Here is a 197,974-nt window from a genome sequence, read left to right as displayed (position 1 = left end):
CTGCCGCCGAGGTTCCAGAGCGCGCCAGCGATCGAAACGAGAAGGCCGTAGTCGAAGTTCAAAGCCTGGTCGTACTGCCAGCCAATGACCCCAGAGGGCGCAGCCTCGATCAGGTAACCGATTCCGTCGGGGCCGATGGTCGAATCCCATGTTCGAGGCGCGGCTGGGGACTCCTGGTCGATCGGCTCGCCGCCATTCACGCCCGAATCGTCCCATGGCCCGTGCACCGCGTGATACGCCCCTCGCGGCATGGTCGGGCGAGCGTAGCCGCCCAGACTGCAATCATGGCCGGCATGCTGAGGCATCCCGAGCCCGACCCTGCTCTTGACCCGTTTCGCGGCGGGCTGGCCGTTCTACGCCGCGACGGTCAGGTCGCTGGCCATGTGGCGACGACGGTCAGCACGTTCTGGGCACCTCTCAGCTTCTCGCGCCGCCGGCAGTGGTGGGTCTGGCTCATCGTGGTTTGGGCCGACGGACATCGCGAGTTGCTGGACGAGGATTACCCCCCATGGACAGTCGTCCGCGACATGCAGTCGGGAACCTTCTCGTGGGACCAGGATGATGCACACCGCGGGGACTACACCGTCGAATGGCTCCCCGAAGAAGCACGTCAGGCGATGCTCTCCGCACTGAACATTGGGCCGCACGACTTCTAGGCCGCTTGCCTTTCCGGCTTGCCTGGCATCCGCTCACCGGCACGATCGCTCGCACGATCTGCGGCAGGACAGCGCGTCCCTGAGGAAGGCGCGAAGACGTGGCGCACTGCGTTTGCGGCGCTACTTGGATGTCGGAGGAGACTGAATCCCGGGCCGCAGTCGCGACACGAACTGGGCTGCGCCTTCCTCGGAGGCGAAGGCAAAGCCGACAGGGCCTAAGCGCAGCGGTGCAGCGGCATCTTGGACCTGTACGACGACCTCATGTGTCATGAGAGATTGACCATTGAGAAATCGGCGCCCCCCGGATGCGACCAGCGGCCCGACCCGCACGTCGACGAACGCGCTGCGCTGGACAGCGGTGGAGCGCCAGGCTCCACGAAAGGTGACTTCGTCGGCGGTTATGACGGCTCCGGCGGTCCACGCACGCCATGCCAGGTAGAGGAAGAAGAGCGAGAACAGCCCCAGCGGCACACTGCCGGGGGCGTTTTCTGGGTCGGTGGCGGCGGATGCACTCATTAAGCCCGCGAGGACAGCAGCCACGAGCATCCCGCCGCTGAGGAGGTACCGCAGCGCGGCAAACATCGGAACAACCAGCCGGTCTGGGGCCACGGGGGCTTGTGTGCTTACGGGCATGATGTGAGGATCGCAGATCGCTATGCCACCGGCGGCATAGCGCGGTGCACGTCCTGTCATCGGCACGACCGCCCGTCGACACCACCGATTAGCGGCAGTTGCGGACGTTCCCTAGGCTTCCGACATGCTGCCCGCCCCTACCCCGCGACTTAGGTTCCGTGAGATGACCGGGGATGACGTGTCCAACGTTGCCATGCTCGACATCGGCGGGACACGCGGTCCGAGCGGCTGGGTCGAATGGAACCTGCGCAACTACGACGAGCGGGGCTTCGGACTCTGGATCATCGAGACCCATGCCGGCACCTTTGTCGGAGACTGCGGCCTCACCATGCAGGAAGTCGAGGACACCTGGCACGTCGAGGCCGGGTGGCACGTGCGGGCCGAACTGCGCCGTCAGGGGTATGCCGCGGAAGCGGCCTCGGCAGTGCGGGATGCTGCAAGGGACTCCGGTGTTGAGCATCTGATCGCCATCATTCGTCCGGACAATGTCGCCTCTCAACGAGTGGCACTCAAGATCGGCCTCTCGCTCGAGCGCGAGGTGGAAAAGAACGGTGGCCCGGCGCTGATCTTCGGCGGCGACCTGACCTGATGTACGCCGATGCCTCACATGGGCGGACGTCCTCCGCGCGGCATATCCGGTAAGTGCCTCACGCTGATAAGCGCGCATGCCCGCCGAGGCCGAGCGCGCCATATCGTGTGCTCATGACAGTCATGTTCGGTGGGGACGCCTGCCCACTGGGCCTTTCGGTCCAGTACTTGCGGGCGCCGGAGGCCAGAGTCGTCCAGGCTTTGCCTGGTCCGGTGGTGTCGACGGGCCTGGGACCCGGATTGCCCCTTGCTCTTGAAGCCCTCCTACCGTTCGAGGCGCCGTGCACTCGGATGATGACGGCGCAGGCAGGTCCATGGACAGCGGTTGTGAACAACTTCCTCAATGGTGGGGACCCTTCGGCGCCTGGGCCCGCGGTCGCGCGCGCATTGGGCGTTACATGCGTGGTGGCCCAGCATGTTCCCCGTTACGGACCCGGCCACTCGGCGACCCAGCTGGAGGTTTTCGGCCCCGAGGGCGAGCCTCCCCTGATGTACGTGCGGTCGCTGTCTGCGACGGCAACGGACGGTCGGTGGGAATGGCACGAGAGCGGGGTTCCATTCCCGTTCGAGCAGACCCAGCGGTACTCAGCGCGACTCGAGCGGGAGCGGTTCGATCGGGCGCTGCTGATGGACTACCTATCGGCACTCGGCATTCCCGTCGAGGATGCGGCATACGGACCCGCGACCCTGCATCAGCAGACGGTCACCTGGGCGCGTCGAGAGGTGTCCCTCGCCGAGGCCCGCGCGGACTTCACCGACTGAGTGGGGTTCCGCAGACGACCGGGCGCGTACCTTTTGCACATGCCGACCGTCGCGCCCCGCGCTATCACGTATTCCCGTCAAAGCAGGGCCCGCAAGGACGACTCCGCCGCCTTTCCGGAAGCACAGAGGCTCAAGACGCGAGCACTTGTTAGCGCCAAGGGTTGGACCTTCGCGGGTCACTTCGAGCGCGTGGCCCTAGCGGCTATGACCCCCGCGCTGCCCGCCCGGGGCTCGACGCTGCGCTCAACGCCATCCCTGCGCGGAGAGGCGTCCGTCCTCGTCGTCTACCGTCTCGACCGTGCGTACCAGCCCGGTGGCGAACACCCAAGCAGAATGCCGTGCCTGCTTGGATGACTACGTGACCCAGGATGTCGAAATGTTGGCCGGAATCGGGCGGGCCGTGGCGCTAGGCGCGCCGACGCAACACCTTTTCCACTATACGAATGCCGACGCCGCCCTCTTCGGCATCCTCGCCACTGGCAAGCTCCGGCTCTCACCTCTGGATCGCACGAACGACCTGTGGGAGTCCCGACCCAACTACCATCCCCTTGCGTGGGGCACGGGCAACGAGGACACGCCCGTGGAGGTCCCCAACCAGATATGTAAACTACTCGACTACCACATTCGCGCTAACGCCAAGGTCGCCTGCCTCACCAACGACTACGTTATGCCCGAGTCTTTTCCGGGGCCTCGCGACGCTTTCCGCGGATGGTCACATCTGTCGTTATGGGCTCACTACGGCGCGGGACACACGGGGGTCTGCCTCCGGTTCGACCGGGATGCTGTCGTTGAGGCCTTGCACGCCTCTGCCCAAGGCGACGCTCAGGTCTTCCACGGGTCCGTCAACTACACGCCCCTGTATCCGAGCAACATTGGCCCCGTCGTCATCCCCCAGATACGAGAGTTCGGCGCCGACGCCGTGGCGGTTGCGCTCATCAAGCGACAGCATCGATCCATCTTCTTCGAAAAGCATCAAGACTGGGCTTCCGAGAGCGAGTACCGGCTAGTGCGCGTTGACGGATCCGCTTTGCCGTTTCACCTCGACATTCGGTCGGCCTTGACCGGAGTGATCCTTGGCGAGTCCTTCCCGGACTCGCGGCTGCTTGCCCTTCGCGAACTCCTCTCCGACTATCCCGATGTTGAGCTCGAGCAGGTCTCCTACCTCAACCGCACCATGCTCGTCATGCCACCAGACCCGGCGCGCGGAGAGCGGCCTCCCACCCGAGCGTTCAACGCCAGCGTTACCGGCGGATCAGAGAACTGGGCGGGCCCCCGCCGACCGGGCAACTTGAGCGAGCGTGTTGAAGCCCTGATGGCCTCAGAAATCAAACACTGACAGGCAAACATGCCATGCCAATAGGCCCGGGGGGCCCCTCCGCCATTCCGTCAGGAGACCGGGGGGAGGCCCGCTCACAAGAGCGTCGGGTACAGAAACCCCATACAGGCGCACAAACGCCGCACTACGGCCTAAACGCACAGCTGGGACCCTAGGGGGCCCCCGAGCGCACAGGCGCCCACAGAGGCATACAGCACCGAATCTCCTTCCCGCTCTCCCTCGACGACCTCCAAGCCTCATCGGCAGGATCGCATCGTCCGACCATCGGCAAGACAGGACGTCTTCGACCCTGAAACCGCGACCGGACGATTCCTCGAATGAGCAGTGGCACGTGAGTACCTTCGTGGCCGCGTGCGGCGCGACCGCCCCGATGGCCTCGCCCGGGAGGCAGGACTCGGTTGGGGGAGTGCTACGCGTCGAGGCGCTGACGCGACTTGGCGCAGCAAGTCATCGAGGTCCCGATCTAGTCCGCAAAGGTCCGCAAAAGTCGAGAACCGTCGCGCCGAGGCATCGGGGTCGACGTCGCCAACATGCGTTTGCGCCGTTCAGACGCGTGGGGCGCCAACCGCAGCACGGCTGCAACCGCTACTGGAATCCCCGGCGTATCGGCCGACTCATCCACTCTCAGGGCCCCTGACTTTGGGAGCCCCCGATCTCGATGCTGTCAGCTCGATCGGGCTACGACTCGAGCAACGGCGATCCGACCGTTTGCGAGTGACCTTGCGCTGCCGTGCGGGATGCCCAGCCGAGTCGTGCTCTCGAGCAGACTGACGTCGCTGAGAACCACCCAGCCCCGATCGCGCAGGAGCGTGGCGATCTGTCCCTCGGACCACAGCGACCTCCAGGGTTCGCCGGCAAGCGGTGAAGGCGTGCCACTCAGTCGGGAGGCCAGGCCGGCGAGCCGCCGCCCAACCTGTGCCGTCAGAGAGCGCGACTGGTACTGGGCCACGAGGATGCTCCCAGCGGCAGAGATGCCGGTGACCTCGTCGAGTGTGGCCGTGACCTGCGGGCGCCGGAGGTAGGGGATGACTCCCTCCCAGACCCATGCGGTGGGCAGGAGCGGGTCGTGCCCGGCGGCGGCCAGCAGCGAGCCGAGCGACTGCTGGGCCAGGTCTACGGCCACGAACCGCAGGTCGCACACCGGGGGAGGAAGGTTCTCCGCACGACGGCGCAGGTCAGCCTGGGACGCCGGGTGATCCACCGAGAACACCGGAATCCCGCGCAACGCCGGCAGGCGCCACGGCCGAGCGTCGAGTCCGGCCCCGAGGAGGACGACCTGCCAGTCCCCGCTCTGCTCGAGCGTCTTTCGGATCGCGGAGTCGATGAGCACGGTGCGCGGTGCCATCACGACGGCACACGCGTTGACCGAATGGACCGCCATCCGCTCGCGACCGTCTTCCGGTAGCACGCCGCGGCGCGCCAGCCGTACCGGTACCAGCTCGGCCTCGGACAACAACCGCTCCGCCACGGGGTCAGCGAACTGCCCTACCCCTACTCGTCCGTCGGCCACCGCGCGGCCCTGACAGACAAAGACTGCAGTTCGACTCGGCTGTCCCGGTTCCACCCTCGGACCCTACGTCGGGGGCGTGACGCGCGGTGCTGCGCTTGGCCGCGGGCCCGACCGTTGTTCGGTCAGGTGGCGACGAGGTCGTCGATCTGGTTGATCGCCGAGGAGGCGCCCTCCACGACACCCATGTCGAGGACCTTCTGCAGGGCCTCGGCGGTGGCGTAGGTGCTCACGTAGGTGGCACGGGTGCCTCCGTCGTGCTCTGCGAAGGAGAAGACGTTCTTGCCGACGGGCAGGTCGGGGTTCTTGGTGAACTCCTCGTCGAGCGCGAAGCCGTCGTCGAAGGTGAAGCCGCTGGGCTCGTCGACGGTCTCGACCTCCCAGTAGCCGTAGAACCTCTCGTCCTCGGGGCTTGTCATGTAGTAGTTCATCCGGCCGCCGGGGACGAGGTCGTGATCGACGAAGGTGGCGGGGTAGGTCGGGGGTCCCCAGATCCGCTCGAGCTGACGCGGGTCCGCGTAGATCTCCCAGATCCGCTTCGGCGGGCCGTTGAAGTCCGCGACGATGGTCAGGGTCCGGGTGTCGAGGTCGTGCGAGACGTCGGTGACGGGCATGGTGATCAGTCCTTCTGTGGGTGGTGTGGGGCTGGCGTCTGCTGGGGGTGGGACTGCGGCGTGGCGATGAGCTCGTCGATCCGCGCGATGCGGCCGCGCCAGAGGGACTCCAGCTCCGCGAGCATTCCTGCCACCGACCGCACCGCTGCCACGTCGCCGCTGGCCAGGGCCTCGCGCCCCTGGCGGCGCTTGGTCAGCAGGCCTGCCTTCTCCAGCACGGCGACGTGCTTCTGCACCGCGGCGAACGACATGTCGTAGGACGCCGCGAGCGTCGAGACGGAGTGCTCTCCCGCCAGCACTCGGCGCAGGATGTCGCGCCGAGTGCGGTCGGACAGGGCGTGGAACCAGGCATCCGCCCGTTCCTCTTCCGTTGCGTCCATGATCCAAACCTACAACCGAACGGTTGTAGGTTGTCAAGGGGTTGTCATGAGCAGGCCCTTCGGCCCTGCTCATCGCGTGCGCGAAGGACGACGGTGGATGGCAGGACGAACTCCCGCCGTGACCGGTGACCGGTGACCGGTGGCCGGTTGCCGGTGGCCGGTGGCCGGCAAGCCAAGACGCCGACGCCTCACGAAGGTGACCAAGCCCAACGGTTTCGATGCGGAGCGCGTGCGCACAGAGCGGTACTTCCAACCCAAGCTGGTGCAAACGGCATGAGGCCCACGACGGACGACGATCGATTCGCGCAAGACGGTGCCCCGTCCGAGGGCGCGTCGACGCCTGCGCCGGGACATCGAGCAGCCGTGGCCGTGGGTCTGGGAGCGGGTTGCCTCATCGCGCTGGTCGTGGTGTCGGTCGGGGTGGCCTCGGACTGCCCCGCCTGAACCAGGAAGGAGGTGGGCTGCTCGCGTGGCTCGGGGTGCTCAGCGTCGTCATCGGTGTGGCGGCAGCCGGTTGGTGCCTCTTGCAACTCCTCCACCGGATGAGGCGGCGGTGGTGGGTCCTGGCCGTGCCGGCATTCCTGATGGTTGCGTTCCTGGCGCTGTGGACGGTGGGCCAGGGCGTGGCCGCCTCCTTCCCTGCCCGCTCCGCGCTGGGGACGCGCACCCCCTCGGACGTGGGGCTGCGCTACGAGTCGCTGACCTTGCACACCTCCGACGGAGTTGACCTGGCGTCGTGGTGGGTGCCGGGTGACAACCAGGCTGCGGTGGTGCTGCTGCCCGGTTCGGGGTCGACCCGGACGGACGTGCTCGCGCAGGCCGGAGTGCTGGGGTCGCACGGTTACGGGGTGCTCCTGCTGGATCCTCGAGGCCACGGCAACAGCGGGGGTCGGGCCATGGACTTCGGCTGGTACGGCGAGCGGGACGTCGCCACCGGCGTGGACTTCCTCGCCGGTCGACCGGGGGCGACCGGGCGCATCGCGGTCGTGGGCCTGTCGATGGGAGGCGAGGTGGCCATCGGCGCCGCCGGGGACGACCCCCGCGTGCGGGCTGTCGTCGCGGAGGGAGCGACCGCTCGGGTGGCTGCCGACAAGGCATACCTGGCCGCGTAGGCGTCCGCGGTCAGATCCAGCGTGGGATCGACTGGGGGACGTATGCCGTCGCCGGGCTGCTCAGCGATGCCCCCGAGCCGATGCCGCTGAGTGACTCCGTGGTGGATGCCCAGGCGGACGGTACCCCGACCCCGATGTTGCTGATCACCGCCGGGACGGTGGACACCGAGCGGCTCGCTGCCGAATTCCTCGAACGGGCCGCGCCTGACGCGGTGCAGGTCTGGACGGTGCCGGGGGCCGGACACACGGCTGCTCTGCAAGCGGCCCCGGAGGCATGGAAGAAGCGAGTCCTCGGCTTCCTGGACGCATGGCTCGGCCCCGGGTCCGGGCGGGGATGATCACGTCCCGACGAAGGCAGCTGCTGGTCATCCGGGGGCGCGGCGCTGGTAGATGAGGGACAGGTCGTCCTCCCAGCCTGCGTCGTCCCGGTTCATCCGCCCCTGTCCGGTCATGGTGTCTCCGGCACCGCCGAACTCGGCAGTGAATGACTGCTGGAAACCCGGATCGTTGCGCCAGTACCGCCACTGGTCACTGTCGAAGGCAACCTCGTACACCCGGTGCACACCACGGTGGTCGAAGTAGTGCATGAGCAGCTGGTCGTCGATGGAGCCGATGACTGAGATGGCGTCGGGGATCTGCGGATGGTCGTAGTGCGAGCGCCAGATCAGGAATGTGTGCCCGTCCAGCCACTCGAACGTCGCCTGGCCCGTGATGTCTTCGCCCGGTAGCAGCGGATGGGATCCCTGGGTGTTCCAGCGCCCGACCAGGCGGTCGCCTAGATCAGTGAAGGACCGCATCGAGCCTCCCCAGGGATTGGGTCCGGTTCAGGCAAACGGTACGCCGAGCAGTCCCGTGGCTCAGAGGGGTGGAGGGGCCGGGTGTCTTCACTGGTGCGTGCGGTATCGGCGGCAGGTCCTGCCACCGCGGATGTGCACGGGTCAGGTCCCGCGTCGGGAGGTGGGCATCTGGCTGGCGCGGGCGCTGCCATCCGGTAGGGGGAGTCCTCGACGGCAGCGCCCTGGCGCGCCGGCACTGCTGCCCTCCCGGGCGCGTCGGCGCCGCTTTTCGCCCCTCTCCGGGAGGGAAGGTGGGGCCTGCGGCGTCCCCCTCATCATCTCGGCCCCCGGCATCAACGTCTGGTGAACGGCCGCAACACGAGAACTGGACGTCTCTTGCAGTTGTCGCACGCTGTGAACCCAGGCGCTGACGGACGCCTCGTTGCGGAACGGAAGCAAGGTCTCGTCAGGTGATGCCTCGGTCGTATGCGTAGTGAACGGCTTGCGCGCGGTCGCGGGCGCCGATCTTGGCGAAGATGTGGTTGACGTGGGTCTTGATGGTGGCGTTGCTCAGGACGAGTTCACGGGCGATGTCGGTGTTGGACAGGCCGGCAGCAATGAGGGCGAGCACTTCGGCCTCGCGGGGGGAGAGCCCGTCGGGTAAGCCCGCGATCGAGGCGGCTTCCTTGGGTGCCGCGTTCGCGTCGAGGGTGACATCCACGAGACGCTGCTGGATCTGCGCGGCGAGGTGGGTCTGGCCCCGGGCCAGGGCGGACAGGGCCTGCTCGATCTCTTCCGCGCTGGCGTCCTTGGTGAGGTAGCCACGCGCACCGGCCCGAAGCGCCGGGAACAGGGCGTCGTCGTCGGCATACGTCGTCAGGACGAGCACTTGGGTGTGCGGCAGCTCCGAACGGATTCGGGCGGTGGCCTGCGCGCCGTCCAGGGCGGGCATTCGCAGGTCCATCACCACGACGTCGGGCCGGTGCAGCAGGGCCTGCTCGACCGCGTCGAGGCCGTCGACGGCGGTGGCGACGACCTCGATCCCGTCAAGGAGGCCGATGAGCATGGCCAAGCCTTCGCGTACGACACGTTGGTCGTCGGCGACGACGACCCGCAGCGGGTTCAGGGTCATGCCGGCACCTCGACGTCCACCTGCCACCCGTCCGGGCGAGGCCCGGCGTGCAGGCTGCCGCCCAGGGGCTCGAGGCGTTCGCTGAGCCCGGCGAGTCCGTGGCCGCCGCCAACGGTCGCCAGGCCGGGCGGGGCAGGGATCGACGAGCCAGACGCGTGAGGACCGGAGGACTGGTTCCGCACCGTGAGACAGGTGCGATCGCTCTGGTAGTGCAGCGACACGAAGGCGGGGACCCCGGGGGCGTACCGGGCGATGTTGGTCAGGGCCTCCTGCGCCGCGCGATACAGGAGTAGGTCTGTTTCGGCGCCCAGGGGGTGAGGCCGGCCCTGCACGGTCAGCGACGCTGGCACGCCGAAGTTGCGTCGGAAGCCCGCGACGAGGCGGTCGAGGTCGGCCACGCCGGGCAGTGGTTCCCCGCGTAGCGCCCCGACGGCCGCGCGGGCGTTCACGAGACCGTCGTTGACCAGATTGCTGGCCCGCTCGATCGCCTCCCGCACTGGCGCGCCGGCGGACTCACGGGCGGCGAGGACCCGGGCGCCCTGCAGCTGGATCGCGGCACCGGAAAGGCAGTGAGCCAGCACGTCATGGAGCTCAGCGGCGATTCGGCCGCGTTCGGCGAGCGTCGCGGCGCGCGCCTGCTCGTCCTGGGCGTCAGCCAGCTGGGCGAGGAGCAGCTCGGTCCGGTTCTGGGCTGCGCGTGCGGCGCTCACCACGTAGGCGACCAGTCCCAGCAGGGCGTTGAGGAGGGTGGCGGCGAGCACTGCTGCGGTCGTCGCGCCGCCGCGCAACGCGGCTACGTCCTGCCCCAGGGTGAGGGCCACGGCCAGTACGACCCCGAGGGTGAGTGGCAGACGCGTGATCGCCATCCACACCGCGGCGCCGACGGCGAGCCCGGTGGCACCGCGCGGCTGGAGCACGACGAGGCCCACCCCGGTCGCGCCCATCACGGCGATGACGGCGACCTGGACAGCGCGCGGCTGGTCGAGGAACCGGCCGCTGATCGCGATCGCGGTGGTGGCGGCATACCCCGCGAGAGCGAACGTCACGACGGCCGGGCCCCCGCGCAGGTTGGGTGTCTGCGGGGTCGTCATCGCGGTGGCGGTGACCACCGCGATGACAGCCCATCCCAGCGGTCGGAGCAGGTCACGCTGGTGGCGCAGCCGTTCGTGCGCAGTGGCTTCAGCGTCTGCCGCCCTGTTGCTCGGCCTGCCTAGGTCGGTGGTCATGGTCGTCACCTCGCTGACCCTTGGGGCCGCGCGCCGGGGGAGGTCCGGGGTGGGTGTCCCTAGGTCCATGGAACCTCTTCGGGCCCACGTAAGCGAGCCCGAGAAGGACCCTGTGCGCGAGAGCCAGCGTCGGCGTGTCAGGAGTGGGGGCCGGACACCGCGACAGCGGTCGCCGGTCGCGGCACGAGTCGCTGCCCGCGGATCTGGACGATGAGCAGCCGTGCGGTGACCTCGCACAAGGCCATCGAGACCAGGGCGAGCGGCCAGGCTGCGGCGCTGATCTGGTGGACGATGCTGAAGTCGCGGATGGCAGGTCCGGCGCCGTGCTCGAGGGCGTAGACGAAGACCAGCCGGGCGCTGATGCCGATCAGCAGCAGTGTCGCCGCGACGGGGCCGACCCGGGCGAACCGCGTGCCGTCGGGGTTGGCCCGGACGTGGGTGGCGTAGCCGCACAGGACACCCAGGCCCAGGCCGAGCAGGGTCAGGGTCAGAACCAGGGCGAGGTCGGAACCGCCGGTGGGGATGGAGTGGACGTAGTGCGTGGCGACGAAGACCACGAGGGCCATCGGGGCAATGATGCTGCGCGCGTCGAGGCGCCGTTCCCGGACCTGGCGCAGCACGACGAGGAGGAAGACCGCGTTGATGAGGTAGTCAGTAAGAGCCATGCCTCAAGGCTGCGTGGGACGTACGCTCCGCGTCGTCGGCGCCGAGGTTGATGTTGGGTTGACGCCGCCCTCAACCCGAAGGCAATACCGGCCGTGACGCAGGCCGCGCATCCCGGAGGTTGCGAGGGTGGCCTGACAAGCCTCGCAGGAAAGGACCGTCAGTTCGGTGGCTCGAGAGGATCGATGACGGCGCAGATGACGGCCGTGTCGTCCCGGCGCGGCAGGTTGCGCAAGCACCTGTTGAGCACGGTGGCGCACAGGTGGTCGGCAGTGGCCGCGGGGCTGTCGTCGACGGCGGCCGCGAGGCGTTGCAGTCCGGCGTCGAGGGGCTCGCCGCGACGCTCGACGAGTCCGTCGGTGTAGAGGACCAAGGTGCTGCCCGGCACCAGCGCAACGGTGTGTTGCGCGCGGGTGGCGACCAACATGCCCAAGGGTGGGTCCACGCGGTCCAGGGGAGTGGCGGTCGAGCCGGGTTCCCGCAGCAGCGGGGGTGGATGGCCCGCGAGCGAGTAGGTCAGGCTGCCGCGTCGGGGGTCCAGGAGTACGGCGGCAGCCGTCACCATCGTCTGGCCGGATGTGGCTGTGACGAACCGGTCCAGCGCCTCGAGCAGCCTGGCCGGCTCGTGGGTGGGGGCCAACGCACGGGCTGCAGCGCGGATCTGGCCCATGGCCACAGCCGCACGGGCGTCATGACCGGCGACGTCCCCGATCATGAGCAGGGTCCTGCCGTCGGCAAGCGGCATGGCGTCGTACCAGTCGCCGCCGATGCCGTAGCGGGCGTCAGCGGGAAGGTACCGCGCGCTGACCTGCACTCCGGAGAGGTCGGGCAGGGGCTCGGCCAAAAGACTTCGCTGCACCAGCACTGCCAGGTTGTGGTCGCTGTCGCGTTCGACGGCGCGGCTGATGGCCTCCGAGAGCGCGGCGCCCAGGTCGGACAGCGCCGTCAGGTCGGTGGGTCCGAGCGCGTTCTCCTCCGAGAAGGCCAGCACGAGGGCCCCGAGCGTGTGCGACCCGCTGCGCAGGGGCACACCGAGCCAGCACCGCAAGCCGGCTCGTGCCAGCGCAGCGCGTGCGTCCTGGTCGGGTACGGCCCTGTCGGTCAGGGCGGGCAGATAGACCGTGGTCACGCTGACGCGTGCGTCGGACAGCGGCGAGGGTGTCGAGCCCGGGGCGGGATGCCAGAGGGCTTCGACCTCGTCCGGCAGCCCGACCGCGGCGATGGTGACGAGCGCGTCGGAGTGCTGTTCGTCGACGAGCGCCAGCCGTGCGGCAGCCGCGTCATACGGGGCGGTGCCGTAGAGGAACACAGCTTCCGTGACGTCGCTGAGCGAGGCAGAGGCGACCAGTGCGCTGAGGATGCGGTGCAGCCGCTCGGACCGCCCCAGCGCTTTGCGTTCGGTGGCCAGCAGCTGCGCCCGCACGAGCGCGTCTGCGACGAGCCTGGCAAATATCCGGAGCTCGTCGCGCTGCGCCGCCGGGAAGGTCTGTGGAGCTTCCCAGCCCAGCCCGAGCGCGCCGATCACCTGGCCTTCTCGGCCGGCGACTGCCAGTGACGCGGTTGCGGCCAGCCCTGCTGCCGCGGTGTCGGCCAGCAGAGCCGGAAACTGGGCCCCCACCTGAGCGAGGTCGCTGAGCCACACCTCGCCGCGCCCGGACATGGCCGCGCCGAGAGGCGTGGAACCGTCAACGGGGATGGTCTGGTAGCGCTGCGCGACCTGCGGCACCAAGGTGGACAGGTGGTAGAGCCGCGCGGTGTCCCCGGCTGCGCCGGGCACCAGCACGGCGGTGTTGGAGAACGCGGCACCGACGGCCGCGGCGCCTTGCTCGGCGATGGCGCGCGCCAGGTCCTCGATGGTGTCCGACCCGATCAACGCCTGCACGAGCGGCGCCAGCGCGACCGCCGGTGCCCGCGGCCGAGCGGCGGAGGGGTCTTCGGTGGCGCTTTCGTGCTCGTGGCGGCGCCAGTGCTGCAGATGCAGTGCGCAGATGTCGGCCAACGCCAGCAGCAGCTCACGGTCCGACGGGCTGAACGTGTGCGGCTCGAGCCAGCTGATTCCCAGCACACCGAGCAGGGATCCTGCGGCTCGCAGCGGGACCACCGCAGACGCCCGCTCGTCGCGGGGCACCAGCTCGACGACGCGCGGGAACTGTCGTGCGGTCTCCGCCTGGGAGGTCAGCCACACGGGCTCCCCGGTCGTCGCTGCCCAGGTCAGGGGCAGGGACAGGTCGCCGATCCGCAAGGGTCCGCACGCATCCTGCTCCGACTGGGTGTAGCCCCGGGTGGCCAGTGGTTCGACGGTGTCGCCGTTCACGAGAGCGACCACGCCACCAGCTGCGTGCAGTGCTGCCACTGCTTGCGAGATCACCAGATGTGGTGTCTCCGCGTCCGCCGGAGCGGCGGCGAAGGCCTCCAGGACCATCATCAGGCGGCTCTTGGAGAGCAGGGAATCGCTCCGCCCCGTGTCGACGCCCGTGGGCCCACCTTCCGACATCACGCACTCCGTATGGCATGTCGCGCCGTCGACGTGTCAACCGCCGACCTGGCCACTCCTCGGCAAACCGGGGAGCCCAGGTCAAGCCTTGCTCGCACTCTTGACGCCGTCAGCGCTTCCGCCAAATCAGGTGCTGCGCCAGGGCGTTTGGCCGATGGTTGACGCCGAAGGGGTGGGCTTCGTCGGGAAGCCCATGAGCTGCCTGGGCCACCGATCTCGGGGTCGATGTTGTTGACTGGGTCTGTCACGTCGCACGTTGTTGCCCGCGTCTGGGCGGAGGGGCTCCATGGGCAAGTTGATCTACGCGGCCAACATCTCGCTCGACGGCTTCCTCGAGGACGAGAAGGGTTCGTTCGACTGGTCGGTGCCGGACCGGGCCGTGCACGAGTTCTGGAACGAGCACGAGCGGCACATCGGCACGTCGCTCTACGGGCGACGCATGTACGAGGCGATGCGCGTGTGGGAGAGCGACGACTGGTTGACGAACGAGCCACAGGTGGTCCGCGAGTACGCCGGGATCTGGCGTGACGCCGACAAGGTCGTCTACTCCACCTCACTCACCGACGTGTCGACCGCGCGCACGAGGATCGAGCGGCAGTTCGAGCCCGAGGCGGTACGACGGCTCAAGGAGACCTCCGGCTCGGACCTGAGCATCGGAGGCGCGGGGATCGCGGCCGAGGCCTTCCGGCACGGCTTGGTCGACGAGTGCGTGCTGCTGCTGTGCCCGGTCCTCGTCGGCGGCGGCAAGCCGGCGCTGCCTCGAGGTGTACGACTCGACCTCGAGCTGCTCGACCTTCGACGATTCGACAACGGCGTGGTCTACGTCCGTCACGCGGTCCGACACCCTGCCTGACACTCACGCCGCCCACCGGCATGACAGGACGTCGCCGCGGCTTCTGCTCGGGCTGTGGGGTTTCAGAGGTTCAGTTGCTGCGTCTCGTCAGCCCGCAGTGCCGCCGTCGCAGTGGGCTACCGCATCCCCATCCCGAGACTGCGCCGGCTCCGCATCCGTGTCGCGAGTGCGGCGGGGACCGCGCCGGTCTCGACCGCTGGAAGTCCACTGAGTCGTGGGTCACATCGGTGGCGTGCGCAGCACGAGTCGTGTGTCACGGTGTGCCACAGTTCCTCTCGTGGCCTCAACGACGACGCCCGCGTCCTCCCCCCTGCCCACCCCGGCCTTCTTCCTCGCCGGTGGCACCGGCATCTCTGCGGAGACGCTCGGCAACATGATGCTCCAGCAGTTCCCGACGGTCAGCTTCACGCGGCGCAAGATCCCGTTCATCACGAGCGTGGCGCGGGCATCTGAGGTCGTCGCCGAGCTCGATGCGGCCATGACCGAGGCGGTGACGCCGCTCGTCTTCTCCACCGTCTCGGACGAGGAGATCCGGGCCGAGCTGCAGACGACGAGCTGCGCCTTCATCGACCTCTTCGGCTCGCACCTGGCCACGGTGGAGCACGTGCTGCACGTCAACGCCGCCCGCCATGTCGGATCCCTGCACGGCGTCGGTGACCTCGGCCGCTACGAGGCGCGGATGCGGGCTGTCGAGTACGCCATGGAGCACGACGACGGCCAGAGCATGCGCAACCTCGAGCAGGCGCAGCTGATCCTCATCGCGCCCTCGCGCTGCGGCAAGACGCCGACGTCGATCTACCTCGCCCTGCAGCACGGCATCAAGGTCGCGAACTATCCGCTCGTCGAGGAGGACTTCGACTCGAGCGACCTCCCGCGGCCCGTCCGGCCGTATGCCGCCAAGTGCTTCGGGCTGCTGTCCACCGCCGCGCGCCTGAGCCAGGTGCGCGGCGAACGCCGCCCGGGCTCGCGCTACGCGAGCCTCGCGCAGTGCAGCTATGAGCTCCGCCGCGCCGAGGCGATGTACCGCGCCCACAAGGTCCCCGTCGTCAACTCCTCCGCGATGTCCGTCGAGGAGATCGCGGCCGTCATCATGCAGAGCCGACGCCTCGGCAACGGCTGACGGCCAGCCACAGAGCACTCGACCCCACCCGACCCCTGAGTCGCACGACCCCTGAGTCGCACGACCCGCACCACCTACCGGAAGGACCTGTTGTGACCGAGAACGTGATGAGGTTCGCCGACCTCGGACTGGGCGATGTGGAGCTGGTCGGGGGCAAGAACGCCTCCCTCGGTGAGATGGTCCAGCACCTGTCCAAGGCCGGGGTGACGGTGCCCGACGGCTTCGCGACGACGGCGCAGGCGTACCGCCGTTTCCTCGCCGAGGACGGCCTCGCCGACCGCATCAACGCCATGCTGTCCGACCTCGACGTCGACGACACCCGCAAGCTCGCCGAGGTGGGCGCCGGCATCCGTGAGCAGGTCGAGAAGCAGGCGTTCCCGGCCGACCTCGAGAGCGACATCCGCACGGCATACGACCAGCTCGTCGGCGACAGCGGCGACGACGTCAGTTTCGCCGTGCGCTCGAGCGCGACCGCGGAGGACCTGCCGGACGCGTCGTTCGCCGGGCAGCAGGAGACCTTCCTCAACGTGCGCGGCATCGACAACATCCTGCACGCGATCAAGCTCGTCTTCGCCTCGCTCTACAACGACCGCGCGATCGCCTACCGCGTGCACAGCGACTTCGACCACTCCGTCGTGGCCCTGTCGGCCGGCATCCAGCGGATGGTCCGCTCGGACGTCGGCGCATCCGGCGTCATGTTCACCATGGACACCGAGTCCGGCTTCCGCGACGCCGTCTTCATCACGGGCAGCTACGGGCTCGGCGAGGCGGTCGTGCAGGGTGCCGTCAACCCCGATGAGTTCTACGTCTACAAGCCGGCGCTGCGGGAGGGCCGGCCGGCCATTCTCAAGCGCGGCGTGGGCGGCAAGGCGACGAAGATGGTCTACACCGAAGACGCCAGCGTGGGGCGCACCATCGAGTTCGTACCGGTGCCCGAGGAGCAGCGGCCACTGCTGTCGATCACCGACGAGGACGTCACCGAGCTGGCCCGGCACGCGCTGCGGATCGAGGAGCACTACGGCCGCCCGATGGACATCGAGTGGGGCAAGGACGGCGTTGATGGCGGCCTCTACATCCTGCAGGCCCGCCCGGAGACGGTGCAGTCGCGCCAGACGGGCTCGACGCTGCGACGGTTCCGCATGGACGAGCGCGGGCCCGTGATCGTGGAGGGCCGTGCGATCGGGCAGAAGATCGGCGCGGGCGCGGTGCGCGTGCTCGAGTCCATCGACGCGATGCACGACTTCCAGGCAGGCGAGGTCCTCGTCGCCGACATGACCGACCCGGACTGGGAGCCGATCATGAAGCGGGCGAGCGCCATCGTCACCAACCGAGGGGGACGCACCTGCCACGCGGCGATCATCGCCCGCGAGCTCGGGATCCCGGCCGTGGTCGGAAGTGGCTCTGCCACAAGGACTCTCGCCGACGGACAGGACGTGACGGTCTCGTGCGCCGAAGGCGACACCGGTTTCGTCTACGAGGGGCTGCGTGAGTTCACGGTCACCGAGACCGAGCTCGACGACATGCCCGAGCTGCCGGTCAAGCTGATGATGAACGTCGGCACGCCGGAGCAGGCGTTCGAGTTCTCCCGGCTGCCCAACAAGGGCGTCGGTCTCGCGCGGCTCGAGTTCATCATCAACCGACAGATCGGGATCCATCCCAAGGCGCTGCTCGAGCTCGACGACCAGGAGCCCGCCCTCAAGGCCGAGATCGAGGCGCACATCGCCGCGTATGCCGGCCCGCGGGAGTTCTTCGTGCAGCGCGTCGCCGAGGGCGTCGCGACGATCGCAGCCGCCTTCGCACCCGAGCCGGTCATCGTGCGGATGTCGGACTTCAAGTCGAACGAGTACGCAGGCCTGCTCGGTGGCGAGCGCTATGAGCCTCACGAGGAGAACCCGATGATCGGCTACCGCGGCGCCGCGCGGTATCTCTCGGCCGACTTCGCCGAGTGCTTCGCGATGGAGTGCGAAGCGTTGAAGTTCGTCCGGGACGAGATGGGCCTGACCAACGTCAAGATCATGATCCCGTTCGTGCGCACCGTCGCCGAGGGTGAGGGCGTCATCGACCTGCTCGCCTCGCACGGCCTGGTCCGCGGCGACAACGACCTGCAGGTCGTCATGATGTGCGAGATCCCGAGCAACGCCGTCAACGCCGACGAGTTCCTCGACCACTTCGACGGCTTCTCCATCGGCTCGAAYGACATGACCCAGCTGACGCTCGGCCTCGACCGTGACAGCGCGCTCGTCGCCGGCTCGTTCGACGAGCGAGACCCGGCGGTCAAGAAGATGCTCGCCATGGCCATCAAGGCCTGCCGCGACCGGGGCAAGTACGTCGGTATCTGCGGGCAGGGTCCGTCGGACCACCCCGACCTCGCGGAGTGGCTGCTCGACCAGGGCATCGAGTCGATGTCGCTCAACCCCGACACCGTCGTCGAGACCTGGCTGCAGCTGGCCAGACATGGCGGTGCTCCCGACGGCTCGTGAGGTGCGGGGGTGGTCGCACCACTCACCGGGGAACTTCGAGAAGAAGTGGTCGATGCCGACATGCCGCACGGTGTTTCGCGCCGATGTGCTGACGGAGAGGCAGGGGAGCCCACAGACTTCACCCATGGATCTCACGACCGCGCCCGGTCGCCGGTGAACCTCCTCTGGGGACTGCTCATCGTCGTCGCCGTCACGGCGGCGACGGTGACCGCCATGCTGTTGGTGCGTCGTACGGCCCCGGTGGGCGGCTACTTCAGTGACGGCGACCGCGCTGCAGGGGTCTTCGGCGTCCTCGCGACCGGATTCTCGGTGCTGCTCGGCTTCATCATCTTCCTGGCGTTCCAGTCGTACGACAACTCGCGGGCAGGAGCGGCGACCGAGGCCACGATCGTCGCCCAGATGACCCAGACCGCCCAGTTCCTCCCCGCCGACGTCTCGGGCCGGCTCACGGGCGAGCTCGTCTGCTACGCGCGGTCCGTCGCGGGAGCCGAGTGGGATGCGGTGGACGCGGGCACGATCGGGGACACGGTCAACCCGTGGGGTGCCCGCATGTTCCTCACCATCAAGTCCGTGCAGCCGAGGACGGCGACCGAGCAGTCGGCATACGACCGGTGGATGGACGAGACGACCCAGCGGCAGGCGGCGCGCGACGCCCGCCTGCACTCCGCCGATGGGATCATTCCTGTGCCCCTGTGGATCGCGCTAGGCCTGCTCAGCCTCGCCATCTTCGGCTTCATGCTGTTCTTCGCCGACAGCGGGGAACGGGCGCTCACGCAGGGGGTGATGATGGCCAGCGTGACGGTGGTCATCGCCGTGCTCATGCTGCTCGTGGTGTTCTTCAACCACCCGTACGGCACGGGCGTCGGGACGCTGCGACCGACGGAGATGCAGCGCACGCTTCGCCTGATGGACACCCAGCTCCAGGTCGTCGGCATCACGGCCGACCCGCCGTGCGACGAGCGCGGGGTCGCTAGGTGACCGTGTCGCGATCGGCCGGAGAGGTCACCAGGATCACGACACTCACCATGAGCACCCAGGCCGGGAAGATCAGCTGCACCCACTTGTGTTCCCCGGCCGCCACCATCAGCCCCAGCGCGACGACGTAGCCGCTGTAGACCACCCAGCGGGGGAGCGCCCCGGTCCGCATGCCGACGGTGCTCACCGAGAGCGTGAAGACCGCGGCCATCCGCAGCGCGTAGACCGAGATGAGTCCCTGGGTGGTCAGGCGGCCGTAGTCGAACAGCTCGGCGCTCGGGTTCTGCGCGGCGACGAGCGACATCACCGTGCCCGTGGTCACCGAACCGACGAAAAGCATTGCGAGGAAAAGCAGTCCGCTGCCGAGGAAGACGGTCGAGAAGAGGCGGTCCTCGACATCGCCCAGCTGGTCGCGCACCACGCCGATGAACCAGAGGAACGCGATGCCCGCGAACGGGACGAGGTTGAGGCCCAGCCCGATGAGCGCGCGTTTCGAGGAGTCGGACTGGAGCGACGTGATGCTGGTGTCCGAGAGAGCCAGCCGCACCATTGTCAGCGCACCGAGCAGCAGAATCCCGAACACGATCCCGGCCACGGCGGCGGACCGCCGCCCCCGCCAGAACCGTGCCGTCAGCCTGCGAGGAGCAGCCGCCCGACTCATGCTCGGAGCCTAGTTCACCGCGGGCACGGGTCAGCAGCCATTGCGGGCATCCGGCACAGGTCGCGGTTCCGGGCCGGGTGTCACGTTTCGGGAAGTTTCGCCCGAGACGGTCAGGCGGCGCGTATCGTGGCAGCACCGAGAGTTCCTCGCACCCTGTCATCCAAGGCACTGTCGTTCCCGGCGCATTCCGATCCCGGGGTCGATCACAAGCGTTCTGCCTCGCGAAGGCAGCGTGTCCCATGTTCCCCAGCTGGCCCTACCCGCCGTCCGTTCTGCAGGCGGATGTGCGCACCCAGCTGTGGCTCGATACCGCCGAATCGGACGGTGGCGCGGCACGAGTGCGTCTCTGCGGCGAGCTCGACATCGCGACCGTTGCCGATCTGACGCGATGGGTCGTGCTGCTGCGTCTGGACTCACGAGAACACCTGGTCATCGACCTCTCCGCGGTGACCTTCTGCGACGCCGCGGGACTGAGCGCCCTCACCGCATTGCACCGGACGTTCCGCGGCGAGGGTCGGCGACTCACTCTGCACCACGTGCCGGCAGGGGTCCGACGCGTCATGGCCATCACCGGCGACGACCGGGACCTCGACATCGTCTGACCGACGAGAGCACCGAACGAGCCGCAGCTGGTTCTGCGGGCGAGGTGCGTCAGTCAGCTCCTCCGACCTGGACCCCGCCGTCCTCGATCTCCCTGCGCAGGCGTCGGTTCTCGTCCTGCAGGTCGAGCAGCATCCCGATGCCGGTGAGGTTGACACCGGTGGCCATGAGATCGGCGATACGGCGCAGACGCAACAGGTCGTTGGCGCTGTAGCGCCGAGTGCCGCCGTCCGTGCGGTCCGGTGTGAGCAGTCCTCGTGCCTCGTACAGCCGCAGGCTCTGCGCCTCCATCCCGACGAGCTCCGCGGCCACGGAGATGCCGTAGACCCCGCGGTCGGCGTCCGGAGTGGTTCCGCTCGGCACGAGCACTCACCTCCTCTGCGAACCCGGTCGTGGCCTCTTGCATCGATCATGTCATCGGTGCTAAAAGAAATCTATAGCGCATGCCATAGATCGCACCCAGCGCTCATGGCCACCTTGGAGCATCACCGAGATCGATGGAGGTGAAGACGATGCTGATGCGCACCGACCCCTTCCGTGACCCCTTCCGTGACCTGGACAGGATGGCCCAGCTGGCCCTCGGAACGGCCGGAACCCTCGCCCGCCCGTCGGCCATGCCGATGGATGCCTGGCGTGACGGAGACACCTTCCGTGTCGAGCTCGACCTACCGGGTGTCGACCCGTCCTCGATCGACCTCGACGTCGAACGGAACGTCGTCACCGTCAGAGCCGAGCGCCCGACCCGGGCGAGCGACGCCGACCTCATCGCCGCCGAGCGGCCGAGGGGGGTGTTCAGCCGGCAGCTCGTCCTGGGTGACAGCCTCGACACCGACCGCATCCAGGCCAGCTACGACTCCGGTGTGCTCTCCCTGTCGATCCCGGTGGCGGAGCGGGCCAAGCCCCGAAAGATCGAGATCGCGCACCAGGACGAGCGGCAAGCCATCACGAGCTGAGAGCGGTGCCGCCGTGATCACGCCGCTCGCCCGTGACGGCCACCTCCGCGGTGCGGATGTCGACGAGGAGTTCATGGCGCTCGTGTGCGCCGACGAGGAGCTGCTCGCCGCGGAGTTCGAAGCCGTCATCGCGGCAGGCTGGTCGCCACCGACCGCCGTCCCGCGAGGAGGTGGCACGTGGGGCCCCGCCGAAGCTCTTCCTCACGACTTCGTATGCCGTGGGTGTCGTCCCAGCCTGAGGCCGTCGAGGTTGCCGGGCCGGCAGCGCTCGCCCCCGGTCGGCGCTCGAACGGCGCGAACGACGTGAAGGAGGTGGGTGTCGAAGGGAGCAGGGTCTGTCGAGTCCCCGGGTGCATTCACCCGGGGACTCGTCATGCACGGCTCAGGCTGAGTGGCTGCAGTTCGAGCACGTGCAGTCGTCACAGCTGCACGAGTCGCACGTGCAGCCGTCCGGGCAGTTCGCGCAGTCGCAGGGGCTCTGGGGCTCCGTCTCGATGGGGACGGCTGGGATCTGGCCGCTCATCAGGAGACCACCGCGTCGATCGCCTTCTTCATGGCGCTCGGCTGCTCGGGGCGGCGTGGAGCTCGCTTCCTGGCGTCGAGCAGCTCCTCGCCGAGCTCCTGGAGCTGCTTGCGACCGAGCCCCTCGCGCACCTTGGGGAACCAGTCCTGCTCCTCCTCCTCCATGTGGTGCTCGACGTTCTCCATGAGCACGGTGGTCTTGGCGTCGAAGCGCTCGTCCGTGGCGTCCATGGCGGCGAGCTCCACACACAGCACGTCCGCGACGTGGTGCTCCTCGTATGACTCGAGCACGTCGTCCTCGAGGTCGGGCAGGAGCTCGCGCACCCGCGGGTACATGACCTCGTTCTCGATGTAGGTGTGCACGGTGAGCAGCTCCAGGATCGTGTCGACGATCCCCTGCTTCTGCACCGCGGTCTGTCCGGACTTCCGGAAGGCACGGAACTGCTTGCGGACCTCCTGGTGGTCCTCCTTGAGCAGGACGATGGCGTCCGTGGACATGTGAGCTCCTTCGAGTGGGTGCGGCGAACGGGGGAGGCGGCCGGCGCCGCGCGCCCGCCGCTTCGTGGTTCCTCGTACCCATCGCCGGCGGTCCTCAACGAGCTGCGGCTTGGGGCGGCCCCCGGTGGGTACCCCTTAGCCAGAGGCCGGCGCGACGCCGGCACGGCAGATCAGCAAAGGAGGCCGAGTGTCGCTCGAACGGACCGACCGGTCAGGAGGGGCGGCGGGGATGCAGGTCGAGGAGCTCGTGCTCGTGCGCCACGGTGAGAGCGTCGGCAACGTGGCGGACGCGGATGCGCGCCGGCGGGGCGCCGGGCGGCTCGACCTGGACACCCGCGACCCGGACACGCCCCTGTCGGAGCGCGGGGAGCACCAGGCGAGGGTGCTCGCCCGGCACGTCGCGCGCAGCGAGGCGCGGCCGCCGGACGTCGTCCTCACCTCTCCCTACGCTCGGGCCGCCACCACCGCGCACATCGTCGCCTCGACGGCCCAGCTGGACCCGGTGCTCGACGAACGGCTCCGCGAGCGCGACCTCGGCATCCTTGACGGACTGACCGGTGTCGGCATCCGGGAGACCCTCCCGGAGGAGGCGGAGCGCCGAGCGCGGCTGGGCAAGTTCTACTACCGCCCTCCCGGCGGCGAGAGCTGGACGGACGTCGCGCTGCGCGTGCGTCATGTCGTCCGCGACCTCGGCCAGCTCTACGCGGACCAGCGCGTCTGGGTGTTCACCCACCAGGCCGTGATCATGAGCTTCCGGCTCGTGCTCGAGGGGCTGGACGAGCGCGCCCTGCTCGACCTCGACCGGAACGAGCCGCTCGGCAACTGCTCCCTGACGCGGTACCGCCGAGAGGGCGGCGGATCGCTCGAGCTGGTGACCTTCGCGGACAGCCGGCACCTCGAGACGTCCGAGGTCGAGGAGACGCACGAGCCCCCGACGAGCACAGCTGACGACGAGCGAAGGACGACCTGACATGACACCCGAGAAACCAGTCACCATCGACCACGAGCTGCTGCGGAACAGGCCCCTGCCCTCGACGGACGGCGACAAGTCCGAGCGCGGGACGGTACTGGTCGTCGGGGGAGCCCGCCAGACTCCCGGGGCCGTCCTGCTCGCCGCAGAGACCGCCCTGCGCCTCGGGGCCGGCAAGGTGCAGGTCGCGACGGCACGCGACACGGCGGCGGCGGTCGCCGCGGCCCTTCCCGAGGCCTTCGTCGAGGGGCTCCCGATCCTCGACAACGGCGAGCTGGCCGTGGATGGGGCCGACCGGGTGGTCGAGCTCGCGGCATCGGCGGACGTGGTGCTCCTCGGCCCCGGGCTCAGGGATCCCGAATGCGCCAATCTCCTTCTGTCGCAGATCATCCCGAGGGTGGACGTCCCTCTCGTCATCGATGCCCTAGGGACCGCCTACCTCACTGGTCGTCTCGACGGGGTCCGCCACCTGAACGGTCGGGTGGTGCTCACCCCGAACACGACGGAGCTCGCCGCGACACTCGAGCGGCCTGAGGAGGACGTCGAGCAGGACCTGCTCGGCGCGGCCCGTGAGCTCGCCGACCAGACCGGCGCCGTCGTGCTCAGCGGTACCGGCACCTCCTACGTGGTGGCTCCCGGCGGCGAGGCGTGGTGCTCCGAAGCCGGACCCACGGCCTTGGCCACGGCCGGCTCGGGGGATGTCAAGGCCGGCGCCGTCGCGGGGCTGGTGGGTCGTGGTGCGTCGCCCGAGCAGGCAGCGATGTGGGGACTGTGGCTGCACGGGAAGGCCGGCGAGCGACTCGCGCGAGAGCAGCCGGGCTTCCTCGCCCGACATGTCGTCGAGGCCATCCCGCACGAGCTGGCCCGTGCCGAGGACGGGGGTACGCGCGCAGCGTCGTCGTGACGCTCCGGACGACCACTGCCTTGGCGACGGGCCGCGTCCCGCTGTGGACGCCGGCCCAGCCTGCCAAGCTGCGATCTGGCCGATCACCGAGCCTACGAGGACGACCGAACCGCTGCCCTGGCGGCGCAGGTGGGGGAGCACGTGTCGCAGCACGTTGGCCGAGCCGATCAGGTTCGTCTCGAGGACTGCGTCGAAGAGCGGCGCGGCCCGCTCCTCGAGGCGGCCGTAGGCCACGACCCCTGCACCGTTGACGACCCCGTCGTGCCAGCTCCGTGGCCACGGCGAGGCCCACGCCGCTGGAGGCGCCCGTCACGAGGACGACAGGCGCGCCGAATGTGGGAGGGACAGCCGCGGGTCCATGCTGACGACGTGCCCCCACGGTCCGCATCGCCAACGCGGGATTGACCGCGCGATCCAGCGGGTACGGCACGGTCACCGGACGAGAGGACATCGTGACGCCGACGGATGCCGTGGTCATCGGCAGCGGACCCAACGGGCTCGTGGCCGCCAACCTGCTCGTGGACGCCGGCTGGTCGGTGGTGGTGCTCGAGGAGCAGGAGACCCCCGGGGGCGCCGTGCGGAGCGACAGCTCGGTGGCGCCCGGCTTCGTCCACGACACCTTCAGCTCCTTCTACCCGTTGGCTGCGGGATCGCCGACCATCCGGGGCCTGGAGCTGGAGAAGCACGGGCTGGAGTGGGTCCAGGCGCCCTCCGTGGTCGGCCATTCCTTCCCCGACGGGCGTTGGGGCGTGCTGCACCGGGACCGAGGCGCGACCGCCTCGGGGCTCGACGAGCAGGCCCCCGGTGATGGCGACAGCTGGCTCGCCCTGTGCGAGACGTGGGACCGGGTGGGCGACGATCTCGTCCGGTGCCTGCTCAGTCCCTTCCCTCCCGTCCGTGGCGGTGCCGGCCTGGGATGGCAGGTCATGAGGCCCGGCGGGTGGGAGCTCTTGCGGGAGCTGCTGATGCCCGCGCGCAGCCTCACCGAGCGGCTGTTCGTCGGCGAGGCGGCCCGGATGCTCGTGGCCGGCAACGCGGCACATGCCGACATCGCCCTCGAGGCTCCGGGATCCGCAGCCATGGGTCTTCTCCTCGTCCTCCTCGGTCAGACCGTCGGCTTCCCGGTGCCGCGCGGCGGGGCCGGCGAGTTCTCGGCCGCGATGGTCCGGCGGCTCCAGGCCCGTGGGGGCGAGCTCTGCCTGGGAGAGCGGGCCGAGGGCGTACGCGTCGAGGACGGTCGTGCGGTCGCCGTGCGCACCGCGTCCCGGGAGATCGCCGTGCGGCGCGCCGTCGTGGCCGACGTGTCGGCGCCCGCCCTCTACGGCGGCCTCGTGTCGTGGGACCAGCTGCCCACCCGGCTGCGCCATCGGATGGACCGTTTCGAGTGGGACCCCTCGACCGTCAAGGTGGACTGGGCGCTCGACGGTCCCGTCCCGTGGGAGGGCGCGCCGGGGCAGGCGCCGGGCACGGTGCACATCGCGGACTCACTCGACGGCATGACCCTGTCCGGCAGCCAGGTGAGCGCGGGGCTGGTCCCCGAGAAGCCGTTCCTGCTCGTCGGCCAGATGGGCGTCGCCGACCCCTCTCGGGTGCCGACGGGCCACGAGGCACTGTGGGCCTACACCCATGTGCCCCAGCAGGTTCGGGGCGACGCAGGAGCTGGGCGCAACGGATTGCGGGAGGTGCGTGGCACCTGGGACGAGTCGGATCTCCAAGCGATGGTCGAGCGCATCGAAGAGCGCATCGAGAGCCGCGCCCCGGGATTCCGCGACCGCATCACCGCCCGCCGCGTGCTCGGGCCGCGTGAGCTCGAGGCGCGCGACAGCAACCTCGTCGGCGGCGCGATCAACGGCGGGACCGCCGGACTGCACCAGCAGCTGGTGTTCCGCCCGGTCGCCGGGTCTGGGCGACCCGAGACCCCGGTCAAGGCCCTCTACCTCGCGTCGGCGTCCGCCCATCCGGGCGGTGGCGTGCACGGCGCGTGTGGTGCCAATGCTGCCCGGGCAGCGCTGTGGCACAACAAGATCCAACTCCCATGGAGGCGCAGATGAGCACGACGACCCGCACGATCCACGCCACACCCGAAGCCGTCTTCGACGTGCTCGCCGACGGATGGAGCTACGGCCAGTGGGTGGTCGGGGCCTCCCGCGTCCGCGACGTCACTGACGGCTGGCCGGCTGTGGGCACCCACATCCACCACTCGGTCGGCGCGTGGCCGGTGCTCATCGACGACACGACGACGGTCCGGGCCTGCGAGCGCCCGATCCTGCTCGAGCTGACGGTGCGCGCCTGGCCTTCGGGGGAGGGCATGGTACGGCTCACGTGCCGCGCCGACGGTGCCGACACCGAGGTCACGATGGAGGAGGACGCCACCAAGGGGCCGGCCGCCCTCGTGCCCAAGGCGCTGCGGGACGTCGTCCTCGACCGCCGCAACCGGGAGTCGCTGCGGCGCCTGGCCATCCTCGCCGAGCGCGCCGGGACGGCGGTCCACCGCGCCCCCCGCTGAACCGGTCCTCTGCGCGCCTCCTGGTCGCTCACCGTGTCGGTCCTCGACCTGGTCACCCGGCCAACGAGGCACCCGTCTCCAGCTCGCTGAGGAAGTGGGCGAACCCACCCGGTGCGCGCCCACGCGTACGCCCCGAGGTCCGGACGTTCAGGGCCGACGAGGCAAGGCAGGTGTCTCCGGACAGGCGCGCCTGCTCGACGAGGCCTACGTCCTCGTGCACCGGGACGGCCCGGAACCCGCCGCTCCTCACGTAGGTCGACAGCCGCAGGCCGAGGTTGGCGCCGTGGACGTGGGGGTGCCCGTCACGGAGCTGGTGGAGGGCCTGCCAGCGCGCCAGCACGGCCGGGTCCAGGTCGGCCCTGTCCGGCTCGACCGTCCCGGTGACGAGGTCGACTCCGGCGTCGGCGAGGATCGCCTGCCGCACGAGCCAGTCCCTCGGGACGGCGCAGTCGGCATCGGTGTTGGCCAGCCAGTGCCGTCCACGCTCGGAACCGGGCACCCCCGCCGTCGCCGTCGCGACGCCGTGCGCGCGTGCGGCGCCCACGCAGCGGTAGCCCACCTCGGCCACGCGGACCTCGGGATGCCGTCGGGCGACGTCGCGAGACCCGTCCGTGCAGGCGTCGAGGACGACCGTCACGTGGGTCGTGATCGTCGGGCGCGCGCGACGCAGCTCGTCGACCGCGTCGTGCAGGGTTCGGAGCGTGCGGGGGAGCAGGGCCTCCTCGTTGTTGGCAGGCACGACGACGTGCACGTGGGTCAGGCTCTCCACCGCGGCGCACGACACCGCGGCGCTCACGAGGACCCCGCCTCGTGGACCGTGGTGCGAGAGAACACGTCCAGTCGGAAGTCGGCTTCGACGTGTGTGGCGATGACGGGCAGGTCTGAGTGCTCGCACCAGATCTCGTGCACCCGCCGCCCGTCGAGCGGCCACCCCCGCACGGGATGCCGCCAGTGGCAGAGCACGACCGCGCCGTCGTCCGTCAGGGATGCGTCGACGCGGGCGACCAGGCGTCGCAACCGGTCCGGGCTCAGGAAGTAGCCGACCTCGGAGACGACGACCAGGTCGAAACGGCCGCCGGGCCATTCCTCGGGGACGCTGGCCTGAAGCACGGAGACGTCGCCCACCGCACCGGCGTCACTTGCGCCGGCGTCGAGCGACGCGCGGGCCGCCGAGGTCGCGGCGGCACTCTCGTCGACGACGACCAGTTCGTCGCAACGCCGGGAGAGCTCGGCTGCCAGGGCCCCGACAGAGCCGCCGACCTCGAGGGCGCGCGCGTATCGCCCGTGGGGGAGCGCTGCCAGGGTGACCAGCCGCTTGCGCTGCTCGTACCAGCTCGTGCGCACCCGCCACGGGTCGGCAGAGGTGTCGTGCAGCCGCTCCAGGCTGTCGTCGGCTGCCGGGTCGAGCCGGAGGAAGACCTCGAACGGACGACGGAAGTGCTCCAGCATCCCGTCGTGCAGGACCGCATCGTCCCCCGTCGCGTCGGTCAGCGGCGCCACCTGGGTGCGATGGAGTGCGACGGCGGCGCGCTTGGCATCCCGGATGTCGTCGGGCAAGGGCAGGGCCCGGAACGCCGCCCAGGGCGCGTGCTCGGGCTCGCACCAGTGCCACAGCCAGACGGGGTACTCCCACAGCGTCGCGTCCGTGCGCCGCGCGGCCACGCTCGCGGCGAGACCTGCGGCGTCGTGGTCGGCGTGGCCGTCGTCGCGCCAGGGGGCCGCCACCAGGGTGCGGGCCCCGTCCTCGCCGATGATGTCGACGAGCGCTGTCACGACGGCGTCGACGTGGTCGGCGACCGACCCGTCGGGCAGGCCTACCCGCTCGAGCCTCCCGGTCGGCGCGAGCAGCCCCAGCGCCTGCCTCGACTCCTCGACCCGGTGCCGGGCGAGCTCCTGCTCGCCCATCGTGGGGGAGTCGGGGTGCGACCTCTCTCCGTCCGTCAGCAGGACGACGACCACCTCGAGGCCGGCCCGGCCCGCAACGGCCATCAGGCCGCCGGCAGCGAGGGTCTCGTCGTCGGGGTGGGCCGCCACGAGGACCAGCCGGCTGGCACCGGTCGTGGCCGACGCCGGCACAGGGATGACCTGAGCCCACTCGGGACGCTCACGCCACCGGGCCTCCGGCGTGCCGGTCTCCGCGTGGGTGAACGACCGGCTGCCTGCCGTCACCACGGCAGTCGGGGGCCGGCGTCGAGCAGGTGGCGACCGAGCGCGGCCTCATCGCGCTCGGCGTGCTCCTGCCGGAGATAGAGCTGGAGGTCGGCCACCCGGCCCGCGTGGTCGTCCTCGAGTGCGAGGGGAGCCGGCCCCGTCGCATGACCGACGTGCTCGAGGACCGCCTCGGCGGCGCGGGCCACGACGTCACGGGCGCGCAGCGCGAGAGTGGCACCGTCCGCACCGGTCGCGCGTCCCTCGTCCACCCGAGCTGCCGCCTCGGCGAGCGTCGCCCGGGCGGCCCAGAGTGAGGCGTCGACCGCACCCAGGTGCATCAGGGCGATCTGGTCCGGCTCACGCCCACCCCGCATGAGCCGACGCGCGACCCCGACCGCGCCGCCGTACCAGATCGCCGCGACGCCCATTGCGCCCCAGGCGAACCCGGGTCGTTCGAGATACCAGCGCGCCGGCCCGACGGGAACCGCCTCGGCCCCCTCGAACGTGACCGGTCCGCTCTCCACGGCGCTCAGGCCCCGCGCGAACCAGGCGGCGGGATGGACGGTCACGCCGTTCGCCTCACCCAGCGGGACGGCATACAACCGCCGCGTCGTCTCACTCTCCCAAGCGGTGACGAGGGCGTGCGAGAGCGAGCCCGCGAGCGAGCACCACGGCTTGGTGCCGTGCAGGCGGACGACGCCGTCTCCGTCAGGGTCCGTCGCGGCCAGGCGAACGCCGGGTCCCTCCGCAGCGAAGACTCCCCACGTGGCACTGTCCGTCGTGTCGGGTGTCTCGTGGCCCGCCGATCGCGCCTCGGCCAGGATCGCCAGGGCATCGAGGTGCGGCTCGACGGCGCGGGCTGCGGTCAGGCTCACGGCGGCGACGGTCGCCAACGACTCCCAGAGCGTCAGTGTGGATCCGGCACCTGGCAGCGGGAAGGCCGCCGCGTGTCGCCGCAGGAGCGCAAGCGCCGAGGCCGGATCGGTGCTGGGTTCGACCTCGGCGGTCAGGGCGCCGGTGCTCGGGGCTGCCTCGCGATCACCGGCCAGCGTCACGGGGCCCCTCATGACCCGGGCTTCCCTGGGGCGGTGGACAGGCCGGCAGGAGGAGAGGTCACACGGGGCACATACCCGCGCTGGCCTCAGCTTCCTCCGGACGGCGAAGTGGACGTGGATCGAGCGTGCCGAGTCGCTGTCCGCTGTGACTCCCCCTCGGTGGGTGATCGCGGCCCCGCCACCTCCACCCCGATTATCACTTCGTGTTACGTGTCCTATAACGTTCTGACTGTCAACGCGGAGCGCGCGGCGCGCGGCACCCGTTCGCCCCAAGCCAGCACCGACGCCCGGCGGGCTGGATCCGGCGCGCCCTGACCTGCCCGACCCAGAAGGACGACACCATGCACCTGCTCAAGCGCTCCCTCACGGCCTCCGCCGTCGCCCTCGTCCCCCTCCTGCTCGCCGCGTGCGGCGGTGGGTCGTCCGAGGCCCAGAGCGCAGCCGACAACCCCTACGGCCTCCAGCAGCCCGGGACCCTCAGGGCCGGGACGCTCACCGACGCACCGCCGAACGTCTTCCTCAAGGACGGCAAGTTCACCGGCTTCGACAACGACCTGCTGACCGCCGTCGCCGGCAAGCTCGGCCTCAAGGTCGAGTTCGTGGGAACCGAGTTCAGCTCCCTCCTCGCCCAGGTGAAGACCGGCAAGTTCGACGTCGGCTCGTCGTCGATCAGCATCACCGAGGCGCGCAAGAAGACCGTCGACTTCACGAGCAAGTACGACTTCGGCTTCCTCGGCCTCGACGTGCCGAGGGGCTCGGGGATCACCTCCTTCGCCCAGCTCCACGGCAAGCGCGTCGTCGTGGTCCAGGGCACGGTGCAGGACGACTACGCCACGCGCGAGAACCTCAACCCGGTCCGCGTCCCGGACTACAACGCCGCGTTGAACCAGCTGCGCACGGGCACCGCCGACGCGTGGATCACGCCTGCCGAGATCGGTGAGAAGACAGCGGGCGACTCCGGGGGCAAGGTCCTCGCCGTGGCCAAGCAGCTCGACCCCGGCGGCATCGCGTATGCCGTGGCGCCCGGCAACGACAGGCTGCGGGCCGCGCTCGACAAGGGGATCGACGAGGTCGTCGCCGACGGGACCTGGGCCAAGCTGCAGAAGCAGTACTACCCGACCCGCGAGATCCCCGCCGACTTCAAGCCGGGCAGCGGCTCCACCGCGTCGCAGTGACCCGACCGTCGTAGACCAGACCACCAATGAGAGGAGGGCCGGATGGACATCCTGACCACGTTGCGGGAGACCTTCTTCGACCTCGACGCCATGCGCGCGGCGCTGCCGGAGCTGCTCCGCGTCGGGCTCCCCAACACGCTCGTCCTGGCCCTCACCTCGGCGGTGATCGGCACGGCGCTCGGCATGGTGCTGGCCGTGTGCGGGCTCTCGCACCGGCGCTGGTCGCGTTGGCCCGCAAGGGCGTTCACCGACATCTTCCGCGGTCTGCCGGCCGCCGTCACGATCCTGCTCATCGGCGTCGGGCTGTCCCCGGTCGGCCTGCACATCTGGGGGCCCAACCCCTACCCGCTCGGCATCCTCGCCCTGTCCCTCATCGCGAGCGCCTACATCGGCGAGATCTTCCGGTCGGGCATCCAGAGCGTCGACACCGGGCAGCTCGAGGCCGCGCGGGCCCTGGGCTTCAGTCGTCCCTCCGGCATGCGCCTGGTCGTCATCCCGCAGGGCGTGCGCCGCGTCCTGCCGGCGCTGGTCAACCAGTTCATCGCGCTCATCAAGGAGTCCTCGCTCGTCTACTTCCTGGGGCTGCTCGCCAGCCAGCGCGACCTCTTCCGGATCGGCCAGGATGCCGCTGCCAACACGGGGAACCAGTCCGCGCTCGTCCTCGCGGGGCTCTTCTACCTGCTCGTCACCGTGCCGTTGACGCACGTCGTCAACGCGATCGACCGTCGCCTGCGCGACGGACGGCGTGCCGACGGCGCTACCCGACCCGATGACCCAGACGGAGTCGACCTCGACGATCCCGTCCTCGCCGTGAGCCAGGAGGCCCGATGACCGCCGAGACCACTGCTGACCGTCTGGCCACCGCTGGCGTGGCCCCGGGCCACGGGGTTGCCGTCGCGACACGCGACGTGCACCTCGCCTTCGGCTCCAACCGCGTCCTCCGGGGCGTCGACCTCGATGTCGCCGCCGCGACGACGGCATGCGTCATCGGCCCCTCGGGCTCGGGCAAGTCCACGCTGCTGCGCGTCGTCAACCGACTCCTGGAGCCGGACCGTGGGGACGTGCTGCTCGATGGCCGCAGCGTGCTGCTCGACAACCCCGACGTCCTGCGGCAACGGGTCGGGATGGTCTTCCAGCACTTCAACCTCTTCCCGCACAAGACAGTTCGCGCCAACGTCACGCTCGGCCTGACCAAGCTCAAGGGCTTGCCCAAGGACGAGGCAGCGGAGCTCGCACTCCATCATCTCGACCGCGTCGGGCTGGCCCACAAGGCCGACGTGCGCCCCAGCAGCCTCTCCGGCGGCCAGCAGCAGCGCGTCGCGATCGCGCGCGCCCTGGCGATGGAGCCGGAGGTCATGCTGTTCGACGAGGCCACCTCCGCCCTCGACCCCGAGCTCGTCAAGGGCGTGCTGGCCACCATGGCCGACCTTGCGGCCGAGGGGATGACGATGCTGGTCGTGACCCACGAGATGGGCTTCGCCCGGTCCGTCGCGCAGCAGGTGCTCTTCATGGACCACGGCCGGGTCGTCGAGTCGGGGGAACCGGACCAGGTCTTCGGGGCCCCCGGGACGCCGCGGCTCCAACGCTTCCTCTCGCAGGTGCTCTAGCAAGCGCCACCACCTGGCGTATGCCGTGTTGCCGGGCGTCCGTGGTCCTCGACCTCGGGTGCCCGGCCCGTCGTGCTCAGGCGGGTCGGGCGGTCCGGTCCGGCGCCCTGATGCCGAGCTGGGAGAAGACGAGCGCCGAGGCGGCGACGATGGCGAGGAGCACGAGGCCGACGCCGTACTGGGGGAGCAGCGTGTCGTAGGTGGCCCCGAGGACGAGCGGCGGGAAGTAGCCGCCGAGGCCGCCCGCAGCGCCGACGAGGCCGGTGACGCTGCCCACCCGCTCGGCTGGTGCCGCCGTGGCGACCCACGCGAAGACGCCACCGGTGCCGAGGCCCAGGAAGAAGGCGATGGCGACGAACGACAGGCCCGCGGACAGCTCGAGCGGCGGTCGGAACGCGAGCACGAGGGCCAGCGCGGTCGTCCCGGCGAGCGAGATCGCGAGCACGGCACGGGGACCGATGCGGTCGCTGAGGATGCCTCCGATCGGGCGCGCCACCACGGCGGCGATGGCGAAACCTGCCGTGCGCGTGCCGGCGGCGGTCAGGTCGAAGGAGTAGACGTCCTTGAGGAAGGTCGGGAGGTAGGTGGAGAAGGCGACGAAACCACCGAAGGCGACGGCGTACAAGAACGACATCTGCCACGTGATGGGCAGGCGCAGGGCCGCCGCGAGCTTGGGCACGACCGGGTCGGTGTTCGGGCGCCACAGCGGCGAGTTGCGCATCCACGTCCAGCAGATCGCCGCGGTGGCCGCCAGCGCGACGGCGAGGATGACGTGCGTCGCCGTGTAGCCGAACCACTGCACGAATCGTGGGGTGAAGAAGGCCGAGAGCGCCGTCCCACCCATCCCGGCTCCGAAGACGCCGGTCGCGAAACCCCGGCGGTCGGCGCGGAACCACGCGTTGACGAAGGGGATCCCGACGGCGAACGTCGTGCCGGCGATCCCGAGGAAGAAGCCGAAGAGGAGCATCAGGGGAAAGGAGCGGGCGTTGCCGGCGACGGCGACGAGCAGGACGAACGGGATGCTGGCCAGGGTCAGGATGGGAAACATGATTCGCCCGCCGAACCGGTCCGTCAGCGCTCCGACGGGGATGCGTCCGACCGACCCGACGAGCACCGGCGTCGCGACGAGGAGGGCCTTCTGGCTGCTGCTGAGGCCCATCTGCGCGGTGTAGCGAACCCCGAGTGGCCCGATGATGTTCCAGGCCCAGAAGGTGATGGTGAAGGCGAAGAGGGCGAGGGCGAGGTTGCGGTTCTGACCGGAGAGCTCGGGTTCGGCGCCCGCACGTGGGCTGGCCGCGGTCTGGCTCATGGTGGCTCCTGTGTGGGTGGGATGGCTCAGCGGCGACGGTCTCGGTCCGTGGTGCCGACCCCGCTCCAGCCGGGACGGCTGGCCCGGTTGCCGGAGGTCTGGCGGTCGCGGGACCGGTAGACGATGTAGGGCCGGAAGAGGTAGTGCAGTGGCGCCGTGAAGGCGTGGACGAGCCGCGTGAACGGCCACAGGGCGAAGAGCAGCATCCCGACGACTGCGTGCACGTGGAACTGGATCGGTGCGGCGGCCATCGACGCGACGTCGGGTCGGAAGAGGAAGACCGACCGGAACCACGGCGACACGGTCTCGCGGTAGTTGTGGGCCTCGCTGCCCGCCCCGACGCTGACGAGGGTCGTCCAGAGGCCGAGCACGATGGCCGCGACGAGCAGGACGTACATCAGCTTGTCGTTCTTCGTCGTGGCCATGAAGACCGGACCCGTCGTGCGGCGACGGTAGACGAGGATGAGGATGCCGACGAGCGTGCACACCCCGGCGATGCCGCCGAAGAGCAGCGCGTTGAAGTGGTAGAGCCCCTCGCTGATGCCGACCGCGTCCGTCCACGACTCGGGGATGACGAGGCCTCCGACGTGCCCGAAGAAGACGAGGAGGATGCCGAAGTGGAAGAGCGGCGAGCCGATGCGCAACAGCCGCGACTCGTAGAGCTGGGACGAGCGGGTCGTCCACCCGAACTTGTCGTAGCGGTATCGCCAGATGGTGCCGCCGACGAGGCTCGCGACGCAGAGGTAGGGCAGCACGCCCCACAAGAACGTGTTCACGAGTGGGCTCCCGAGGTCGCGGCCGACGCGACCGGTCGCAGCGGAAGGAGTCTCGGGTCGTAGGGCTCCAGTCCCACGGCCTCGGTCGGGTGCGGTCCGGTCATCCCGACCATCTCCATCACCGCGGCGCGATCAGGCGGTGACTCCCCGGGAAGCGTCGCGCACACCGCGACGACAGCACCGGCATACGCACTCTGTTTCTCCTGCAACGCGATTCGCAACAGCTCGAGGCTCGCCCGGTAGTCCTGGAGGATGGCGCGGCCTGCGTCGGCGTCCACCCGTGCGGCGAACTCGAGCACCATCGGGAGGTAGTCGGGCAGCTCCCCGTGGGTGTCGACGACGGCTCCACTGCTGCGGTATGCCGTCTTGAACCGTCCCAGCACCTCCCCGCGTCGGCGGGTGTCCCCGTCGGTCCAGTACGACAGGTAGAGCGCATGCTTGCGGCTGAGGTCGAAGGTGTCGACATAGGTGCGCTGGAGACTGGCGAGATCGGCCCCCCCGAGGTGGTCGAGCAGACCCGCCAGCTCGGGCGCGCCCGGTGAGCCGCGGTGCTCCGTCAGCGCCTCACGCATCGCGGGCAGCGCGGTGAGGAGCTCCGCGGTGGGGTAGTCGAGGCACCGTCCTGCGACGAGGTGCACGACGCGGTCGTCGCGGGTCCGCGGCGGACGTCGGCGCAGCCCGATCACGACGCGTCCTCCTTGTCGTCGTCGGGGAAGAGCCCGGGCGGCGCGCCCCTGCCGTCCCAGTTGAGAAGGTTGACCCGGCCGCGCAGCTCGCCTGACGCGGAGGTCGGCGTCGTGGTCTCAGACGTCTGTCGCTGGCGCAGGGCGTTGAACGTCTCGACCGCCACAGGCGCCGGCCGTCCGCTCGCCTCGCCGAACGGTCCGGACTCGTACATCCCAGGCCCCTCGTCGAAGTCGAGGGAGCAGCCGATCTCCTCGAGCTCGTGGGCACGCTCGACGTGGGCGGTGGGGATGACGTAGCGCTCGTCGTACTTCGCGATCGCCATGAGGCGGTACATCTCGTAGAGCGTCTCCTCGTCGAGACCCACGGCGGCCGGGATCGACGGGTCGCCGTCGCGCCCGAGCGACACGTCGCGCATGTAGGCCCGCATGGCTGCGAGCTTGCGGAGCACGTCCGTGATGATGTCGGTGCGCCCTGCCGTGAAGAGCTCGGCGAGGTAGTCGACGGGGATGCGCAGTGCCTCGATCGCACCGAACAACACGCCGCGGTCCTCGGCGTCATGTCCCTGTGCCGCAAGGAGATCCACGACCGGAGACAGCGGCGGGACGTACCAGACCATCGGCATCGTGCGGTACTCCGGGTGCAGGGGGAGGGCGACGCGGTACTTCTTGGCCAGCGCGTAGACGGGGGAGCGCCGCGCGGCCTCCATCCAGTCGTCGGGGATGCCGTCACGCCGGGCCGCCGCGATCACCTCGGGGTCGGTCGGGTCGAGCATGAGGTCCAGCTGTGCCTCGTAGAGGTCACCCTCGTCGGGGGTGGCGGCTGCCGCGGTGACGCGGTCGGCGTCGTAGAGGAAGAGCCCGAGGTAGCGCAGCCGCCCGACGCACGTCTCGGAGCAGACGGTCGGCAGGCCGACCTCGACGCGGGGGTAGCAGAAGGTGCACTTCTCGGCCTTGCCGCTCTTGTGGTTGAAGTAGATCTTCTTGTAGGGGCAGCCGGTGATGCACTGGCGCCAGCCGCGGCACCGGTCCTGGTCGACGAGGACGATGCCGTCTTCCTCGCGCTTGTAGATCGCGCCGGACGGGCACGACGCCATGCACGACGGGTTGAGGCAGTGCTCGCAGATGCGGGGGAGGTAGAACATGAACGTCCGCTCGAGCTCGAAGCGGACCTTCTCCTCCGACTCGCGGCGCACCGAGGCGTTGAGCTTGGCGACGATCGGGTCGAGGTGGCCCATCTCGCTCGCGCCGCCGAGGTTGTCGTCCCAGTTGGCCGACCACGTGATCTTCGTGTTCTCGCCCGTGATGAGCGACTTCGGCCGGGCGACGGGGAAGTCGTCGCCGAGCGGTGCCTCGACGAGGGTCTGGTAGTCGTAGGTCCACGGCTCGTAGTAGTCGGCGAGCTTGGGCTGCACCGGGCTCGCGAAGATGCCGAGCAGCTTCTGCACCCGGCCACCGGCCTTGAGCTTGAGGTTGCCGCGGTGGGTCAGCGTCCAGCCGCCCTTCCAGGTCTCCTGGTCCTCGTAGCGGCGCGGATAGCCCTGCCCCGGGCGGGTCTCGACGTTGTTGAACCAGACGTACTCCGTGCCGGCGCGGTTGGTCCACGCCTGCTTGCACGTGACCGAGCACGTGTGGCACCCGATGCACTTGTCGAGGTTCATCACCATGCCCATCTGGGCCATGACACGCATCAGTACGTCACCTCCTGGGAGCGCTTGCGAACCGTCGAGACCATGTCGCGCTGGTTGCCCGTCGGGCCGAGGTAGTTGAAGGTGTAGGACAGCTGGGCGTAGCCACCGATGAGGTGGGTGGGCTTGACGAGCAGCCGGGTCACCGAGTTGTGGATGCCGCCACGGCGGCCGGTCGCCTCCGACTTCGGGACGTCGATGGTGCGCTCCTGCGCGTGGTGGACGTAGACCACGCCCTCCGGCATACGGTGGCTGACGATGGCGCGGCCGACGAGGACGCCGTTGTCGTTGACGCACTCGACCCAGTCGTTGTCGGCGACGTCGATGGACCCGGCGTCCTGGGGACTCATCCAGACGGTCGGGCCACCGCGCGAGAGCGAGAGCATGAGCAGGTTGTCCTGGTACTCCGAGTGGATCGACCACTTCGAGTGCGGCGTCAGGTAGCGCACCGTCACCTGCTTGCCGCCGTCGGGCCCGAGCCTCGGCTCGCCGAACAGCCGGTGCATGTCGAGGGGGGGCCGGTAGATCGGCAGGGCCTCACCGACGTCCTGCATCCAGTCGTGGTCGAGGTAGAAGTGCATGCGACCGGTCAGGGTGTGGAACGGCTTGAGCCGTTCGATGTTGACGGTGAAGGGCGCATAGCGTCGGCCACCGGTCTCGGAGCCCGACCACTCGGGTGACGTGATGACGGGCACCGGCTGGACCTGGGTGTCGGCAAAGGTGATCCGCTTCTCCTCGGAGCCCTCGGCGAGGTCGGCGAGCTTCTTGCCGACGCGCTCCTCGAGGGTGCGGAATCCCTGCACCGCCAGGTGGCCGTTCGTCGTGCCCGAGAAGGTGAGGATCGCCTCGGCCATCTTCTCGTCGGTGTCGATGGCCGGCCGTCCGTCACCGGCGCCGCCGAGCATCACGCCGTTCTTGGCCGCGAGGCGGGCCACCTCCTCCTCGACCCGGTACGTGACGTTCTTGACGCTGAAGCCCAGGCTGTCCGCGACAGGGCCCACCGCGGCGAGCTTCTCGGCGATCGCGGTGTAGTCGCGCTCGACGAGCTGGAAGACGGGCATCGTCTTGCCCGGCGTGCCGGGCTGACCCGTGGCGCGCCAGTCGACCGCCCGTCCGCCCGGCTGTGCCGTCTCTCCAGGGGTGTCGTGCATGAGGGGCACGCTGACGAGGTCCTTGCGCACTCCGAGGTGGGTGCGGGCGAGGTCGGACAGCTTCTCGGCGAGCAGGTGGAAGAGCTCGAAGTCGCTCTTGGCCTCCCACGGCGGGTCGATGGCGGGCGTGAAGGCGTGCACGAAGGGGTGCATGTCGGTCGAGCTGAGGTCGTGCTTCTCGTACCACGTCGCCGCCGGCAGCACGATGTCGGAGAGCAGCGTCGTCGACGTCATGCGGAAGTCGGCCGACAGGAGCAGGTCGAGCTTGCCCTCGGGCGCCTCGTCGTGCCACTTCACCTCGGACGGCCTTGGTGCGTTGGGGTTCTCGCTGCCCATGACGTTGTGGTGAGTGCCGAGCAGGTTACGGAGGAAGTACTCGTTGCCCTTGGCCGAGGAACCCATGAGGTTGCTGCGCCAGAGCACCAGGGTGCGCGGCCAGTTCTCGGGGGCGTCGACGTCCTCGATGGCCGAGGTCAACGACCCGTCGTGCAGGGCGCCGGCGACGTATGCCGCGGGGCTGGCCGCCGCCCCCGCCTCGACGGCAGCCTGGGCGTCCTCGGCCACCTGCAGGGGGTTGGTGCCGAACTGCGGGTAGAACGGCATCCACCCCATCCGGGCAGACTGCGCGATGGTGTCGGCCGTGTGCTTGCCGGCCAGATGCCCTCTGGCGAGAGGGGAGTTCAGCGAGTCGGCCGAGTAGCCGTCGTTGCGCCACTGGTCGGTGTGCATGTACCAGTACGACGTGCCGGTCATGGTGCGTGGCGGCCGGCCCCAGTCGAGCGCGTTGGCGAGCGAGATCCAGCCGGTGATGGGCCGGCACTTCTCCTGGCCGACGTAGTGCGCCCAGCCGCYACCGTTGCGGCCCATGCAGCCGGTGAGGACGAGGAGCGAGAGGATGGCCCGGTAGGTGGCGTCGCCGTGGAACCACTGGCAGATGCCGGCACCCATGATGATCATCGAGCGACCTTGTGACTGCTCGGAGTTCGTCGCGAACTCTCGGGCGATGCGGATGCACTGCTCGGCGGGGACGCCGGTGATCTCGGCCTGCCACGCGGGCGTGTAGGGCTCGGACACGTCGTCGTAGCCGGTGGGCCAGACGCCCGGCAGCCCCGGCCGCTCGACGCCGTACTGCGCGAGCATCAGGTCGTAGACGGTCGTCACGAGGTGGCCGCCGACGCGTCGTGCGGGCACGCCACGACGGAGCACGGACCCGGTGCCGTCCGGCTCGACGAAGGCCGGGAGCAGCACCTCCACCGCCTCGGCCGGGTCGCCGGCCATCGTCAGCGCAGGGTTGACGCCCTCGAGGTCGAGGTTCCACCGCCCCTTGCCGGAGTCGGCGTAGCGGAACCCCATCGAGCCGTTCGGCACGACCGGCTGTCCCGTCGCCTCGTCGAGCAGCACCGTCTTCCAGGCGTCCTCGTCGGCAGCGGCGCTGCCCTCGGCGGCGAGGTCGGCGGCGGTGAGGAACTTGCCGGGCACCCAGGGAGCCATCGCTCCGTCGCCCGACGTGGCGGCATACGCCTCCACGGGAGGCTCGAGGCGGATGAGGAAGGGGAGATCGCTGTAGGTGCGCACGTAGTCGGTGAAGAAGTCGACCTCGCGGTCGACGAAGAACTCCTTGAGGAGCACGTGACCCATCGCCATCGCGAGCGCCGCGTCGGTGCCGGCCTGGGCCGGCATCCACTCGTCGGCGAACTTCGTGTTGTCGGCGTAGTCGGGGCTGACGGTGACGACCTTCGTGCCGCGGTAACGGACCTCGGCCATCCAGTGCGCGTCGGGCGTGCGGGTGACGGGGACGTTGGAGCCCCACATCATGAGGTACGTCGCGTCCCACCAGTCGCCCGACTCGGGCACGTCGGTCTGGTCGCCGAAGACCTGCGGGCTCGCGACGGGGAGGTCGGCGTACCAGTCGTAGAAGCTCGTCATGACGCCGCCGATGAGCTGGATGAACCGCGTGCCGACACAGTGCGAGACCATCGACATCGCCGGGATCGGCGAGAAGCCCGCGACCCGGTCCGGGCCGTACTCCTTGATGGTGTGGACGTGCGCTGCCGCGGCGATCTCGACGGCCTCGCCCCACGACGCACGCACGAGCCCGCCCTTGCCGCGGGCGCTCTGGTAGCGCCGACGCTTCTCCGGGTCGGTCGTGATCTCGTGCCAGGCCGCCACGGGGTCACCCAGCCGCGCCTTGGCCTCGCGGTACATCTCGAGCAGGACGCCGCGGACGTAGGGGTAGCGCACGCGCGTGGGGGAGTAGGTGTACCAGGAGAAGGCGGCACCGCGCGGGCAGCCGCGGGGCTCGTACTCCGGCCGGTCGGGGCCGACGGACGGGTAGTCGGTCTGCTGCGTCTCCCAGGTGATGATCCCGTCCTTGACGTAGACCTTCCACGAGCAGGAGCCGGTGCAGTTGACGCCGTGGGTCGATCGGACGACCTTGTCGTGGCTCCACCGGTCCCGGTAGAAGACGTCGCCGGCCCGACCACCCTCGCGGAACACCGCTCGCCCGTCGTCGGACTCCTCCCACCGGGTGAAGAACCGTCCGGTCCTGAGCAGCGCCGCCGACGCCGGGCCGTCTACGCCCGGTGTGCCCTGGGCACCGCTGGGTCGGGAGGGGGCGCTCACCGGCGCTCCCACGGTCGGCACGGCGTGTGGAGTAGGGAGCGCACGGATCCTCCAAATCGGCGACGGCACTCGTCCAAACGGACGGTTGCAGCGCAGTCGGGGCCTTGCGCGGAGGTGCCGCGGGGTCCACGAACTGGGCCCAACGCTACTGGTGCGGGGTCGTTTCGGCGCGACAAACGCACTCTTCGTCAGCGGGTGTCGGGCCTCGATGGCCGACGGTGCCGACGTCACCGGTATCCTTCAAATCAACGAAATGGAGCATGCGTGCACGACATCGAGAGCGACGTCCTGTCCTCGCCCACCCGACGAGCGATCATGGAATTGCTGCAGGAAGCCGGGAGCCTCCCCGCCAGCAGCTCACGCGACGACGCGGCCGAGCGGGGCCTCAGCGCGAGCGACACGGCGGCTGCGCTGGGGCTGCACGTGACGACGGCACGCTTCCACCTCGAGCGAATGGTCGCCGCCGGAGCCGTCGTGACAGCCCAGCGGCGGGGGTCCGTCGGGCGCCCGCGCAAGATCTACCTCGCCGCCATGGCGGAACGGCCCTCGCTCGCGAGCCCGGAGGCCCTGCACGCCTTCACCGAGCTGCTGACCAGTGCGTGGGCCGACACCGCGGACGGTTCACCGGGGGATCCGGAGCGCGCCGGTGAACGGTGGGTCGAGGCCCGCGCCGGCGGCCCGGCCCCACGATCGGCCGCCAGTGCCGGTGCCTGGCTCGGCAAGGTGGGCATGGCCGTCGACCTGCTCGACGAGTGGGGCTACCAGCCGGAGCTGCGCACCTCGGCCGGGGGCAGGACCGTAGAGCTGACGCTCCAGGGATGTCCGTTCCTCTCGATGGCCCGGGCGCACCCGGCCGTCGTGTGCGGCATCCACCGAGGCCTGCTCCGGGGCACGATGGCTGTGGTGGGGGAGAACGCCACCGAGGTCGACCTGCAACCCTTCGTCACCGAACGCTCCTGCGTGGCCCGGCTCACGACGTCGGCGGACTGGGGCCAGAAGCCGAGTCCCTGACCCTGGCACCGGTGCGGGCGCCGCGTGCGGGCGCCGCGTGCGGGCGCCGCCGCCCGGCTGGGTATGGCTCTGCCATGAGCGAGTCGGCGCCGACCGGAGACCACGGGATGGACCCGCGCTGTCCCGGCCAGACGGCGGCGACGAGGCCTGAGCCCGGCATCGACGTCGCGGTGGCGGTAGACCTGGTCATGCTCCAGCGGGGCCTGACCGCCGACGAGGCGTACGAGCTGATGCGGGTGGGCGCCGAGGAGTCCGGCGGCGATCTGGGCTCGGTGGCCAGCGACGTCATCGACCTGGGGACCGCCCGCCTGCCGCGCTGACCCAGCGCGAAATCGGGGACCGCGGCCCTGCGTGGCCGCGACGCGGCTCAGGCGACGGGATCGGCGTCATGAGGCGCTGGTGCCAKCAGGCGTCGTACCGCGAGGCGGCTGGCTGTCAGCAGCGACAGGGTGAAGGACTCGCTGATGATGGCGGGAAAGCACTCGATGAAGAGGTTGAGCACGACGACGTAGACGACATCGGTCGCACGACGGACGGGCGCCGTCGGCGTCGAGCCGTCCACGGCGGGCACGAAGCCCACTGTAGGTGCAAGGGTCGTCCTGCACCGGTGTCGGGACCATCCGTGCCGGTCAGACCGGTCAGACCGGTCAGACCGGTCAAGGACGTCAGAGCCGGCGGCTGCTGAGCACCGACGAGCGGTCGATCTTCAGGACGCCCCCGTCGTCCACGAGCGCGTAGGACGTCCGCTCCTCGTAGCGGCGGCCGTCGGTGAACGCGTAGCGCAGGGTCGCGACGACCGAGCCCGGGGCGGATCCCGTGGCCTGCAGCACGTCGACGGTGTCGACCGACGTCCAGAAGCGGTCGTAGGTCGCGCGGTTGCCCGACGTCGTGGTCCGGTAGCGGTCCGTGAGGCGTGCCCACCCGGCGTCGGTGTTGCCCGGCAGCAGCGCGTAGTAGTCACGGACCGCACGCTCCAGGTCGGCGGCCGAGGTCCCGGCAGGGGGCGTCACCGGTGTGCCGGCAGTCGTCGGCGCGGTCGTGGCGGAGCTCGCGGGCGCGCTCGTCGAGGCGGAGGGCGTGGCGGCCCTCGATGTCGTGGGAGCCGGCGTGCTCGGTCGCGGTATGGCGTTCGACGTGGTCGGCGCCACGACCGGGGGAGCGGGCTGGCCGGTTCCGGTGTCACTGCCCGACAGCGCCCAGACGAGCAGGCCGATGCCGACCAGCGCGACGACACCGACCAGCAGCACGAGCCTGCGCCGCCTGGCGGGGGCGCCGTCGCGGGCGACTGGTGGGGCCGGCGGTGGCGTGGCGCCCGGGCCGGAGTATGCCGTGCCGCCGGCTCCGTGGGCATCCGGCAGCCGCTCCGCTGCCTCCGCTGCCTCCGTTGGGTCGGCGACCGCGGCGGCCACGGTACGCGGAGCTGCCGTGGGGGCCAGTCGCGAGGTGGAGGCCGTGCTCGGGGCTGCGCCGGCGGCTGCGGCTGCGCCGGCGGCTCCGGCTACGCCGACTCCCGCGGCGGCTCCGGCGGCAGGAAGGACGCGGGTGCGGACCGGTCCGTCGTCGGACGAGGCGCCCATGGCTCCGCGCGGTGCGCGTCCGGCTGCGACCTCGGCGAGCACCTCGGACACCTCCTGCATGGCGGGACGGTCCTCGGGGGCGGCGGCGAGCATCGCGAGCAGGACCGGGGTCAGCGGGCCGTCCGACGGCGGCGTGATCGCGCCGGAAGCGACCCGGTGCAGCAGCGCCATCGCGTTCTCGCCGGTGCCGAACGGAGGCGCGCCCTCGACGGCGGCATACAGCGTGGCTCCGAGCGAGAAGACGTCCGAGGCGGCACTGGACGACGTGCCGCGAGCGACCTCAGGTGCGAGGTAGGCAGGTGTGCCGGTGACCATGCCGGTCGAGGTGAGCGACGCGTCCCCGAGGGCGTGCGAGATGCCGAAGTCGGTGATGCGGGCCGTGCCGTCGTCGGCGAGGAGGACGTTGCCCGGCTTGACGTCGCGGTGCACGATGTCGGCGCGGTGTGCGGCCGCGAGGGCGGCTGCCAGCTCGCTGCCGATCCGGGCAGCCTCGCGCGCCGGCAGGGGACCGCGCTCGGTCAGGACGGCCTGCAGGCTGCGCGACGGGAGGTACTGCATGACGAGGCACGGTTGACCCTCGTGGTCCACGACGTCGAAGACCGGGACGGCGTTCGGATGGTGGAGGCGGGCCGTGATGCGGGCCTCCCGCATGGCGCGATCGTGGGCGACGCGAGCCTCTGCCTCGGGCAGGCCGACGGGGGAGTGCAGCTGCTTGACCGCCACGGCGCGGTTGAGCCGCTCGTCCCAGGCGAGCCAGACGTGCCCCATGCCCCCGGAACCGATCCTGTTCATCAGCCGGTAGCGCCCGGCGATGACGGTGGGCCGCTCGTCCGTCATCGTCGTCTCCCTCCGGTGCGTGCTGGGTCGCGCCCGTCGCGCGGGCCATGGTCCGGGTGGGTCGTACCCAGACCAGCGCCCCATGCTGCCATTGCGACACCGAAGCGCTCGAACCGGTCCCGTTCCGGTGCGGGGGTCCGCCCACTGGGTACGCGAAGATCATGGCACCAGCACAAAACCCCTCCCGCACCCCCCAGGAGTCCGGCGACGCAGGAAGAGACGCCGGCCAGGCGTCGCCCGAGAGCCCGGCAGACCTCCCTCGCGCCTCGCTCGTCGCGGTCCTCAAGCGAGCGCGTGGTGAGTTCAAGCGCGACAACCTCACGGACCTCGCGGCGTCGCTGACCTACTACGGACTGCTCTCCATCGCCCCGGCGCTTGTCGTGCTCGTCGCCGCCCTCGGCCTGCTCGGACGCGATGCGACCGCCCAGGTCGTCAGCCAGGTCCAGGCGATCGCGCCCGGGTCCAGCGCAGAGTTCGTGCGCACCCTCATCGGGCAGGCCCAGGCGAACAAGTCCGGCGCCGGTCTGGGCGCGGTGTTCGGACTGCTCGTGGCCCTGTGGTCGGCCTCGGGCTACGTGTCGGCGTTCATGCGGGCCTCGAACGTCATCTACGACATCCCGGAGGGGCGACCGATCTGGAAGACCGTACCGATCCGGGTCGGGGTGACCGTGTTCGCCGTCTTCGTCATGGTCGTCAGCGCCGTCATCGTCGTGGTGAGCGGGCCCGTCGCCCAGCAGGTCGGGAACCTCGTCGGCGCGGGCGACACGGCCGTCCTCGTCTGGGGGATCCTCAAGTGGCCCGTCCTCCTCGTCCTCGTGTCGGTCCTCTTCGCCGTCCTCTTCTGGGCCAGCCCCAATGCGAAGCAGGGCGGTGTCAAGTGGGTCAGCCCCGGCGGCGTCATCGCCGTCGTGATCTGGCTGGTCGTGTCCGCCCTCTTCGCGGTCTACGTGGCCTCCTTCTCGTCGTACAACAAGACCTACGGCTCGCTGGCGGGCGTCGTCGTGTTCCTGGTCTGGCTCTGGCTGACGAACATCGCCATCCTGCTCGGCGCGGAAGTCAATGCCGAGCTGGACCGCAGCCGCGCCATCGCGGAGGGAGTGCCCGAGGACCTCGAGCCCTTCGCCGAGCCGCGTGACACGCGGGCCATGGACGACATCGACAAGCGCGCCGTCGCCGAGGCGTCCGAGCGCAGGTCGGACTGATCGCCCGCCGTAGAGTGTTGGCCGTGGGAAACGACGCACGTGACCCGATCGGTGACCGGGCATCCTGCGGGGGCGGTGACTCATGAGCCAGTGGCGAGACGACGCGAGGCTCCGCGTGCAGGCGCTGCACCAGGCGCTTCGGCAGGCCGGCCCCGAGCGTGACGCGCTCCTCCTGCTCGTCAAGGCGGCGATCGCGACGGTGCTCGCCTGGCAGTTCGCCGTGCGGGTGCTCGACAGTCCGGTGCCGTTCTACGCACCGATGGCGGCCCTGCTCGTCGTCGACCGCACGATGGTGCGCTCCCTGTCGGCCAGCGCCCAGCGCATCGCCGCCGTCGTTCTGGGGCTCGGGGTCGCCTGGTTCGCCGCGATGGTCTTCGGCGTCTGGTGGTGGACGATGTTCGGCGTCATCCTCGTCGCCCTCGTCATCGGCCGGTGGTCGAGGCTCGGGGACCACGGCATCCAGGTGCCGGCCATGGTGCTGCTGTCCCTCATCACCGCCAAGGGCACGAACGCGCAGTTCACCTACCTGACGATCGTCGAGACGCTCGCAGGAGGCGTGATCGGGGTGGCCACGAACGCCATCGTGTTCGCGCCGCTGCACCTGACGAAGCCACGCCAGCGAGTGTCGGCGCTGGCACGGCAGGTGCGCGAGCTGCTCGATGAGATGGCCAGCGGGCTGAGGGGCGGCTGGGACGCCGAGACCGCAGGTCGGTGGTACCGCCGCGGCACGGAGATCGCCGACAAGGCCCCCTACGTGCTCGAGGACATCCGCACCGGTCGCGAGAGCATGCGCTTCAACCCCCGCGACAACATCCGTCCCGCCGACGTGGACTGGGAGGGGTACGAGCACACCGTCACGACCCTGCGCCGGACTTTGTGGCAGGTCACCGGGATCGCCCGGACGCTCGTCGACGCCGCGGACGAGCGACGGCACCAACCGACCCCTTCCAGCTCCTTCCTGACGGAGTATGCCGACGCCCTCGCCGGCCTCGCCGTGGCGGTGTCGCAGTTCGGTCGTCACGACGAGGAGGCGACGACCGCCTTCGACGACGGGGTCGCGCGGGCGTTCGACGTCCTCACGAGGCTGCGGGAGGAGGTGCGCACCACCCCGTTGGACGATCCTGACGAATGGCCCGTCTACGGCTCGCTCATCAGCGACTCCCTGCGTGCGCTGGCCGAGCTCGAGTCTGCCCGGGAGTCGGCCGTCGTCCCCACGGACACCGGTGCCCTGCGCCTGCCCCCGGCCGAGTCGCCCGTCTGGGCGCGCCTGCGTCGGCAGGGCGGCCGCAGCAGGTGACGACCACCGCGTAACCTCTCCTCGTGCGCGAACCGAACCACCGACCCGGCCCGCCCGCCAGCCCGCCGGCGCCGCACTGTCAGTGCTGGACCTGGCCTGCCGCGCAGCACCGGATGTCGAGAAGGGTCCTGGGCGTGGGGCGCTGTCGTCAGCGACGGCTCCGGCTCGCCCGGTGCTCGCCCGTGAACGGCGGCCGGGAGCACGACTCGCGACCACCTGCCTGATGCGGACGGCATACGTGGTCGCAGACGGCATACGTGGTTAGGTGTTCGCATGCGCGTGACTCACCTCGGACATGCCTGCCTGCTCGTCGAGACCGCCGACCGCCGCATCCTCATCGACCCGGGCAGCTTCTCGTCGGGCTTCGAGGACCTCACCGGTCTCGATGCGGTCCTCGTGACCCACAACCACGCCGACCACTTCGACCCGGAGCGGGTCGGCGCGCTGATCCGCTCCAACCCGTCCGCGACCGTCCACACCGACCCGCTGACGGCTGAGAAGCTGCGCGAGGCGGGTCTGGCCGCGATCCCCTCGCGCCAGGGTGAGGACTTCACGGTCGGTGACGTCACCGTGACACCGGTCGGCGAGCTGCACGCGTTCAACCACGCGGCCATGGCGCGCATCCCGAACGTCGGCGTCGTCCTCCGGGCCGACGGCGAGCCCTCGCTCTTCCACCCCGGTGACGCCTACGACGGCGAGCCCGGACAGGTCGACGTCCTCGCCCATCCGCTCAACGCGCCCTGGGCCGCGAGCCGCGACTCCATCGCCTTCGTCGGACGCATCGCCCCGAAGGTCTTCATCCCGGTCCACGACGCCCTGCTCAGCGACGTCGGGCACCGGATGTACTCCGGCCACGTGGAGCAGTTCTCCGGCGTCGAGGGCCTCTCGTACGTCCCGCTGCGCGACGCCGAGTCCGCGACCTTCTGAGACCCTCCTGGAACACTTCTGACATCCGAGCTCGGGGGAGTGCCGTGAGCGACATCGCCGATCTCCCTGCCCCGCAAGGAGGTCCGACCGAAGGGCCTGCCATCGCCATGCGCGGGCTCGGCAAGCGGTTCGGTGATCTCGTCGCCGTCAAGGGCGTCGACCTCGACGTGCCGCGTGGGTCGTTCTTCGGTCTCGTCGGACCCAACGGTGCCGGCAAGACGACGACCCTCTCGATGGTCACCGGCCTGCTGCGTCCCGATGCCGGACAGGCGTTCGTCCTCGGCCGCGACGTGTGGTCGGACCCTGTTGCGGCCAAGCGACTGCTCGGCGTGCTCCCCGACGGGCTCAGGCTGTTCGACCGGCTCACCGGTCTGCAGCTCATCACGTATGCCGGCCTGCTCCGCGGCATGTCACGCGAGCTCGCGTCGGAGCGCGCTGGCGAGCTCGTGGCTGCGCTCGGCCTCTCCGAGGCTCAGGGGAAGCTGGTCGTCGACTACTCGGCGGGCATGACCAAGAAGGTGACGCTGGCCTCGGCCCTCGTCCACGCACCTCGGGTGCTGGTGCTCGACGAGCCGTTCGAGGCCGTCGACCCGGTCTCGGCTGCGACGATCCGCCGCATCCTCACCGGTTTCGTCGAGTCCGGCGGCACCGTGGTCCTCTCCAGCCACGTCATGGACCTCGTCGAGCGCATCTGCACCCATGTCGCCGTCATCTCCGACGGGCTCGTCCTCGCCGCAGGCGAGCTCGACGTCGTCCGCGACGGTCGGTCGCTCGAGGAGCGGTTCGTCGACCTCGTCGGGGGCAGCACGGAGGTGGTGGGGCTGTCGTGGTTGCGCACCTCGTCCGACTGAAGCTGACCCTGCTGCGCAACATCTTCAGGCGCAGCCGGTCCCAGGCCATCGGCGCCGTCGTCGGCATCGTCTACTTCGCGGTGCTCGTGTCCGGCCTCGCCGTCATCCTCGCGTCGTTCCGCTGGTCGCTCGACGCCGCACGCGTCGTGATCCCGCTCGCCGGCGCTGCGGGCATCGTCCTCTGGACGGTCGTGCCGCTCTTCTCGTTCGGGTCGGACCCGACGCTCGACCCTGCTCGGTTCGCCACGTTCGCCGTTCCCCACCGCGAGCTGGCGGTCGGGCTGGTGGCAGCTGCACTCGTTGGCCTGCCCGCGATCGCCTCGATGGTTCTCTCGGCCGGGGTCGTGATCGCGTGGTCGCACACGCTGGCATCGACCGCGGTGGCTGTCGTGGCAACGGGCATCGGGCTCCTCAGCGCGATCGTGACGAGTCGGTGGGTGTCCGCGATCATGACGAGGGCCGTCTCGAGCCGTCGTGGTCGTGACGTCATCGCCGTGCTGGGCCTGCTGCTGCTCGTCGTCGTCGGACCGGTCATCTCCGTCGTGGCGAACGTCGGCGCCGGCCTGCGCGACCTCCTACCCGCCGTGTCGCGTGTCGTCGCATGGTCGCCCCTGGGCTGGGCGTGGGCCGCCCCGGGTGACGTGGCTGCCGGCGACGTCGGCGTCGGACTGGTGCGGCTGACCCTGGCCACAGGACTTCTCGTGGTCGTCTTCCGACTGTGGTCGAGGGTGCTGCGGGGAGAGGTCGAGAACCCCCGCGCCGTGTCACGATCCGACTCGGGCGCGTCCGTGGGCGATGACCTGGGCCTGCTCGCTCGACTGCCCGGCACGCCCGTCGGGGCCGTGGCTGCGCGGGTGCTCACCTACTGGCGTCGCGACCCGCGCTTCCAGATCAGCCTCGTCATGACGTCGCTGATCCCCCTCGCGCTGCTCATCCCGTTCTCCACGAACGGTGTGGCGTGGACGACGTTGCTCATGGGCCCGCTCGTCGCCTTCCTCCTGGGCTGGAGCGAGCACAACGCCGTGGCCTACGAGTCCGATGCCGTCTGGCTGCACATCGTCTCTGGCATGTCCGGACGCGACGACCGGCGGGGGCGGCTTGTGCCCGTCACCGTGCTTGCCGCCGTTCTCGTGCCGGTGTACGTCCTCGTCGGGGTCGCGGTCGCCGCCCGCTGGGACCTCCTGCCGGCGGTGCTCGGCCTGTCGGTGGCCCTGCTCGGCGCCGGGCATGCCGTGTCGAGCGTCATGAGCATCGGGTTCCCGTACCCCGTCCCGCAGGCCGGCGAGAGCCCCTTCAGCGCGCCTCCGGGCGCCGCCGGGATCACGATCGCCGCGCAGTCGATGGCCAGCCTGGGCACCGTCGTGCTCGCCGGTCCCGCGATCCTGCTCGCGTGGTTGGCCTGGCAGGGGTCGGCGGCAGCCGACTGGGGCGCCGGCCTCGTCGGACTCGTTGCAGGCGTGGGCGTCGCCGTCATCGGCGTCGGTGCGGGCGCCCGTCTCTACGACCGGCGGGCCCCCGAGCTGCTGTCGGCGCTGCGGCGCAACTAGGAAACTGGCTCGAAGATCTGATTACCCTGCGCGCCATCCACCGGCAACTTACTCTTACGGTGTGTAGTAGATCTGCGCCGGGCAGGAGAACTCACAGCTTCGTGCTCCCGGAGGCCAGAGATGATCACCCAGTTGCTCGCCGTCTCAAAACCAATTCCCGCCGGGCCGGTCGTCCAGTGGGGATGGGTGACGATCACCGTCGCCAATCTCGTCGTCATCCTCTTGATGATCCTCGTCTTCGTGCTCGCGCTCGTGCTGCCGTTCCCCGAACCGCGTGAGGACGAGGACCGATGAGCCGACCCTCGACGCCAGACCCCTCCGTGGTGTCCGAGCCCGGAGGCCGCCGCGGACGGGACACCTGGACTGCAGCCCTGACCCGATGGGTCGAGGGTCTCGTGCCCAAGGGGCAGTGGTTGCCCGATCGGCAGCCGGTCTATGTCGCCTCGTGGATCTACGTCTTCGGCGTCGCGTGCCTTGCCAGCCTCGTCGTCATCATCGTCTCGGGCCTCGTGCTGACGCTGGGCGGCGTGACGTGGTGGCACTCGAGCACGGTGGGGCACTTCGTCAACTCCGTGCACCTGTGGAGCGTCGAGCTGTTCTTCGCCACCATGGTCATCCACCTGTGGGGCAAGTTCTTCATGGCGTCCTGGCGAGGCAACCGCGGACTGACCTGGGCGACAGGCGCACTCGCCTTCTTCGGCTCTCTGGGGACGGCGTTCACCGGCTATCTGATCCAGACGAACTTCGACTCGCAGTGGATCTCGACCCAGGCCAAGGACGGACTCAACGCCGCCGGGATCGGTGCCTACTTCAACGTCATGAACCTCGGGCAGATGGTGCTGTGGCACGTCTCGCTCCTCCCACTCGTCGTCGGCGGGATCGTCGTCGTGCACGTCGTGCTCGTGCGACGCCGCGGCGTGGCACCGCCGATCGGTGCATTGGACCCGACGACCTCGCTCCCTGTTCCCGAACCGGAGGCCACGTTGGGGGCGCCGGGGCATGAGGCGAGTCGCAGCGAGCCGGACTCGGTGAGGACCGTCGGCTCGAGCCAGGGGCCGGGGGCATGAGCCGCGGCACCGGTGGGTGGGGACCCACGCCCGACTCGCACGTGTTCCCGACGCGGCGCTACGACCTCGTCAAGGAGTTCGTCATCGCACTGGGCGTGGTCACCGTGCTCTCTGTCGTCGCTGCCCTCGTCTTCTCGTCCCCCGATGATCCCGCGATCTCGTTGCAGCAGTGGGCGCGTCAGGCGCCGGCCGATGTCGTTGCCACCGCGGCCGGTGAGCTCGCAGGCACCACGACGAGCGCCGGCTACGGTGCGCCCTACAACACCGCCGCAGAGGGGCAGAGCCTCGGTCCGGTCAACCTCCAGAAGCTGCCCGGTGTGACGCTGCCCGTCGACTCCGCGAAGGACTTCGTCCTCGACCCGGTGCGGACCCTCGTCGGCGACACTGCGGCGACCGCCGCTGTCCGAGCGTGGGAGAGCGCGTCCGCGGACCAGCAACAGGCGTGGGCGACGGCATACTCGGACGCGCTCGCGAAGGCGCCTGACGGTGACCCCGCGAAGGTCGCAGCAGGCGACTACGGTCCGGTCCCGGCCATCGCGGCCGCCGAGCTGCGCCTCGCCGACAGCGGCGCGCTCGAGGGTCTGCTCACGTCCCGGACGAGCTTCTTCGGTGTCGACAGCACCAAGGCACTGCTCCTGCTGGCCGACGGGACGCACCTCGAGGACGCGGCGCGCGCCCAGAACCTCGGTGGCGACCAGTGGGGCATCATGAACGAGACGGGCAACTACCCCGGCCAGCCGTGGCTGTGGCTGTATTCCCTGTGGTACCAGGTCCCCCCGTTCTCCACGTCGGACAACGCGGACATCGGCGTCTGGGCGCTGATGATCCTGCTCAGCATCGGCTTCGTCTGCATCCCCTGGATACCGGGTCTGCGCACTTTGCCGCGACACCTGGGGGTCCATCGGCTCGTGTGGCGCACGCAGCGGCGATGACCGCCGGCCCGCAGACGTCCGCAGACAGGCCCGGGTTCGTGCCGGGCCTGTCTGCGGAGCGCGGTCAGGCGAGGTCGACTGCCAGGTGGGCGGCGCCGATGATGCCGGCCTGGTTGCGCAGCTGGGCCGGGACGATCGGGCAGCGCAGCTTCAGCTTCGGCAGGAAGTCGTCGCTGTCCTTGGAGATCCCGCCGCCGACGATGATGAGGTCGGGCGAGAAGAGCTTCTCGATGGTGTCGTAGTAGGTCTGCAGGCGCTCGACGTACTCGTCCCACGACAACCCCTCGGCGTCCTTGGCCGACGACGCCGCCCGGTCCTCGGCGTCGTAGCCGTCGATCTCGAGGTGACCCAGCTCCGAGTTCGGCACGAGGCGACCGTCGTGGATGATGGCGCTGCCGATGCCGGTCCCCAGGGTGGTGAGGATGACCAGGCCCTGCACGCCCTTGGCCGCGCCGTAGTACATCTCGGCGAGGCCGGCCGCGTCCGCGTCGTTGAGCACGGTTACCGCGCGACCGGTGTGCTCCTTGATGAGGGCCTCGGCGTCGGTGTTGATCCACGAGGGGTCGATGTTGGCGGCCGAGAGCACGGTGCCGCGGATCACGACGGCCGGGACGGTGACGCCGATGGGGGAGTCGCCCGTCACGTCGGCGAAGTGGTCGACGATCTCGTCGACGACCGCGGCCACGGCGTCGGGGGTGGCCGGCTTGGGCGTCAGGATCTTGAACCGCTTGCCGGCGAGGTCACCCGCCTTGAGGTCGACGGGCGCGCCCTTGATGCCGCTGCCGCCGATGTCGATGCCGAGGGGCTTGCCGTGCTTGGCCATGGTCCATGCTTCCTTGTCGAGGACGTGGTCGAGTGTCAGGTGCTGCTGGGTTGGGCGTGAGGTGGTGCGACGTGCGGGGGGAGCGCGGCTGTCGCGCGCCCAGGGGCCGACTCAGGCAGCGGCGTCCTCGGGGAGGGTGAGGATCTCGTTGCCGTCGTCGGTGATGACGATGGTGTGCTCGAACTGGGCCGAGCGCTTGCGGTCCCGGGTGACGACGGTCCAGCGGTCGTCCCACATCTCCCACTCGTGGGTGCCGAGATTGAGCATCGGCTCGACGGTGAACGTCATGCCGGGCTCGATGACGGTGTCGTAGTGGGGAGCCGCGTCGTAGTGGGGGACGATGAGGCCGGAGTGGAACTCGAGCCCGATGCCGTGCCCGGTGAAGTCGCGCACGACGCCGTAGCCGAAGCGCTTGGCGTAGCTCTCGATGACGCGGCCGATGACGTTGATCTCGCGCCCGGGACGGGCCGCGCGGATGCCGCGCATCATGGCCTCGTGAGTGCGCTCGACGAGCAGGCGCGACTCCTCGTCGACGTCGCCGACGAGGTAGGTGGCGTCGGTGTCGCCGTGCACGCCGTGGATGAAGGCCGTGACGTCGATGTTGACGATGTCGCCGTCCTCGAGCGGACGGGCATCGGGGATGCCGTGGCAGATGACCTCGTTGACGCTCGTGCACACCGACTTGGGGAAGCCCTTGTAACCGAGCGGAGAGGGGTAGGCGCCGTGGTCGAGCATGTACTCGTGGGCGACGGCGTCGAGCTCGTCGGTCGTGACACCGGGAGCGATGGCCTTGGCGGCCTCGACCATGGCCGTGGCCGCGATGCGCGACGCGATCCGCATCTTCTCGAGGGTCTCCGCGTCCTTGATGTGCACGTCGCCGTCCTCACGCGGCTGGGGCACGTCGACGTAGTGCGGGCGCTCGATGGCGGCAGGGACCGGTCGGCGAGGACTGAGGGGGTGGGGCGACACCTGCGGCTGGAGCAACGGCATACGGTGGAGTCTAGGTCGTCAGCGGGTGCCGTCCACGCGTCGCGTTCATGACGCGGACCCGCCCGGGCCGGGTGAAGTCCGCAAGAGTCCGAGGAGAGAAGGAGTGCGCACGTGAGCTTCTGGTACAACGTCGACACGGGTCAGGTCGAGACCGACGACAACCGCAGCCGGGGCGAGCAGGTGCTCGGCCCGTACGCCACCGAGGCGGAGGCGCGGGCAGCGCTCGACACCGCCCACAAGAAGACCGAGCAGTGGGACTCCGAGGATCGAGACTGGAACGAGCGCGGGCGCTCGGCGTCCGGTGACGGCGACGCCTGAGCGAGCCCGTCTGCACCTTTCGCGCACCGCGCCCATCCGGTCCCGACCGGGTGGGCGCCGGCGCGTCAGGACTCGAACGAGTGCTCGGTGTCCGGGAAGGCGCCGGACTCGACGTCGGCCGCATACGCCCGCGCAGCATCGAGCAGCGTGCCGCGCAGGTCGGCGTACTTCTTGACGAACCGCGGCGCCTTGCCGCTGCGCAGTCCGGCGAAGTCGCTCCACACGAGCACCTGGGCGTCGGTGCCGTTGCCCGCGCCGATGCCGATGGTCGGGATGCTCAGCACCTCCGTGACCCGGGCAGCGACCGGCGCCGGGACCATCTCCAGCACGACGGCGAACGCCCCGGCGTCCTGCAGGGCCCGCGCCTCGTCGACGAGGGCGTCGGCCGCGTCACCGCGACCCTGCACGCGGTAGCCGCCGAGCTGGTGCTCGCTCTGGGGGGTGAACCCGACGTGGGCCATGACGGGGATGCCTGCGGCGGTCAGGGTCGCGACGAGCGGGACCATCGCCGTGCCACCCTCGAGCTTGACCCCGTGGGCGAGGCCCTCCTTCATGAGGCGTACGGCGCTCGCGAAGCCCTGCTCCACTGAGGCGCCGTAGGAGCCGAAGGGCATGTCGGCCACGACGAGGGCTCGTCGGGCGGCCGACGAGACCGCGCGGACGAGTGGGATCATCTCGTCGAGCGTGACGGGCACCGTCGTCTCGTAGCCGTAGACGTTGTTGCCGGCCGAGTCACCGACGAGCAGGACGGGGATGCCGGCCTCGTCGAAGATCTGGGCCGCATACATGTCGTATGCCGTGAGCATCGCCCACTTGCGGCCCTCGGCCTTCATCGCGTGCAGGTGGGGGATGCGCACCTTGCGGGGCGACGGAGCGGTCGCTGCAGTCGCCGTCGGGGCATCCTCGGCCCGGCTGCCGGAACCATAGGGACTCTGCTCCTCGGGGGCGTCTGCGCTCATCTCGGGAGCATATCGGGGGCCACGTGCCCCGGCGTCGAGTGCGAATGGGGTTCACCGTTGCGGCTGGATCTTTATCGGGTCAGGACCCGAAAGCCAACACTTTCTGGGAGGTCCTTTACGAAGATTTTACGTTTCTGGCGTCCGGCTGCCTTGTGGCACAAGTTTTTTCGAATCGTCTGTGACTCCGCGCCCCATTGTCTGTGATGTGTGTTGTGATACGCGAGGTGCCGATTACGGCGCTCAGGAACCAGGAGGACTCATCTTGAACAAGCGTCAATGGAGCGCTGTATCGGGGCTGGCCGTGGGGGCGCTCGTCGTCACCGGCCTGACCGCTCCGATGCAGGCTCAGGCAACGCCGATTGCCAAGGCCCCGGTGAGCGGCGACCCCGCTGCAGCCCAGGCCTCCCAGCCGGACAACCTGCCCAACCCCCTCGCCGAGGCCCAGACGGCCGAGCGCAAGGACGCCGTCGCCAAGCTCCTCAAGGGTGAGGCCACGACCAAGACCATCAATGGCAACCGCGTCATCGAGGTCAAGTCCAAGGGCACGGACAAGAACGGCAAGCCGAAGAAGTCCAAGTACGTCAACTACCCGGTCGACCGTGAGGAGGACATCTTCACGATCCTCACCGACTTCGGTGACAAGACGATGGCCGGCCAGTCGACGGCCCCGGGTCCGGTGCACAACCAGATCGCGGCGCCCGACCGCAAGTGGGACGGCAACAGCACCGACGACAACTCGACGTACTGGCTCAAGGACTTCAACCGCCAGCACTACATGGACATGATGTTCGGCAACGGCGAGTCGTTCAAGGACTTCTACCTCAAGCAGTCCAACGGCCGTTTCCTGGCCAAGGGTGACGTCTCCGACTGGGTGAAGGTCCCCTACAACGAGGCGCGCTACGGCTCCAACTCCGTCCCGCAGTCCAACGGCTACTGGGCCTACATCAACGACACGGCGCAGGCCTGGTACGCCGACCAGAAGGCCCAGGGCAAGACGACGGAGCAGATCCGCGCCTACCTCCAGCAGTTCGACAAGGTCGACCGCTACGACTCCCAGGGCGACGGCGTCTACAACCGCCCCGACGGCTACATCGACCACTTCCAGGCGATCCACGCCGGTGAGGGCGAGGAGGCCGGCGGCGGTGCCCAGGGCACCGACGCCATCTGGTCGCACCGCTGGTACGTCAACTCCACCGGTGCCGGCAAGGTCGGCCCCGCGGGCAACAAGCTCGGTGGCATCCAGATCGGTGACACCGGCATCTGGATCGGCGACTACACGACCGAGCCCGAGAACGGCGGCCTCGGCGTCTTCTCCCACGAGTTCGGCCACGACCTCGGCCTGCCCGACCTCTACGACACCCAGGGCGGCGACAACAGCACCGCCTTCTGGACCCTCATGAGCGGCGGCTCGTGGCTCAACCACGGCACCGACTCCATCGGCACCACGCCGGGCTACATGGGTCCGTGGGAGAAGCTCCAGCTCGGATGGCTCGACCACAAGGTCGTCCCGTTCGGCACGGACACCACGGTCAAGCTGAGCCAGGCCGACCTCTCCACGAAGAGCGACTCGGTCCAGGCGCTCGTCGTCCCGCTCCCGTCGCGCACCGTCACCACGAAGCGCAACACGCCGCACTCGGGCAAGGCCGAGTGGTGGAGCGGCTATGGCGACAACCTGAGCTCGACCCTGTCGCGACCGGTCGACCTGAGCGGCGCCACGTCCTCGGCGTCCATCAGCGCCTTCGTCCAGGGCAACCTCGAGCAGGACTACGACTACATGTACGGCGAGGTGTCGACCGACAACGGCGCCACCTGGACCCAGGTCGGCACGCCCGTCAACGGCGTCTTCGGCTGGACGCAGAAGTCGTGGGACCTCTCGGCCTACAAGGGCCAGGCCGTCCAGTTCCGCTTCCGCGTCGCCACCGACGGAGGCGTCTCGAGCGAGGCGTTCGTCGACGACATCGCAGTCACCACCGACGGCGTGACCGGAGCGGTCGACGACGTCGAGTCGGGCGCCGGTGCGTGGGTCGCCAAGGGCGGCTTCGCCGTCAGCAACGGCACCACGTCCAAGCAGGTGCAGGACTTCTACTTCGCCGAGAACCGCGTCTACAGCGGCTACGACCAGACGCTCAAGACCGGCCCGTACAACTTCGGCTGGAGCAACAGCAAGCCGGACTGGGTGGAGCGCTTCCCGTACCAGAACGGCATGCTCGTCTGGTTCGCCAACGGTGAGTACGGAGACAACAACACCTCCGCCCACCCCGGTGGCGGCGAGGTCCTGCCGGTCGACGCCCGTCCGGCGCCGGTCATGCTGAACAACGTCGACGGCACCCGCACGATGATGGGCAACCGGCGCCAGCCGTTCGACGCCACGTTCGGCCAGGAGAAGACCGACGCGGTGACCTTCCACCGCAACGGTGTCGCCACCAAGGTCCCGTCGCAGCCGGCGATCCCGACCTTCGATGACCGCGACCCGAACCGCTACTGGACGGCCGACAACCCGTGGGGGTCCACCAAGGTGGCCGGTTCCGGCACGACGATGACCGTTGCCAAGACCCGCCAGGGCGGCAACGAGCTCGAGGTGAAGGTCCAGTTCAAGTGACGTCGTCACACTCGGCATGACCTGCCGGTCATGACCATGGAGGGGCCCCCGGGACACGTCCCGGGGGCCCTTCCCGCGCCCGCCACACGGCATACGACCGGGCCCTCGTCCCAAAGGTCGTGTGTCGCAACATCCGTGAAACACCCATGCGGCAGGATCGACACATGAACCGTCAGGAAGAGTTCGTGCTGCGCACGATCGAAGAGCGCGACATCCGCTTCGTCCGTCTGTGGTTCACGGACGTCCTCGGCACGCTCAAGTCCGTCGCCATCGCGCCGGCGGAGCTCGAAGGAGCCTTCGCCGAGGGCATCGGTTTCGACGGTTCGGCGATCGAGGGGTTCGCCCGCGTCTACGAGGCCGACATGCTGGCCAAGCCCGACCCCTCGACCTTCCAGATCCTCCCGTGGCGCGGTGACCCGCCCGGCACGGCGCGGATGTTCTGCGACCTGCAGCTCCCCGACGGCACGCCGAGCTTCGCCGACCCGCGGCACGTGCTCCAGCGGGCCCTCGGCAAGGCCGCTGACCTCGGCTTCACCTTCTACACCCACCCCGAGATCGAGTTCTTCCTCCTCGAGCAGGGACGCGACGCGAACGGCCGCCCGATCCCGGTCGACGACGCCGGCTACTTCGACCACGTGCCCCACGGCACCGGGCACGACTTCCGCCGCGCCGCGATCACGATGCTCGAGAACATGGGCATCTCGGTCGAGTTCAGCCACCACGAGGGCGCCCCCGGCCAGAACGAGATCGACCTGCGCTACGCCGACGCCCTGAGCACGGCCGACAACATCCAGACCTTCCGCACGGTCGTCAAGGAGGTCGCCCTGACCCAGGGCATCTACGCGACCTTCATGCCCAAGCCGTTCTCCGAGCACCCGGGCTCGGGCATGCACACGCACCTGTCCCTCTTCGAGGGCGACTCCAACGCGTTCTTCGAGGCCGGGGCGCCCTACCAGCTGAGCAAGGTCGGTCGTCAGTTCATCGCCGGACTACTGCGTCATGGGGCCGAGATCGCGGCCGTCACCAACCAGTGGGTCAACTCCTACAAGCGACTGTGGGGCGGGGGAGAGGCTCCGGCCCACCTCACCTGGGGCCACAACAACCGTTCCGCGCTCGTGCGGGTGCCGATGCACAAGCCCAACAAGGGTCAGTCGACCCGCGTCGAGGTCCGTTCCCTCGACGCCGCGTGCAACCCCTACCTCGCCTTTGCGGTCCTGCTCGGCGCGGGCCTCAAGGGCATCGAGGAGGGCTACGAGCTGCCGCCGGAGACCGAGGACGACGTGTGGAGCCTCACGGACGCGGAGCGCCGGGCGATGGGCATCAACCCCCTGCCGTCGTCGCTGGGGCGGGCCCTGGAGGTCATGGAGGAGAGCGAGCTCGTCGCCGACATCCTCGGCGAGCACGTCTTCGACTTCTTCCTGCGCAACAAGCGGCAGGAGTGGCTCGACTACCGCCACGAAGTCACCCGCTTCGAGCTCGACCGCTACCTGCCCCGTCTCTGACGGTCCGCCAGTCAGCCGAGTCACCCACTGGCACCTAGCGATTCGACACCGATGTCATCACGCACCAGCACCACCGAAGGGGCCCTGGCCCGGCTCGGCTTCGCCGACCCCGACCGGGCCGTCGGGCTCGTCGACGACCAGGCGCTGCTGCCCGTGCGCGCCGCAGTCCCCGGCGGCCAGCTCGACGACCTCGCCGCCGTCATGGGCGACACCGCCGACCCGGACCAGTGCCTGCTCGGGCTGGTGCGCGTCGCCGAGGCGCTCGGCCGGCTCGGTGACGCCCCGGACTGGGGGATCTCGGCCTTCGCGGCCGAGCTCGCGACGCCGGGCGTCGGGCGGCAGCGGGTCCTCGGTGTGCTCGGCGCGTCGACCGCGCTCGTCGACGAGCTCGTCCGACACCCGGAGCACTGGGTCGACGCCGCCCGGGCGGAGCGCCGCCCCGGGGAGCAGGTGCGCAGCGAGCTCGTCCGGGCCGTGACCGAGGAACGAGGGGAACGGACGGCGTCCGACGCCCTGCGCGTCGCCTACCGACGCGGACTGCTGCGCATCGCCGCGCTCGACGTCACCGCCGGCGACCCCCTCGCCGAGATGCCTGCCGTCGGCGAGGCCCTCGCCGAGCTGGCCGAGGCCGCGCTCGAGGCCGCGCTCGCCATCGCCCGCGAGGAGTACGGCGACGGCCACGAGGCCTGCCGCCTCGCCATCATCGGGATGGGCAAGACGGGTGGGGGCGAGCTCAACTACGTCAGCGACGTCGACGTCATCTTCGTCGCCGAGCCGGCCGACGGCACGGATGAGGAGACAGCCCTCCGCGTCGGGACGGCACTGGCGACGGCGACGATGCGCGCCTGCTCGACCCCGACGTCGGAGGGGAGCCTCTGGCCCGTCGACGCGGCGCTGCGTCCCGAGGGCAAGCAGGGGCCGCTGGTGCGCACCATCAGCAGCCACAAGGCGTACTACGAGCGCTGGGCCAAGACCTGGGAGTTCCAGGCGCTCCTGAAGGCCTGGGTCTCCGCTGGGGACAAGGAGATCGGGCTGCGCTACAAGGCCGAGATCTCGCCGATGGTCTGGGAGGCCGCCGGGCGCGACAAGTTCGTCGAGGACGTCCAGGCCATGCGTCGCCGCGTCGAGCAGCACGTGCCGGCCAACGAGGCGGCGCGTCAGCTCAAGCTCGGACCGGGCGGTCTGCGTGATGTCGAGTTCAGCGTGCAGCTGCTCCAGCTCGTGCACGGGCGCAGCGACCCCAGCCTGCGGTCCGCGACGACGCTCGAGGCCCTGGCCGCGCTCGCGCGGGGCGGCTACGTCGGGCGCGAGGACGCCGCCGTCCTCGATCGGGCCTACCGGCACCTGCGCTGCCTCGAGCACCGCATCCAGCTGCACCGGCTGCGCCGCACGCACCTCATGCCGGTGACCGAGCCCGACCTCCGCCGCCTCGGCCGCGCCATGGGGCACCGGACGCATCCCGAGCGCGCCGTGGTCGCCGACCGCCAGGCGGCGGCGCGCGAGGTGCGCAGGCTGCACGAGCGCCTCTTCTACCGGCCGCTGCTCGCGGCGGCTGCCAGGCTGAGTCCCACCGAGGCGCGCCTGAGCCCCGAGGCGGCCCGACAGCGCCTCCTCGCCCTGGGCTTCCGGGACCCCGCCGGCGCCCTGCGGCACATCGAGGCCCTGACCACCGGTGTCAGCCGGCGCGCCGCCATCCAGCGCACGTTGCTCCCCGTCATGCTCGGGTGGTTCGCCGACGAGGCCGATCCGGACGCCGGTCTGCTGTCGTTCCGGCGCGTGTCCGACGAGCTCGGCACGACGCACTGGTACCTCAAGATGCTCCGTGACGAGGGCCGCGCGGCCGACCGTCTGGCGCACTGCCTGGCCCGGAGCAGGTATGCCGCCGACCTGCTCGTGCGCTCACCGGAGAGCGTCTCGATCCTGGGCGACGACAACGGGCTGACGCCCCGCACCCGTGAGGCCATCACGGCCACGATGCAGTCCGCCGCGGGCCGGCGTGACTCAGCCGCCGACGCGGTGGCGGCGGTGCGCGCGATCCGACGCCACGAGCTGCTCCGCATCGTCATGAGTGACCTCGTCGGGGTCATCGATCTCCCCGGGGTGGGGGCGGCGCTGACCGACCTCACCGGTTCGACGATCCAGGTCGCACTCGACGCGGCGACCCGTGCGGTCGAGGAGCGCGAGGGTCTGCCGATCGGCGGTGACATCCTCGTCGTCGCCATGGGCAGCCTCGGCGGCCGAGAGCTCGGCTACGCCTCCGACGCCGACGTCATGTTCGTCCACCAGCCGCACGCGGGCGCGTCGGAGACGGAGGTCCAGGCGCGCGCGACCCTGGTCGTCCAGGAGCTGCGCAAGCTCCTCTCCGGATCGGGTCCGGACCCCGGCCTCAGCCTTGACGCCGACCTGCGCCCCGAGGGCAAGGCCGGCCCCCTCGTGCGCAGCGTCGACTCGTTCCGCACCTACTACGAGCGCTGGGCCCTCACGTGGGAGTTCCAGGCGCTGCTGCGGGCCACCCCGATCGCAGGACCACCGGAGCTGGCCGACGCCTTCCTCGCGCTCATCGACCCGCTGCGGTGGCCCGAAGGCGGCATCACGGCGAGCCAGGTGCGCGACATCCGCACCCTCAAGGCGCGGGTGGAGAGCGAGCGCCTGCCGCGGGGCGCCGACCCGCGCACCCACCTCAAGCTCGGACGTGGCGGGCTCACCGACGTCGAGTGGGTCGTGCAGCTGCATCAGCTCCAGCACGCCCATGCGCATCCAGCGCTCCGGGTCACCGGCACCATGGCAGGCCTCGCCGCGCTCACCTCGGAAGGACTCGTCGCGGCCGAGGACGCCGCGGCGCTCCGGGAGGCCTGGCAACTCGGGGCGCTCATGCGCAACGCCGGCGTCCTGTGGCGGGGGAGACCCATCGACAGCGTTCCCTCCGACCTGCGCGACCTCGATGGGATCGGTCGGATCATGGGCCGTTCGCCCGGCGAGGGTTCGGCCCTCGCCGAGCTGTGGCGCCGAGTGGCGCGGCGATCGCGCCACGCCACTGATTTCAACTTTTACGAGTCCCCGCCCCGGGGTAGCGTCGTCCCGTGAATCCGACGGAGGGACAGGGCGTCCGCGTGCCGACCTATGGCGCCGTCCTCCGTGTCCCTCGGTACCTCCCGATCTTCCTGGCCAGCGCCCTGTCCATGTGGGGCGACTACATCGCCCGCGTCACGATCGCGGCCATGGTCTACGAGCGGACGAGCTCGCCGCTGGCCACGGCGACGACGCTCGCCGTGAGCTTCGTGCCGACCTTCTTCGGTCGCAGCCTCGTGGGTCCCGTCGTCGACCGGTTCCCGTACAAGTGGGTGCTCATCTGGTCCCATCTGCTCCGGGCCGCCTGCGTGCTCGGACTCATGTGGCTCGCGCTCACCGGCTCGGCGCTGTGGCTCATCTTCCTCGTCCTGTTCGCGCTCGAGCTGGTCGGTGGCGCGTCGACGGCGTCCAACATGGTGCTGCTCACCGACCTCTTCGAGGACCGTCACCTCTACGCTCGGGCCGTCGGCCTCGCGGCGATGTCCGAGCAGTTCAACCAGGCGCTCGGACTGGCCGTCGGTGGCGGGCTCATCGCGCTTGTCGGTCCGGAGACGGGCCTGCTCTTCGACCTGCTCACCTTCGTCGTCGCCGCGCTGGTCATCCTCTTCGTCGTGCCGCTGCGAGCCGTCTCCGGCGATCGCGGACGCGGCCTGCGCGGCTTCATCCATGACCTCTCCACGGCTGCCGGCGACCTGACCCGGCACCCCGTCCTGGCGCGGCTCGTGACGCTGAGCGCCGTCGCGAGCCTGGGCATCGCTGCGCCCGAGGCGCTCGCCATCCCGATCGCGGGTCGCAACGGCTGGGGCGGCGTGCTCATGGCGGCCCCCATCGTCGGTGCCATCGTGGGGATCGTCGTCATCGGACGACGTGACGTGCACCAGCAGAACCGGTCGATCGTGCCCCTGGCGCTGTTGATGCCCCTGCCGTTGCTCCTGACGGCGCTGGCGCCCTCGACGTGGGTCGTCGCGTTCCTCTTCTTCGCCTCGGGCACGCTCCAGGCGTTCATGGTGCCCCTGCAGGCGACCTTCGCCCTAGTCACCGAGCCGGCCCTGCGTGGCCGGATCTTCAGCCTCGCCGGGGGCGTCTCCATCGCGGCCGCGGGCGTGTCGTTCCTGGCCGCCGGCTGGCTCGGCCAGCACACGAGCCCGCACGTGGGCGTCGCCGTCTGCGCTGCTGCCAGCCTGGTGCTCATCGCGGCCATCGCCGCCAGCTGGCCCCACCAACGGGTGCGCACGGCGGTGGACCACGCCTACGCGACGACGTCCTCCCACGCGGCCTGAGCGAGACCGCCGAAGGTTCAGGGCGAGGCGGAGCGGCGACCTCCGGCCTCCGGTGCGCCGGCGGCACGGCCCTCGCGACGGTGTCGCCCGCGCAGGTCGAGAGCGCTCGCGAGCAGGGCCCCGGCCACGAGAGCGGCTGCCACGCGCAGCGCAGCGGACGCGTCGAGTCCCGCGCCGGCAGCAACGCCGGAGTAGAAGACCGCACCGACGAGCGCGATCCCGGCAGCCGTGCCGATGCGTTGACCCGTCTGGAGGAGCCCTCCGGCGGTGCCGGCCCGCTCGACGGGGACCTTGGCGACGGTCAGGGTGATGTTGGGTGAGATGACGAGGCCGCTGCCGATGCCGGCGACGAGCAGGGGGCCGGCGAGCCACCAGCCGAGCGACGAGTCGTGGACGGTGGCCAGGACCACATCGACGGCGGTGATGCCCACGAGCACGATGACGAGCCCGCCGGTGACCAGCGACCGTTCGAACCGGTTGACGAGGCGTCCGCCGATCGCGGAGGTGACCGCCGATCCTGCCGCGAACGGGGTCACCGCCAGACCGGCGAGCAGCGGCGTGTAGCCGAGGCGTTCCTGGAAGAAGATCGTCAGCACGAAGAAGATGCCGGTGAATCCGGCGAAGTAGATGGTGCCGACCGCGGCGCCCGAGGCGTAGCCCGGGACCCGGAAGAGGGCCAGGTCGACGAGGGGGCTCCGACCTCGCCGGGTGTAGGAGCGCTCCCACCCGAAGAAGGCGCCGAGGAAGGCCAGCCCGACGACCGCGACCCACCACGGCACGCCCGCGCCACCGCGACCCGTCTCGACGACGGGCAGCAGGATGCCGAGCACGCCGGCGCCGAGCAGCACCACACCGACGGGGTCGGCGTCGATCCGGCGGCTGTGGTCGCGGACGGGCGGGGCGGGCAGCCACCGCATCGCGAGCACGACGGCGGCCACGGCGATGGGGAGGTTGACGAAGAAGATCCACCGCCAACCGCTCTGCTCGCCCAGCCCGTCGAGGATGACCCCACCGACGACGGGACCCACCGCCGTGGAGATCCCGATCGTGGCACCGAGCAGGCCGAAGGCGCGTCCGCGTTCAGGGCCGCGGAAGAGCTGCTGGATCAGGCCCGATACCTGCGGGTTGAGGATCCCGCCCGCGGCCCCCTGGACGAGCCTGGCCACGACGAGCAGCGCGCTGGTGGGTGCCAGACCACAGCCGAGGCTGGCGAGGCCGAAGAGCACGACACCGACGACGAAGACGGTGCGCCGGCCCAGGACGTCTCCGATGCGCCCCGAGGGCACGAGAGTCAGGCCGAAGGCCAGGGCGTACCCGGACACGACCCACTGCAGGTCGCTCGGCGTGGCGTCCACGCCCTTCTGGATCGACGGGAGGGCGACGTTGACGATGCTGACGTCGAGCAGCGTCATGAAACCGGCCACGAGGCATACCCACAGCGCCTTCCAGCGGCGCGGGTCGGGGCTCTGCGGCCCGCCGTCGTCCGGGACGGACGGTCGTGCAGCCTGTGGCGTGGCGCGTGGTGTGGACCGGTCGACGGGGTCGTCGGTGGGATGCTCCGTGCCGGCGCGGTCCCCGGTCACGATCCGAGGATCCCGGTCGTCGCGTCGTCGCGCCGGCCCTCGAAGAAGTGCTCCAGCACGCGGGCGAAGGGGTCGGCCTCGACCGAGTCGCCCGCGGCACGCTCGAAGAGCGTCATCGACGAGCGAAGCTTGACTGCGTCCACGGTGCCGAGCACGTGGACCGCATCCTCGGTCTCGAGGGCGTCGAGGGCCTCGGCGCACTCGCGCAGCCGGGGTCCGAGGACCGGGTGGCGCAGGTAGGCGCGTGCCTCGGAGAGCCCGGACACGGCATACCGCTGGGCCGTCTCGCTGCGGCCGAGGCCGGCGACCTGCGGGAACACGAACCACATCCAGTGCCCGCGCTTGGAACCCGCCCGCAGCTCGGCCAGGGCGGAGGTGTACGTGCCCGCGGAGTCCTGGGCGCGCACGAACCGTTCGAGGTCGGGGACGTTCTCGGTCATGGTCCAGTCGTACCCGACGCGGGAGCGTGAGGGACGGTCCGCTCGCGCATCGAGGAAACGCGCGGCGCCGTCCGGGTGCGTCGCACCCGGACGGCCGGGAAAGGTGGTCGGTCCTGCAGTTCACGTCACTTGAGGACGACGACCTTGTGCATCCCCATGATCGCGTGCGGCATACCGGTCACGTCGTCGGCCACGAAACACTGCATCACGTACGTGCCCGGGGGCATGTCGTAGGTCAGCGTCGCATGGGTGCCCGCAGACAGGACGTCGAGCCCGAAGGTCGGCCCGTCCAACGCGAACGGCGGCGGGGTCATCACTCCGGAGTCGTAGTACGCCTGGATCTCCTTGTCGGTCGTCCCCTTCTTGACCGGCGAGAACTGCGCGATGTGGATCGTGTCAGCGACGTTGCGGAAGGTGACGCTGCCCTTGGCCGGCAGGTGGCTCGGACCCACGAAGCGATCTGCCGAGGTGAGCCAGACGGTCGGCGTGTGCCATCCCGAGCCGTCCTCGCCGGTCGAGCTGTCCCGCCCGCTGTCGCGCACGACGAATTTCGTCAGGGCGGGGTCGGGCGGTCCGGACGGTCCCATGGACCCGAAGAAGTTCCCGAGGTCCATCAGGTAGTAGGTGCCGGGACGCAGGTCCACCCGGACTGAGATCGGGTAGCCCTTCTGGACGTCGGCCAAGCCGGTCGCGCTGATGTCCCGGTTGAGCCCTCGGGTGCCTTTGGCGGCAGTCGCCGGGTCCGACGAGAACTCGTTGGCGAGGTCAGCCTTGAACGTGTTGACGGTGGCCTTCCCCAGGAGGCGGAAGAGGGTGATCTGGCTCCCGCCGGGACCGGAGTTCGTGGTGGACTCACGGAAGGAGACTGGACCTTCGTCGACGCGCCAGCGGCTGAGCGACACGTGGGAACCGTCCCCGGTGACCCAGACCGTGGTGACGTGCGGGTGATCGGCTTGGTTGGCCGAGGCGCTCCCGGCGGCGGCCACCGGCACAGCCGCGGCCAGCGCGAGGGCGGCAAGAGTGGAAACGAGTCTTCTCACGACATACCCCTCTGGCAAGAACGGTCCCGGCCTGCCCGGGGCCGTCTCTTAGCGTGAACCGACCTGAGCCTGCCCGGATCCACCGTTTGGCGTATGCCACGTCCGCCGATCCGGGGCATCGCGGACTTCCGGGGTCTGACGTCGCCCGGCCCTCGGCATCGCGTGGCTGGACGCCGACCACTGTGCCCCCACTGCCGTTGCGCTGGTGACCGGTGACCATGGGGATGGCTGCAGGGACGCTCATGGGATCATGCTCGCTGTGACCTGCCTGCCCCGTCGGCGACGGGGCCCCGCAGGTGAGAGCATCCGAGACCGCGGTCTCGTCGCCACCCATTCGTTGCTCAGCACGAGCGCTCGGTTCGAGTGCTCAGAACGAGAAGGATCATCATGACCTCGCAGTCGATCACCCCAACCGGCCGCCCAGCGCCTTCCCAGGCCCATGCCCACGCGGACCGCTCGTCGGTCAGCTCGTGTCCCGGGGGTGGCCTGTGAGCGCGGGCGGCGGCCGCCGGCAGCAGTCCCGTGGCCGGGGGCGCGGCTCTCGACGGTCCCAGGACCTGCCCGCACTGGCCCGCGACGGGCTGCGGATCGTTCCGCTGGGGGGCCTGGGTGAGATCGGCCGCAACATGACGGTCTTCGAGCACGCCGGCCGGCTGCTCGTCGTCGACTGCGGCGTCCTCTTTCCCGAGGAGCACCAGCCGGGCGTCGACGTGATCCTGCCGGACTTCTCCTGGATCCGCGACCGTCTCGACAAGATCGACGCCATCGTGCTCACGCACGGCCACGAGGACCACATCGGCGGCGTGCCCTACCTGCTGCGCGAGCGGCCGGACATCCCCGTCGTCGGCTCTCGTCTCACGCTCGCCTTCCTCGAAGCGAAGCTCCAGGAGCACCGCATCACCCCCGTCACCGTGCGGGTGAGCGAGGACGACCGGCGCACGTTCGGGCCCTTCGACTGCGAGTTCGTCGCCGTCAACCACTCGATCCCCGACGGGCTCGCCGTTGCGATCCGTACTGCCGCGGGCCTCGTGCTGCACACCGGTGACTTCAAGATGGACCAGTTCCCGCTCGACGGCCGGGTGACCGACCTGCGCGCCTTCGCGCGGCTCGGGGAGGAGGGCGTCGACCTCTTCCTCACCGACTCGACGAACGCAGAGGTCCCTGGCTTCACCGTCTCCGAGGGCGAGCTGTCCCCAGCGATCGAGGCCGTGTTCCGGACGACACCCGGTCGGGTCATCGTGTCGAGCTTCGCCAGCCACGTGCACCGCATCCAGCAGGTGCTCGACGCGGCCCGCGACCACGGGCGGAAGGTTGCCTTCGTCGGCCGCTCGATGGTGCGCAACATGGCCATCGCAGCCGACCTCGGCTACCTCACCATCCCCAAGGGCCTGGTCGTCGACCTCAAGCAGCTCGAGCGGCTGCCCGCGGACCAGATCACCCTGATCTGCACCGGGTCACAGGGGGAGCCGCTCGCCGCGCTGTCGCGGATGGCGAGGCGCGACCACCCCATCCGCGTCACCGAGGGCGACACGGTGCTGCTCGCCAGCTCTCTCATCCCCGGCAACGAGAACGCGATCTACCGCGTCATCAACGAGCTCACCCGCTGGGGCGCCAACGTCGTCCACAAGGGCAACGCCAAGGTCCATGTCTCCGGTCACGCCAGCGCCGGCGAGCTTGCCTACTGCTACAACATCGTCCAGCCCTCCAGCGTGCTCCCCGTCCACGGGGAGTGGCGCCACCTGCGGGCCAACGCCGACATCGCCATCCGCACCGGCGTCGAGCCCAAGCGGGCGCTCATCGGCCACGACGGCGCCGTGATCGACCTCGTCGACGGCCAGGCGACCATCGTCGGCACCGTCCCGGCCGGGCTCGTCTACGTCGACGCCATGAGCGTCGGTGGAGCGACGGAGGAGTCGCTGCACGTGCGCCGGACCCTCGCCGAGGAGGGCGTCATCACCATCGTCTGCATCGTCGACCCGGACACGGGCAAGCTCACCGAGGAGCCCGACTACCTCGTCCACGGGTTCGAGCACGAGCCCGGTGACTTCGCCAAGGCCACGCCGGCGATCCAGAAGGCACTGACCACCGCGACCAAGGAGGGCATCGAGGACATCGAGCAGGTGGAGGAGGTCGTGCGCCAGGCGATGTCCACCTGGGTGCACCGGAACGCTCGACGAAGCCCCCTCATCATCCCCGTCATCGTCGACGCCTGAGCACCCGCGGCAACCAGCGAGGCCCTGACCACATCTCTGTAGGTCAGGGCCTCGCTGCAGAGCCCAGGCCCGTGTCGACGGCCGGCGGTGCGGTTGAACGGTCTTCCACCAGGGCTGGTCCGTGTGCCGGCGACGTGGTTGATGACGACGTTGACTGATGCACCATCTGAGTCTGTATGCGTGCCGGTCGACGGCTCCACTCAGGCCTGCAGGGTGGCTAGTGCCTCGAAGTTCTCATACAGCGCGGCCTCTCCGTGCTTCTCGCGCAGCTTCAGGGCGGCCGGCCCGACGCGGGACCACAGCCCGGACACCCAGAGCCAGTCCAGCACAAGGTCAGTGTCCAAGAGGCCGTTCTTCGTGAGCGTCCCGATGGTCTCGCCCCAGTTGAGGATCCGGGACACCAAGACGTCATCGGTCGTCGCCGTTACCGGGTCGAAGTCGTCTGCCCACACCGCGTGCTGGGCCTCCTCGATCCCCATCGTGGAACCCCACTGCGCCACTTGCACAAGCAGCGCGCCGTCTTCGCGATTTGCCACGTGACCCTCCCTGGTCCAGGCGCTTCTGTGGACAGCCACGCTACTCTCGGGTCCGTCGCCTGGCCCGGCTTTGTCAAGCGCAGACTGTGCGCCGGAGGGACCGCCGCCGCAGCCCTCGTCGTCGTCGCACTCAAGCAGCTGAGACATCACTCGCCGGAAGTCGGCGCCGACGCTGACTGTGGGCGGACGCAGACGAGTCCGCCCGCGCTGCCGTTGCAGTGATGCTGGCAGCACGAGCGGACTCGCTGGATTCCCCATCTTGAGGACCAGGTGCGGACTAGAAGGCCAACGTCGTGGCCTTTCGACAGGTAAAGGACTCGTCCTGCTCAGATGTCGCTGGGCTTCTCGTTCGACATCTGACTCCGCTTCGATCCATCAGATGTCGAAGTACATCTCGAACTCGTGCGGGTGCGGACGGAAGCGGATCGGGTCCACCTCGTTCTTGCGCTTGTACTCGATCCAGGCCTCGATGAGGTCCTGCGTGAAGACGTCGCCCTCGAGGAGGTAGTCGTGGTCGGCCTCGAGGGCGTTGAGCACCTCGGGAAGCGAGCCGGGCACCTGCTCGATCGCGGCGTGCTCCTCGGGCGGCAGCTCGTAGAGGTCCTTGTCGACCGGCTCGGGGGGCTCGATGCGGTTCTTGATGCCGTCCAGACCCGCCATGAGCTGCGCGGCGAAGCACAGGTACGGGTTGGCCGACGGGTCGGGGACGCGGAACTCGATGCGCTTGGCCTTGGCCGACGTGCCGGTGATCGGGATGCGCACGCACGCCGAACGGTTCCGGGCGGAGTAGACCAGGTTGACCGGGGCCTCGTAGCCGGGGACCAGGCGGTGGTAGGAGTTCACCGTCGGGTTGGTGAAGGCGAGTAGCGACGGGGCGTGCTTGAGCAGGCCGCCGATGTACCAGCGCGCGAGGTCGGACAGGCCGCCGTAGCCGCGCTCGTCGTAGAAGAGCGGCTCGCCGTCCTTCCAGAGCGACTGGTGCGTGTGCATGCCCGAGCCGTTGTCACCGAAGAGCGGCTTCGGCATGAAGGTCGCGGTGTGACCCTGCTTCCACGCCGAGTTCTTGACGACGTACTTGAACTTCATGAGGTCGTCGCCGGAGTGCAGCAGCGTGTTGAAGCGGTAGTTGATCTCCATCTGGCCCGCGGTGCCGACCTCGTGGTGGCTGCGCTCGACGTTGAGACCGACCTCCTTGAGCTCGAGGCAGATCTTGTCGCGGAAGTCGGCGAAGTGGTCGACGGGGGAGACTGGGAAGTAGCCGCCCTTGTAGCGGGTCTTGTAGCCCTTGTTGCCGCCCTCCTCCTCGCGACCGGTGTTCCACGCGGCCTCGACGGAGTCGATGAAGTAGTAGCCGGCGTTCTGCTTCGTCTCGAAGCGCACGTCGTCGAAGACGTAGAACTCGGCCTCTGCGCCGAAGTAGGCGGTGTCGGCGATCCCGGTGGACTTGAGGTACTCCTCGGCCTTGCTCGCGATGTTGCGCGGGTCGCGGCTGTAGCGCTCGTCCGTGAAGGGGTCGAGGATCGAGAAGTTCATGACCAGCGTCTTCTCGACGCGGTACGGGTCGATGAACGCGGTGGCGGGGTCGGGCACGAGCTTCATGTCCGACTCGTGGATCGCCTGGAAGCCGCGGATCGAGGACCCGTCGAACATCTGCCCGACGGTGAAGAAGTCCTCGTCGACCGACTCAGCCGGCACGTTGAAGTGCTGCATGACACCGGGCAGATCGCAGAACCGAATGTCGACGAACTTGACGTCCTCGTCCTTGATGAACGTGAGGACCTCGTCAGCTGAGCTGAACATCCAACCTCCTGATGTGGGGCGAGGTCGTCCTCCGGTCGTGGTCTGGCGAGCACCACGGATCGAGGGACGGCCTCGTGCTGTCGTCGACGACACTACCGACTGGCGATTTCTCGGCCATGACCCGCATGTTTCGCGGGTGTTACGGATGGGCAGGCCCGGTCAAAGAGCCCGGACCAGGTCTCGTTACGCTGGTGCCGTGGTGGACCGCAAGGACTTCGGCTCATGGCTCCAGGGCCCCCGAGAGCGTACGAGCGCCGATGGGCAGTACCGCGGGCGCGACCTGGGGTTGCCGCCGCGAGGACCCGGGTCGGTGGCCGGCTTCGGGATCCGCGTCGTCGGCGTGCTCATCGACTGGGGGATCGCGTCCGTCATCGCGCGAGGCCTCTTCGGCGTGCCGCTGCCGTTCTCGCAGCCGCCGGCGTCGGGGAGCCAGGGCTTCGTGGTGCTCGCCGTCTTCGGGGTCATGCACCTGCTGCTCGTGGGCACGGTCGGCTTCACCATCGGCCACCGGATCATGGGCCTGCAGGTCCGCTCGCTCGGCGGCAGCGGTCGCGTCCTCCCGCTCCAGGCCCTGACGCGCACCCTGCTGCTCTGCGCCTTCATCCCCGCCGTCGTCTGGGACCGCGACGGTCGAGGCCTCCACGACAAGGTGCCGGGCACCGTCATCGTCCGCACCCGCTGACCGTCGACAGAGCACTTCCCCCGAGCGCCCCAGCCAAGCGAAAGAGCAGTTCGTCCGTTCGGACGAACTGCTCTTTCGATTGCTGGGGAGCGTCAGCTCAGGTGCAGCTCAGGCGCGGCGTTCGGGCCGGTTCACTTGCCGCGCAGGGCCTTCCGGTCCATGCGGGCGCGCATCGGGTCGACGCCGGGCGGCAGGGGAGCGCGGAGGCCACCGAGCGCCTTGAGGCGCTTGTTGACCAGAGCCATCTCGTCCTTGGTGATCTGCGGCTTGAGGCGCTGGACCTTGCTCGCGAGCTTCGGCAGCGGGACCTCGTTCTCGCCCGACCCGACGCGCATCGTCGTGACCGGGACGCCGGGCGCGACGCGCTCGACGCGCTTCTTCTCGGCGGCGAGCAGCTTCTGGACGCGGGCCGTGGGGCCTTCCCCGACGAGGACGACACCGGGACGGCCCAGCGCGCGGTAGACCATGGCTGCGGAGTTGATGTCGCCGGGACGGGCGACGTCGGCGGCGACGGGCTCGCGATCGGTGTACCAGCCACGACGGATCGACGTCAGGGCAGCCCCGGCGGCGCCGGCCTGCCCCTCGATCTGGCTGTAGGCGGCCCGCTCGGCGCGCCGGCTCATGATGATCGTTGCGGCGAGGACGCCGAAGAGCACGCCGAAGATGCCGAAGATCCACGGCAGCTTCACGAGGAAGCCGATGACGAGCAACACCCCGAAGACGACGAGGAACGACAGCAGCATGAACCAGCCGATGACCGGGTCAGCTTCCTTGGAGACCCGGTAGACGTCACGGATCTGGGACAGCCGTCCCTGCTTCTTCTCCTGGGGCGCGCTGCTCGCGTCGCCGTCCTTGTTGCGTGCCATGGTGCTCAGGATACGGCGCTCTGGGCGCGGGCCACCAACGACGCCGCCTCCTGGCGGGCGGGCGACTCGGCGGCCTCTGCGAGGTGCGAGAGGTGCGCGGGGATCTCGCGTCCCCACTTGCGCATCGCGGTGGCCCAGAGGCGGCCCGCGCGGTACGACGAGCGCACGAGCGGTCCGGCCATGACGCCCTTGAAGCCCATCTCCTCGGCGACCTCGGACCAGTGCACGAACTCCTCGGGCTTGACCCATCGGTCGATGGGGTGGTGCAGCTTCGAGGGACGGAGGTACTGCGTGATCGTGAGGATGTCGCAGCCGGCGTCGTGCAGGTCGCGGATGGCCTCCTCGATCTCGGTGTCGGTCTCGCCCATGCCGAGGATGAGGTTGGACTTGGTGACCAGCTCCGCCTCACGCGCCATGGTCAGCACGGCGAGCGACTTCTCGTAGGTGAACGCCGGACGGATGCGCTTGAAGATCCGCGGCACGGTCTCGAGGTTGTGGGCGAAGACCTCGGGCCGTGCGTCGAAGACCTGGCCGACGAGCTCGGGCTTGGCACCGAAGTCCGGCGGGAGGATCTCGACGCCCGTGTTGGGGTTGAGCAGGTGGATCTGGCGGATCGTCTCCGCGTACAGCCCGGCGGCGCCGTCGGGCTGGTCGTCGCGCGCGACGCCGGTCACGGTCGAGTAGCGCAGCCCCATCCGGGCCACGGACTCGGCCACGCGGCGCGGCTCGTCGAGGTCGAGGGACGTGGGGCGCCCCGTCGCGATGTCGCAGAAGTCGCAGCGCCGGGTGCAGACGTCACCACCGATGAGGAAGGTGGCCTCCTTGTCCTCCCAGCACTCGAAGATGTTGGGGCAACCGGCCTCCTGGCACACCGTGTGCAGGCCCTCGGACTTCACCATCGAGTGCAGAGCGGTGTACTCCGGCCCCATCTTGGCGGTCGTGCGGATCCAGGACGGTTTGCGTTCGATGGGGGTCTCGGCGTTGCGCGCCTCGACGCGCAGCAGACGACGGCCGTCGGGAACGACAGACACACGGGCTCCTTGGTGGGTTGGACTGCTCAGCACAGGTTACGCCCACCCGCCCACAAGGCTGGACAGCCGGGATGTGTCCACACGCCAGCGGACGGCATACGACCACAGACGTATGCCGTCCGCCCGGGACGCGTGGGTCAGCCGACGTCGCGGCGGCGGAAGACGGCCAGAGCGGCGGCGACGCCGACGACGGAGAGCACGAGCAGGTAGACCCAACCGTGGGTGTAGGCGAGCGACATCGACCGCCCCTGGCAGCCGTCGGGACCGCACGACTCCACGAAGTACGTGGCGCCCTTGCCCACGAAGGCGTCGACGTTGAGACGCACGAGCCACGGCTGCAGCGCTCCGCCCTGCACGCCGTTGGCGATGAACCCCTCGACGAGCACGGCATACCCCGCGACGATCCCGATGACGCCGGCGGTGGCGCGCGCGAGCAGCCCCAGCACGGCGCCCCCGAGCCCGCCGAGGGCGATGACGACCACCACCCGCAGCAGTGCCAGTGACAGGGGGTCGTCGGGGGTCGCGGCTGCCTCGGGGAGGTTGAGCGAGGCTTCGGGACGGTTGAGCGTCGTGACGACGAAGGCGCCGAGCGCCGCGAGGCCGACGGCAACGGCGCCGAGGCCGAGACCTCCGAGGGCGGCGACGACCAGCTTCGAGGCCGCCACGCGCAGCCGCTGCGGGCAGAACGTCAGCCACGTCCCCATGGCGCCCGAGGCGAACTCGGCCGCGACGAAGCTCGCCCCGAGGAGGAAGGCGAGGAAGCCGAAGAGGTAGACGCCGTCCCGCGCGATGCTGCGGGTCATCTCGGTGCGGGAGGTGTTGACGAGCCCGAACTGCGAGAGGGTCGGCGGTCGGTTCATCTGGTCGCAGCCCAGGTCGGCGCTCGGGTCGCTCGCCCGGGCCTGCGCCTGCTGCTTGCGGCAGTCGTCGAGCTGCGCCTGGCGCTCGGCCGCCGGCATGGCGTCGAGCTGCTGCTTCATGTCGGTGACCATCCGGTTGTAGTCGGCGACGCGCTGGGCGATGGTCGCCGGCCGGCTGTCCTGGAACGCCGTGAAGGAGGCGAAGCCGACGAAGAGCACGATCGCGACGAGGACCATGCGGGCGAGCCGGCGCCACCAGAGGCGGCGCAGCTCGACACCGACGAGCCCGGTGAACGTCGTGCCGCGCGGCCGCATCGCGGGGGAGGTGCGCCGGTCGTCGCGGACGAGGGCGTGCTGGCTCATGCCGCACCTCCCGTCGCGAGGCCGCCGGCTTCTCGGTCGGCCGCCGAGCCGAGCCCCTCGTCGGCGGTGAGCGCGAGGAAGACGGCCTCGAGGTCCGCGCGGAGCGGCGCCAGCTCGCTGACGTAGAGGCCGTGGCCGGCGAGCGCGCGGGTGACTGCCGACGGGTCTGTGGCGGCGACGATGAGGTGCTCGCCGTCGCGCTGCACGCCGAACCCGTCACCCTCGAGGATCGTGGCCGCGCGCTCGGGGGACGCGACCCCCACCCGCACCTGGGCGGTGGACGTGCTGCCGAGGATGTCGCTGACGCTCCCCTCGGCGAGCAGGGATCCGTGCCCGATGATCGACGCGGTGTCGGCCACCTGCTCCACCTCGCTCAGCAGGTGGGAGCTGACGAGCACGGTCTTGCCCTGGGCCCCCAGGGACCTCATCGTGTCGCGCACCTCGCGGATGCCGGCGGGGTCGAGCCCGTTGGTCGGCTCGTCGAAGATGAGCAGGTCGGGGTCTTTGAGCAGCGTCGCCGCGATGGCCAGGCGCTGCTTCATGCCGAGCGAGTAGCCCGCGAAACGGTCGCGGCCACGGTCCCCGAGGTGGGTGGCCTCGAGTACCTCGTCGACCCGGGGGAGCGGGGTGCCGATGGCGTCGGCGAGCAGTCGCAGGTTCTGGCGGCCGGTGAAGGAGGGGAAGAACTTCGGCGCCTCGACGATGGCGCCCACGCGGTCGACGACCTTCGGCAGGTGTCGTGGCACCGTCTGCCCGAGCACCTCCGCGGTGCCGGAGTCGGGCCGCACGAGCCCCAGCAGCATCCGGATCGTCGTCGTCTTGCCCGACCCGTTGGGGCCGAGGAAGCCGTGGACACCCCCCAGGGGCACCGTCATGGACAGGCCCTGAACCGCGACCCGGCGGCGGCCTCGACTGAGATAGGTCTTGCGCAGGCTGCTGGTGCGGACGGCGACGTCCATCGATCTCCCCCTGAGAGTCGGCTGTGAGGCACACCCTAGGGGTCGGAGGTGACGCTGTCAGGTCAGGACGCGCCGGTTCGGCTGGAGCGTCGGGAGGATGTCGGCCAGGTGCTTCTCGACGTGCGGGATCACCTCGGTGACGGGCACGTCGCGACCGAGCTCGAACGACAGGGAGGTGACGCCGGCGCCGACGATGCCGCACGGGATGATGACCTCACCCCACGACAGGTCGGGGTTGCAGTTGAGCGCGAAGCCGTGCATCGCGACTTGGCGGCTGACGCGGATGCCGATGGCGCCGATCTTGCGCCGCGGTCCGCGGTCGTCCGCCGCGATCCACGTGCCGCTCTCGCCCTCGACCCGACCGGCCTCGACGCCGAAGTCCGCGCAGACCCGGATCATCATCTCCTCGATGTGCCGGACGTAGCCGACGACGTCGATCGGCGCCGGGAGGCGGACGATGGGGTAGCCGGTGATCTGTCCCGGTCCGTGCCAGGTGATCTTCCCGCCGCGGTCGACGTCGATGACCGGCGTGCCGTCGGTGGGGCGCTCCTGCGGCTCGGTGCGCTTGCCCGCGGTGTAGACCGCGCGGTGCTCGAGGAGGTAGACGGTGTCGGGCTCCTCGCCCGCGACGACCTTCGCGTGGGTGTCGCGCTGGACCTGCCAGGCCTGCTCGTAGTCGACGAAGTCGGGATCGAGGCCCAGGTGGACGAAACGCATGCGGTCACCCTACGCCGGGCGGCATACGATGCCGATGTGCCTGCCACCGACCCGTCCTCGTCCACCCCGCTGCGCGTCGGACTCGTCGGCTACGGCTCCGCGGGCCGCGGCATCCACGCCCCGCTCCTCGTCCGGGCCGGTCTTACCGTGGCCGCCGTGTCGACCTCGAACGCGGCCCGCGCCGACGAGGTCCGCGCCGACCTCCCCGGTGCAGAGGTGGTGCCCGACCTCGAGGCGCTCCTCGGCGTCGACGGTCTCGACCTCGTCGTGCTCGCGTCGCCCAGCGGTGTGCACGCCGACCAGGCGGAGCGGGTCATCGAGGCGGGTCTGCCGCTCGTCGTGGACAAGCCCCTCGCCCTCGACGCGAGTCGCGCCCTCGACGTGCTCGACCAGGCGGCGCACCAGGGGGTCCCCCTGACGGTCTTCAACAACCGGCGGTTCGACCCGGAGCTGGCCGCCCTGCGGATCGTGCGCGACCAGGAGCTCGTCGGCGAGATCTGGCGTGCCGAATACCGTTGGGACCGTTGGCGTCCCGTGCCCAAGCAGCGCTGGCGCGAGCAGGCGCCCGCCGAGGAGGGTGGTGGCCTGCTCCTCGACCTGCACACCCACCTCGTCGACCAGGCCGTGCTGCTGCACGGCGAGGTCGAGTCGGTGTATGCCGAGGTCGACTCGCGCACGACCGTCGCCGAGGACGACACCTTCCTGGCGTGCCGGCACACCTCCGGCGTCGTCAGCCACGTCGTGTCGAGCTCGGTCAACGGCGCCCCCGGGCCGCGCGCCCGCGTCAACGGATCAGCCGGGTCGTTCGTCATCGGGCGACAGTTCGACGACGTCAGCGCGTTCACGGAGTTCGAGAACGACGGCGACGCCGTCGGCTGGATCGTCCGCGGCGACGAGCGCGAGCCCGGTCCCGTGGTGACCGACGCCGACCAGGCGAGCTTCTACCGCGCGGTGGCCGCCGCTCTCGTCTCGGCGGACCCGCAGTCGACGATGCCCGTCGACCCGAGGGACGCGGTCCACGTGCTCGCTGTCGTCGACGCCGCGCGGATCAGTGCCCGCGACCGTCGCGTCGTCGAGGTCGTGACGCCCGGACAGACCCCCTAGCTCGTTCGCGACCCTGCTCCTGCCTGCGTATGCCGTGTGGCGCCACCCCCTGTCACCTGCGTCGTCCTCGCGGCTCGGGACCGTGCCCGGGCGTTCTCGTGCCTGTGGATGACCGGCTCGTGGTGGCCGTCGGGCTGCTTGCATGAGGGGATGACCGACAACGAGCCACCGCGGGACCCGCGGTCTCCGGCACGGCCCGAGATCCCGGGGCACCGTGTCGAGGCCGTGATCGGGACCGGTTCCTCGGCCGTGGTGTGGTCGGGCACCGATGCGTCCGGGCGGCGCGTGGCGATCAAGGTGCCTCACCGGGGCCGCGACGAGATCGACCGGCACCAGGCGATCGCCGAGCAGCAGGTCCTGCTCGCCGTGCAGCACGACCATCTCGTGCCCTTGCGGTCGGTGGTCCCGCTCGCCGACGGCCGCGAGGCGCTGGTCTTCGATCTCGTCCGAGGAGCACAGCTCGTCGGCATGGTGCGCAGCCGCGGTCATCTGCGGCCGGGTGAGGTGGTCACCGTGCTCACCCCCGTGTGCGAGGCCGTCGCCCACCTGCACGCGGCGGGAGGTCTGCACGCCGACATCTCGCCCGCCAACATCACGGTGACCCCCGACGGGCGCCCCGTGCTGCTCGACCTCGGGGCCGCGCGCGTGGCGGGGCGTGAGCCCGGTGCCGTGCACGGCACACCGGGGTTCGTCGCCCCCGAGGTTCGCCTTGGGTCCGAGCCGAACGAGCCCGCCGACGTCTATGCCCTCGGTGCTGTCGCCTGGTTCTGCCTGACCGGCAACGGCGCACCCGACACCATGATCCGCCTCGACCACGAGACGGTCGTCAGCCATGTCGGAGCCGGCCTCGCCGACGTCGTCGCTGCGGCCATCGACCCCGAGCCCGGGCTCCGGCCCGGTGCTGCCGAGCTCGCCCGGCTCTTCTACGACGCGGTCCAGCCCGAACCGGTGGAGGTCGTGGTCGGCTCGGACGAGGCCTCGGCCCTGACCCACCGGCTCCGCGCAGACGCCGGTCGTGACCCCCGCGTCATCCAGCCTCCACGGCGGCGCTGGCCCCGACGGCTCGTCGTCTCGGCCGTCGTCGCGGCTCCGCTGCTGGCCGCAGCCGGCTGGGCGCTGGCGGCACGCGGGCCAGACGTGCGCCCCGTCGCAACCCCAACGGCACCTGTCGCAACCCCACCAGCCCCGGTCCCCACCCGGACGGCAACCGGCCCGGGGGCACCGCCCACACCCGTCGCACCGCCACCCGCGCTACCCGCGCCGAGCGCTGACGGCCGCGTGCTCCGCGACGCGACGAGTCCGGCGGCGCGGACCCAGGAGCTCCTGCAGGCCCTCAGCGACCGCCGCGCCGCCGCGCTGGTCGCTCGGGATCAGGCTGCGCTGGCGGACGTCCACGCACCTGGCTCGCCGAGCCTCGCCAGCGACCGGACCCTCGTCGCAGGGCTCGTGGGCGCGCGCATCCGGTGGGAGGGGCTCCGGCTCGAGGTGGCCGAGGCCCTGTTCGTGTCCGGCTCGCCCTCGGAGGCGGTGGTGCGTGCCCGGGTGGACTGGACGGCATACGTCGTCGTCACGTCCACGGGCGCCCGTCTCGACAGGGCCGCCGACGTGGGGCGTCGGCTCGACTTCCGCATCGTGCGTGGAGCACAGGGGTGGCGGATCAGCGCGATCAGCGCCGCACCAGCCACCTGACCGCGCCCTCGAGGTCGGGGTGCTCGAAGGTGAACCCGGAGGCCAGCAGCGCCTCGGGCTCGACCCGTTGGCTGGCGATGACGTAGTCGGCGAACTCGCCGATGACGGCACGCAACGCGAAGTGGGGCGCCGGGACGAACGCCGGACGAGACAGCGCGGAGCCGATGGCCGACGCGATCTGCCGCTGGCGGGCGGATCCCGGCGCGGCGAGGTTGAACGGTCCGACGAGCTCAGGGCGGTCGATGAGGTGCAGGATGGCCCGCACCTCGTCGACCAGGGTGATCCACGGCCACCACTCGCGGCCCGACGCCATCGGGCCGCCGAGGCCCAGCCGGCCGAGCAGCACCACCTGTTCGAACGCGCCGCCGTGTTGGGCCATGACGAGACCGGTGCGGGCGAACGCCACGGGGAGCCCGGCGTCGACGGCCGGCTGCGCCGCGCCCTCCCAGCGCACGACGACACCCGAGAGGTAGTCCTGGCCCGGCGCGCTCGTCTCCGTGAGGTGCTCCTCGCCGCGGTCGCCGTAGTAGCCGACCGCGGAGGCGTTGACGAGACGGATGGCCACGCCGGTGCGGTCACGGTGCGCGACCAAGGCCTGCGCGACCGTGCCGGTGGCGTCGGTGCGCGACCGCTCGACCTCACGCTTGTGCTCGGCGTTCCAGCGGCGGTCACCGATGCCGACACCGGCGAGGTTGACGACCGCGTCGACCCCGTCCAGCGCCGTTTCGTCGAGGCGCCCACGGGCGGGGTCCCACTGGACCTCGTCCGGGGCGGCGGGGGAGTGACGCACGAGGCGGAGGACCTCGTCACCCCGCTCTGCGAGCGCACGACGAAGCGCGCCGCCGATCAGACCGGACGAGCCGGTGATGGCGACGCGCTTCGTCATGGCGTGCTCCTCATGCGGTGGATCTCAGGCCTCGAACTGGCCCTCTTCGAGCCGGGCCTTCATCGTGCCGAGGAAGCGAGCGGCGTCCGCCCCGTCGACGATGCGGTGGTCGTAGGACAGCGCGAGGTACATCATCGAGCGGATCGCGATGGTCTCGCCGCCGTCGGCGTCGGTGACGACGACGGGGCGCTTGACGATCGCGCCGGTGCCGAGGATGGCCACCTGCGGCTGGTTGATGATCGGCGTGTCGAACAGCGCGCCACGACTACCGGTGTTGGTGATCGTGAAGGTGCCGCCGGCGAGGTCGTCAGGCGTGATCTTGTTGCTGCGCGTGCGCGCGGCGACGTCGGCGATCGCACGGGCGAGGCCGGCGATGTTGAGGTCGCCGGCGTTCTTGACGACCGGGACGATGAGTCCCTTCTCGGTGTCGACCGCGATCGAGAGGTTCTCGCTGCCGTGGTAGACGACCTCGTCGCCCTCGATGCTCGCGTTGACCATCGGGTGCGCCTTGAGGGCCTCGGTGGCGGCGAGCGCGAGGAAGGGCAGGAAGCTGAGCTTGGTGCCCTCGCGGGCCTCGAAGTCGCTCTTCACCTTGGCCCGCAGGCGCGCCACCCTGGTCAGGTCGACCTCGACGACGGTGGTCAGCTGGGCGGAGACCTGCAGCGACTCGACCATGCGCGTGGCGATGACCTTGCGCAGCCTGGTCATCTTCTCCCGGGTGCCACGCTTCGGCGAGACCGACGCCGTCGCACTCGGTGCGGCAGACGCGGCAGGGGCCGCCGGAGCGGCGGAGGCGGCCGGCTGTGCAGCCGGGGCCGGCTCGGCCGGGGCCTTGGCAGCCTCGGCCGCGTCGAGCACGTCCTGCTTGCGGATGCGGCCGCCCACCCCGGTTCCGGTGATGTCGGAGAGGTCGACACCGTGCTGGTTCGCGAGCTTGCGCACGAGCGGCGTGACATAGGCCGCGGCGTCGTCGCGTGACGGTGCCGCGGCGGCCGGTGCGGTCGCCTCGGGGGACTGCTGGGCCGGGGGGCGCTCGGCGTCGGCCGGCTTGCCGGCGGCCTCCTGGGTCGCCTCCTCCGACGTCTCCTGTGCGGGGGCCTTGGGAGCCGCCGGAGCCGCCGGAGCCGCCGGAGCCGCCGGAGCCTCGGCGACGGGCGCCTTCTGGGGCTCGGGCTCAGGTTCGGGCTCGGGGGCCTTCTCGGGCTCGGGCGCGGATGCTGCTGCGGGAGCGCTGCCACCGATGACGGCCAGGTCGGCGCCGACCGGCACCGTGTCGTCCTCCTGGACGAGGATCTTGGTCAGGGTGCCGGCGACCGGCGACGGGATCTCGGTGTCGACCTTGTCGGTCGAGACCTCGAGGAGAGGCTCGTCGACGGCGACCTCGTCGCCCTCGGACTTCAGCCAGCGCGTGACGGTGCCCTCGGTGACCGACTCACCGAGAGCGGGCATCGTGACGGTCTGGCCCTCGCCGCCGGAGGAGGAGGATGCGGCCGCCTGCGGCTGCTCGGCCTGCTGGGCCTCGGGCTCGCTCGTCGCCGCCTGCGGCTCCTGCTCGGTGCTCGGTGCCTCGGGCGCCGGGGCAGCCGCCGCCTCGGGGGCCTGCTCGGGCTCCGGCTGCGCCTCGGCGGCCGGGGTCTCGCCACCGGAGGCCGGCGCGCTGCCGTCTCCGATGACGGCGAGGTCGGCGCCGACGGGGACGGTGTCGTCCTCCTGGGCGAGGATCTCCTGGAGGGTGCCCGCCACGGGGGAGGGGATCTCGGTGTCGACCTTGTCCGTCGAGACCTCGAGCAGCGGCTCGTCGACCTCGATGCGGTCACCGACGTTCTTCAGCCAGCGGGTGACGGTCCCCTCGGTGACTGACTCACCCAGGGCCGGCATGGTCACGCGTTCTGACATGACGTGTTTTCTCCTCTTCCCAGTTTCTGGCTCAAGCGTGTGCGTGCAGGGGCTTACCCGCCAAGGCCAAGTGTGCCTCGCCGAGAGCCTCGTTCTGTGTGGGGTGTGCGTGGATGAGACCGGCGACGTCCTCCGGGTGTGCCTCCCAGTTGACGATGAGCTGTGCCTCGCCGATCTGCTCACCCATCCGGGCACCGATCATGTGGACGCCGACGACGGGTCCGTCGACCTGGCGCACGAGCTTGACGAAGCCCTGGGTGCCGAGGATCTGGGACTTGCCGTTGCCGCCGAGGTTGTACTCGTACGTCGCGACGTCACCGTGCTTCTCGCGCGCCTGGGCCTCGGTCAGGCCGACGCTCGCGATCTCGGGGTCGCAGTACGTGACACGCGGGATGCCGCTCTCGACGATGGGTGCCGGTCCGAGACCGGCGATCTCCTCGGCGACGAAGATGCCCTGGGCGAAGCCGCGGTGCGCGAGCTGGAGGCCGGGGACGATGTCGCCGACGGCGTAGACCCCGTCGACGTTGGTGCGCAGGCGCTCGTCGGTGGGCACGAAGCCGCGGTCGACAATGACTCCGGCCTCCTCGTAGCCGAGCCCGTCGGTGACGGGCCCACGGCCGACGGCGACGAGCAGCAGGTCGGCCTCGATGGTCTCGCCCGACTCCAGGGACACGGTGACCACGTCGCCGTGCTGGCTCGCGCCGGCGAAGCGGACGCCGGTCTTGAACGAGATCTTGCGCTTGCGGAACGACCGTTCGAGCTGCTTGCTGATGGTCTCGTCCTCGGCGGCGACCAGTCGGGGCAGCGCCTCGACGATCGTCACCTCGGAGCCGAAGCTCCGGAAGACGGAGGCGAACTCGACGCCGATGACGCCGCCGCCCAGCACGACGACGCGCGCCGGCACGTGGTCGATGGCAAGGGCCTGCTCACTCGTCATGATGCGGCCGCCGATCTCGAGACCGGGCAACGACTTCGCGTAGCTGCCCGTCGCGAGCACGACGTTGCGCCCGGTGAGCCGGCGGTCACCCACGACCACGGTGTGCGGGCCGTCGAGGACGCCCGCGCCCTCGACGTAGTCGATGGTGGCAGCCTTGACGAGGCCCTGGAGACCCTTGTGCAGTCGGGAGACGACACCGTCCTTGTAGGCGTTGACGCCAGTCATGTCGACGGACTCGAAGGTCGTCTTGACCCCGAACTGCGCACCCTCACGCGCGACGTCGGCGACCTCGGCGGCGTGGAGCAGTGCCTTGGTGGGGATGCAGCCCTGGTGCAGGCACGTGCCCCCCAGCTTGCCCTTCTCGACGAGTGCCACCGAGAGCCCCAGCTCTGCCGACCGGAGGGCGCAGGCGTAGCCGCCCGACCCCCCACCGAGGATGACGACGTCGTAGTCGCTGGCGGCATCAGCCGACATGTGGATGTGCTCCTTCGGGGTGGATCGTCCGCTCCTGCCGTCGTGCGGCAGCCGAACGGGGGACGTGCGGGAGTACGCGCGAGTGAGCGTACGGCCGGTCGTGCAACAGCATCTTGTCATTGATCCTGTGAGACGGCACAGGCAGGTCGTCGCGCCCGCGCGTGCTGCGCCCGTGTGCACGCGGCGACCACGTACAGTGCCGACATGGGCTGGTTCTCACGACGCGGCGGCCGCAAGGGCGACACGCGTCCCGGCCGTTCTGACGGGCCGAAGATGGAGATCGACCGCAAGGCGGTCGAGCAGCACCTGCGGTCGTTCGTCGAGTCCCGTCTCGGGGTCGAGGCCTACGTCGAGCCCGCCACCAGCGTCACGCCGACGACGATCGTGCTCATCGCCTGGGACGGCGAGTGGACGCGCCGCGCGGTGGCCTCGCCCAGGGACGGGTTCGAGATCAGCCACAAGCTCGGCGTTCCCGTCTACGACGTCAACCAGACCGGCTACCCGAACCGGATGCGTGAGTGGAGCAAGCGCCGTCGGCAGGGGGACGCCTGACCGAGTGACACGCCCGCACGGCGACGTGGCGACGCGGCATACGGCCTCGTCGGCTCGCTTGTCGGTTGGGCGCAGAGGAAAGAGAGTGGACCGGGCCCCGGTTCGCTGACAGGGTGAAAGATGTTCAGTCCGTGCCGGATCCGGCGCCGCAGCACACAGGAGGTTCTCGAATGTCGAAGCAGGATGGCGCATCCAGCGGTCCGAGCGAGGAGATGAAGGCCAAGTTCCGGGCCGCCCTCGACAAGAAGCACGCGCACGGTGGCAAGGACGTCTCCGACGACCACGACCACTCCAAGGTGCACGGGGCGCACGGCCCCGCCAAGGCCCAGCAGATGTTCCGTCGCAAGTCCGGCGGCTGACCGACCCTGGTAGCCGAAGAGGCCACGTTCCCTGCGGAACGTGGCCTCTTCGCGCGAGACGAGCTGGAACGCCTCAGACGTAGGACTCGGCGAGCCCTACCAGGGTGCGCACGCCGAAGCCCGTGCCGCCCTTGGGCCAGTAGCCCGTCGGCGCCTTGTCGTTGAAGGCGGGCCCGGCGATGTCGAGGTGGCTCCACGGGATGCCCTCGCCGACGAACTCGGACAGGAAGATGCCGGCCGTCAGCATGCCGCCCTCGACGCCACCCTTGTGCGCCAGGTCGGCGTTGATGGACTCGAGGGCCGGACGCAGCTCCTGGGGCAGGGGCATCGGCCACATCGCCTCGCCCACCGCCGCCGCCGCCTCGAGCACCCGGGTGCGGAAGGCGTCGTCGTTGCCCATGACGGCCCCGGTGTTGGCGAGCGCGACGACCTGGGCGCCGGTCAGGGTCGCGATGTCGACGATCGCGTCGGGCTTGGTCTCCGACGCGAGGGCGATGCAGTCACCGAGCACCATGCGCCCCTCGGCGTCGGTGTTGAGCACCTCGACGGTCTTGCCGCCGCGCATCGTCACGACGTCGCTCGGGCGCTGCGCCGTCGAGCTCGGCATGTTCTCGGCCAGGCCGAGGTAGCCCGTGACGGCGATGGGCAGACCGAGCTCGGCGATGGCCAGGACGGCTCCTGCGACCGCGGCGGCCCCGGCCATGTCGCACTTCATCGTCAGCATGCCGTTCGCGGGCTTGATGCAGAGGCCGCCCGAGTCGAACGTGATGCCCTTGCCGACGAACGCGATGGACGCCTTGGCCCGGGCCGGGGCGTAGCTGAGGACGGCGATCCTCGGGTCGTTGGCCGAACCCTGGCCCACGCCCACGGTGCCTCCGAAGCCACCGGCCCGCAGCGCCTTCATGTCGTAGGACTTGAGCTTGACCTTGGTGCCCTTGACGCGGTCGGCGAGCGAGTCGACGAACGTCTCCGGGTAGAGCAGGTTCGGCGGGAGGTTGACGAGGTCGCGGGTGTACGCGACGGCCTCGCCGAGCGCCGCAGCACGCTTGACGGCCTTGCGCGAGGCTGCGTCGGCGGGACCGACGAGCGCGACCGAGGCGACGGCGTCGGTGCTCGTCGTGCCCGCCTTGGACACGGCATACGCCCCGAGGGCCACGCCCTCGGCCACGGCGGAGACGACCTCGACCGAGGTGCCCGGCACGATGACGGCGACCTTCTTCTTCTTGCTCAGGGAGCGGATCGCGCCGCCGATGCCCTTCCGGACGTCCTCCAGGGCGCCCGTTTCGCTGGAGAGGGCCCCGACACCGGCGAGCACGACGAGCTTCGCCGCGACGTCCGGCACGGCGGCGAGGGTCGTCACCTCGCCGACCTTGCCGGCCAGCTCGAGGTCTGCGATGACGGACTTGAGGTGTGACACCGACTTGCGAGGCAGGCCGTGGCCGGGCGCCAGCATCGCACCGCCTTCACCCGGCACGAGCGCCGCGACGAGGGCGTCGGCCGGGGTGTCGGCGGCCGAGCGGTTCGAGATGGTCAGGTTGGCCACGAGGGACTCCTTTGTCGAGGTGCTTGCGGGCGCACGAGTTCAGCGCGTCCCGAGGGTCCGGGGCGTCGCTCGAATGATAACGAGCGGCGGTGGCCGGACTGCCGAGCGGTAGGTTGGCGCCCATGACGACAGCGACGTCGGGGACGACCTCCCCGTTGACCTCACCCCTCCACGACCGCCACGTCGCCCTCGGCGCCAAGATGGCCGACTTCGGCGGCTGGGACATGCCGATCGAGTACCCCGGCGGCGGCGTCGTCGCCGAGCACACCGCGGTGCGTGAGCGCGTCGGCGTCTTCGACGTCAGCCACCTCGGCAAGGCCTCGGTGACCGGCCCGGGCGCCGCCGACTTCGTCAACGCCTGCCTGACCAACGACGTGCGGCGCATCCAGCCCGGGTCGGCGCAGTACACGCTGTGCTGCGACGAGTCGGGCGGCGTCGTCGACGACCTCATCGTCTACCTCAAGTCCGACGACGACGTCTTCCTCATCCCGAACGCCGCCAACACCGCCGAGGTCGTCCGCCGCCTGCAGGCCGCCGCGCCCGAGGGCATCACGGTCACGAACCGGCACCGCGACTACGGCGTCATCGCCGTCCAGGGCACGAAGAGCGACGAGGTGCTCGAGTCGCTCGGCCTGCCGACCGGCCACGACTACATGTCGTTCGTGGAGGCGGACTGGCAGGGCGTCCCCGTCATCGTGTGCCGCACCGGCTACACGGGGGAGCGCGGCTACGAGCTCGTCCCGCGCTGGGACGACGCCCCGGCCCTCTGGGACGCCCTCGTCGAGGCCGTGGCACGCTTCGACGGCAAGCCGTGCGGGCTCGGGGCCCGCGACACGCTGCGCACCGAGATGGGTTACCCGCTCCACGGCCAGGACCTCTCGCTGCAGATCTCGCCCGTGCAGGCCCGCGCCGGCTGGGCCGTCGGCTGGAAGAAGGAGACCTTCTGGGGCAAGCAGGCGCTCGAGGCGGAGCGAGCCAACCCGACGCGCCTCATGCGTGGCCTGCTCGTGACCGGTCGCGGCATCCCGCGCGCGCACTGCACCGTGTCGTTCCAGGGCTCCGCGGCGGGCGAGGTCACCTCGGGCACGTTCTCGCCCACCCTCAAGCAGGGCATCGCGCTCGCGCTCCTCAACCCCGAGATCGCCGACGGCGAGACCGTGTCGATCGACGTGCGCGGTCGCGCCCTCGAGGCGACGGTTGTCAAGCCGCCCTTCGTCCAGGTGCAGGTCCGCGAGGGCTGACCCCGTGCCCTCGGTGGCGTATGCCGGGTGGTGCCCTGACGCTGCCACCCGCCAACCGTCGAGAGGCCACGTGTAGCCGCCCGCCTGCCAACCGTCGAGAGGCCACGTGTGGTCGCTTGGCAACCGTCGAGAGGCCACGTGTGGCCGCCTGCCAACCGTCGAGAGGCCACGTGCGGCCGCCTGCCAACCGTCGAGAGGCCACGTGCGGCCGCCTGCCACCGTCGAGAGGCCACGTGCGGCCGCCTGCCAACCGTCGAGAGGCCACGTGCGGCCGCCTGCCAACCGTCGAGAGGCCACCAAGTGCCGCTTGACGGCATTCGAGGCCATGACGGGCCGGCCGGTCATGGCCTCTCGACGAGGTTGGGGCGGCCACACGTGGCCTCTCGACGGTTGAGGAGGGGTCGTCAGGGGCGGTGCAGGGCCGTCACGGCGACGGTTGCCGTGACGAGGGCGGTGGCGAGGGCAACCTCGATGGCTGCTCCGAAGACGTCGCCCGTGACGCCGCCGAGGCGCCGCACGGCCTGGCGGCGGACCACCACGGCCGCCGCCGCCGCGGTGAGGACCACGGCGAGGCCGGCCAGAGCCGCCGCCCACCACGCGACACCGGGTCGGGAGAGCCAGGCGTTCACGACGGCGGCGCAGGCTCCGACGGCCACGACCAGCCCCACCAGGCTGGACCTGCCCACGGTCCCCGCCACGCCCTGGCCCAACCCCTCCCGGCGCGCGGGCGGTATGCCGTCGCGCGCACACACGGCGCAGGCGAGACGGCTGGCCACGAGGGCCACGACGGCCAGCGTCGTCCCGGTCGCACTGCCGAGCAGGACGGTCAGGCAGGCGGCGTCGAGCAGGAGGACGAGAACGAGGGCTGCCGCGCCGGCCGGTCCGGTGTCTCCACGCCGCATGACCTGGAGTGACCGCGCCGGGTCATGGCCCGACGTGAGCCCGTCGGCGAGGTCGGCGAGGCCGTCGAGGTGGAGGGCGCGGGACAGCAGTGCCGTAACGACGAGCGCCAGCACGGCGACGACCCCCGCGGGCGCCCACCCCGTCGTGGACAACGCGCCGAACGCGCTCCAGACGGCCGCCGCAGGCGCGCAGGTGAGCGGGGCGAGGAGCATGGCGCGGCCGAGGACCGCTCGGTCGACGCGGCCCGGTGGATCGACCGGTAGCGCCGTGAACGTGCCGACCGCGAGCCGCCAGGCGTCACGCATCGAGGGTCCTGGGCCTCGGCTCCCGGGGCACGACGGGCGCGTCACTGAGGTCGATGACGCGACCCGCGACGACAACGTGCACCCGAGCGGCCACACCGGCGACGAGGGCGTTGAGCCGGCCCAGCTCGTCCTGGAAGAGCCGTCCGGACGCCGTCGTGGGCACCAGCGACCACCCGACCTCGTTCGTGACGACCACGACGGGAACCGTTGCCGTGCAGAGTGACTCGACGAGCTGGGCGCCCTGACGAGCCACCGCCGCCGATGCGGAGTCAAGGTCGTCCCACCCGGCGTCGTCGACGACGGCGGTGATCCACGTCCCGAGGCAGTCGACGAGCACGGGCCCTCTGGCGCCGGCGATGACGCGCGGCACGTCCACCGTCTCGACGGTCAGCCAGGACTCGGGCCGGCGCCCGCGGTGCGCGTGCACGCGCCGGCTCCACTCCGGGTCGCTCGGGTCGGCCCGGCGCCCGGTCGCCACATAGGTGACGTCGGAGTGGTCCCGGAGCAGGTCCTCTGCGTGCCGGCTCTTGCCGCTGCGGACCGGGCCGGTGATCAGGGTCGTGCTCCGGGCCGCGCCGACGCCGGATGCACCGGTCGCGTCGATCGCGCCGCCGTCGGGTCGCCCGCTCACCGCGGGCGCTCCGCGTCGGGGAGCGACGTGCCAGGGCGGCCCTCCGCGACGGTCGCCGGCTGGAACACGACGGGGACCCCGAAGGCTGCTCGGCGGGCGCCGCGCCGGAAGACCCGCAGCAGCGCCGGGCCTGCGACCACGACGAGCACGGCGTTGAGCACGCCCCGGGGCAGGTCCCAGCCGAGCGACGTCGCCAGGTAGAAGAGGCCGTAGTGGGCGAGGTTCTCGCTCAGGGGAGCACCGGGGACGAAGCCCATGCCGCTGGGGGAGTTGGCGCCGAGGAACGGCCAGAACCAGAGGTTCATGACGAGCCCGAAGCCCAGTCCGGTCACGAGGGCGTATGCCGCGAGCACCCATCGCTCGGCGCGTCCTCCCGCTCGGGCCGGGAGCACGCCGGCGCCGAGGCCGATGCCGCCGGCGCAGATCATCTGGAACGGCAGCCAGGGACCGACCCCGCCGGTCAGCAGGGCACCGGTCGTGACGGCCAGCGCGCCGGAGACGAAGCCGACCCCGGGACCGAGGACGCGGCCCGCGACGATGACGACGAAGAACATCGGCTCGAGGCCCGCGGTGCCGGCGCTGAGCAGCCGCAGGCCGCCGCCGGCTGCTGCCGCCACCCCGAGGACCGCGATCGTCTTGGCGTCGAGGCGGCCGGCCGTGACCTCGGCGAGACAGACGACTGCGAGCAGCCCGAGGAGGACGGCGAAGAGCCACGGCGCGTCGTTGCCGTGGTCGCGGGCGAAGTCCCCTGTCACGAAGAAGGGCCAGGTGAAGGCCACGACCCCGACGACACCGACCGCGGCCACCGCCACGACGGCCGGCCACCGCAGCGGGATCACCCGACGGCCGGTCATGCGATTCTCGCGAGCGCACCGGCGACCTCGGCGACGGTGAGCCAGGTCTGGGGGAGCAGCACCTTGGTCACCTGCGGCGCGAAAGCGGGCGACGACGCGAGGACGTCGCGGGCGGGCCCGTCGGTGACGACCTCGCCGTCGGCGAGGATGACGACGCGATCGGCGACCTCGGCCGCCAGCTCGACGTCATGGGTGGCGAGGAGCACCGTCGTGCCCTGGGCCGCGAGTCCGGTGAGCACCTCTCCGAGGCGCTTCTTGGCGCCGTAGTCGAGGCCACGCGTGGGCTCGTCGAGCAGGAGCACCTCGGGCGACCCGGCGAGGATGACGGCGAGCGCGAGCTCGAGCCGCTGCCCCTCGGACAGGTCCCGTGGATGAACGGTGGGGTCGATCCCGCCGGAGATGCGGTCGAGCAGGGCGCGAGCCGTGCCGGGTCCCGCCGCGAAGTCCTCGTCGGCCGCTGCGCACTCTGCCGCGACCGAGTCGGCGTAGAGGAGCAGCTCGGGCTGCTGGGGCACGAGCCCGACGGTGCGCACCCGCTCCCGCGGCGGGCGGGCGTGCGGGTCGAGGCCCTGGGCGCCCACCCGCACTCGCCCGCCGACGAGCCGGTGCTGTGCCGCGATGGCGCCGAGCAGGGTCGACTTGCCGGCGCCGTTGCGGCCCATCAACGTCGTCACCGACCCGCGGGCCACGTCGAGGTCGACACCGTCGAGCACGACCCGGCCGCCGCGCGAGACCCGGACGCCGGAGAGCTGCACGGCGTCGCCGGGGCCGATGACGCGCAGGTCGGCCGCGGGGCGCGGCGTGCTGGCGCCGAGGGCATCGCGCAGGCCGGCCGCCTTGCGGCGGGCGTCACGGATCGACAGGGGGGTGGGCGACCACCCGACGAGGCGCGAGAGCCCCACGACGGGAGGGTAGATCTGCGAGCGCAGCATCGCCTCGGCGGGGTCGAGCAGATCGGACACGTGCCCGTCGTCGACGAGGACGACGCGGTCGGCGTGGTGGACGACCCGCTCGAGCCGGTGCTCGGCCAGCACGACCGTGACCCCGAGGTCGTGCACGATGCGATGGAGCGAGGCCAGGACCTCTTCTGCGGCAACGGGGTCCAGCGCCGATGTCGGCTCGTCGAGCACGAGCACCCGGGGTCCTGCGGCGAAGAGGGCGGCGATCGCGACACGCTGCTGCTGGCCACCCGAGAGGGTGCGCAGCGACCGCGCGCGCAGCGGCGTGAGGCCGAAGAGGTCGAGCGTCTCCTCGACGCGGCGGCGGATCGTCGTCGAGTCCAGGCCCATCGTCTCCATGCCGTAGGCGACCTCGTCCTCGACGACGTCCGTGACGAACGTCGACGACGGGTTCTGCTCGACGAGCCCGACCACGGTCGCGAGGTCGCGCGGGCGGTGCTCGGCGGTGTCGAGCCCGTCGACGGTGACCCGGCCCGTCAGCGTGCCGCCGCTGAAGTGCGGCACGAGCCCGTTGATGGTGCGCAGCAGGGTCGACTTGCCGCTGCCCGTGGGACCGACGACGAGGACGAGCTCGCCCTCGGGAACCGCGAGCGTGACGTCATGGAGGCTGGGGGCGGGGGCGCCGGCATACTGCACCGACACGTTCTCGAAGGTGATCACGAGGCGACCTCCCGGGGACGGGGTGTGAACCAGGCGGGCGACGCGGCGACGAGGGCGGCGAGCACCGCGAGCAGAGGGACGGCAGGCAGCTCGGCCCGCTGGCTGGGGACGAGGCCCTCCCAGCCGCGCGCCGAGGCGACGACGAGGACGGCGGCCGGCACGGCGCCGACGACGACCGTCATGGTCTCGGTCCACGTCCACCGGTCGCGGCGGTGACCCGACCGCGGGTCGCGCGAGGCGCCGACGACCAGGCTGGAGCCGGCGAGGAGGGCCCCGAGCACGAGCACCGGTAGTCCGAGCACGCCGCCGGCCGAGGAGTCGAGCAGGCCGTAGAGGCCGGCGAGCACGCCGACGAGGCCGGCGAGCGCGAGCCCCGTGGCGGCCCTCCGGCTCGTCGTGGTCGAGCGGACCGCGCGGCCGTAGCCCCGCGACTCCATCGACGCGGCCAGTCCCAGCGACCGCTCGAACGCGGTCTCGACCACGGGCACCGTGAGACGGGCCATCTCGCGCAGCCCCCGACCGTCGCGGCCGCGGAGCGTGCCAGCGGCCCGCACGTCCCGGGCGTCGGTCAGCAGCTGAGGGGCGAACGTGAGTCCGACCACGACGGCCGTCCCCACGTCGTAGAGCGTGGCGGGCAGGTAGCGCAACAGCCGACGCGGGCTCGCGAGCGCGTTGGCCGCACCGAGGCAGGCGAGGACCGCGGCGAGGCGCAGGGCGTCGTAGGCGGCATACAGCAGCGACTCGAGCGTCACGGTGCCACCGATGCGGATGCTCGCGGCCCAGTCGGGCAGCGGCACGCTCGGCAGCGTCACGACGACCGTCTCACCGACGATCCCGTTGCCGAGCAGCGCGGTCATGACGATGCGGAAGGCGACGAGAACGGCGCCGATGACGAGGAAGGCCGGCAGCGGGTTGACCGTCGCCGGGTCATGGCGTTCGCTGACGACGAGGACGCAGACGCCGATGACGAGGAGCAGCAGCACCGGGTTGGTCGTGCGAGATGCCGCCGTGGCCAGCCCCACACCCCACAGCCACCAGGCTGCGGGGTGCTGGAGGCGGGCCTTGAGCGGGAGCCGCGTCACGGTGGTCGGGGCTCCTCAGCCGTCCTGCCGGGCGCGCGAACGCGAGCGCACGAGCAGGTAGGCGATGAGGGCGAGCAGGACGAGGCCCGCGATGACGTATGCCGCCACGCTGCCACCCGACGTGCCCGAGGTCTGCGCTGCGGCGACGTCGGTCCCCGTGGCCGGGGTCGTCGCGGACGCGGAGGGGGTGGCTGTCGGCGCGGCGACGGTCACCGGCTGGTCGGCGGCCTTCGCCTCCGGGCTGACCTCCTTGACGGCGCCGCCGCAGTCGCTCGTCGGGTAGCCGGCGACGCCGCAGACCAGTCCCTTCTCGGTGCGGACGTCACCGGCCCTGGCCAGCACGGCCGCGCTCGTGGCGTCCGTGGCGACGACGGCACACAGGGCCTTCGGCTCGGGCGGGGTCGCGCCGTCGGCGGCATCCGCCGGGCGCCCGAAGTCGACGACGAGACCGACGCGCTTCTTGCCGGCCTCGGCAGGGGTCGATCCGCAGACCTGGTCGAAGGTGAGGACGGCGCGGGGGTAGCGGGTGGACGACTCATCCGCGACGGCGAAACGCCAGCCGTCGACGGCGCCGTCCTTGGGGACCGTCTGGTCCGGGCCCTTCTGCGCGTAGGCCCAGGTGCCGCCGGTGAGCTGGTAGAAGCCCCAGTAGCGGTAGGCCGCGGCGTGAGCCGGCGCGAGGGTCAGGGCGGACAGGCAGGCCGCGACGACGGCGGCGAGCACGACCCGAACGGGTGCGCCACTGGATGCGCGACTGGGGGAGCGACGAACGTGGGACATGGTTTCCTCCTCGCGGTGGGACACCATGTCGGGTCGCTGGCTGGAGCCGGCCCGGCGGGGTGACTCCGGTCCGCATTCCACGACAGACTGACAAAAGGAGCCGGGAGGACGCGGGTTTTCCGACTGGTCACCCACGCCGGCTGGCGGCGGAGGTGGTGTCACGGTTGCGGGTCAGCGCCGGAGTCACACCGGCTTGCCCCATCGTCCTTCGGTAGGCGAACCGTTGCACGCGGGGTTGCCGCCCGTCAAACGGGCCGCCGTCTAGGGTGTCGGCATGAGCGCTGACTGGTCCTGGCTGTTCCTCGACGCCCACGGCAACCCGATGGAGGGGGAGGGCCTGGCTACGACCGGCTTCCCCACCCAGAGCGACGCCGAGAGCTACCTCGGCGAGTCGTGGCGCGAGCTGCTCGACGCGGGCGTCGAGGCGGTCACGCTGCGCGAGCACGACGCCGTCGTCTACGGCCCGATGAGCCTGCGGGCGGCGGAGTGAGCGCGCCCTCGGGCGGTCGCGGCTCGTCCGACCCGGTCCTGTCGCCCGGGCTCGAGCGGGACCTGCTGGCCCGGGTCGTCACGGCCCAACGGTCGTGGCGCTCGCCCGGGGTCAGCGTCGGCGTCGTGCGCGACGGACACCTCGCCTGGTCGGCACACGTCGGCTCGGCCCGCCTCGGAGTCGACGCCACGCCGGCGACCGACGACACCCAGTTCATGATCGGCTCGGTGACGAAGACGTTCACGGCGCTCGCGGTCATGTCGCTGCGTGACGAGGGACTGCTCTCGCTCGACGACACGCTCGAGACGTACCTCCCGGCCACCAAGCATGCGCGAGTTCCGTTGCGACAGATGCTCGCCCACGCCTCTGGCCTCCAGCGCGAGCCCGTCGGCAACATCTGGGAGACCTTGGTGGCACCTGAGCGCGAGGAGTTCCTCGCCGGTGTCGAGGACGCCGAGCAGGTGCTCCCGGCCCACCACGCCTTCCACTACTCGAACCTCGCCTACGCCCTGCTCGGCCAGGTCGTCGAGCGTGTGACCGGCCAGGACTGGGAGCGGGTCGTCCGCGAGCGCGTCCTGGACCCGCTCGGGATGACGCGCACCGGGCTGGCACCCGCCGACGACCGCGCCGTGGGCTACCAGGTCGACCCCTACGCCGGGACCGCGAGCGAGGAACCACTCTTCAGCCTCGGCGCGACGGCCCCGGTCGGCGGGCTGTGGTCGACGGTGGCCGACCTGGCGCGCTACGCCGCCTACGTGGCACGCCCCGATGACCGCGTCGTGCGGCCCGAGACCGTCGAGGAGATGTGCCGGCCCATCATCATGACCGACGTCGACAGCTGGAGCGGCGCCTACGGGCTCGGCTTCGGCATGGGCCGCCGCGGGGACCGGGTCTACGTCGGGCACGGCGGCGCGATGCCGGGCTTCCTGACGGGCCTGCGGGTGCGTCGCACGGACGGCGTCGGCGCCGTCGTCTTCGCCAACGCCACGTCCGGGGCGCTGACGCTCGCCCTTGCCACCGACCTCGTCGAGGCCGTGGTCGACGCCGAGCCGTCCCTGCCCGCCCCGTGGACACCCGAGACCGAGCAGCCGGGCCTCACCGAGCTGCTCGGCCTGTGGTGGTCCGAGGGGTCGCCGATCACGTTCTTCGTCCGGGACGGCGCGCTGTGGTCGCGGCTCGCCGACGACGAACCGCTCTCCGAGACGCGGTATGCCGCTGAAGGCACGGACCGCTTCCGGGCGGCCGCGGGCCGCGAGCGCGGGGAGCTCCTCGAGGTCGTGCGCGCGACGGACGGGTCGGTCGACAAGCTCTACTTCGCGACGTATGCCGTCACGCGGGCGCCGCTCGCGTTCGCCGAGCTGCAGCACTGACGGTCTGGGAGACCGCGGGACCGGGCAGGGCTGTGGCTCAGGCCGGGTGCTCGCCGCGGCCGACCTGCGGCTTCGGCATGCGGGTGCGGCGCATCTGGAAGGCGCGCATGATGGCGTACCACGCGTCACCCTTCTGGGCCCCGCCGAACTTGTCCTCGACCTTGCGACGCGTGCGGCGCCACATCAGCAGGGCGTCGACGATGGCCACGAGGATCAGGCCGTAGACGAGCACGAAGACGAGCAGCAGGGCCCAGTTCGTGCGGACGAAACTGAGCAGCAGCACGATGAGCATGATCGGAAGCATGAACTCGCCGATGTTCCAGCGGGCGTCGACCGTGTCGCGGATGAAGCGGCGGCGGGGACCCTTGTCGCGGACCGGGAGGTACCTCTCGTCCCCGGTCGCCATGCCGGCCCGCTGCTTGGCCATCGCCTCACGGCGGGCCGCCTTGTCCTGGGCGCCGGCCGCCTTGCGGTCGGTGACGATGAGCGGACGCTTGTTGAGGGCCTCCTGCTCGCGCCGCTTCGGGGTGGGGCGGTTCTTCGCACCTGGGCGCGCCGACTCGTCCGTCGTCGTCGGGGCGAGCTCGTCGTTGAGGGTCTTCTTGCGTCCGAACACGAAGACACTCTAAGCCGAACCCGGCCCGAGCCCTGCATCGCGCCCGAGGGGCTACTTGATGACGAGCGTGCCCTTCTCGCCCGCCGCATAGTGCCCCGGGAAGGTGCACAGGTAGGTGTAGGTGCCCGGTGCGGCGGTGAAGGTGATCGTGTTGCTCTGCCCGCCCTCGATGAGTCGGGTGTGCGCGACGATGGCCGGGTCGTCGACGTTCAACCAGTCCTTGTCGTCACCGGCCGCCTTGCTGCTGGCGATCACCTCGGCCTCCTGACCGGGTTTGACCAGCACCCAGTTGTGGCCGACCTCGTCCTTGGAGTCGGTGTGGTTGACGAACTTCAGCTTGATCTTGGAGCCCGCCGGCTCTGCGAGCGTCACCTTGTCGTAGTGGAACTCCTTGGCTCCGCTCGCAGAGCCGACCTCCACCGTGATCGTGCCGGCGGTGACCGGCTTGGTGGCACCCGGGTCCTGCGTCGCCGTGCCGACCTCGTCCGGGTCCGGACGGGTCGACGTCATCGAGGACGCGACTGTCGCGGTCCCGCCCGTCGAGGCCGCGGAGGGCGCCGCCGCCGGGTCCGCGGCTCCGCTGCAGGCCGTCAGCAGGACGCTGCAGGCCGCGATGCCCGTCATCAGTTGAAGACGTCGTCGCGTCAGACTCGAACAGCTTGCAGTGGGCATCTGGGCTTCCTCTCCTTGGAAGGGCCGATGGAAACAGCGGCCTGCGCACGTCAGCGGAGTCAGCTCTCGTCCTGAGGCGCCTGGTCCTTGGCCCGTCGGCGGCGCACGATCGGGACGAGGGCAATCGCCATCAGGGCGACCGGTGTGCCGATCGCCACGGGGAGCACGCCCCCCGGGTTGCTCTTGGCGAAGGACTTCACGGTCAGGTGGATGCCAGAGCTGGAGACGGGTTGCGAGGTCGCGTTCGGGCCGGTGGGCTGGGGAAGGACGGTCATGTACACCATGTAGTCGCCCTCGAGAATCGCCTCGACCGTCCACGTCAGCTCACTGGTCTCACCCGGAGCCAGTGAGGCGACCTGCTGGGTCCGCTCCGGTGACCAGTCCTCAGGGTCGACCGGCTCACCCTTCCCGGTCTTCACGATGTTCATCGCGACGTTCATCGGCGGTGACGCTGCCGCACCCGCGTTCGTCACGACCGTGTTGAACTCCACCTCGTCGCCCGCACTGACCGTCTTGTATTCCAGGTCGACCGAGATCTGCAGCCCATGCACGGGAGCCGTGGCCACCGCCGCCTGTGCCCGCGTTGCCGGCGTCGCCACCAGGGCCAGCGTGGCACCGGCGACGAGAAGGACGCTCGCCACCCGCCCCGGTCTCGGGAGCCTGGACCGTGAGGCGTCACGGTCCAGGCGAAGCCGGGGCGCGGCATACAGGAAGAGCACGGCCACCACGCCGACGGCGGCGAAGATCGCGGCCAGCATGTAGGGCATCTTCTCCGCGACGGTCCGGTTGTTGACGAGCACCTTCTCCAGGAACTCGCTCGAGGCCTGGAGGGGGTTGAACTGCTGGATGAGGTAGCCCAGGTCACCCTTCTGGGCGCTGCCGGGCCACTGGGTCGGGATCAGGAAGACCAGGTAGACGACCAGGCTGGCAAACAGGCTGGCCCGGTTCGACTTGGCCCAGATGCTGACGAGCATCCCGAATCCCGTGAACGCGATGGCGAGGAGGCCACCGAGCAGGGCCCCGAGGAGCAGCCCCTCCTGCACGACGTTGTCCCCGTGTGCGAGGACGACGACGTACGGGATCGTCAGCAGGAACGTCACCGGCCACGGGGACATGGCGGCGAGGAACTTCCCGAACACGATCTGTCGCGGTTTCGCCGGAGTCAGCAGCAGCGGCTCCAGTGTCGCGCGCTCCCGTTCACCGCTGATGCTGTCCGCCCCGATGACCATCCCGACGAAGAGCCCGAAGGAGATGCCGCTGAGGATCGTCAGGAACGCCATCTCCACCGGCGGGATCAGGCTCAGGCTGCTCTCCAGCTCTCGAAGGGCCGAGGTCACGGACATCACGAGACTGAAGAGGATCAGCAGCAGCAGCACCCGCCCACCGGTCCACAGGTCGATGAACTCCCGTCTGAACACCAACCACCACACCGGCGCGGCGACCCCGTGGCGCTCCGCCACCTCGACCCGCTCACTGCGCTGCTGTACGACGCTCATGACAATGCCTCTCTGGCTGGTCCCTGATGCGTGTTCGTCGACCGAGACGCCGGCCGTGTCACTCCGCCGCGAGACGCACGCGCGGCGCAGAGTAGAGGAAGAGCACCCCGGTGATGAGGGCGGTCATCACGGCCGGGGCGACGAAGTAGACCCATGCCTCGCCGAGCGACCTGCCCTCGTCGACCACCTTGGTCAGCAGCTGGCTCGCGGACTCCAGGGGATCGATGGCCGACACGAGAACGCCACCGGATGAGTTGAGGAACTCCGTGGGGAGCTGTGCGGGGATGAGCAGGCCGGCATACACGAGCAGGCACACGAAGAGGCTGATCCTGCTGGAGTCGGACCAGATGCTCACGAGCATGCCGAACCCCACGAACGCGACGGCCAGCAGGCTGCCCAGCAACCCGCCCCAGAAGAGGGCGGTCCACACCACAGGGTCGCCGTGCGACAGGGTCGCCACGTAGGGCACCGACAGGAGGAACGCTGCCGGCCAGGCGGAGAGCGCTGCGAGGAACTTGCCCAGCACGATCTGCCGGTGGCCCGTCGGCGTGAGGAGCAGCGGTTCCAGCGTGGCCCGTTCCCGCTCGCCACTGATGCTCTCCGCGCCGATGACGAGACCGATGAACAGTCCGAAGGTGATGGTCGACGTGACTGCAACCACGACCGACGCCTTCATGGTGACCAGCTTCAGGTCGTTGTTCGTGGCCAGCAGATAGGCCGTGACCGACATCAGGATCGCGTAGAGCGTGAGGAACCTGAGGACGCGTCCACTCGCCCACATCTCCGAGGACTCCTGCTTGAAGATCAGCCACCACGGGGGGCTGCCTCGACCCGGCGGGGCCACGCTCCCGCTGCCGGGACGGCGGAGGTCCTGGCTCATCGGATCGCCTCTGCGGTCAGCCGGAGGAACACGTCCTCCAGCCGCCCCCCACCGGTGTCGAAGCCCAGGATGGGCACGTCCGCGCGGATGAGCGTCCCGAGAAGGTCGTTCCTGACCTGCGACTCCGTCGGATCGGACCCGTTGGAGGCATGGAGCTTCACGTCCAGCCACCCGGGCGACTCCTCGGCGAGCACTGCGCTCTCGACGCCGGGTAGCACCGCCAGGAGCGCCTGGGCGTTGGCGAGCGACGCGGGCGGGACACGGAGTCGCACGACGTGGTCGAGCTCCGGATGGGACTGCCCGACGACCTCGGCAACGGTGCCCTTGGCGACGACGACCCCGGCGTTCATGATCACGACGTCGTCGCAGACACCCTCGATCTCCGACAGGAGGTGGCTGCTGAGCACGACCCCCTTGTTCCGCTCCCTGGCAATCCTCTGCACCAGCCTCAGCAGCTCCCGCTGACCACGCGGGTCCAGCCCCAGGGTCGGTTCGTCGAGGAAGACGACGGCCGGGTCGTTGACGAGTGCCCGTGCGATGCCGAGCCGCTGCCGCATGCCGTGGCTGAAGGAGCCGATGCTCGAGTCCGCCCGGTTCTGCAGGCCCACGTCCTCGAGCAGGTTCGAGGCGATGCGTCGGGCCCCGACGGCCGGCCGGCCGTAGAGCTGTGCGAAGTAGGTCAGGTACCCGTGCGCTGTCATCTGCTTGGGGAATCCCAGCCCTTCGGGCAGGACGCCGATTCGGCGACGGATCGCCACCGGATGCTCCGAGCTGATGCCGTCGACGACGAAGCGACCGGATGACGGCCGGAGGATCGTGGTGAGGATCCGGATCGAGGTGGTCTTGCCGGCGCCGTTGGGACCCAGGAACCCGAGGACCCTGCCGGCGTTGAGTGAGAAGGTGAGGCCCTTCAGGGCCACTCTGTCTCCGTAGGTCTTTCGCAGATCCTCGGCCGCAAGTATCTCGGCCTGGCCCATCGCTCGCGAGTCCGGGACGTGGTTCATCCTGCCGACCTCCTGTCGGTGTGCACTGCGGCTGGGCGTCGTCGATCGAGTGCCTGCGACGGGCCGTCTGTAGCGCGGCCATCCACAAGCACACACCTCGGGGCTGAGGCCAAGACGACGCTCATACAACCAACCCCTGTAGTCGGCACCTGAGATTCACCTGAGAATCAGGGTATTCCTGTGGATGCGCCGACGAATCCAGAAGGCGCAGAGTCACGTTCACCCCGGTTTGGGCAGCTCGGCCCACGTCGGCGAGCACCGCGAGAACTCACTGGCCGTTGCCGGCCGTCACCGCAGCGGGACGAACAGGTACGGCCCGTGCTGGGTTGTCCGAGCCGCACCGGCCTCGAGGACCACGCGGGTCATCCGCCCGCGCACCGGGATCACCATGACCCCCTCGGGGGTCAGCTGGTCGACGAGGGTCTGCGGCAGCGTCTTGGCGTTGGCCGAGACGAGGATCCGGTCCCACGGCCCCTCTGCGGGCGCGCCGAGGACGCCCCGCTCGGCGACGCGGATCGAGGCATGGGGTGCACCGGCGCGGGAGAGGTTCTCGGCGCCCCAGGCGGCGAGCTCGGGCTCCAGCTCGACCCCTAGCACCGTGCCCGCCGGGCCGACGAGATGACCGAGCAGGGCCGTCGTCCATCCAGATCCGGAGCCGACGTCGAGCACGCGCTGGCCCGGCCGGACGTCGAGCAGAGTGAGCATGGTTGCGACGGTGCGTGGTTGGGAGTTGGTCTGGCCGTGGCCGATGGGGATCGGGCCGTCGAAGTCCGCACGCCAGCGCTCGGTGCGGGGGAGGAACCCCGCACGAGGCACTGCGGCGAGGGCCGCGCGCACCGCGTCGTCCATGTCTCCAGCCAAGCACGCGACGGTCCCGACGTCAGTGTCACGCGCCAGCCCGGGGAGTCGTCCTCAGGGAGTGCGGCGGGCGATGACGTGCAGGAGGGTGCCGAGCGCGCGGTACGGGTCGGTCATGCCGAGCCGTTGCTCGACCTCCAGCAGGACGTCCAGCTCGGCGCGCTCCGGTGCCGGCTCGTCGACAGGGACGTCGTCGCTGGCGACGCGGATGCCGTACCACGCGAAGATCTCGAGGCCCGCAGCCTCGCAGTCCCGCGTGAGCGAGGCGAGGGTGTCGGCACGGGCGTCGACGCCGATTTCGTTGTGGTAGCGGGGATCTCGGCCCTCTTCGCCCGCGAGCTGCACCTCGTCGAGCATCGCCAGGGCGGCCGCCCAGGCGTGACGCCGCGCCGGCCGCCACGCCATGGCGTCACCGTTCCGGGCCACGATCGACACGATGCCGGCCGGCGCCGCATGACGAGCGAGGGCGTCCACCGCGCTCCGGCTGTCAGGGAGATACATCAGCACGCCGTGGCACATGACGACGTCGTATGCCGTCGGCCCCGCGACGCCGGCCAGACCGTCGAGGTCGGTGGCCACGAGGTTCACGCGTCGAGCCTCGGCCGGCGTCAGACCGGTGGCAGCCTCCGCGAACGCGGCGCGCATGCGCTCGTCGGGCTCGACGGCCGTGATCGAGTGGCCGAGGCGGGCCAGTCTGAGCGCCTGCGTGCCCTGGCCCGCGCCGACGTCGAGGACGCGAAGCCGTCCACTCGGCAGGTGCGTGGCCAGCTGGCGGGTGACCATCTCCTGGCGCACGACGTTGCGCAGGTTGCCGAGCCGCTCGAGCCAGGGCCCCTGCCCGGCGACGAAGGTGTTGTCTCCCATCCCACGGAACCTACCCACGGAGGACGACAGTGCGTGGGTAGGGTCGGGCTCGTGACTGACGACGCCCTCACCCCTGACCAGATCCAGCAGATCCGCGACCGCGTGGCCGACCTCATGCCGCAGGTCCGGGCCGACCTCGAGAACCTCGTGCGCATCCCGAGCGTCTCGGCCTCGTCCTTCGACCAGAGCCAGGTGGCCCGCAGCGCCGACGCCGTGGCCGAGCTGCTCCGCCGCGAGGGCCTCGAGGTCGAGGTCGTCGTCGAGGGCGGCCGGCCCGCCGTCATCGGCCACCTCGCAGGTCCCGAGGGCGCTCCGACGGTGACGCTCTACGCGCACCACGACGTGCAGCCACCCGGCGACGAAACCGACTGGGACAGCTCGCCCTTCGAGCCCGAGGAGCGAGGTGGGCGCCTCTACGGACGTGGTGCCGCCGACGACAAGGCGGGAGTCATGGCGCACGTCGCTGCGCTCCGTGCCCACGCCGGCAACCTGCCGGTCGGCGTCACCGTCTTCGTCGAAGGGGAGGAGGAGTCCGGCTCGCCGTCGCTCGGGACCATCCTCGAGAAGCACGGCGACCGGCTGGCCGCCGACGCCATCGTCATCGCCGACTCCGGCAACTGGGACATCGGGACGCCTGCCCTCACGACGACACTTCGCGGCGGCATCCGCGTCGTCGTGAACGTCCAGACCCTCGATCACTCCGTGCACTCCGGCATGTTCGGCGGTGCAGCCCCGGACGCCGTGACCGCGCTCGTGCGCCTGCTCTCCTCGCTCCACGACGCCGACGGCAATGTGGCCGTGGCAGGCCTCGACGCGGGCGAGGCCGCCGACATCGACTACGACGAGAAGCGCTTCCGCGCCGAGTCAGGCCTGCTCGACGGTGTCTCGCTCATCGGGTCCGGGTCGATCCTCAGCCGACTGTGGAACAAGCCCTCGATCACGACCATCGGCATCGACGCGACGTCGATCGACAAGGCGTCGAACACCTTGTCCGCCAAGGCTGCCGCCAAGATCTCGGTCCGTCTCGCACCGACCCAGGACCCGCTCGTGGCCTTCGACCGGGTGCGTGAGCACCTCGAGGCCCACGCCCCGTGGGGGGCGCGCCTCACCGTCGAGCTCGAGGAGCACGGGTCCGGCTTCGCGGCCGACGCCGACGGCCCCGTCTACGACCAGGCGCGTGCGTCGTTCGCCGACGCGTGGGGCGCCGAACCGGTCGACATGGGCGTCGGTGGCTCGATCCCGTTCATCTCCGACTTCTCGGCGCGGTTCCCGAACGCGTCGATCATCGTCACGGGCGTCGAGGACCCTGACACGCGTGCGCACGGCGCCAACGAGTCGCTGCACCTCGCGGAGTTCGAGAAGGTCTGTGTGGCCGAGGCGGTCTTCCTCGCCCGCCTGGGAGCGCTGCCCAGAGGCTGACGCGCGTCGCCACCGGCCCGGCCCGCCTCGTCAGGAGGCGGGCTTGCCGGCGCCGCGGTAGCGCTGCTCGCGCAGCTCGAGGGCGTACGCGTCGACGTCGGGCATCCCGAGGTCGTGGGCCGCGGCGACCTCGGCCTCGATGTCGTAGGGCACGCGGACGAAGTTGACCGAGAAGCTCTGCGGCACAAGGGAGTCGCTCATGCCCTCGAGGATGCAGTAGGGCGCGGTGGGTCCGTCGAGGTGGTTGCCGACGGCTCCGGCGTTGAAGAGCAGCAGCCCTTCGTCGGCTTCGAGGTAGGCGCCGTGGATGTCGCCGTAGCCGACGACGTCGGGTGTCGTGCTCTCGGGCCACGCGTAGGACGGGTGACCGGGCAGGGCGGGGGCCCAGGGACCGGTGAAGTCGGTGTTGGTGAACATGCCGCGGAACTCGTCCATCGTGTGCTGCCAGCGCACCCGCACGAACTCGCTCGTCTGCGACGCGTGGAACAGGCGGATGCGCTTGCCGCTCATGACGAGGTCGTACGCGTTGGGCAGCGACACGAGCCAGGCGGCGTCCTCGTCGGTGAGCTCGTCGCGGGTCCACTGGCCGCCTTCGAAGCGCGGGACGTCGCCGCGTGCGACGAAGCCCTCCCAGTCGCCGATCAGTGAGTCCCAGTTCCCACGAACCGTGACCTCGCACGTGTCACGGGTGCGCTTGATCGCCTCGGCGCCACGGGGGCCCTTGCCGACGACGTCGCCGAGGTTGAGCACCCGGGTGATGCCGCGCGCCTCGATGTCGGCGAGGACCGCCTCGAGGGCCGTGACGTTGCCGTGGACGTCGGAGATGACGGCGATCCGGTCGAGCGGCAGCGCCACGGGCTCAGTCCTTGTGGGTCTTGCCGGGCAGTGCGAGCATCCGGTCGAGCGCGGCGCGGGCCTCGGCGGCAACGGTCGGGTCGACGCGGATCGGGTTGACGACACGCCCCTCGACGAGCGACTCGAGCGCCCACACCAGGTGCGGCAGGTCGATCCGGTTCATCGTCGAGCAGTAGCAGACGTTCTTCTCCAAGAAGGCGATCCGCTGCTCGGGGAACTGCTCGGCAAGTCGGCGCACGAGGTTGAGCTCGGTGCCGACGACCCACGACGTGCCGGCCGGGGCCGCGGCGATCGTCTGGATGATCTTCTCCGTCGACCCCACCTCGTCTGCCAGCTCGACGACGTCGTACTGGCACTCCGGGTGCACGATGACCTTGACACCCGGGATCTCTCGGCGCGCGGCCTCGACGGCGTCGACCGAGAAGCGGCCGTGCACCGAGCAGTGCCCGCGCCAGAGGATCATCCGCGCGTTCTCGAGCTGCGCCTGCGTCAGGCCGCCGTTCGGGCGGTGCGGGTCCCAGACGACGCAGTCGTCGAGGGAGAGGCCGAGCTCGCGCACGGCGGTGTTGCGGCCGAGGTGCTGGTCGGGCAGGAAGAGCACCTTGCCGGTGCCGCCGCCGTCCAGGCCGAGGCCGCCGACCTGGTCGAAGGCCCAGTCGAGGGCGGTGCGGGCGTTGGAGCTCGTGCAGATGGTGCCGCCGTGCCGACCGGTGAAGGCCTTGATCGCGGCGGAGGAGTTCATGTAGGTGACCGGGATCGTCCGGTCGGCGACGCCGGCGGCGGTCAGCTGGTCCCAGCAGTCCTCGACCTGCGCGATCGCCGCCATGTCGGCCATCGAGCAGCCCGCGGCGAGGTCGGGCAGGATGACGGTCTGCTCGTCGCTCGTCAGGATGTCGGCGGACTCCGCCATGAAGTGCACTCCGCAGAAGACGATGTGCGGCGCGTCGGGCCGGGCTGCGGCGTCGCGAGCGAGCTTGAACGAGTCGCCCGTCACGTCGGCGAACTCGATGACCTCGTCGCGCTGGTAGTGGTGCCCCAGGACGAAGACGCGGTCCCCTAGCGCGGCCTTGGCGGCGCGCGCGCGCTCGACGAGACCGGGGTCGGACGGCGCCGGCAGGTCGCCCGGGCACTCGACGCCGCGCTCGGTGTGCAGGTCGGTGCCCGTCCCCAGGACCAGCAGGGGGAGTGGTGCAGGTGCCGTCGTCATGCCCAGATCGTATGCCGGTCGCCGCGCTCCGAGCGCCACCGCCCGGCCGTGGCAGTGGCAGGATTCCGGACGTGCACGTGATCATCGCCCCCGACTGCTACACCGGTACCCTCACCGCCTCCCAGGCCGCGGCCGCGATGGCCGCGGGCTGGGGCCGGACGGCTCCGGGCGACCGCCTCACCTGCCTTCCACTATCGGACGGCGGCCCCGGCTTCGTCGACGTCCTCGCCGAGAACCTCGACGGCGAGGTGCACGGCGTGGTGACCACCGACCCGCTGGGGCGTGAGGTGCCGGGCACCATCCTGCTCACGACCGGGGCAGGCGGGCGCACGGCATACGTGGAGTCGGCCCAGGCGGCCGGGCTGCACCTGCTCGCCCCCGACGAGCGCGACCCGACGCGGACGACGACGACGGGTGTCGGCACCCTCGTCCTTGCGGCGCTCGACGCCGGTGCCCGGCGCGTCGTCATCGGTCTCGGCGGCTCCGGCACCAACGACGCCGGGGCGGGCCTGCTCGCCGCCCTCGGTGTGGGGCCGACGGCGCGACTCGGCCGAGGTGGACTGGCGCTGGGAGCGACGACCCCGGACGACGTCGCCGGCCTCGACGCCGCCCGCGACCGGCTCCGGGGCGTCGACCTCGTCATCGCGAGCGACGTCGACTCGCCCCTGCTGGGACTCAAGGGCGCCAGCGCCGTCTTCGGCCCCCAGAAGGGGGCCTCGGAGGAGGACGCGCAGCGGCTGGAGAACGCGCTGGGTCACTTCGCGAGCGTCGTGGCCCGCGTGCGCCCGCCTGCCCGGGACCTGCTCACGGGTGCCCTCCTCAAACCCGAGCGCGAGCCCGGGGCCGGCGCCGCCGGCGGTCTCGGCTATGCCCTGCACCTGCTCGGGGCCCGCCGGGTGTCGGGCGTCGAGGCCGTGCTCGACGCGGTCGGTTTCGTCGACCTCGTGGCCTCCGCCGACCTCGTGGTCACTGGAGAGGGCTCGTTCGACTGGCAGTCCCTGCGCGGCAAGGTCGTCGTGGGGGTCGCCGAGGCGGCCGCCCGCGTCGGTGTTCCCGTCATCGCGGTGCCGGGCCGGTCCCTGGTCGGGCGGCGGGAGGCGATGACGGCAGGCCTCTCGGGGGTGTATGCCGTTGCGGAGCGGCCCGACCAGGTCGCCGCCTCGCTGGCCGAGCCGGCTGCGCGCCTCGCCGACCGCACGGCCCGGGTGGCGCGGACGTGGTCCCCGACCGCGTCCTGACCCACCCACCGGGGCCGGATGCACCGTTCGGGCGGACGCGGTCGTATCCTTGGGAACGCCGGGAACACTTCCGGCCCGGCATGGGTTCTCTCCTTTGACCCATGTTCCACGACGTGAAGGACCAACACATGAGTGTCGAGACGAACGCATCTCCCGCCGAGGTTCAGACCGAGGCTCCCGCCCACGGTGTCGTCCTGACGGACGTCGCGGCGACGAAGGTCAAGAGCCTGCTCGAGCAGGAGGGTCGCGACGACCTCCGCCTCCGCGTCGGTGTCCAGCCCGGCGGCTGCTCCGGCCTGATCTACCAGCTCTACTTCGACGAGCGCAGCCTCGACGGTGACCTCGTCCGCGACTTCGACGGTGTCGAGGTCGTCGTCGACCGGATGAGCTCCCCGTACCTCGAGGGCGCCACGATCGACTTCGCCGACACCATCGAGAAGCAGGGCTTCACCATCGACAACCCCAACGCAGGCAGCAGCTGCGCCTGCGGCGACTCCTTCAGCTGAGCCGCACGACGCACTGACGCGAGGGCCCGACCGCCACGGTCGGGCCCTTCGTCGTCCCCGTCGGGTCGGTGTCGAGTCGGCGTCGGAGGCAGGCCGTGGACCGTACGCCGATGCCGGGTAGGTTCGTCCCGTGCAGATAGCCATCACCGGTTCCATCGCGACCGACCACCTCATGACCTTCGACGGACTCTTCGCCGACTCGCTCGTCGTCGAGCAGCTCGACAAGATCTCGCTGTCGTTCCTCACCTCGGACCTGCAGGTGCGCCGGGGTGGGGTGGCCGCCAACATCGCGTTCGGCATGGCCAACCTCGGCCAGCGGCCGCTGCTCGTCGGCGCGGTCGGTGAGGACTTCACCGACTACCGCAGCTGGCTCGAGCGCCACGGGGTCGACTGCGGGGGCGTGCACTACTCCGAGTCCCAGCACACCGCGCGCTTCATCTGCACGACCGACCGCGACATGGCCCAGATCGCCACCTTCTACGCCGGGGCCATGACCGAGGCCCGCGACATCGAGCTCGCGCCGGTCGCCCAGCGGGTCGGCGGTCTCGACCTCGTCGTCGTCGGGGCCAACGACCCCGAGGCCATGCTGCGCCACTCCGACGAGTGCCGGTCGCGAGGCATCCCGTTCGCAGCCGACCCCTCGCAGCAGCTCGCCTTCTGCGACGGGCCGACCATCGCGCGCCTCATCGACGGCGCCGAGTACCTCTTCACCAACGAGTACGAGAGCCACCTCGCCTGCCAGAAGACGGGCTGGACCGAGGACGAGCTCGCCGATCGGGTCCGCGTGCAGGTCAAGACGCGTGGCAAGGACGGCGTCACCGTCCGCGTCCGCGGAGAGGACCCTGTCGAGGTCGGCGTCGCCCGCGAGGTGCGCAAGGCGGACCCGACCGGGGTGGGCGATGCCTTCCGTGCCGGTTTCCTCACGGGTCTCGCGGTCGGCCTGTCCGTGCGTCGGTGCGCCGAGCTCGGTTCGATGCTCGCCACCTACGTCATCGAGACCGTGGGAACCCAGGAGTACGTCCTGGGCAAGGAGCGCTTCCTCGAGCGCCTCGCCGAGGCCTACGGTCCCGAGTCGGCCGCCGAGATCGGGCCCCACGTCACGTGCCCGCGGCCATGACGCCCTCACCGACCGGCCGCTGACGGCTGCCGCCCACCCGGATCCCGTCGTGCCCACGCCGCCGCCGCCCACGCCCTGGGACTTCGCCCTCGACCGCGTGCCGGCGGGCGAGGACCTCATCGGCATCGGCGCCGACCTCGATGTCTCGACCCTCTTCGAGGCGTACTCCGTGGGGGTGTTCCCGATGGGCATCGGCGACCACGGGTCCGAGCCGATCGGGTGGTGGTCACCGGACCCGCGCGGCATCCTGCGGCCCCGTGAGCTGAACGTGAGCCGGTCGCTGCGCAAGGCCGTGGCCCATTTCGAGGTGCGCGTCGACACCGACTTCCAGTCGGTCGTCGAGGCGTGTGCCGCGCCCGACCGGGAGGGCCGCTGGATCACACCGGAGATCGTCGACGCCTACCTGCGCCTGCACCGCGCGGGGTGGGCGCACTCGGTCGAGACGTGGCAGGACGGCGAGCTGGTCGGCGGCCTCTACGGCGTCGCGATCGGTGGCCTCTTCGCCGGCGAGTCGATGTTCCACCATGCCCGGGACGCGTCGAAGGTCGCCCTCGTCGGTCTCCGTGACCTGCTCATCACCGACGGCGACCCACGTCGGCTCGTCGACGTCCAGTGGCAGACGCCGCACCTGGCCACCCTGGGTGTGCGCGAGGTCCCGCGCGACGAGTACCTCGCGATCCTGCCGACCGTGCTCAGCGCGCCGCTTCCGGCGTGCTGGTCCTGACCACCTCGACGACGTATGCCGTGTGGTCGGCCTCCGCACGCGCCTCGACGAAGCGGTGGCCGCGCATCCGGCACCACGCGGGGACGTCGTGTGCGGCAGCGGGGTCCGTGGCGAGCAGGGTGACGACTCGCAGGCCCGGTCCCTCGCTCACGGCGCGAGCGAGCCGGATCACGGGCAGGGGGCAACGCTCGCCCCGGGCGTCCACGACGGCCTCGTCACCCGTGTCACCCGTGTCACCGGCGTCACCCACGGCGCCCCTCACAGGTCGCCGACCCCGAGCTGGTCGCGGACGCTCCGGACCGTCGGCGCGATCGCGGCAGCGAAGGCCGCGACGTCGTCGACAAGGCCGGGTGAGACCGCGGGCAGGGGGAGGGTGACGCGCACGTTCCCGTGCGTCAGGACCCCCATGGCGGCGAGAACGTGGCTGGGCTCGAGCGTGCTCGACGTGCAGGCCGACCCGCTCGCGACCGCGAAGCCCAGGGCGTCGAACGCCCCCACGACGGCCTCCCCGTCGACGTAGAGGCTCGAGAAGGTGACGACGTGGGGGAGTCGGTCGTCAGGATCGCCGACGACCTCGGTGTCGGGAACGACGGACGCGACAGCGCGGATGTCGTCGACGAGGGAGCGGGCCACCCGGTCGTCCTCGGGCCGCGTCGTCGCCGTCTGCTGCCAGGCCTCGGCAGCAGCCAGCGCGAGCGGCACCCAGGGGAGGACGTCGGTGCGACCGTGCTCGACGTCTGCGCGGGCGTCGGGCCACTGCCACCGCACCCCTTCGCGCACGACGAGGACGCCGAGAGGAGGACCGCCCCACGAGCGCGCATCGCCGACGAGGACGTCCCAGTCCGACGGCACGTCGTCGCGTCCCAGCGAGGCCATGGCGTCGACGACGAGGGGTATGCCGTGGGCACCGGCCGCGGCCCGGGCCTCGGCGAGGGGCTGGCGGGTGCCGACCTCACCGTTGGCGGCCTGCAGCACGGCCACGACGCTGCGCGGCACGGCCAGGGCGTCACGCCAGGCCTCGAGGTCGAGCCGGCCCGTCCCGTCGACGCGCACCTCCGCGAGCAGGGACGGGTCGTCGGCAGCCGCCGCGCGGGCCCGGCCGGGCACGAGGACCGCGGAGTGCTCCACCGCGGAGGCGACCGTGCGCGCCCCACGGCGGCGGGCGGCATACGCCACCCCGTCGACGGCCCGGGCCAGGGCGGCCGGGCCGCTGGGCAGGAAGCTCACCTCAGCGGGTCGCACGCCGAGGCCGGCCGCGATGACCTCCCGGGAGCGGTCGAGCAGCGCTCGTGCCCGACGGCCCTCCGTGTGGAGGGCGGCCGGGTCGGCCCAGCCCACCTCGACCGCGGCACGCAGGGTGTCCCGGGCGACGGGGTGCAGGGGGCCGGACGCCGCGTCGAGCAGGCGACGCGTCGCCGGCGCGAGGGGGGCTGCGGGGCGGCGCTGATGGTCGTCCGGGAGTCCGCCCGGGGGGCGCTGGGAGCCACCTGACGGGGGCGACGGGGCGGGTCCAACGTTCGTGCCCGGATCGTGACTGACCACTCCGCAACGTTAGCCGCCCCCTGCGGACACCGTGACAAGTGGGACGGTAGGGTTGCGCCGTGGGCCTCTGCTGCCCAGACGGTTTGACGCGAACACGTTGTATGCGCGCCCTGCGCGCCCACGTACGGAACGAAAGGTGCACCTGGTGCCTGAGCTCGAAGACACCCCAGCGGCGTCGCCGGCGGTGACGACGGTGGGGGGGGACACCGGGCGGCGACGCACGGGACTCCGCCTCGCCGGCATCGCTGCGCTCGCGGCCGTGGCCCTCAGCGGTTGCCAGGGACGGGTGTCCAACGGATACCTCCCGCCCGTGGTTTCCGACAGCGGACAGCGGGTCACCGACCTGTGGATCCCCAGCTGGATCGCTGTCCTCGCCGTCGGCGCCGTGACGTGGGGGCTGATGCTCTACGCCGCGATCCGCTTCCGCAAGCGCAAGGGCGACGAGACGCTGCCCGTCCAGCTGCGCTACAACGTGCCGATGGAGATGCTCTACACCGTCATCCCGGTGTTCATGGTGGCCGTCTTCTTCTACTACACCGCGCGCGACGAGGCCGCCCTCGTCGAGACGAGCACGAAGCAGGACCTCACGGTCAGCGTCGTCGCCAAGCAGTGGAGCTGGGACTTCAACTACGTCGACTCCAACGTCCACGAGACGGGCGTCCACACCGAGCTCGACGGCACCGAGGGCAAGCGGGCCCAGATGCCCGTGCTTTACCTCCCGGTCAACAAGCGCGTCGAGTTCGTCCTCAACTCCCGTGACGTCATCCACAGCTTCTGGGTGCCGGCGTTCATGATGAAGATGGACATCATCCCGGGCAAGACGAACAAGTTCCAGCTCACGCCGACCCAGGTCGGCACCTTCCAGGGCAAGTGCGCCGAGCTCTGCGGCGCCTACCACTCGCAGATGCTCTTCATGGTCAAGGTCGTCCCGCAGGCCGAGTACGACCAGGAGATGGCCCGCCTGAAGTCCATCGGCAACGAAGGCCTCATCCCCGTCGACGCCAGCCGTGAGCACATGGTCACCGGCGACATCCAGAAAATCCCCGCACCGGTCCGCTCTGGGAGCAACCAATGACATCCGCAACGCTCAACCGTGAGGCCCAGGCCCCGGGCATGACGGCCGCGCGGCCGCGCCTGGCCAAGGGGCAGACGTTCGTCAAGTGGGTGACGACGACCGACCACAAGGTCATCGGCAACCTCTACTTCATCACCTCGTTCGTCTTCTTCCTGCTCGGCGGGGTGATGGCGCTGCTGATCCGCGCGGAGCTGATGGCGCCGGGTCTGCAGATCGTGGACAACCCCGAGCAGTACAACCAGCTCTTCACGATGCACGGCACGATCATGCTGCTGCTGTTCGCGACGCCGCTCTTCGCCGGTTTCGCCAACGCTGTGATGCCGCTGCAGATCGGCGCGCCGGACGTGGCGTTCCCGCGCCTCAACATGTTCGCGTACTGGCTCTACCTCTTCGGTGGGCTGATCGCCTCCGCCGGCTTCATCACGCCGCAGGGCGCGGCCGCCTTCGGCTGGTTCGCCTACGCCCCGCTGTCCGACGCCAGCTACTCGCCCGGTGTCGGTGGTGACCTGTGGGTCTTCGGTCTCGCGCTCGCCGGTTTCGGCACGATCCTGGGCGCCGTCAACTTCATCACCACGATCATCTGCCTGCGCGCTCCGGGAATGACGATGTTCCGGATGCCGATGTTCACCTGGACCGTCCTCGTGACCTCGCTGCTGGTGATCATGGCGTTCCCGATCCTCGCGGCGGCGCTCTTCGCCCTCGGCGGTGACCGGCGCTTCGACATGCACATCTTCGACCCGCAGAACAACGGGGCGATGCTGTGGCAGCACATGTTCTGGTTCTTCGGCCACCCGGAGGTCTACATCATCGCGCTGCCGTTCTTCGGCATCATCAGCGAGGTGCTGCCGGTCTTCTCACGCAAGCCGATCTTCGGGTACAAGACCCTCGTCTTCGCCACGATCGCCATCGCGGCCCTGTCGGCGAGCGTCTGGGCGCACCACATGTACGTCACCGGACAGGTGCTGCTGCCGTTCTTCTCGGTGATGACGATGCTCATCGCCGTGCCGACCGGGGTGAAGTTCTTCAACTGGATCGGCACGATGTGGGGCGGCAAGGTCGTCATGGCCACCCCGATGCTGTGGGCGATGGGCTTCCTCGTCACCTTCCTCTTCGGCGGCCTGACCGGCATCATCCTGTCCAGCCCGGCACTCGACTTCCACCTGTCCGACAGCTACTTCGTCGTCGCGCACTTCCACTACACCGTCTTCGGCACCGTGGTCTTCGCGATGTTCTCCGGGTACTACTTCTGGTGGCCCAAGCTGACCGGTCGGATGCTCGACGAGAAGCTCGGAAAGATCCACTTCTGGATGCTCTTCATCGGCTTCCACACCACGTTCCTGATCCAGCACTGGCTCGGGGTCGAGGGCATGGCCCGCCGGTACGCCGACTACCTGCCCGAGGAGGGCTTCCAGGCGGCGAACATCGTCTCGAGCCTCGGTGCGTTCCTGCTCGGCGCCTCGATGATCCCGTTCGTCTGGAACGTGTGGAAGACCTGGCGCACGGCGCCGTTGGTGGAGTCCGACGACCCGTGGGGCTACGGCGCCTCGCTGGAGTGGGCCACCTCGTGCCCGCCGCCGCGGCACAACTTCACCTCGCTGCCGCGGATCCGCTCCGAGCGCCCCGCCTTCGACCTGCACCACCCCGAGACGGCCGTGGGCGTCGCCCCCGTCGCCGACCGGGGCACCCTCGTCCAGGTCATGGGCTCGGCCGACGTGGCCGGACCCGAGAAGGCCACCGCCAGCACCGAGAAGCGTGAGGACTGACCCCGATGCGTGTCGAGACCAAGCTCTTCCTGTACCTGTTCGCCTTCTTCGTCCCCGTCACCCTGATGTACGGCTTCTGGTCCAAGTGGGAGGAGCCGATCGGCCTCACCGCGCTGGTCCTCACGGCCCTGCTCTTCGCGCTCAGCGGCTTCTACCTCTGGATGACGGGCAAGAAGCTGCCGCTGCGTCCCGAGGACAACGCGTCCGGTGAGATCGAGGACGCCGAGGGCAACTACGGCTACTTCGTCGCCAGCTCGTGGACGCCGCTGTGGCTGGCCGGCTCGGGCGCCATCATGTTCGCCGGGCTCGCGATCGGCTGGTGGCTCTTCATCATCGGGGCGGTCTTCGGGATCGTCGCCGTGTGCCTCTGGGTCTTCGAGTCCTTCTCGGGCGAGTACTCCATCTGAACCCGCTCGTTCGAACCCACGAAGGGCCCCGGTCGACGACCGGGGCCCTTCGTCATGCCGGCTGGGTGCTGGGTGAGGGGGCGCGGGTGCCAGGGTCAGGCAGGTATCCCTCGACGCCAGCCGTGTCGCGGCTCGAAGCCGATGAGCCGGCGGGCGCGGGCGTTCGACAGCAGGGTCGCATGACCCGTGAGGTCACCACGGATCTCGACGTCGGGAAAGACGTCGGCCATCAGCTCGGCGCTCGGCCGCTCCATGATGGTGTCGTCGCCCGCGATGATGAGGTTGACGGACCCGGTCGTGTCGGCCTCCAGGGCGTTGCGGCACGAGGCGGCGGCGTCGCGCACGTCGATGTAGCCCCACAGGTTCCACATCCGGCTCGTGGCATCTGCCTGGAACGACGGCACCCGCCGGTAGTCCTCGTCGGTGAAGATCTTCGAGAAGCGCAGACCCACGAAGGGGATGCCGCTCCACGTGCTGATGTGCTCCGCCATCGTCTCGCTCAGCACCTTGGACAGGGCATACGTCGACTCGGGGTGGGGGTAGTGGTCCTCGTCGACCGGTGCGTAGCGCGGGGGAGCCTCGGGGCCGAAGGCGAGGCCCAGCGTGGTCTCGCTCGAGGCCCAGACGACCTTGCGAAGTCCGAGCGTCCGGGCGGCCAGGAAGACATGCGCGTTCACCGTGGTGTTCTCGGTGAGGGTGCGCGCGGCAGGACGCAGCCCCGGGGCCGGGATGTTGGCCAGGTGCACGACGGCGTCGGCTCCGTCGAGCACGTCGACGACCTGTCCGTGGTCGGTCAGGTCAGCCCTGAGGTAGGCCGTGTCGATCCCGTCCGGTGGTGGTGTGAGGTCGGTGGCGAGCACGCGGTAGCCGTGCTCCAGCAGGTCGGCGACGGCGGCTCTGCCGGCCTTGCCGGCGGCGCCGGTCACGACGATGTGCGCGGGTGTGGTCGTCATGCAAGCACCCTAGCCGCGGGGCCTGCGAGGCAGCCTCTGGGCAAGCCCAAAGGGGCCGGAGAAGGGCCGGACGCATCCCGGACAGCGCGAAGGGGAAGGCCGTAGGCCTTCCCCTTCTATCCGACCCGGACCTTCACGGTCCGTGCGGCTCGCAGTGCGATCGTGTGGGAGAGAACATCCTGGCGCACCTCCATCCGATCGGTTGTACGGTATGTCGACATTAACCCCGACCTGGGGCGAGGTAAAGAGGCGCTCTCTGCGTACCCGACAAACCGTCCCGAATGTGAGACGCCGCAAGGGGTTCAGCCCCAGCCCAGCTCGTGCAGGTGGTCGTCGTCGATCCCGAAGTGGTGCGCCACCTCGTGCACGACGGTGATGGCGATCTCCGCACGCAGCTCCTCCGCGGTGCTGCAGAGGCGCTCCAGGGGCCCTTGGAAGATCGTGATGCGGTCCGGCAGTGCCCCGGCATCCCACCACCCGTCTCGCTCGGTCAGTGGGGTGCCCTCGTAGACCCCGAGCAGCTCAGGGTCCTCCGACGGCGGCTCGTGCTCGACGAGCACGACGACGTTGTCCATGGCCTGTGCGAGCTCGGGCGGGATGGTGTCGAGCGCCTCACCCACGGCCTCCTCGAACTCGGTGTCGGACAGGTGCTGCATGGGCCGAGTCTGTCACGCGGGTTCGGGGAGAGGGTCGGGGTGGGGGACCCAGGGGACTTTGGGGACTCAGGGGACCGACGCTGGCGTGAGACCCCGGAGACGCCGAGAGGGACCTCCCGGTTGCCCGGAAGGTCCCTCTCGTCTGCGTGCTGCCGAACCGTGCTCGACGTTCAGTGTCGGTGCTTGTCCGCCTTGATCGTCTCGCGTTCGCGGGCGGCCCCAGCCTGCTCGATGGCCTCGTGCCCACCGTCGACGGCGGCGCCGTGGTCGTCGTGCTCGTGGTGGGCCGCCTCGAGCTCGGACGGGGTCGGCGGAGCCACGCGGTCACGGAAGTAGAAGTTCGAGAACTTCGCGCGCAGTCGCTCCTTGCGGGCGATCGGGCTGTCGACGCCGTTGGCGTCCTTGCCTGCCGTGAGCTGAAGCGGCTCGTGGGACTCGTGCTGGACCAGGACCCACCGCTCGTTGGGCGTGAGCGGCGCGTGGATCTCCTCGAACCGACCGTCGGCGTGGCGCCAGATGGTGCCCGTCTCGCGGCCGTGGAGGACCTTCTGACGGTCAGCGCGCTGCAGGCTGAGGCAGATGCGCTTGGTGATCCAGAACGCCACGGGCGGAGCCACGAAGAACAGCACCCGCAGGGTCTGGGTGATGTCGTTGATCGACAGGTGCAGCTTGATCGCCATGAGGTCGTTGCCCGCCGCGAGGAAGAGCACGACGTACATGGTGATACCGGCGATGCCGATGGCGGTCCGGGTGGGGGCGTTGCGCGGGCGGTCGAGCAGGTGGTGCTCGCGCTTGTCACCGGTCACCCACGCCTCGACGAACGGGTAGACGCCGATGATCGTCCACATCACCGGGAGCAGCACGAGCGACCCCGGGAAGATGTTCATGCTGAAGGTGAAGCCGAACGCCTCGAACTCGAGGAAGCCGGGCAGGAGGCGAAGCGCACCGTCGGCGAACCCCATGTACCAGTCAGGCTGCGAGCCCGCGGTGATGGGGGAGGGGTCGTAGGGGCCGTAGGCCCAGATCGGGTTGATCGTGACGACCGCCGAGATGAGCGCGATGACGCCGAAGACGATGAAGAAGAAGCCGCCGGCCTTGGCGATGTACACCGGCAGGAGCGGGTAGCCGACGACGTTCTTGTTCGTGCGGCCCGGTCCGGGGAACTGCGTGTGCTTGTGCACGAAGACCAGCAGGATGTGCGCTGTGAAGAGGCCGACGAGGATGGCCGGGATGAGCAGCACGTGCGCGGAGTAGAGACGCGGGATGATCGCCTCTCCGGGGAAGGCGCCACCGAAGACGAAGTACGACAGGTAGGAGCCGATCACCGGTGCCGACTGCATGAAGCCGTTCATCGCGCGGATGCCCGTGCCGGAGAGCAGGTCGTCGGGGAGCGAGTAGCCGGCGAAGCCCTCGATGCAGGCGAGCAGCGACAGGATCGTGCCGAACACCCAGTTGATCTCGCGCGGCTTGCGGAACGCGCCGGTGAAGAAGACCCGAGCCATGTGCACGAACACCGAGACGACGAAGATCAGGGCCGCCCAGTGGTGGATCTGCCGGATGAGCAGACCGCCGCGGATGTCGAAGGAGATTCCGAGGGTCGAGCGGTAGGCGTCCGACATCGTGACGCCCTGGAGCGGGACGTACGAGCCGTCGTAGACGACCTGGCTGGCGCTGGGGACGAACCAGAACGTGAGGAACGCCCCGGTCAGCAGGCAGACGATCATCGAGTACATCGCGATCTCGCCGAGCATGAACGACCAGTGGTCGGGGAAGACCTTCTTGGCGAGGAAGGAGACACCCTTGGCCGCGCCCAGGCGGTCGTCCATCCACCCGGCGATACCGCCGAGCGGCTTGGCGGCGGTGGCCCGTTCGTCGGCCTGCCGGTCGCCGGCGCGAAGCGCGTCGGCGGGCCGGCTCTCGTTGATGGTGCTCATCGCGCACGCTCCCAGAAGCTCGGTCCCACGGGCTCGGCGAAGCCCTGGGGGGCGACGAGGTATCCCGCGTCGTCGACGGTGATCTTGAGTTGCGGCAGCGGCCGCTTGGCCGGGCCGAAGATGACGGCGCAGTCCTCGGTGAGGTCGAAGGTCGACTGGTGGCACGGGCAGAGCAGGTGGTGCGTCTGCTGCTCGTACAGGCCGACCGCGCAGCCGACGTGGGTGCAGATCTTGGAGTAGGCGACGGCACCGTCGACACCCCAGTCCTTGGCCTTCTGCACCTTGATCAGGTCGGGGTCGAGGCGGATGAGGATGACCGCTGCCTTGGCCTTCGCCTCGAGGACGCCCTTGCCCTCGTCGATGTACTTCTGGAGCGTCTCGGGCATGACGTGGAACACCGAGCCGGTGGTGACCTCGTCGAGGCGGATGGGCGTCATCTCCGGGTCACGCATGAGCCGGATCGGCTTGCCGCCGTTGTCCTTCGGGTCCCAGATGGTGTGCTTGAGCTCCTCGACGTTGACCGGGCCGAGCGAACCGGCGACCTGCAGGCCGAGGGGGAGGATGAAGAGCCCGAGCGCGCCGCCGAGGGAGTACTTCAGCAGCGGGCGACGGTTGAGCTGGGTGGAGGCGACTCCCTCGTTGACGACGGCGACGGCCTTGGCACGCTGCTCGGGGGTCGAGGCCTGCTCGTGGCGCTCCTCGGCGATCTCCTCGTCGGACATCAGCGTCTTGGCCCAGTGCACGGCCCCGATGCCGATGAGGAAGATGGCGAAGCCGAGCGAGAGGCCGAGCACGACGTTCTGCGTCTTCGCGATGCCGATGCCGGGGAAGAAGAAGGTGGCCTCGTCGGGGATCGCGAAGTAGCTGACGAGGAAGACGAGCGTCGCGAGCATCGACAGGCCGAACATCGTCGCGACCTGGCGCTCGGCGCGCTTGGCGGCAGCGGGGTCGTCGTCGGCGGCACGGTGGACGTGCGGCGGAAGGCCGGGGTTCTCGAACTGGTCCACGCCCCTGATCAGCGACGCCGGCAGCAGGTCGTGGCTGTCGCCGGACGCCGGGACGAGTGACGTGCTCGTCCCGTGGTCCGTGGTCTCGTTGTCGTTCATCGGGTCGTGGTCCTGTCGTCGTTCGTGATCGAGGCGATGCAGCGCGGGGTCATGCGGCCTTCTTGCCGAGCCAGACGGCACAGCCGATGAGGATGCCGAGCGCGAACACCCAGGCGAAGAGCCCCTCGGACACCGGCCCGAGGTTGCCCAGCGTGAGGCCACCGACGTTGGTCGCGTCCTCCTGTGCCTTGAGGTAGGAGATGACCTTCTGCTTCGCCTCGGGCGAGATGTTCATGTCGTTGAAGACGGGCATCGACTGCGGGCCGGACACCATGGCCTCGTAGATGTGCTTGGGCGTCGTGCCCTCGAGGGCGGGGGCGTACTTGCCGCGGGTCAGGGCGCCACCCGCACCGGCGAAGTTGTGGCACATCGCGCAGTTGACGCGGAAGATCTGGCCACCCTCGGCGATCGCCTTGTTGTTCTCGGGCGTGCCCGGCTGGATGACCGTCGTGTACTTGTCCTCGGGGACGGCCGGGCCGGGGCCGAGGGAGGCGACGTAGGCCGCGAGGGCGGCGATCTGCGTGTCGTCGAACTTCACCTTGTTCTGAGGCGCCTGGACGTTCGGCCCGGCGAGCGGCATACGACCCGTGCCGACCTGGAAGTCGACGGAGGCTGCGCCGACGCCGACGAGCGAGGGGCCGGACTTGGTGCCCTGCGCAGCGACGCCGTGGCAGGTGGCGCAGTTGGCGATGAAGAGGTCCTTGCCCTGGGCGACGGCGTCGGCCGCGGCGGTGGGCGCGGCGGCGTTGGCGTCCTTGGGGGCGAGGAACGAGTAGGCGCCACCGGTCACGAGAAGGCCGAGCAGCAGCAGCACCGCGATCGCGGCGGGGTGTCGGCGTCGGGCGGCCAAGGCGTTCACTGTGGGTTCCTGTCGTCCATTTGGGGTGTGTTTCGGTTCTGGCGCGCGCTCATGCCGGAAGTCAGCGCAGGATGTAGATGGTCGCGAAGAGCGCGATCCACACGACGTCGACGAAGTGCCAGTAGTACGACGTCACGACGGCGCCGGTGGCGTTCGCGTGGGTGTAGCGACGCGTCGTGAACGTGCGCGCGATGATGAGCAGGAAGGCGATGAGGCCACCCGTCACGTGGAGGCCGTGGAAGCCGGTCGCCATGTAGAAGATGGAGCCGTACGCGTCGGAGCTCAAGGTGATGTTGTCGCGGGTGAGCTCGGAGTACTCCATGACCTGGCCGGAGATGAAGAAGGCGCCGAAGAGGTAGGTGAGGACGTACCACTCGCGCATGCCCCAGCTCTTGAGGTCGAAGAGCCGACCGGTCCGTGCCTTCTGGCCGCGCTCGGCCTTCCAGACGCCGAGCTGGCACCACACGGAGGAGATGACGAGCACGAGGCAGTTGACGCTCGCGAACGGCAGGTTCAGCTTCTCGGTGTGCGTCGCCCAGAGGTCTCCGCGGACCGAGCGGAGCTGGAAGTAGATCGCGAAGAGCCCCGCGAAGAACATGAGCTCGCTGGAGAGCCACACGATGGTGCCGACGGCAACCATGTTCGGGCGGGTCGCCGGACCGTGATGGGCCGGGCTCGCTACTGCGCTTGAAGGAACTGCCGATGCTGTCGCCACGTTGGACATTATTCCCACATTCCTGTCCGGCTGCGCGAGGGACCCCCCGCTGCAAGGCCGTTTCTCGCGCGGGTGTAGAGGATTCGTGACCATTCCGACACGAACCCTGAACAGCCGTGCTGCAGGCCGTCCGGAACCACCTTCCCACGGTGCCCTCCACGGCCCGCTCGCGGGTGGGGAGGTCCGTGCGGCGAGCCTCCCACGGCCCGGTAGCATCGGGCGCATGACCGCCTCGAACGACAGCGCAGCGCAGGGCACCTCGACCGACATCGCGACGGCGAGCGGGTCGCAGCGGCCGGTGGCTAAGGTGAGCGTGCTGCTCTACAGCGACGACTTCACGACCCGTGACGCGGTGCGCGCAGCGGTCGGTCGCCGGCCCGCGCGCGACGTCGAGGTGGTCCGCTGGCACGAGTGCGCGACGGCTGACGCCGTGATCAGCTCGGTCGAGTCCGAGCGCTTCGACATCCTCGTCCTCGACGGAGAGGCGGCCAAGGTCGGCGGCCTGGGACTGGCCCGCCAGCTGAAGAACGAGATCTTCGAGTGCCCCCCGATCATCGTGCTCACCGGTCGCCCGCAGGACAGCTGGCTCGCCGCCTGGTCCCAGGCCGACCTGGCCGTCCCGCACCCGCTCGACCCGATCGCGCTGACGTCGGCCGTCGCCACGCTCGCGCGTTCGGGCGTGCCGACGGCCTGACGCATGGCGCCGGACACGACGACCTGGCCTGCACTGCTCAGCGACCTCATCGCCGGCCGTGACCTCGACCGGGCGACGGCCGAGTGGGCCATGGCCCAGATCATGGACGGAGAGGCCACGCCCTCCCAGGTGGCGGGGTTTCTCATCGGGCTGCGCGCCAAGGGCGAGAGCATCGACGAGATGCGGGGCCTGGCGGAGCAGATGCTCGCGCATGCGCGGCGGATCGAGGTCCCGGGCCCCAGTCTCGACATCGTCGGTACGGGGGGCGACCGCGCCCACACCGTGAACATCTCGACGATGTCCGCGATGGTGGCTGCGGCTGCGGGAGTCCGCCTGGTCAAGCACGGCAACCGTGCCGCCTCGTCGTCGTCGGGCTCTGCCGACGTGCTCGAGGCCCTGGGTGTCGACCTGTCGCTGCCGCCCGAGCGCGTCGTGGAGGTGGCCTCGGAGGCCGGCATCACGTTCTGCTTCGCCCAGACCTTCCATCCGTCCTTCCGCCACACCGCCGTGCCACGTCGTGACCTCGGCGTCGGGACGGCATTCAACTTCCTCGGCCCGCTGACCAACCCGGCCCAGCCGACGTATGCCGCCGTGGGTTGTGCGGACGCCCGCATGGCCCCGCTCCTGGCGGGCGTCTTCGCCGACCGGGGCAAGGATGCCGCGGTCTTCCGTGGCGACGACGGCCTCGACGAGGTCACGGTGTCGACGACGACGCACGTGTGGTGGGTCCGGGGCGGGGCCGTCAGGGAGCGTTCCGTCGACCCGGAGCGGCTCGGTCTCCGGCTGCACCCCGTCGAGGACCTGCGCGGTGGCGACGCCGCGCACAACGCCGACGTCGTGCGTGACGTCTTTGCGGGGGCCACGGGCGCGGTGCGCGACGCCGTGCTGCTCAATGCCGGCATCGCCCTCGCTCTGACCCGGCCGGACTCCGGACCGTCGGAGGCGGACTTCGACGCCGACCTGCGCGCTGGCATGGCGGTTGCGGCAGAGGCCATCGACAGCGGCGCGGCCACGGGCCTCGTCGAACGCTGGGTGACCGCGACGCGCCGCTGAAGCGTCGCGGCGCCGCCGGGATGAGGGTCAGTCGCCCTCGAGGCCCAGGCTGAAGGCTGCCTCGAGGTCGTGCGAGGAGTAGGTGCGGAAGGCGATGTGCGTCGACGTGCCGACGATGCCCTCCACCTTGTTCAGCTGGTCGGCGATGACGTCGGCGAACTCCTCGTGCGCCTTGACCCGCACCATGGCGATGAGGTCGGTGTCCCCGGTCACCGAATAGACCTCGGACACGGCCGGGATGTCGGCGACGGCCTCCGCCACCTCCGGGATGCGGTCGACCTCGCAGCTGATCATGACGATGGCGGTGATCACGGTGACACCTTAGCCGGGCCTCAACCGACGCGGCGCAGGCCGCCGCCGTGACCAGCGGCGCCCCCACGTCCGGGACCGGGTCGCGAGGGGGGCACGTCGTTGTCGAAGCCGACGACGTCGTGGGCCGATGCGACGGCGGGTTCGAGCTCGCTGCGCACCGAGCCGGCGCCACCCACGGGGCAGGTCCACGTCCCGTCGAGCTCGACGATGCGCACGCCCGGAGCCTCGAGCCAGCGCAGCAGGATCTCGGTCTCCTCGGTGAGCGCGGACGGACGCTCGGGAGTGGAGGGCGGCACAACCTCTGCCGTGGCCTGCATCGAGCGGACGTATTGCATCGGGTCGGCTCCTCGCGGGCTCACCGCGGTGCCCGCCAGGCGACCGTGGCGTATGGAGACGAGCTCCCAGTCCCCGAGGTCGCTGCGACGGGCCCCGACGATCTCGGGGGAGCGCACGAGCGGCGCGAGCCGCTGGGCACGCGCCGCACCTCGCACGAGCTGCAGGAAGCGGTCGCGCACCCGCGCCGCGTCCTCGAAGCGCTCCTGCGAGGCGAGCTCCTCGAGTCGCGCACGGAGCAGGTCTGCGCTCGGCCGGGCGTTGCCGGTGAAGATGGCGCGGCACTCGTCGACGACGACGGCGTAGTCACCCTCGGACTGCGCCCCGGTGCACGGCGCGCCGCAGCGGCCCATGTCGGCGAGCGCGCAGGCGGTGCCGCGTCCGGTGAGGCGACCGGTGCACTGGCGCAGCGGCACGACCTCGTGGACCGCGTCGATGGCCGACTGCGCGGTGACCCGGGACCGGAACGGCCCGATGTAGTGGGCGTCGTCGTCCCTCACCTGCTTGACGATCGACAGTCGGGGGAAGCGTTCCTGCGTGAGCTTGACCCACATGACCTTGCGGCCGTTCTTCGACCGCCGGTTGAAGCGGGGCTTGTGCTCGTCGATGAGCCGCAGCTCACGGACCTGCGCCTCGAGCGAGGTCTGGCACACGATCGGGTGGACCACGTGGGCGAGCCGCACCATCTCGGCCATCCGGCTGCGCTGCTCGGACGCGGTGAAGTAGCTGCGCACGCGAGTGCGGATGTCACGGCTCGTGCCGACGTAGAGAACGCGGTCGCTGCCGTCCTTGAAGAGATAGACCCCGGGAGCGCTGGGCAGGGGGTCGGCGAGGAACCGCTTGCGTCGCTGCGACGGCGTGACCCGGGAGCTGTAGCTCGAGAGCTCCTCGAGGGTGTGGACTCCGAGGTTGCCGACGCGCTCGATGAGGCCGTGCAGCACGTCGACGGTGGCGCGGGCATCGTGCAGCGCCCGGTGGTCGGGGGTGGTCGGTGAACCGAAGACCTGGGCGAGCGAGGACAGCCGATGGTTCGGCGACTCGTCCCGCACCACGAGCTGGCGCGCCAGCTGGAGGGTGTCCAGGACCGGGAATCCCGGCCACCTCAGACCCGTGCGTGCGGCGGCCGCCTTGAGGAACCCGATGTCGAAGCCGGCGTTGTGCGCCACGAGGACGCTGCCGGCCGCGAACTCGAGGAAGGCGGGCAGCGCGCTGTCGATGCGCGGCGCGTCGCGGACCATGGAGTCGGTGATGCCGGTGAGGACGGAGATGAACGCCGGGATGGGCTCAGCAGGGTTGACGAGGGTCTGGAACTCCCCGAGCAGCTCACCGCCGCGCACCTTGACGGCGCCGATCTCGGTGATGCCGCACTGTGCCGGGGTGCCCCCGGTCGTCTCGAGGTCCACGACGACGAACGTGACTCCGGCGAGGGGGGTGCCGAGGTCGTCGAACGTGGACTGGATGGCTTGCACGACCCTGACGGTATGCCGGTGCGCCGACAACGCCGGGGAGGCGCGGCGTCCCCCGACGCTGTCGGTGGGTGCACCTAGCGTCTTTCACGACAGATCGCATGAGAGACGAAGGGTTGGACCGAGATGATGCTCGTCGACTGCCAGACCTGCCCGGTGCGGGACGTCCACTGCGCTGACTGCATGGTGACCGCCCTGAACGAGATACCACTCCGGACGGCTGTGTCCGGACGTGACGTCGACCGGGGGGAGGCCGTGACAGCACCGCTCGACCGTGCCGAGCGACGGGCGGTGTCGGCCTTTCTCGCCGCCGGGCTCGTCTCGACAGGCACGGCCAACGCGGCCCGGGCCCAGCTCGAGCCGGCCGAGCACGCGTCGCACCACCGAGGCCGCCGGGCGGTCTGACCGGCGTCGTCATTGAAGGCCGTTCACGGGGGCCCATGACACGATGTCGCGGTGCGCAGCCCGGACCATCGTGTCTCCCGTCGGGTGACCGCTGCAGTGGTTCTCGTGACGGCGACCGCCGTGGGCCTTGGTGCCTGCACCGCTGGCGGGGCGCCCCTGGCTCCCGCCCCCCTCCCTGTCGCTCCAGCTGCGTCGAGCCCGTACTCCTCCCGGCCTGCGACGACCGATGTCGACCCCGGGGTGTGGGCCGACGCCCGGGCCCGCGCGGTGACGGCGGTGCTCGAGGCCCGTGTCGCCGACCTCGGCCGCCGGGACGAGACCGGCTGGCTCGCAGCGCTCAGCGGGCCCGCGTCCGGCCGCCTGCGCACCACCCAGGCCGCTGTCTTCGAGCGCATGGGAGCGATGGGGGCCGGTGATCTGCGCCTTGTCATGGTGCGCGAGACGACCCCTCCCGTGCCCGCCCCGCGCGGCACCCAGGTCGAGTGGGATGTGAAGGCAAGCCTCACCTACAGGCTTCTCGGCTTCGACACGGCTCCCCGATCCTTCGACCTCGACCTCACCTTCAAGGCTGACCCGGCGCGGCCGGCCGATCTCGTCATCACCGCCTCGGCGCCGTCAGCGCGCCCGCAACCCTGGGACCTCCCCGGACTCGTCGTCCGCAGGGAAGCCACGTCGCTCGTGCTCGCGGTCGGCACCGCGGACCGTGTCGAAGAAGTGGTGCGTCGCGCGCGCACGGCCGAGTCGCGTGTCGCTGCCGTGTGGGGCGAGGCCAGACCGGCCGTCTGGGTCGCCCCCGCCACCGACGCCGACGCCGCACGACTGCTCGGTCGCTCCGCCGACGACCTTGCGGGGGTGGCGGCCGCCACGGACGGACCGCTGACCCCCGGGGAGCATGCCGGGGCGGACCGGATCGTCCTCGTTCCCGGAGCGTGGAGCTCGCTGCGCCCCGACGGCCGCGACGTCGTCATGACCCACGAGCTGACCCATGTGACGGTCAGGGCTGCGACGACGCGCAGCGTCCCCGTCTGGCTGTCCGAGGGTTTCGCCGAGCTCGTCGCGTACCAGCCCATCCATCTTCCCGAGGCGACCATCGTCGCCCCGGCGCTCGACCGGGTCCGGTCGTCGGGTCTGCCGGAGACTCTGCCCGCCGACACGGACTTCGACCCCGGCACCCACGCGCTCCCGGCGGCATACGGCCTCTCACTGCTGGCGCTGCGCACCCTGGCGGACCGCTACGGGACGCCGGCCGTGGTCCGTCTCTACCGCGCGGCCGCGGGCGGGCTGGTGCTGCCGACCTCGCAGCTCGACGACCGCGAGGCCGCCGTCGACGACGCGTTGGGATCCGTCATGGGCTCCACGCGGTCGGCACTGCTGCAGGCATGGCAGGCGCGCATCCGCCGAGACCTGCTGCCCTGAGTCGTCAGGCGTAGAGCTTCTCCACCTCGTCGCCGAAGTCCTTCATGACGACGTTGCGCTTGAGCTTGAGGGACGGCGTGAGGTAGCCGTTCGCCTCGGTGAAGTCGCCGGAGAGCACGACGAACTTCCGGATGGACTCGGCCTTGGAGACCGCGTCGTTGGCCCGGTCAACGGCCTCCTGGAGCGCTTCGAGCACCTTCGGATGGGTGCGGGCCTGCTCGAGCGAGACGCCCTCGATGCCGTGGGTCTTGGCCCAGAGCGGCCACATCTCCTCGTCGAGAGTCACGAGAACGGCGACGAAGGGCTTCTGGTCGCCGACGACGATGCACTGCGAGACGAGGGGATGCGCGCGCAGGCGGTCCTCCAGCACCGCGGGGGCGACGTTCTTGCCGCCCGCCGTCACGAGGATCTCCTTCTTGCGACCGGTGATCCGCAGGTGGCCGTCGTCGTCCATCTCGCCGAGGTCGCCGGTGTGGAACCAGCCGTCGACGATGGCGTCGGCCGTCGCCGTCGGGTTGTCGTGGTAGCGGGTGAAGACGCCGACGCCCTTGAGCAGGATCTCACCGTCGTCGGCGATCCGGATGCCGGTGCCGGGCAGCGGCGGCCCGACCGTGCCGATCTTGATCTTGTCCGGGGTGTTCACGGCCACGGGAGCCGTGGTCTCCGTGAGGCCGTAGCCCTCGAGGATGACGACCCCGATGCCGCGGTAGAAGTGGCCCAGGCGCGTGCCGAGTGGCGCCCCGCCCGACACGGCGTAGCGCACGTGCCCTCCCATGGCGGCGCGCAGCTTGCCGTAGACGAGACGGTCGAAGACGGCGTGCTGGATTCGGAGCCCCAGACCGGGGCCTCCCGAGTCGAGCGCCTCGCTGTAGGCGATCGCGACGGTCGCGGCGCGGAGGAAGATCCTCCCCTTGCCCTCGGCGGACGCCTTGGCCTCGGCCGAGTTGAAGATCTTCTCGAAGACGCGCGGGACGGCGAGCACGAAGGTCGGCTGGAAGCCGGCGAAGTCGTCGAGGAGGGTCTTGATGTCCGCCGAGTGGCCCATGCGTGCCTTGCCCGCGACGCAGAGCACCTCGATGAAGCGCGCGAAGACGTGGGCCAGCGGGAGGAAGAGCAGCGTCGATGCGTTGTCGGTCAGCACCACCTGGCCGAGCTTCTCGATGGCGTTCTCCGCGAGGTCGAGGAAGTTGCCGTGGGTCAGCTCGCACCCCTTGGGTCGTCCCGTCGTTCCCGAGGTGTAGATGATCGTTGCCACCGACCCCCGGTCGAGGCCGGCACGGCGGGCGGCCAGGTCGGCGTCCGGGATCTCCCTGCCCTTCTCGCGCAGCGCGTCGAGGCCACCGTCGTTGATGGTGATGACGTCGCGAAGTGACGGCAGGTCGCCCCGGACCTGGTCGACGGTGGAGCGGTGGGCATCGGTCTCGACGATGACGAGGTGCGCGTCCGAGTCGGAGAGGATCCACTGCACCTGCTCGGCCGAGGAGGTCTCGTAGATCGGCACGACGACGGCGCCCGCACTCCACGCGGCGAAGTCGACGAGGGTCCACTCGTAGCGCGTGCGCGACATGAGCGCCACCCGGTCGCCGGGCGTGAGGCCCGCGGCCATGAGCCCACGGGCGACGGCCGCGACGTCGTCGGCGAACTGCGCCCACGTCACGTGCGTCCAGCCGCCGGAGGGGGTCTTGCGCGAGAACGCGGTCTCGCTCGCGTTCTCCCTGGCGTTGCGCACGGGGAGGTCCGCAAGGCTTCCCTCCGTCGTGACGGGGGCAAGTGGTGCGACGACGTTGTCCTTCACTGTCACTCCTGATCGCGGGGTGGTACCTGGGCTGCACCTTACCGAGCGGTAACCGCTCCGACCACCTCAACGTGGCGCCGGGCGTGCCCCGGGTCGGGGTGCGTCCCTGCTGCGCAAGACTGCCACCCCCTCCATCGTGGCACGCAGCCCACGCGCGACAGCAGCCGCCCAGGACAAGCAGCGTCAGCGCACACCCGACGCGATAGCCTTCGGCGCATGCCCGATCGCACCGAGTCCTCCATCGTCATCGACGCCCCTCCCGGCGAGGTCCTCGACGTCATCGCGGACTTCGAGGCCTACCCCGAGTGGGCGGGCGAGGTGAAGGAGGTCGCCGTGCTCGCCGAGGAGGGTGACGGCTGGGCCGACCAGGTCCAGTTCACGCTCGACGCCGGCGCCATCAAGGACACCTACGTCCTCGACTACGAGTGGGACGTCGTGGAGGACGGCACGGGCGTCGTCTCGTGGTCGCTCGTCTCGGCGCAGGTCCTCAAGGCGATGAACGGCTCGTACACCCTGGCGTCCGACGGCGCAGGCACGAAGGTGACCTACCGGCTCGCGGTCGACGTCAAGATCCCCATGATCGGGCTGCTCAAGCGCAAGGCGGAGAAGGTCATCGTCGACACTGCGCTCAAGGAGCTGAAGAAGCGCGTCGAGGCCTGACCGACGTGACCCTGAGCGACGGTCCTGACACGGCACCAGATCAGCCCGAGCCGGCGGCCGGGACCGGATCCGCGCGCCTCGGCAGCGTCGCCGAAGAGGCCGCGCTGCTCATCGACCTGCTCTCGCAACGCAGCCGGTCGGGCGCTTCGGACATGCCGTCGCGCGGACCCGCGGACAGCAGGTCGGACAGCAGGTCGGACAGCAGGTCGGACAGCAGGTCGGAGGGACGACCAGGGGCGTGCACCTGTGGAGGCACCACGCCTGCCGCGTGCCGTGTGTGCCCGGTCTGCCAGCTCATCGCGTTCGTGCAGCAGGTCAACCCGGACACCATCGACAAGGTCGCCGACTTCGTCGGCTTCGCAGCCACCGCGCTCCGCGACCTGGCCACGGCGCAGCGCGAGCGAGGGGCCGAGCCCGGCACCGGCGCGGACACCGGCAGCGACACCACCGACACCACCGACACCACCGACACCAGCGACACCAGCACCGACAGGCCCCCACCCGGAGACCCCGCATGAGCAGGCGACTCGCCATCGGCATCGACATCGGCGGCACCAAGGTCGCCGGCGGCGTCGTCGACGAGGCGGGCACCATCACCCACCGCACCCGTCGTGACACCCCGCACCGCTCGACGTCGCCCAGCGTCGTCGAGAACACCATCGTCGAGTCGGTGGAGGAGCTGCTGCGCCAGGTCGATCCCGACGACGTCGTCGCCGTGGGGATCGGCGCCGCCGGTTTCGTCGCGGAGGACCGCGCCACCGTCGTCTTCGCGCCGCACCTGTCCTGGCGCAACGAGCCGCTGCGCGACGCCCTGTCGCAGCGCATCGAGCTGCCGATCACCGTCGACAACGACGCCAACGCGGCGGCCTGGGCCGAGGCCTGCTTCGGCGCTGCTCGCGGCGAGTCGCACGTCGTCGTCATCACCCTCGGCACGGGCATCGGTGGCGCGCTCATCATCGATGGTGACGTCCAGCGCGGGCGGCACGGCATCGCCGGCGAGTTCGGCCACATGCAGATCATGCCCGCGGGCATCCGCTGCGAGTGCGGCAACCGCGGCTGCTGGGAGCAGTACGCCAGCGGCAACGCCCTCGTGCGCGAGGCCCGGGCGATGATCGAGGCCGGGTCGCCCGTCGTGGCCGACCTGCTGGTCCGTCTCGGGGGCGACGCCAACGCCCTGACGGGCCCGTTCATCACCGAGGCCGCCCGTGAGGGTGATCCCACGGCGCGTGAGCTGCTCGCCGACATCGGTGAGTGGCTGGGCATCGGCCTGGCGAACCTCGCCGCGGCCTTCGACCCCGGCCTCTTCGTCATCGGCGGTGGTGTCAGCGCAGCCGACGAGATGCTCATCGGCCCCGCCCGCGAGGCCTTCCGGCGCCAGCTGCCCGGCCGCGGCTACCGCCCCGAGGCGCGCATCGTGCGCGCCGTGCTCGGCAGTGACGCCGGCCTCATCGGGGCCGCCGAGCTGGCGCGCGCCGGCCGCTGAGTCGTGTGCGCGGCGCGCCCTCGGCACGTGCTGCGGGTCATGACGTACAACCTGCACGACCTGCTGGACGACCGCGCCGCAGCCGCCAGGGTGGTGCGCGCCGTGGACCCCGACGTGCTGTGCCTGCAGGAGGTGCCGCGCCGGCTCACGACCGAGTTCCGGCTGCCGCCCTTCGCCCGTGCATGTCGCCTGGTCTGGAACCGTGGCCGTCTCGGCACCGGCGGGACGGCGGTCCTGACCGCGCCGAGGGTGGTCGTCCACGGCGTGCACCGGGGTCGCCTTCCGGTCCGCTTCCCCGATCGGATGCGGGGGTATGCCGCCGCGACCGTCTCGCTCGCGGGCGACGGCCCCGGCCTGCCTCCCGTCACCGTCGTCAGCGTGCACCTCGGACTGCGGGCGCCTGAACGGCTGCGCCACGCATCGGTGGTGCTCGAGGGTCTGGGCGACCGGGCCGTCGTGGCAGGGGACCTCAACGAGGAGGCCGGGGCAGCGGCCTACGACCTCATCGCCGGCCGCCTGCCCCTGGCGTCGAACGGCGTGCCGACCTTCCCGGCTCGGCTCCCGACCGTCGCCCTGGACGCGGTATTCGCAGGACGGGGTCTCCGGCTCGCCCGGGGACCCGAGGTCCGTGTCGCCGAGGCCGACCTCAGGGCGGGATCGGACCACCGCCCGGTCTGGGTCGACCTCGACCTGACACCACGCGCCGGCTGACCCGCCCCCGGAAGACGCCGCCTAAACGCGGGTGCCGTCGTCGAAGGGGTCGCGCTCGTTGCCGCCGCGCAGGACGAGCAGCACGAAGCCGACGACGAGCATCGTCACGGCGGTCACGACCCACCAGCCGCTGCCGTCGCGGTCGAAGAAGAGGACGTAGAGCAGCAGCAGCGGGCCGCCGGCGAGGCCGCCGACGATGGCCCAGAACATCGGGTCGGTCTCGGCCGAGGGGAGGTCGATCTCCGATGGCGGGACGAAGTGGTCGTCGTCCGCCACGTCGTGGACCTCGTCGCGCGGGGGAGTGCTGCCACGCCAGGCGTGTGACGTCGTGGGCGCGATCGGCACCTCCAGCAGGCCGGACGCGCTGGACGGCCCGGCTGCCCCGGCAGCGGGGTGCTGGGGCGGCGCCGCGGGGTCGCTGCCGGCCACGCCCTGTGGACGCTCGGGCTGCTCAAGCTCGGAATGCTCGGGCTGAGGCTGCTCGGGCTCAGGGCGCTCGAGCCCAGGGTCGAGTTCAGGTCGCTCCGGCTGAGAGCCCTCTGGGTCAGCACCGGGCGACGAGGCGTCCGGATAGTGCCGCGTGACTGCCTCGTCCGGCGGCTCCTGGTTGTCCGTCCGCACCGCGCCGCCGACGCCCTGGGACTGCGGGTCGGGGGCCTCGTCGTCCCAGCCTGCGATGATGCGCGCGAACTCCGCGTCGAGGTCGCGGTCGCTCATGGCCGGGGCGTCCGGGTCCGTCGCGCGCGCAGACCGGAGCCGACTGCGGCGCCGGGAAGGACCGTCACGATGGGCTCCTCACGGGAGGCGACTGAATCCCTTGATCCTCGCATGCCCCGCTGTGCGGGCGCGAGTGTCGTAGAGTTCGAGCCGTCACAATTGGAAGGCGGACACGGTTGTTCTACTGGTTCCTCAAGACGATCGTCATCGGGCCGATCGTCAGGCTCGTCTTCCGTCCGTGGGTGGAGGGCGAGGAGCACATCCCCGAGGAGGGGGCCGCGATCTTCGCGAGCAACCACCTGTCCTTCTCCGACTCGATCTTCCTGCCGCTCGTGGTCTCCCGACGCGTCACGTTCCTCGCCAAGAGCGACTACTTCACGGGACGTGGCATCAAGGGCCGGCTGACTGCTGCCTTCTTCCGCGGGGTCGGGCAGCTGCCCGTCGACCGGTCGGGCGGCAAGGCGAGCAATGCCGCGCTGAGCTCCGGGCTCAAGGTCCTCCGGCGCGGCGACCTGCTCGGCATCTACCCCGAGGGCACGCGCTCGCCCGACGGCCGCCTCTACCGCGGCCGCACCGGCGTCGCCCGAATGGCCCTCGAGGGCAAGGTGAAGGTCATCCCGGTCGCCATGATCGGCACCGACAAGGCCCAACCGACGGGCAAGGTCATCCCGCGGGTCATGCGGGTCGGTGTCCGGATGGGCAAGCCGCTCGACTTCTCCCGCTACGAGGGCATGGAGGACGACCGGTTCGTCCTGCGGTCGATCACCGACGAGATCATGTACGAGCTGATGCTCCTGTCGGGCCAGGAGTACGTCGACATGTACGCCACCTCGATGAAGGACCGTCTCGTCTCCGCGGCTCGGGCCAAGGCCCGCGAGCTGCAGGAGGCAGCCAAGCCCGGTAGCGCTGCACCCGAGCTCGAGGCGGCGCTCGACGCCGCCGAGGGCAGGGCCCGCTCGTCGACGGCCGCGGCCGAGGGTGACGGGTCCGTCGGCACGGAACGGACCGACGAGGACGACGACGGCGACGCGCCTGTCGTGGCGGCGTCCTGACGTCATGGCGGCCGTCCCCGCGTCGACGAACGCGGTCCTGGACGACGAGCACGTCATCGTCCGCGGACTGTGGCGTGGCATCGACGTCTTCCGCTGGCTCGCCCTCGCGTATGCCGCATGGTCGGTGTGGGAGCGCCACGGCCAGATCGCGCACCTCGCCCTGGGCGTCGCGGTCCTCGGTGTCCTGGCCGCCTGGACCCTGACGGTGACCCTCCGGCCGATGCGCACGGTCCGGGCCTACACGGTCGAGCTCGTCATCGGGTGTTCCGCGATTCTCGCCACCCGCCTCGTCGACGACCCCGGGGTCATCACGGCGGGCGCCAAGACCATTCCCTCGATCTGGCCGACGGCCGCCATTGTCGGGTTCGCGGTGCTCCGCGGCTGGCGCGGTGGAGTCGCTGCTGCGTCGATCGTCGCGGCGTGCTCCTTCGTCGAGGTGGTCGAGCCGACCCCCAACACGGTCACGAACTCGATCTTCGGGCTCCTGCTCGGTGGGTGCATCGGCCACTGCGTCGACCTCGCCCGCTCGAGCCACGCGGCGCTCGCCGAGGCAATGCGGCTCGACGCCGCTCGCGCCGAGCGTGACCGTCTGGCCCGGACCGTCCACGACGGCGTGCTGCAGACGCTCGCGTTCATCCACCGTCGGGCCAGTGACCTCGGGGGTGAGACGGCCCGGCTCGGCGCCATGGCCGGCGAGCAGGAGCGGATCCTGCGCACGCTCGTGAGCATGGCCGACCTCGAGGAGGTCGGTCGCGCCATCAGCGGCGACGCGGACCTGCGGGGACTGCTGCGCCATGTCGAGGGCGAAGGGGTGCAGCTCGTCTCGCCCGCCGACGCGGTCCTCCTGCCGCGACGGGTGGCCGACGAGGTCGTCGCCGCCGTGGAGGCGGCCCTCGACAACGTGCGCCAGCACGCCGGTGACGACGCCCGCGCCTGGGTTCTGCTCGACGACGCCGGCGACGAGGTGGCGGTGACGATTCGCGACTCCGGGCGGGGCGTGCCGGCCGGTCGCCTCGACGAGGCGGTCACCCAGGGTCGCCTCGGGATCTCGTCGAGCATCCTCGGTCGACTCGCGGATCTCGGCGGCACGGCGACGGTCGCTTCCGGTCCCGGCGGCGGCACGACCGTGGAGCTGAGGATCCCGCATCTCCGGGTGGCGCGGCTGACCAGCCGACACCATGGTCGGCAACCGGAGGTTCGCGCCGCCAGCGATGCGGGCGTCCGGACCCAGGGACGAGGAGCATCGTGACGGAGCAGCAGGACGCCATGCCGCAGCGGGGGACCGGCGTGCCGCCCGAGCACATCCGCGTCGTCGTCGCGGACGACCACCCGATGTGGCGCGACGCCGTGGCGCGCGACCTCGCCGACGCCGGGTTCGAGGTCCTGGCGACGGCAGACGACGGCCGTTCGGCCGTGGCCCGCACCCGAGCCACGGCACCGGACGTGCTCGTCCTCGACCTCAACCTGCCGGGGCTCACCGGCGCCCAGGTGTGCGCGGCCCTCGCGGCCGCGCAGGTCCCGACGCGGATCCTCATCCTCTCGGCGAGCGGCGACCACCAGGACGTCCTCGACGCGGTCAAGGCGGGAGCCCTCGGCTACCTCGTGAAGTCGGCCGGCCGCGAGGAGTTCCTCGCAGCGGTACGCGCGACCGCCGCCGGCGAGCCGGTCTTCGCCGCGGGTCTGGCCGGACTCGTGCTCGGCGAGTTCCGGCGCGTCAAGGCCGCCGGCGGTGGCGGCTCCGAGCGACCGGTTCCCGAGCTCACCGACCGCGAGACCGAGATCCTCAAGTACGTCGCGACCGGCATGGGCTACAAGGAGATCGCCGCGATGCTCTTCCTGTCGCACCGCACCGTGCAGAACCACGTGCAGAACATCTTCGGCAAGCTGCAGATGCACAACCGCGTGGAGCTCGTGCGTTTCGCGATGGAGCGCGGCCTCGACCTCGCCGACCCGACCTGACCCGTGACCGCGGCGCACGGCATACGTCGTCGGTGATCTCCCACGTGACCACCCAGGGAGCGGAAGGTTTCGGGATGCGGACCCGGACGGGGACGCCCCACAGCGACGTCTACGCTGACGGGGTGAACACGAGGACCGTCTCCGCCGATGCCGGCCTCGAACCCGATGACGGGTCCGAGGCCCTCGCTGCCCTCACGGCCGCGGCCGCCGAGCTCGAGGCCCAGCAGCAGCCTGCCTGGCCCGACACGGCTGCCCTGGCCGAGGTGATCGAGACGCTCGCCTCGTACCCGCCGCTCGTCTTCGCGGGCGAGTGCGACATCCTCACCGACCGCATGGCCAAGGCCGCCGTCGGTGAGGCCTTCGTCCTCCAGGGTGGCGACTGCGCCGAGACCTTCGCATCCGCCACCGCCGACAACATCCGCGACCGGATCAAGACGATCCTGCAGATGGCCGCGGTGCTGACCTACGGCGCGTCCGTGCCCGTCATCAAGATCGGGCGCATGGCGGGGCAGTACGCCAAGCCCCGCAGCTCGACCGTCGAGACCCGTGAGGGCGTCACGTTGCCCGCCTTCCGTGGCGACATGGTCAACGACTTCGCCTTCCACGAGACCGCCCGCATCCCCGACCCGCAGCGGCTCGTCCGCGCCTACCACGCGAGCTCGGCGACGCTGAACCTCGTGCGCGCCTTCACGACAGGTGGATTCGCCGACCTGCGGCACGTCCACGACTGGAACCGCGGCTTCGTCGCCAACTCGGCCAACCAGCGCTACGAGAAGATCGCCAAGGACATCGACAAGGCCATGCGCTTCATGTGGGCCTGTGGGGCCGACTTCGACGCCATGCGCACGGTGGAGTTCTACGCGGCGCACGAGGCGCTGCTGCTCGACTACGAGCGCCCGCTGACGCGCATCGACTCCCGTTCCGGTCGCCTCTACGACACCTCGGGCCACTTCGTGTGGGTCGGGGAGCGCACCCGCCAGCTCGACGGCGCGCACGTCGACTTCGTCTCGCGGATCAGCAATCCGATCGGTGTGAAGCTCGGCCCCAAGGCCGACATCGACGAGGTCCTGCGGCTCATCGACAAGGTCGACCCCAACCGCACACCGGGGCGCCTCACCTTCATCACGCGGATGGGGGCCGGCACGATCCGCGACGCGCTGCCGGCTCTCGTGGACAAGGTCACGTCGTCCGGTGCCACGGTCACGTGGATCTGCGACCCCATGCACGGCAACACGTTCGAGAGCCCCTCGGGCTACAAGACGCGTGACTTCGAGGACATCGTCGAGGAGGTCCGTGGCTTCTTCGAGGTGCACCAGTCCCTCGGCACGATCCCCGGCGGCATCCACGTGGAACTGACCGGCAACGACGTCACCGAGTGCCTCGGCGGCGCGGAGAAGATCATCGACTCCGACCTCGAGAAGCGCTACGAGTCGGTCTGCGACCCGCGGCTGAACCACCAGCAGTCGCTCGAGCTCGCCTTCCTCGTCGCCGAGATGCTCGGCCAGGCCTGACCGGTGGTGGCGACGAGCCCGTTCAAGGCGGACCTGCTCAGCGACACCCTGACCCGGCCGAGCGAGGCCATGCGCGAGGCGATGGCGCGGGCCGAGGTCGGTGACGACGTCTTCGGTGAGGACCCGACGCTGCGCGCCCTCGAGGAACGCGTCGCCGCGATGCTCGGACACGAAGCCGGGCTCTTCACCCCGTCCGGCTCGATGGCCAACCAGCTCGGTGTGCGGCTGCACGTGAAGCCGGGGGAGGAGCTCATCGGCGACTCCCTCGCCCATGTCGTCCGGGCCGAGCTCGGCGCGGCCGCCGTCCTCTCGGGCATCTCGTCGCGCACCTGGGTGTCCGAGCGCGGGCGGTTCCGTTCCGATGACGCCGCATCGCTCATGATCACCGGCGTCGGCCCCTACCAGGTGTGCACGTCGCTCGTGATCGTCGAGAACACCCACAACTTCGGCGGCGGCACGGTGCAGTCCCTCGAAGAGATCCGTCGGGCGCGCGAGCTGACGCGCGAGCGTGGCGTCGCGATGCACCTCGACGGTGCGCGGCTCTTCAACGCCCACGTCGCCTCGGGCGTGCCGGTCAGCGACTACGGACGGGAGTTCGACACCGTCTCGATCTGCCTCAGCAAGGGCCTCGGCGCCCCGGTGGGGAGCGTCCTCGTCGGCTCGGCCGACGCCATGGCCGAGTCGCGGATCTGGCGCAAGCGCTTCGGCGGTGGCATGCGCCAGGCCGGAATCCTTGCTGCCGCAGGTCTTTTCGCGCTCGACCACAATGTCGACCGCCTCGCCGACGACCACGCCCGTGCCCGACGGGCGGCCCAGGCGATGGCCGAGGCGGCTCCCGGCTCCGTCGACCTCGCCACGGTCGAGACCAACATCGTCATCGTCGACGTGGCCGCGGTGGGTTGGACCGCCGCAGCTTTCGTCGACGCCGCCCTCGCCGCCGGGGTGAGGACGTATGCCGTGGGGCCGGGTGCCGTGCGCCTCGTCTGGCACCTCGACGTGGACGACGCCGGCACCGACGTCGCGGTCGACGTCCTCACCGCGCTCCTGCGTTCGGCACCCGCCGCCTGAACACACGACGCCAGCTCCGCCCGGGTGGAGTTGTCGTGCGGTAGGGGGCGCTTCGGGCTGCGCTGGCTCCGCCCGGGTGGAGTTGTTGTGCGGTAGGGGGCGGTTCGGGCTGCGCGAGCTCCGCCCGGGTGGAGTTGTTGCACGGTAGGGGGCGGTTCGGGCTGCGCGAGCTCCGCCCGGGTGGAGTTGTTGTACGGGCGGCCGGTCAGACCTCGTGGTGGAGGACCTCGGCGGGCAGCTCGCCCGGGCGTCTGCGAGCCAGGAGCTCGACGGCAAACATCGCCGTGAGCACGAGGGCTCCACCGAGGACCATGCGCAAGGTTGCGGTCTCGTCGCCGAGCGTCACGGCGAAGGACGCGGCGAAGACCGGTTCGACCGTCATGATGATCGCGGCCCGGGTGGCCGGCATGTGCGCCTGCGCCCACGTCTGCACCCACAGGGCGAGGATGCTCGCGAAGACCACCATGTAGAGCACCGTGCCCCACTGTGCGGGGGTGCTCGGCAGGACGACACCGCCGGGGAGGGCCCCGACGATGCAGAGCACCGCGATGACGAGCATCTGCACGACGGACAGCCCGGTCGCGATCTCGGAGGCGCTGTGACGGCCCAGTCCCACGATGTGCAGCGCGTAGAGGGCGGCCGCCAGGAGGGTGATCGCCTCGCCGACACCGACCGACAGGCCGTTGAGGGACAGGAGTGCGAGACCCCCGGTCGCGAGTCCCACCGCGGCCCAGGTCGACCCAGGCACGCGCTCGCGCAGCAGCACGGCGGTGAAGACGGGTGTGAGCACGACGTAGGTTCCCGTGACGAAGCCCGACACGGAGGCTGGTGTCGTCGCGAGCCCCTGGGTCTGGAAGATCTGGGCCAGTCCGTAGAGAGCGCCGAGTCCCATGCCGACGAGGACCTGCCGACGACTGAGGGCGCGAACCGGTCGCCAGAAGATCATCAGCATGACGACGGCGGAGAGGGTGAAGCGAACCGCGAGGAAGTCGACCGGTGGGACGGCCTGGACGAGGTCGCGGATGAGGAAGAACGTCGAGCCCCAGACCGCCGTGAGGGCGACGAGCAGCAGCGTGGCGAGGCGCGTGCGCGCCGACGGTGTCACGAGGTCGGCTCAGACGATGGTCAGGACGATCGTGCTGCCCTTGGGCGCGGACTGGCCGCCCTTGACGCTCTGGCTCTGGACGAGGTCGAGAACGGCTCCGAGCAGCCCCGTCTCCTTCTTGACCGTGAAGCCGAGGTCGGTCAGCGTCTTCTCCGCGTCTCCGGACGAGCGGGCGACGACGTTGGGCACCTGCACCATGACCGGCCCCTTGGACACGACGAGCTTCACGGCGTCGCCTCGGTGCAGCGTGCCGCTCTCGGGTGACTGCGAGACGACCTGCCCGGCGGGGACGGTGTCGCTGTTGACGTCCTGGCCGCGCTGGACCGTGAGGCCGGCCTTGGTGATGGCCGCCGACGCTGCGTCGAATGCCGTGCGGGTGACGGTGGGCACCTCGATCGGCTCTCGTCCCTTGGAGACGACCACGGACACGGCGGTGGCGCGCTTGACCGACGCGTTCGAGGGCGGGTCCTGGGAGACGACGACCCCTGCGGGTACCGTCTCGCTCCAGGCCTGCGACTGCTCCCCGAGCCGGAGCGTCAGTGGCGAGAGCGCCGACCCGAGGTCTCCGGCCTTGAGCCCGACGAGGTTGGGGACGGCATACCGTTCCTGGCCCTTGGACACCACGAGGCGCACGGTCGAGCGCTTGCCGAGCTCGCTGCCTGCGGTCGGCTCGACCCGCAGCACGACGCCCTTGGCCTTGACCTCGGAGAACTCGCCGGTGGTGTCGACCGAGAGGGAGGCCTGCCGCATCGCGCCTTCAGCCTGCGAGATCTGCTCGCCGACGACCGCCGGCACGACGGTAGAGCCGCCCGGGCCGGCCGTGAACCACCAGCCACCGAACGCGGCGCCCGCAAGGACGAGGGCCGCCGCGATCCACAGTGGCAAACGCCGTCGAGCACCGTGGCCGTGGTGGCGGTCGATCGGCATGGCTGCGGTGTGCTCGAGGAGTGGGCCGTCGTCATCGTCGTGGACGGACAGACCAGCAAGTGCGGAACGACCGAGCTCGGTGGGGTGCGTGCGGTGGGTCTCCGGGCGAGCATCGGCCGCGCCGGAGCGGGATGACCGGTCGGCGGTCGACAGCCGCGTCGTCGCGGAGGTGGGCGCCAGCCCCGCGGTGCTGTCGGGGTCGGGCACGGCGGCGCCGCGGTGGTCGAGCTCGGAGGGGGACAGGCCGCGCCGGACCTCGCGCAGGGCCGTGACGAAGGCCGTCGCCGACTCGAAGCGGTCGTCCGGTTCGACGGCCGTGGCGCGTGCCACGAGGTCGTCGAGCGCAGCCGGGATCTCGGGCACGAGCGTCGACGGGGCGACCACCCCGCCGTGGACGTGGTTGTACGCGATCTGGATCGGCGTCCCGCCGGTGACGGCCTTGCGCCCGGTGAGCATCTCGAAGAGCAGCAGGCCCGCTGCATACACGTCACTTCGCGTGTCGGCCACGCCACGCTCGACCTGCTCGGGGGAGAGGTAGGAGACGGTGCCCAGCAGGACGCCGGTCTGGCTGGTCGTGGCCTGGTTGGTGATGGCACGGGCCAGGCCGAAGTCGGCGACCTTGACCTCGCCGTCACGGCGCACGATGACGTTCTCGGGCTTGACGTCGCGGTGGATCATGCCGGCCGCGTGCGCGGCCCGCAGCGCCAGCAGGATCGGCTCGAGGATGGCGAGCGACTCTCGGGCCGTCAGCGGCGACTCCTCGTGGATGACGTCGCGCAGGGTCTTGCCCTCGATGAGCTCCATCGCCAGGAAGACCTCGCCGGCGTCCTCCCCCTGGTCGAAGACCGCCACCACGTTGGGGTGGTTGAGGCGGGCGGCGGACCGGGCCTCGGCGCGGAACCGCTCCACGAAGACGGCGTCGGTGGCCAGGCCTGGCCGCATGATCTTCAGGGCCACCTCGCGGTCCAGGCGCCCGTCGAGCGCCACGTAGACGGAGGCCATGCCTCCGTCTGCGAGGTGGGAGAGGATGCGGTACCTGCCGTCGATCACCCGACCGACGAGGGCGTCCGCCACGCTGGACGTCACGGAGGGCAGTTTACGGGCAGACGCAACTCATCCCGTGCAGGCCGGCCGCGGCGGGGCCGCCAGGAGCGCGCGGTCGCGCTGCTCAGAGGCGGTCGTAGATGGCGAGCACGTTGGCCACGTAGCTCTTCGTGTCGTCGTACAGGCCCTTGGTGCGGACCGAGTAGATGCCCTGGTAGTAGCCGGCGATGGCCTGCTCTCGCGAGTCGGCGCTGGCCTGGAGGGCCCGGATGATCAGGACGCCGCCGGTGATGTTGTCCTGCGTGTCGTAGCGGTCGAGCGAGCGACCCGCGAGCTCGGAGGCCCACGTCTCGGCGACCGGCATGAGCTGCATGACGCCGACGGCGTCGGTGTAGGACACGGCGCGCTGGGAGCATCCGGACTCGAGCGAGGCGATGGCGAGCGCCAGCTTGGGGTCCACGCCGTGGCGAGTCGCCGTCGCCCGGATCATGGCCGTGATGTCGCTGCGGCCGGGGACGTCCATGGCGGCGAGCTTCGCGGTGCTCTCCGCGACGGCCTGCGCCGTCTTGCTGGGGTACTGGTAGCCCGACGGGGGAGTCGGGGCCGGGGTGTTCTCGGCCGAGGACCCCGCACCCGGGACGGTGATCTTCTGCCCGACGTAGATGAAGGAGGAGCTGCCCAGCTTGTTGGCCGAGAGCAGTTTCGTCAGGGAGACCCCGTAGCGCTGCGCGAGCGCGCCCATAGTGTCACCGGCGCGCACGACGTACGTGGCGTCCCCCGCGGACGGCTTGGCGGGACCGGGAGTCGTCGTGGAGGCGGAGGACGCGGGGCCGGGGACGAGCAGCTTCTGCCCGGGCTGGATCAGGGCGCCGCCGCCGCTGAGCTGGTTCTTCTCGACGATCGCCTGGATCGTCGAGCGGTGGGCGATGGCGAGGTCCCAGAGCGTGTCGCCCGGGCGGACCGTGACGGTCTCCCACGGCGTGGCGGCGACGGGGGCGACGGTGGCGTGGGCGGGCAGCGCGAGCGCGGCGACGTCGGCGAAGGGCATGAGGGGGAGTCCTTTCCTGGGGCCCGAGCTGAGTGAGAGACGTGGAGGGGCGGTCGGAAGGGTGCATTCGAGTGCGGGGATGGTCTGGTTCCACGGGAGCCGGGGCTTGCTCTAGGGCGAAATGTGACGCTTGTGAGCCATGTGGCGTCTGTGACCATAGCGCACGGTTGTGAACTAAAGCGTAAATACACCAGTGTAATTCGTTGTCCTGGTCGTTCCCCGCCCACCTGCGTCGGCGGTTCCGGACGGGTGGATGCCCGAGGGGTGATCGAGGGAGTTCGCGAGCCGGGCGCCCACGGTGGCAGACTCTTGCACCGTGAGCGAGACCCCTGAATTGCAGCCCGTCGAGTCCTCCACCCGCGACCTCGAGTCGCTCGTCGGGGCGTGGTTGACCGTGCCCGACGCCGCTGGGCGGCTCGGCGTGCCGCTGTCCCGCGTGCGCCAGCTCATCGCGGACCGGGAGGTCCTCGCCGCACGCATCGGCGACCGCCGCGTCGTCGCCATCCCCGCCAAGTTCTTCGGCGAGACCGGCCCCCGCCCCGAGCTGCGCGGCACCTTCACCGTCCTCGCCGACGGCGGCATGAACGACGACGAGATCATCGAGTGGCTGCACACCCCGGACGAGACGCTGCCCGTCGAGGGCGCGCCCATCGACGCGATGTTGGCCGGTCACAAGACCGAGGTCCGGCGCCGCGCGCAGGAGCTCGCCTTCTGAGACCTCCGAAGACGCTGCCCCTGCCGGGGTGACCGGGCCAGGCGACCGACGAGGTATGCCGTGTGGCGCAGTCCCAGCGGTCGCCAGGGCGAGCGCCGGATCGGGTGTCAGGACCGCCGGGCCGTCGAGACCGCGACGAGGGCCTCAAGCACGTCGAGGGCGGGCGCGTCGTAGGAGCCGGTTTCGCGGGCCCGGTCGAGAGCGCGGCACGCGTCGTCGGCCAGGGCGGTGATGAGGTCCTCGACCCGGTCGACGGCGCCGGTGTCGACGAGCACCCGCCGGATGGCCTCGACGCCCTCGAGCTCGAGGTCGTCACGGCCGAGGAGGCCCTCGACGATCTCGCGCTGGGAGTCTGACGCCGCGTCGAGAGCATGCGCGACGAGGACCGTGCGCTTGCCCTCACGCAGGTCGTCGCCGGCCGGCTTGCCGGTGGCCTCGGGGTCGCCGAAGACGCCCAGGAGGTCGTCACGCAGCTGGAACGCCTCGCCCAGCGCAAGGCCGTAGTCGGACAGGGGTGCGAGAGCGCCGTCCGGAGCGCCGCCGACGAGCGCACCGATGAGGAGGGGGTGCTCGATGGTGTACTTCGCGCTCTTGAAACGGATCACCTGGCGGGCCGAGGCGACCCGGGCCTCGAGGTCGAGGCCGTCCCAGCCTCGAGCCGACTCGAGGAGGTCGAGGAACTGGCCGCCCATCAGCTGCGTGCGCATCGTGTCGAAGAGCTGACGTCCGCGTGCCAGCTCCTCGCCGGGCAGGCCGCACGTCGCATACATCTCGTCGCACCACGTGAGGCACAGGTCACCGGCCAGGATCGCGGTGCCCTCGCCGAACCGGTCGGCGTCACCTGCCCAGCCGCGCTGCTGGTGCAGCGAGGCGACGGCGCGGTGGGCGGACGGCATACCCCGTCTCGTGTCGCTGCGGTCCATGACGTCGTCGTGGAGCAGCGCGGCGCCCTGGAAGAACTCCATGCTCGCGGCGAGGCGGACGAGCGCGTCGGAGTCGGCTCCGCCGGCGGCGCGGTAGCCCCAGTAGAGGAACCCGGCGCGCAGGCCCTTGCCGCCGGTCAGCAGGCCGGACACGGCCGACACGAGCGGGGCCGTCTCGTCACCGATCGCGGCGAGCGACTGCGTGGCCCCGGCGATCTGCCCGTCGATCGCGTGCTGCACCCGACGGCGCAGCACGTCGAGGTCGGTGGGGGTCTGCACGGGGTCCTCCATCGAGTCGCGGAAATGGTGGTCAGCCTACGCGGCGCGCCGGTCGCACCGTGAACAGCCCACACGACCTGGACCCGCTCGGCCTAGGGTGTGCGGCATGGCACACGGCACGGCATCCTCGATGGCGCGGGCGGAGCGGTTCACGCGATCCATCCCGGCGATGATCGAGGCCGACACCCCGACGTTCAGCTTCGAGTTCTTCCCGCCCAAGGACGACGCCTCCGAGGCGCAGCTCTGGGACGCCATCCGCCGCCTCGAGAAGGTCTCGCCGAGCTTCGTCTCGATCACCTACGGCGCCGGGGGCGGCACACGCGGCCGCACCGTGCGCCTCACCCAGCGCGTCCTCGAGGCGACCTCGCTGACGCCCATGGCTCACCTGACGTGTGTCGGCCACTCGGTCGCCGAGCTGCGCAGCATCGTCGGGTCGTATGCCGCCGCCGGGGTCCGCAACATCCTGGCCCTGCGCGGTGACCCCCAGGGCGGGCTCGGCCAGCCCTGGGTCGCGCATCCCGAGGGCCTCGACCACGCCGACGAGCTCGTCTCCCTCGTGCGTAGCCTCGGCGACTTCACCGTGGGCGTCGCGGCCTTCCCCGACGGCCACCCCGAGTCGGGCGACATCAGTGAGGACGCCGAGACCCTCGTCCGCAAGGAGCGCGCGGGTGCGGAGTTCGCCATCACGCAGATGGTCTTCGACGTCGACAACTATCTCCGGCTGCGTGACGAGCTCGCGCGACGCGGCTCCCGGCTCCCCGTCGTCCCGGCGATCATGCCGATCACCAACGCGCGCCAGGTGGTGCGCATGGCGCAGCTCGCGGGCCAGCCGATGCCGGCCACGGTCACCGACCGCCTCGAGCGCCACGGCGACGACGCCGCCGGCGTGCGCGCCGAGGGCATGGCCATCGCGACCGAGTCGTCACGCCGGCTGCTCGACGAGGGAGCACCCGGCATCCACTTCATCACGATGAACCGCTCGTCAGCGACGCTCGAGGTCTTCGGCAACCTCTGAGGCACCGGGCGAGCCCGGTGGTGGCCGGGGACGACCGAACGGCCGACCCCCGGAAAGGGCCGGCCGTCCGGTTCGGTGGCGCCGGGTGGTCAGCTGCTGGACGGGGTGGTCGTCGCCGTGCCGCCGGGGGATGCCGGTACCTCGCCCTGGAGTCCCTGGAGTCCCTGCTGGCCCTGGGGGCCGTCGCCGTCGTGGTCGCCGCCATGCCCGCCGGGCCCGCCCGGGCCGCCCTCCTGGACGGCCGTCACCGCGAAGGACGCGTTGACCTGCACCGTGATGTGGGTGCCGTCGGCGCGCACCATGTGCGCCTCGTAGACCCCGTCCGAGTCGGTCTCGACCCGCTCGATCGTCGCGGTCGGCTCCTTGGCCTTGGCGGCCGCCGTCACCTTGGCGGCCGTGTCGCCCGTGAGCAGCTTCTCGTCCGAGCGCATGGGCTTGCTGGGGTCGGTGTTGCCGTTGCCGGTCATGCCCGGGGTGCGTGCACCCTCGCCGGCCTGCCCGTAGGCGCCGCTCGTCGTGGTGCCGGTGCTGCCCGTCTCGTTCGCGCTGGCGAGAGCCGCCCCGCCGAGCGCGAGGGCTGACGCGGCCACGATCCCGGCGCCTGCCAGCGCGATGGTCTTGTTCTTCATCCGTTCCACTCCTTCGATGGGCTGGCCTCGTGCCAGCTGTGTCCACCGTCGGCGGCAGCGCTGTGGTCACCCCCTCGCCCGCGTGGGGACGTCCTGTGAGCCGGGCGCCGACCTGTGAACGGCACGGCCCCCGGGGCCACCGCGAAGGGGGCCGGGGTCAGGTCTGCTGCTCGAGCCGTTCGTCGGCGCGCGTCCTTCGAGAACGCAGGGCGCGCCGTTGGACCGTCGGTGCGTCGCGTCCTCGGTGCTCGGACGGCGCGGCGATCCCCACCCGCTCACCCCAGGCGTCGTAGCGACGCTTGTAGCGGCGGATGCGGGCGGCCAGCTTGTAGACGAGGAAGGCGCCGAGCAGGAGCAGGAGCAGGGCGATGGCCGCTGCCCACCACGGGTGCGCGATGGCGAGGGCCGTGACCCCGGTGACCGTGACGTCCTCGGTGGTGCTGACGAGGACGTTGCTGGCGGGCTCGGGGGAGGTGTTGACGGCGGCCCGCAGCCCGGCCTTGATGCCGTGCGAGATGAGGGCGGTGACGCCGCCAGTGGCGGCACCGACGGCCGCGTCGAGGGAGGCCGTGTCGTGGCCGATGAGGTAGCCGATCGTGGCCCCGACCGCCGGTCTGACGACCGTGTGCACCGAGTCCCAGACGGAGTCGACGTAGGGGATCTTGTCGGCGAGCATCTCGACCGCGAAGAGGATCCCCGCGCCGATGAGCACGTCGGTGCGGGCGAGGGCGTTGGGGATCTGGCTGAGACCCCAGATCTTGTCGGCGAGCCCGAGGACGAGCACGACCGCGTACGCGTTGATCCCGCTGCCCCACCCGGTGGTGAAGGCCATGGGGATGAGCTCGGCGCCCACGACACCCCTTCGGTCGTGCGCCGGTCGCTGTGCGCCGGTGCGTCTGCTGCTGGGCCGGACGGCCGAGCACAGGTCCAACGTCCGCGACGCTCCCGCATTCCCGGAGACCGCGCAACGGGACGCGCGCAGCCGGCAGGCAGCGGAAGGGGCCCGATCCATGAGCGGACAGGACCCCTGCACCTCTCCGTTCGCGGACCGGACCCGCTGGCCCCACTCTGCCGACGGCCGAGACGCGCGGACCTGAGCACAACTACTCAGATTGGTCCGGATCGTGACGGAACGGGCCCGGGTGCGGGCCTTCGCGCAAGGTCGGCAACGGCCCGTGGACCGTCTTGACAGCCTGTCGGCGGCAGGGGTTAGGCTTCGAGTGTCGAACAAGTGTTCGAACAGCAATGATCAGTCAGGTTGTCAGTTCAGTCGTCGGTTGGTGTCGGACCGCTCGTGTGGGGCGCGGGTGGTTCGGGTCGTGATGTCGGCCTCGACGTGTCCGAGGGAGACGTGTCGTGGTGCGTAGGTTCAGTGACTCCGTGCAGGTGAGAGTGCGCGAGCGGGAGCAGTCAGGGGCGGTTCAGTCAGGGGCGGTTCAGTCAGGGGCGGTTCAGTCAGGAGCGGTTCAGTCAGGGGCGGTTCGGCAGGCTCGGACTGCGGGGAGGTCCGAGTCGGTCCCGGGACCCCTCCAGGCCGGGTCCCTCGAGTCGTCGCCCGAGGCGTTCATCTGGCGCGGACGCCTCTACGTCGTGCGTGGCGTCCTGGCGCACTGGCGCGAACGACGGGCGTGGTGGCGCGACGCGCTCGAGGCCGACGAGGCGCAGGTGCGTCCCGGCGAGATGCTCGTCGCAGCAGCGAGCGAGCAGCACGTCTGGCGCGTCGAAGCGAGCCCCGGCTGGTCGTTCACGCCCGGGGTCTATGACCTCGCCCATGACGAGTCCCCGCACGGCGACCGGTGGTCGCTCGTCCGGGTTGCCGACTGACCATTCCCGGTTCGGAGAAAGAGGAGACCACCGTGACCGCCGCCCACCTGCGCCGCCCACCCATCTCGGTCGCCGTGCTCGACCTGCTCGAGCGGGCCCGTGTGACGCTCGAGTCCGCGTGCCGCACCACCGAGGCTTCCGAGCGCTACCGCGACGCCCACCTCGGTGCACTGCGCGCCGCTGCCGCCCTCGTCGCGGCCCGGACCGTCCCCACGCCGCGAGCGCGCCCCCGCAGCGTCTGGCAGGTGCTGCCCGGCGTCGCGCCCGAGCTGGGGGAGTGGGCCGCCTTCTTCGCGGCCTGCTCGGCCCACCGGTCGGTCATCGACCGGGGCGGCCACATCAGCGCGCGCGAGTCCGACGACCTGCTGCGCCAGGCCGAGATGTTCCTCGAGATCGTGCAGGACCTGCTCGGTGTCCCGCTCACGGTCCCCCTGCCGCAGTCGATCACGCCCGTCTCGAGAAGCCGGGCGAGCGGGGCGTGACGACCAGCATGACCACCAGCATGACCACCACCATGACCAGCGGCGCCGCGGGCGAGAGCTTCGTGCACCTGCACGTCGCCTCGGGCTACTCCATGCGCTACGGCACGGCCAGGCCCCACCAGCTCGTCGAACGGGCGGCCGCCTTCGGCCAGCCGGCTCTCGCCCTGACCGACCGCGACGGACTCTACGGCGCGGTCAAGTTCGTGCGTGCGTGCATGGAGCACGACATCGCCCCGATCCTCGGTGTCGACCTCGCCATCGGGCCCGAGCAGCCTGAACGCCAGCGTCCCGCGCGCACCCCGGTGCGGGGTGGCGCGCTCGTCGACCCGCGGCTGCCTCGCGTCACGGTGCTGGCGCGTGGCAGCGGCAGCGGCCTCGCGCCGGGCGCGGGATGGGCAGCGCTCTGCCGGCTCGTCACCGCAACCCACCTGCGCGGTGAGCGCGGCAACCCCGTCACGACCGCGAGCCTCGTCGCCGAGCACGCGCGCACGTCGCCCTCCTCGCCCTCCTCGCCCACGTCGCCCACGACGGAGGACGACGGACCCGGCGGCCGTGGCGGACGGCATACGTCACCGGTGGCGGACGGCGGCCCCTCTCGCCTCGTCGTGCTCCTCGGACCCGACTCCGACGTCGGTCGGGCGGTGCTCGCCAAGCGTCGGGACCGCGCCCGAGCGGCCCTCGAACGCTGGATGGCGCTGCTCCCGCGGGGCGCCGTCGTCGTCGAGGTCGTGTGCCACGGCGGACCGGAACACCAGCCCGGCAGCCTCGGCCAGGCTGCACGCATGCTGGCGCTGGCCCGAGAGGTCGGCGTGCCGAGCGTCATCACGGCAGCGGTGCGCCACACCGACCCCCAGGACGCCGCCATCGTCGATGTCCTCGACGCCGCCCGCCGGCTCGTCGCCCTCGACGCCCGCCACCTCGACCGCGTCACGACGGCCGGGCACCTCTCGCCGACCCCCCTGATGCACGCCCTCGCCCTCGACATCGTGCAGGTCTCCGGGCCCGGTCTCGTCGGCGGCGGGTCACGTGCCCGCGAGCAGGCACGCGAGCTGCTCGCCCGCACCACGGCGCTCGCCGCCGAGTGCGTCCAGGACCCACGAGCCGACCTCGGCATCGGCTCGGTGCACCTGCCCGAGCCGGGCATCCTCGGCATCCGGCCCGGCACCAACCCGCACCGCGTCCTCGCGCGCCGGTGCCGCGAGTCCATCCCGACCCGCTATCCCGGCCGCTCCGAGAGCGAGCTCGTCGCGGTCAGCGACCGGCTCGAGGACGAGCTCGGCGTCATCGAGACGCTCGGCTACGCGACCTACTTCCTCACCGTCGCCCAGGTCTGCGACCTCATCCGTGAGATGGGGGTGCGGGTCGCGGCCCGGGGGTCAGGCGCAGGGTCGCTCGTCAACTACCTCCTCGGCATCTCCGGCGTCGACCCTATGCGGCACGGCCTGCTCATGGAGCGCTTCTGCTCACCGCTGCGCGCCGAGCTGCCCGACATCGACATCGACGTGGAGTCCGCCCGCCGCACCGAGATCTACGAGCGCATCCTCGACCACTTCGGCGGCGACCGCGTCACGTGCGTGTCGATGATGGACACCTACCGGGTGCGGCACGCGATCCGCGACGCCGGCGCCGCGCTCGGGCTGCCGCCGCCCGAGGTCGACGCCATGGCCAAGGCCTTCCCGCACATCGCGGCACGCAACGTGCGCCATGCCCTCGCCGAGCTGCCCGAGCTGCGGGCGAGCGGTCTCGACGTGCCGCGCCTGCAGCTGATGTTCGACATCGTCGAGCGGCTCGACGGGCTGCCCCGGCACATCGCCCTGCACCCCTGCGGGGTCGTGCTGTCCGACTCCGTCCTGCTCGACCGCACCCCGGTCGAGGCGAGCTGGCTCGGCTTCCCGATGAGCCAGTTCGACAAGGACGACGTCGAGGAGATGGGCCTGCTCAAGCTCGACGTCCTCGGCATCCGGATGCAGTCGGCGATGGCCCACGCGATCGACGAGGTCGAGCGTGTCGACGGCGACCACATCGACCTCGACGACGAGTCGCAGGTGCCCTTCGACGACGAGCCGACCTTCGAGCTCGTCCGGTCGACGAAGACCCTCGGCTGCTTCCAGATCGAGAGCCCCGGGCAGCGCGAGCTCATCGGCAAGTTCGGGCCGCGCAGCTTCGACGACCTCATCATCGACATCTCGCTCTTCCGGCCCGGCCCGGTCAAGAGCGACATGATCATCCCCTTCCTCAACGCGAGGCAGGGGTGGAAGGACCCCTCCTACCTCCACCCGACGCTCGTGCCCGCACTCGAGGAGACCGAGGGTGTCGTCGTCTTCCACGAGCAGGTGCTGATGATCGTCGCCGAGACGACCGGCGTGACCCTGGCCCAGGCCGACGAGGTGCGCCGTGCGCTCGGCACCCCCGACGGACAGAAGCGGATCGAGGCGTGGTGGCGCCCAGCGGCCCGGGCCCGCGGCTACGCCCCCGACGTCGCCGACAAGATCTGGGAGGTCCTCAAGGCCTTCGCGTCGTTCGGCTTCTGCAAGGCCCACGCCGCAGCGTTCGCCCTGCCGACCTACCAGTCGGCCTGGCTCAAGACGCACCACCCGGCCGCCTTCCTCGCCGGGGTGCTGACCCACGATCCCGGGATGTACCCCAAGCGGCTCATCCTCGACGACGCCCGTACCTTCGGCATCGCGATCCTCGGCCTCGACGTCAACGTCTCGACCGGCTCCTACCGCTTCGAACGCACCGACGACGGCGGCGAGGCCATCCGGCTCTCGCTCGCGGACGTCCACGGCATCAGCGAGGCCGAGGTCGCGCAGATCGTCGCCGGCCAGCCCTACTCCAGCCTCTCCGACTTCTGGCAGCGCGCTCACGTGTCCCGCCCGATCGCCGAGAAGCTCGTGCTGGCAGGGGGATTCGACTCCCTGCACGACATCGACCTCGGGGGGCCGTCACGGCTCGACGAGAGCGGGTCCGGCGTCGTGGGCCGCACCCGGGGCGGTCTCGGCCGTCGCGGACGGGTCACCCGGCGCGACCTGCTGCTCCACGTCGCCGAGCTCGACCGGTGGTCATCGTCACAGCGCTCGTCGCGCCGGTCCTCCCGGCGGGTCTCGGCCGCGAGCCGGTCCTCGGGACCGGCCTCGACACGGGGGCGGGTCACGTCCGTCTCGGCCACCGGCGACATCCGGGCGCTCGCGGCCGCGCAGTCCCAGGCCTCCGCGGGAGCGCCCGGGCACATCGCGACGCAGCTGACGCTGGACCTCGGCGACACGCCACGGCTGTCCGCGACGAGCGGGCTGCCCGAGATGACCGGTCCAGAGCAGGTCCGGGCCGAGCTCGAGGTGCTCGGCCTCGACGCGAGCGGCCACGTCGTCGACTTCTACGGTCCGCTGCTCGACGCGCTCGGCGTGACCCGGGCGCGCGACCTGCTCTCCGGACGCAGCGGTCGCGAGGTCCTCGTCGCCGGGGTCAAGGTCGCCACCCAGACCCCGCCGATCCGCACCGGCCGCCGCGTCGTCTTCCTCACCCTCGACGACGCCACGGGCCCGGCCGACCTCACCTTCTTCGAGGACGTCCAGGGACCGTATGCCGCCACCGTCTTCCACTCGTGGTTGCTGCTCTGCCGCGGGGTCGTGCGACGCACCGGTCCGCGCGGCGTCTCGATCCGGGCCACCGGCGCCTGGGAGCTCTCGGCCCTGCAGGACGCGTGGACCTCGGGCGGCATCACCGCTGTCCGCGACGCGCTCGACGCCGCCGACCGTGCGGCGTGGGAGCGGGCCACCGCCCTCGCCGGTCCCGACGGGGCTCCGGCCGGGGTGGGTGAGGGCCCGGAGGGGCGGCGCGTGCTCGTCCACGCCTCGGGGTTCAAGCAGTCGCCGTACGCCGACATCAAGCCGGCCGGCGACGACGTCAGAGGCCCCCGAGGCACGAGTCGGCTCGTGCCCACCGAGACCGTCGGTGGGCCGCCACGCAAGCTGTGGCACGCGAGCCCGGGAAGCTCGGGGCACTAGGGTGAGGACGCACACGAACCACACGCAGCACCACGCGTACCACGTTCCCAGACGGAGGATCCCGTGCCCGACGAGCAGCGCCCCCAGCGACGTGGAGGGGTCCGGCCGTCGGCGGTCGTCTCGGCCGTGGGCCGCATCGCCGACGAGTGCAGCACCCGCCTCGGCCGTCCGCTCGAGGTGCTCGACCTCGGCGGTGGCACCGGTGGCGTCGCCGTCCCGCTCGCCGAGGCCGGGCACCACGTCACCGTCGTCGACCCCAGCCCCGACGCGCTCGCGTCGCTCGGTCGCCGGGCCCACGAGGCCGGCATCATCGATCGCATCACCGCGGTCCAGGGCGACGGTGACTCGCTGGGCGCCGTCCTCGCCGATCGTCGCGTCGACCTCGCCTGCTGCCACGGCACGCTCGAGTTCGTCGACGACCCCGCCGCCACGCTCCACGCCATCGCCCAGGTCCTGGGGGAGGGCGGCGTCCTCTCGCTGCTCGTCTCCGGTCGGCTGTCCGTCGTCTTCGCCAAGGCCATCGCGGGCGAGTTCGGGCAGGCGCGCGCGGCCCTCGTCGACCCGTCCGGCCGCTGGGGCAGCACCGACCCGCTCCCGCGTCGTTTCGACGTCGAGCAGCTCGAGACCCTCCTCGCCGAGGCCGGCTTCACCGACGTCCGGGTCCGGGGCACCAACATCCTCGGCCACCTCGTACCGGCCTCGCTCATCGACTCCGAGGCCGATCGCGCCGCTCTGGCCGAGCTCGACGACCTGCTCGTCTCCGGCCCGGGACGCGAGTTCCTCCGAACCCTCGGCAATGCTCTCCACGTCGTCGCGCGTCGCGACTGACCGGCCGGCGACCGACCGGGCCGTGGTGAGTCCGTCGCACCGTCGGGTGGTCCGACGATGAGCCGCCGCCAGTTCACCGCACCGACCCGGCGGAGCGCCGAGCCGCCCGACGACACCGGCTGCACCGTCCTGCACGTCGACATGGACGCCTTCTACGCGTCAGCCTCGCTCATCTCCCGCCCGGAGCTGAGGGGTCGACCGGTCATCATCGGCGGCGCGAGCGGTCGCTCCGTCGTGCTCTCGGCGACCTACGAGGCGCGCGCCTTCGGAGTCACCTCGGCCATGCCGATGGCGCGTGCCCAGCGACTGTGCCCGCAGGCGGTCATCATCGAGCCCGACCACCGTCGCTACGCCGCCATCTCCGAGGCCGTCATGGCCACCTTCGCCACGATCACCGACAGCGTCGAGCCGCTCTCGCTCGACGAGGCCTTCCTCGACGTGTCCGGGGCCGTACGCCGACTGGGACGTCCTACCCAGATCGCCGAGCAGTTGCGCGACACCATCGCCGACGAGCAGGGCATCACGTGCTCGGTGGGGGTGGCCTCGACGAAGTTCGTCGCCAAGCTCGCCTCCAACCTCGCCAAGCCCGACGGGCTCATCGTCGTGCCCCGCGAGGAGGTCGTGTCGTTCCTGCACCAGCTGCCGGTCGGGGCGATCTGGGGCGTCGGCGACAAGACCGAGGAGCACCTGCACCGTCTCGGCCTGCGCACGGTGGCCGACCTCGCCCACACTCCCGTCGAGACCCTCCAACGGGCCCTCGGTGACGTGGCGGGCCGTAGCCTGCACGACCTCGCGTGGGGCCGCGACCCCCGGTCGGTCGTGCCCGAGAGGCGCGAGAAGTCGATCGGCGCCGACGAGACCTTCGCCCACGACATCGACGACCCGGTCCGCATCCACCGCGAACTGCTGCGCCTCGCCGACCGGACCGCTGCCCGGGCCCGGTCCGCCGGCATGATGGGACGCACCGTGTCGATCAAGGTCCGGTTCGCCGACTTCACGACGATCACCCGGGCCAGGACGCTGCGCCACCACACCGACGTCTCCCGCGACATCTTCGCCACGGCCCGCGAGCTCTACGACCGGCTCGGCCTCCAGCGGGCCCGGATCCGGCTCGTCGGCGTCCGCCTCGAGGGCCTCGTGCCGTCGGCCGTGGCCCCCATCCAGGCCACCCTCGACGAGCCCGAGCACGGGTGGCGCGAGGCCGACCGAGCCGTCGACCGGGCGAGCGCCCGCTTCGGCGCGGGATCAGTGCGTCCAGCATCACTCATGCCTGACCGGACCTCGGGTTCCCAACGCGAGCGGCGCGACCTATCCTGAGGGAAACAAGTCCGTGTCGGTCGGTTCCGGCATACGATTAAGGCACAGTCGATTTCGCACCAGGGAGGTGCCGAGTGGCACTCTCGGAACACGAGGAAGCGCTCCTCCAGCAGATGGAGGAAGCCCTCTACGCAGAAGACCCTCGCTTCGCGTCACGCATCGAGAAGACGAAGTCGCGGGGTCTCGGCCGTGGTCGCGTCGTCGTCGGTGTCGTTGCGGGCGTGGCAGGGCTGGCCCTGGTCGTGTTCTCCGCGATGAGCAGCAACATCTGGCTGGGTGCGGGTGGTTTCGCGATCATGGTGGCCGGCATCGTCTATGCCATCACGCCGTCCCGGACCAAGCTCGCCGCCGTCGGCAGCGACGGCACGACCAAGCCCCGTTCGGGCAAGGTCAAGGCCAGCACCTCCAGGCAGGGCACCTTCATGGAGCGCCTCGAGGAACGATGGGAGAAGCGCCGCCGCGACCAGTGGTGACGCGTCGCGCTCCGACCATCCATCTGCACAGGACCCTGACGGACGTCGTCGGGGTCCTTCTGCGTCTCGCGCGGTCAGAGGGGCGAGCCGCGGACCGGACGGGGCTGGGGACCTAGGGGCTGGCGACGTAGACGGCCACGCCCCACGTCGCGATGATGGCGAAGGCGGTCGCCAGCTCGATGCCGATGTTGAGGCCGACGGCTCGGATCGCCTGGCCGGTGGCCCGCCAGGCCGCACGGTGCTCGCGGTGCTTGGCCAGCTCGAGGACGTAGACCGCCAGGACGAAGCCCAGCGGGGCGCCGACGACCGGGACCACGAAGAAGCCGAGCACGGCCACGGCCAGCGCCACGGCCACGACGGCGCCGTCGACCCCGGCCGACTTCATCCGGCGCCCGGGGAGGACGTACTTCGCGACGAGGCCCACGGCATACAACACCGTGGCGACACCGAAGACGAGCCAACCCGGCCCGTCCTGACGTGCGAACGCCCACACGAGCGTCGCGCCCCAGACCACGATGAGTCCCGGGAGCACCGGGACGACGATGCCGACGGTGCCCACCACCATCGCGAGCAGAACGAGGACGTTCGTCGCGGTGATCACAGGGCAGTCGTCGGCGGCGTTCGGATCAGGATGGGGTCAGGAGGGGCCGGGTCGGAGATCGCCTGTGGGACTCAGCGTTCGTCCACGGGAGCGGATCCCGGGATCTCGGTGAGTCGGTCCGTCTCGTCGCGGATGTCGAGAGCCTTGTCCTTCAGCGCCGGGAGGTGCTCCCGACCGTGGTGCGCGCAGAAGAGCAGCTCTCCGCCGGAAACGAGGCGGGCGCGGATGTAGGCCTGAGCCCCACACCGGTCGCAGCGGTCAGCAGCGGTCAGTTCGGGTGCCAGTGCTGTCGTCATCGTGTTCGCCTCTTTCCTCCCTCGGGGGTTCCCCGGAGGGAAACCCTGCCATGTACGTCCGACACTCGGTCGGTCCATCCGGTGGACCTCTCGTGTCTCGCGGACGTTCCAACAGTGAATCACGTCGAATGCTTCCCGACGATCAGGCTCGGAGGCTGAGACGCCCCGTGCACAACATCGTTACGCGTCGGTGATTCGCCGCCGCCCGGCCGGCGGATGGTCCGCCTGCCCAGCGTGCCTCCGGGGGACGGTCGGCGGGGGTGGCTAGGCTGCCACTGCCAGCCCCTCCACAGCCCGACCGCTGGCCGTTCCCGACCGAAAGAGATCGACACACGTGGCCTCCGCCTCCCGACCTGCTCCCTCCGGCAACGGCGACTACACCGCGCGCCACCTCCAGGTCCTCGAGGGCCTCGAGGCCGTGCGCAAGCGCCCGGGCATGTACATCGGCTCGACCGACCAGCGCGGTCTCATGCACTGCCTGTGGGAGATCATCGACAACGCGGTCGACGAGGCGCTAGCCGGCGTCTGCACCGGCATCGAGGTGATCCTCAGCAGCGACGGCTCCATCGAGGTCAGGGACAACGGTCGAGGCATCCCCGTCGACATCGAGCCCCGCACCGGCCTGTCCGGTGTCGAGGTGGTCTTCACGAAGCTGCACGCCGGTGGCAAGTTCGGTGGCGCGTCGTATGCCGCCACCGGTGGCCTCCACGGGGTCGGGGCGTCCGTCGTCAACGCGCTGTCGGCACGGCTCGACGTCGAGGTCGACCGCGCCGGCAAGACGTACGGCATGAGCTTCCGCCGCGGCGAGCCCGGCACCTTCACCGACCGCTCGCCGGTGCACTCGCCGGACGCCGAGTTCACCCCCTACGAGAAGAAGAGCGCGCTGCCGGTCGTCGGCAAGGCGAAGCGTGGCGTCACCGGCTCGCGGGTGCGCTTCTGGCCCGATCGGCAGATCTTCCTCAAGGACGCCGAGCTCGACTACGACGCCATCCTCGGCCGCGCCCGGCAGACCTCCTTCCTCGTCCCCGGTCTGCGTCTCGTCATCCGCGACGAGCGCCGCCTCAAGGGCACGCCCGGGGAGGAGGGTCCGATCGAGGAGGTCTTCCAGCACGACGGCGGCATCACCGACTTCGTCGAGTTCCTCGCGCCCGACACCCCGATCACCGACGTGTGGCGCCTCGAGGGCTCCGGCACCTTCACCGAGACCGTCCCGGTCCTCGACGTCAACGGCCACATGACCCCGACCGAGCTCGAGCGCGAGTGCGGCGTCGAGGTCGCGCTGCGCTGGGGACAGGGCTACGACACGAAGCTCCAGTCCTTCGTCAACATCATCACGACGCCCAAGGGCGGCACCCACGTCACGGGCTTCGAGCAGTCGATCGTCAAGGTCTTCCGCAAGCAGATCGAGGTCAACGGCCGGCGGCTCAAGGTCGGCAACGACAAGCCCGAGAAGGACGACATCCTCGCGGGCATGACCGCGGTCGTCACGGTGCGTCTGGCCGAACCCCAGTTCGAGGGGCAGACCAAGGAGGTCCTCGGCACCAACGCCGTGCGCGCCATCGTCGCCAAGGTCGTCGAGAAGGAGCTGACCGACCGGCTGACGTCGACCAAGCGTGGCGACAAGGCCCAGGCGGCGCTGCTGCTCGAGAAGGTCGTCTCGGAGATGAAGTCGCGCATCAGCGCGCGGCTGCACAAGGAGACCCAGCGACGCAAGAACGCCCTCGAGAGCTCGACCCTGCCGTCCAAGCTGCGCGACTGCCGCACCACCGACGTCGAACGCTCAGAGCTGTTCATCGTCGAGGGCGACTCGGCGATGGGCACCGCGAAGGAGGCACGCAGCTCCGAGTTCCAGGCGCTGCTGCCGATCCGCGGCAAGATCCTCAACGTCCAGAAGGCGTCGGTGTCCGACATGCTCAAGAACGCCGAGTGCGCCTCGATCATCCAGGTCATCGGGGCCGGCTCCGGCCGCAGCTTCGACCTGTCGGCCGCGCGCTACGGCAAGGTCATCATCATGACCGACGCCGACGTCGACGGCGCCCACATCCGCACGCTGCTGCTGACGCTCTTCTTCCGCTACATGCGCCCTCTGGTCGACGCCGGCCGTGTCTATGCGGCGATGCCGCCGCTGCACCGGCTCGAGGTGATCAACGCCGGGGCGAAGAAGAACGAGCTGATCTACACCTTCAACGAGGCGGAGATGCGCCGCACGCTCGCCCGCCTCGAGAAGTCGGGGAAGAAGATCAAGCAGCCGATGCAGCGCTACAAGGGCCTCGGTGAGATGGACGCCGACCAGCTCGCCGACACGACGATGGACCCGCGCCACCGCACCCTGCGCAAGGTGACGATGCGCGACCTCGAGGCTGCCGAGCGCGTCTTCGAGCTGCTCATGGGCAACGAGGTGGCCCCGCGCAAGGACTTCATCATCGAGTCCGCCACCGAGATCGACCGGGAGCGCATCGACGCCTGACCCACCGGTCCGGGCGGCCGAAATGTCCGTCGCCTGTGGAGACCGTCGGCGCAACCCGGCACGCAGTGCTTACGATGTGTCCCTGCAGGCGCGACTCCTCCCGCCGGCACGCGTCGAGAAGGGGAATCGATGGTGGGCAACGTCAACGCCGAGGAGTCGGTCGCCGATGGGCGGTTCGGCGCGCCCACTGGGGACGTCGGACAGGAGGACGTCGACGGGGGCACCTTCACCGTCGTGCTCCCCGGGGCCGGTGCCGACGACGCGGTCGTTCCGGACGAGCCGCAGCAGCTCTCCGGCACACCCGACGCGCCTGACGACGATGTCGCCGTCGCCGGTATCGACACGGCGGCGGGCCGCACGGCGCCGGCGCCGCCGCGCTACCTGACGTCCGACGAGCTCCACTGGGCGAGGGAGACCGTCGAGGCGATCTCCACGACGTTCGCCGCGAAGGTCGTCGGGCAGGCCCGTCTGCAGGAGACGCTGCTCATCGCGCTGCTGACGGGCGGCCACGTGCTCCTCGAGAGCGTCCCGGGCCTGGCCAAGACGACGGCGGCCCAGACGATCGCCCAGGCCGTCGGCGGCAGGTTCCACCGCATCCAGTGCACGCCAGACCTGCTGCCGAGCGACATCGTCGGCACGCAGGTCTACAACCAGCACTCCGGCACCTTCGAGACCCAGCTCGGGCCGGTGCACGCCAACTTCGTGCTGCTCGACGAGATCAACCGCAGCAGCGCCAAGACCCAGTCCGCGATGCTCGAGGCGATGCAGGAGCGCCAGACCTCGATCGGCGACAAGAGCTACGCCCTGCCCGACCCGTTCCTCGTCCTCGCGACGCAGAACCCCATCGAGCAGGAGGGCACCTACCCGCTGCCCGAGGCCCAGATGGACCGCTTCATGCTCAAGGACGTCCTCGACTACCCCTCGCCGGCGGAGGAGGCCGAGGTGCTGCGGCGCATCGACTCCGGCATCTTCGACTCGCCGTCCGAGCCCGTCGTCTCGGTCGCGGACGTCAAGCGGCTGCAGGCCCTCGTGGGCCGCGTCTACATCGACCCCGCCATCGTCAACTACGTCGTCGGCATCGGCTACGTGACCCGCCACCCGCGCGACTACATCGAACCGCGCCTGGCCGGCTACGTGGACTTCGGGGCGAGCCCGCGGGCCAGCATCGCCTTCACGAGTGCAGCGCGGGCCCGCGCCCTCATCGACGGGCGCAACCACGTCGTGCCCGACGACGTCAAGGCGCTGACGCACCGGGTGCTCCGGCACCGCGTCACGCTCGGTTTCGAGGCGGCCGCCGACGAGGTGGCCGTCGAGAGCATCATCGACGCGATGGTGGGCGGGATCCGGACTCCCTGACGGGGCGCTGGACCACGGACGCGACATGACCACGACGCTGCTGACGCGGGTGAAGAGCAAGCTCTTCGTCCACGCGCGCCGCAAGTCACGCGGCCTGCTGGAGGGGGAGTACGCGTCGGTCTTCCACGGTCGCAGCCTCGACTACGACGACCTGCGCGACTACGTGCCCGGGGACGAGGTGCGTGACATCGACTGGCGCGCCACGGCCCGCCACCAGTCGCCGCTCGTCAAGCGCTACGTCGCGACGCGCAAGCAGAACCTCATGCTCGTCATCGACACCGGACGCGGGATGGCGGCCGAGTCCCGCAGCGGCGAGGCGAAGAAGTCGGTGGCCATCACGGCGGCCGGCCTCGTCGGCTACCTGGCCCAGCGCCACGGTGACCTCGTCGGTCTAGTCCGCGGCACGGCCGGGTCGACCGTCGCCCACGACCTGCGCGGGTCGGAGGTGCACCTCGAGCTGCTGCTGCGCGCCGTCGACGCCGCGGCGGTCCTGGACGGTGATCAGAGCAACCTCGCGACGCAGCTGCGCTGGATCGTGCGCCACGTCCGCCGTCGCCTCGTGCTGCTCGTAATCGCCGACGACAAGGAGCTCGACCCGGACCTCGACGAGCTGTTGCGGCGCCTCCACGTGCAGCACGAGATCCTCTGGATCACGGTCGAGGACGCCGACCCGACAGCTCTGGACGGCAACCGGACGGCCTACGACGTCGCGGACACCTACGCCCTGCCGACGCTCGTGCGCCTCGACCCGCGGGTGCGCGCGGCGTACGCCGCGTCGGTCAGGGACCGGGTGCAGCGAACGACTGCCCTGCTCGACCGTCGCGGCATCAACCACACCCGTCTCGGGTCGTCCGACGAGGTCGTGTCCGCCGTCTTCGGTCTCCTCGAGAGGCAGCGCCGTGCCCGCCGCTGACGCCCCACCGCCGGGCTTCTACGCCCCCGACCCGTATGCCGGCCGGTGGCTGTGGATCGGCATCGGGCTCCTGGCGCTCGTGGCTGCCTGGTACGCCTGGGTGTGGTGGTCGACGCGGGAGCGGAAGGTCGTCGTGCCGCCTCGCGTCACCCCGGACCGGCTGAGCCGGCTGCGCGCCGACTACACGCACCAGATCGACCTCGTCCTGCGTCGGGCGGCCGCGGGAGAGATCAGCCAGCGCCGAGCGCACCAGCAGCTCAGCGTCCTCGTGCGCCACTTCGTCCAGGAGGTATCCGGGATCGACGCGCCGACCATGACGCTCACCGAGCTCAACGCGGGGGGCTCCCGGCTGACGCCCGTCTCCGAGGTGGTCGGCACGCTCTACCCGGGTGAGTTCGGCCCGCGCGAGACCGCGACACTCACCGGCGCCGGCACCGTCGCGAAGCAGGTGGTGGCGCGGTGGAGCTGAGCGGACTCGACCTCAAGTGGCCCGGTGTCGTCAGCCTCGGGGCGCTGCTCGCGCTCCTGCTGGCGTATGCCGTGTACCGCCTCATGTCCCGCCGGCAGGCGCGCGCGTCGGCGGCGGTTGCCAACTCGAGCGCGCTCACCGCCCTGCCGGAGTTCCGCCGCGCGCTGCGCCGGCACCGGATCCGGATGATGGTGCTCGCGTCGAGCGCCGTGCTCCTCGGTGGGGCGGCGTTGGCCGGCGCTGCGCGCCCGCTCGACACGACGATCGACAAGCCGCAGACCCGCAGTCGCGACATCATGCTGTGTCTCGACATCTCCGGCTCGATGGCGGCCTACGACGCAACGCTGGTGTCGACGTTCAGGACGCTCGTCAAGAGCTTCGAGGGCGAGCGCATCGGCCTCGTCATCTTCAACAGCTCTGCGGCGACGGTCTTCCCGCTCACCGACGACTACGACTTCATCAACGGCGAGCTCGACTCGGCGGGGCGCGCGCTCACCGGCGACCCGGGATACGACTCCTTCTACGCCGGCACCTCCAACGGTCGGGGCACCTCGCTGATCGGCGACGGGCTTGCCACGTGCGTCTCGAGCTTCGACAAGGTCGACCTGCATCGGGCGCGCTCGGTCGTCTTCGCGACGGACAACCACCTCGCCGGACGCCCCATCATCACGGTGGAGGAGGCGGGGCAGCTGGCCAGGGCCAAGGGTGTCCGCGTCTACGGGCTCAACCCCGAGGAGGACGGCCCCGACCAGGAGTCCATGGCCATGCGAGACGTCGTCAGCGGCACGGGCGGGCAGTATTTCGCGATGAGCGACCAGTCGGCCATCAAGGGCATCGTGGACTCGGTCGACGCCCAGGAGGCGACGCTCGTCGACGCGGCATCCCGTTCGCTCCACTCCGACAACCCGACCCTGCCGATCACGCTCGCCGGGATCGGACTCGTCGGGGTCATCGGCGCGACCCGGAGGTGGTCGTCGTGAGCCTGCTCCCCGTGGCGCCGTGGCCGCTCCTGCTCGTCCTCGTCGTCGCCGCCCTGGCGGCCGTCTGGTGGAACCCCTCGTCGCGCTCCGTGCCGGGCGAGTCGCGGTCGACGCACTGGCGGCTCACGGCGGCGGTGGTGCTCCTCGCGACGGCGGCGCTCCGACCGGGGGTGCCGGGGGAGCAGGTCGACACCACGGCTGCCAACCTCAACGTCTACTTCGTCGTCGACACGACGAGCAGCATCATCGCGGAGGACTACGGCAACGAGCGGCCCCGCCTCGAGGGGGTGTCCTCGGACATCTCCGCCATCGCGGCAGCGCTGCCCGGCGCCCGCTACTCGGTCGTGACCTTCGACCAGGCGTCGCGCGTCCGCCTGCCGTTGACGACTGACACGACGGCGCTCGACGCGGCGGTCGAGACCCTGCTGCCGGAGTCCTACGAGGTCTCGCGGGGCACCTCGGTCAGCGAGGCCAAGGACCGGCTGAAGGTGCTGCTCCAGCAGGCCGACGCACGCACGCCCGAGCGTGGGCGCATCGTCTACTACCTCGGCGACGGCGAGCAGACGGCTGCCGAGGCGCCGGCGCCGTTCGCCATCGACAAACGGCTCATCAACGGTGGGGCGGTGCTCGGCTACGGCACGACCACCGGGGGCCGGATGAAGGCGACCCGGTCGCGGTTCGACGCGAGCAGCGACTACATCAAGGACCCCGCCACCGGAGAGGACGCCCGGTCGGTCGTCAGCGAGCCCACGCTGCGCACGATCGCCGACCAGCTCGGCCTGGCGTACGTGCACCGCGAGGCGGGTGACGCCATCGGCCCCGTGGTCGACGGCATCGACCTCGAGCGCTTCGGCACGAGCGACCAGATCGAGAAGCAGAAGGTCATCGCCCGACGCGAGCTGTACTGGCCGCTCCTCATCGGCCTCGCCGGCATCGCCGCCTGGGAGGTGGGCGCCGGCGTCGCGGCGCTGGTCCAGACCCGCCGGCGAAGGATGGCCCGCCCATGACGCAGATCGACGAGAGGCCCGCCGTGGCGGGCGACGCACCGACCGCGGACGTACGCCGCCGCGTCCGCCTGCGCACACGTGACCGCCGACCCCTGCCGCCTCACCTGCGCCGCCGCCGGCGTCGCCTGCTGCTCGGCTCCGCCCCGGTCGTCGTCCTGCTCGTGCTCGTCGCGGCGCGACTGCTCTCGCTCAACCTCGTCCACGAGCAGACCCTCGACGCCTACCGGGCCGGGGACAAGCCTCGGACCCTCCTCTGGGGAGAACGGCAGGGCTGGGTCAACGTCGTCGAGCCGTTCCGGTCGCCCTTCGCCATCGGCGACGCCCACGTCCTCTCGGGGCACTTCGACCTGGCCCGGCCCTGGTTCGAGCAGGCGTTCGAACAGGTGCCCAAGGGTGGCCTCGACGACTGCAAGGTGCGCGTCAACCTGGGCCTGACCTATGAGGCCCTGGGCGACGCGGCCAAGGCGCGGGAGCGCACCGACGAGTGGAAGCAGTACTACGACAAGGGGATCACCATCACGAAGGAGCGTCCGCCGCTGTGCGAGGCTCCGGACGGCGGGAAGACCGGCGAGCAGCTCAAGCAGGCGCAGCAGCGAATGGAGCAGAAGAACGCCGACGCGCCGCCGCAGCAGCCGCCGCAGGACCCGCAGCAGCCCAGCCCGAGCCAGCCGGCCGAGCCGACGCCGGATCCTCGCAAGACCCCGAGCCAGCAGGAGCAGGACTACCTCCAGGAGCAGCAGCGGCAGAACACCATCGAGCGCAACCAGCAACAGCAGCAGGGCAGCGACGACACAGCGCCCGGCGACAGCACGCCGACGGTCCCCAAGCCGTGGTGAGGACTCTCCCGGGCTCCGGGCGTTAGAACCAGGCCTCGAGGATCGAGGCGCGATGTTCCAGCACCTCGATGGCCTTCTTGCCGCACGACTCGGGCCGAGTGCGTCCGACCGGCTCGCGGGTGACCCGAACGCGCCACCGCCGGCCGTCGGTGTGCGTGACGATGACCTGCCAGCCGCCGTCGATCTCCTCGGGGAGGTCTGCCCAGAGGGCCGCGAGTCGGGTCTCACCCGTCTCCGCGCGAACGTGCGACTCGGCGCACTGCGACGGCCCGGGCACCCCGGATCGTCCACGGTCGTGGAGCGGACCGAGCAGCTCGGCGGGCAGGTGTCCGGTCTCGCTCGCAGCGAGCACCCACTCCGACGCGCGGTGGTCGAGGCGCGCGAGGGTCTGCCCCCATGGGAGGAGCACGGCGGTGGGCGCGAACCGGTGGCCACCGGTGTGGGACACCTCCCACGCGCGGCCGGGCGCAACCCGGGCCGCATGCGCGGCGAGCGGGCGCCCCCGCACGGCACAGCACACGTCGCGGCGACCGTTGGTGCACACGAGCAGGGCCGGCTCCCCGGGTTGCGACCCGAGGAGCGAGGCCTGCACGAGGGCGCGGCTACCACGCGCGAGCGCGCCCCAGTCGAGTCCGAGCAGGTCACCGACGTCGTCGACCTCGGCGGTCAGCAACCACGCGTCCTCCGGCTTCGCACCGGCGTGGGCGACCAGCACCCGGCGCGGACCGTCGTGCGCCGGATGCCCACCGGGACGGCGGACGAGCATGAAGCGTCCACCCGCCCGACTGGTGCGGGCGTCCAGCTCGGCTCCGAGCTCGCGGTCGAGGTGGGACTCGCGGACCGCGTCCCGACCCCACGGTCCAGGTTGTTCGACGACGACGAAGAAGCGGGCGCTCGCGGCCGTGCCGTAGGCGCTCGTGCCGTCCTGGTCCCACTGGACCGAGCACGCGTCGGTGGCGGGCGTGCCGTAACCCGTCGTCGCAGGGTGCTCGGCGTGCTCGGCGTGCTCGGCGTGCTCGGCCTGCTCGGCGTGCTCGGCGCCCTTCGCGTGCTCCGCTGAGCCCCCCGTGAGGGCGTCGACGGCTGCCGTCACGGTCGCGGCCGCCCGACGGACCGCCTCGCCCGGACCGGACGGGCTCATGCGTCGCCTCCGTCGCTGCCGTCGCCGTCAGCGCTGACGGAGGCCGCTGCCGCGATCGACGGGGCGTCAGCGGGAGGCCCCGCCACGTGGGCGATGACCGCGGTGGTCGCGACACCCGAGCCGTCACGTCGCCCGTCGGCTGCCGGCAGCTCGATCGCGACCCCGTTCGCAGCCGCTGCCCGCGCGGGGTTGTTACCGGCGAAGGCGAGCACGAGGGTGTCCTCGCCCCTGAGGAAGCGGTGGCAGCGGACGCCCCCGGTCGCGCGTCCCTTGGCGGGGTACTCGGCATACGGCGTCACCTTGAGGGAGCCTCCCTCGGTGCCGGGCAGGGCACCCGACGAGCCGGAGGAGGTGACGACGACACCGTCGCGCGTCGGGTCGGCGACTCCGAAGAACAGCACCCGCGCCCCGGTCGCCAGCTTGATGCCGGCCATGCCGCCGGCCGAGCGTCCCTGCGGGCGCACGGATCTCGCCGGGAAGCGGAGGAGCTGGGCGTCCGTGGTCACGAAGACGAGATCGAGGTCCTCGCGGTCTGCGACCGCGGCGCCCACCACGCGATCACCGTCCTTGAGGCTGATGACGTCCCAGTCGTTGCTCTTGGGCGCCTCGGAGGTGACTCGCTTGACGACGCCGGCGGCGGTGCCCATGGCGACGACGGGTGCGTCCGCGCCGGTCGGCACGATGGTCACGGGTTCCTCGCCCTTGCCCAGGTCGACGTAGGCCGCGAGGGGTGCACCACCCGAGAGGCTGGGCGCTCCGTTCGTCGGCGGGAGCGTCGGGAGGTCCAGCGCCGAGAGGCGCACCATCCGGCCGGCGCTCGTGACGAGGCCGAACTCGCCCCGGGCGGTCGTGCGGACCGCGCCGATGACGACGTCGTGCTTGGAGCGCGAACCCTCGGCAGTGACGGGCTCCGCAGAGCCGGTCCGGGCGAGCAGGCCGGTCGAGCTCAGCAGCACCCAGCACGGGTCGTCGGCGATCTCGAGCGGCGACGTGGCCGTGGCGGTGGCGCTGACACCCGAGCTCTCGAGGAGCACGGTGCGTCGCGGCGTGCCGTGCGCCTTGGCGACGTCGGCGAGCTCGGTCGAGACGAGCTTGAGCAGCAGCTTCTCGTTCTCGAGCAGGGCCCGCAGCTCCTCGATGGCACGCTCGAGCTCGGTCTTCTCGGTCTCGAGCTCGATGCGCGAGAACTTCGTGAGGCGGCGCAGCTGCAGGTCGAGGATGTAGGTCGCCTGGGCCTCCGAGAGGTCGAAGACCTCCATGAGCCGCGCGCGGGCCGTGCCGGCGTCGTCGGAGCTGCGGATGACCTGGATGACCTCGTCGATGTCGACGATGGCGATGAGCAGGCCCTCGACGAGGTGCAGGCGCTCCTCGCGCTTGGCGAGACGGTGGGCGGTGCGGCGGCGCACGACGTCGGTGCGGAAGTCGACGTAGACCTTGAGCAGGTCCTTCAGGCCCATGGTCCGCGGCTGGCCCTCGACGAGCGCGACGTTGTTGATGCCGAAGTTCTCCTCCATCGGCGTCAGCTTGTACAGCTGCTCGAGGACGGCGTCGGGGTTGAAGCCGTTCTTGATCTCGATGACGAGGCGCAGGCCGTGCTGGCGGTCCGAGAGGTCCTTGAGGTCGGCGATGCCCTGCAACTTCTTGCCCTGGACGAGGTCCTTGACCTTGTCGATGACCTTCTCGGGTCCGACGAGGTAGGGCAGCTCGGTGACGACGATGCCCTTGCGCCGCGGGGTGATCGACTCGATGCGCGCCGTCGCCCGGGTGCGGAAGCTGCCGCGGCCGGTGAGGTAGGCGTCGCGGATGCCCTCGAGCCCGACGATCTTGCCACCGCACGGCAGGTCGGGCCCGGGGACGAACTTCATGAGGTCCTCGAGCGAGCACGTCGGGTTGGCGATGAGGTGCCGCGCGGCGCCGATCACCTCGACGAGGTTGTGCGGCGGCATGTTGGTGGCCATGCCGACGGCGATGCCGGCGGCACCGTTGACGAGGAGGTTGGGGTAGGCCGCGGGGAGCACCCCGGGCTGGAGCTGCGTGTCGTCGTAGTTGGGGACGTAGTCGACGGTGTCCTCGTCGAGACCCGCGACCATGAGGAGCGCGGCACTGGCCATGCGCGCCTCGGTGTACCGCGCCGCGGCCGGTCCGTCGTCCAGCGAGCCGAAGTTGCCGTGGCCGTCGATGAGGGGCAGGCGCAGGGTGAACGGCTGGGCCATGCGCACGAGGGCGTCGTAGATCGCCTGGTCGCCGTGCGGGTGGTACTTGCCCATCACCTCGCCGACGACGCGCTGGCTCTTGACGTGGCCGCGGTCGGGTCGCAGGCCGAGCTCGTTGGCGCCGTAGAGGATGCGCCGCTGCACGGGCTTGAGGCCGTCGCGGGCGTCGGGCAGCGCACGGCTGTAGATGACGCTGTAGGAGTACTCGAGGAAGGCGTTCTGCATCTCCTCCTCGACGTCGATCCCGACGATCTTCTCCTCGAAGTCCTCGGGAGGAGGCGGGGTGGTCGTTCGTCGGGCCATGCCGGGGGGTGCTCCTTGCCTAGCGGGTCAACGCCCCATCTTCGCGCAGGCCGCTCACGCGTCCTCACCTGCCACGCCGAAACTGCCCCAGTGGGCCACCTCGCGACCGGTTCGGCGGTGCCGGCGCAGGCTGGGGCTCTTCGGTCCCGGGACGGCATACCCCATGGACACGACCCCGACGATGGTGCGGCTGACGGGGATCTCGAAGGCCCTGTGGACCGCGTCGTGGTGCTCCGGCGGCACGCCGAAGAAGAGGGTGCCGAGGCCCTCGTCGGTGGCGGTGAGCAGGATGAGGAGCGACGCCATGCCCGTGTCGACGTCCCAGTAGGGCACCGGCCACCGCGCCTCGTCACGGTCGGTCCAGCCCTTGTCGGGCGCGGCGTAGCGGTCGAGGTAGGCGTCCTTGTGCGACAGGCAGAGCACGAGCACCGGCGCTGCCCGTATGCCGTCCAGCCAGGAGTCCCCGGCCGCGTCGGGCTCCGTCGTGGCGGCCCAGAAGGCCTCGCGCTCGGCCGGCGTGGTGAGCACGAGGAAGTCCCAGCCCTGGCTGAAGCCGGCGCTGGGGGAGCGGACCGCGTTGGCGAGGCAGCGCTCCACGAGCTCACGGGGGACCGGTCGGTCGGGGTCGTAGCGGCGGACCATGCGTCGGGAGCGGACGACCTCGGTGAACTCCATGCGACCAGACTCCCATCTCCCGGGGTCGCGCAAGTCGGCGTGACACGATGACCCCATGGAGGGTGGCGAGCTCAGCGACGACACCGGTGCGATCGAGCGCGTCTCGGCGCAGGCCACCGGTGCCCCGGTCGAGTGGGAGGCGGACGTCGTGCTCCGGGACGGCACGGTCGCCCACGTCCGCCCCATCACGCCCGACGACGCCGAGGGCATCCGTCACTTCCACAGTCAGCAGTCCGCGGAGTCCATCTACCTGCGGTTCTTCGCCCCTTTGCGCGAGCTGAGCGAGCGGGACATCTACCGGTTCACGCACGTCGACTACCGCGACCGGGTGGCCCTCGTCGCGACCCTCGACGGCGAGATCATCGGCATCGGTCGCTACGACCGCATCGACCCCGGCTCGGCCGAGGTCGCCTTCAACATCTCGGACCACTACCAGGGCAAGGGCATCGGTTCCGTCATGCTCGAGCACCTGGCGGCCATCGCGCAGGAGATGGGGATCAACCGGTTCGTCGCGGAGGTGCTCCCGCAGAACCGCAAGATGCTCACGGTCTTCAAGGAGGCCGGCTACGAGGTCACCCACCACATCGAGGACGGTGTCGTCGAGGTGTCCTTCGACATCTCGCCGACCGAGCAGAGCAAGGCGGTACAGCTCTCGCGCGAGCACCGTGCCGAGGCTCTCAGCATGCGCATGATCCTCTTCCCCGAGCGGGTCGCCGTCATCGGCGCGAGCCGGCGCGAGGAGTCCATCGGTGCCCTCGTGATGCGCAACATCCTCGCGGCGGGCTTCCAGGGCGAGATCTACCCTATCCACCGCGTCGCGGACCAGATCCAGGGTCTCAAGGCCTACCCGAGCATCCACGACGTGCCCGAGCCCGTCGACCTCGCCGTCGTCGTCGTCCCGGCCGCGCAGGCCATCGACGTCGTCAAGGACTGCGGCAAGGCCGGCGTCAAGGCGCTGCTCGTCCTCTCGGCCGGTTTCGCCGAGGCCGGCGAGGAGGGAATCCGACTGCAGGAGAAGCTGCGTCGTCGGGTGCGCCGTGCCGGGATGCGTGTCGTCGGCCCCAACAGCTTCGGCCTCATCAACAACGACCCCGCCGTGCGGCTCAACGCGACGCTCGCCACGGTCATCCCACGATCCGGTCGGCTCGGCCTCTTCGCGCAGAGCGGCGCCCTCGGGGTCGCAGTGCTCGCGTCGGCCGCGCGACGCGGCCTGGGCATCTCCGTCTTCGCCTCCGCGGGCAACCGTGTCGACGTCTCGGGCAACGACCTCATGCAGTACTGGATCGACGACCAGGAGACCGACACCGTCGGCCTCTACCTCGAGTCGATGGGCAACCCCCGCAAGTTCTCGCGGATCGCCCGGGCGCTCGCGGCCGTCAAGCCGGTCATCGTCGTGAGCTCGGGCGTCTCGAGCTTCGCCGCCCCACCCGGTCACCGCACCCGCGTCACCAACGTCCCGCCGCAGGCGTTCGACGCCCTCTTGAGGCAGGCCGGCGTCATCCGCGTCGAGAACGTCCACCAGCTCTTCGACGTCGCGCAGCTGACCCTGCACCAACCGCTCCCCAAGGGGGACCGTGTCGCCATCGTCGGCAACTCCGACGCCCTCGGGGCGCTCAGCGCGAGCGCCTGCGTCAGCTGGGGCCTGCAGGTCACCCACGGGCCGGTGTCGCTGCCGCCGCAGGCGTCCGCCGAGGAGTTCGCGGCCGCGCTCGACGCCGCCTTCGCCGACCCCGAGGTCGACAGCGTCGTCGCCGCGTTCATCCCGCCTCTCGTGACCCAGGACGAGGAGGTGCACATGGCGGTGCGCACGATCGTCGCCGATCACGAGAAGCCCTGTGTCGCCACGTTCCTCGGGATGCGGGGTGTCGGCGACGGACTCTCCTACGAGCAGAACGGCATCCGTCGGTCCGTGCCGGCGTACTCCATGCCGGAGGACGGCATCCGGGCCCTCAACGCCGTCACCCGCTACGCCCTGTGGCGACAGCGCGACCGTGGCACCCAGGTCGCCCCGGTCGGGATCGACCGCCCCCGCGCCGAGGCCCTCATCGCAACATACCTCGCGGGGAGTCCGGAGGGGCGCGCGCTCACGCGTGAGGAGACGCGCGAGCTGCTCGGTGCCTACGGCATACGCGTCTGGCCGGCGGTTGAGGTCTCCGGAGTCGACGCCGCGGTCGCCGCCGCGACGGAGCTGACGTACCCCGTCATCCTCAAGTCCACGTCGCCGGTGGTCCGCCACCAGCCCGGCCTCGTCGGCGTCCGCGGCGACCTCCTCGACGCCGAGGCGGTCCGCGACGCACACACTTCGCTCACCCAGCGGCTGGGGCCGTTGGGGGCTGACCGTTTCGTCGTGCAGCGCATGGCCGTGCCCGGCGTCTCCTGCGTCATCCGTGCGAGCGAGGACCCGCTCTTCGGGCCGGTCGTCAGCTTCTCCGTCGCCGGGCCTCCCACCGAGCTGCTCGGCGACGTGGCGCACCGCATCCCGCCGCTCACCGACGTCGACGTCACCGACCTCATCGACGGCGTCAAGGCGGCACCACTGCTCAGCGGTCACCGGGGCGCGGCTCCGGTGCACCGGGCCGCACTCGCCGACCTCATCGCCCGCCTGTCCGTGCTCGCGGACGACCACCCCGAGCTCTCGTCGGTGGAGCTGAACCCCGTCAACGCCTGGACCGGGGGCGTCGACGTCCTCGGCGCCGAGGTCGTCGTGCGCCCGCCGCTCGTGCGCAAGGACCCGGGCCGGCGGCGCATGACCTGACCTCGTCCGGGGGCACGGCAGGGTGAGCGAAGCCGGGCTGCGGCAGGGCCCGCGTGAGGGGCTGTGGGCGGCCCGGCGGGCTCCTCGGCGCACGAGTGCAAGGATGGGGTCATGCGACGCGCCATTCCGGGCACCGGCCGGGCCCTTCCCGAAGACCTCACCGAGGCGATCACCCGAGCCGGCTACTACCCCTCGCTCGTCTGCGACGTCGTCGAGTCCGCGATCGCCGACGACGAGGTCGTCTCGCACCTCGTGCACCAGGAGACGACCTTCGACCACGAGACCGTGCGTCGGCACGTGACCGTCCTCGTCGTCACCCCGCTGCGTCTCGTCATCGCCCACGCCGACGACCATGCCGAGTCCGAGGACAAGCTCATGGCGACGGCCACCACCGAGACGGTGCCGCTCGCCGCCGTCCGCGGCGTCATGCTGACCCACGTCGTGGGGCAGCCAGACACCTTCACGCCCGGGACCCACGGACGTGACCTCACGCTGACCCTCGGGTGGGGGGCCGTCAGCCGGCTCGACATGATCCCTGCCCAGTGCGGCGACCCCGACTGCACGGCCGACCACGGCTTCGAGGGCACCATCGCCTCTGACGACATCTCGCTGCGCATCAGCTCGGCCGCCGACGGCGAGGACGCCGTGGGCCGGGCCATGCACTTCGCCCGGGTGCTCTCGGCGAGCATCGGCGGCGGCACGGCCCGCTGACCGCTGCGCCGTGGCTCCCGATGTGACTGCCGACGCCCCCGCGCCGACCGACTGGTCCGCCGGCACGCTCGCGTCCGTGCTGCCCTCGGTCGCATACCGCCTCGGGGTGAGGCGGTATGCCGGTCGCGACGTCTTCGAGCTGCCCGCCGTCCCGCGCACGGTGGTCGTCCTCGTCGACGGGCTCGGGCATGACCTGCTGCGCCAGCGCAGCGGCCACGCGCCCTTCCTCCGCAGCCACCTCCCGACCGCGCACCGGGTGCCCTGCGGGTTCCCCTCGACGACCGCGACGTCGATGGGGACCTTCGGCACGGGCCTCCCGCCGGGGTCCCACGGGCTCGTCGGGATGCAGGTCCTCGACCCGGCCACCGACCGGCTGCTCAACGAGCTGTCGTGGGAGGGCGGACCCGACCCCCGGGCCTGGCAGCCGAACGAGACCGTCTTCGAGGCCGCCGAGAACGACGGTGTGTCGGTGACGATGGTCGGTCCGCACTACTTCGACGGGTCGGGCCTCACCACCGCGGCGCTGCGCGGTGGTCGCTTCCGCGCGGCGCGCTCACTCGAGGACCGCGTCGACGCCGCGGTGGCCGCCGTTCGCGCGGCGCCGCGCTCGCTCGTCTACCTCTACTGGGGCGAGGTCGACAAGGTCGGTCACGTGCACGGCTGCCAGTCGTGGCAGTGGGGCGACGAGGTGGAGTCCGTCGACGCCGCCCTGCGGCAGCTTGCTGCGCGGGTGCCGGACGACACGTCGATCGTCGTCACGGCCGACCACGGCATGGTCGACGTCCCCTTCCACGACCGCCTCGATCTCGTGCACGAGCCGGCGCTCATGGCCGGCGTGCGTCACCTGGGCGGCGAGCCGCGCAACCTGCAGCTCTACACCGAGCAGGGCGCGACCGCGGACGTCGAGGCCGCGTGGGCGTCGCGCCTCGGCCTCGGGGCCCGGATCCTCAGCCGCGAGAGGCTCGTCGACGAGGGCTGGCTCGGTCCGGTGCGACTCGAGGTCGAGGGCCGGATCGGGGACCTCGTCGTCGTCATGAGCGGTTCCCTCGCCGTCGTCCACTCGGGACTCATGAGGCCCGAGGTCGTCGCTCTGCTCGGCCTGCACGGGTCGACCAGCGATGCGGAACTCGCCGTGCCGGTGGTCGTGGTGCCACCGCGCCGCGGCGCCTAGGGTGGTGCCTCGTGGCTGAGCTCGTCTTCTTCTCCGGAACCATGGACTGTGGCAAGTCGACCCTCGCCCTGCAGATGGACCACAACCACGGCGCGCGTGGTCGGGTCGGCCTCATCTTCACGAAGATGGACCGAGCCGGAAGCAACGTCCTCAGCTCGCGCCTCGGTCTGTCCACGGGTGCGCTCGAGGTCGGCGACGACCTCGACTTCTGGGAGGCCATCGTCGGGCGGGCCACGGCTGGGACGCGCATCGACTACCTCATCTGCGACGAGGCCCAGTTCTACACCGGTGACCAGGTGGAGCAGCTCGCGCGCATCGTCGACGAGATGGACGTCGACGTCTTCGCCTTCGGGATCACCGCCGACTTCCGCACCGAGCTCTTCCCCGGCAGCAAGCGGCTCATCGAGCTCGCCGACCGCGTGCAGGTCCTCCAGGTCGAGGCGTTGTGCTGGTGCGGCCGCCGGGCCACGACGAACGCGCGCGTCATGGACGGGGGCATGGTCGTCGAGGGTGAGCAGGTCGTCGTCGGCGACACGAAGCCCGGGACCACGGGTGTCGTCGAGTACGAGGTGCTCTGCCGCCGGCACTACATGCGTCGGATGACCTCGCACGCCGCCCGAGCCGCCGCCGTGTCGCCCGAGGTGCTGCCCTTCGACCTCGACGTGTGCCCCCTGCCGCCCCTGCCGATCACGCAGGCCGACTGAGCCCTCCCGAGGCCGTATGCCGTCCCGCTCGCTCTCGCGGGAAGGGGGAGTAGGCCGGGTGTGCCGGTCGGGGCGTCAGCGGGTCAGGTCACTCGTTCTTGCGGCCGAACATGATGTCGTCCCAGCTCGGCACGCTCGGCCGGCCCGACCTGCGCGCCGCCGGCGCGGGGCGGGGAGCCGGCTTCGCCCGCGGAGCCAGTGGGCGCTCCTCGATGATCTCGAGGCTGTCGCCGCCCTCGTCGAAGGTGTCGGAGCCCGTGGTGTCGTTGCTGCCACCAGGGCGTTCTGCTGCCGTGCGGGACACCGGCTGCGGCTCCGGCCGCCGGCGCACTGCCGGACGGAGGGGTCGCTCCTCGAAATCGGGCTCGTCGTGTGCCTCGGGTCCGGAACCCGTCTCGTGCGGGTCCTCGTCGCCGACCGCGGCTGTGGACTCCGCGGACTCTGCGGCGTCCTCAGCCACGGCGTCAACGGCGTCAACGGCGTCCACGGCGTCAACGGCGTCCGTCTCCGTCGATGCCTCGCCTGCATCGTCGCTGCTGTCGGCGCGTCCGTCGGTCTCGTCACCCCCGGAGAGATCTCCCGGCTCGGCCGGAGGGTGAGCGGGGGCGTCCACCGGGGAGGCGGAGTCGGCCTCGGCCGGACCGCTGGGCACCTGGCGCACGGGCTGGGTGGGTTCGGTGCGACGCACCTTGCGCTGGGCGGCCCCGGCACCGACCCGCTCCTCGACCGTGCCGGTCTTGACGACCTCGGGGTCGTCCTCGGGGTGGGTGTGGGCCGGCGGCGGCAGCTCGTCGCGGGGGTCGCGGGCGACCTCCTCGAGGGGGAGTGCCTCCTCCGGCGCCTCGTCGAGCCCGGGCACCTCGGTGGACTTCGGGCGGCGCCGACGTCCGCGCTGTGCGCTCCGCTCGCGCATGGCCGCCATGAGGTCGACGGTCTCGCCCTCGCGGCGACGCGCCGACGCGCCGACGCCACCCTCTGCCTCGACGTCGTAGACGCGGCTCGGACGGGTGGACGCCGCGAGGTGCGGGGCGGGGATGGGGCCCGGTGCCTGCTGGTCCTCGTCCTCGCTCAGCCAGCGGGCCTCGTCGTCGACCGCCGACACCGTGCGGGCCAGCGGGTCGAACGACCAAGCGGCCTCGCGCTGTCGGCCGCCGGCGTTGAAGAGGAGGAGCACGGTCCAGGCGCCCTTGTCGGTGCGCCGCGAGTCCCACTGGGCGCTGTCGGCGTCGATCTCACGGGTGCGGAGGCGCTCGGCGACCCGGGCGTCGAGGGTGGGAGCGCCGCCGTACGAGCCGCCGCGGGGACGCAGGCGCACCTGACGGGCCAGGCTGGCGACGTGCTCGCGCTCGGCCAGGATCGGTCCCTCATAACGGTGGACCTTCTCGACGCTCCAGCCTGCACGCTCCGCGACCTCCTCGGCCGTCATGCCGGCCCGGATCATCGCCTGGACGTCCTTGGGGCGCAGACCGCCGGAGATCTCGATCTGGAGCTGGCCGAGCCGCGGACGGTCGCGCCGTGCCGCGGCACGGAGGGCCTCGTCGAGGGGGACGGTGAAGCGGTTGCCCTCGTCGTCGGCGAGCAGCAGGTGCAGTCCGTCCTCGTGGACGCCGACGAGCCTGAGGTGCTGCATGGGTGGGTCTCCCGGTAACGAGTCTGCGTGGTCGTGCCTGATGTGCGCGCCGGCGGCTCCGGTGGGTGCAGTTCTGCTCACACCGGTGCGCCGTGCAGTCGAGCATGCCACCGGCTCGGGTGGACGCCAAAGCGCCCACGCCGCACAGGTACCGTTTGCTCTGGCATGCCCACCTCATTCGCGTCCGCGCAGCTCGCCCTCGACCTCGTCGGCGTGTTCGTCTTCGCGCTGTCCGGCGGGCTCGTCGCCGTCAAGAAACGCTTCGACCTCTTCGGGGTCCTCGTGCTCGCGTGCGCCGCTGCCCTCGGCGGCGGCATCGTGCGCGACCTTCTCATCGGCGACATCCCGCCGGTCGGCATCAGCGACTGGCGACTGCTGACCGCCGCTGCCCTGGGCGGCCTGGTGACCTTCCTGTTCCATCCCGGCGTCGAGCGCATCACCCGCTTCGTCCGAGTCCTCGATGCGGCCGGCCTCGGTGCCTTCGCCGTCGCGGGCAGCCTCAAGGCGGTGACGACACCGGGGGTGTCAGCCATTGCCGCAGTCCTCGTCGGCGTCATCACCGCCGTCGGTGGCGGCGTGGTGCGTGACGTGCTCGCCGGCCAGGTTCCCGAGGTGCTGCGACGCGAGCTGTATGCCGTGCCGGCGATGCTCGGCTCCGTGGTCGTCGTCGTCGCGGCCCAGCTCGGGTCGCTGCAGGACTGGGTGCTGTGGACCGCAGCCGGGGTCGTCTTCGCCCTGAGGATGCTCGCGGTGCGCCTCCACCTCAACGCCCCGACGCCCCTGCGCTCCCATCCCACGTAGCGCGCGCGCCGAACGACAGGCGCAACCACAGACCCTGCTCACGACCGATGGCGGAGACATGACACCAGACGCAGCACCCACCCCCGAGCCCACTCCCGAGTCCGAACCCTCGGCCTCCGACGAGCGCTCCCCGCTCGAGCCGTACGACGCCGTGCTCCTGCTGGGCTTCGGCGGCCCCGAGGGTCCCGACGAGGTCATGCCCTTCCTCCGACGGGTCACCGCCGGCCGCGGCATCCCGGACGAGCGGCTCGAGTCCGTCGGCGAGCACTACCACCACTTCGGTGGCCGCAGCCCGATCAACGACCAGAACCGTGCCCTCATCGCCACGCTGCGAGCCGAGCTCGACGCCCGTGGCATCGACGCGCCGATCGTCTGGGGCAACCGCAACAGTGCGCCCTTCATCGACGACGCCCTTCGCGAGAGCCATGCGGCCGGCCACCGGAGGGTCGTCGCGCTGACGACGAGCGCCTACTCCTGCTACTCGTCGTGCCGGCAGTACCGCGAGAACCTCGCCGACGCTGTTGCCGCCGTCGCCGACGAGGGCATCGAGCTGCAGATCGACAAGGTCGCCCAGTACGCCCCTCGGCCCGGGTTCGCCGAGGCCAACGGCGGTGAGCTGGTGCGCTCGCTCCGTGCCCTCGATGGCGCCCCGGACTCTGAGATCGCCCTGCTCTTCGTCACGCACTCCATCCCGGAGGCCATGGACGACACGTCCGGACCGGGTGATGGCGAGGGCAACCTCTACCAGCGTCAGCACCTGGCGCTGGCGTCCCGGCTGACCGACGAGGCCAACCGCGTCCTCGGCCGCGACCTGACGGGAGAGCTCGTCTTCTGCTCGCGCTCGGGACCGCCGACCCAGCCGTGGCTCGAGCCCGATGTCAACGACCGCATGCGCGAGCTCGCGGCCGCCGGGGTCCGCACCGTGGTCACGGCGCCCATCGGGTTCGTCAGCGACCACATGGAGGTCGTCTACGACCTCGACACCGAGGCGCAGGCGACGGCAGACGAGCTGGGGCTGACGCACGTCCGCGTCCCGACCGTCGGCACCGACGCCGTCTTCGTGAGCGACCTCGTCGACGCCCTGCTCGAGCGTGCCGCGGAGGCGCGCGGCGAGGAAGTCCCGCAGTTCGAGGGTCGGATGCCGTCGGTGTGTGCCCCCGGCTGCTGCCCGAACCTGCGCCAGGCCCGACTCGCCCTGTGCGGCAGCGACTGAGGCCGGCGATGACGACTCACACGTCGCCAGCACTGCCCGAGGGTGTCAGCGTCGAGGAGCTGGAGAGGCTCTGCATCGACGTCGCCACCGAGGCGTCACGCTTCATCCGCGACGAGCGGCCGGAGCGCATGGGCGTGGCCGCGACGAAGTCGAGCGAGACCGACGTCGTGACCGTCATGGACCGGCGCTCCGAGGAGCTGCTGCACCGGCTCATCCAGCAGGCCCGCCCCGACGACGGCATCCTCGGGGAGGAGGGGGTCGACGTCGTCGGGACGTCCGGCCTGACGTGGGTGCTCGACCCGATCGACGGCACCGTCAACTACCTCTACGAGATCCCCGCGTATGCCGTGTCCGTGGCCGTCGTCGTCGGCGACGCCCACTCCCAAGGCGGTTGGGCGCCAGTGGCAGGGGCCGTCGCCGACCCCAGCCTGCGTCTCGTGCACCACGCCGGTCGCGGCACCGGGGCCTGGACCAGCCCGGAGGACCGGACCGCCAGCACCGCGCCGATCCGTCTCTCGGTGTCGGCCGAGGATCGGCTCGGGCGCTCCCTGCTGGCGACCGGCTTCGGCTACGACCCTGCGGTGCGCCGTCGTCAGGCCGAGGTCCTCCTGCGGGTGCTGCCACTCGTCCGCGACATCCGACGCATCGGCAGCGCCGCTCTCGACCTCGTCCGGGTCGCCGAGGGCTCCGTCGACGCCTACGCCGAGAGCGGCCTCAACGCCTGGGACCTGGCGGCCGGCTGGCTCGTCGTCGAGGAGGCAGGTGGCGTCGTCGTCGGCGCGGGGGAGGGGGCTGAGAGCGCACCGGGCAAGGCCCTCACCGTGGCCGCCGGCCCAGCACTCGTCGAGGACGTGCGGGCCCTCTTCGTCACCCAGGGTGACGTCGCCGACTGACCTTCCCCGTCACCCCGTCACCCCGTCCACATACGACAGACGCCCCACCCGGCTGTGCCGAGGGGGGCGTCTCTCGTCCTGGGGAGCGGGCGGCATACGCCCACTCCCTGCACCGCGGACCGGGCTCACGCCGCCTGGAACGGCTCGAGCCCGGGGACGCGGATGCCGTTCTCGGCGGCGAGACGGGCGAAGGACTCCAGCTCTCCGGTGTGCACCTGCACCCGGAAGTCGTCATCCGCCCTGCGCGCGTCGGCAAGGTCGCCCAGCGTGTCGTTGACGCGTTGCCTGATCTGGTCGACGAACTCGGTCATGGGTGCCACCTCCGGGCCTGGGTTGTCGATCGGTCGAGTCCGAAGACCCTACCGCGCCGTGGGACCCCCAATGTCCACCCCCGACAGTCGGTGAAAGGCAAAGGCTCGGTGAACTCTTGGTCCGAAAACGGCAGGCGTGGGGGATGCGTCCCGCCTCCGTCTCAGGCCTTGGGTCGGGCAAGGTGACAACGCTGTGGGGATGGGGCACCATACGCGGCACGCGGACATGTTTCGTCGCTGCTGACAAGGCCGTTGACGGCGAGGGTCCCACGGGAACAAGTGGGAGCCTGTGAGCGTTCTCCGCGTCACAGACCGCAAGGCGCATCACGAGTAGAAGTGAGACAACCAGATGGCAACCGATTACGACGCGCCACGCAAGACTGACGACGACCTGAACGAGGACTCCATCGAGGAGCTCAAGTCACGTCGGGTCGACAAGACGTCGTCCAGCGTGGACGTCGACGAGACCGAGCAGGCCGAGGGCTTCGAGCTCCCCGGTGCCGACCTCTCCGGCGAGGAGCTGTCGGTCCGCGTGCTGCCCAAGCAGGCTGACGAGTTCACCTGTGGACGCTGCTTCCTCGTCCACCACCGCAGCCAGCTCGCCAAGGAGAGCAACGGCGTGATGATCTGCACGGAGTGCGCCGCCTGAGCGCACCTGCGACCAGGCAGCAGCACGTCCTGGAGCCAGTAGGGTCGGTCCTCGTGACCGACCCTTGTGCTGTCCCGGTCCGGCGGCTCGACCCGGACCTGCCCCTGCCCTCCTACGCCCACCCGGGCGACGCCGGCGCGGACCTGTGCGCGCGGGTGGACGTGACGATCGAGCCGGGCGAGCGCGTGCTCGTCCCCACGGGCGTCGCGCTGGCACTCCCGGTCGGCCACGCGGGTTTCGTGCACCCGAGGTCGGGGCTCGCTGCCCGCCACGGGATCTCGATCGTCAATGCGCCCGGGACCGTCGATGAGGGCTACCGCGGCGAGATCCTCGTCAACCTCGTCAACCTCGACCGGTCCGAGCCGTTCACGGTCCGCCGCGGCGACAGGATCGCCCAGCTCGTCGTCCAGCGCGTCGAGCGGGTGACGTTCGTCGAGGTGGATTCGCTCGACGAGACCGGTCGGGGGGACACTGGACATGGATCCACCGGCGGCTTCGGTCCCGGGGGCGCCACCGCGCCGACCATGCCGACACTGGGGGAGACGCAGAGGGAGACACCGGAGCAGACAACGGAGCAGACAACGGGGGAGCCGCCCCGCGAGGCGTGATCATCGGATACGGTGCGCCGGGCGCTGCGTCGGCGCCACGACGACCACCACTCCGGACGGGCACGACGCCCGCCGGACAGCAGGACTCAAAGGACGGAATGACGTGGGACTCTTCAGCCGGGGCAAGTCGAAGGACCGCACGGACACCGGTTCCGTGGACGCAGATCCGGCCGACGGCGGGTTCGACCCCATCGGGCAGGACCAGGCCGTGGACGAGGGGAACGACGACGCGAACGGTGACGCGAACGGTGGCACGGACGCTGGCACGGACGGACTCGCCGGTGGGCGCGACGGCGCCGCGGGCCCGCTCGACCGGAGTGCGGTCTACGACGACAGCGACTACCTCAACCTCGGCGCGATCTGGCTGCGCGGGCGCCTGGGCATGGAGCTGCGCCTCGAGGTCAACGAGCAGGAGCAGCAGATCACGGGTGTGACCGCGGTGATCGGCGAGTCGGCCGTGCAGCTGCAGGCCTTCGCCGCGCCGCGCACCGAAGGCGTGTGGGTCGACATCCGCAACGAGATCGCCGCGAGCATCGTCGACGCCGGCGGCACCGCCGAGGTCCTCACGGGTGAGTTCGGGGAGGAGCTGCTCACACGGATGCCGCAGGCGGACCAGAACGGCCGCACCGTCTTCATGCCGGCTCGTTTCGTCGGCGTCGACGGTCCCCGCTGGTTCCTCCGTGCCGTCGTCTCAGGTCGGGCCGCCATCGAGCCTGCTGCCGCCGACGCGGTCCACGAGGTCATCCGCACCGCGGTCATCGACCGAGGTGACGAGGCCATGCCGCCGCGCGAGCTGCTGCCGCTGCGCCTGCCCGATGCAGAGGGCACGGACCAGGCCGAGGGCGCCGACACCACCGGCGCCACGGAGGGCCCCGACCTCAACCCGTTCGAGCGCGGCCCCGAGATCACCGAGGTCCGCTGATGGCCGGCCCGTGTCCGGCCCCGTGTCCGGCTCCGTTGCGAGGCGGGTTGCGGCCGTGAGCACGGGCCAGCCCAGCGCCCTGCGGCGGCTCACCGAGCGGTTGACGCGATCCGCGCACGAGCTCGAGGCAGCCGAGCTCCGTCACGAGTCATCGGTCCTCGACGGAGTGGTCCACATCGGCGGTGCACCCCAGCGCACCACGGTCACGGTTGCGGGCGATGTGCGCTCGGTGACGCTGCGGCCCCGCGAGGAGACCCCGGCACTCGATGTCGAGATCTGGGACGGCACCGAGTCGCTCCACCTCGTGTGGCTGGGCCGACGACGCATCGCCGGCATCGTCCCGGGCGTCAAGATCCGGGCCACCGGCCGCATCACCAGACGCCGGAAGGTCATGACGATGTTCAACCCCGCGTACGAGCTCATCGGCAGGGCAGGACAGACGCATGGCTGACGGCGACGCCACGATGTCGGGCGCAGAGGACGGCGCCGTGGAGGGCGCCGTGGAGGGCGCGGCGGAGGGCGACGCCGTCGTCCGCTCGGAGGCTGACCTGCGCCGCTACGACACCGTCGAGGAGCTGTTGCGCGACAAGCTGTCCGAGGCTCTCGGGGGCTGGCGCGGCGCTGTCGAGTCGGCTGTTCCGACCCTCGCCTTCGCCCTCGTGTGGGCCCGAACCGAGAACCTGCGCACGGCCCTGGTCGTCGCCGGGGCGTGCGTCGCCGTCCTGCTCGTCGTGCGACTCGTGCAGCGTCAGGACCCTCGCTTCATCGCGTATGCCGCTGCGGGAGTTGGCATCTCCGCCTTCTTCGCGCTCCGGTCGGGTCGGGCGGAGGACGCCTTCCTGCCGGGGATGCTGCAGAATGCGGGCCTGCTCGTCATCCTGCTCGTGACGAACTTGCTGCGGTGGCCGCTCTTCGGCTTCGTCGTCGGCGTCGCCGAGCCCGAGGCCTTCGCCGAGAACCCCACGTGGTGGCGCCGCCACTCCGGCATCGTCACCGTCGCCGCCCGACTGGCGTGGGTGCTCATCGCCCTCAACGTCGTGCGGCTGGCCATCATGGTGCCGCTCTACCTGGCCGAGCAGGTGGCGGCGCTTGGGGTGGCCAAGGTCGTCCTCGGCTGGCCGGCCTACCTCGTCGCCATCACGGCCATGGGCGCCATCCTGATGCGCGGTCGCACGCCGATCGACCCGAATCGCCTGGCCTGACGCCTGCCCCCTGGGTCAGGAGCCCTGCGGGGGACGGTCGTACTCAGCTCTCGCTGTCGGCGTGGTGCCGTTCGCCGGGAGCCACGAGGTCCTGGAGGCGGTCCTCCTGCTCGGTCGTGGTGATGAAGAGCAGCTCGTCGCCGGCCTCGATCGCGTCGTCCGGCGTCGGAGCGAGCGGACGCTCCTCGCGGATGATCGCGACGAGCACGGTGTCGGTGGGCCAGTCGACGTCGCCGACGCGCCGGCCGGCGAACGGACTGCCCTCGGGGAGAGTGATCTCGACCATCGAGGCGCGGCCCTGCTGGAACTCGAAGATGCGCACGAGGTCGCCGATGCTCACGGCCTCCTCGATGAGCGCCGTCATGAGCCGGGGGGTCGACACCGCGACGTCGACGCCCCACGACTCGTCGAACATCCACTCGTTCTTCGGGTTGTTGACCCGGGCGACCGTCCGCGGCACGCCGAACTCCGTCTTGGCCAGCAGGGAGAGCACGAGGTTGGCCTTGTCGTCACCGGTGGCGGCGACGCACACGTCCGACTCCTCGAGCCGCGCCTCCTCGAGGGCGGCGAGCTCACAGGCGTCCGCGAGCAGCCACGACGCCTCGGGCACACGTGAGGCCTGGACGTCGTCGGCGTCCTTGTCGATGAGCAGGACCTGGTGCCCGTTTCCGAGCAGCTCACGGGCGATGGAGCGGCCGACGCTTCCGGCTCCGGCGATGACGACGCGCATGGGGGTTTCTTCTCCTGAGCCGGTCAGTGGGGGGCCGGGGCCTGGTCGCAGAGCCGCTCGACACGAGCGAGGTCGTCGCGGGGGACGGTGAGGTGGACGAGGTCGCCCTGCTGCACGACCATGTCGGGGCGGGGGAGGGTGCCCTCCCCGAGCCGGGTGACGTAGGCGACGCGGGCGCCGGTCTGCTCCTCGACCTCGGTGAGGTGCCGACCGACCCAGGCCTCGGCCAGCGGCACCTCCGCGATGACGATCTTGCCGCTCGGGTCGGTGAGCTCGGGGACGGCGCCCTGGGGCAGCAGCCGCTGGATCATCTGGTCGGACGTCCACCGCACGGTGGCGACGGTCGGGATGCCGAGCCGCTGGTAGACCATGGCGCGCTGCGGGTCGTAGATCCGGGCGGCGACGTGCTCGACCCCGAACGTCTCGCGCGCCACGCGGGCCGCGAGGATGTTGGAGTTGTCGCCGCTGCTCACGGCGGCGAAGGCGTAGGCGTCCCGGATGCCCGCTGCCACGAGGGTGTCTCGGTCGAAGCCGATGCCCGTGACGGTCTGGCCCTCGAAGGAGGTGCCGAGCCGACGGAAGGCCGACGCGTCGGCGTCGATGATGGCGACGTCGTGACCGCCTCGGCCCAGGGTGCGGGCGAGGGTCGACCCGACGCGGCCGCATCCCATGATGACGAAGTGCACGGACGCGACGCTACACCGTGACGGCATACGTTCTCGGGCAGGTTCCGTGGCGGCGGCGAGCGGGCCTGAGCGGGTCGGTGCGTCGTCACGATCCGGCATACAGTGTCGTCGTGCCCGGTACCGGATCGCTGTTCAAGCGCCTCCTCCTCGGCCGCGCGATGCGCAGCGACAAGCTCGGGGAGACGCTGTTGCCCAAGCGGCTCGCGTTGCCGATCTTCGCGAGCGACGCGCTGTCGTCGGTGGCCTACGCCCCCGACGAGATCCTGCTCATGCTCGGTCTGGCCGGTGGCGCCTTCGTCGCTTCGCACAGCTGGCAGATCACCGTGGCCGTCGTCCTCGTCATGGTGGTCGTCGTCGCGTCGTACCGCCAGAACGTCCACGCCTACCCCTCGGGGGGTGGCGACTACGAGGTGGCGACGGTCAACCTCGGGCCTCGTGCTGGACTCACCGTCGCAAGCGCCCTGCTCGTCGACTACGTCCTGACGGTCGCGGTGTCGATCTCCTCCGGTGTGCAGAACGCCGCCACGGTGCTGGGGTTCGTCCGCGGTCACGAAGTCATCGTGGCCGTGGCCCTGATCGCGTTCCTCACGGCCATGAACCTGCGCGGCGTGCGCGAGTCGGGCAAGGCTTTCGCCGTCCCCGTCTACGCCTTCATGCTCGCCATCATCGGCATGGGCATCTACGGCATCATCCAGCACTTCGCCAGCACGTTGGCCCCCGCCGCGAGCGCCCCCCTCACCCTCAAGCCGGAAGAGGGCCAGGGCCTCACCGGCCTCGCTGCCGCCTTCCTGCTGCTGCGGGCCTTCTCGTCCGGCTGCGCTGCCCTGACAGGTGTCGAGGCGATCTCCAACGGCGTGCCTGCCTTCAAGAAACCCAAGAGCGACAACGCCGCGGCGACCCTGCTGCTCATGGGCGCGCTCTCGGTCACCATGCTCGGGTCGATCATCGTGCTCAGCCAGTGGACCGGGATCAAGATCGCCGACAACCCTGCCACCCAGCTCTACCGGGACGGCAAGCCGGTCGGCGACTCCTACGTGCAGCAGACGGTGATCGGTCAGCTCTCCGAGGCGGTCTTCGCCAACTTCCACCTCGGCGTCATCTTCGTCTCGATCGTCACCGGCCTGATCCTCGTCCTCGCCGCCAACACCGCCTTCAACGGGTTCCCGGTCCTCGGCTCGATCCTCGCGCGGGACGGATACCTGCCCCGCCAGATGCACACCCGCGGCGACCGGCTCGCCTTCAGCAACGGCATCCTCATCCTGGCCGGGGCGGCCATCGTCCTCGTCATTGTCTTCAAGGCCGAGGTCACCGCGCTGATCCAGCTCTACATCGTCGGGGTGTTCGTCTCCTTCACGACGAGCCAGATCGGCATGGTGCGGCACTGGACGCGCAACCTCACGCTCGAGCGCGATGCCAAGGAGCGGGCGCGGATGCAGCGCTCCCGCGTCATCAACGCGGTCGGTGCGGCGATGTCGGGGATCGTGCTCGTCGTCGTGCTCCTCACGAAGTTCCAGGCCGGCGCGAAGTACGCCATCCTCGCGATGGTCGTGCTCTTCGTGCTCATGCTCGGCATCAAGAAGCACTACAACCGCGTGCGGGACGAGCTCGCCATCGACTGGGACGTCGAGCGCCCGCTGCTGCCGAGCCACGTCCACGCCATCGTCTGCATCTCGAAGGTGCACAAGCCCACGATGCGCGCACTCGCATACGCCCGTGCGAGCCGACCGTCCTACCTCGAGGCCGTCACGGTCGACGTCGACCCCGATGAGACCCAGTCCCTGCTCGACGAGTGGGACCAGCGAGAGATCCCGGTGCCGCTGAAGGTCCTGTCGTCGCCCTACCGCCAGATCACCAAGCCGATCCTCGACTACGTCCGCTCGATCCGCAGCGGCAACCCGCGCGACATCGTCACGGTCTACCTCCCGGAGTACGTCCTCGGGAAGTGGTGGGAGCAGGTGCTGCACAACCAGAGCGCCCTGCGGCTCAAGGCCCGCCTGCTCTTCACGCCGGGCGTCATGGTCGTCAGCGTGCCGTGGCAGCTCCAGTCCTCCGAGGGCGCCGAGCGTGACTGGATCGACGAGCCGCCGATCAGCGGGTCCGTGCGCGGCGGGGCGCTGTGAGCGGGCGCCAGACCCGCGAGCGCGCTGCCGGTGGTGAGTCGCTCGTCGGCCGGGAGTGGACCGTCGAGGTCGGGCCGGTGGCCCATGGAGGACACTGCGTGGCGCGCCACGAGGGCCAGGTCGTCTTCGTGCGCCACACGCTGCCCGGCGAGCGCGTCGTCGCGCGGGTCACCGAGGGACGGGTGGGCGACAGCTTCGTGCGCGCCGACGCCGTCGAGGTGCTCGAGGCGGCTCCGGGCCGCGTCCCCGCCCCGTGCCCGTATGCCGCCCCGGGCCTCTGCGGTGGGTGCGACTTCCAGCACGCGTCCCTCGAGACGCAGCGCGCGCTCAAGGCGGCGGTCGTGAGGGAGCAGTTCGCGCGGATCGCCGGCCTCGAGGTCGAGGTGGACGTGCGGCCCGTGCCGGGCGACGAGGACGGTCTGCGGTGGCGCACCCGCGTCGAGTTCGCCGTCGACCAGTCTGGTCGTGCCGGCCTGCGGCGGCACCGATCCCGCGACATCGTGCGGGTCGACGACTGCCTCATCGCCACCCGGGCAGTCATCGACTCCGGCGTTCTCGACACCGAGTGGCCCGACGTCGAGTCGGTCGATGTCGTCGACGCCGCCCATCCGGACGAGCCGGTGCTCGTCCCGCTGCCCGCACCCGATGGTGCGAGCGCCGGTGGTGGGCTCGTGGGCGAGCTCGCCCGGGACGGCGACTGGGAGGGCGAGTACGTCGTGGCTGCCCGTGGCTTCTGGCAGGTCCACCCGGGCGCGGCCTCGACCTTCCTTTCCCGGGTCACGGCCCTGCTCGAGGCGCGCCCCGGTGACCGCGTGATCGACCTGTATGCCGGCTCGGGCCTGTTCACGATGCGTCTCGGCGAGCTCGTCGCACCCGACGGCTTCGTCCTCGGAGTCGAGGGGGACCGGGTGGCGGTGGAGAACGGGAACGTCAACACCGAGCACCTCGACAACGTCGAGTGGCGCGCCAACCGGGTCGACCGCGAGCTGCGGTCGCTCGTCGGACAGGACGTCACCGCCGACCTCGCGGTGCTCGACCCGCCGCGCACGGGGGCGGGCAAGGACGTCATGGGTCTGCTCGCCCGGATGGCTCCACGCCGGGTCGTCTATGTCGCGTGCGATCCCTCGGCGCTCGCGCGCGACGTCAAGGCCGCTGCGACACACGGCTACGGGCTCGTCTCGCTGGAGGCCTGGGACGCGTTCCCGATGACGCACCACGTCGAGTGCATCGCCGTCCTGGAGCCTCGGGAGGGCTGACGACGCGGCTGCGTCACGGGCACGAGACGATGTCGTCATGTCGTTCAGCTATCCCGTCGCCGTGAAGTTCTCAGAGATCGATCTCGCCGGTGTCGTCTTCAACTCGCACTACCTGACGTGGTGCGAGGACGCGAAGATGGCTTTCCTCGAGAGCGTCGGGTACGGCCCCTACTGGTTCACCGAGCACGGCCGGCTGGGGCTCGTGCGCCACGCAGAGATCGACTGGGTCGCGAGCCTCAAGCCGCTCGACCGTGCCGACATCCGGGTGTCCGTCGAGCGGCTCGGCACCTCCTCGTTCACGCTCCGCCACGAGATCTGGCGGGCCGGCGCGCACCCCGTGCGGACGGCCACGTGCGTCATCACGTACGTCTGGTTCGACACCGCTGCGGGGGCCAAAGCTCCGTTGGACTCAGGGTTCCGAGAAGCTCTCCTCGGGCACCAGTGACTGTCGGCGCCTCGTACTAGTGTTCGAACATGGCAAAGGGGACGGATTCGGTCGAGGCCCAACGGGTCTCTGCCGGTGCTGTGCTCGAGGTGCTGACGGGCGTGCCCGCTGACGTCTTCGACGCCTTGCGGCCGGCCGCCCAGGCTGCCGTGGTGGCCCGCATCGTGCCGGATCGTCTGCGCACCCTGGACGTGGCGAGTGCCGAGGCGGTCATCGCCGTCGCGCAGCGAGCCGTCAATGCCTTGGGCGCCATCCAGGAGCTGGCCCTTGCGGCCTGTGTCCGCCGGGAGGAGCTCGATCTCACCGAACTCGACGGCGACTGGTCCGACGGGTCCGAGCACCGTCCGTCCGCGATCAAGATGGTCGCCTCGAGTGTCGCGCCCCTTCTGCGGTCGACGCCGCGCGGCGCGGAGGCGCGGGTGGGGGACGCCCTCTGCCTCGTCGACGAGCTGCCGCGCACGCTGGCCCTGGCGCTCGACGGGCAGCTGGACCGTAGGCAGACGGGCGTCATCGTGGATCACGCCCAGCTCGTCGCCATGGGCGCGCGGCCCCTCTTCGACGCCGCCGTGACCTCCGTGCCCGAGATGCCGACGCTGACTCCGGGTCGGCTGCGGGTCGTCTGCGAGCGGGTCGCCGTGGCCGTCGACCCGGAGGCGGTCGAGCGACGCGCGAAGCTCGGCCTGCGTGACCGCTTCGTACGGGTCGAGTCGAGCCCGGCGTCGACCCCGGCATGGCGTGGTGGAAGGCATCGATCCCCTCCTTCGCCTCGATGCAGGCGTGGGCCGCGATCGACGAGCTCGCGCACGAGTACGTCAGGGCTGACCCCTCCCGCTCGATCGACCAGGCGCGCGCCGACGCCTTCGTCGACCTCCTGCTCGGCAGCGCGCATGTCTCGACCACCGTGGAGCTCGTGGTGCCCACCTTCGTCGGCACCCCGAAGGACGCCGCCGCTGGGACCACGGACAACGGCACGTATGGCCCCACGGCCCCTTCGCCTGCTCCGGCGGCTGCGCCTGCTCCGGCGGCTGCGCCTGCTCCGGCGGCTGCGCCTGTTCCCGCGGCTGCTCCTGCGTCAACCGGGTCAGTTTGCGCCGGAGAGGCCCGGGTCGGCGCGGCGGGCCATCGCGAGGGCACGGGGGAGTCCTATGGGCTGCAGCACGTCGTCGGGCCCTTGCTCGCGCCGGAGCACGCTGTCGCATCAGAGCTCTTCGGACAGGGATGCGTGGGCCTCGGCGGCGTCCTCGAGGAGTCGGCTGCGCACCTGATCGTGCTCCGGCAGCACGAAGCCGCTGAGCAGGGATGGGAACGGCTGGCTGCGAGCATGCTCGAGCGCCAGGGACTCCACCCGGGACGGTGGCGACCGCCCCAGCTGGGCGTCCGAGATGCGCGCGCGGGATGGATCCTCTCGACCGCACTGGTCGAGGTGCTGACCGACCCGGACGTCGTGCTGCGCCTGACGCGCGCTGATGCGCTCACGGGTGTCACCGTCGCCAGAGATCCGCTGCTGTACCGGCCCAACGCCGCTCTGGCGCAACGCGTGCGGGATCGGGATCGCACGTGCCGCTTTCCCGGCTGCGGCGTCGCAGCCCGGCGGTGCGACCTCGACCACGTCGTGCCCTACCCGGACGGTTCCACGGCTGAGGAGAACCTCGTCTCCCTCTGCCGCACGCACCACGGGTTCAAGCATCACTCCGGGTGGCTGCTCACGATGGACGCGGCCGGTACGTGCACGTGGACGTCGCCGACCGGGCGGTCCTACGTCACCCGCCCCGCTGACGTCCGTCTGACCGCCGCCTGACTCCCATCAGAAGAAGGGCGTTGTCGTCCACAGCCGCTGGATGGGCCGAACAGCGACCGTGACGCGGCCGCGGTGCTAGCGTCGAGCGACGTGCTGGGCACGACGCGGAGGCGACATGGACGCGTTCATGAGGTTCGACGGCATCGAGGGTGGCAGCCAGAGCAAGGACCACCAAGGCGCCGTGGACGTGCTGTCGTGGAGCTGGGGGGTGACGGCCCAGGGCGGAGACGCCGGGGGTGGGGCCGGTGGTTGGGGTGGAGTCGGTCGAGCCCGCGCCCACGAGTTCCGCATCGTGCACCACTACGACCTCGCGTCGCCGCACCTCGCCTCCTTCGCCGCCAGCGGCAAGCACCTCAAGGAGGCCACCCTCGACGTCGCCAGACCGGGTGCCCGCGCACCCTTCCTCACCGTGACGATGAAGGACCTCGTCGTGACCGAGGTGCTCGTTTCGGGTGACGACGACACGGTTGACGAGGAGGTCGCCCTGCAACCCGCCCGGATCCGTTTCGACTATGCCGAGCCCGGATCGAGCGGAGGCTCGACAGGTCGCACCTCGAGCGTCACGTGGGACATCCGATCCAACAAGGTGGGCTGAAGGCCACACCGCGGACGGGCAGGCTGCTGCGGGTCGCTCAAGAGCAGACAGCGGGCCGAGCAACGGCGAGGATGGGCGGGTAGGGAGGGACTGACAGGGACGGACCTGTGTGGTTAGATATATCTTGACGTCAAGATAAATCGAGCACCGTGACATCAGTGTTGCTGGAAGGAGCCCGACGTGGGCAGTGTTGACAGCTTCAAGGCCAAGGGGACCCTCGAGGTCGGGGATCAGTCCTACGAGATCTACCGGCTCGCAGGGGTCGACGGACAGGAGACCCTGCCGTACAGCCTCAAGGTCCTCCTGGAGAACCTCCTGCGCACCGAGGACGGCGCGAACATCACCGCCGACCACATCCGCGCCATCGGCTCGTGGGACGAGAACGCCGAGCCGTCCACGGAGATCCAGTTCACGCCCGCGCGCGTGATCATGCAGGACTTCACCGGCGTGCCGTGCGTCGTCGACCTCGCCACGATGCGCGAGGCCGTCGCCGACCTCGGTGGTGACCCGGCGCGGATCAACCCGCTCGCCCCGGCCGAGCTCGTCATCGACCACTCCGTCATCATCGACGTCTTCGGCCGCGCCGACGCCTTCGAGCGCAACGTCGAGATCGAGTACCAGCGCAACCGCGAGCGCTACCAGTTCCTGCGTTGGGGCCAGACGGCGTTCGACGACTTCAAGGTCGTCCCGCCGGGCACCGGCATCGTCCACCAGGTCAACATCGAGCACCTCGCCCGCACCGTCATGGTGCGCGACGGCGTCGCCTACCCCGACACCTGCGTCGGCACCGACTCGCACACGACAATGGTCAACGGCCTCGGCGTGCTCGGCTGGGGCGTCGGCGGCATCGAGGCCGAGGCGGCCATGCTGGGCCAGCCCGTCTCGATGCTCATCCCGCGCGTCGTGGGCTTCAAGCTGAGCGGCGCCATCCCGACCGCCGCCACGGCGACCGACGTCGTCCTCACGATCACCGAGATGCTGCGCAAGCACGGTGTCGTCGGCAAGTTCGTCGAGTTCTACGGCGAGGGCGTCTCGCAGGTGCCGCTCGCCAACCGCGCCACCATCGGCAACATGAGCCCCGAGTTCGGCTCGACGTGCGCGATCTTCCCGATCGACGAGGTCACGCTCGACTACCTGCGCCTCACCGGCCGCTCCGACGAGCAGGTCGCCCTCGTCGAGGCGTACGCCAAGGAGCAGGGCATGTGGCTCAAGGCCGGTCCCGACCAGCCCGAGTCCCGCTACAGCGAGTACCTCGAGCTCGACCTGTCGACCGTCGTCCCCTCGATCGCCGGCCCGAAGCGTCCGCAGGACCGCATCGCGCTCACCGACGCCAAGGAGGCCTTCCGCAAGGTGCTGCCGACCTACGTCGCGCACGACGAGGGCGACTCGGGCAACGCCGAGTCCTTCCCGGCCAGCGACCCCGGCATCGACGACGGTGGCGACAAGCCGTCCGACGGGGCCACCAACGGCCGCCCGACGAACAAGGTCTCGGTCACCGACGCCGATGGACGCGAGTTCGAGATCGACCACGGCATCGTCTCGATCGCCTCGATCACGAGCTGCACCAACACGTCCAACCCGTCGGTGATGATGGCGGCCGCGATGCTCGCCAAGAACGCCGTCGAGAAGGGCCTGTCGGTCGCACCGTGGGTCAAGACGTCGATGGCCCCGGGCTCCAAGGTCGTCACCGGCTACTACGACAAGGCCGGGATGTGGCCCTACCTCGAGAAGCTCGGCTTCCACCTCGTCGGCTACGGCTGCACGACGTGCATCGGCAACTCGGGCCCGCTCAACGAGGAGATCTCCAAGGCGATCAACGACAACGACCTCGCCGTCACGTCGGTCCTCTCGGGCAACCGCAACTTCGAGGGTCGCATCAACCCCGACGTCAAGATGAACTACCTCGCGAGCCCGCCGCTCGTCATCGCCTACGCCCTCGCCGGGACGATGGACTTCGACTTCGAGTCGCAGCCCCTGGGGCAGGACGCCGACGGCAACGACGTCTTCCTCGAGGACATCTGGCCGGCTCCGGCCGACGTCGAGCGCACCATCGCGGCCTCGATCAGCCAGGAGATGTTCACCGAGGACTACGCCGACGTCTTCGCCGGCGACGAGCGCTGGCAGTCGCTGCCGACCCCAGAGGGCGACACGTTCGCGTGGGACGGCGAGTCGACGTACGTGCGCAAGCCCCCGTACTTCGACGGCATGTCGATGGACACGACGCCGGTCGCCGACATCGAGGGTGCGCGCGTGCTCGCCAAGCTCGGCGACTCCGTGACGACCGACCACATCAGCCCCGCCGGCGCCATCAAGAACGACAGCCCGGCCGGCAAGTACCTCGCCGAGCACGGCATCGAGCGCAAGGACTTCAACTCCTACGGCTCGCGCCGCGGCAACCACGAGGTCATGATCCGTGGCACGTTCGCCAACATCCGCCTGAAGAACCTCCTCCTCGACGGCGTCGAGGGCGGCTTCACGCGCGACTTCACCCAGGGCGGGGAGCAGACGACGATCTACGACGCCGCGCAGAGCTACGCCGCTGCCGGCACCCCGCTCGTCATCCTCTCGGGCAAGGAGTACGGCTCGGGAAGCTCGCGCGACTGGGCCGCCAAGGGCACGAGCCTGCTCGGGGTCAAGGCCGTCATCGCCGAGAGCTACGAGCGCATCCACCGCTCCAACCTCATCGGCATGGGCGTCATCCCGCTCCAGTACCCCGCCGGCCAGAACGCCGACTCGCTCGGGCTCGTCGGCACCGAGACGTTCTCGATCACGGGCATCACCGCCCTCAACGAGGGCACGACGCCGAAGACGGTCAAGGTCGTCGCGACCAGGGAGTCGGGCGAGACGGTCGAGTTCGACGCCGTGGTCCGCATCGACACCCCCGGTGAGGCCGACTACTACCGCAACGGCGGCATCCTCCAGTACGTCCTGCGGTCGCTCGTCAACAGCTGACCCGCGCTGCCCGAAGGGCCCCGCACGCCGCTCCACGCGGTGTGCGGGGCCCGTCGCCGTTCCCCACCGCTGTCGTATGCCGTCCGCCCGGGTCGGTCGCAACCTCGCCCCTCCGGGACGGCACGCCCCGACCCGGCCGGACGGCATACGCACTCGGATGGCATGCTCGTCGCGTGACTGAGCGCCATGCCCTTCTGACTGCCTGGGAGACCGGCTTCGACTGGTCTCCTTCGCGCGACGTCGTCTATGCGGACGCCCATGTCGACGAGGCCGAGCAGGTCACCTACGCCGCGCGTGCCTGGGAGTCTCCTATCGTCGAGTCGCCTTTTGCGGCAACGGAGCTCATCCCGTCGTGGAATGCGCGCACCCCGGCAGGCACGTGGCTGCACGTCGAGGGTCGGGTCGCCGACGAGTCGGGCTGGACACCGTGGTTCACCTTCGCGCGCTGGGCCGAGGACGACCCGGCGGGGGAGTCCCCGATCACGCGCACGACGGTGCGCGACCAGCACTTCGACTCCGGACACGTCGAGACGGACACGTGGCTCGCTGCGTCCGGTCACGGGTTCGACCGCTGGCAGCTGAGACTGACCGCCCTCGCCATTCCGCGACACGAGATCGCTTGGCCCACAGTCACCCTCGTCGCCGGTGCCGCGTCGCGCTTCGACATCACGGCCGACGAGCCGACGAGTGCCCCGGGCGTCGGCCGCGGGCACGAGGTCGAGGTCCCGCCGCACTCGCAGCGCCTTCACGTCGACACGTTTCCCGCGTGGGACAACGGCGGCCAGTCGTGGTGCTCACCGACGTCGACGACGATGCTGCTCGAGCACTGGGGGCACGCCCCGGGGCGCGAGGAGGTGGCCTGGGTCGGGCACGCGGTCGACCCGGAGGTGGTCCACGGCGTGCGCCGCGTCTTCGACCGCTCCTACGGCGGCGCCGGCAACTGGGCCTTCAACACGGCCTACGCCGGGGCGCGGGGGCTGCGGGCCTACGTGACCCGGCTGCGGGACCTCACCGAGGCCGAGGCGTTCCTGGCGGCGGGTGTCCCTCTCGTCGTGTCGGTGACCTTCGGGGAGGACGAGCTCGACGGCGCCGGCTACGACACGAACGGTCACCTGCTGACGATCATCGGGTTCACCCCCGAGGGTGACGTCGTGTCCAACGACCCCAACTCGCACCGCGTCGCGAGCAACGACCACGTGCGCGCGGTCTACCGGCGCGACCAGTTCGAGCGGGTCTGGCTGGGGTCCGACGGCGGGCTCGCCTACGTGATGCACCCGACTCGAATGGCACTGCCGACCCCGCCCGCGGAGGCCAACTGGGTGTGAGTCCCGCGGGATGCGCGTGCATTTCTTGCGCTTGATGCTCGGATGACGAAGATTTTGCACACCCATGACCCTTCCGACGCGCGCGCGGGTGTTGACTGGCCGCGCCCAGCCCGACCGGAAGGTGTGCCATGTCGCAATCCCCCCTCCCTGCCGGTGGCTCGCCCAGCCGCCGCACCCTCCTCGGCTCCGCCGCGGGACTCACCCTGGTCGGCGCCGCCGGCACGCCATCAGCCGGCGCGGTGGGAGCGCCCAGCTCCTTCGACACGAGTGGTCGCCACGTCTCCTACCGTGAGTGGAGCGGACGAGACCTCTGCCCGAGCCGCTTCACCGATCGGCGCGACTACGTCGACCCGTTCGACGACACCGCCACGTCGCGCTCCTACGACGTCGCCACCTGGGTCTCCCCCGTCGTGCGTCCCGGTTTCGGGCTGACCGAGCTCGTCGCCTCGTGGAATGCCGACACGCCGGGCGGGTCATGGGTCGAGGTCTCGGTGCGGGGACGCAGCGGCGGCGTGGCCACCAAGGAGTACGTCCTGGGTCGCTGGTGCCGCTACGACCCCGCTCAGGGAGGTGGCATCCACCGCACGTCGGTGAACGGCCAGGGCGACACCGTCGCCACGGTCTACACCGACACCCTGGCGACCCGATCCGGGCACGTCCTCGACGAGTGGCAGCTCGTCGTCCGGCTGATGCGCCCCACCGGCACGCGGCACGCGCCCCGGCTGCGGTCGGTCGGCGCGATGGCCTCGGCCCTGCCCGACGCGCCGCGAGTCCCGCGCAGCCCCAACGGCCGCGCTCACGGCCGAGTCCTGGACGTGCCGACCTTCTCCCAGGAGAAGCACATCGGCCACTTCCCCCAGTGGGACAACGGGGGAGAGGCCTGGTGCTCGCCGACGTCGACCTCGATGGTCCTTGCCTACTGGGGCGCCGGACCGCGCCGCGACGAGACGGCCTGGGTGACCGAGGCGCTGCCCTCCGAGACCGACCCGCAGGTCGACTTCGCCGCGCGGAACGTCTACGACTACACCTACGACGGATGCGGCAACTGGCCGTTCAACGCGGCCTACGCCGCCACACGGCCACGGATGCGGGCGTTCGTCACCCGGCTCCGGTCGCTGACCGAGGCCGAGGAGTTCATCGCCGCAGGCATCCCGCTCGTGACGTCCGTCTCCTTCAAGAAGGGAGAGCTCGACGGTGCGGGCTACGGCACGAACGGCCACCTCATGGTCGTCGTCGGTTTCACCCGCGCCGGCGACGTCGTGTGCAACGACCCCGCCTCGCACCTGCTGCGCGACAACGCCCAGGTGCGCGTCCTCTACGACCGGGAGCAGTTCGAGAACGTGTGGGTGCCGCACAGCGGTGGCATCGTCTACGTCATCCACCCGGAGCGGCACCGCCTGCCGCGGGCGCCCCGCCACGAGCCCAACTGGTGACGTCCTGCCTCGTCGCCAACTGAGCACTCGACGACAGGGACGTGGGCACTCGAGGGTTCTGGGCCCTCGGCGGGTCAGCGGCCGAGGCCGGAGCGCGGGTCCCGGTCGGTGACGCAGTAGAGCGCGCCGGCCGGGTCGCGCAGGGTGGTCCAGCCCGAGTGGCGGGCCACGACCGTCGCGCCCAGGCGTTCGTGCCGGGCCACCTCGGTGGGCCGGTCGTCAGAGGCGAGGTCGAGGTGGCCGGTCACCGGCACCGTCGCAGCCTCGCCGAGCCGCTGGAGCAGCAGCCGGATCGGGATGCCGTCCGGACGAACGAGGTGACGGAACTCGGGTCGGCTCACCGAGCGGCGCACGGGCCATCCCGTCAGCTGGGACCAGAAGACGCATTCGGTGTCATAGGCCGCCGGGGGGATGTCGAGACACACCTGGTCGACGACGCTCTCGTGCTGCTGCGGCCAGCGCGTCGGCCACGGACGTCGGGTGAGAACCTCGTGCACGAAGCAGAAGACGAAGCCGCCGGGGGAGCGCAGCACGACGAAACCGTCATCGGACCGTTCCGCGACGGCCGCTCCCAGTCCCTCGGCGCGAGCAGCGGAGTCAACCACCGACGCCACGTGCAGGTCGAGATGGAGGCCAGGCCTGCCCGGTCCGGTTGCTCCGGTCCGCTGGATCTTCAGGAACGGGTCGCCGACCGGTGGGAGCAGCGTGGTGAACTCGGCGTGGTCCCCGCGGGGTGGCGACACGGCATACGCCGTCACCGCCGACCAGAAGCGGGTGCCCGCCTCGTGGACGTCCGGCGGCAGGTCGAGGAGGGCCGTCACCCAGCTGACCGTCGTCATGATCCGAGACTAGGCGAGGCAGACTGGGTGCATGCCGACTCCGACGCCCCCGGTCCAGCACGGGCAGACCCCTCCCGGGTGGCCGCCGGGCGTGCCGCCGGCCCACACGCCGGGCTGGGAGGAGCGCGCCGTGCTGTGGCTGCTCGACCAGTGCCCTCCGGACTACCGGGCGTATGCCGGGTGGCGGCGTCACCCCATCGCCCTCGCCTGGCTGGCCGGCCGGCACATCGACGGCCAGGTCGTCGCGATGCGCGACGCGTGGCGCGAGGCCCGCGTCGCGATCGGTCCGCACGTCCCGGCGGAAGCGCTGACCGAGATCCTCGGTCAGATCGAGGCCGAGGGGATCCGGCTGCTCGCCGCCTCGCGGTCGGCGCGGCTGCTGCACGAGGCCCTTCAGGGCAAGGTGTTCGCGCCCCGACTGTGAGAATGGTGTGACGAGGTCGACAGCGTCCCGTATGGAGCGTTGGGCCCCCTCGGACGTTGACCCGTAGACTCGACCGACCCACCTGCGTGGGCGAAGGACCGACCGAGAGGACGACGCAGCGTGGCCCTGCTGGAGACGATCACGAGCCCCGCGGCACTCAAGGCGCTGCCGGCGGACCAGCTTCCGGCCCTCGCGGAGGAGATCCGCACCTTCCTCGTCACCGAGGTCTCCAAGACCGGTGGACACCTCGGACCCAACCTCGGCGTCGTCGAGCTGACGATCGCGCTGCACCGGGTCTTCGACTCCCCGCACGACACGTTCGTCTTCGACACCGGTCACCAGTCCTACGTGCACAAGCTGCTCACCGGTCGCCAGGACTTCAGCAAGCTGAAGAAGAAGGGCGGGCTCTCCGGCTACCCGAGCCGCGCCGAGTCCGAGCACGACGTCGTCGAGAACTCCCACGCCTCGACCGCGCTCTCCTGGGCCGACGGCATCGCCAAGGGCCGGCGCCTGAGCGGCGAGAGCGACCGGCACACCGTCGCGGTCATCGGCGACGGCGCCCTGACCGGCGGCATGGCCTGGGAGGCGATCAACAACATCGCTGTCGACAAGACCCTGCCGCTCGTCATCGTCGTCAACGACAACGAGCGCTCCTACGCCCCCACCATCGGCGGCCTCGCCGACCACCTCGCGACCCTGCGCACGACCCGCGGCTACGAGCGGTTCCTCGACTGGGGCAAGCGGTCGCTCGCCCGGACGCCGGTCGTCGGCGGCGCGATGTTCGAGACGCTCCACGGCGTCAAGAAGGGCATCAAGGACATCGTCGCGCCGCAGGGCATGTTCGAGGACCTCGGGCTGAAGTACCTCGGCCCCGTCGACGGCCACGACGAGCCGGCGGTCGAGCGGGCGCTGCGCAAGGCCAGGGACTTCGGTGGTCCGGTCATCGTCCACGTCATCACCCAGAAGGGCCGCGGCTACCAGCCGGCCATCGACGACGAGGCCGACCAGTTCCACGGCGTCGGCAAGTTCAACCCGGAGACGGGACTGCCGTTCGAGGTCTCCGGGCGCATCTGGACCGACGAGTTCAACGAGGAGATGGTGGCGATCGGACGCGATCGTCCCGATGTCGTCGCGCTCACCGCCGCCATGCTCATCCCCGTCGGCCTGGACGGCTTCGCCGTCGCTTACCCCGACAGGGTCTTCGACGTCGGCATCGCCGAGCAGCACGCCGTGACCATGGCGTCGGGGCTCGCCTTCTCGGGTCTGCACCCGGTCGTCGCCGTCTACGCCACGTTCCTCAACCGCGCCTTCGACCAGCTGCTCATGGACTGCGCCCTGCACAAGGCCGGCGTCACCGTCATCCTCGACCGCGCCGGAGTCACGGGCAGCGACGGCGCGTCGCACAACGGCATGTGGGACATGACGCTGACCTCCATCGTGCCGGGGCTGCGCCTCGCCGCGCCGCGCGACGGTGAGCAGGTGCGCAAGCAGCTGCGCGAGGCCGTGGACGTGTCCGACGGCCCGACGGTCATCCGCTTCCCGAAGGGTGACGTCGCCGACCCGCTGACGGCGGTGCGCTCCATCGGTGACGTCGACGTGCTCTTCGAGAATGCCGGGGACGAGGTCGACCTTCTCGTCGTCGGCGTCGGCGCCTTCGCCGGGCTCGCCACCGAGGCGGGCGAGAAGATCGCGGCCCACGGCCGCACCGTGCGGGTCATCGACCCGCGCTGGGTGATCCCGGTCAGTGACGACGTCGTCGCGCTCGCCCGCCGTGCCGGCGCCGTCGCCGTGGTCGAGGACAACCTCGTCAGCGGCGGTGTCGGGGCAGCCGTCACGCTCGCCCTGCGCGAGGCCGACGTCGACGTGCGGGTGCACACCTACGGCATACCGAAGCGCTTCCTCGAGCACGCGTCTCGCGGGCAGATCCTCGAGGAGCTCGGCCTGACCGCCGACCAGCTCGTGCTCGACCTCGAGCCGAGGCTCTGAGGCCGCCGCGCCCGCGAAGCTCCCGTCGCGCCCCGGACGGAGCGTGCACAGGGCGGTTGCCTACGATCGAGGGATGCAGCTTCGAGACGCAGCAGACGTGACGACGGCCCCCATCGCAGCCCTCGGGCTGGTCGGCGGCTACGTCGCCGCCCGCGAGACCGGCATCCGTCCCCTGGGGGGCGTCGTGCTCGGCGCAGCCGGGCTGTATGCCGGGCGCACCTGGCTGGCCAAGGCGGGGGCTCCGACCACCGCCGGACTCGCAGCGCTCTACCTCGGTGGTTTCGGCGCCTCCCACCCGCTGGCCAAGAAGATCGGTGCCTGGCCGTCCGTCCTCACCGTTGCCGCGGTCAGCGCGGTCGCCTCGTGGGCTGTCGCCGACCGGCGCCGCTGAGGCGCGCGAACGCTCAGTCGCCGGGCCTCAACCCGCCGAGGCGACGGATGAGGGCGTTGGCGTCGCCGACCGGCCCGAGGTGGACGAGCTTGTCAGGGTTGACCACCGCGCGGACGCCCGCAACCTGACCGCCCCGGACGTCGAGAGCCCAGACGGCGAGCAGCCGGCCCTCGACGAGAAACATCGCGCCCGGGTCGCCGTTGACCTCGGTGAGCCGGATCTCCATCTCGGGCAGGCGGCGCAGCGCGCGCAGCCAGTTGGTGAGGGTGTGCGCAACCCGACTCCGGCCGCGCTGCGAGCGCGCGAGCGAGGGCGCCTTGCCCCCACCGTCTCCGACGAGCTCGACGTCGTGGGCCAGCAGGGACTCGAGCCCGGCGAGGTCACCAGTCCGGGCCGCGGTGAAGAAGCGGCTCGCCAGCTCGGTCTGCTGCTCTGGAGTCGTGGTGAACCGGGGCCGCCGGTTCTCAACGTGTCGTCGCGCGCGCACCGCGAGCTGGCGCACGTTGGCCTCGCCCTTGCCGACGATCGTCGCGACCTCGTCGTAGCCGTAGCCGAACACGTCATGGAGCAGCAGGACCGCGCGCTGCTCCGGCGACAGGCTCTCCAGCAGCACGAGCAGCGCCATCGACAGGGAGTCGGCGGTCTCCGCGGCGCGAGCCGGGTCCTGACCCGCACCCTGCCCGTCGGTGAGGATCGGCTCGGGGAGCCAGGCACCGACGTAG

The 197,974-nt window shown here is 70.8% G+C and carries 187 protein-coding genes, 3 pseudogenes and 1 riboswitch (1 of these 191 cut by a window edge); of the genes and pseudogenes, 104 read left to right on the top strand and 86 right to left on the bottom strand.

Annotated features, from left to right (window positions below; translation table 11 throughout):
* Positions 1 to 200, bottom strand: a 200-nt coding sequence (locus tag AB4030_RS06570) for a hypothetical protein (RefSeq protein WP_442278397.1), incomplete at its 3' end; no start/stop codon positions are given.
* 84 nt (positions 201 to 284) lie between these two features.
* On the opposite strand from AB4030_RS06570, the gene AB4030_RS06565 reads away from it, so the two are divergent.
* A complete protein-coding gene (locus AB4030_RS06565; protein ID WP_442278396.1) occupies positions 285 to 656 on the top strand; it encodes a hypothetical protein in 372 nt (123 codons plus the stop codon).
* Between the two features lie 120 nt (positions 657 to 776).
* Here the strand turns inward: AB4030_RS06565 and AB4030_RS06560 are convergent, their stop codons facing one another.
* A complete protein-coding gene (locus tag AB4030_RS06560) occupies positions 777 to 1,238 on the bottom strand; it encodes a hypothetical protein (RefSeq protein ID WP_442278395.1) in 462 nt (153 codons plus the stop codon).
* A gap of 214 nt (positions 1,239 to 1,452) precedes the next feature.
* On the opposite strand from AB4030_RS06560, the gene AB4030_RS06555 reads away from it, so the two are divergent.
* The 3 genes from AB4030_RS06555 to AB4030_RS06545 all read left to right on the top strand — a co-directional run bounded on the left by AB4030_RS06555 (position 1,453) and on the right by AB4030_RS06545 (position 3,975).
* Positions 1,453 to 1,878: a GNAT family N-acetyltransferase gene (locus tag AB4030_RS06555; protein ID WP_442278394.1), complete on the top strand. Its 426-nt coding sequence runs from the start codon at positions 1,453 to 1,455 to the stop codon at positions 1,876 to 1,878.
* Between the two features lie 488 nt (positions 1,879 to 2,366).
* A complete protein-coding gene (locus AB4030_RS06550; RefSeq protein WP_442278393.1) occupies positions 2,367 to 2,639 on the top strand; it encodes a hypothetical protein in 273 nt (90 codons plus the stop codon).
* A 346-nt stretch (positions 2,640 to 2,985) separates the two neighbouring features.
* Positions 2,986 to 3,975, top strand: coding sequence for a DUF2971 domain-containing protein (locus tag AB4030_RS06545; RefSeq protein ID WP_442278392.1), 990 nt, complete (start codon positions 2,986 to 2,988; stop codon positions 3,973 to 3,975).
* Positions 3,976 to 4,639: 664 nt separating this feature from the next.
* Here the strand turns inward: AB4030_RS06545 and AB4030_RS06540 are convergent.
* From AB4030_RS06540 to AB4030_RS06530, 3 genes are all read right to left on the bottom strand, one after another.
* Positions 4,640 to 5,539, bottom strand: a complete 900-nt coding sequence (locus AB4030_RS06540) for a class I SAM-dependent methyltransferase (protein WP_442278391.1) — start codon at positions 5,537 to 5,539, stop codon at positions 4,640 to 4,642.
* Between the two features lie 68 nt (positions 5,540 to 5,607).
* Complete coding sequence (locus AB4030_RS06535; protein WP_442278390.1) at positions 5,608 to 6,096, bottom strand: SRPBCC family protein; 489 nt, start codon at positions 6,094 to 6,096, stop codon at positions 5,608 to 5,610.
* Between the two features lie 5 nt (positions 6,097 to 6,101).
* Positions 6,102 to 6,476 (bottom strand): ArsR/SmtB family transcription factor, encoded by a 375-nt coding sequence (locus AB4030_RS06530; protein WP_442278389.1) that lies wholly within the window; start codon positions 6,474 to 6,476, stop codon positions 6,102 to 6,104.
* Between the two features lie 569 nt (positions 6,477 to 7,045).
* On the opposite strand from AB4030_RS06530, the gene AB4030_RS06525 reads away from it, so the two are divergent.
* Both AB4030_RS06525 and AB4030_RS06520 read left to right on the top strand, forming a co-directional pair.
* Positions 7,046 to 7,588 (top strand): alpha/beta hydrolase, encoded by a 543-nt coding sequence (locus tag AB4030_RS06525; RefSeq protein ID WP_442278388.1) that lies wholly within the window; start codon positions 7,046 to 7,048, stop codon positions 7,586 to 7,588.
* 134 nt (positions 7,589 to 7,722) lie between these two features.
* A complete protein-coding gene (locus tag AB4030_RS06520; RefSeq protein ID WP_442278387.1) occupies positions 7,723 to 7,926 on the top strand; it encodes a hypothetical protein in 204 nt (67 codons plus the stop codon).
* A gap of 27 nt (positions 7,927 to 7,953) precedes the next feature.
* On the opposite strand, the gene AB4030_RS06515 is transcribed toward AB4030_RS06520, so the two are convergent.
* The 5 genes from AB4030_RS06515 to AB4030_RS06495 form a co-directional block, all read right to left on the bottom strand.
* The gene (locus AB4030_RS06515) at positions 7,954 to 8,385 is read right to left on the bottom strand and encodes a hypothetical protein (protein WP_442278386.1); all 432 of its coding nucleotides are present in this window, start codon (positions 8,383 to 8,385) and stop codon (positions 7,954 to 7,956) included.
* A 445-nt stretch (positions 8,386 to 8,830) separates the two neighbouring features.
* Positions 8,831 to 9,496, bottom strand: a complete 666-nt coding sequence (locus tag AB4030_RS06510) for a response regulator transcription factor (RefSeq protein ID WP_442278385.1) — start codon at positions 9,494 to 9,496, stop codon at positions 8,831 to 8,833.
* Positions 9,493 to 10,722 carry a sensor histidine kinase gene (locus tag AB4030_RS06505; RefSeq protein ID WP_442278384.1) on the bottom strand — a complete coding sequence of 410 codons (1,230 nt, stop codon included), beginning with the start codon at positions 10,720 to 10,722 and terminating at the stop codon, positions 9,493 to 9,495. The genes AB4030_RS06510 and AB4030_RS06505 overlap by 4 nt, the downstream gene beginning before the upstream one ends.
* A gap of 137 nt (positions 10,723 to 10,859) precedes the next feature.
* The gene (locus AB4030_RS06500) at positions 10,860 to 11,387 is read right to left on the bottom strand and encodes a hypothetical protein (protein WP_442278383.1); all 528 of its coding nucleotides are present in this window, start codon (positions 11,385 to 11,387) and stop codon (positions 10,860 to 10,862) included.
* A 158-nt stretch (positions 11,388 to 11,545) separates the two neighbouring features.
* Positions 11,546 to 13,879, bottom strand: coding sequence for a GAF domain-containing SpoIIE family protein phosphatase (locus AB4030_RS06495; RefSeq protein WP_442278382.1), 2,334 nt, complete (start codon positions 13,877 to 13,879; stop codon positions 11,546 to 11,548).
* Between the two features lie 286 nt (positions 13,880 to 14,165).
* On the opposite strand from AB4030_RS06495, the gene AB4030_RS06490 reads away from it, so the two are divergent.
* The 4 genes from AB4030_RS06490 (at position 14,166) to AB4030_RS06475 (ending at position 19,310) form a co-directional block, all read left to right on the top strand.
* Entirely contained in the window at positions 14,166 to 14,732 is a 567-nt protein-coding gene (locus AB4030_RS06490) for a dihydrofolate reductase family protein (protein ID WP_442278381.1), read from the top strand.
* Between the two features lie 277 nt (positions 14,733 to 15,009).
* On the top strand, positions 15,010 to 15,852 hold the full coding sequence (locus AB4030_RS06485; RefSeq protein ID WP_442278380.1) for a pyruvate, water dikinase regulatory protein: 843 nt from the start codon (positions 15,010 to 15,012) through the stop codon (positions 15,850 to 15,852).
* Between the two features lie 107 nt (positions 15,853 to 15,959).
* The gene (ppsA, locus tag AB4030_RS06480) at positions 15,960 to 18,332 is read left to right on the top strand and encodes a phosphoenolpyruvate synthase (protein ID WP_442278400.1); all 2,373 of its coding nucleotides are present in this window, start codon (positions 15,960 to 15,962) and stop codon (positions 18,330 to 18,332) included.
* Between the two features lie 153 nt (positions 18,333 to 18,485).
* The gene (locus AB4030_RS06475) at positions 18,486 to 19,310 is read left to right on the top strand and encodes a bestrophin-like domain (protein ID WP_442278379.1); all 825 of its coding nucleotides are present in this window, start codon (positions 18,486 to 18,488) and stop codon (positions 19,308 to 19,310) included.
* Here AB4030_RS06475 and AB4030_RS06470 read toward each other — a convergent pair.
* Positions 19,303 to 19,968: a hypothetical protein gene (locus AB4030_RS06470; RefSeq protein ID WP_442278378.1), complete on the bottom strand. Its 666-nt coding sequence runs from the start codon at positions 19,966 to 19,968 to the stop codon at positions 19,303 to 19,305. The genes AB4030_RS06475 and AB4030_RS06470 overlap by 8 nt on opposite strands.
* 239 nt (positions 19,969 to 20,207) lie before the next feature.
* Here AB4030_RS06470 and AB4030_RS06465 point away from each other — a divergent pair, with 239 nt between their 5' ends.
* The gene (locus tag AB4030_RS06465) at positions 20,208 to 20,570 is read left to right on the top strand and encodes an STAS domain-containing protein (RefSeq protein ID WP_442278377.1); all 363 of its coding nucleotides are present in this window, start codon (positions 20,208 to 20,210) and stop codon (positions 20,568 to 20,570) included.
* Between the two features lie 49 nt (positions 20,571 to 20,619).
* Here AB4030_RS06465 and AB4030_RS06460 read toward each other — a convergent pair whose 3' ends face one another.
* Entirely contained in the window at positions 20,620 to 20,931 is a 312-nt protein-coding gene (locus tag AB4030_RS06460; protein WP_442278376.1) for a MerR family transcriptional regulator, read from the bottom strand.
* Positions 20,932 to 21,080: 149 nt separating this feature from the next.
* Between AB4030_RS06460 and AB4030_RS06455 the strand changes: the two genes are divergently transcribed.
* A complete protein-coding gene (locus tag AB4030_RS06455) occupies positions 21,081 to 21,521 on the top strand; it encodes an Hsp20/alpha crystallin family protein (RefSeq protein ID WP_442278375.1) in 441 nt (146 codons plus the stop codon).
* 13 nt (positions 21,522 to 21,534) lie between these two features.
* The gene (locus AB4030_RS06450; protein ID WP_442278374.1) at positions 21,535 to 21,828 is read left to right on the top strand and encodes a hypothetical protein; all 294 of its coding nucleotides are present in this window, start codon (positions 21,535 to 21,537) and stop codon (positions 21,826 to 21,828) included.
* Positions 21,829 to 22,043: 215 nt separating this feature from the next.
* On the opposite strand, the gene AB4030_RS06445 is transcribed toward AB4030_RS06450, so the two are convergent.
* Positions 22,044 to 22,541, bottom strand: coding sequence for a hemerythrin domain-containing protein (locus AB4030_RS06445; RefSeq protein WP_442278373.1), 498 nt, complete (start codon positions 22,539 to 22,541; stop codon positions 22,044 to 22,046).
* Positions 22,542 to 22,728: 187 nt separating this feature from the next.
* Here AB4030_RS06445 and AB4030_RS06440 point away from each other — a divergent pair, with 187 nt between their 5' ends.
* Together AB4030_RS06440 and AB4030_RS06435 are read left to right on the top strand one after the other, a co-directional pair.
* Positions 22,729 to 23,511 carry a histidine phosphatase family protein gene (locus AB4030_RS06440; RefSeq protein ID WP_442278372.1) on the top strand — a complete coding sequence of 261 codons (783 nt, stop codon included), beginning with the start codon at positions 22,729 to 22,731 and terminating at the stop codon, positions 23,509 to 23,511.
* A gap of 1 nt (position 23,512) precedes the next feature.
* Positions 23,513 to 24,415, top strand: a complete 903-nt coding sequence (locus AB4030_RS06435; RefSeq protein WP_442278371.1) for an NAD(P)H-hydrate dehydratase — start codon at positions 23,513 to 23,515, stop codon at positions 24,413 to 24,415.
* A gap of 81 nt (positions 24,416 to 24,496) precedes the next feature.
* Here AB4030_RS06435 and AB4030_RS06430 read toward each other — a convergent pair.
* Positions 24,497 to 24,664 (bottom strand): annotated as a pseudogene (locus AB4030_RS06430) (SDR family NAD(P)-dependent oxidoreductase); the annotation flags it as partial.
* A gap of 203 nt (positions 24,665 to 24,867) precedes the next feature.
* Here AB4030_RS06430 and AB4030_RS06425 point away from each other — a divergent pair.
* Together AB4030_RS06425 and AB4030_RS06420 are read left to right on the top strand one after the other, a co-directional pair.
* Entirely contained in the window at positions 24,868 to 26,466 is a 1,599-nt protein-coding gene (locus AB4030_RS06425) for a phytoene desaturase family protein (protein ID WP_442278370.1), read from the top strand.
* Positions 26,463 to 26,921: an SRPBCC family protein gene (locus tag AB4030_RS06420; RefSeq protein WP_442278369.1), complete on the top strand. Its 459-nt coding sequence runs from the start codon at positions 26,463 to 26,465 to the stop codon at positions 26,919 to 26,921. Before AB4030_RS06425 ends, AB4030_RS06420 begins: the two co-directional genes overlap by 4 nt.
* Positions 26,922 to 26,973: 52 nt before the next feature.
* Here AB4030_RS06420 and AB4030_RS06415 read toward each other — a convergent pair whose 3' ends face one another.
* The 3 genes from AB4030_RS06415 to AB4030_RS06405 are packed head-to-tail and all read right to left on the bottom strand — an operon-like array spanning position 26,974 to position 30,139.
* Complete coding sequence (locus AB4030_RS06415; protein WP_442278368.1) at positions 26,974 to 27,717, bottom strand: glycosyltransferase; 744 nt, start codon at positions 27,715 to 27,717, stop codon at positions 26,974 to 26,976.
* Complete coding sequence (locus AB4030_RS06410) at positions 27,714 to 29,090, bottom strand: PIG-L family deacetylase (protein WP_442278367.1); 1,377 nt, start codon at positions 29,088 to 29,090, stop codon at positions 27,714 to 27,716. The genes AB4030_RS06415 and AB4030_RS06410 overlap by 4 nt, the downstream gene beginning before the upstream one ends.
* Positions 29,087 to 30,139, bottom strand: coding sequence for an acyl-CoA dehydrogenase (locus tag AB4030_RS06405; RefSeq protein ID WP_442278366.1), 1,053 nt, complete (start codon positions 30,137 to 30,139; stop codon positions 29,087 to 29,089). Before AB4030_RS06405 ends, AB4030_RS06410 begins: the two co-directional genes overlap by 4 nt.
* A 329-nt stretch (positions 30,140 to 30,468) precedes the next feature.
* Here AB4030_RS06405 and AB4030_RS06400 point away from each other — a divergent pair, with 329 nt between their 5' ends.
* From AB4030_RS06400 to AB4030_RS06390, 3 genes are read left to right on the top strand one after another with little or no spacing between them, the layout of a single operon-like run.
* Positions 30,469 to 31,302, top strand: a complete 834-nt coding sequence (locus tag AB4030_RS06400) for an ABC transporter substrate-binding protein (RefSeq protein ID WP_442278365.1) — start codon at positions 30,469 to 30,471, stop codon at positions 31,300 to 31,302.
* Between the two features lie 42 nt (positions 31,303 to 31,344).
* The gene (locus AB4030_RS06395; protein ID WP_442278364.1) at positions 31,345 to 32,133 is read left to right on the top strand and encodes an amino acid ABC transporter permease; all 789 of its coding nucleotides are present in this window, start codon (positions 31,345 to 31,347) and stop codon (positions 32,131 to 32,133) included.
* Positions 32,130 to 32,909, top strand: coding sequence for an amino acid ABC transporter ATP-binding protein (locus tag AB4030_RS06390; protein WP_442278363.1), 780 nt, complete (start codon positions 32,130 to 32,132; stop codon positions 32,907 to 32,909). The genes AB4030_RS06395 and AB4030_RS06390 overlap by 4 nt, the downstream gene beginning before the upstream one ends.
* Before the next feature lie 76 nt (positions 32,910 to 32,985).
* Here AB4030_RS06390 and AB4030_RS06385 read toward each other — a convergent pair whose 3' ends face one another.
* From AB4030_RS06385 to AB4030_RS06365, 5 genes are read right to left on the bottom strand one after another with little or no spacing between them, the layout of a single operon-like run.
* Positions 32,986 to 34,218 (bottom strand): MFS transporter, encoded by a 1,233-nt coding sequence (locus AB4030_RS06385; RefSeq protein WP_442278362.1) that lies wholly within the window; start codon positions 34,216 to 34,218, stop codon positions 32,986 to 32,988.
* Positions 34,219 to 34,244: 26 nt separating this feature from the next.
* Entirely contained in the window at positions 34,245 to 34,994 is a 750-nt protein-coding gene (gene narI, locus AB4030_RS06380) for a respiratory nitrate reductase subunit gamma (RefSeq protein ID WP_442278361.1), read from the bottom strand.
* On the bottom strand, positions 34,991 to 35,680 hold the full coding sequence (gene narJ / locus AB4030_RS06375; protein ID WP_442278360.1) for a nitrate reductase molybdenum cofactor assembly chaperone: 690 nt from the start codon (positions 35,678 to 35,680) through the stop codon (positions 34,991 to 34,993). The genes narI and narJ overlap by 4 nt, the downstream gene beginning before the upstream one ends.
* Positions 35,677 to 37,368, bottom strand: a complete 1,692-nt coding sequence (narH, locus tag AB4030_RS06370; RefSeq protein WP_442278359.1) for a nitrate reductase subunit beta — start codon at positions 37,366 to 37,368, stop codon at positions 35,677 to 35,679. Before narH ends, narJ begins: the two co-directional genes overlap by 4 nt.
* Positions 37,368 to 41,138: a nitrate reductase subunit alpha gene (locus tag AB4030_RS06365; protein WP_442278358.1), complete on the bottom strand. Its 3,771-nt coding sequence runs from the start codon at positions 41,136 to 41,138 to the stop codon at positions 37,368 to 37,370. The genes narH and AB4030_RS06365 overlap by 1 nt, the downstream gene beginning before the upstream one ends.
* A 264-nt stretch (positions 41,139 to 41,402) precedes the next feature.
* Here AB4030_RS06365 and AB4030_RS06360 point away from each other — a divergent pair, with 264 nt between their 5' ends.
* Positions 41,403 to 42,149 carry a helix-turn-helix transcriptional regulator gene (locus AB4030_RS06360; protein ID WP_442278357.1) on the top strand — a complete coding sequence of 249 codons (747 nt, stop codon included), beginning with the start codon at positions 41,403 to 41,405 and terminating at the stop codon, positions 42,147 to 42,149.
* Positions 42,150 to 42,223: 74 nt separating this feature from the next.
* Entirely contained in the window at positions 42,224 to 42,469 is a 246-nt protein-coding gene (locus AB4030_RS06355; protein WP_442278356.1) for an ANTAR domain-containing protein, read from the top strand.
* Positions 42,470 to 42,516: 47 nt separating this feature from the next.
* On the opposite strand, the gene AB4030_RS06350 is transcribed toward AB4030_RS06355, so the two are convergent.
* Both AB4030_RS06350 and AB4030_RS06345 read right to left on the bottom strand, forming a co-directional pair.
* Complete coding sequence (locus AB4030_RS06350; protein WP_442278355.1) at positions 42,517 to 42,720, bottom strand: hypothetical protein; 204 nt, start codon at positions 42,718 to 42,720, stop codon at positions 42,517 to 42,519.
* Positions 42,721 to 42,814: 94 nt separating this feature from the next.
* Positions 42,815 to 44,563, bottom strand: a complete 1,749-nt coding sequence (locus AB4030_RS06345) for a protein kinase domain-containing protein (RefSeq protein WP_442278354.1) — start codon at positions 44,561 to 44,563, stop codon at positions 42,815 to 42,817.
* 161 nt (positions 44,564 to 44,724) lie between these two features.
* On the opposite strand from AB4030_RS06345, the gene AB4030_RS06340 reads away from it, so the two are divergent.
* From AB4030_RS06340 to AB4030_RS06305, 8 genes are all read left to right on the top strand, one after another.
* Positions 44,725 to 45,765, top strand: coding sequence for a YihY/virulence factor BrkB family protein (locus AB4030_RS06340; protein WP_442278353.1), 1,041 nt, complete (start codon positions 44,725 to 44,727; stop codon positions 45,763 to 45,765).
* Between the two features lie 82 nt (positions 45,766 to 45,847).
* Positions 45,848 to 47,062: an FUSC family protein gene (locus AB4030_RS06335; protein WP_442278352.1), complete on the top strand. Its 1,215-nt coding sequence runs from the start codon at positions 45,848 to 45,850 to the stop codon at positions 47,060 to 47,062.
* A 273-nt stretch (positions 47,063 to 47,335) separates the two neighbouring features.
* Positions 47,336 to 47,989: an MBL fold metallo-hydrolase gene (locus AB4030_RS06330; RefSeq protein ID WP_442278351.1), complete on the top strand. Its 654-nt coding sequence runs from the start codon at positions 47,336 to 47,338 to the stop codon at positions 47,987 to 47,989.
* 44 nt (positions 47,990 to 48,033) lie between these two features.
* Positions 48,034 to 48,840: an ABC transporter ATP-binding protein gene (locus AB4030_RS06325; protein WP_442278350.1), complete on the top strand. Its 807-nt coding sequence runs from the start codon at positions 48,034 to 48,036 to the stop codon at positions 48,838 to 48,840.
* Positions 48,816 to 50,387 carry a hypothetical protein gene (locus tag AB4030_RS06320; RefSeq protein ID WP_442278349.1) on the top strand — a complete coding sequence of 524 codons (1,572 nt, stop codon included), beginning with the start codon at positions 48,816 to 48,818 and terminating at the stop codon, positions 50,385 to 50,387. Before AB4030_RS06325 ends, AB4030_RS06320 begins: the two co-directional genes overlap by 25 nt.
* Before the next feature lie 120 nt (positions 50,388 to 50,507).
* Positions 50,508 to 50,681 carry a hypothetical protein gene (locus tag AB4030_RS06315; protein WP_442278348.1) on the top strand — a complete coding sequence of 58 codons (174 nt, stop codon included), beginning with the start codon at positions 50,508 to 50,510 and terminating at the stop codon, positions 50,679 to 50,681.
* Positions 50,678 to 51,454 (top strand): cytochrome b N-terminal domain-containing protein, encoded by a 777-nt coding sequence (locus AB4030_RS06310; RefSeq protein WP_442278347.1) that lies wholly within the window; start codon positions 50,678 to 50,680, stop codon positions 51,452 to 51,454. The genes AB4030_RS06315 and AB4030_RS06310 overlap by 4 nt, the downstream gene beginning before the upstream one ends.
* Positions 51,451 to 52,386 (top strand): hypothetical protein, encoded by a 936-nt coding sequence (locus tag AB4030_RS06305; protein ID WP_442278346.1) that lies wholly within the window; start codon positions 51,451 to 51,453, stop codon positions 52,384 to 52,386. The genes AB4030_RS06310 and AB4030_RS06305 overlap by 4 nt, the downstream gene beginning before the upstream one ends.
* Before the next feature lie 64 nt (positions 52,387 to 52,450).
* On the opposite strand, the gene ppgK is transcribed toward AB4030_RS06305, so the two are convergent.
* Positions 52,451 to 53,209 (bottom strand): polyphosphate--glucose phosphotransferase, encoded by a 759-nt coding sequence (gene ppgK, locus AB4030_RS06300; protein WP_442278345.1) that lies wholly within the window; start codon positions 53,207 to 53,209, stop codon positions 52,451 to 52,453.
* A gap of 111 nt (positions 53,210 to 53,320) precedes the next feature.
* Positions 53,321 to 54,199 (bottom strand): type I methionyl aminopeptidase, encoded by an 879-nt coding sequence (map, locus tag AB4030_RS06295; protein ID WP_442278344.1) that lies wholly within the window; start codon positions 54,197 to 54,199, stop codon positions 53,321 to 53,323.
* Between the two features lie 111 nt (positions 54,200 to 54,310).
* Between map and AB4030_RS06290 the strand changes: the two genes are divergently transcribed.
* Positions 54,311 to 54,517 carry a methionine aminopeptidase gene (locus AB4030_RS06290; protein ID WP_442278343.1) on the top strand — a complete coding sequence of 69 codons (207 nt, stop codon included), beginning with the start codon at positions 54,311 to 54,313 and terminating at the stop codon, positions 54,515 to 54,517.
* A 65-nt stretch (positions 54,518 to 54,582) separates the two neighbouring features.
* On the opposite strand, the gene panB is transcribed toward AB4030_RS06290, so the two are convergent.
* Positions 54,583 to 55,476: a 3-methyl-2-oxobutanoate hydroxymethyltransferase gene (gene panB / locus AB4030_RS06285; RefSeq protein WP_442278342.1), complete on the bottom strand. Its 894-nt coding sequence runs from the start codon at positions 55,474 to 55,476 to the stop codon at positions 54,583 to 54,585.
* Positions 55,477 to 55,738: 262 nt separating this feature from the next.
* On the opposite strand from panB, the gene AB4030_RS06280 reads away from it, so the two are divergent.
* The 4 genes from AB4030_RS06280 (at position 55,739) to AB4030_RS06265 (ending at position 63,926) form a co-directional block, all read left to right on the top strand.
* Complete coding sequence (locus AB4030_RS06280; protein WP_442278341.1) at positions 55,739 to 58,075, top strand: immune inhibitor A domain-containing protein; 2,337 nt, start codon at positions 55,739 to 55,741, stop codon at positions 58,073 to 58,075.
* A gap of 164 nt (positions 58,076 to 58,239) precedes the next feature.
* Positions 58,240 to 59,577 carry a type I glutamate--ammonia ligase gene (glnA, locus tag AB4030_RS06275; protein WP_442278340.1) on the top strand — a complete coding sequence of 446 codons (1,338 nt, stop codon included), beginning with the start codon at positions 58,240 to 58,242 and terminating at the stop codon, positions 59,575 to 59,577.
* 51 nt (positions 59,578 to 59,628) lie between these two features.
* Complete coding sequence (locus tag AB4030_RS06270) at positions 59,629 to 62,661, top strand: bifunctional [glutamine synthetase] adenylyltransferase/[glutamine synthetase]-adenylyl-L-tyrosine phosphorylase (RefSeq protein ID WP_442278339.1); 3,033 nt, start codon at positions 59,629 to 59,631, stop codon at positions 62,659 to 62,661.
* A complete protein-coding gene (locus AB4030_RS06265) occupies positions 62,658 to 63,926 on the top strand; it encodes an MFS transporter (protein ID WP_442278338.1) in 1,269 nt (422 codons plus the stop codon). Before AB4030_RS06270 ends, AB4030_RS06265 begins: the two co-directional genes overlap by 4 nt.
* 17 nt (positions 63,927 to 63,943) lie before the next feature.
* On the opposite strand, the gene AB4030_RS06260 is transcribed toward AB4030_RS06265, so the two are convergent.
* From AB4030_RS06260 to AB4030_RS06250, 3 genes are all read right to left on the bottom strand, one after another.
* Positions 63,944 to 65,509, bottom strand: a complete 1,566-nt coding sequence (locus AB4030_RS06260) for an MFS transporter (RefSeq protein WP_442278337.1) — start codon at positions 65,507 to 65,509, stop codon at positions 63,944 to 63,946.
* The gene (locus AB4030_RS06255) at positions 65,506 to 65,949 is read right to left on the bottom strand and encodes a DUF1810 domain-containing protein (RefSeq protein WP_442278336.1); all 444 of its coding nucleotides are present in this window, start codon (positions 65,947 to 65,949) and stop codon (positions 65,506 to 65,508) included. Before AB4030_RS06255 ends, AB4030_RS06260 begins: the two co-directional genes overlap by 4 nt.
* Before the next feature lie 125 nt (positions 65,950 to 66,074).
* Positions 66,075 to 66,989 (bottom strand): hypothetical protein, encoded by a 915-nt coding sequence (locus tag AB4030_RS06250; protein WP_442278335.1) that lies wholly within the window; start codon positions 66,987 to 66,989, stop codon positions 66,075 to 66,077.
* 626 nt (positions 66,990 to 67,615) lie between these two features.
* On the opposite strand from AB4030_RS06250, the gene AB4030_RS06245 reads away from it, so the two are divergent.
* Complete coding sequence (locus AB4030_RS06245; protein ID WP_442278399.1) at positions 67,616 to 69,202, top strand: ribonuclease J; 1,587 nt, start codon at positions 67,616 to 67,618, stop codon at positions 69,200 to 69,202.
* Positions 69,203 to 69,402: 200 nt separating this feature from the next.
* Here AB4030_RS06245 and AB4030_RS06240 read toward each other — a convergent pair whose 3' ends face one another.
* Together AB4030_RS06240 and glnA (AB4030_RS06235) are read right to left on the bottom strand one after the other, a co-directional pair.
* On the bottom strand, positions 69,403 to 69,885 hold the full coding sequence (locus tag AB4030_RS06240; RefSeq protein WP_442278334.1) for a DUF4760 domain-containing protein: 483 nt from the start codon (positions 69,883 to 69,885) through the stop codon (positions 69,403 to 69,405).
* 228 nt (positions 69,886 to 70,113) lie between these two features.
* Positions 70,114 to 71,538 (bottom strand): type I glutamate--ammonia ligase, encoded by a 1,425-nt coding sequence (gene glnA, locus AB4030_RS06235; protein ID WP_442278333.1) that lies wholly within the window; start codon positions 71,536 to 71,538, stop codon positions 70,114 to 70,116.
* Positions 71,539 to 71,734: 196 nt separating this feature from the next.
* Between glnA (AB4030_RS06235) and AB4030_RS06230 the strand changes: the two genes are divergently transcribed.
* On the top strand, positions 71,735 to 72,220 hold the full coding sequence (locus AB4030_RS06230; protein ID WP_442278332.1) for an RDD family protein: 486 nt from the start codon (positions 71,735 to 71,737) through the stop codon (positions 72,218 to 72,220).
* Between the two features lie 131 nt (positions 72,221 to 72,351).
* Here AB4030_RS06230 and AB4030_RS06225 read toward each other — a convergent pair whose 3' ends face one another.
* The 5 genes from AB4030_RS06225 to lipB all read right to left on the bottom strand — a co-directional run bounded on the left by AB4030_RS06225 (position 72,352) and on the right by lipB (position 77,016).
* A complete protein-coding gene (locus AB4030_RS06225) occupies positions 72,352 to 73,086 on the bottom strand; it encodes a DUF4191 domain-containing protein (protein ID WP_442278331.1) in 735 nt (244 codons plus the stop codon).
* Between the two features lie 5 nt (positions 73,087 to 73,091).
* Positions 73,092 to 74,117 (bottom strand): lipoyl synthase, encoded by a 1,026-nt coding sequence (gene lipA / locus AB4030_RS06220; RefSeq protein WP_442278330.1) that lies wholly within the window; start codon positions 74,115 to 74,117, stop codon positions 73,092 to 73,094.
* Between the two features lie 137 nt (positions 74,118 to 74,254).
* A complete protein-coding gene (locus tag AB4030_RS06215) occupies positions 74,255 to 75,340 on the bottom strand; it encodes a hypothetical protein (protein WP_442278329.1) in 1,086 nt (361 codons plus the stop codon).
* On the bottom strand, positions 75,337 to 76,299 hold the full coding sequence (locus tag AB4030_RS06210) for an ABC transporter ATP-binding protein (protein ID WP_442278328.1): 963 nt from the start codon (positions 76,297 to 76,299) through the stop codon (positions 75,337 to 75,339). Before AB4030_RS06210 ends, AB4030_RS06215 begins: the two co-directional genes overlap by 4 nt.
* Positions 76,300 to 76,356: 57 nt before the next feature.
* Positions 76,357 to 77,016 (bottom strand): lipoyl(octanoyl) transferase LipB, encoded by a 660-nt coding sequence (gene lipB / locus AB4030_RS06205; protein ID WP_442278327.1) that lies wholly within the window; start codon positions 77,014 to 77,016, stop codon positions 76,357 to 76,359.
* A 36-nt stretch (positions 77,017 to 77,052) separates the two neighbouring features.
* Here lipB and AB4030_RS06200 point away from each other — a divergent pair, with 36 nt between their 5' ends.
* Both AB4030_RS06200 and AB4030_RS06195 read left to right on the top strand, forming a co-directional pair.
* On the top strand, positions 77,053 to 78,120 hold the full coding sequence (locus AB4030_RS06200) for a Gfo/Idh/MocA family protein (RefSeq protein ID WP_442278326.1): 1,068 nt from the start codon (positions 77,053 to 77,055) through the stop codon (positions 78,118 to 78,120).
* 150 nt (positions 78,121 to 78,270) lie between these two features.
* Positions 78,271 to 79,809, top strand: coding sequence for a serine/threonine-protein kinase (locus tag AB4030_RS06195; protein ID WP_442278325.1), 1,539 nt, complete (start codon positions 78,271 to 78,273; stop codon positions 79,807 to 79,809).
* Here the strand turns inward: AB4030_RS06195 and AB4030_RS06190 are convergent.
* From AB4030_RS06190 to lpdA, 3 genes are read right to left on the bottom strand one after another with little or no spacing between them, the layout of a single operon-like run.
* Complete coding sequence (locus AB4030_RS06190; RefSeq protein ID WP_442278324.1) at positions 79,787 to 80,695, bottom strand: TIGR01777 family oxidoreductase; 909 nt, start codon at positions 80,693 to 80,695, stop codon at positions 79,787 to 79,789. The two genes, AB4030_RS06195 and AB4030_RS06190, sit on opposite strands and share 23 nt — an antisense overlap.
* A gap of 24 nt (positions 80,696 to 80,719) precedes the next feature.
* On the bottom strand, positions 80,720 to 82,591 hold the full coding sequence (gene sucB, locus AB4030_RS06185) for a 2-oxoglutarate dehydrogenase, E2 component, dihydrolipoamide succinyltransferase (protein WP_442278323.1): 1,872 nt from the start codon (positions 82,589 to 82,591) through the stop codon (positions 80,720 to 80,722).
* Between the two features lie 31 nt (positions 82,592 to 82,622).
* Positions 82,623 to 84,002 carry a dihydrolipoyl dehydrogenase gene (lpdA, locus tag AB4030_RS06180; RefSeq protein WP_442278322.1) on the bottom strand — a complete coding sequence of 460 codons (1,380 nt, stop codon included), beginning with the start codon at positions 84,000 to 84,002 and terminating at the stop codon, positions 82,623 to 82,625.
* A gap of 204 nt (positions 84,003 to 84,206) precedes the next feature.
* Between lpdA and AB4030_RS06175 the strand changes: the two genes are divergently transcribed.
* A complete protein-coding gene (locus AB4030_RS06175; protein ID WP_442278321.1) occupies positions 84,207 to 84,554 on the top strand; it encodes a hypothetical protein in 348 nt (115 codons plus the stop codon).
* 170 nt (positions 84,555 to 84,724) lie between these two features.
* Positions 84,725 to 84,913 (top strand): DUF5302 domain-containing protein, encoded by a 189-nt coding sequence (locus tag AB4030_RS06170; RefSeq protein WP_442278320.1) that lies wholly within the window; start codon positions 84,725 to 84,727, stop codon positions 84,911 to 84,913.
* Between the two features lie 73 nt (positions 84,914 to 84,986).
* Here the strand turns inward: AB4030_RS06170 and AB4030_RS06165 are convergent, their stop codons facing one another.
* Positions 84,987 to 86,456: a leucyl aminopeptidase gene (locus AB4030_RS06165; RefSeq protein WP_442278319.1), complete on the bottom strand. Its 1,470-nt coding sequence runs from the start codon at positions 86,454 to 86,456 to the stop codon at positions 84,987 to 84,989.
* 122 nt (positions 86,457 to 86,578) lie between these two features.
* On the opposite strand from AB4030_RS06165, the gene gcvT reads away from it, so the two are divergent.
* Positions 86,579 to 87,697, top strand: a complete 1,119-nt coding sequence (gene gcvT, locus AB4030_RS06160) for a glycine cleavage system aminomethyltransferase GcvT (protein ID WP_442278318.1) — start codon at positions 86,579 to 86,581, stop codon at positions 87,695 to 87,697.
* Positions 87,698 to 88,101: 404 nt separating this feature from the next.
* Here the strand turns inward: gcvT and AB4030_RS06155 are convergent, their stop codons facing one another.
* The 6 genes from AB4030_RS06155 to AB4030_RS06130 are packed head-to-tail and all read right to left on the bottom strand — an operon-like array spanning position 88,102 to position 93,871.
* Positions 88,102 to 88,905: an adenosylcobinamide-GDP ribazoletransferase gene (locus AB4030_RS06155; RefSeq protein WP_442278317.1), complete on the bottom strand. Its 804-nt coding sequence runs from the start codon at positions 88,903 to 88,905 to the stop codon at positions 88,102 to 88,104.
* Positions 88,898 to 89,536, bottom strand: a complete 639-nt coding sequence (locus AB4030_RS06150; protein ID WP_442278316.1) for a bifunctional adenosylcobinamide kinase/adenosylcobinamide-phosphate guanylyltransferase — start codon at positions 89,534 to 89,536, stop codon at positions 88,898 to 88,900. The genes AB4030_RS06155 and AB4030_RS06150 overlap by 8 nt, the downstream gene beginning before the upstream one ends.
* Entirely contained in the window at positions 89,533 to 90,390 is an 858-nt protein-coding gene (locus AB4030_RS06145) for an ECF transporter S component (protein ID WP_442278315.1), read from the bottom strand. The genes AB4030_RS06150 and AB4030_RS06145 overlap by 4 nt, the downstream gene beginning before the upstream one ends.
* Positions 90,387 to 92,009 carry an ABC transporter ATP-binding protein gene (locus tag AB4030_RS06140; protein ID WP_442278314.1) on the bottom strand — a complete coding sequence of 541 codons (1,623 nt, stop codon included), beginning with the start codon at positions 92,007 to 92,009 and terminating at the stop codon, positions 90,387 to 90,389. The genes AB4030_RS06145 and AB4030_RS06140 overlap by 4 nt, the downstream gene beginning before the upstream one ends.
* Positions 92,006 to 93,091: an energy-coupling factor transporter transmembrane component T gene (locus AB4030_RS06135; protein ID WP_442278313.1), complete on the bottom strand. Its 1,086-nt coding sequence runs from the start codon at positions 93,089 to 93,091 to the stop codon at positions 92,006 to 92,008. Before AB4030_RS06135 ends, AB4030_RS06140 begins: the two co-directional genes overlap by 4 nt.
* Positions 93,092 to 93,106: 15 nt before the next feature.
* Positions 93,107 to 93,871, bottom strand: a complete 765-nt coding sequence (locus AB4030_RS06130) for an SCO2322 family protein (RefSeq protein ID WP_442278312.1) — start codon at positions 93,869 to 93,871, stop codon at positions 93,107 to 93,109.
* Between the two features lie 110 nt (positions 93,872 to 93,981).
* Positions 93,982 to 94,092, bottom strand: a riboswitch (cobalamin riboswitch).
* A gap of 53 nt (positions 94,093 to 94,145) precedes the next feature.
* Between AB4030_RS06130 and AB4030_RS06125 the strand changes: the two genes are divergently transcribed.
* Together AB4030_RS06125 and AB4030_RS06120 are read left to right on the top strand one after the other, a co-directional pair.
* Entirely contained in the window at positions 94,146 to 94,361 is a 216-nt protein-coding gene (locus AB4030_RS06125) for a hypothetical protein (RefSeq protein ID WP_442278311.1), read from the top strand.
* Positions 94,358 to 95,731, top strand: coding sequence for a serine hydrolase domain-containing protein (locus AB4030_RS06120; RefSeq protein ID WP_442278310.1), 1,374 nt, complete (start codon positions 94,358 to 94,360; stop codon positions 95,729 to 95,731). The genes AB4030_RS06125 and AB4030_RS06120 overlap by 4 nt, the downstream gene beginning before the upstream one ends.
* A gap of 37 nt (positions 95,732 to 95,768) precedes the next feature.
* On the opposite strand, the gene AB4030_RS06115 is transcribed toward AB4030_RS06120, so the two are convergent.
* From AB4030_RS06115 to AB4030_RS06085, 7 genes are all read right to left on the bottom strand, one after another.
* On the bottom strand, positions 95,769 to 96,347 hold the full coding sequence (locus AB4030_RS06115; RefSeq protein ID WP_442278309.1) for a DUF3043 domain-containing protein: 579 nt from the start codon (positions 96,345 to 96,347) through the stop codon (positions 95,769 to 95,771).
* A gap of 51 nt (positions 96,348 to 96,398) precedes the next feature.
* A complete protein-coding gene (locus AB4030_RS06110) occupies positions 96,399 to 96,971 on the bottom strand; it encodes a plastocyanin/azurin family copper-binding protein (RefSeq protein ID WP_442278308.1) in 573 nt (190 codons plus the stop codon).
* Between the two features lie 107 nt (positions 96,972 to 97,078).
* Positions 97,079 to 98,515, bottom strand: coding sequence for an ABC transporter permease subunit (locus AB4030_RS06105; RefSeq protein ID WP_442278307.1), 1,437 nt, complete (start codon positions 98,513 to 98,515; stop codon positions 97,079 to 97,081).
* Positions 98,516 to 98,573: 58 nt separating this feature from the next.
* On the bottom strand, positions 98,574 to 99,395 hold the full coding sequence (locus tag AB4030_RS06100; RefSeq protein ID WP_442278306.1) for an ABC transporter permease: 822 nt from the start codon (positions 99,393 to 99,395) through the stop codon (positions 98,574 to 98,576).
* The gene (locus AB4030_RS06095; RefSeq protein WP_442278305.1) at positions 99,392 to 100,399 is read right to left on the bottom strand and encodes an ABC transporter ATP-binding protein; all 1,008 of its coding nucleotides are present in this window, start codon (positions 100,397 to 100,399) and stop codon (positions 99,392 to 99,394) included. Before AB4030_RS06095 ends, AB4030_RS06100 begins: the two co-directional genes overlap by 4 nt.
* A 288-nt stretch (positions 100,400 to 100,687) precedes the next feature.
* On the bottom strand, positions 100,688 to 101,248 hold the full coding sequence (locus tag AB4030_RS06090; RefSeq protein ID WP_442278304.1) for a protein-L-isoaspartate O-methyltransferase family protein: 561 nt from the start codon (positions 101,246 to 101,248) through the stop codon (positions 100,688 to 100,690).
* Between the two features lie 63 nt (positions 101,249 to 101,311).
* Positions 101,312 to 102,121 carry a class I SAM-dependent methyltransferase gene (locus tag AB4030_RS06085; protein ID WP_442278303.1) on the bottom strand — a complete coding sequence of 270 codons (810 nt, stop codon included), beginning with the start codon at positions 102,119 to 102,121 and terminating at the stop codon, positions 101,312 to 101,314.
* Positions 102,122 to 102,172: 51 nt separating this feature from the next.
* Here AB4030_RS06085 and AB4030_RS06080 point away from each other — a divergent pair, with 51 nt between their 5' ends.
* Positions 102,173 to 103,540: a dipeptidase gene (locus AB4030_RS06080; protein WP_442278302.1), complete on the top strand. Its 1,368-nt coding sequence runs from the start codon at positions 102,173 to 102,175 to the stop codon at positions 103,538 to 103,540.
* Positions 103,541 to 103,570: 30 nt separating this feature from the next.
* Here the strand turns inward: AB4030_RS06080 and AB4030_RS06075 are convergent, their stop codons facing one another.
* Together AB4030_RS06075 and nadA are read right to left on the bottom strand one after the other, a co-directional pair.
* Positions 103,571 to 104,395 carry a metallophosphoesterase family protein gene (locus tag AB4030_RS06075; RefSeq protein WP_442278301.1) on the bottom strand — a complete coding sequence of 275 codons (825 nt, stop codon included), beginning with the start codon at positions 104,393 to 104,395 and terminating at the stop codon, positions 103,571 to 103,573.
* A gap of 4 nt (positions 104,396 to 104,399) precedes the next feature.
* A complete protein-coding gene (gene nadA, locus AB4030_RS06070; protein WP_442278300.1) occupies positions 104,400 to 105,602 on the bottom strand; it encodes a quinolinate synthase NadA in 1,203 nt (400 codons plus the stop codon).
* A gap of 71 nt (positions 105,603 to 105,673) precedes the next feature.
* Here nadA and AB4030_RS06065 point away from each other — a divergent pair, with 71 nt between their 5' ends.
* The 4 genes from AB4030_RS06065 (at position 105,674) to aat (ending at position 109,187) form a co-directional block, all read left to right on the top strand.
* Positions 105,674 to 106,840 carry a glycerate kinase family protein gene (locus tag AB4030_RS06065; protein ID WP_442278299.1) on the top strand — a complete coding sequence of 389 codons (1,167 nt, stop codon included), beginning with the start codon at positions 105,674 to 105,676 and terminating at the stop codon, positions 106,838 to 106,840.
* A 128-nt stretch (positions 106,841 to 106,968) separates the two neighbouring features.
* Positions 106,969 to 107,346 carry an iron-sulfur cluster insertion protein ErpA gene (gene erpA / locus AB4030_RS06060; RefSeq protein WP_020145450.1) on the top strand — a complete coding sequence of 126 codons (378 nt, stop codon included), beginning with the start codon at positions 106,969 to 106,971 and terminating at the stop codon, positions 107,344 to 107,346.
* 130 nt (positions 107,347 to 107,476) lie between these two features.
* On the top strand, positions 107,477 to 108,463 hold the full coding sequence (locus AB4030_RS06055; RefSeq protein WP_442278298.1) for a carbohydrate kinase family protein: 987 nt from the start codon (positions 107,477 to 107,479) through the stop codon (positions 108,461 to 108,463).
* A 49-nt stretch (positions 108,464 to 108,512) separates the two neighbouring features.
* Positions 108,513 to 109,187: a leucyl/phenylalanyl-tRNA--protein transferase gene (aat, locus tag AB4030_RS06050; RefSeq protein ID WP_442278297.1), complete on the top strand. Its 675-nt coding sequence runs from the start codon at positions 108,513 to 108,515 to the stop codon at positions 109,185 to 109,187.
* On the opposite strand, the gene AB4030_RS06045 is transcribed toward aat, so the two are convergent.
* Together AB4030_RS06045 and AB4030_RS06040 are read right to left on the bottom strand one after the other, a co-directional pair.
* Positions 109,156 to 109,437, bottom strand: coding sequence for a sulfurtransferase TusA family protein (locus tag AB4030_RS06045; RefSeq protein WP_442278296.1), 282 nt, complete (start codon positions 109,435 to 109,437; stop codon positions 109,156 to 109,158). The genes aat and AB4030_RS06045 overlap by 32 nt on opposite strands.
* An 8-nt stretch (positions 109,438 to 109,445) precedes the next feature.
* A complete protein-coding gene (locus AB4030_RS06040) occupies positions 109,446 to 110,729 on the bottom strand; it encodes a cysteine desulfurase family protein (protein ID WP_442278295.1) in 1,284 nt (427 codons plus the stop codon).
* Between the two features lie 145 nt (positions 110,730 to 110,874).
* Here AB4030_RS06040 and ctaC point away from each other — a divergent pair, with 145 nt between their 5' ends.
* From ctaC to AB4030_RS06025, 3 genes are read left to right on the top strand one after another with little or no spacing between them, the layout of a single operon-like run.
* On the top strand, positions 110,875 to 111,804 hold the full coding sequence (gene ctaC / locus AB4030_RS06035; RefSeq protein ID WP_442278294.1) for an aa3-type cytochrome oxidase subunit II: 930 nt from the start codon (positions 110,875 to 110,877) through the stop codon (positions 111,802 to 111,804).
* Positions 111,801 to 113,567 carry an aa3-type cytochrome oxidase subunit I gene (gene ctaD / locus AB4030_RS06030; protein ID WP_442278293.1) on the top strand — a complete coding sequence of 589 codons (1,767 nt, stop codon included), beginning with the start codon at positions 111,801 to 111,803 and terminating at the stop codon, positions 113,565 to 113,567. The genes ctaC and ctaD overlap by 4 nt, the downstream gene beginning before the upstream one ends.
* Positions 113,568 to 113,572: 5 nt before the next feature.
* Positions 113,573 to 113,974, top strand: a complete 402-nt coding sequence (locus AB4030_RS06025) for a cytochrome c oxidase subunit 4 (RefSeq protein ID WP_442278292.1) — start codon at positions 113,573 to 113,575, stop codon at positions 113,972 to 113,974.
* Positions 113,975 to 114,069: 95 nt separating this feature from the next.
* On the opposite strand, the gene AB4030_RS06020 is transcribed toward AB4030_RS06025, so the two are convergent.
* The 6 genes from AB4030_RS06020 to ctaE all read right to left on the bottom strand — a co-directional run bounded on the left by AB4030_RS06020 (position 114,070) and on the right by ctaE (position 120,206).
* Positions 114,070 to 114,927: an NAD-dependent epimerase/dehydratase family protein gene (locus tag AB4030_RS06020; protein ID WP_442278291.1), complete on the bottom strand. Its 858-nt coding sequence runs from the start codon at positions 114,925 to 114,927 to the stop codon at positions 114,070 to 114,072.
* 302 nt (positions 114,928 to 115,229) lie between these two features.
* On the bottom strand, positions 115,230 to 115,583 hold the full coding sequence (locus AB4030_RS06015; RefSeq protein WP_442278290.1) for a metallopeptidase family protein: 354 nt from the start codon (positions 115,581 to 115,583) through the stop codon (positions 115,230 to 115,232).
* A gap of 170 nt (positions 115,584 to 115,753) precedes the next feature.
* On the bottom strand, positions 115,754 to 117,517 hold the full coding sequence (gene qcrB, locus AB4030_RS06010) for a cytochrome bc1 complex cytochrome b subunit (RefSeq protein WP_442278289.1): 1,764 nt from the start codon (positions 117,515 to 117,517) through the stop codon (positions 115,754 to 115,756).
* On the bottom strand, positions 117,514 to 118,623 hold the full coding sequence (gene qcrA / locus AB4030_RS06005) for a cytochrome bc1 complex Rieske iron-sulfur subunit (protein ID WP_442278288.1): 1,110 nt from the start codon (positions 118,621 to 118,623) through the stop codon (positions 117,514 to 117,516). The genes qcrB and qcrA overlap by 4 nt, the downstream gene beginning before the upstream one ends.
* Before the next feature lie 49 nt (positions 118,624 to 118,672).
* Positions 118,673 to 119,482 carry a cytochrome bc1 complex diheme cytochrome c subunit gene (qcrC, locus tag AB4030_RS06000; RefSeq protein WP_442278287.1) on the bottom strand — a complete coding sequence of 270 codons (810 nt, stop codon included), beginning with the start codon at positions 119,480 to 119,482 and terminating at the stop codon, positions 118,673 to 118,675.
* A 61-nt stretch (positions 119,483 to 119,543) separates the two neighbouring features.
* Entirely contained in the window at positions 119,544 to 120,206 is a 663-nt protein-coding gene (ctaE, locus tag AB4030_RS05995; RefSeq protein ID WP_442278286.1) for an aa3-type cytochrome oxidase subunit III, read from the bottom strand.
* Positions 120,207 to 120,420: 214 nt separating this feature from the next.
* Here ctaE and AB4030_RS05990 point away from each other — a divergent pair, with 214 nt between their 5' ends.
* Together AB4030_RS05990 and trpD are read left to right on the top strand one after the other, a co-directional pair.
* Positions 120,421 to 120,891 carry a response regulator transcription factor gene (locus AB4030_RS05990; RefSeq protein ID WP_442278285.1) on the top strand — a complete coding sequence of 157 codons (471 nt, stop codon included), beginning with the start codon at positions 120,421 to 120,423 and terminating at the stop codon, positions 120,889 to 120,891.
* 3 nt (positions 120,892 to 120,894) lie between these two features.
* The gene (gene trpD, locus AB4030_RS05985; protein ID WP_442278284.1) at positions 120,895 to 121,944 is read left to right on the top strand and encodes an anthranilate phosphoribosyltransferase; all 1,050 of its coding nucleotides are present in this window, start codon (positions 120,895 to 120,897) and stop codon (positions 121,942 to 121,944) included.
* Positions 121,945 to 121,971: 27 nt separating this feature from the next.
* Here the strand turns inward: trpD and AB4030_RS05980 are convergent, their stop codons facing one another.
* Positions 121,972 to 122,256 carry an Lrp/AsnC family transcriptional regulator gene (locus AB4030_RS05980; protein WP_442278283.1) on the bottom strand — a complete coding sequence of 95 codons (285 nt, stop codon included), beginning with the start codon at positions 122,254 to 122,256 and terminating at the stop codon, positions 121,972 to 121,974.
* A gap of 20 nt (positions 122,257 to 122,276) precedes the next feature.
* Complete coding sequence (locus AB4030_RS05975) at positions 122,277 to 124,088, bottom strand: DEDD exonuclease domain-containing protein (RefSeq protein WP_442278282.1); 1,812 nt, start codon at positions 124,086 to 124,088, stop codon at positions 122,277 to 122,279.
* Positions 124,089 to 124,310: 222 nt separating this feature from the next.
* On the opposite strand from AB4030_RS05975, the gene AB4030_RS05970 reads away from it, so the two are divergent.
* Positions 124,311 to 124,460 carry a hypothetical protein gene (locus AB4030_RS05970; protein ID WP_442278281.1) on the top strand — a complete coding sequence of 50 codons (150 nt, stop codon included), beginning with the start codon at positions 124,311 to 124,313 and terminating at the stop codon, positions 124,458 to 124,460.
* Positions 124,461 to 124,565: 105 nt separating this feature from the next.
* On the top strand, positions 124,566 to 125,876 hold the full coding sequence (locus AB4030_RS05965) for a hypothetical protein (protein ID WP_442278280.1): 1,311 nt from the start codon (positions 124,566 to 124,568) through the stop codon (positions 125,874 to 125,876).
* A gap of 4 nt (positions 125,877 to 125,880) precedes the next feature.
* On the opposite strand, the gene AB4030_RS05960 is transcribed toward AB4030_RS05965, so the two are convergent.
* The gene (locus tag AB4030_RS05960; RefSeq protein WP_442278279.1) at positions 125,881 to 127,671 is read right to left on the bottom strand and encodes an AMP-dependent synthetase/ligase; all 1,791 of its coding nucleotides are present in this window, start codon (positions 127,669 to 127,671) and stop codon (positions 125,881 to 125,883) included.
* A gap of 216 nt (positions 127,672 to 127,887) precedes the next feature.
* Here AB4030_RS05960 and AB4030_RS05955 point away from each other — a divergent pair, with 216 nt between their 5' ends.
* Positions 127,888 to 128,331 (top strand): SRPBCC family protein, encoded by a 444-nt coding sequence (locus AB4030_RS05955; protein WP_442278278.1) that lies wholly within the window; start codon positions 127,888 to 127,890, stop codon positions 128,329 to 128,331.
* Positions 128,332 to 128,371: 40 nt separating this feature from the next.
* Here the strand turns inward: AB4030_RS05955 and AB4030_RS05950 are convergent, their stop codons facing one another.
* The gene (locus AB4030_RS05950; RefSeq protein WP_442278277.1) at positions 128,372 to 128,590 is read right to left on the bottom strand and encodes a hypothetical protein; all 219 of its coding nucleotides are present in this window, start codon (positions 128,588 to 128,590) and stop codon (positions 128,372 to 128,374) included.
* Positions 128,591 to 128,636: 46 nt separating this feature from the next.
* On the opposite strand from AB4030_RS05950, the gene AB4030_RS05945 reads away from it, so the two are divergent.
* From AB4030_RS05945 to AB4030_RS05935, 3 genes are read left to right on the top strand one after another with little or no spacing between them, the layout of a single operon-like run.
* Positions 128,637 to 128,849 (top strand): hypothetical protein, encoded by a 213-nt coding sequence (locus tag AB4030_RS05945; RefSeq protein ID WP_442278276.1) that lies wholly within the window; start codon positions 128,637 to 128,639, stop codon positions 128,847 to 128,849.
* Complete coding sequence (locus AB4030_RS05940; protein WP_442278275.1) at positions 128,846 to 129,814, top strand: ROK family glucokinase; 969 nt, start codon at positions 128,846 to 128,848, stop codon at positions 129,812 to 129,814. The genes AB4030_RS05945 and AB4030_RS05940 overlap by 4 nt, the downstream gene beginning before the upstream one ends.
* A gap of 39 nt (positions 129,815 to 129,853) precedes the next feature.
* Entirely contained in the window at positions 129,854 to 130,525 is a 672-nt protein-coding gene (locus tag AB4030_RS05935; protein WP_442278274.1) for an endonuclease/exonuclease/phosphatase family protein, read from the top strand.
* A gap of 21 nt (positions 130,526 to 130,546) precedes the next feature.
* Here the strand turns inward: AB4030_RS05935 and AB4030_RS05930 are convergent, their stop codons facing one another.
* Positions 130,547 to 131,242 (bottom strand): hypothetical protein, encoded by a 696-nt coding sequence (locus AB4030_RS05930; protein ID WP_442278273.1) that lies wholly within the window; start codon positions 131,240 to 131,242, stop codon positions 130,547 to 130,549.
* 176 nt (positions 131,243 to 131,418) lie between these two features.
* Between AB4030_RS05930 and AB4030_RS05925 the strand changes: the two genes are divergently transcribed.
* The 5 genes from AB4030_RS05925 to AB4030_RS05905 all read left to right on the top strand — a co-directional run bounded on the left by AB4030_RS05925 (position 131,419) and on the right by AB4030_RS05905 (position 136,832).
* On the top strand, positions 131,419 to 132,294 hold the full coding sequence (locus AB4030_RS05925) for a lysophospholipid acyltransferase family protein (RefSeq protein ID WP_442278272.1): 876 nt from the start codon (positions 131,419 to 131,421) through the stop codon (positions 132,292 to 132,294).
* Positions 132,295 to 132,298: 4 nt separating this feature from the next.
* Positions 132,299 to 133,543: a MacS family sensor histidine kinase gene (gene macS / locus AB4030_RS05920; RefSeq protein WP_442278271.1), complete on the top strand. Its 1,245-nt coding sequence runs from the start codon at positions 132,299 to 132,301 to the stop codon at positions 133,541 to 133,543.
* The gene (locus AB4030_RS05915) at positions 133,540 to 134,253 is read left to right on the top strand and encodes a response regulator (protein ID WP_442278270.1); all 714 of its coding nucleotides are present in this window, start codon (positions 133,540 to 133,542) and stop codon (positions 134,251 to 134,253) included. Before macS ends, AB4030_RS05915 begins: the two co-directional genes overlap by 4 nt.
* 74 nt (positions 134,254 to 134,327) lie before the next feature.
* Complete coding sequence (locus AB4030_RS05910) at positions 134,328 to 135,764, top strand: class II 3-deoxy-7-phosphoheptulonate synthase (protein ID WP_442278269.1); 1,437 nt, start codon at positions 134,328 to 134,330, stop codon at positions 135,762 to 135,764.
* A 3-nt stretch (positions 135,765 to 135,767) separates the two neighbouring features.
* A complete protein-coding gene (locus AB4030_RS05905; RefSeq protein WP_442278268.1) occupies positions 135,768 to 136,832 on the top strand; it encodes a threonine aldolase family protein in 1,065 nt (354 codons plus the stop codon).
* A 205-nt stretch (positions 136,833 to 137,037) separates the two neighbouring features.
* Here AB4030_RS05905 and AB4030_RS05900 read toward each other — a convergent pair whose 3' ends face one another.
* The 3 genes from AB4030_RS05900 to AB4030_RS05890 form a co-directional block, all read right to left on the bottom strand.
* Positions 137,038 to 137,937: a DMT family transporter gene (locus AB4030_RS05900; protein WP_442278267.1), complete on the bottom strand. Its 900-nt coding sequence runs from the start codon at positions 137,935 to 137,937 to the stop codon at positions 137,038 to 137,040.
* A gap of 9 nt (positions 137,938 to 137,946) precedes the next feature.
* Entirely contained in the window at positions 137,947 to 139,950 is a 2,004-nt protein-coding gene (gene pknB / locus AB4030_RS05895; protein WP_442278266.1) for a Stk1 family PASTA domain-containing Ser/Thr kinase, read from the bottom strand.
* 82 nt (positions 139,951 to 140,032) lie between these two features.
* Positions 140,033 to 140,956 (bottom strand): LysM peptidoglycan-binding domain-containing protein, encoded by a 924-nt coding sequence (locus AB4030_RS05890; protein ID WP_442278265.1) that lies wholly within the window; start codon positions 140,954 to 140,956, stop codon positions 140,033 to 140,035.
* A gap of 316 nt (positions 140,957 to 141,272) precedes the next feature.
* On the opposite strand from AB4030_RS05890, the gene AB4030_RS05885 reads away from it, so the two are divergent.
* Positions 141,273 to 141,671, top strand: coding sequence for an Rv2175c family DNA-binding protein (locus AB4030_RS05885; RefSeq protein ID WP_442278264.1), 399 nt, complete (start codon positions 141,273 to 141,275; stop codon positions 141,669 to 141,671).
* Positions 141,672 to 141,778: 107 nt separating this feature from the next.
* Here the strand turns inward: AB4030_RS05885 and AB4030_RS05880 are convergent, their stop codons facing one another.
* Entirely contained in the window at positions 141,779 to 142,873 is a 1,095-nt protein-coding gene (locus AB4030_RS05880) for a polyprenyl synthetase family protein (protein ID WP_442278263.1), read from the bottom strand.
* Positions 142,874 to 142,979: 106 nt separating this feature from the next.
* Between AB4030_RS05880 and metF the strand changes: the two genes are divergently transcribed.
* A complete protein-coding gene (gene metF / locus AB4030_RS05875) occupies positions 142,980 to 143,888 on the top strand; it encodes a methylenetetrahydrofolate reductase [NAD(P)H] (protein ID WP_442278262.1) in 909 nt (302 codons plus the stop codon).
* A gap of 89 nt (positions 143,889 to 143,977) precedes the next feature.
* On the opposite strand, the gene AB4030_RS05870 is transcribed toward metF, so the two are convergent.
* The gene (locus AB4030_RS05870; RefSeq protein WP_442278261.1) at positions 143,978 to 144,517 is read right to left on the bottom strand and encodes a hypothetical protein; all 540 of its coding nucleotides are present in this window, start codon (positions 144,515 to 144,517) and stop codon (positions 143,978 to 143,980) included.
* Between the two features lie 157 nt (positions 144,518 to 144,674).
* Positions 144,675 to 145,370, bottom strand: a complete 696-nt coding sequence (locus tag AB4030_RS05865; RefSeq protein WP_442278260.1) for a DUF4126 domain-containing protein — start codon at positions 145,368 to 145,370, stop codon at positions 144,675 to 144,677.
* A gap of 503 nt (positions 145,371 to 145,873) precedes the next feature.
* Between AB4030_RS05865 and AB4030_RS05860 the strand changes: the two genes are divergently transcribed.
* The 6 genes from AB4030_RS05860 to AB4030_RS05835 all read left to right on the top strand — a co-directional run bounded on the left by AB4030_RS05860 (position 145,874) and on the right by AB4030_RS05835 (position 153,445).
* Positions 145,874 to 146,341 (top strand): DUF6504 family protein, encoded by a 468-nt coding sequence (locus tag AB4030_RS05860; RefSeq protein ID WP_442278259.1) that lies wholly within the window; start codon positions 145,874 to 145,876, stop codon positions 146,339 to 146,341.
* 32 nt (positions 146,342 to 146,373) lie between these two features.
* Positions 146,374 to 146,823, top strand: a complete 450-nt coding sequence (locus AB4030_RS05855; protein ID WP_442278258.1) for an SAV_6107 family HEPN domain-containing protein — start codon at positions 146,374 to 146,376, stop codon at positions 146,821 to 146,823.
* A gap of 20 nt (positions 146,824 to 146,843) precedes the next feature.
* Positions 146,844 to 150,827, top strand: coding sequence for a DNA polymerase III subunit alpha (locus AB4030_RS05850; RefSeq protein ID WP_442278257.1), 3,984 nt, complete (start codon positions 146,844 to 146,846; stop codon positions 150,825 to 150,827).
* A 63-nt stretch (positions 150,828 to 150,890) separates the two neighbouring features.
* Positions 150,891 to 151,655: a class I SAM-dependent methyltransferase gene (locus AB4030_RS05845; protein WP_442278256.1), complete on the top strand. Its 765-nt coding sequence runs from the start codon at positions 150,891 to 150,893 to the stop codon at positions 151,653 to 151,655.
* Between the two features lie 57 nt (positions 151,656 to 151,712).
* Positions 151,713 to 152,972 carry a DNA polymerase IV gene (dinB, locus tag AB4030_RS05840; RefSeq protein WP_442278255.1) on the top strand — a complete coding sequence of 420 codons (1,260 nt, stop codon included), beginning with the start codon at positions 151,713 to 151,715 and terminating at the stop codon, positions 152,970 to 152,972.
* A 74-nt stretch (positions 152,973 to 153,046) separates the two neighbouring features.
* Entirely contained in the window at positions 153,047 to 153,445 is a 399-nt protein-coding gene (locus tag AB4030_RS05835; RefSeq protein ID WP_442278254.1) for a DUF3040 domain-containing protein, read from the top strand.
* 112 nt (positions 153,446 to 153,557) lie between these two features.
* Here the strand turns inward: AB4030_RS05835 and AB4030_RS05830 are convergent, their stop codons facing one another.
* Together AB4030_RS05830 and AB4030_RS05825 are read right to left on the bottom strand one after the other, a co-directional pair.
* Complete coding sequence (locus tag AB4030_RS05830; protein WP_442278253.1) at positions 153,558 to 154,046, bottom strand: DUF456 domain-containing protein; 489 nt, start codon at positions 154,044 to 154,046, stop codon at positions 153,558 to 153,560.
* Between the two features lie 71 nt (positions 154,047 to 154,117).
* On the bottom strand, positions 154,118 to 154,342 hold the full coding sequence (locus AB4030_RS05825; protein ID WP_442278252.1) for a DUF7455 domain-containing protein: 225 nt from the start codon (positions 154,340 to 154,342) through the stop codon (positions 154,118 to 154,120).
* A 334-nt stretch (positions 154,343 to 154,676) separates the two neighbouring features.
* Here AB4030_RS05825 and AB4030_RS05820 point away from each other — a divergent pair, with 334 nt between their 5' ends.
* From AB4030_RS05820 to AB4030_RS05790, 7 genes are all read left to right on the top strand, one after another.
* Positions 154,677 to 156,809 (top strand): DNA gyrase/topoisomerase IV subunit B, encoded by a 2,133-nt coding sequence (locus AB4030_RS05820; protein ID WP_442278251.1) that lies wholly within the window; start codon positions 154,677 to 154,679, stop codon positions 156,807 to 156,809.
* Between the two features lie 129 nt (positions 156,810 to 156,938).
* Positions 156,939 to 158,165 carry an AAA family ATPase gene (locus AB4030_RS05815; protein WP_442278250.1) on the top strand — a complete coding sequence of 409 codons (1,227 nt, stop codon included), beginning with the start codon at positions 156,939 to 156,941 and terminating at the stop codon, positions 158,163 to 158,165.
* Between the two features lie 25 nt (positions 158,166 to 158,190).
* Positions 158,191 to 159,078 (top strand): DUF58 domain-containing protein, encoded by an 888-nt coding sequence (locus AB4030_RS05810; protein ID WP_442278249.1) that lies wholly within the window; start codon positions 158,191 to 158,193, stop codon positions 159,076 to 159,078.
* Entirely contained in the window at positions 159,065 to 159,547 is a 483-nt protein-coding gene (locus AB4030_RS05805; RefSeq protein ID WP_442278248.1) for a hypothetical protein, read from the top strand. The genes AB4030_RS05810 and AB4030_RS05805 overlap by 14 nt, the downstream gene beginning before the upstream one ends.
* Positions 159,538 to 160,527: a vWA domain-containing protein gene (locus tag AB4030_RS05800; protein WP_442278247.1), complete on the top strand. Its 990-nt coding sequence runs from the start codon at positions 159,538 to 159,540 to the stop codon at positions 160,525 to 160,527. Before AB4030_RS05805 ends, AB4030_RS05800 begins: the two co-directional genes overlap by 10 nt.
* Positions 160,524 to 161,534: a vWA domain-containing protein gene (locus tag AB4030_RS05795; protein WP_442278246.1), complete on the top strand. Its 1,011-nt coding sequence runs from the start codon at positions 160,524 to 160,526 to the stop codon at positions 161,532 to 161,534. The genes AB4030_RS05800 and AB4030_RS05795 overlap by 4 nt, the downstream gene beginning before the upstream one ends.
* On the top strand, positions 161,531 to 162,370 hold the full coding sequence (locus AB4030_RS05790) for a hypothetical protein (protein WP_442278245.1): 840 nt from the start codon (positions 161,531 to 161,533) through the stop codon (positions 162,368 to 162,370). Before AB4030_RS05795 ends, AB4030_RS05790 begins: the two co-directional genes overlap by 4 nt.
* A gap of 22 nt (positions 162,371 to 162,392) precedes the next feature.
* Here AB4030_RS05790 and AB4030_RS05785 read toward each other — a convergent pair whose 3' ends face one another.
* Genes AB4030_RS05785 through AB4030_RS05775 form a run of 3 tightly spaced genes read right to left on the bottom strand, consistent with a single transcriptional unit; the run spans position 162,393 to position 166,702 of the window.
* Positions 162,393 to 163,511: a sucrase ferredoxin gene (locus tag AB4030_RS05785; protein ID WP_442278244.1), complete on the bottom strand. Its 1,119-nt coding sequence runs from the start codon at positions 163,509 to 163,511 to the stop codon at positions 162,393 to 162,395.
* Positions 163,508 to 166,027, bottom strand: coding sequence for a DNA gyrase/topoisomerase IV subunit A (locus tag AB4030_RS05780; protein ID WP_442278243.1), 2,520 nt, complete (start codon positions 166,025 to 166,027; stop codon positions 163,508 to 163,510). The genes AB4030_RS05785 and AB4030_RS05780 overlap by 4 nt, the downstream gene beginning before the upstream one ends.
* 54 nt (positions 166,028 to 166,081) lie before the next feature.
* Positions 166,082 to 166,702: a nitroreductase family protein gene (locus AB4030_RS05775; protein WP_442278242.1), complete on the bottom strand. Its 621-nt coding sequence runs from the start codon at positions 166,700 to 166,702 to the stop codon at positions 166,082 to 166,084.
* Between the two features lie 55 nt (positions 166,703 to 166,757).
* Here AB4030_RS05775 and AB4030_RS05770 point away from each other — a divergent pair, with 55 nt between their 5' ends.
* The 4 genes from AB4030_RS05770 (at position 166,758) to AB4030_RS05755 (ending at position 172,043) form a co-directional block, all read left to right on the top strand.
* The gene (locus AB4030_RS05770; RefSeq protein ID WP_442278241.1) at positions 166,758 to 169,457 is read left to right on the top strand and encodes a bifunctional acetate--CoA ligase family protein/GNAT family N-acetyltransferase; all 2,700 of its coding nucleotides are present in this window, start codon (positions 166,758 to 166,760) and stop codon (positions 169,455 to 169,457) included.
* A 111-nt stretch (positions 169,458 to 169,568) separates the two neighbouring features.
* Positions 169,569 to 170,168, top strand: coding sequence for a DUF5998 family protein (locus AB4030_RS05765; RefSeq protein WP_442278240.1), 600 nt, complete (start codon positions 169,569 to 169,571; stop codon positions 170,166 to 170,168).
* Between the two features lie 22 nt (positions 170,169 to 170,190).
* Positions 170,191 to 171,339: an alkaline phosphatase family protein gene (locus tag AB4030_RS05760; protein WP_442278239.1), complete on the top strand. Its 1,149-nt coding sequence runs from the start codon at positions 170,191 to 170,193 to the stop codon at positions 171,337 to 171,339.
* 11 nt (positions 171,340 to 171,350) lie between these two features.
* Entirely contained in the window at positions 171,351 to 172,043 is a 693-nt protein-coding gene (locus tag AB4030_RS05755; RefSeq protein ID WP_442278238.1) for a thymidine kinase, read from the top strand.
* An 88-nt stretch (positions 172,044 to 172,131) separates the two neighbouring features.
* Here the strand turns inward: AB4030_RS05755 and sepH are convergent, their stop codons facing one another.
* Positions 172,132 to 173,673, bottom strand: coding sequence for a septation protein SepH (gene sepH / locus AB4030_RS05750; RefSeq protein WP_442278237.1), 1,542 nt, complete (start codon positions 173,671 to 173,673; stop codon positions 172,132 to 172,134).
* A gap of 165 nt (positions 173,674 to 173,838) precedes the next feature.
* Between sepH and AB4030_RS05745 the strand changes: the two genes are divergently transcribed.
* Genes AB4030_RS05745 through AB4030_RS05735 form a run of 3 tightly spaced genes read left to right on the top strand, consistent with a single transcriptional unit; the run spans position 173,839 to position 176,580 of the window.
* Positions 173,839 to 174,474, top strand: a complete 636-nt coding sequence (locus tag AB4030_RS05745; RefSeq protein ID WP_442278236.1) for a trimeric intracellular cation channel family protein — start codon at positions 173,839 to 173,841, stop codon at positions 174,472 to 174,474.
* 58 nt (positions 174,475 to 174,532) lie between these two features.
* Entirely contained in the window at positions 174,533 to 175,687 is a 1,155-nt protein-coding gene (locus AB4030_RS05740; protein ID WP_442278235.1) for a ferrochelatase, read from the top strand.
* 8 nt (positions 175,688 to 175,695) lie between these two features.
* On the top strand, positions 175,696 to 176,580 hold the full coding sequence (locus AB4030_RS05735) for an inositol monophosphatase family protein (protein ID WP_442278234.1): 885 nt from the start codon (positions 175,696 to 175,698) through the stop codon (positions 176,578 to 176,580).
* A 125-nt stretch (positions 176,581 to 176,705) separates the two neighbouring features.
* Here AB4030_RS05735 and AB4030_RS05730 read toward each other — a convergent pair whose 3' ends face one another.
* Positions 176,706 to 176,891: a hypothetical protein gene (locus AB4030_RS05730; protein WP_442278233.1), complete on the bottom strand. Its 186-nt coding sequence runs from the start codon at positions 176,889 to 176,891 to the stop codon at positions 176,706 to 176,708.
* A gap of 349 nt (positions 176,892 to 177,240) precedes the next feature.
* On the opposite strand from AB4030_RS05730, the gene AB4030_RS05725 reads away from it, so the two are divergent.
* The 5 genes and pseudogenes from AB4030_RS05725 (at position 177,241) to AB4030_RS05705 (ending at position 180,272) form a co-directional block, all read left to right on the top strand.
* Positions 177,241 to 177,540, top strand: a complete 300-nt coding sequence (locus AB4030_RS05725; protein WP_442278232.1) for a DUF4193 domain-containing protein — start codon at positions 177,241 to 177,243, stop codon at positions 177,538 to 177,540.
* Between the two features lie 53 nt (positions 177,541 to 177,593).
* Positions 177,594 to 178,043, top strand: a pseudogene (gene dut, locus AB4030_RS05720) (dUTP diphosphatase); the annotation flags it as partial.
* 208 nt (positions 178,044 to 178,251) lie between these two features.
* On the top strand, positions 178,252 to 179,070 hold the full coding sequence (locus AB4030_RS05715; RefSeq protein ID WP_442278231.1) for a DUF3710 domain-containing protein: 819 nt from the start codon (positions 178,252 to 178,254) through the stop codon (positions 179,068 to 179,070).
* 55 nt (positions 179,071 to 179,125) lie between these two features.
* Positions 179,126 to 179,521, top strand: a complete 396-nt coding sequence (locus tag AB4030_RS05710) for an OB-fold nucleic acid binding domain-containing protein (RefSeq protein WP_442278230.1) — start codon at positions 179,126 to 179,128, stop codon at positions 179,519 to 179,521.
* On the top strand, positions 179,514 to 180,272 hold the full coding sequence (locus AB4030_RS05705; protein ID WP_442278229.1) for a DUF3159 domain-containing protein: 759 nt from the start codon (positions 179,514 to 179,516) through the stop codon (positions 180,270 to 180,272). The genes AB4030_RS05710 and AB4030_RS05705 overlap by 8 nt, the downstream gene beginning before the upstream one ends.
* A gap of 43 nt (positions 180,273 to 180,315) precedes the next feature.
* On the opposite strand, the gene AB4030_RS05700 is transcribed toward AB4030_RS05705, so the two are convergent.
* Both AB4030_RS05700 and AB4030_RS05695 read right to left on the bottom strand, forming a co-directional pair.
* Positions 180,316 to 181,002: a potassium channel family protein gene (locus AB4030_RS05700; RefSeq protein WP_442278228.1), complete on the bottom strand. Its 687-nt coding sequence runs from the start codon at positions 181,000 to 181,002 to the stop codon at positions 180,316 to 180,318.
* Positions 181,003 to 181,025: 23 nt separating this feature from the next.
* The gene (locus AB4030_RS05695; protein WP_442278227.1) at positions 181,026 to 181,688 is read right to left on the bottom strand and encodes a potassium channel family protein; all 663 of its coding nucleotides are present in this window, start codon (positions 181,686 to 181,688) and stop codon (positions 181,026 to 181,028) included.
* A gap of 158 nt (positions 181,689 to 181,846) precedes the next feature.
* Between AB4030_RS05695 and AB4030_RS05690 the strand changes: the two genes are divergently transcribed.
* The 9 genes and pseudogenes from AB4030_RS05690 to AB4030_RS05650 all read left to right on the top strand — a co-directional run bounded on the left by AB4030_RS05690 (position 181,847) and on the right by AB4030_RS05650 (position 193,612).
* Positions 181,847 to 183,808 carry an APC family permease gene (locus tag AB4030_RS05690; RefSeq protein ID WP_442278398.1) on the top strand — a complete coding sequence of 654 codons (1,962 nt, stop codon included), beginning with the start codon at positions 181,847 to 181,849 and terminating at the stop codon, positions 183,806 to 183,808.
* A complete protein-coding gene (locus AB4030_RS05685; protein WP_442278226.1) occupies positions 183,805 to 185,064 on the top strand; it encodes a class I SAM-dependent RNA methyltransferase in 1,260 nt (419 codons plus the stop codon). Before AB4030_RS05690 ends, AB4030_RS05685 begins: the two co-directional genes overlap by 4 nt.
* 37 nt (positions 185,065 to 185,101) lie before the next feature.
* The gene (locus AB4030_RS05680; RefSeq protein WP_442278225.1) at positions 185,102 to 185,509 is read left to right on the top strand and encodes an acyl-CoA thioesterase; all 408 of its coding nucleotides are present in this window, start codon (positions 185,102 to 185,104) and stop codon (positions 185,507 to 185,509) included.
* Positions 185,510 to 185,538: 29 nt separating this feature from the next.
* A pseudogene (locus tag AB4030_RS05675) lies at positions 185,539 to 186,201 on the top strand (DUF222 domain-containing protein); the annotation flags it as partial.
* A 38-nt stretch (positions 186,202 to 186,239) separates the two neighbouring features.
* Positions 186,240 to 187,307, top strand: coding sequence for an HNH endonuclease signature motif containing protein (locus tag AB4030_RS05670; RefSeq protein WP_442278401.1), 1,068 nt, complete (start codon positions 186,240 to 186,242; stop codon positions 187,305 to 187,307).
* A 115-nt stretch (positions 187,308 to 187,422) separates the two neighbouring features.
* A complete protein-coding gene (locus AB4030_RS05665; RefSeq protein ID WP_442278224.1) occupies positions 187,423 to 187,902 on the top strand; it encodes an Hcp family type VI secretion system effector in 480 nt (159 codons plus the stop codon).
* 180 nt (positions 187,903 to 188,082) lie between these two features.
* Entirely contained in the window at positions 188,083 to 190,854 is a 2,772-nt protein-coding gene (acnA, locus tag AB4030_RS05660) for an aconitate hydratase AcnA (RefSeq protein WP_442278223.1), read from the top strand.
* Between the two features lie 173 nt (positions 190,855 to 191,027).
* The gene (locus AB4030_RS05655; protein WP_442278222.1) at positions 191,028 to 192,179 is read left to right on the top strand and encodes a peptidase C39 family protein; all 1,152 of its coding nucleotides are present in this window, start codon (positions 191,028 to 191,030) and stop codon (positions 192,177 to 192,179) included.
* 128 nt (positions 192,180 to 192,307) lie between these two features.
* The gene (locus tag AB4030_RS05650; RefSeq protein WP_442278221.1) at positions 192,308 to 193,612 is read left to right on the top strand and encodes a peptidase C39 family protein; all 1,305 of its coding nucleotides are present in this window, start codon (positions 192,308 to 192,310) and stop codon (positions 193,610 to 193,612) included.
* A 74-nt stretch (positions 193,613 to 193,686) separates the two neighbouring features.
* Here the strand turns inward: AB4030_RS05650 and AB4030_RS05645 are convergent, their stop codons facing one another.
* Positions 193,687 to 194,451 (bottom strand): VOC family protein, encoded by a 765-nt coding sequence (locus tag AB4030_RS05645; RefSeq protein WP_442278220.1) that lies wholly within the window; start codon positions 194,449 to 194,451, stop codon positions 193,687 to 193,689.
* Between the two features lie 31 nt (positions 194,452 to 194,482).
* Between AB4030_RS05645 and AB4030_RS05640 the strand changes: the two genes are divergently transcribed.
* From AB4030_RS05640 to AB4030_RS05630, 3 genes are all read left to right on the top strand, one after another.
* Entirely contained in the window at positions 194,483 to 194,875 is a 393-nt protein-coding gene (locus AB4030_RS05640; RefSeq protein ID WP_442278219.1) for a hypothetical protein, read from the top strand.
* Between the two features lie 120 nt (positions 194,876 to 194,995).
* Positions 194,996 to 196,861, top strand: coding sequence for a 1-deoxy-D-xylulose-5-phosphate synthase (dxs, locus tag AB4030_RS05635; RefSeq protein WP_442278218.1), 1,866 nt, complete (start codon positions 194,996 to 194,998; stop codon positions 196,859 to 196,861).
* Positions 196,862 to 196,934: 73 nt separating this feature from the next.
* Positions 196,935 to 197,252: a hypothetical protein gene (locus AB4030_RS05630; protein WP_442278217.1), complete on the top strand. Its 318-nt coding sequence runs from the start codon at positions 196,935 to 196,937 to the stop codon at positions 197,250 to 197,252.
* 13 nt (positions 197,253 to 197,265) lie between these two features.
* Here the strand turns inward: AB4030_RS05630 and sigJ are convergent, their stop codons facing one another.
* On the bottom strand, positions 197,266 to 197,974 hold the 3' portion of the coding sequence (gene sigJ, locus AB4030_RS05625; protein WP_442278216.1) for an RNA polymerase sigma factor SigJ. Its footprint extends 263 nt past the window's final position; the window shows 709 of its 972 coding nt (coding positions 264-972); the start codon falls outside the window, past its right edge; the stop codon is at positions 197,266 to 197,268.

Source organism: Terrabacter sp. 2YAF2 (assembly GCF_052114705.1).
GTDB lineage: Bacteria > Actinomycetota > Actinomycetes > Actinomycetales > Dermatophilaceae > Terrabacter.
This window is presented reverse-complemented; position numbering and strand designations above follow the sequence as displayed.

Coding starts and splice junctions, on each gene's coding strand:
- AB4030_RS06315 (WP_442278348.1), top strand. CDS start 50,508: ATGATCACCCAGTTGCTCGCCGTCTCAAAACCAATTCCCGCCGGGCCG.
- qcrB (WP_442278289.1), bottom strand. CDS start 117,517: ATGAGCACCATCAACGAGAGCCGGCCCGCCGACGCGCTTCGCGCCGGC.
- AB4030_RS06510 (WP_442278385.1), bottom strand. CDS start 9,496: ATGACCCTGAACCCGCTGCGGGTCGTCGTCGCCGACGACCAACGTGTC.
- nadA (WP_442278300.1), bottom strand. CDS start 105,602: ATGACGACGGCACCTGCACCACTCCCCCTGCTGGTCCTGGGGACGGGC.
- metF (WP_442278262.1), top strand. CDS start 142,980: ATGGCACACGGCACGGCATCCTCGATGGCGCGGGCGGAGCGGTTCACG.
- AB4030_RS06340 (WP_442278353.1), top strand. CDS start 44,725: ATGGCACCAGCACAAAACCCCTCCCGCACCCCCCAGGAGTCCGGCGAC.
- AB4030_RS06520 (WP_442278387.1), top strand. CDS start 7,723: ATGTTGCTGATCACCGCCGGGACGGTGGACACCGAGCGGCTCGCTGCC.
- dinB (WP_442278255.1), top strand. CDS start 151,713: ATGAGCCGCCGCCAGTTCACCGCACCGACCCGGCGGAGCGCCGAGCCG.
- AB4030_RS06490 (WP_442278381.1), top strand. CDS start 14,166: ATGGGCAAGTTGATCTACGCGGCCAACATCTCGCTCGACGGCTTCCTC.
- AB4030_RS05730 (WP_442278233.1), bottom strand. CDS start 176,891: ATGACCGAGTTCGTCGACCAGATCAGGCAACGCGTCAACGACACGCTG.
- AB4030_RS05735 (WP_442278234.1), top strand. CDS start 175,696: ATGACGACTCACACGTCGCCAGCACTGCCCGAGGGTGTCAGCGTCGAG.
- AB4030_RS06195 (WP_442278325.1), top strand. CDS start 78,271: ATGACCGACAACGAGCCACCGCGGGACCCGCGGTCTCCGGCACGGCCC.
- AB4030_RS05850 (WP_442278257.1), top strand. CDS start 146,844: ATGACCACCACCATGACCAGCGGCGCCGCGGGCGAGAGCTTCGTGCAC.
- AB4030_RS05680 (WP_442278225.1), top strand. CDS start 185,102: ATGTCGTTCAGCTATCCCGTCGCCGTGAAGTTCTCAGAGATCGATCTC.
- AB4030_RS05700 (WP_442278228.1), bottom strand. CDS start 181,002: ATGCGCGTCGTCATCGCCGGAGCCGGAAGCGTCGGCCGCTCCATCGCC.
- sepH (WP_442278237.1), bottom strand. CDS start 173,673: ATGCAGCACCTCAGGCTCGTCGGCGTCCACGAGGACGGACTGCACCTG.
- AB4030_RS06090 (WP_442278304.1), bottom strand. CDS start 101,248: ATGGACGACGCGGTGCGCGCGGCCCTCGCCGCAGTGCCTCGTGCGGGG.
- AB4030_RS06105 (WP_442278307.1), bottom strand. CDS start 98,515: ATGAGCGTCGTACAGCAGCGCAGTGAGCGGGTCGAGGTGGCGGAGCGC.
- AB4030_RS06210 (WP_442278328.1), bottom strand. CDS start 76,299: ATGGACGTCGCCGTCCGCACCAGCAGCCTGCGCAAGACCTATCTCAGT.
- AB4030_RS05890 (WP_442278265.1), bottom strand. CDS start 140,956: ATGCCCTTCGCCGACGTCGCCGCGCTCGCGCTGCCCGCCCACGCCACC.
- AB4030_RS06495 (WP_442278382.1), bottom strand. CDS start 13,879: ATGTCGGAAGGTGGGCCCACGGGCGTCGACACGGGGCGGAGCGATTCC.
- AB4030_RS05740 (WP_442278235.1), top strand. CDS start 174,533: ATGACACCAGACGCAGCACCCACCCCCGAGCCCACTCCCGAGTCCGAA.
- AB4030_RS06555 (WP_442278394.1), top strand. CDS start 1,453: ATGACCGGGGATGACGTGTCCAACGTTGCCATGCTCGACATCGGCGGG.
- AB4030_RS06455 (WP_442278375.1), top strand. CDS start 21,081: ATGCTGATGCGCACCGACCCCTTCCGTGACCCCTTCCGTGACCTGGAC.
- AB4030_RS06465 (WP_442278377.1), top strand. CDS start 20,208: ATGTTCCCCAGCTGGCCCTACCCGCCGTCCGTTCTGCAGGCGGATGTG.
- AB4030_RS05690 (WP_442278398.1), top strand. CDS start 181,847: ATGCGCAGCGACAAGCTCGGGGAGACGCTGTTGCCCAAGCGGCTCGCG.
- AB4030_RS06255 (WP_442278336.1), bottom strand. CDS start 65,949: ATGACCGAGAACGTCCCCGACCTCGAACGGTTCGTGCGCGCCCAGGAC.
- AB4030_RS06400 (WP_442278365.1), top strand. CDS start 30,469: ATGCACCTGCTCAAGCGCTCCCTCACGGCCTCCGCCGTCGCCCTCGTC.
- AB4030_RS06395 (WP_442278364.1), top strand. CDS start 31,345: ATGGACATCCTGACCACGTTGCGGGAGACCTTCTTCGACCTCGACGCC.
- AB4030_RS06310 (WP_442278347.1), top strand. CDS start 50,678: ATGAGCCGACCCTCGACGCCAGACCCCTCCGTGGTGTCCGAGCCCGGA.
- AB4030_RS05990 (WP_442278285.1), top strand. CDS start 120,421: ATGACCGCCTCGAACGACAGCGCAGCGCAGGGCACCTCGACCGACATC.
- AB4030_RS06155 (WP_442278317.1), bottom strand. CDS start 88,905: ATGCGTGACGCCTGGCGGCTCGCGGTCGGCACGTTCACGGCGCTACCG.
- AB4030_RS06305 (WP_442278346.1), top strand. CDS start 51,451: ATGAGCCGCGGCACCGGTGGGTGGGGACCCACGCCCGACTCGCACGTG.
- AB4030_RS05775 (WP_442278242.1), bottom strand. CDS start 166,702: ATGGAGTTCACCGAGGTCGTCCGCTCCCGACGCATGGTCCGCCGCTAC.
- AB4030_RS06535 (WP_442278390.1), bottom strand. CDS start 6,096: ATGCCCGTCACCGACGTCTCGCACGACCTCGACACCCGGACCCTGACC.
- AB4030_RS05640 (WP_442278219.1), top strand. CDS start 194,483: ATGCCGACTCCGACGCCCCCGGTCCAGCACGGGCAGACCCCTCCCGGG.
- AB4030_RS06355 (WP_442278356.1), top strand. CDS start 42,224: ATGAGCGAGTCGGCGCCGACCGGAGACCACGGGATGGACCCGCGCTGT.
- glnA (WP_442278340.1), top strand. CDS start 58,240: ATGAACCGTCAGGAAGAGTTCGTGCTGCGCACGATCGAAGAGCGCGAC.
- AB4030_RS05665 (WP_442278224.1), top strand. CDS start 187,423: ATGGACGCGTTCATGAGGTTCGACGGCATCGAGGGTGGCAGCCAGAGC.
- AB4030_RS05810 (WP_442278249.1), top strand. CDS start 158,191: ATGACCACGACGCTGCTGACGCGGGTGAAGAGCAAGCTCTTCGTCCAC.
- AB4030_RS06170 (WP_442278320.1), top strand. CDS start 84,725: ATGTCGAAGCAGGATGGCGCATCCAGCGGTCCGAGCGAGGAGATGAAG.
- AB4030_RS06550 (WP_442278393.1), top strand. CDS start 2,367: ATGTACGTGCGGTCGCTGTCTGCGACGGCAACGGACGGTCGGTGGGAA.
- glnA (WP_442278333.1), bottom strand. CDS start 71,538: ATGTTCAGCTCAGCTGACGAGGTCCTCACGTTCATCAAGGACGAGGAC.
- AB4030_RS05940 (WP_442278275.1), top strand. CDS start 128,846: ATGAGCAGGCGACTCGCCATCGGCATCGACATCGGCGGCACCAAGGTC.
- AB4030_RS06345 (WP_442278354.1), bottom strand. CDS start 44,563: ATGACGGACGAGCGGCCCACCGTCATCGCCGGGCGCTACCGGCTGATG.
- AB4030_RS06125 (WP_442278311.1), top strand. CDS start 94,146: ATGAGCGCTGACTGGTCCTGGCTGTTCCTCGACGCCCACGGCAACCCG.
- AB4030_RS06435 (WP_442278371.1), top strand. CDS start 23,513: ATGACACCCGAGAAACCAGTCACCATCGACCACGAGCTGCTGCGGAAC.
- AB4030_RS06085 (WP_442278303.1), bottom strand. CDS start 102,121: ATGGGAGACAACACCTTCGTCGCCGGGCAGGGGCCCTGGCTCGAGCGG.
- AB4030_RS06470 (WP_442278378.1), bottom strand. CDS start 19,968: ATGAGTCGGGCGGCTGCTCCTCGCAGGCTGACGGCACGGTTCTGGCGG.
- AB4030_RS06385 (WP_442278362.1), bottom strand. CDS start 34,218: ATGAGCCAGACCGCGGCCAGCCCACGTGCGGGCGCCGAACCCGAGCTC.
- AB4030_RS05705 (WP_442278229.1), top strand. CDS start 179,514: ATGGCTGACGGCGACGCCACGATGTCGGGCGCAGAGGACGGCGCCGTG.
- ctaD (WP_442278293.1), top strand. CDS start 111,801: ATGACATCCGCAACGCTCAACCGTGAGGCCCAGGCCCCGGGCATGACG.
- AB4030_RS05935 (WP_442278274.1), top strand. CDS start 129,854: ATGACGTACAACCTGCACGACCTGCTGGACGACCGCGCCGCAGCCGCC.
- erpA (WP_020145450.1), top strand. CDS start 106,969: ATGAGTGTCGAGACGAACGCATCTCCCGCCGAGGTTCAGACCGAGGCT.
- AB4030_RS05955 (WP_442278278.1), top strand. CDS start 127,888: ATGCCCGATCGCACCGAGTCCTCCATCGTCATCGACGCCCCTCCCGGC.
- AB4030_RS05645 (WP_442278220.1), bottom strand. CDS start 194,451: ATGACGACGGTCAGCTGGGTGACGGCCCTCCTCGACCTGCCGCCGGAC.
- trpD (WP_442278284.1), top strand. CDS start 120,895: ATGGCGCCGGACACGACGACCTGGCCTGCACTGCTCAGCGACCTCATC.
- map (WP_442278344.1), bottom strand. CDS start 54,199: ATGCCGTTGCTCCAGCCGCAGGTGTCGCCCCACCCCCTCAGTCCTCGC.
- macS (WP_442278271.1), top strand. CDS start 132,299: ATGGCGGCCGTCCCCGCGTCGACGAACGCGGTCCTGGACGACGAGCAC.
- AB4030_RS05870 (WP_442278261.1), bottom strand. CDS start 144,517: ATGAAGAACAAGACCATCGCGCTGGCAGGCGCCGGGATCGTGGCCGCG.
- AB4030_RS06025 (WP_442278292.1), top strand. CDS start 113,573: ATGCGTGTCGAGACCAAGCTCTTCCTGTACCTGTTCGCCTTCTTCGTC.
- sucB (WP_442278323.1), bottom strand. CDS start 82,591: ATGTCAGAACGCGTGACCATGCCGGCCCTGGGTGAGTCAGTCACCGAG.
- AB4030_RS06020 (WP_442278291.1), bottom strand. CDS start 114,927: ATGACGACCACACCCGCGCACATCGTCGTGACCGGCGCCGCCGGCAAG.
- AB4030_RS05670 (WP_442278401.1), top strand. CDS start 186,240: ATGGCGTGGTGGAAGGCATCGATCCCCTCCTTCGCCTCGATGCAGGCG.
- AB4030_RS06145 (WP_442278315.1), bottom strand. CDS start 90,390: ATGACCGGCCGTCGGGTGATCCCGCTGCGGTGGCCGGCCGTCGTGGCG.
- ppgK (WP_442278345.1), bottom strand. CDS start 53,209: ATGGCCAAGCACGGCAAGCCCCTCGGCATCGACATCGGCGGCAGCGGC.
- lpdA (WP_442278322.1), bottom strand. CDS start 84,002: ATGTCGGCTGATGCCGCCAGCGACTACGACGTCGTCATCCTCGGTGGG.
- AB4030_RS06175 (WP_442278321.1), top strand. CDS start 84,207: ATGGGCTGGTTCTCACGACGCGGCGGCCGCAAGGGCGACACGCGTCCC.
- AB4030_RS05815 (WP_442278250.1), top strand. CDS start 156,939: ATGGTGGGCAACGTCAACGCCGAGGAGTCGGTCGCCGATGGGCGGTTC.
- lipB (WP_442278327.1), bottom strand. CDS start 77,016: ATGCGTTTCGTCCACCTGGGCCTCGATCCCGACTTCGTCGACTACGAG.
- AB4030_RS06530 (WP_442278389.1), bottom strand. CDS start 6,476: ATGGACGCAACGGAAGAGGAACGGGCGGATGCCTGGTTCCACGCCCTG.
- AB4030_RS05825 (WP_442278252.1), bottom strand. CDS start 154,342: ATGACGACAGCACTGGCACCCGAACTGACCGCTGCTGACCGCTGCGAC.
- AB4030_RS05630 (WP_442278217.1), top strand. CDS start 196,935: ATGCAGCTTCGAGACGCAGCAGACGTGACGACGGCCCCCATCGCAGCC.
- AB4030_RS06445 (WP_442278373.1), bottom strand. CDS start 22,541: ATGTCCACGGACGCCATCGTCCTGCTCAAGGAGGACCACCAGGAGGTC.
- AB4030_RS06130 (WP_442278312.1), bottom strand. CDS start 93,871: ATGTCCCACGTTCGTCGCTCCCCCAGTCGCGCATCCAGTGGCGCACCC.
- AB4030_RS06505 (WP_442278384.1), bottom strand. CDS start 10,722: ATGACCACCGACCTAGGCAGGCCGAGCAACAGGGCGGCAGACGCTGAA.
- narH (WP_442278359.1), bottom strand. CDS start 37,368: ATGCGTGTCATGGCCCAGATGGGCATGGTGATGAACCTCGACAAGTGC.
- AB4030_RS06420 (WP_442278369.1), top strand. CDS start 26,463: ATGAGCACGACGACCCGCACGATCCACGCCACACCCGAAGCCGTCTTC.
- AB4030_RS05650 (WP_442278221.1), top strand. CDS start 192,308: ATGTCGCAATCCCCCCTCCCTGCCGGTGGCTCGCCCAGCCGCCGCACC.
- qcrA (WP_442278288.1), bottom strand. CDS start 118,623: ATGAACGACAACGAGACCACGGACCACGGGACGAGCACGTCACTCGTC.
- AB4030_RS06405 (WP_442278366.1), bottom strand. CDS start 30,139: ATGAGGGGCCCCGTGACGCTGGCCGGTGATCGCGAGGCAGCCCCGAGC.
- AB4030_RS06245 (WP_442278399.1), top strand. CDS start 67,616: ATGACGGTCTTCGAGCACGCCGGCCGGCTGCTCGTCGTCGACTGCGGC.
- AB4030_RS06225 (WP_442278331.1), bottom strand. CDS start 73,086: ATGGCACGCAACAAGGACGGCGACGCGAGCAGCGCGCCCCAGGAGAAG.
- AB4030_RS05910 (WP_442278269.1), top strand. CDS start 134,328: ATGCGGACCCGGACGGGGACGCCCCACAGCGACGTCTACGCTGACGGG.
- AB4030_RS06100 (WP_442278306.1), bottom strand. CDS start 99,395: ATGAGCCAGGACCTCCGCCGTCCCGGCAGCGGGAGCGTGGCCCCGCCG.
- AB4030_RS05725 (WP_442278232.1), top strand. CDS start 177,241: ATGGCAACCGATTACGACGCGCCACGCAAGACTGACGACGACCTGAAC.
- panB (WP_442278342.1), bottom strand. CDS start 55,476: ATGAGCGCAGACGCCCCCGAGGAGCAGAGTCCCTATGGTTCCGGCAGC.
- AB4030_RS06095 (WP_442278305.1), bottom strand. CDS start 100,399: ATGAACCACGTCCCGGACTCGCGAGCGATGGGCCAGGCCGAGATACTT.
- AB4030_RS05785 (WP_442278244.1), bottom strand. CDS start 163,511: ATGAGCCCGTCCGGTCCGGGCGAGGCGGTCCGTCGGGCGGCCGCGACC.
- AB4030_RS06015 (WP_442278290.1), bottom strand. CDS start 115,583: ATGCAGCACCTGTCCGACACCGAGTTCGAGGAGGCCGTGGGTGAGGCG.
- AB4030_RS05780 (WP_442278243.1), bottom strand. CDS start 166,027: ATGGCCCGACGAACGACCACCCCGCCTCCTCCCGAGGACTTCGAGGAG.
- AB4030_RS05790 (WP_442278245.1), top strand. CDS start 161,531: ATGACGCAGATCGACGAGAGGCCCGCCGTGGCGGGCGACGCACCGACC.
- AB4030_RS06215 (WP_442278329.1), bottom strand. CDS start 75,340: ATGAGCCAGCACGCCCTCGTCCGCGACGACCGGCGCACCTCCCCCGCG.
- AB4030_RS06515 (WP_442278386.1), bottom strand. CDS start 8,385: ATGCGGTCCTTCACTGATCTAGGCGACCGCCTGGTCGGGCGCTGGAAC.
- AB4030_RS06190 (WP_442278324.1), bottom strand. CDS start 80,695: ATGACGAAGCGCGTCGCCATCACCGGCTCGTCCGGTCTGATCGGCGGC.
- AB4030_RS05930 (WP_442278273.1), bottom strand. CDS start 131,242: ATGAGCGACCGCGACCTCGACGCGGAGTTCGCGCGCATCATCGCAGGC.
- gcvT (WP_442278318.1), top strand. CDS start 86,579: ATGACGACAGCGACGTCGGGGACGACCTCCCCGTTGACCTCACCCCTC.
- ctaE (WP_442278286.1), bottom strand. CDS start 120,206: ATGTCCAACGTGGCGACAGCATCGGCAGTTCCTTCAAGCGCAGTAGCG.
- AB4030_RS06270 (WP_442278339.1), top strand. CDS start 59,629: ATGTCATCACGCACCAGCACCACCGAAGGGGCCCTGGCCCGGCTCGGC.
- AB4030_RS06240 (WP_442278334.1), bottom strand. CDS start 69,885: ATGTCTCAGCTGCTTGAGTGCGACGACGACGAGGGCTGCGGCGGCGGT.
- AB4030_RS05745 (WP_442278236.1), top strand. CDS start 173,839: ATGCCCACCTCATTCGCGTCCGCGCAGCTCGCCCTCGACCTCGTCGGC.
- AB4030_RS06560 (WP_442278395.1), bottom strand. CDS start 1,238: ATGTTTGCCGCGCTGCGGTACCTCCTCAGCGGCGGGATGCTCGTGGCT.
- AB4030_RS06500 (WP_442278383.1), bottom strand. CDS start 11,387: ATGGCTCTTACTGACTACCTCATCAACGCGGTCTTCCTCCTCGTCGTG.
- AB4030_RS06335 (WP_442278352.1), top strand. CDS start 45,848: ATGAGCCAGTGGCGAGACGACGCGAGGCTCCGCGTGCAGGCGCTGCAC.
- AB4030_RS06110 (WP_442278308.1), bottom strand. CDS start 96,971: ATGACGGGCATCGCGGCCTGCAGCGTCCTGCTGACGGCCTGCAGCGGA.
- AB4030_RS06390 (WP_442278363.1), top strand. CDS start 32,130: ATGACCGCCGAGACCACTGCTGACCGTCTGGCCACCGCTGGCGTGGCC.
- AB4030_RS05770 (WP_442278241.1), top strand. CDS start 166,758: ATGGAGGGTGGCGAGCTCAGCGACGACACCGGTGCGATCGAGCGCGTC.
- AB4030_RS06565 (WP_442278396.1), top strand. CDS start 285: ATGGCCGGCATGCTGAGGCATCCCGAGCCCGACCCTGCTCTTGACCCG.
- AB4030_RS06330 (WP_442278351.1), top strand. CDS start 47,336: ATGCGCGTGACTCACCTCGGACATGCCTGCCTGCTCGTCGAGACCGCC.
- AB4030_RS05765 (WP_442278240.1), top strand. CDS start 169,569: ATGCGACGCGCCATTCCGGGCACCGGCCGGGCCCTTCCCGAAGACCTC.